Here is a 230,686-nt window from a genome sequence, read left to right on the forward strand (position 1 = left end):
ACCTTAGTGCAAAGGTTTAGGTATCAGGGGTTTGCGACCCTGAGCAATAGCACAAACCGAATGGGGGGCTAGGGGGCGAGTGTTCTAATCACTCCGTCCCGACCATATAACTCAAGGGGATGCGAAGTTTTATCGCGCGCCCCCTTTTTAATTGACCGGTACTTCATTGTTGCCGAATCAGGCCTCGAACGTGCGATAGAACTTCGAGATCGCCTTGGTGCTGACTTTCCAGTCTTCTGGGTCATTGGCCGCGTGGGCGTGGGGGGATGCCGCACCATCAATTGCGGGTTTGGCGTTCGGGTTGTTGTCTAGGGCGGCCTGGGATTTGGTCTTCAGGTCGAGGACCTCTTCGTCGTCCTTCATTGGCGGCGTGACAACGACGTTGCAGCCGTTGGCCACGGAAAAGTTGTGCGAGTCCGGGTCGCGAGCGATGAACCGCATCGGCGGATTAGGCTTCTGGATCGGCTTCGGCACACCGGTGGAGGTGGGGAGTTTCCAGATATCGCCATCGTGAACGTAGTCGTCTTGCCATAGGGCACGCACCACCGACACCATCTCGCGCAGCGCATGACTGCCAGGGGGAGGCGGGCATGCCGTAAGTCATGCGGTCGAACTCCATCTGATAGGTGCATGGGCCAGACCGACTTCCATGCGGCCGTTACTGATAACGTCCAGCAATTCGCATTGGTCCGCGACCCACAACGGATGCCAGAACGGTGCAATGATGGTGCCTGCGCCGAGGTGAATGATGGTGGTCTTGGCAGCCAGGTAGGCCAGGAGCGACATCGCGCTCGGGAAGATGTCGGGTTCCACGGCCTCGTGTGCGCCGATCCAGACGGTACTGAAACCGTCGGCTTCGACCATCAGGTCAGTTCGATCAAGTCTTCGGACAGCCGACGGTGGCTGACACTTTCATCCCCGCGTTCCATGTGCGCGAACAATGAGAGTTTCATGACGCTTACCTCGTATCTTCTGTTGTCAGCCTGTCAGCCGCGGCTACGGTCAGTCCTGGGGGCTGTTGGTGGAAAAATCTTGTTCTAGCAGCTCAACTGACAACAGTCGGGATAGGCTGTATCGAATGAAGGTGGTGCGATGACGCTTGCAGTGTTTCGGCCGCAGTCAGTGACGGGCAAGCATGCTCCAGTTTTCTGATGTGTAAGCGTCCATCGTTGTTTGCAGTCGTCGCCTGGCCTCATCGCCAAATCGGCACACTTTGCGGGTATCGAGATTCACATTCACCGCCGTCTGCTGCATGGTCGCGCTGAGATAGTTTTGTTCGTCATGGTAGAGCTCGACCTGAGTGACCAGGCGTTTTTCGTCGAAGCTAACAGGCGTGAGCTCAACGCGCAGTGGATCGCCTGCGCAGACCTCCCTGAGGTATTTCAGATTTGCCTCAACGGTGAAGAGGCCGCAGTTAAACTCAAGTGTGTAGCCCTTACCCATCCCAAACTGGTCCAGAATGCGATGGCCGAGATCATCGAGAAGCATGACGTAATACGCCATGTTCATATGGCCATAGAGGTCGATCCATTCATCTTTGACCGACCCTTTCTCGTAAGGTCTGCCGCTCGGTGAGGGGACGTTCATCGCCTAGCTCCTTGTTCTATGAAAGTGCTGTTATGGTGCAGAAACGGGGGACGGTACCCGGACTGGTGCATTAATGTCGCCTTTTTCCAACTCGCCGGGGAACACGGAATGCAGCCACCGACGCAGCCGGACGATGGCTTTATCGTTCCATTTTCGAGTCGGTGCGATGAAGTAATACCCGCCTAGACGAATCGTCATCGGCAATACATCGATCAGCTCGCCAGCGGCAATTTTTTCGTCGGCCAGCAGCTCGCTGACCAGGGCCACACCCTGGCCCATACAAGCTGCTTCGAGCGTAAGGTGACCGTGCCACAGCCGAGGTCCGCGTAATCTGGGAATATCTGTAACACCGGCGATGCTAAACCATTGCGACCAGCGCTGGGTATTGCGCTCATGGATCAACGGCAAACCCAGTAAGTCTTCGGCGCAGGTCACTTCGGCGAAGCGGTTGCAAAATGCGGGGCTGGCCACTGCCCGGATCAAGGGCCGGGCGAACAGCTCAGCGCACAATTCCTCGCCGAGATTGAGCTCCTCAAGGTAGACAATCTCGGCATCCGCTTCATTGCGACTGAAGTCGGGACGCGTGCTGGTCGGTTCGAGTGTCAGCTCACGGCCGTTGAGTGCTTCTTCCAGCTCACCCAGTCTCCCCAGCAACCGCCTGGAAGCCAGGCCCGCCATGCAGCAGACGTGCAGCGCATCTTCGCCTTGACGCAGGTCACTGCTGGCATCGGCGATGATTTCCAGCGCTCGTCGCAGCTGCGCCGCGTAGCGTTGGCCTTCACGCGTCATCTCAAGTCCACGACCTGATTTCTTGACCAGCTTTGTGCCCACCGCGGCTTCCAGATTCTGGATATGCCGGGAGATCACGGTATGTGAAACTGCTAGTTCTTCGGCGCACTGGCGCACGCTTCCACAACGACTGAACCCTTCGAAGGCGCGTACAGCGAGAAGTGGCGGAAGGCGTCGATTCATAAATACTCCAGACGTCGATAGTTAACGATAAACGCAAGCCTTATGCCAACGCACACGTGCATCGAATGCACCAGTTGTGCGTGTTCTAACTGCTTGTTCGCACGGCGCTCGATGGCGGAATTTGTGGGGCATGGCTTTCGATCTTTTCAGGAGTGTGCCTTGAACGTTTCCGAACGCGCCGTCATTGTCGGCGCCTATGAGTCGCCCAGGAGGGATGCGCCCAATGTGCATCCTTTCGCGATCCAGGTGGAATGCATTCGGGCAGCGCTGGCCCAAGCCGGGTTGACACTCGGGGACGTAGACGGCTTGTGTGTGGCCTCCGGCGACTGGGCTGAGGGGGGCGGTGTCAACAGCGTCACAGAAATGGCCGAGTACCTGGGCATTGAGCCGCGCTGGTTCGACAGCACCGACGTCGGGGGTTGTTCCTATCTGGTGCATGCCGCACACGCGGCGGTGGCGATTGCTGCCGGGCTGGCGGATGTCGTGGTGATCAGTTACGCCGCTTCACCGCGCTGGTGGCCATTGAAGACTCCGTCGTTCGACCCGTTCGTTCTGCCGGCAGGGCCGGGTCAATTCGAATTGCCCTTCGCACCGACGCTCATTTCTACGTATGCCATGTACGCCCAGCGTCATATGCACCTCTATGGCACCACAGCAGAGCAGCTAGCTCAGGTAGCGGTGACATTCCGGCAGCACGCAGCTGAAAATCCACATGCTTTTCTGGGCGGTAAATCAATTACGGTCGACGACGTGCTCAATTCTTCGATGATAGCGTCACCTTTGCACCGGCTCGATTGCTGCGTCGTCACGGACGGCGGCGGTGCTATCGTGATGACCAGTCGAGAACGAGCCTTTGATTGCCGGACCCGGCCGGTCTTCGTCAGCGGTTTTGGCATGGCCACACAACGCACGCAAATCAGCCAGATTTCCCGCGAACTCATCACGCCTGCCGCTCGCACCGGTCCCCGCGCTTTTGAAATGGCCGGGTTGTCGCCCTGCGATGTCGACGTGGCGCAGCTTTACGATGCCTTCACCATCACGCCGATGCTGGCGCTCGAGGACCTCGGATTCTGCCCTCGCGGCGAAAGCGGCCGGTTCGTCGCGGACGGCCATTTGAGCATTGGTGGCTCTGTGCCGTGCAACACCGATGGTGGCGGACTGGCGTCCAACCATCCGGGCAAGCGCGGCCTGCTGGCGTTGATTGAAGGCGTCCGGCAGTTACGCGGTGAAGGGCCTGGGGTGCAGGTGGAAGACGCGGAAGTCGCGTTGATTCATGGGTTGGGCGGAACGTTCTGTGCCGCTGCCACTGTCATTCTGACCGTCTGAGGGGCCGCTATATGACCACTTCCAGTCTAGTTGTCACTGACGCCATGTCGGCTCCCTGGTGGGCCGCTCTTGGGGAAGGGCGTTTGCTCGTTCAACGTAACCCTGCGTCGGGCACATGGCAGTGGTACCCAAGGGACCACTGCCTGGACGACCTGTCGATAGAACCTGAATGGGTGCAAGTCAGCGGGCACGGCACGCTGTTTACCTACTCGGTTATCCATCGAGGGCATTCACGCCTGGCGGCGCCTTACATATGCGCCCTCGTCGAGCTTGCAGAAGGCCCGCTGATGTTGTCGCAACTTCACGGCATAGCGTTCGACGAGATCACCATCGGCATGGACGTGTCGGTTGCGTTCATTGAAGTGGATTCATCCACCTTGTTGCCGGTTTTTCGCCCAAGGAGCCACCCATGAGTACCACCCTCTACTTCGACGACCTGATAGCCACGCAGTCGTTGGTGTCGTCGCGGATCACGCTGACAGAAACCCATATCGTTCTGTTCGCGGGATTGACCGGGGATTTTAACCCGCTTCATATGGACGAGGAATCTGCGCGGCAAGGCACCTTTGGGCGGCGAATTGCCCATGGCATGTTGGCTCACTCCATCAGCACCGGCCTGCGTTCGAGTATTGATGACTGGGCAATCATCGCTTTCCTTGAGACCCATCGCCGATTCGTCGCACCGGTTTTCGCGGGTGACACGCTGCATTACGTGGCTGAAATCGAAGAGTTGCGCAAAAGCCAATCAAACCCCGCGCGCGGCATCGCCAGAGTCAAGCTGCGCCTGCTCAACCAGGGCGCTGAAGTGGTGCAGGACGGTGAAGACGTATTCGCAGTCGCCTGCCGCCCAGGGGGCGAGTCATGAGCCCACGTCTGCAAGGTCATGTTGCGTTGATCACCGGTGGCGCCGGCGGCATTGGCTCGGCCATTTGTCAGCGCCTGGCTCAAGAGGGTGCCGCGGTCATTATTGCCGACCTCGGTCCCGGAGTCGCCGAGCTGGCTCACTCCCTGACCACTCGGGGATATCAGGCGATAGCGGTCAATCTCGACGTTTCCAGCCGTGACAGTTGGACCGCGGTCATGGCTGACCTGCCGCCGGCCTTCAAAGCCGTCGACATTCTGGTAAACGTGGCAGGCATCGTGCGTGATAGAACGTTGATAAAGATGACCGATGAAGAATGGGATGCGGTGATCGATGTCAACCTGCGTGGCTCGTGGATGGGGTGCCAATTTGGGTTGGCGGCGATGGTCGGGCACGGTTGGGGCAGGATCATCAATATCGCTTCCACAGCGATCCTCGGCACTTACGGTCAGGCGAATTATTCATCGGCCAAGGCCGGCGTGGTGGGGTTGACTCACACCGTCGCTCTGGAGGCCGCGCGCCATGGTGTATTGGTCAACGCTGTAGCGCCTGGGATCGTCGAGACATCTATTCTGGCGAGTGTGCCAGAGGAGGTCAGGGCCCGCTGGATCGCAAAAATGCCATTGGGCCGGCCTGCACAACCTGCAGAAATCGCCTCCGTGGTTGCGTTTCTTGCCTCCGACGACGCCAGTTACATGAGCGGGCAGGTACTCATTGTCGATGGCGGCGCAACGACGGGCGATTACTGAACCACCGAAACACGGCTATCCACTCACAACAATTAAGCAGCAACAGCGAAGGGGCATTGATATGGTCGAATTTACACGGCGCAGATTTTTGCAAGCGAGCGGTATCGCGGGGGCAGGTTTAGCCGCAGGATTGATACGCCCTTCGTTCGCGGCCGACGAATCGCTGTACGCGGCTGCGCAGAAAGAGGGCGCACTCAATCTTTACTGGGGCTCCTACGAACAACAGACCATTGAAGCCATCCGCGACGCATTTACCCGGCGCTACACAGGGATCAAGGTCAACCTGCTGCGTCAGGCATCGCAAACCATCTACACCCGCTTGCGTCTTGAGCTGCAGAATAATGCGCCCAACTGCGACTCGCTGGGCAGTACCAACATCCTTCACTACTTGGAATTGAAAAAGATCGGCGCGTTAATGCCTTACAAACCGGCAGGTACCGAGTTTCTGCCGCAGGAATTCCAGGGGCTGGACAAGGACGAAACCTATCAGGTCGGTGCGATCAGCCTGACCAGCCTGAATTTCCAGTCGGATAAAGTCACATCAGCACCCACCTCATGGGAGGCTGCTCTGGATGCTCAATGGGCCAACAAGCTGACGGTCGGCAGCCCGTCCTTCTCCGGGGATGTCGCTTCCTGGGTGGTAGCGATCCGTAAAAAGTACGGCGACCATTACCTCAAGGAACTGGCGAAGTTGAAGCCCAAGGTCGGCCAGTCGAACGTGGATACTGTCACCGACATTCTGTCAGGCGAGCGCCTTGTGGGTCTGGGTGCGCCATTCAGTTATTCGCTCGCACAGAAGGCGGCTGGCAACCCGATAAACGTAGTTACCCCGACTGACGGCACCATCCTCAACCTGGGCTTGAGTGCCATTCCGCTGAAAGCCCCGCACCCGAATGCGGCGAAGCTGTTCTCCGGTTTTTTGTATGACCCTGAAGTCTCGCAGATCCTGGCGGCAAACTTTTGGCCGACATTGCGCACTGACGTTCCATGGGCCGAGGGTCGCAGCCTGTCCCAGTTAATCTGGTACCGCAATCCACCTGAAGACCTGGCGGCCGAAGTCGCTGAAGGTATCGCCAAATGGAAAGAAATCATCGGTTGAACCAGCACCCGCCAGGCTGAACGGTCTGGCGACGGTAGATTCAGGAGTGACCCCTTTATGGGCGTTTTTGCGATAGGCACTTCCTCGGCGAGCGTTGGCGCTGAGCTTCGACGACACCGACCCTGGGTGCGCTGGACCGTGGTGGCCGTGGTTCTGGCGGCGCTGTTCTTATTGGTTGCGCAACCGGTCGGCTGGATTCTGTTCAATAGCGTGCACGATGACGCTACGCAACAATGGACGCTGAACAATTACGTGCGCCTGGTGACTGCCAAAGGCATGCTCCAGCCAATAACCAATTCGATTATTTTGGCGTTTTCGACCGCAGCGATCTCAACGCTGTTGGGTGTTCCACTGGCCTGGCTGGTGGCGCGTACCAATATGCCCGGCCGGGGGCTCATCAGGATGCTCACGCTGGGGGCATTCGTGACCCCCTCGTTCATCGGTGCACTGGGGTGGATTTTGCTCGCGGCACCTAACGCCGGTTGGCTGAATACGCTCTATCGACAAATCTCGGGCGGCGATTTGCCCCTGTTCAACATCTACTCCATGAGCGGCGCAATCTTCGTCTGCGCCATCTATACCGTTCCGTATACCTTCACCATCGTCGCAAGTGCACTTGATGAAATGGCGGTCGAACTGGAAGACGCGGCGACGACCCTCGGCGCCAGCGTTTTACGCACAATGTTCAGCGTGACCATCCCGATGGTGATGCCTTCGGTTATCGTCGGTTTCATTCTGTCCTTCATTCAGGGGATGACCCTGTTCGGTGTTCCAGCCTTTTTGCTCACACCTTCAGGGACATCGGTCGTCACCACTAAACTGGCCGAGTTCTATCAGTTGTTCCCGCCTGAGCTATACATGGCGGCGGCGTATTGCATGCCGCTTCTGTTGCTCACTGGTGGGTTGTTCTGGGTACGCAAAAAAATGCTTGGCCGCAGACGCTTTGTGATGATCGGTGGCAAGAGCCGGGCGGGGCGCAGCATTGATCTGAAAGGCTGGCGCTGGGCCGGGTTGTTGTTCGCGCTGATTGTCCCGGTGACGGCGGTGATCCTGCCTTACTTCGCCTTGATCGTCGTTTCTCTCTCCAAAGCCTGGGGCCAGGGACCATCGTTGAGCAACCTGACGTTTCACTGGTATCGATGGGCGATTCTGGAGAACGCTGAAACTCAGGCGGCGATTATCAACTCATTGGCCTACGCCGCCATCGGCGCCAGTCTTTGCGTCCTGCTCGGAACCCTCATTGCTTACATCGTCGAACGCCGCCTGGTCGCGGGCACGACCATTATCGCAGCGTTGACCAATCTGCCGATCATCATCCCTGGGATTGTGTTGTCGGTGGGCTTCTTCGCCGCCTATACCCAGCCACCCTTGAGCCTATACGGGACCTCGGCGATCATCATTGCGGCGTTCGTCGCGACGTTCCTGCCGATCGCTTATTCGCATGGCGAGGCAATGCTCAAGGGCATCAGCCCGGACCTGGAGCGGGTTGCACGAATTCTGGGCGCCAGTGAGTCGAAGACATTCGCCAGCATCACGGCTCCGCTGATGAGGTCCGGGCTGATTTCAGGTTGGCTGTTGGTGTTTATCCCCGTGATGCGGGAGCTCTCAGTCGCGGTGTTCCTGATAACGCCCAGCACTAACGTCATGACCACTTTGATTTACAACTACAAGGATGGCGGCAATTACGAGGCGGTGGCTGCCGCCAGCGTATTGCTTCTGGTTGTCACCATGATGGTGGTGGCGATCGCTCAAATGCTCAGCGTGAAGCTGGCGAAACATAAGCGTGCCAGTGTTGAACCCGGAGTCGCCCAATGAGCCAGATCCAGATCCGTGATTTGCAAAAAAGCTTCGGCCCGTTCCAGGCGCTGAAAGGTATCGACCTGACCGTGGAGGATGGAACGCTGCTGGCGTTGCTTGGCCCATCCGGCTGCGGAAAATCGACCACACTGCAGTTGCTGGCCGGTTTCGAAACCCCCTCTGCAGGCGAAATCTGCGTTAATGACCGGGTTATTTCCAGTTCGCAAGGCGTGGTCCCTCCAGAGCGCCGGGATATTTCGCTGGTCTTTCAAAACTACGCAGTGTGGCCGCACAAAACCGTTGCCGAGAACGTGGCGTTTGGCTTGCAGGTACGCAAGGTGCCGCGCGCAGCCCTGCAAGAAAAGCTCACCAAAACCCTGAAGACCGTACACCTCGACCATCTGGCTGACCGCTACCCCTCCGAGTTGTCGGGTGGGCAACAGCAACGTGTGGCGCTGGCGCGGGCGCTTATTGTCGAGCCAAGCATTCTATTGCTCGACGAACCGCTGTCGAACCTTGATGCGCACCTTCGAGAAGAAATGCGCTTCGAAATTCGTCGAGTACATGACTTGCTTGGACTGACGACAGTCTACGTCACCCACGATCAGGGTGAGGCCTTGGTGACGGCCAACCAAGTGGCGGTCATGAATGGAGGCAGCGTGCAACAGCTGGGTTCGCCGAGGGAAATTTTCGAGCTGCCGGCCAACGCGTTTGTCGCGGCGTTCATCGGCAGCAACAACGTGATCAAAGGCGTGTTGACGGGGCCCGGCACATTGCGCTTCGGCGAACAGTCATTGATGGGGGTTGACCGCAGTGGGGCCGGTCCTGGTGCAGGGATCACCCTGTGCATCCGTCCCTCCAAAGTTCGCATCGTCGGACCCAATCAAGGTGTGACCAATGTGCTGCCCGGCACGGTGCTGCGCACGGCCTACCTCGGCGAGTATTGCGACGTGTTGGTGGACATTGGTGCTGGCCTTTCGGTGCGCGCCTTTACCCCTCCAACTAAGGACTATCGGGTGGGGCAGGTGTTGATGCTGCATTTACCGGAACAGGATTGTCATCTGCTGCAATCCGGAGAACGAGTTAACAGTTAAACCAGCAGAGCGGCAGCGACCTCCCTGCTGTAGCACTCAATAAATGGCCTGACAGGATTCAACTATGAAAATCGAAGAGAGCGGCGAAATTGTTCGGTTACGACGTGGGAGCGTTGAATGGATCATTTTCAATCGACCTCACGCTTTGAACGCGATGTCGCCAGCCATGGAAGAAACGTTGACGCACATCTTCCAAGAGCTTGCACACGATGCCTCGGTCAAGGCACTGGTGCTGACCGGCTCAACCGGAAAAAGGCCCTCGTTCATGGCAGGGGCAGATTTCGGCACACTGGAGGATGCGAAGACGACAGCCGAGTTTCTTGAACTCGAAGCTCACAGTGAAACGCTCATCCGGTCGCTCGAAGCGCTGACGTTCCCCACCATTGCCGCTATTGCGGGGCCGTGCGTGGGCGGGGGCGCGCTGATTGCCGCGGCGTGTGATGTGCGCCTCATCAGCCGGTCGGCGAGGTATGGATTCCCCATTGCCCGGACCGTTGGCAATTGCCTCAGTGCCCTGAACTATCAGCGTCTTGTCGATCTGTTCGGCACGGCGGTGACCAAAGAAATGGTGTTCAGCGCTCGCTTGCTGGATGCCCCGGCTTTGATGGCAAGCGGCGCGTTCCGGGAGCTGGTCGACGAAGACGCGTTGGAAGCTGCCGCCGAACGGGTCGCAGAACATCTGGTGCAGCTTGCGCCACTGACGTTATGGGCGACCAAAACCATCTTGCGCCGACTTCGCGACGTAAAACTGGCAAGCGTCGACGACGAGGATGTGTTGTTGCATTGCTATCACTCAGCTGATTTTCGTGAAGGCGTCGCAGCGTTTCAGCAAAAACGTTCCCCTCTATGGAAAGGGCTTTAGAACGACCTTGCGGTGTCTTGAAGCACCGGTATTATCGCGTTACCTAGAGTAGAAAGTGCTGACGTCTGGATGAGCAGCGGCTTTCTCTAATTTAACTCCTCATTATTCGCTGGCAACTTTAATTGCCGGGCAGGGTGAAGTCATGTCGATTGAATCTGAAATACCCAATAAAGGGCCTCTTAGCGGCATCCGTGTCATCGATGCCACACATATGTTGGCAGGGCCTTATTCAACTTGGCTGCTCGCGATGCTCGGGGCTGACGTCATCAAGATTGAACGGCCGCAAGGCGGGGATTACACCCGCAGCGTTGCGCCGTTCAAAGGCAAGAAAAGTATCTACTTCAATAGCGTCAACCGAAACAAACGCAGCGTCGCGCTGAACCTGAAAGAGGAAGAGGGCAAAGCTGTTCTTCGCCAGTTGCTGACAACTGCCGACGTGTTCATTGAAAACAACCGGGCGGGGGTGATGGAACGATTGGGGTTTGGTTATGAAGCCGTGAGTGAGCTGAACCCGAAACTGATTTACGCGGCCATTTCAGGTTTTGGGCAGGATGGCCCTTATAAACATTTGCCATCTTTTGACGTGGTCGCACAGGCGATGTCCGGCATGATGAGCATTACCGGCGAAGAGTTCGGACCACCTGCACGTGTGGGCATTTCGCTGGGCGATATCGGATCTGGCTTATTCACCACCGTCGGGGTGCTGGCAGCGCTGGTGGGCAGGGGGCAGGAGGGCGGAAAGGGGGCGTTTATCGATATTTCGATGCTTGATTGCCAACTGGCAATGATGGAGAACGCTGTTGCGCGTTTCCTGCAGGTGGGTGATCTACCGCGCCGCCTGGGCAGTCGTCACGCACTGATCGCGCCTTTCCAGGCCTTCGCCACCGCCGACGAGCAGATCGCCATCTGTGTTGATACCGAAGAGCAGTGGCAACGGATGTGCATCGCTATGCAGCGACCTGAGTGGATCGATGATCCGCTGCTGCGTGATGGTCCGCTACGCGCGCAGAACCACGCTCATCTGGAGCCCTTGATGATTGCCAGATTGCAAGAGAACGGCCGTGAGTTCTGGATGGCGACACTTCAGGCGGCCGATGTGCCCTGCAGTCCGATCAACTCGGTGGCCGAGGCAATCGCCGACCCGCAAGTGCAACATCGCGGCATGATTGTCGAGGTGCCGGCCCAATCGGGAAATTGCTACGTGAAGCAGCCAGTCCATATGCCTTATACCGAAATGGTTGAAGAGAAGCCGTCACCAAGTTTGGGCGAGCACAGTGTCAGCGTTTTACGGGAGCTGGGATATTCAGATGAACAGATATTCGTATTCAAAGCACGAGGAGTGATTTGATCTTTAATGGTAGCCGCACAACGCCGAGGTCCGAAGTGCTGTGAAATTGCACGGGTTGGTTGATCCTTTGAAGGTGGCGACGTCTGCGTCGCCAGGTAGCTTGGAAAAAGGCGTCATCAATCCGATTGGTAGATGGCTAAATACTTAAAGAGCGCACAGCAGCAATTCATCCCTTATAGAACCGTAGGGGCGTAATGGCCAAGTTATCGCTACAGGGGTATTGGTTAGCCGCAGTCGATGACCATTGTCGGGCAGAATTAGCGATGACCTTGGCCAGTTGCGCGATGATCCGTTGGTGAGCCTCGACTACATCCGCGACATCGTCCCCTGCGGTTTGCTGTATGTGCGTTGTGCAGGTGAGTAATCGATGTGGCGGGCTTCCGTCACGCTGGCTCAGGTTCCAGATCACATCAACGCGCGCCTGGTTACCTGGAATCGAGTCAAGACGTTTGACGTCTACCTGAATCGAAATCAGCTTAAGGTTTGGATCTTTGGGCATATTGGCCAGATCTGGCCTGCCCAATTGCTTTTCAAGCTGAGTGCTCAAGGCGTCTTGAAATTCGTCTGCCAGAGGCGCGCTCCAGCGTTCGCTGTCGAGTATCACCAACTGCCCCGTCGTTTGGCGTATCACGAGCCCTGGTTGATCCACCTGCACCGGAATTTGAACTGATATCAACTGAAACTGAAACGGCGCGGGAGCCGCCTGAGAAGCGTGTGGTTCAGGGCTTGGCATCAGCGTGTAATATCGAGTCGGCACTGAGCTGCAGGCGGCGATCAACAGAGGAACCGCTAACGCAAAGAATCGGAATTTCATGGCAGGGTCTCTTGCGTGTTCACTTGAGGGGAGCGGAGGGGTATATGAAAGGAGTCCGGTTGGCCTTCAGCCGTTCGGCCACGGATCAAGGCTTCTGGGTGACGCCCGAGGTAATCAGTCAGTACTCTTACCGACCGTGCGGCCCGGTGAACCTCACCGAATGCGTTGTTCAATTGCTGGCGTTGCGGGGAATCTTCGGCCAGTGTGTCGTTGGTCATAGCGATGGTCTGCTGCACTTGCGCCAGGGTCTGGTGCATCTGGGGCAGCAGCTCATTGTTGAACAACTTTAGGGTGGTCTGCAGCTGTGACAGGCTTCCATTCAAATTGCCGGCAATCTGGTCAACGGGGACTTTGCTGAGCTTGTCTACAAAATCCTGGAACTGCTCTTGGAGCTTATCGAGGCTGCCCGGCACCGTTGGAATATTGATTGGTTGCGCATTGGCGTCAAATGCCACCGGGGGCGCATCTTTGATAAACCCTAGCGAGATATATAGCTGGCCTGTCAGCAGGTTCGAGCTCTTGGCCTGTGCGCGTAGGCCATTCTTAACGAACCCGCTAAGTATTCTTGCGATGGCGATATCATTTGGTCCTCCCGCCAGTTCCATTAATTTTTCGTTGGCTCGCCCCATGCGGGCTGGGTAGATGACCGCACCTACGCGGGTCGGGAAGCTTTGTCGTTTGGCATCAAAATCCAAATTGATCGAGGTGACGCGGCCGATGTTGACGCCAAGCAGTTCGACAGGTGCGCCCACCTCCAGCCCTCTGAGGCTTTGATCAAAATCCAGGGTGATGTTGCGTGCCAGACCGTCGGCTGGTGCAAGAGCGGACTCGACGTCCTGAAACAGGGTGTAATGAGCGTTGTCTTTTGCTGGTTCTGTACGGTCACTACCTGGTAGCTCAATAAACGCGATACCACCGGCTATGATTGAAGACAATGATTGGGTATTGACTTTCAGACCATTGGCGCTGAGCGAAACATCGACCCCGCTGGCGTTCCAAAAGCGCGTATCGGCAGTGACGAACTTGTCGTTGGGTGCATTAATGAATACCTCGACTTCTAGGCCTTTGCCATCTTCGGCCATTCGGTAGGCAATAACTTGGCCCACTTGAAGACGACGATAGTAAACCGGTGAGCCAATCTCTAACGAGCCCAAGGTTTCCGTATGCAAGGTATAACGTTTACCTTGCTCCCCATAGCTTACCGGCGGTGGATTCTCCATGCCCTCAAAGCGCTCGCGAAGGGTCTGTGAATGACCGGCGTCGGCTCCAATGAAGGCTCCAGATAATACGGTTTCGATGCCCGATACGCCGCTTGCGCCAATGCGAGGCCGCACCACCCAAAACCGCGAATCTTCAGCGGTAAATGGCGCGGCAGATTCTTCGAGCTCAATCGTCGCGTCAACGTGGCTGCGATCCTGGCTCAGGGCAATGGTAGTGACATGGCCGATGACCACGTTTTTATATTTAACTACTGTCTTGTTCGCTTCCAGGCCTTCAGCCGTCGTGAAACTGACCACGATCTGCGGGCCCTTGGACAGCGTACTATGGATCACCATGGACAAGCCGATCAGGGCCGCCACGATGGGAACCAGCCAAATTAACGACACATTCCAGCGTCGGGTGTGCACCCCAGGATTGCTCGGCGGAGTAATAGTTTTAAACGGTTCAGACATCTTCAACCTCTGCGTCCCAGATCATCCGGGCATCGAAACTCATCGCCGCCAACATCGTCAGCACGACTACTAATCCAAAGAACAAAATGCCCAGGCGCGGGGTGATCGTGCTCAAGGAGTGGAACTGCACCAGCGCTGCCACCACGGCCACCACAATCACGTCCAGCATCGACCAATAGCCAATTGCTTCAATCAATCGGTAGAGCTTGCTACGTTCGTGCATGGCCCATGTGCTGCGTCGCTGACAAGACACCAGCAAAATGCCGAGCACCAGAAACTTAATGCAGGGAACGACCACACTGGCGATGAATATCAAAAGCGCGATGTCCCAGGAGCCGGCCTGCCAGAACTCAATTACGCCACTCATGATGGTGTTTTCGCTGCCATTGCCAAGCATCTCGGTGTACATGACCGGGAGCAGGTTGGCTGGGACGTAGCAGATCAAACTGGCGATCAGTAACGCCCAGGTGCGGGCTAAACTGTCGGGCTTGCGCGCATGTAGGGATGACAGGCAACGCGGGCAATGTGGGTGACCGCTCTTGCAGGCAAGCCCACAAGTGTGGCACAGCACTAGGCTCAGCTGGCGGGCGGTTGGGCCGCTAATCATTCCATTTTCCCTCAAGGTCGACCCACAGTCGGCGAATACCCTTTCCAGAAATGAGGATCAGCAAGACCATCAGCATGGCCAAGGACCACAACCCTAAATCGGGGTGTACATCCAGTAGCCCCGCCAGTTTGATGACGGCAACCAGCACACCCAATAGGCAAACCTCCAGCATGCTCCAGGGACGCAGGTATTCAAGCATGCGCATGCATACGCGAAAAACAGGTGCTGCGCGATCTGCACAAGCGAAGGACAGCAGCCAGGAGAGGAGGGCGATTTGCAGCATTGGCGCGAGGATAATAGTCAGTCCGGCCACGGCCGCAATCGCGCTGATCTCGCCCTGTGCTAAAGCTCTTACTGAGTCATAAAGGGTGGCCTGATTGCTCAGTCCCTGCAGGCCAATACTCATAACGGGAAAGATATTGGCAGCCACGAATAACAGCGCGGCGGTAACTGTGAGCGCTAGCAATTGCTGTATAGAAAATGCACTGCTGCGGAACAGCACGGCATCGCATCTCAAGCATTTGGCGGTCTGGCTTTTGCTCAGGTGTGGCTTCAGGTAAACCGTGTCGCAGTGCTCACAAATAATGAGATTTGAGAAATGAGGCATACGGATCGACAACGTTAGGTGTGGATGCTGCACTATAATATAACCATACCGTACAGTATAGGCTTCAGGCGCCCATGTTGAGAGGCGACGTAGGCCTTGATGCCTCTTGGTTTACGGGCGAGCCGCTGTGATGGCGTACGCAGCCAGAAAGGTATCCAGCGCGCGTTCGGTGGCCTGTTTGAGTTGTGCCTTGGATATTTTTTCCACGGTTCTCAACATGAGCGGAGCGACGGTTTCGCACTCCAGTAAGGCGCTGAGCTGGACCGCCGCTAGCAGAGGATCGGATTTCCTTAGGTTGCCCTGCGACATCTGCCTATTGAGGAAGTCAGCAATTCTTTGCATTCCGATTTGAGGGCCCAGCTCGTGAAAGCGTTTACCGATTTCGGTGCGTCCAGATTCGGCGATGACTGCTCGTCGCGTCTGAATCGTTGCGGCTGAGCATAAGAATTGCAGAACGTGCTCACCAAAGGCTTGCAGCGTCTCTTGAAGATTGTCATCTTTTTTGTCGAGCGCTACAAAGACCGGTTCGAATTCTTTGTGGGCTACTTCATGCATAGCTGCGACAAACAACTCTTCTTTCGAGCTGAAATAGCTATACAACGTCGCCTTTGAGCCGCCGACCTTTGTTGCAATTTCTCCCATCGATGCGCCTTCAAAGCCTGCATCTCGAAATACCTGAGATGCAGCAGCGAGGATGGCATCCCGTTTTGCTTGTGTTTTTACGCGCATAGCAAATCTCCTTTTCTGTACTGGTATGTTCAGTATTGTTTGTCATCAATTCAAGGTCAAAAAATACAGCCCATCTAAAGTAGTTTTGTGCTTGGTCCTGCGTCGGCGCCTTGCCATGCGTAGCACTGCTCTTCGGTGTCCGACAGCGACTGCTATTATCTGATCCCTTGATCCCTGGCTGTTCTGCGTCTGTGGCTGACCCCGACAAGTTCGCCGCCAGCAACAGGTCCGCCTTCACGGCTGGCCACTTCTACTCGGTGCCCTACGAACTGGTGAAGCGCCAACTCGAAATGCGGTTCACAACGCAAACCGTCGTGTGCTTCCACGCCAGCCAGCACGTGCAGCCATCTGCGCTCGCCGCACAAAGGCCGCCACGCCAGACCGAGCACATGCCCAAGAGCCACCGCGAACACGCCGAGTGGTCGCCGCAACGGTTGATCCACTGGGCAGAACAGACGGGGCCGAATACGGCCGGCATTATTGCCTACATCCTTGAACGCCGAATCCATCCGCAGCACGGCTTCCGCGTCTACCTGGGCATCCTGCGCCTGAGCAAACAGAACGGCGAAAAGCGGCTGGAAACCGCTTGCCAGCGTGCGCTGACGCTGGGCGCATGAGTTACAAAAGCCTCGAATCGATCCCGCGAAAGACTGGAACGGCTACCTCTTGCCCAGCAAAACCTGCCGTCACTGCCCGAAGAACATATCAATCTGCGCGGCCCTGGCTACTACCACTGACTACAAAAGGAGCACCAACAGCAACCTAACCCGCCCCTCGACAAAACAAACCCTGCGCCCGCACGGCATGACCAAGGCGCTGGGTGAGCAACATGCAACACCCGACATCAACGATCTCATGTTCGACGAACGCCTCGGCCTGATGGTCGACCGCGAGCTGACCGAGCTCGAAGATGCACGCTTGACCACGTGCCTCAAAGCCGCACGACTGCGCCACACACCTGCCTGGAAGACATCCGTTACGCAGCCCCTCAGGCCTGGACAAGGCGCTGATCCTGCAACTGGGCAGCGGCCAGTGGCTGCGCGACGGCCTGAACCTGATCATCGGCGGCCCGACTGGCGCGGGCAAAACCTGGCTCGCCTGCGCGCGGGCCCACGGCGATGAGCGCTTCGCGAAACTGAGACGGATTATGTTAAGACCGACTTGCTGATCCTGAACAACTGGGGGCTGACACCGTTTACCGTTGCACAACGGCGCGACATGCTTGAACTGTTGGACGACCGCTACGGCAACCGCTCGACGCTGGTGACCAGCCAAATACCCGGTGGATAAATGGCATGCGCTGATCGGCGATCCGACCTTGGGTGATGCGATCCTCGACTTCCTGTCCGAATGGGCGTGGAATGAGTGTCAGGATGTCGGTGGGCTGAGTGTCCGGATGGCGTGGAATACGCAGGGATGAGCCGAGCCTTAGACCTCTTCTTTTATACTGTCCGAGACTAGGTACTACCATCACTTGAACGTCCGTTACGCAGCGCTTTTCTATCCATGCGGTGGTCCGTTGGCTAAATACCGGGAATCGTACCTTCTGCACCTGTGAGAAAAAAGCTTCCCCTTCCTGTCTTTATGAAAGTCAACTTAGTTTACAAAAATAGATTGACTGCGTCGCCATTCGTAGACAGTATGAAATGGCAGAGGTGCTCGGGGACGCACGAGGGATAACCTGAAGCTAACGTTGCTGTCCTCGGAAAGGGACGTGACCATTATGGAATCTCTCTCTTTGACCCGCTTGCCGTTGGCGGCGCTAGTTTAAGCGGCTTCTCGCGATGTCTGATTTTCCTTGTAGGTGAATGGTATAAATCTTTGCGATTTTATGAGTTTGCTTACAGCGAAATTGAGATGCATCGGATGCCAGTATTCTTTCTGCGGGGGCGCAGTTCGATATCATCTGAACATATCCGCTTGAAGGCCCGTTGCACCTCTTCTTAAATAATAGATGAAGGACAGACTATGACGCTTGCCGGCAAAACCTTATTTATTACGGGCGCCAGTCGTGGGATTGGACGAGAGATCGCGTTACGTGCTGCTCGGGACGGAGCTAACATCGTAATTGCTGCCAAGAGTTCTGAGCCGCACCCAAAGCTATCAGGTACTATCCATAGCGTGGCCAAAGAGGTCGAAGCGACGGGTGGGCGGGCATTAGCCCTTAAAGTTGACGTACGGGATGAAGCCAGCGTCACAGAGGCATTACGAACATCGGCTGAGCACTTCGGCGGGATAGATGCATTGATAAACAATGCTGGAGCCATTCGTCTAACGGGTGTAGAGGGTATTGAAGTTAGCCGCTTTGATTTGATTCATGCTGTTAACACACGGGCTGTTTTGATTTGTAGCAAGGCAGCATTACCGTACCTGAAGAAAAGCTCTGAGGGGCATATCCTCAATCTATCACCGCCGCTCAACTTGGCTCTAAAATGGTTTGCTCCTCATGCACCTTACACCCTTACTAAATACGGTATGAGCATGCTCACGCTGGGTATGAGTGAAGAATTCAAAAAATATGGGGTGTGCGTCAATTCACTATGGCCGACGACGCTCATTGCCACAGCCGCGGTCGAGTTCGAAGTTGGTGATGGGGAAGAAAGCCTTAAAGCCGCTCGTACACCAGCGATTATGGCTGAAGCAGCACACGCGATTCTTTCTGGCCGGCGAACTGGAATGTTGTTCACCGACGAACAGGTTCTTCGTGACCAGGGGGTGGCGTCATTCGATCAATATCAGGTTGGCCCCTCCGGTACGCTACTTCTAAAAGATTTATTCATCGATTAGTTAACTTTAGGCGTAGCGTGGTGTTCAATATTTCAAGCGTGAGCGAGACTATCCCACAAGCGACTAAAATTTCGGGTTGATGTAGCACAACTAATCGCCACTCATTCGGTGCGTCTGGGCTTCGCCAATGAATCTCGCGATGTCCACCATTAGAGAAATACCCATGGTCAGTCGGTTGCTTAACGAGCGTGAACTATGGTTTCACTTGTATGAAGTGCTGAACGCCGATGCGATATTTGATCGCCCTCGTTATGCTGATCATGACCGAAATGTCCCAGTTTTTGACATGCGGGACGCTTGGTTTGAGACGAGCTGCATTTTGTGGTTGCTGGTAATATTTGTCTATCGCTAAAGAGGGGGGCAAAGCGTTCAATCGTGGTTAGAAAAAGAGGCAGCCGATTGTACGCTCAATTAGATACGGGTCATTGGGATTACCAAGATGTAGATGTAGGCTTTATACGGTGTGTGTATTTATACATTTGATACGTGTTGTTAGTTTATTTGGCAGGACGCATTTTTGCCATTGGCGTGTGTTGTAATCACATGTAGATAATGTATAAGTATCGTAGTAATGGGTCGTTGCGTTTGAATAAACTTCTTTGGAGTGTCGCTATCAAATAAAGTTAAAGTTAAAGTTAAGGAGTGTAGTTGGCGGATTTTCTTATTGCGAATATAAGGTGCTTAAGGGTGAGCGTCTGCAGAAGTCACCTTACGTGACTCACGCCGGCAAACTCAGCATTTCACGGACATCGATTGCTCGGGAAATGCAACTCAACAATCCCTGACCCTTCTGCCTGCCGTTTGGGTGTAGCTCTCAACGTAACGTAAACCGGCGACCTCGTTGGCGGGCTGATCTCCTCGGTAAAGCGGTAGCCATTTGCGGACCACGTTGGCGTTGATGCCGTGGCTGCTGACCACGCTGGATAGGGTTCGCCCGGTTGCAGGCATTCCTGAACACTCTAGGCCTTGAAAGGTCTGGGATAAGAGCTTCGTTGGCGCATGGAAATCCTGACGTTCCTGACGCTAAGGGTGATCGCCTCCGCCTACGCGGATACCATCGCCCTTAGTAGTGATGTCTAACTGCGTCTCAGCTGTACAGGGTATTGTAAATCGGTATGCACATTTGTCACTTTCTAAAAAATTATACTTCCATTGCTCGTGCGGTGTGAATGAATTTCCTCCCTTCCCGAATTGTAGTGGTCAACTAATCCCGGACACGACGTTAAGTTTTTCTTCGGCCCGAGATGGCGCCAGCCCACCGTTGAATTGATGGGGGCGAACCCAGTTGTACCGATGCATCAAGAAGTGACTGATTTCGCGCTGGGCTTCTTGAGCCGTTCTGAAGCCCGTGGCCGGTATCCATTCCGTTTTCAAGCTGCGGAACACGTGCTCCATTGGCGTGTTGTCCCAGCAATTTCCTCGGCGACTCATGCTCTGGCGCATGCGATAACGCCACAATCGCTGACGAAATAGCCGGCTTGCGACCCCTGATCCGACTGAAGCACAGACCCGAGGGCCTGCCACGCTGCTCGTAGGCCATATCCAGGCCTTGATCACCAGTTCAGCGTCCGGCTTTTCCGACAACGCCCAGCCCACCACCCGGCGCGTGCAAAGATCCAGCACGACCGCCAAGTAACGCCATTTCCCCTGGGCCCAAATGTAGGTGATGTCGCCGCACCAGACTTGATTCAGGACTGGCACATCAAACTCACGGTTCAAGGTATTCGGAATATCGAGTCTTTCTACTGTCGCTCGTTTGTAGGCATGTGAGCCGGGTTGTTTACTGACTAAATCAAGCTCGCGCATCAAGCTACGTACTTTGAATCGACCGAGATGCTCACCGTCTTCACGCATCAGCGACAGGATGCTGCGGCTGCCCGCAGCACTGCGACTTTGCGTGAACAACTCGCTCACCCGGTTGCGCAACCGAAGCCGTTCAACATCGGGCGTGCGGCGCCTAAGGCGCTGGGCGTAATAGCACGAACGAGTCACTTCAAACACCTTGCACAGCCAATCAACTGGCTCATGGACGCTCAGCTGATTGATCAGCACGTACGCTCGTGATCTTCCGACATCAGAGTGCGGTAGCCTTTTTTAAAATCGATTTTTCCCATTCAAGGCGGGCAATCCGGGCTTCCAGCTCCTGGATTTTCTGTTGTTCCGGGGTTAATGCTTTGCTCTGCGGCATAACACCTTGGCGCTCCTGCTGATCATGATCAACCCAGCGGCGCAGGGCCGACTCGCCGACGCCGAGTGAACGGCTGGCTTCGATGTAGCTGTGGTTTTGCTTGAGCACGAGGTCGGCAGCCTCGCGTTTGAATTCAGCAGAAAAGGAACGGCGTTGTTTGGTCATCTGATCGATCTTGCGAGCATTCTCGCCTAAACGGGTGTCCGGTTTCATTAGACCACTACAAATCAGCATTGCTCGTCAAGAGCGATGCTGATTCGGCAGCTTAGATTTCTCTGCTGGCAACGCATGCTAGACGCCTTACTTTTTCTGAGAGGCTAAATAATAATATTTTTTATTCTAAAAAAGAATATAAAAACCATAATTTATATCAAAGTAGAATTAAAAACGATACAAAAGCATTGACCTCTGGATGAATCGTCAACTAAATTGACAAAAAGCGAATGCCATTGGGTGGTATGTCTTTTCCACAAAAACAAAAATATTGGATGGGTTTGTCATGGAAAATCTTTTCAACGTTGGGGGAGTTGAGCTCCCTCAACCATTTAAAGCACGTCGATTGGGGCATGTGGGTTTTTATTATGACGACCTTGCCGCAGCAGAGCGGTTTTATACAGATATCCTTGGTCTACGTGTATCTGATTATTTGAAGTTTGACCCAGAGCAGCCTCCGGCAGCTATTTTTATCAGTCATTGCACTGACCATCACTCAATGGCCTGTATCAGCTCCGGCCTTGCAGATAAATGTGATGTTGATTATCTCCGTGGCGTGACCCTTAACCAAATTTCATTTCAGGTAGGCACGCTTGAAGAAGTAGTAAACGGCTATCGTTTTATTAAAGAGCGCAAGATTCCTATTTGGCGCGTCGGACGTGATTTTCCTGGTAGCAACTGGGCGTTCTACTGTCGTGATCCTGATGGTTATCACGTCGAGCTTTTCTACGGTATGGAGCAGATCGGTTGGAATCGCATTAGCAAGCCAGTAGCTATGCGTGAGGTCGAAGGTGAGGAGCCATCGCTGCCGCAGCGTTCAGAACAGCAAGAGATTCATGACGCTCTTAATGATGACGTAGAGTTATATGAGGGGCATAAGTCAGAAGATTTAACAAGCTCCGATTATGTTGTTGGGGGAGTGACGTTACCAAGGCCATTTAAGGTCAACAAAGTAGGCCCGGTTCATCTTTTCGTTCGGGATGTCGAAGTGTCCGAGGCGTTTTATCATGATCTATTTGGCTTGGTGGTAACAGAGGAGGTCGTCTGGCGAGGCCATCGCGCGGTGTTCATGCGTTTGGGGGCCGACCACCATGTTCTTGGACTCTATCCTCTTGCGATGCGTCAGGAGCTTGGCTTCAGTGAACTTACCACGGTAATGGGGACAGGGATAGAAGTGTGCAGCTATTTGCAACTGCGAGATGCGGTTGAATACTTAGACGGGCTAGGCCTCAAACGTGGTCCTAAGGTTCCCTCCGAATTGTTGCCTGGTATTGATCATGCAATCTCGTACATCGATCCGGCAGGTCATTGTGTGTTGTTGTATTTTTCTATGGAGCAGATTGGGTGGGACGGAAAGCCGCGTCCGGCGCAACAAAGACGTAAAATTGAGGCGCCTTGGCCAGAAAGTATTGCGGCACTCAGTGATACTTATGCTGATCAAACATTGTTAGGGCCAATCGGCTGACATTAGAGTAGTCTCATTTAAATAACATTTACTATTTGGAGGCATAATTATGTCATTCTGGACGGATTTACTCGGCCTGGAGTTTGAAGTCAAGTATGTTGATGTCAAAGGAATAAAAACTCGGGCTATGAAAGCAGGTTGCGGCGAGCCGGTTATTTTTTTGCATGGGATTAGCGGTCATCTGGAAGCTTTTATTTCAAGTGTTCCGGGGCATAGTGGCGATTTTGAGTGTCATCTTATTGATATGCTGGGGTGCGGGTACACCGACAAGCCTCAAGGTAAATACACAGTTGAGCGTCTAGCACGTCATGTGCTTGATTATATGGATGTGATGGGCCTCGAAAAGGCTAATTTATGTGGTATCTCTTTGGGGGGGTGGGTAGTAGGCTGGATTGCTGCGAAATATCCCGAGCGAGTCAAGCGGGTGACCATGGTGCTCGCCGCCGGGACGCCAGCAATGGCAACTTCAGAAATTGCGGAAATGATCCGGCAATCGACCACTGCTGCGGTTACAAACCTGGATATAGAAGACACTCGTAAGCGTCTGCTGAAGGTAATTTATGACCCCAAACAGGTGACCCAAGAGTTGGTAGAAGTGCGCTATACCATCTACCATCACCCTGAGTTTCAGGCGGCTTTAGACAATATTTTAGCGCCGACTGAGCCAGAGCTATATCGGCAGGCCATGCTCAGTGAGAAGCTACTCGCTGATGTGCAGGCAGAAGTACTTTTAGTGTGGTCGGATAAGGATGCTTATACCGACCTCACCGGAGCGCAGCATTTCGTTAACAATATACCAAAGCATAAGCTCGTGACGTTTGAGAATACCGGTCACTGGCCACCTTACGAGCGTTCCGCCGATTTCGCCTGTTTAAACGTTGGTTTTCTTAAAGGTGGGTTAACCACTGTGCGTGCCGGTAATTACGACGCTAACCCGGAAGGGCGCAAATGAAACTTTATACACGTTCCGCTTCTCCTTACAGCGTTCGCGTTCTCGCCAGCTTGGCGCTCAAAGGTATTAGTGTTGAACTGGTTGGTGAACCAAAGGAAGGGACTAGGAGTGCCGAATTTCTGGCGATTAATCCGCTGGGTAAAATGCCAGTGCTAGTTCTTGAAAATGACGGGGCTATAGCCGAGTCATTAGTAATTTTAGAGTTTCTTGAGGACCGTTTTCCGGAGCGATCGTTGCGACCTAGGGAGGCGTTTCGTTTGGCGCAAATGCGTCTAGCGGGCAGGGTAATCGAGCAGCAAGTCGATGGCGCCTTGCTCGCTGTGGTGATGCTTGTCGTTAGTAAATCAACAGACAAAAATGCAATTCGCGATGCAGATGCCGTGCTGAACGAAGCTCTTACTATATTTACTCAGTTTTGGCAGCCCGGCCCTTATGCATTTGGTAGTGAGCCTACGATCCTCGACTGTCTTATGCTGCCGGTGCTGACCATCCTGCAAATTTGTTCCGATGCTCGAGGCCACGATTTTATCGAGAAGTTTCCTGAAATTGTTGCCTATCAGAAAGTATTGGCCCACCACCCACAACTTTCTGTTCTTGCTGTTGAACTGGCTCAGGCAATGGCTGCAGAAATGCACAAGCATTAGTTTTCATACGTAGATAATTTACCAGGCACTCTTATGACAAAAACAACAGAAGTAGTGGTGGTCGGGGCCGGTGTAACGGGCATGGTACTCAGCTTGCTTCTGGCGCGCCAGGGGCATCAGGTGACGCTGCTCGAACGTTGGCACAAACCTTACCCGCTGCCGCGCGCCATCGGTTTGAGCCATGAATCGTTGCGTATTCTTTACCTAGCAGGGCTGATTGACGAACTCCAGAATGCACTCGAGTGGAGTGAGGAATACAGCAAGGCGGTTTTTCTCGGGGCAGGACGGGAAGTGCTATTGAGTATGTCGTTTCGGGCGCGTGCTGAGTCCGGTTGGCCAGAAATGCAAAGTTTCAATCAGCCTGATGCGGAGGCGCTAATTGAAAAAGTGATCCTCGCTAACCAAAACGTGCAACTGCTGCGGGGCCGAGTAGTTACATCAGTGACACAGGATACCGACACGGCCACCGTAAGTTTCACGCGGTCTGCAATTGATGGGACCGCGAGTGTGGGAGCGCCGATTGAGCAAATCGCAGCCCAAATTGTCGTGGGCTGCGACGGTGCCAATAGCGTCGTTGCAAGCCAATGCGGCATTGAATATACCGACCTTGGTTTTGAATACGACTGGCTTGTAGTGGATGTAAAGCCCACTGTCGAACGCACCTGGGATCCATTTCTCGCACAGACGATGTACGACCGTCCGACAACTATGGCTCCATCTGGTCCAGGTCGCCGTCGTTTTGAGTTCATGCTATTACCGGGCGAGTCGAAAGCAGACATGAACTGTGCAGAGACTGCTTGGAGTCTCTTAAAGGAATGGAACGTTTCACCCGAGAATGTGGAGTTAGTCCGTCACGCGGTATATACCTTTCGTGCGCGCTGGGCAAAAGAATGGAGTAAAGGACGCGTATTTTTAGCGGGGGACGCAGCGCACCTGATGCCACCGTTCCTCGGCCAAGGCATGAATTCAGGGTTGCGTGATACCGCGAATTTGGCTTGGCGTCTGGATCTGTTTCTTAACCATCGGGTTCCTTTGGACGCGGTCAAACCCTATACCGAAGAACGTAGCCAGAATGTCCAAGGACTCACCGAGTATGCAGTGATGCTTGGTGAATTGATCTGCGAGATCGATCCGGTAGCTATAGCTCAGCGGGACCTAGGTCTTCGTCAAGCACGCGATTCTGGGGGCAGCCAACCACCACTGGTTAGTTTCTTGGAAAAAGGCACGCTAGCCGAAAATGCGCCGCTTGCTGGCACATTTTGTCAACAGGGCCGAGTGCGTCTTGGTGAATGTATGGCCAATTTTGACGAGTTGTGTGGGGCTGGCCGCTTCATGTTGTTAGGGCTAAACCAAGATCCCCATGAGCATATGTCACCGTCTATCCAGGCATTGTGGAAAAAAATAGGCGGTAAAACAGTGCACGTTGATGCTGAGTTGGACTTCGAGGGCACTTATAGCGAATGGTTCAAGGAGGAGGGCGTCGAGACAATATTAGTGCGACCCGATTTTTACATTTTTGGTGCAGTAACGAATGCCACTCAGGTAGATGCGCTGGTATTAGACCTTTCACAGCAACTAAGTCTGCGTTAAACACACAAAAGAGGAGCTAACATGAGTACATTGCATGGTCGTTGGAACTGTATCACCAAAACCCCTATGGGGGATAAGGACTCGATCATAACCTTCATCGTAGATGGCAACGATTTCACAGGTCATGACGATGGCGAGGCTGGTCGGTTGGATATCATCGACGGCAAGATAAATGGTGAACTGATCACATGGAGCCTGAAGGCTGTGAAGCCTTTCCCGCTTACAATGAAATTCAAGGTGTCAATTGAAGGTGACCAATTAGCCGGTAAAGTTCAAGCCGGTATGCTCGGCTCCGCAAAGATTTCAGGCACCCGGATCCCCGAATAATATCAAGTCATTTCCCGTGCAGGTGATATATGAAGTTTTTGAGGTATGGTCCGCTATTAGATGAAAAAATCGGATTATTGGATTTGCAAGGAAATATTCGAGCCTTGCCCCCAGAGTTCGCTCACCTGACTGAATTGCCACTTGAGCGTGTAGACGTTGAACGTATTCGTAATTTAGAGATCAATAAGTTAGTGCTTGTTGCTGGTAATCCCCGTCTTGGTGCAATAGTAAATCGGGTGCCGAATGTATACGGTATCGGTTTGAATTATGCGCCTCATGCTGAAGAGGCTCAGATGGAACTGCCTAGCGAGCCGTTGGTCTTCAACAAAGCGACTTCGTGCCTATCAGGTCCTAACGACAATATTGTCATGTGGCCAGGTAGCAAGGCCCTAGATTGGGAAGTCGAACTCGGTGTGGTAATTGGCACACCAGCTTTTCAGATTGACGAAAAGCATGCCCTTGATCATGTCGCAGGCTACTGCATCGTGCACGACGTCTCGGAGCGAAACTGGCAGGTGAATCGAGGCGGTCAATGGGGCAAAGGTAAAAGTGCTCCGGGTTATGGACCCATTGGTCCATGGCTGGTCACACCCGATGAAATCGCCGATCCCCAGGATCTTGAAATCGAGCTGCGGGTGAATGGTGTAATCATGCAGAGCGCCTCCACATCAGAAATGATTTTTGGCGTCGCAACGCTGATTTCCCATTTGTCGCAGTTTATGCGCCTCGAACGAGGTGATGTAATTAGCACCGGTACACCGTCAGGTATCGGTGCAGCACGGAATCCGCCGACTTATTTGAAAGTGGGTGATGTAGTGGATCTATCAATTACTGGACTTGGTAAGCAGCGGCAACGTGTCGTTTTGCCCTGTTAAATGCCACTGCGTGCATTGCTGTCCGCAATACTCTGACTCAGTAATGACAAAAAAACAACAATAAATGGATCGGTCGTTATGAAAAGGTTTATTTCGTTAATCGTAGTTCTGTTCTTATTTGTGGCTCGAATTACCGTTTCTCAAGCTTCTGAAGGGGTAGCTTATGGTGGACCACTGGGTGGGACGGATATGGGGTCGGCATACCTGCCGCCCCAACCGGGCTTCTATGGGGGTGTAATTTACGCAAGGCTTAGTGGATCTAAGCTAAACGATAATAGTGGGAAAGAAATACGGGGCTCTAACGTCAAATATAGCGGTGATCTTGCCGGCGTGGGGCTACTGTATGTTTATCCATTCCAATTGGGAGGAGGCGCAATTGCTTCAGGTTTGATTCAACCCCTTACCCTTTCCGGAAATCTTAAGGTCTTCGGGCAGGAACAAAGTTATAGTGGCATGGGGGATCTGTATGCTGATCTATTTTCATGGAGTAAGCATATTGGAGGAGCAGGTATTGGGCCTGCGGGCGCGCCTTTGCCTTATGGGCTAACAGTCAAAGCATCCGCGTCGATAATATTTCCGACCGGTGAATATAATGAACACAATGCGATCAGTCCAGGCGCTAATAAGTACTTCTTTCTTCCCAATGTGGCGTTTACTTATCTGACGAGCCCGAACATGTTAGGCGAAGGGTTTGAGATGTCGACTACCCTCTGGTACCAATCGGCATTGCGAAATCGAGCAACTGATATACAGTCGGGTGACGTCGTTAACGTGGATTTTTCCCTTACGCAACGGTCGGGGTTATGGCAGTATGGCTTAGCGGGCCAATATGCTAAGCAAATTGAAGATGACACCTTTCACGGTGAATCGCTGGAGCCTGATGGTAACCGTATGCAACTTGCCTCAGTTGGCCCAATCGTCAGTCGAATGTTTCCAGAAGTTGGGCTTATGGTTAAAGCTAAAGGGTCTGTTAATGTTAAAGCAGTGAACGGAATGTCTATCAACTCGCTCACGCTTTCGCTTGTTAAAAAGTTTTGAATGTAGGCGCGTTGGTGTTCATGCTTGGTGCGCGTCCCGCTCGTTTCGGAGCAAAATTATAATGGGTAAAGCTGCAGCTATAACCCGTTACTGCTGATTGTTTGTACTTTGATTCATATGAGATAGGTACGACCTGACTTCAGGTTTGACATGGTTAAAAACAAAATTTTTTTCTATGGCTTGCGGTTGTCGGGTCTATTTCTATTGTGCGCAATCGCCCTATCCATCATTCTTTGGAGGTGATGATCTAAATGAAGTTATCATTGCAGCAATTTGCTAAAAACCTATCTGATATATCTCTCGAAGGCTATCGTGGTGCGCTGAGTGACGGGGTTAATCCCATTGGGGTTGCACATCCTTGTAATGCCGATGATATTATTGCGTTGATCAAATGGGCACGAAAAACGAAGACCCAGCTCTCTATATTCTCCTCTGGTCCCGGTAATAGAAGCCATGGTTCGATGGCAAACGTTCCAACGGTGTTTATAGACCTCAGCAAAATGAACCGTATTGCAGCGGTGAGTGAACGTGACCGTGTGGCCGTGATTGAAGCGGGTGTTACGTTCGAGGCGCTCGATGAAGCGTTGTTGCCCTACGGGTTGCGTAGCTATAAACCGCTGCAGCCTCGTGCAAATAAATCAGTTCTGGCTAGCTATCTTGATCGAGAGCCGTTTTTGCAGTCTCGTGATCAATGGGACGTGCTTGATCCTATTGGAGCTGGGGAAATCGTATTTGGGACAGGGGATGCATTTCGAACGGGGAGCGCCTCACACAAAAAGTCGGCCGATGACTTATGGAAAGCCGGCACGCGTTTTCTTACAGCTATAGGTCCTGCAGCGGTTGACTTTATGCGTATCGTCCAAGGGGCACAGGGTTGGCTCGGGATTGTCCCTTGGGCAGCAGTGTTGTGTGAACCTATTCCAAAACTAAGCGCATCCTTTTTCGTTCCTGCTGAAAGTCCTGGAGCGCTAGCGGAATTGTCAGCTAGTTTGCATAGACGTCGACTAGGTAATGCAACCTTTCTGGCCAATAGATTGCAATTAGCTACGTTACTTGAATCTAACTCATTAGATGCTTATGCATTGGCCGCAACCCTTCCGCCCTGGATACTATATGTCGAAATTAATGCAGGCGCAGAACTACCGGAGCATCAAATTGTTTGTGATATTCAAGATCTACATGAAATAGTTTCAGGCTTTGAGCTTCGTGCAGAAGTATCTCTTTGTGGAAGGAGCGCTAGTGCTATTGCTTCATCCCAGCATCCCGATAATAAAACACGATACAAGGACGTGTTAGCAGGGGCGCACGAGGAAATTTTCTTCCTTACCACTTTTAACAAGATCGCAGATTTTATCTCAATTATTGAAAGATTTCGCGCAAAAAAAGGATGGGGTGTCGAGGACGTCGCCGTATATGTCCAGCCGCGACTACAGGGGCGCAACTGTCATATGGAGCTTATCCTGCCCGCGGATCTAAAAAGACCAGAGGCACACGCTAAGCTCAAACAGCACATGAAAGAATTGGCCGAAGAGCTTGCTTCTGCTGGTGGCTTTTTTAGTCGACCTTACGGTGATTGGAACAGGCTTGCACAAAAGGAAAATCCCACCATCATGAAATATTTGCAGCAAGCCAAGAATCTCTTCGACCCGGACGGCATCTTAAGCCCAGGTCGCTTCGGTATCGTTGAAGATACTAAGTGCGAACAACAGGTACACATACAATGACTACTGCAAAAGAAAAGTATGCGGCTTGCATACGCTGCAATAACTGTCGATGGCTTCCCGTTCCCAAAAGCGCAGATCAGGCATTTATTTGTCCCAGCATTCAATATGGAAAAAATTTTGCTTACTCTGGAGGAGGCAAAATGATCACAGGTTACGCGTTGCTCGATGGAAAGGCGGATTATACTCCCGAAGTACTAGATAGTATTTATGCATGCAGCGTGTGTGGTGGCTGTGACGTTGGTTGCAAAACCAATAATGCAGAGATAGTCGAGCCACTAAATTCTATTTATGAGCTTCGCCGCCAATGTGTCGAAAATGGCCACGTTCCTGTGGCGCTAGAACGATTACTCGCCAATTTGCGTCAGTACGGTAACCCTCAAGGACGTCCTTCTAACGAACGCGCCAATTGGTGTAAATCGTTGAATCTACCCCATACGTCTAAATTAGGCGAAGAAACACTGCTGCATGTCGGTGAAGCTGCATTCCACAGTGCTCAATGGCCCGGGCTGCATTTCGTTGTTCAGCGTCTGCAGGATGAAGGAGTGAAATTTGCCGTCGGCGGGGCGGAGGAGCCAGACAGTGGTGCTCTGGCATTCGACATCGGCGATCAAAAGCTGGCAAGAAACTTGGCAGAAAAAACAGTCGCCTGGGTTAAGAAAAGTGGTGCTCTTCGCCTCATTACTTGCAGCGATACTGCATTTATGGCATTTCGCTCAGTCTACCCACGTCTGGGTATTCGGCTCGATGATGTTGAGGTCCTCCATATTTCTCAGTGGCTAGCGCAATCTGCTGTATACGTCCGACAGCCAGACGGATTGCACTTCAATGTTGTGACCTATCATGATGGATGTCGGCTTGGCCGACTCAGCGAGCCTTACATACCTTGGAATGGCGAGTGGAAAAAAATGTTCAATTCGCTTCCTGTACGCGAGCCCGATACACCCATTCGGTTCGGTACAGAGGGGATTTACGAGGACCCTCGCGCTCTGCTCGCCTCGGTAGGTACGCATGTTGTAGAAATGGAGCGTACTCGGGAGTTTAGTTATTGCTGTGGTGCCGGTGGAGGAGGGGCGGAAGCAAACGCTGACTTTGCAAAACAAGCCGGTTTGGTACGTCTGCAGGAAGCTCTTAGCGTAGGTGTTTCCACAATGGTTACTAGTTGTGGTACCTGCGCAAATCACATGAATCAATTGGCTGTCGATGCGGGTCTGCCAATTAAAGTTCAGACTCTTCTCGACCATCTGTGTCAACGAGGAGCTAATGGCGCGGTGGCGGTTAGTAACGGGGACAAGCCATGAAAACTGTACCCCAAAGTGTCAATACGAGTCTTCTAGATAGCCTGACATCAATCGTAGGGAGCAAGTACGCCACGGTTGATGAAGGCGCAATGGCATCGTATGCATGGAATAGTGGTGTTGGTTCTATGCCGGGGCCCAAGTTCGTGTCGACTTGGCCTGTTGCGGTCGTCTGGCCGCGCACCACCGAAGAGGTAGCTAGCATCGTTAAGTTTTGCGCGGTGAGCAATCTAAAGTTTGCAGCGCACAGCACAGGTACAGGGGCTGTTTATTTAAGTCGTGATGCCAAGACTGTAGTATTGGATTTGAGCCGCATGGACGATCTACAAATTGATCCAATGTCTCAAACTGCGATCATTCAGCCTGGCATTACTGCAGGGCGGCTGCAGGCAGAAGCGATGAAACATGGGTTAACTTGTCATGTGGTCGGAGCGGGTCCGTCTCATTCCCCTCTTGCTTCGGCAACATCTTTTCATGGTATTGGCATTACTGGGGCCAGCACCGGTAATAATAGTCGGAATATGCTGGGTATCGAGTGGGTTTCTCCTGAGGGAGATATCGTTCGGATTGGAACCACTGGTGAGCATTGGTTTAGTGAAGAAGGACCAGGGCCAGGTTATCGCGGAATGGTTCGCGGATTTCTGGGAGCCCTTAGTGGGCTGGGAGTCTTTACCCGGATAGGCTATAAGCTTTTCCCATGGGGTGGCCCCCAGCGAGTGGAGACCACTGGCAGACACCCTCAAATTGGCATGAAGCCTACATCTACCATGCGTTTTTTCTGCCCGGTATGGGACGATTATGAGGGCATGAGCGCAGGGCTCTATCGTTTTAACGCATTTGGTGCTGCGTTTGGCGTATTTCGTATGCCACCGAATCATGCGGGTTGGATGCTCAGCCGCAATTCTGCCGAATATGCGCGACAATCAGTGGCTGGTACGTTGCCAGACATCGCAAAGCTAGAAAATCGTTTTGGCTGGCAAGTGCTCACCATTGGACACTCGGATCGCCAAGCAGAATACCACGAAGAGGCCATCCGAAAGATTGTCAGAGAAACAGGTGGCCGTTTCCTGGACGTGTCAAAAAATGACGCCGAGATGCTGATTTATAATCTCGTCACATCAGTGTACATAGGCCGTGTTTTTCGCGGTATGGGCTCGGGCGGAACAAGCTTTGGCATTGCTGAATCAGCTGGTCTCCTTCCCGGCGTTTTCCGTGCTGGTGAAAAAATTGTAGAGACTGATCGACAGCCGGGTGGAGCAATTATTTCGGACGGCAAAGAAGGGTTTTGGACTTGGTCGACAGAAAGCCGAATACTTTGGGCTGAGAATATTCTTGCGTCCGAGGCAAACACATCGAGAGGAATTACTGCAATGTTGCGTGGGTTTCTCATGCACTTCTACATGGTTTCTCAGAACCCTTCTCTGGGAATGATGGGTTTTCTCGCGGGGCCGTTGACAAATTTATTTGGTCGTCATTATTCGAATGTTGATGATTGGATGCGTAAAATTAAACGCACAGTTGATCCGCGTAATACTGCTGTTGAAAGTAATTATGTCTCTCCAAATAAGCCAGTATTCTCTACCGTTTGGCGGTACTCCGAAAAGATATTATTTTCGCCAGTAGGGCGCCCCCTCTTTAATGCCGTGACTAAATTTTTAGGCAAGAAAGGGGTTCAAAAACACGACTGACTGAAGCTTTTTCGTAAAAATTTCAAGCGAAATGTGCTTGTTGATAGGAGGTTTTTCATGTCTAGAACAAAGATAATACCTGCAGCGCAGGGAGCTCATGATTATCCGCTATTGATTAAAAGTTTATTGTTGTCGGGGGTTCGATATCAGCCCGATCAAGAAATCGTTTACTCCGACAAGTTTCGATATAATTACAGGGATTTGCTAGAGCGCGTCAATCGGTTGGCCAATATGCTCTCCGCTGCAGGTGTAAAGGCAGGTGACATAGTCGCAATCCTGGATTGGGATACCCCCCGCTACTTAGAGTGTTTTTTTGCAGTGCCTATGCTGGGTGCAGTGCTTCATACGGTGAACGTGCGACTCTCCCCAGAACAGATTGCGTACACGATGAATCATGCCGAGGATAGTGTGGTTCTAGTAAACGACGATTTTGTTCCACTACTGTCGGATATTGGCTATAAATTAAAGACTGTCAGTTGTTATATTCAGCTTTCTGATGGCGAGTCCGTCCAATCTGAGTTGCCTACGTTGGGCGAGTATGAACAATTGCTAGCGCAAGCAAGTAATCATTACGTTTTTCCCGATTTTGACGAGCGTTCGGTCGCGACGTTGTTTTATACCACAGGGACAACAGGGCTACCGAAAGGTGTTTACTTTAGTCATCGGCAGTTGGTGCTTCATACCCTCAATACACTTGGCGCTTTTGGCGCTTATCAGGGGTTGCCTCTTTTACGTTCCGATGATGTCTACATGCCGATCACACCGATGTTCCATGTCCATGGGTGGGGAATACCTTATGTCGCCACGATGCTGGGAATCAAGCAGGTATATCCTGGGCGATACGAGCCCGATGACTTGGTGCGATTGCACCAGAAAGAACGGGTTACCTTCTCTCACTGTGTACCTACCGTCTTACAGATGATCATCAATTCTGATGCGAGTAAAAAGGCGGATTTTAGCGGGTGGAAGGTATTGCTTGGAGGTAGCGCGTTAACGCTTGGACTGGCTAGACAAGCTGCGGGCCGAGGAATTCAAGTGCATGTAGCGTTCGGTATGTCTGAGACATGTCCAGTCATATGTGCCATTCACCTGACCGCCGAAGAGCTTGCCTTGCCGATGGAAGCGCAACTACCACAGCGTATCAAAGCAGGTATCCCGGTCGCGATGGTTGATCTGAAGATTTTGGACGCAACCGGACAGTGGGCTCCGCATGATGGCAAGTCTATTGGGGAGGTAGTTGTACGGGCTCCGTGGCTGACTCAGGGCTATCTTCACGATCCTCAAAAGGGCTCCGAGCTTTGGGAAGGCGGCTGGCTCCACACGGGAGATATCGCTTCTATAGATCCCAACGGTGTCGTAGAGATCAAAGACCGAATTAAGGATGTGATCAAAACCGGCGGCGAGTGGATTTGCTCACTGTCGTTGGAAAGTCTTATCAGCGAGCACCCTGCTGTTGCCTCTGTCGCAGTAGTTGCCATCCCTGATCAGCAGTGGGGAGAGCGCCCCATGGCATTGATAGTGTGTAAGTCAGAACAGCGCCTGAGTCGAAAGCAATTGGTAGATTATCTGGAACAATACGTTCACCAGGGGATAATAACTAAATGGGCAGTCCCTCGGGAAATTTTTTTTGTTACAGAGATTCCCAAAACAAGTGTTGGGAAGATCAACAAAAAACAAATTCGGGCTGAAGCAGAGGCAATTCGTAAGCAACATGGCTAGTCGTTTTGCATGCTTTAGGGTTGATAATCGTCGATGCTTTGAATTAGAGTGAGCTATGGCCTACAGTACTGTGCGATATGTCATTGAAGAAAATATACTAACTTTGACACTTAATCGGCCTCAAAGAATGAATGCTTTCAATGACATCATGCGTGATGAATTAATTGCCGCATTCGATGCAGCGGACGCTGATGATTCCGTTCGAGTCATCATTGTTACCGGGGAAGGAGGTGCGTTTTGTGCAGGTGCAGATCTCGATGAAGGTGGAGATACGTTCAATCTGTGCAACCAGCGGGGAGGAGAGGGTGCTGCTCTTCGGGATAGCGGGGGGGCATTGTCATTGCGAATATTTGAGTCAACGAAGCCTGTGATTGGTGCGTTGAACGGTGCTGCTGTAGGTATAGGAATAACAATGACACTGCCAATGGATATACGACTGGCTTCATCAAACGCCCGATTTGGATTCGTTTTCGCACGCCGGGGCATTACAATGGAGGCTGCATCCAGTTGGTTCCTACCGCGTCTAGTCGGGCCAATGTTGGCGCTTGAATGGGCATTTACTGGCAGGATCTTCCATGCCGAAGAAGCGTTGCGCGGTGGTTTGATTCGTAGTATTCATGAGCCGGATGAGTTATTGCCTGCCGCACGTAACTTAGCTCGCGAGATAGCCGACAACACCTCCGCCATGTCTAATTTGCTGAATAGGCAACTAATATGGCGCATGCTTGGTGCTGATCATCCTATTGAAGCGCACATTATAGACTCACGAACAATGGCGTTCATGGGCGCATCAATAGATGCCAGGGAAGGTGTAGAGTCGTTTCTTGCAAAGCGGCCAGCGAAATTTGAATTGAGCCCTAGCAAGGATCGTCCGGCATTCTATCCCTGGTGGCACGAGCGAAAATTTCGTTGAGCAGAGGTTACTCAGTTGTTTCGGTTTTCCCAGCAGCAGGGGACCGTTTTTAGGATTCGATGGCTTCTAGCAAAGGTGCTGGGCCCCAATCTTCAGCGAGTACATCACGTACAATATTCAATTTTTCCTTGCCAAACTTGATTTCGAGCTCTTCCTCGAGTTGGAATAAAATAGACTTGGTTGCCATTTGAATAGGCTCGTGGCGAGCTGTGAAAACTACTAGCTGAGCGCGCGCATCATTTGGATCCGGAGTGGTTTCTAACACACCCTGGTCAACTAAGTCATTTAGCATTTTGCTGATTGCTTGGCGACTGATACCCAGCAGCCGTGCCAAACGTGTTGCTCGGTGTTCACCATTGACGATGTTGGCGAGTAGAAATGCCTGGCTACGAGTTACGGTAGGAATACCGTGGGCCTCCTGGTTTTTCCTCAAGGCGTCTTCGAACCAATAGCAAGCTTTCAATGCGTTAGCCACCATCAGCATACGCGGCGATGATTTTGTCATCTTCAAATGTGTCCCCATGGTTTCGTGAGCCGCATTTTATTGGTAAAGGAGAAATTGTCTACTGAATTGACAATTATTTAAGGTGAATCCCATATCGGGTGAGCCGGGTCCGGCCCCGCCGAATGCTAGATAACCTGATCCCAGTCGCTTGCTCAAGGAGTCTGCATGAGCCGTAGCGGGGATTATTCTCTCGATTGGCAGGCTGCTGACCACAAGATTAGCCAAGCACTCGCTTACAGGGTTTGGAACCGGATGTCATCGGGCTCCTATTTTCCTCCAGCGGTACGGCAGGTGGAAATTGCGAATCAATCAGGAGGCAAACGCAAGCTGGGTATCCCGACAGTCGCTGACAGGGTGGCTCAGACAATCGTCAAGCTTCTTGTTGAACCTGGTCTGGACAGGCTGTTTGTATATCGCCTGGAAAGTCAGCCAAACAAGCGGTGGAGATCTCTCGCAGGTGCTGCTGGAATGCGAATTGGGTGGTGGAGTTTGATATCAACGGAGCTTTTGATCCCATCGATCATGAACTGCTGCTCAAGGCGGCTAGGCATCATGTGAAGGACGACTGGATTGTGCTGTATATCGAGCGGTGGCTTAAAGCACCGTTTGAAACGGTTGATAGCATTGAGGTGCCGCGTGACAGCGGTACACCCCAAGGTGGGATGATCAGTCCTTTGTTGATGAATCTGTTCATGCGCTGCCTGGATACAACGGTCGTTTTTGAAAAGCGTTACATAATGAGCTTGCAAGGTGTCCAGAAAATCCGGGGCGATTCACACACTAAAATTCAGCGGCAACTGCTGGTGCGCTCAGCTCAAAGCGGGTGATATTCGCTTGGGCAGTTTGACGGCCAATGGCGGCTCGATGACGTTGCGCAAATCAAGCCAAAAGCCCATCCTTTGGTACGGGGCTAAACATACCGCTGGGGCACGATAGATTGCCAATCCCCCTAAGCGCGAGGACGGTTTAATAACAACATCCTAAATGCTTTTTAAAACGAGTCGGTTAGAGTCATGATTCCACGTCTGCCACTACGCGATATTGCCGAAGTCAAACAGTCTTTTTTAGAGGGTGATCGAGGCCCTTGCGCCGAGATTCCTCGATCGATACTTCGCTCATGGGAGCGCACGGTCGCCGCTGGGGTCCACCCGGCAGATCGCATGTTTTTCAGCCACTCGATAAGCATCGGAGAAGCTCGCAGAGTTAGCGAAGAGCACCAAATGGTGATCGATATCGCCTCGCCTGACATTGCGAACCTCTGGAACTCAATGCGATCTCCGAATTGGGTTGTACTGCTCGCGAGCGCAGATGGGACCATTCTGCACACGGCAGGGAATCATAATGACGCTCCGAAAGAGCTTCGCTTGCCGCTGCAATGTGGTCGGCGCCTGGCTGAAACTGAAATCGGCACGAATGCTCCAGCGGTCGCCTTGAGTGAGCTGGAAGTATCGGTCATTCAAGGAGCGGAACACTTCCTTGAAGAGCTCAGCCATTTCAGCTGCGCCGCCGCGCCTGTATTCGGCCTGGATGGGTCCCTTACTGGCGTACTGGACGTCACTGGGTTTAATTCGAACCTGGACCCGCGCGCGCTTCAACGTGTCAGCATGGCGGCACGCTCCATCGAAAACAGACTATTCGAGGTCAGTACGATCGGGGTTTTGTTCGGGATGCATGAAGACCCGAGACTCATCGGCACGCCTTTCCAAGGCTTGCTCTTGGTACGCGATGACGGCCGGATGGTGGCCGCCAATCGAGTCGCGAAGCAGATGTTTAATCTTGATCAAAACATTATACGGGATGGACAGACTGTTCATTTCGATCAGCTCTTTGAGCAGGATCTTTTCGCGACGGCCTTGGATGCCGGTCGTGGAGTTCCCTTCGCGGTACGCACCGGTTTTGGGACGCGTCTCTATATTGTCAGTTTGCGCCACTCTCCCGGTCCTGCAGGCAGCAAGCTGCCTGTTGTTAAGCCCGGCAACCATTCAACTCGTAACGACGCGCCGATTGATGCCCTTCTTGAGCAGGCTGAATTAGTGTTGAGACGCGGTATTCCGGTTTTGCTTCGAGGTGAAACCGGGACCGGAAAAGAGTGGGTTGCCCGTCGTCTTCACGAGCGCATTCGCCCGGGTAAACCCTTCATCGCAATCAACTGTTCTGCAATCGCTGAGAGCCTAGCGGAAGCGGAGTTGTTCGGTTACGAAGAGGGAGCCTATACAGGGAGCCGGAAAGGGGGGGCAGCGGGCAAAATCGAAAAGGCGCAAGGAGGTACGCTGTTTCTCGATGAGATAGGCGATATGCCCCTTGCTTTGCAATCCCGACTGCTTCGAACACTTCAGGAGCGCACCAATACCCGAATAGGAGGCCATCATGAGCTTAAACTTGACCTCATCGTGCTGTCTGCAACTCACCGCGACCTAAAGCGAATGGCACAGGATGGCGCTTTTCGTGAAGACCTTTATTTTCGACTCAATGGGTTCAGCGTTCCACTGCCGGCGTTGCGTAATCGTAACGATATCGCGGAGCTCATCGACCGGCTTCTTGCCGAATTTTCGGCGGATGGGCCGATTCAGTTGCCCGATCACATCAGGTCGCTCATGCAGGTTTACGATTGGCCGGGCAACATTCGAGAGCTACGCCACGTGCTTGAGGTGGCATGTGCCCTTGCTGGTCCTGGCCGCGTCATCCAGCTGGATTCTTTGCCAGAGGAGTTAGTAGAAAACAACAAAATGGACGTTATCATGCTGGAGAAAACCACATTGATGTCTGCCGCCGAATCGCTAGAAGGCCTTAAAGAGAGTTGGGTTAGCAGAGCTTTATACGCGCACAACGGAAATATAAGCGCCGCGGCCAAATCCCTTGGGGTATCTCGCACGACTTTATATAAATACCTCAGACGCTAAAAGGCCGTCTAATTTCTGAACAGCAAGCCTGCTTTTTGTTCAGGAATTGAACAGTTCGCTGTCTTCCCTTGAGCGCTTTTCCACGTTTCACATGCCGGAGCTCAGTAAATCCGGCACCTCAAGCTATTTGGCTTGGTCTTTGCCTAAGACAAGTTTCCAAATAACAAGAATGTGCCGGAAGGCCAAAGGAGACTTGATGAAATCCCTCAAATTTGCCCTGAGTATCAACGGTCGAATGGTTAGCGCCATGGAGACCGCTACGGCAATCAACCCCGCTACAGAGGAACCCATCTGCCAATTCCCTCTTGCTTCGCGTGAGCAGCTTGAAGAAGCGGTGCAGGCCGCGAGCGATGCATTTTCTGCTTGGAGCTCCACACCGATTACCGAGCGCCAACGTCTCGTAGGTGCGTTGGGCAACCTAATTGAAGAAAACCAGGAAGCATTTATCGAGCTGCTCATTACCGAGCAAGGGAAAGGACGGGCTGGCGCTGAATGGGAGATTGGAGGGTCCATACATTGGTGTCGCGAAATCGCCAAGCAATCGCTCAAAGACGAGGTAGTTCTGCGAGATGGGGACGAAGCGATTGTTACGCGCTATACTCCTATTGGAGTCATCGGTGCCATTACGCCATGGAATTTTCCGCTACTGCTCGCGATTTGGAAAATTGCTCCTGCCCTGTTGGCGGGAAATACGATGGTGCTGAAGCCTTCTCCCTTCACACCGCTGTGCACCCTCTGGTTCGGGGAGTTGGCTAACAGGGTACTACCAGCAGGCGTGCTGAACGTCCTCTCTGGCGGTAATGAACTTGGCCAGTGGATGACCGAACATCCCGGCATCGGGAAAATTTCCTTCACGGGCTCTACCGCGACGGGCAAGCGTGTAATGCAGAGCGCATCCGTCAATCTCAAACGTTTGACATTGGAACTTGGCGGCAACGATCCTGCGATCGTGCTGCCAGACGTCGATGCAAAAGCGATCGCGAAAGACCTGTTCTGGGCGTGTTTTTCCAACAGCGCACAATTCTGCGTCGCAGGCAAGCGCCTTTATATCCACGAAGAGGTCTATGACGATGTCGCTCGTGAGCTCGTGGCCTACGCGCGTACCGTAAAAATGGGCAATGGCATGGAACCCGGAGTTGAACTCGGCCCGCTGCAAAACAAAATGCAGTTCGAAAAAGTGAAAGAGCTTCTGCAAGACTGCAAAGACAATCAACAGCGATTTCTGTTGGGCGGCGAACTAACAAAAGAGAAGGGTTACTTTATTCCGGTAACCATTGTTGATAACCCACCTGAGGATGCACGGTGCGTCGTTGAAGAAGCGTTCGGGCCAGTATTACCGCTACTCAAATACAGCAGCATCGATGAAGTCATTGGTCGAGCCAACCAGACCGAATATGGGCTCGCCGCGTCGGTTTGGTCGAACAATCTAGAAGCAGCTCAGCTTGTTGCCCGCAAGATCGAAGCTGGTACGGTATGGATCAACCATGCGCACCAGTTCTCACCACGCATCGCCTTCGGTGGCCACAAGAACTCCGGTATGGGCATAGAGAATTCGCTGCATGGCCTCGCCGAATACACCAACATGCAGACTGTACTTCAGAAAGCACCAGTGACCGGTAGAGGTTGAATCATGCAGACGTCGATAGGTGCTCTGGTTACACAGGCTGCAAAACAGTTCGGGAACAAAACAGCAGTCATCTTCGAAGGCCGACTTTTATCGTTTGCCGACATTGATCTGATGTCCACAAAGGTAGCAACACACTTGGAGTCCTTGGGCGTTCAGCGCGACCAGGTCGTTGCGCTCTATTCACAAAACTGTCCCGAGTGGATCATTGCCTACTACGCGATATTGAAGATCGGCGCGGTTGTTAGCCCGTTGAATCTCATGCTGACCGGATCGGAAGCGGCGTTCGCTCTGGCGGATTGCAAAGCTGTTGCGGTTTTCGCCACGGCTGACAAGTTGTCTTCCCTTCAGGAGCATGTCTCGTCCACGCAGTTGACCCACCTAATTTCCATTGGAGAGTCGTCTACTCAAGGGGCGCTCAGCTTTTCAACCTTGATCGGGGACACGGCTACCCTGAACGATTATCCGGTGGCGGGATTGAGTCCGGAAAGCATTTCAACGATCGGGTATACATCCGGGACCACCGGGCATCCAAAAGGAGCCGTGCTTACGCATGCGAACATCCTCATGAACGTCGCAATGACCGCCACGATGCATGTCCGCACCGAATCAGATACAACAGTCAGCGCGCTGCCCTTGTCTCACGTCTACGGAAACGTGGTTATGAACGCGGCCATCGCATACGGCACGACCTTGGTACTCCATAAATCATTCGACGCAGAAGCCGTCCTCACAAGCATTCAGGAGCATCGCGCTACAATTCTTGAAGGGGTGCCCACCATGTATATGTACATATTGGATCATCCAAGACTCAGCGAGTTTGATTTGTCATCACTACGTCGGTGCACAGTGGGTGGCCAGACGATGCCCGAAGCAAAGATGCAGGAGGTTGAGCGTCTTTTTGGCTGCAGATTGCTGGAATTATGGGGCATGACCGAGCTGGGTGGACTCGGTGCAACCCATTCCTTCTATGGACCCCGGCGGCTTGGTTCCATTGGGGTGCCGCTGCCTCAAGTCGAAGCCAGGGTCATCGATCCTGAGCATGAGGGGGAAGAGGTACCAGCGGGAGAAATTGGCGAACTGCAAATCCGTGGCCCTATAACCATGAAGGAATATCTTGGACGGCCAGACGCAACATTGGAAACGAAATATCTCGATGGATGGCTTCGCACCGGGGATCTGGCACGGATTGACTCGGAAGGTTTCATATACGTTGTCGACCGTTTGAAGGACATGATCATCACAGCGGGCTTCAACATTTATCCCGCCGAACTGGAACGAGCTATTTGCGAGCATCCTGCCGTCGCCATGGTGGCCGTGGGAAGCGTTCCAGACAGTAATAAGGGAGAACTAGCAAAAGCCTATATCGTTAAGAAGAAGGGAATCGACCTTGACTTGGACGATTTAGAAAAGCATTGCCGCGCTCGGCTAGCAGCTTACAAAGTACCTCGACTGTATCAGCTCGTAGAAGAGCTCCCCAAAACAAGCAGCGGCAAAATCATGCGCCGAATGCTCCGGAATCATTTTGAGAGCTGACAAAGTGGCGGGCCAAAGATGACATGCTCTTCTGCTTAACCTAGTTCGAAAGAGATTCACTCTTTCCGAGAGTTAAACCACCCACACGCCTGATGCATCGCACCGGGCGTGTGGTTTCACGCTCAGCGCAGTCGCTCGCATGTTCATCTTCAGAAATTCGGCCTTGAGCTCTTTTTCAGGCTGCGGTCAACGTGACCGCCCAGAACCTGAACACCTGCCTCGCGAAATCCACGTGCATCAGCCCGAGTCGCAATCTAACCGTCCGGGCAACACACCTTCCTGACACCGTCGCTTGAGGCGATGGTGTCCACCTAAATTTAAGTGGACACCATTTTTAGCCTTTTTAAGCGGACGCCTATGCCACAAGAACGCCGTTCCTATTCAAAGTCCTTCAAGGCCCAGGTCATCGCCGAATGCGCGCAGCCTGACACCTCGATCGCTAATGTCGCGTTGACCCACAACCTCAACGCCAACCTCGTCCATAAATGGATACGCGTGCATGCGCAGAAAAACCTGACACTTCAAACCGCCTTCATCCCGGTCAAGACATCGCCGCCGGTGCCGATGCATCAGGCCCTTCCTGCCACGATCCGAATCGAAGTGCCGCATCCAAAAGGCGTAGTCGTGGTGAGTTGGCCGGCAGAAAATGCAGCGGCGTGTTCTGCTTTCCTGCGAGACCTGCTGCGATGATCCGCATCGACTCCATCTGGCTCGCCACCGAGCCCATGGACATGCGCGCCGGCACTGAAACTGCGCTGGCGCGGGTCGTGGCGGTGTTCGGTGCGGCGAAGCCGCACTGTGCTTATCTGTTTGCCAACCGTCGTGCCAATCGCATGAAAGTGCTGGTGCATGATGGCTTGGGGATTTGGCTTGCTGCCCGGCGCTTAAATCAAGGACGTTTCTTTTGGCCTGGCGTGCGGCACGGCTCTGAAGTCGAGCTGGATGCAGAGCAACTTCAAGCCTTGGTGCTCGGCTTACCTTGGCAACGCGTCGGTTCCGGAGGAGCCATCACGGTGCTCTAACTCGCCTGCCATGGCCTGCTTGCCAGCGCAATTGGCGCATCAGTCTATCGCCGCCCATAGCCCTCTCTGGCAAAATCGGCGGCATGACTTCGCATCCGAATCTCGATCAATTAAACCCTGAAGAACTGCGTGCTTTGGCGGCGCAGTTGATCCAGCGCGTCGAGACGATGGACAAGCAGATCAATCATCAAAAGTCGGTCAACGAGAAGCTGGCCCACGAGATCACGCTGCTCAAGCGCTTCAAGTTTGCCAAACGCAGCGAGCAACTAAGTCCAGATCAGGCCAGCTTGCTCGACGACTTGATCGATACTGATATTGCCGCTATCGAAGCCGAGCTTGAGGCGCTGCAACCGACACCCGTCGAAGCCAAAGTGCGCCAGCAACCTAAGCGCGCAGCGCTGCCGCCGCAATTTCCTCGCACGCTGATCCATCACGAACCGGACAACAGCCATTGCCAGTGCGGCTGTGCTCTCAAGCGCATCGGCGAAGAGGCCAGTGAAAAACTCGACTACACGCCCGGCGTGTTCACCGTCGAGCGTCACATCCGTGGGAAATGGGCCTGCGAGCAGTGCGAAACGCTAATCCAGGCGCCGGTACCGGCGCACGTCATCGACAAAGGCATACCGACCGCAGGCCTGCTGGCCCATGTCATGGTGGCCAAGTTCGCTGATCATTTGCCGCTGTATCGTCAGGAAAAAATCTTCGGTCGCGCCGGGCTGCCCATCGCCCGTTCGACCTTGGCGCAGTGGGTGGGCAACTGCGGCGTGCAACTCCAACCACTAGTCGATGCGCTGCGCGAAGCCGTGCTGACGCACGGCATCGTTCCGACGAGACGCCGGTACAAATGCTGACGCCTGGCGCTAAAAAAACTCATCGCGCTTATGTCTGGGCCTATGCCACCAGTCAGTTCTCCGATCTGGCGGCGGTCGTTTACGACTTCAGCCCAAGCCGCGCTGGCGAACATGCCCGAGCCTTCCTGGGCAGTTGGAACGGCAAGCTGGTCTGCGATGACTTTGCCGGCTACAAGGCAGGCTTTGAACTGGGCGTCACGGAGATCGGCTGCATGGCCCATGCCCGCCGAAAGTTCTTCGACTTGCATGCGACCAACAAGAGCCAGATCGCCGAAAAAGCGCTGCACTACATCGCGGCCTTGTACGAAGTTGAACGAGAAGTCCGCGAGCTGGAACTGGGTGATCGACAGCGAATACGGCAGGAAAAAGCAGCGCCAATCGCCGACGCACTTCATACCTGGATGACCGCCCAAAGACAGCTTGTGCCTGAGGGTTCGGCCATCGCCAAGGCCCTGGATTACAGCCTCAAACGCTGGATAGCGCTGACGCGCTATCTCGATGACGGTGCTGTGCCCATCGATAATAACTGGTGCGAGAATCAAATCCGCCCGTGGGCTCTTGGGCGCTCGAACTGGCTGTTCGCGGGCTCGTTACGCAGCGGTAAACGTGCGGCGGCGATCATGAGTTTGATCCAGTCGGCGCGGCTCAACGGACATGATCCGTATGCTTACTTGAAGGATGTTCTTACACGCCTGCCGACGCAGCGTGCGAGTGAGATAACCGAGCTGTTGCCGCACAGGTGGGCGCCCGTTTAATCACACAAGGTGTGTTGGGCGGACGCTTACGTCGCAATGCGCAGGCTACGGTGGGAAGCTTCGCCATTTGGGTGAGGATGTGTCCGAAGTGCTGGCGTATGTTCCGGCACGTTTCAAAGTCATTCGCCATGTCCGTCCAAAGTGGGTTTGTCGGTGCTGCGAGCACATCGCCCAAGTGCCGGCGCCGAGTCGTTCGATAGCCCGAGGACTCGCAAGCTCAGCGCTGCTGGCCCATGTACGGGTCTCCAAATTTGTCGATCACCTTCCGTTGTATAGGCAGTCCGAGATCTACGCCCGTGAGGGCGTGGATCTGGAGCGTCCAACCCTGGCCGACTGGGTCGGCCAGAGCAGTCAGTTGCTGCGACCACTGATTACCGCCCTTGAGCGCGACGTCATGAGCGGTCATAAAATTCACGCCGATGACACGCCGATTGGTGTACTCGCGCCGGGAAACGGCAAGACCAAAACGGCTCGCCTGTGGACATACGTTCGGGACGACCGAGCTGCGGGTGACGCGACACCGGCGGCGGTTTGGTTTGCCTGTTCGCCGGATCGTAAGGGGCAACATCCTCGCGCTCATCTCAAGCGCTTCAGCGGGATCTTGCAGGCTGACGGCTATGCCGGTTTCGCTCAGCTATATGCCACGGGCACCATGGAGGAGGCCGCATGCTGGGCCCACGCCCGCCGCAAGCTTTACGATGTCTACAAAGACCAAGCTTCGCCACTGGCCGCTTTAGCATTGCAACAGCTTGCAGTGCTCTATGTCATTGAAGGCGTGATCCGAGGGCAACCGCCCAATCAGCGAAAAGCCGTTCGACAAAGCCGAGCGCGCCCGCTGCTGGAACAACTCCACGCCTGGCTTAACCAAACACTGACTCAACTGTCGAAAAAATCGGCATTGGGTGGTGCGATTTTCTATGCCTTCAACGGCAGGCGTTGACGCGCTACTGCAATGATGGTGGGGAAATCGACAACAACGCTGCCCAACGAGCGTTGCGCCCTGTCGCGTTAGGCAGAAAAAATTATCTGTTCGTCGCCGATGCCGATGGAGAGCGAGCTGCTGCGATCTATAGCCTGCTGGGTTTGGCCAAACTCAACGACCTGAACCCGCAGACCTATTTGACCTACGTACTGCAACGCATCGCCGAGCCCCCGATCAATCGGGTCGACGAACTGCTGCCCTGGAAGGTATCTCTCACACTCGCGAAACACTGCGAGGCTGCCTGATCCATGGTTGAAACTGTTCGCTTGCCAAAGCCCGAGCCTGATTTGTTGCTACTGCACATCGAGCTGAAGTGGATTACTCCAACGATTTGGCGTCGGTTCGCAGTGCCTGAAAACATTACCTTGGGCAAGTTGCATCACGTGATCCAGATCGTGATGGGTTGGAGCGATAGCCATCTGCATGAGTTTGAAATTGCCGGTGGGAATTACGGCATGCCCGATCCGGATGGCTGGGGGCAGACGGTGAATCCGGAAGCTCGTAAAACACTGATCAAGGCACTGAGCGGAAAGCGGACATTCATTATCTCTATGACTTCGGTGACAGCTGGCATCACCGTATCAAGGTCGAAAAAACATTACCCGCTATTGCCTGTCCGCAGGTGCCGTACTGCATTGAGGGCGCCAATGCCTGCCCACCGGAGGACGTGGGTGGAGGGCCGGGTTATGAAGATTTTTTAGAGGCGATGGCCAACCCCGATCATCCAGAACATGTAGTGGTCTAATGAAACCGGACACCCATTTAGGCGAGAATGCTCGCCAGATCGAGGTGTCAGATGACCAAACAACGCCGTTCCTTTTCTGCTGAATTCAAACGCGAGGCTGCCGACCTCGTGCTCAAGCAAAACTACAGCTACATCGAAGCCAGCCGTTCACTCGGCGTCGGCGAGTCGGCCCTGCGCCGCTGGGTTGATCAGGTTCAGCAGGAGCGCCAAGGCGTCACTCCGCAGAGCAAAGCGCTGACCCCGGAACAGCAGAAAATCCAGGAACTGGAAGCTCGTATCGCTCGGCTTGAGCGAGAGAAATCCATCCTAAAAAAGGCTACCGCGCTCTTGATGTCGGAAGACCACGAGCGTTCGCGCTGATTGACCAACTGAGTGTCCACGAGCTGGTTGATTGGCTGTGCAAGGTGTTTGAAGTCATTCGCTCGTGTTATTACGCCCAGCGTCTCAGGCGCCGGACTCCCGACGTTGATCGGCTTCGGCTGCGCAGTCGGGTCAATGAACTGTTCACGCAAAGTCGCAGTGCTGCGGGCAGTCGCAGCATCTTGTCGATGCTGCGTGAAGACGGTGAGCAACTCGGTCGATTCAAAGTCCGTAGCTTGATGCGCGAGCTTGAGTTAGTCAGCAAACAACCCGGCTCCCATGCCTACAAACGAGCCACAGTAGAAAGACTGGATATCCCGAACACATTGAACCGCGAGTTCGACGTGCCAGCGCCCAATCAATGCGGATTCCACGCGCATTTGGACACCCATTCCACGAACACTTGGACAGCGATTCCACGCTGACTTGGACACTCATTCCACGAGCACTTGGACAGTGATTTCTCACTGATCCGATCCACGCTCAGGCAGGCGGCAACGCAGGACTATTCACTACCATCGGCCTCTTTTATCGAAGCGAAGAGGTCGTCGTGGAGCGTATATCCATGCGTAAAATCCGAGAGGTACTACGCCTAAAGTTCGACGCCGGCCTGTCCGTGCGCAAGATCACCGCCAGTCTGCGCATCAGCAGCGGCAGTGCCGGCAATTACCTGCACCGTTTCAACGCTTGCGGGCTGACTTGGCCGACATCATTGTCGGACGCCGAGCTGGAGCGATGCCTGTTTCCGCCAGCACCAACAGTTCCCAGCGATCAAAGGCCGATGCCTGATTGGGCTTGGGCGCATGCCGAGCTGCGCCGCCCCGGCGTGACTCTGGCCCTGCTTTGGCAAGAGTGTCCCGTCCTGAATAAGGTTTACACCTTCTTATCTGTTTTTTTGGAGGGCGTAATAGAATCAGCAAAGGTGGAGTCAGCGAGACTACACGCTGCCCTTTAAATTGTCGGTCGTCGACCAGGTCGAAAAAGTCGAACTGAGTTATAAAGAGGCTCAGGAGCGTTACGGGATTCAAGGCAAAACGACCGTTCTGACGTGGTTACGCGGCACGGTCGGCAGGATTGGAGCCTCGGCACATACATTGGCTCGTCGAGGATGGGGTCTATGCCGACAAAAACTGACCATTAACGCCAGAGCAACGCATCAAAGATGCTTGAAGAGCATCTGGCGATGTCCAATCAGAAAGCGCAGTTTTTGAGGCGGTCGTGGACGTCCTGAAAAATGACTACGGTCTCTCTGTCGCAAAAAAACGTCCTGGCAAGTCCTCGCGCAAAAACGAATCCAAAACCTGAGCATCAGCAGGGCTTGCCATTTCATGGGGATAAGTATACGGGCTTACTACAAATGCAATCGCGCCGATGCTGCTCGTCTGATTTTAGATGAGAAGATTGCCGATTTCGTTCAGCAAAAGCGCCTGCGGCAGCCGCGGCTGGGTACCCCGAAAGCTGTATTACTTGCTGCAGTGCCGGCCGCAGCAGGAGCTGCTAGTGGGTCGAGATCATCTGTTTGCGATTCTGCGTGAACGGCGTTTATTGGTAGCTCGCAAGCGGGCGTATCACAAGACAACCGACAGTCATCATCACTTTCCTCGCCATCCGAACCTGCTCCGACCGGGGCCTGATCAGGTTATTCCCTGCGGCCCGGAACAGGTCTGGGAGGCTGACATCACCTACGTGCCCACTCAGGAAGGGGTGGCCTATTTGAACTTTGTGACGGATGCTTTTTCGCGAAAGATTGTGGCTATTGCACACCGAATCGGTCACGCAGGCGCTGCGCCGGGCGGTGAGCCAGCCCGGCGTCAAACCGTGCAGCCATTAGCTCATCACTCGGACAGAGGCAGCCCAGTACTGCTCGGAAATATACCAGGAACTGCACGCGAAACACGGCAGCAGGTGTTCGATGGCGGACGGCTACGACTGTTTTCAAACGCCCTAGCAGAGCGGGTCAATGGGACATAAAAGGTGGAGCTTTTGTTCCAGCGACCACAGGATTTAATGCAGGCGAAGAAGATGGTGAGCGAGTCGGTATCGATCTACAACAGCGAACGTCTGCATCTGTCTTTGAAATACAAAAACGCCCGATGCGATGCATCAGGCGCTGGGATGAAATAGGTCTAAACTTATTGAGCGCTAGATATGCTACTCAAGCTGAAGCCGAGCTACAGCACGCCGGAAGAAGCTGTTGCCGCCCCCTACTAACTGAGTCCCCCACCGAGCGGAGCGATTGGCAGTCAGATACGCCTACCTACCACCGCTATTCCTCTATGTTCTTCTGATAGGCGGTGTGCCCTGAAACCATCTGAGCAACGCGGGCTCTACGCGTGGCAACATATTCCTTCGTGCAAGCAGCAGCGAGTTCCGGATTGCTACGTTGAAACCGCCAAGCCTGCGCAGTAGATGCGGCGAAAAGCGGAAGAAACCCTACAGCTGGTGAGTGTGGAATCTGTAGCGCATCTGTGAGGCGGTCTCCGAAGCTAAAACGAGCTAGACCGTTCAGAAAATCCTTAACACTTTCACGGTCCATCATCGAAAGAGGGCCTGCAACGGCTTTATCCGTCAAGACTTCAAGGATTGCATGGGTAAGGGCGCGGCAGTTGTCGTCCGGTTCGTCGATAGTGGAGTCTAGCAAGTCCAGCAATTCTTCGGCATCGCTGTCACTTCGAAGATCGACGTAGAAGCGTTTATCGAGGCCAAGTACGTGTCCCAGATACGACCAATAGCGATATCGATCACGCTGCTCCTCTTCCGTCAGCGTTATACCCAGTTTCCGCAGACTTAAATGGGGGACGATCGTAAAATCAAGCCAGGTTCGAGCTATATCGGTTTGGTTGATCGGAACACCAAATGCACCTGACTCCCAACCTTGACGAATCGCGTTATGGCGAATTCGCGCATGCAGCAGCCGCACCTGCGTGGTAGCGAGATAGCCCGGAGCGCCCCGTATTAGTCCGCCGGGCAGTACAGCTTGCTCGTGCCAGAGCGATGTCTCCGTCGCCCTTCGTGCTGTCATCTTCGTCAGTTGCCCTGTTTGGGCAAGCAACCTGCAAATGCTCGGAGAAGCATAGACATGGACCAGCTCGATCCCCTGCTCTGACAAAAAAAGCAGCAACGGAGGAATGGAAAGACCCACTGCGTCACCGGCTTCGAGCAGGTGTTTGTCAGCGTATGCAGGAATTGTCTCTACCTCCCTCAAGAACGCAGCGACTGCCGGAGGGGGATCGATGACGGCATCGAGACCATGCAGTAACCCTTCGTTAAGCTTGCTCTTTGCTTCGCTTCCTATGCAGTTGATCTCGGAAATCACAGCGTCCGCGAGCGGATCACCCACGCCGAGCATCTCCACCATGAGATCGGCTTGAGCACCGTGTCTAGCACGGGCCTGCTTAAGGTTCACAAGGCGGGCAAGGTCCCCTGAGCCGGATGAATGCGATGACTTGTTTTGATATTGGATACTAGAATTCATTATTTTTTCCTGATGTTTCGGGGTCTTCTGGTAAGGCGACATTGGAACTAATAAGTAAGGCCGTTTGTGCGGACCGGACAGGAAGTCCCGAAGGCAGTCATCCGCCGTTCGTTTAGTGCCTTGATCGGGTGTCAGATAGAGGAATTGGACTACTACAGGTCACTTGCAGCCATCACCCAAGCGGGGGATAGCAAGCTTGACCTCTTGCGCGTAGAGCCCCGCCTGTTGCGATCAGTCTCGGCACGGTCGGTATCCATACCTATTTGAAGTATCCGTCGACCTCCTCAACCTCTGATCCAAGAGATGTGTACACTTGGTTAGCCAGCCAAGAGAATCGCTGAGCCTAGCAGTTGCACCGTCATACCAGAGGGAAGCCTTCGAGCAAGCTCTTGCTGCATATCTGCAATCCTGTATGCTAGAAAATAAGAATTGAATATGCGTTTCTGTTTTAATTGCTAACCTTTTCAAGGGAGTATTACGGACTCAAGGACACTAAGCAAGGCGCAGGATTAGAGGCCGTAAGAGATGCATTTAAGGGCAGTAGTTAGTTGAAATGCAAAGTTCGGCTCATGCTGTCTGCCGAAAAAGTGGGGCTGTGATATGAGTAACTCTCCGTTTGTTCCATTGGCTATAACGACATATTGCCCACCGGTTGTACGGTCCCGCATTCAACGGCCAAGGCTGATCTCCGCGCTAAACAGCAGTAATGCTCGCTTGGTGGTGATTAAGGCGCCTACCGGTTGTGGAAAAACGACTCTGGCCGTTGACTGGAGCATTGAGTTGGTTAGCCGTGGCCAGAATGTCGCTTGGATTCGTGCCAAATATGACCATAATAATGATCCCAGAGCTTTTTTGTATTATCTAGTGCGTGCTGTCGAGGCATCATGTCCGGAAGCTGCCGAGGTCGCTCAGGAGATGCTCCAACAGCGAGGACCTGCATCTGCTTATGCGGTGGTATCAGCTCTAGCAAACGGAATCACGGAAAGTGGAGACGATCTTTATTTATTTATTGATGACTATCACTGGTTCGAACTGCGCGAAGTTCATGAAACGCTTTTATTCTTGTATCATCATACGCCTAACCATTTTCGCTTAGTTTTAATTAGCCGTGAGGAGCCCGATCTTCCGATGGCATTTCTGCGGGCTTCGGCTGAGCTTTTCATGCTCGGCGCGTATCAGTTGCGCTTCTCGCTTAGCGAGGCTGAGGCTTTCTTTGCACTTGAGTCGGCTAACGATTTGCCTATGGGTTTCATTAATTCGTTTCATCACGAAAGTCGCGGCTGGGCAGCTGCTTTGCGGATTGCCAGCGTATCCCTACGCTCCGGAATATCGGCTGAAAATATCTTGCGAGCGTTGCGAAGCGGTACTCGCGACATAGATGCTTTCCTTGAACACGCTTTTGATCGTTTGCCACATGCTCTACTCGATTTCTTGGAGAAAAGCTCCATTTTGAGAATGCTATCGCCCGAGATATGTAACAATGTTGCCTCCGTCGATAATGCTGATGAAATTCTCGAAACGCTTTACTCTAAATATCAACTAATTCAGTCCGAAAGACACCCTAAAACTCTGTATAGCTTTCATCCCTTAATCGGCAAGTATCTTGAACAGCGCCTACAAAAACGGTCAACTATTCAGTACATTCAGACGTTGCACCGGCGCGCAGCGATCTGGTTGGATGCGCATGGAGAGCATGTAGCAGCAGTCAAGCATGCCATCAACGCGGATGAGCATGCACTAGCAGCACAATGGGTTGAGAGATTTGCGATGCGGATGATCCGCAATGGTGATATTCGTGAATTGCTCGGTTGTATCCGGTGGTTGCCAAAGGCCCTGACGCATCGTCACTTCCCTTTACGTCTGGCTATCGGTTGGTCGCTCGCGTTGGCTCCACTACGTAGTCAGGTGTTTGATTGGATCGATGAAATCGAAGCGGATACCGTAGGCCAACCTCATGAGCTCTACACATTGGAGGAGTGTCGGGCGATTCGTACTGTAGCGCTGGGTTTGTCTGATGAGCCGGAGAAGGCATTTCAATCTGGCCTTGCCCACATGGAAAGCCCGAATCTCAATTCCTGGGTTAAAAGCGCAGTGCGTAATGCGCTGGGATATTGCTATCTCATTGCAGGCCGTCACGCTCTGATCGACAAAACTCCAAGCGAGTCCACTGGCGTTGATGGTGAGCTGAGCTTTCCGCCCTCCGAAATCTACAAGCTTTCTATAACAGGGCTTTCTATGATACAGCGTCTAGACTTTAACGAGGCGCGAGCATGCTTTTCTCAGGCAAGTGCCATCGCTAAAAAAAACTTGCGGCCTACATCAAGCCTTGCAGTGACACCAACAGTCTTCATGGCGCTCCTGGCATATGAAGGGAACCACATTGCTGTGGCTGAGCGACTCATTGGCGATCGACTTCACCTGACCAATGCGGCCGGTTTTTTGGAGGTTCCCCTCACCGCGTATCAAACAATGATACGCGTGGCGATGCTGAAAAAAGACTATGCCCGAGCGGAGGAGTTGCTGGATCAAGGTGAAGCTATTGCGTTAGAGGAACGTTGGCCGCGAATGCATGCGGCACTTTTGGTCGAGCGCATCAAGCTGGGTATCAAAAAAGACGATTCGTGGGCTTTATCTAACGCCCTGGCAACGCTTGATTGGGTGTCGCGCAAAACGCCTGCGCAGGAACAGGCGATTCAGGATAATTTGCGCGCTTCTCTGGCGATCGGCATTGCCTACGTAAGGATGTACGAATATGATTTCGCCGCGGCAGCAGAGGCTTTGGAGCCAGTCTGGCGAACAGCGGATATGAGCAGCAATCGCTATTTTGCATGTACCGTAGGCACGCTTTTTTCAGCGGCCGATTTCCAGTGTGGTCAGCGCTCTCGGGCGTCTCAAAGATTCTTGCGAGTGCTTGGATACGCGAGCAAGGGACAGCTTTTGCGCACAATCGTAGATTGCGGTAAAGCCGTGGTGCCCCTACTTGCCAGTGCGCGCGAGCGGCTGCAGGCCAACGCTGGCAATGATCGTCAAACCGCCTATCTAGCTCAAATCTTCGCATTGATGGACGGAACTTATGAGTTGGGTCAACCGCCGTCAGCATTGATGCATAATCCCTTGTCTCGGCGCGAGACTGAAGTGTTACAGATTATAGCAACAGGCGCCTCGAACAAGCGCATAGCTGCAACGCTCGGTGTCAGCCCGGAAACAGTAAAATCTTTCATCAAGAGCATTTTTATAAAGCTAAAGGTAGACAATCGCGTTCGCGCTGTAACTGAGGCGCGTAGACAAAAAATCTTGAATGATGGTAAGCGCTCCACGGACGCCACCCCCAGGGCAGTGTGAAGTAAACCTGCAGGCCACACTGCTTGTTTGTGACGATCTTGAACGACAAGCCACACGACTCAAGCAGTTGGTGGATGGCTTTTGAACTTAGGCCATCCCCACAAGGGCTGGCATTGAATCAGGTGCGGGAGAACAGCAGCTTAATACCTGCGGCGCCAAAGACCAACGCAAGAGTGCCTTCAATCCATCGGCGCGCCCTGCGATAACCCCGAATCATCGGTGCCGTGGAGAAAACGATCGCATAGCCGCAGAAAATAGTAATGCTCAACACGGCACAGCCGGCCAGGATGATCACAACCGTTTCAGGCGTCGCTTGTGGCCCCAGACCCAGTGTCATCGTTGCGATCCAACCCAGCAGAGCCTTTGGGTTTGTCAGGTGCATAAGCAAACCGCGACGATAGAGGCTAAAGCCCGAGACGGTTGATGCTACCGCCAGCGCTTTCTCAATTCGCTCATCAGAGGTCAGAGCAGAACGCCCAGCTTTTAGGGCAAGGAACAGCAGGTACGCTCCGCCGACTATCTTGAGTACGAAGAGTGCCTGTGCGAATTGGAGCAGAATGGCCGAGACGCCTGTGGCGGCCATAGATCCCCAAAAAAAAGAACCACTTATGACTCCGGCAGCCAGCATCAGCGAAGGTGTTCTGCCTTGATGCATCGCGACTCCCATGATCCGCATATTGCTGGGGCCAGGGCTTGCCGCTCCAACAATGTAGGCGGTGAAGACGAGTAGAAGGTGGTGGAAATCGAATGACATTAGTCGTCCTTTGAGCAGCAGGTAGCAGGTAGCAGGTAGCAGCCAGCAGCTTAAGTGATCACAGGCTATTCGTCATGGCGTTCTTTACTCGCATTTTCTGGCTGATTTGGTTCTCATATCATGGGACTGGATCACGCTGATTGTGGTGTTTTTCATCGCCCACTTCACGGATCGTGATACATCTGAGAAAACTGCAAAGAGGTCAGCATGGACCGAGCAAAGGGAACCGCCGTTCTCGACAAAACCTTCGGCATTCTTGAAGCTATCGGACTCTCCACTGACGGCCTGGATAATCAGCAACTCGCCGCACAGTTGAACCTCCCTCGGGCCACGCTTTATCGCCTACTAATGCTACCGCTTGGGCTTTCGCTATCTGGAGTTGGTGCGAGGTGCTTGGATGGAACCGGACCTGATCGCCGCTGCCAGTTTTGAACGTAAGCGGACAGTGAACCCATCTTGCGTTTTATCTAGTGGTTTTCAGCTCCAGAGTTAGCCGAAGCCGCATCTTCATCAGTCGCGACAAAATAGCTTAAGATCAGGCGAAAGATGGAATGGAATATCTCGACTAAAGGACACGACATTCATGGAAATCCCCTGTTCTCAAATCAACGAGCGTTTGAACAATCGCCGATTCACGGTAGCGGGCAACACCCACGGGCTATCCGGCGCAGGTACCGTATTTCATTACCATGTCGAGGATGATGCCATTTGGGGTACTTACCAAGGCGGCCGCATCCGCATGGGTAATCAAGTCGGACGTGTGACAGGCGCCGATACCATTGAGCTTCTTTATCATTGCTTAACTACGGACGGTGAGATTCTTACCGGCTGGTCTCGTGGCACGGTAGGTGTTGACCACGCAGGACGTACTACTTTGAGCTTCGTATGGGGTTGGTTGTCGGGCGCAACTGGAGGTGGGGAGTCGAGCTATGTCGAGCTTGCCGCGTAGCGAGTTGGATTGATTGATTACCCTCGCGCCCATCTATGCGGTAGCAACTCTGAAATCTCAGTCGCCCGCTGCGTCGGCAGGCGCGTGAGAACATCCTTCAGATAAACATAAGGATCATGCCCATTCAGCCGCGCAGACTGGATCAAACTCATGATCGCCGCCGCCCGTTTTCCACTGCGTAGCGACCCTGCAAAGAGCCAGTTCTTGCGTCCAAGAGCCCACGGGCGGATCTGGTTGTCGGGTAGTCAGACGCGGTTGCCCGCGTCCACCCCCCCTAAGAACCGTGCATGCGAGTTTCCCAGCACACGGCTCAAGCCTCTGCTAAGGTGCCGTTGGGCACCCGGTTATACATCGTCGACGTTGGCAAATTGCACATCCCTTGGGCACCGCAGGTGATAGATCTCAAGATTAGACGCTGCATCCGTCCCGCCGTGACCTGGTTTCACAATATGGCGGCTGTGCCACACGGCGTGTCTTTGGTCACTGGCTTGAAGCAGGCGCAGCACCTGCCGCCCTGTTGTACCCATATCCGATACAACTTTGCTCGACCTTTTACGGACGTGAGCATCCTCTTGCCCCAGCGAGACTCGAAGTACTCATCCCATTCAGGGTCGTGAGGGTTGGCAGCAGCCTTGATCTTGATATGTCGCACAATTGGCGTGTCCGAGGCGTCCAATAACGTGTACTGACGCTTCCGACCATCGGCGGATTTTCCAGCACATGAGAATACCCATCGACGCGCCCCTTGTACTTTGAAATACCGATCCTTCACCCATCGGCGTGTCTTGCGAGGGTGGCGACGTACCGCCCATCGCCAGAGCATTTCCCACACTGCGCTGTCCACCTGATTGAAGACCTTCTTGGCGACGATATGGCTGTGATAGTTCGCCCAGCCCCGTAGAACCGGGTTGAGCAAACCTATCAAGTTAGCCTGCCGTATCGTTTTGTTGGTCTTGATCAACTCTCGCAGCTTGGCAAGTAAAGCCCCGATGTTCGCCTTGGACGGCTTGATCAGGAGCTTGCCGTTGTACTTGCGCAGGTTCCAACCGAGGAGGTCGAACCCGTCCCCTATGTGCGTTATTTTGGTTTTTTCCGGAGAGAGGACAAGTCCACGCTCTGCCAGAAATTCAACCACGGCGGGCCTGACTTCATTTTTCAGCCACTCTTTCGAACAGCCAGTGATGATGAAGTCGTCTGCATGACGCACCATCTGCATTTTTCGGGCTGTCCACTTTGCGTTGGGAAACCTCTTTGCCAGCATCGCTTTCAACCCATCCAGCGTCATGTTCGCCAACACTGGGGATCTCTCGCCGTTGCTGTCGTACATCCTGCTCAACGAACTCGACCGCGAATTGGAACGGCGGGGCCATCGCTTCGTGCGCTATGCCGATGATGCGAACATTTACGTGCGTATGCAAGCCGACTCTTTCGCCAGCGTTTGTGGCGATACCGCATGCGCCAGAGCATGAGTTGACGAGGAAACTGCTGGGATAACGCACCGATGGAGCGCGTATTCCGCAGCTTGAAGACAGAATGGATACCGACCTTGGGCTATCGAACTGCGCAGGAAGCACAGCGTGAGATCAGCCATTTTTTGATGCATCGCTACAATTGGATTCGGCCTCACCAATTCAACGGTGGGCTGGCGCCGGCTCGGGCCAAGGAAAAACTTAACGTCGTGTCCGGGATTAGTTGACCACTACACTTTTGTCGACGCACAGGTGAGGCTGACGTCCAAGGGGAACACGCAAATGTTCATCGGAGTGTATGCATCGAGCGGGATGGCTTTGCATGAAGAAGCAGTTGATTCCAGGCCGGGTGAGTTAATGACTCGTGCTTTGGCATGGGGCGTAGGGTGTGCAAGGCGAATCGCGGTCGGTCTCGCTGGGGGCAGCGCCGGCAGCCTCGGAGTCAACAAGATATCGTATCTAGAGAAGAAGTGACGCATGCTACGGGTGACTAAGTTTCTTAGATGCATGGCCTCAAGCATATCAATAGCCGTAAGTTGACTCCCCACCTGGGGCAGCTAAAGAGTGGCAGACTCTAGGGTGCTGGCATCGATGGGGCCGCCGGTTCCCACAGCGATCGCGTTGATCCAGGCAGCGGTGTTCGCCGACCAAAATCGGGCATTCTTCTCAACGAAACTTTCCCAGCTTAGACCGATATCCAAGCTGACCTCCTCAACGCTGTGGCCCATGCTTTGGAGCTGAGCAGCGACATCACGAGTAGCTTTCGCGACCGGCTCGACGGAGCGGGTCGCATTGAGTGGATGTACGAGAAGGCCAATGATTAGTGATCCTGGCTCGCGAGTAAACGACTTTTATGAAACTGTCAGAGGCTTCGTTCAAGTTGAGGGATGGCTTCAAATAAATCTGCCACGAGCCCATAGTCGGCCACATGGAAGATCGGCGCTTCTTCGTCCTTGTTGATCGCAACGATCACTTTGGAGTCTTTCATGCCGGCCAGGTGCTGGATCGCGCCAGAGATACCGACCGCGATGTACAGCTGTGGCGCAACGATTTTGCCGGTCTGACCGACCTGCATGTCGTTGGGGACGAAACCGGAGTCAACTGCGGCGCGGGAAGCACCAACAGCAGCGCCCAGCTTATCGGCCAGGGCGTACAGAGGCTTGAAGTTGTCACCGTTCTGCATGCCGCGACCGCCGGAAACGACGATTTTGGCAGCGGTCAATTCCGGACGATCGGACTTGGCCAGTTCTTCGCCGATGAAGCTGGAAGTGCCAGCGTCGTGAGCAGCGGCAACCGCTTCAACCGCTGCCGAACCACCTTCTGCGGCAACCGGGTCGAAACCGGTGGCACGCACGGTAATCACTTTGATCGCCGCGTTCGACTGCACGGTGGCGATGGCGTTACCGGCATAGATCGGACGCTTGAAGGTGTCGGCGCTTTCGACCGAGATGATTTCGGAGATCTGATCAACGTCCAGCGCGGCAGCAACGCGCGGCAGGATGTTTTTGCCGTTAGAGGTCGCGGCGGCGAGGATGTGGCTGTAGCCCTTACCGAGCTCGGCCACCAGCGGCGCGATGTTTTCCGGCAACTGATGCGCGTAAGCGGCGTTGTCCGCGTTCAGCACTTTGCTCACGCCAGCGATTTTCCCGGCGGCTTCAGCGACCACACCGGCGCCCTGGCCTGCGACCAGCACGTGGATGTCGCCACCGATTTTCACGGCGGCAGCCACGGTGTTCAGCGTGGCCGGGGCCAGCACGTTGTTGTCGTGTTCGGCGATTACGAGAATAGTCATATCAGATCACCTTCGCTTCGTTTTTCAGTTTCTCGACCAGTTCAGCCACCGACTTGACCTTGATGCCCGCGCTGCGTGCCGTCGGCGCTTCGACTTTCAGGGTCTTGTTGGTGGAGGCGGTGGAAACGCCCAAAGCGTCCGGAGTCAGCACTTCGAGAGGCTTCTTCTTGGCTTTCATGATGTTTGGCAGGGACGCGTAGCGCGGCTCGTTCAAACGCAGGTCGGTGGTGACGATGGCCGGCAGTTTCAGCGAAACCGTCTGCGCGCCGCCGTCGATTTCACGGGTTACCGCAACGCTGTCGCCGGACACTTCGACTTTCGAGGCGAAGGTGCCCTGACCGTAGCCGCTCAGTGCCGCGAGCATCTGGCCGGTCTGGTTGTTGTCGCTGTCGATCGCCTGTTTGCCAAGGATCACCAGTTGCGGCTGCTCCTTGTCGACCACGGCCTTGAGCAGCTTGGCCACGGCGAGGGAAGTGAGGTCTTCGGCGGATTCGACGAGGATGGCGCGATCGGTGCCCAGTGCCAGCGCGGTGCGCAGTTGCTCCTGAGCGGTGGTCGGGCCGATGGAGACGACGACGATTTCAGTGGCCACGCCTTTCTCTTTCAGCCGTACAGCTTCCTCAACGGCTATCTCGCAAAACGGGTTAAGTGCCATTTTCGTGTTCGATAGGTTGATGCCTGAATTATCAGATATAATTGATGCCTTAACATTTGAATCCAAAACTCTTTTTACAGCCACGACGATTCGCATCTTTCGCTCCTAAGGCATCTCACTCAATGGTGTCCATGCTCACCAACACGTCATCTACGGCCCCCTCTACCGCCTGAGTGATGAGATCGATGTCTTCATTATTCATCGGCGTGGACAGTGCAATGAGGCCGTTGTTGGCGACTAGCACTCCACGGTTAATCAGCCCATGAACAAATACGGATAACCTTCGAGCTGTTTCAGTGTCTTGAAAGGCCGATCGATAATCTGTTACATCGCTGGAAGTAAGGTGTACTTTAATCAGCGAGCCCATTCCAACGGCCTTACCGGCAAGCTTTCGTGCAGTTAAGATTTTATTGATCGCTGCTCTAAGCTTGGATCCCATCTCATCCAAATGATCGAATGATTTTTGATCCAATAACTGCATGGCTGCCAATCCGGCGGTCATAGAGATGGGATTGGCCGAGAAGGTGCCTCCATGGGGTAGCGCGGGTTTGCCGTTTGTAGGATCAAAGACCGCCATGACGTCTTCACGCCCACCTACAGCACCGATGGGAAATCCACCACCTATGATTTTACCAAAGGCGGTCAAATCGGGTTTGACGTCCCAGATCGATTGGGCTCCCCGGTAGCACAATCGAAAACTGATGACTTCGTCAAAGATCAACAAGGCGCCGATTTCTTTCACTGTATCTACGAGCGAATTAATAAATTGCTGCGAAGCTGGGATTAATCCTGCGCGGTTTGGAATTGGGTCGATCAGCACAGCTGCCAGCTCACCAGCATGCAATCTTAGTAGTCTGACGGCGCTCTCGGGATCGTTAAAGGGAATTGTAATTACGTCTGTGAGGACGGAGCCAGGTGTTCCTTTTGCATATGGCACGGAGGAAGGAGTGTCGTCTTCGCCCCATTCTTTCGGCCTGGGATCAAGACTTACTTCTGCATAATCGTAGGAGCCGTGGTAAGCCCCTTCGACTTTGGCGATTTTAGCCCGGCCGGTAAAGGCTCTAGCGGCTTTAATTGCCATCATCACCGCCTCTGTACCAGAGTTGGTGAACCGTACCCGATCGATTGATTCAACTCGACTACACAACAACTCTGCTAGATCGATTTCCGAAGCCGTGGGCAAGCCGAATGCCGTTCCATTCTCTAGCTGTTTTTTAACTACGGCATTGATAATAGGGTTCGCATAACCGTGAATGTGAGATGTGAAATTGTTGATACAGTCGATTCTGACATCACCATCTGCATCCCATACGCGACATCCTGCGCCTTTGACGGCGTAGATGGGATAGGGCTTCATGTACACGGTTGTACGCGTATTGCCTCCTGGAAGGTATTTCAATGCACGCTCATGAAGCTTCGCCGAAGCAGAGTCGAAACTAGGATAATACATGGTTAGTCCTCGACCAGAGTGTCGCTGATAAATTCCAATTGGGTCAGATCCATCAAATCAGCAATGGTCAGACCCTCGATCAGATTTCGGGCGATAACTCCATTTGGGGTGATGTCAAACGTTGCCATATCCGTGTATACGCGGGACACGCAGTTGAGGGCAGTGAATGGGTAGCTGCATTTTTTCACGAGCTTGCTCTCCCCAGATTTGGTGAAGAGCTCCATCATCACATATACATTTTTCGCTCCAAGTGCTAAGTCCATGGCACCGCCGACTGCCGGGATAGCATCTGCATCACCCGTATGCCAATTCGCTAAATCACCATCTACGGATACTTGAAATGCCCCAAGAACGCATATGTCCAAATGTCCACCCCGCATCATCGCGAACGAGTCTGCATGATGGAAATAGCTTCCGCCGGGAAGCAGGGTGACCGGCTGTTTACCGGCGTTTACCAGATCACCATCGATTTCAGCTTCGGGTGGGGCTTTGCCCATTCCAAGAATCCCGTTTTCGCTGTGCAGAATTACTTCTCGATCATTAGGTAGATGGTTGGCCACTAGTGTAGGAAGACCGATACCCAAATTAACGTAAGCACCTTCTGTGATATCTGCAGCAACCCGGGCTGCTATCTCGTCACGAGTCAATTTTTGCATGATCATCTACCCCCCACGCAATACACCCGCTGGATATGAATTCCTGGTGTGATGACTGACTCGGGATCCAGCTCTCCTAGATCGACGATTTCCCTAACCTGCACGATTGTGGTGGCTGCAGCAGTTGCCATGATCGGATTAAAATTTCGGGCAGCTTTGCGATAGGTAAGATTCCCCCAGCGATCAGCACGATCAGCTCGAATCAGTGCAAAATCAGCTTTGATTGGGTACTGGAGGAGATAGTTTTTACCGTCGATGTTTCGCGCTTCGACACCCTCCGCGAGCGGTGAGCCATACCCAGTTGGTGAATAGAAAGCACCTATCCCTGCGCCAGCTGCACGGATCCGTTCAGCAAGATTGCCCTGTGGAACAAGCTCAAGCTTGACGTCACCTCTTCTGTACATTTCATCGAATACATAGGAATCCGCCTGGCGGGGGAAGGAACAAATGATTTTCCTTACTCGCTTCATTTTCAGAAGGGCAGCCAGTCCGACTTCGCCATTGCCCGCGTTGTTACTGACAACAGTGAGATCTCTAGACCCTTGGGCAATTAAAGCATCAACTAGCGTAGTCGGCTGACCAGAAGGGCCAAATCCGCCGATCATTATCACGGCTCCATCTGAGATACCGCTCAAGGCGTCCTCCAGGCTTGGCGAGATTTTGTTGATCACGAGTTTTCACCCCTCACATTCTCGATCACGATTGCAATACCCTGACCCACTCCGACACACATGGCGCAGAGAGCGAGTCGACCTTCGGTACGTTTGAGGCTGTGCGCAGCTGTTCCAACCAAGCGTGCTCCACTCATGCCCAGGGGGTGCCCGAGAGCAATGGCTCCACCATGCGGATTTACACGTGGGTCATCATCATCAAGATTCAGACCTCGTGTTACCGCGAGAGCTTGAGCGGCGAATGCTTCGTTTATCTCTATGAGATCAAAATCATCCATTGTCAGGCCCAAGCGCTTTAACAGCTTCTCTGTTGCTGGTACTGGGCCGATGCCCATCATTGATGGTTCAACACCGATGGTACTCATTCCGAGAATTCGTGCGATAGGCCGCAAATTGTTGGCGTTGATCCCAGCTTGGGATGCAATGAGCAGCGCTGCGGCGCCGTCATTAATCCCCGAGGAGTTACCAGCTGTGACGCTGCCATTGGAGGTGACTATTGCTGGCAGCGCGCTTAACTTGTCTACGGAAATCATTCGAGGATGCTCATCACGGGAAACTGCTATCGGGATGTCATTTCTCTTCTGCTGCACTAGCACTGGAATAATTTCGCTGTCGAAGACGCCGGCGGCTTGTGCTTTGAGTGCTTTAGATTGGCTTCGAGCCGCGAACAAATCTTGATCTTCTCGGGAAACCTCGTAGCGGTTAGCAACGTTTTCCGCCGTCTCAGGCATCGAGTCGACGCCATATAGACGCCGTATCTCATTGTTTATAAAACGCCAACCGATTGTGGTGTCGTAAAGGTCGGTACCTCTTGCGTAAGCACGGTCTGCTTTGGGCATAACGAAGGGGGCACGACTCATGCTCTCAACACCACCAGCAATGACTATTTCGGCTTCTGCGCAATGCAGCATACGAGCGGCATACCCAATCGCGTCCATTCCAGAGCCACATAGCCGATTCAAGGTTACAGCGGCCACATCGACCGGTAATCCCGAAATCAATGCCGCCATTCGCGCCACGTTACGATTGTCTTCTCCGGCTTGGTTGGCGCAGCCAAGAATGACCTCTTCGACCGCATCCATACACAGCGTTGGGCTGCGCTTCATCAAGCCTTGAATGGCTACGGCAGCCAAGTCATCAGGTCTAATCGATGACAGAGCGCCGCCATACCTCCCAATCGGTGTTCTCACAGCGTCGCAAATGAATGCATCCACGGAACCGCCCTCTCTTGGTATTCATCACCGTTGAATGTTCAATATATGAACATCATGTTCGTCTATTAAACTATTCCCGACGGCAGATAAACGTCAAGAAAAAAATACTCGGCCCAAAATTTAGCGCGATGGTGGGAATTTTAGCGAAATCTTCTACAGGCCTTACGGCGTGCGATGACGCTATCTGACACGAAATCGCACTATTGCTCGATAAATTGGGCGTGGGATGGGCACCTGATAACAAAACGTTATAACCAGGAATTTTATGATGCGTTTTTGACTTTGGCGTGGCTAGAGATTGTGTTGACAGCTTCGAGCGAAAGCAGTCAATGTATTTAAACGGTCACTTATACCGATAACCGGAACAGGATGAATTTGATGAGTACCACCAATTGGCGGGAATTGGCTGCATCGTTAAAGATCAGGTCGAAGTTGTTCATCAATGGTCAGTTGGTTGATGCACAGTCAGGAAAAACGTTTGCTGCAATTAATCCGGCTACGGGTAAACCGATTGCCAACGTAGCAGCAGGAGACGTAGCGGACGTCGATGCGGCGGTAGCCTCTGCTCGCAAAGCTTTCAACTCTGGAAGTTGGTCTCGCAGAGCACCGAGTGATCGTAAGAAAGTACTTCTACGCTTTTCAGAGCTAATGCTTGCTCATGGCGACGAAATTGCATTGCTCGACACTTTGAGTATGGGGAAGACCATCGGTGACAGCCGTAACATCGAAGTCCCAGTTTCAGCGAACTGCATAGCTTGGTACGGGGAAGCGATCGACAAAATCTACGATGAGGTTGCTCCCACCGGCAGTGATGCGTTGGCGCTCATCACGCGAGAGCCCATCGGCGTTGTAGGTGCTGTAGTCCCATGGAATTTCCCGACGCTGATGACTTGCTGGAAACTTGGCCCTGCACTGGCTGCTGGCAACTCAGTTGTGCTAAAGCCTGCCGAACAGTCCCCCTTGTCCGCCCTGCTACTGGCTGAACTCGCGCTTGAGGCGGGCATTCCGGAAGGTGTTTTCAACGTAGTGACTGGATTCGGTGAAATCGCTGGGCGTGCCCTTGGCTTGCACCGAGATGTCGACGCGGTAACGTTCACAGGATCAACCGAAGTGGGCAAGCTGTTCCTAGGCTATGCCGCCAAATCCAACATGAAGCGTGTCTCTTTAGAGTGCGGCGGCAAAAGTCCGCACATTGTTATGGCCGATTGCCCAAATCTAGATGAGGCAGCAATCGCTGCGGCCTATGGGGTGTTCTTTAACCAAGGCGAAGTGTGCAATGCAGGTTCTCGCCTCATTATTGACGAGGCGATCAAGGACGAATTCCTCGCCAAAGTCATTGAGATCAGCAAAACCCTGAAACCAGGCGACCCGCTCGATCCTGAAAGCAAACTCGGGGCGATTGTTAGCGAGTCACAAATGAATCGTGTCCTCGAATACATCGATATTGGCCGTAAAGAGGGCGCGCAAGTCGTGTTGGGTGGTGAGCGTGTACGGACGGAGTCCGGTGGTTACTTCGTAGAGCCGACAATCTTTGACGGAGTAAAAAATTCGATGCGCATTGCGCAGGAAGAAATTTTCGGGCCGGCGCTGGCAACGATCACGTTCAAAGGTGCTGATGAAGCGTTACAGATTGCTAATGACACGATTTATGGTCTTGGTGCAGCTGTGTGGACAAGCAATATCGATACTGCGATGTCAATGTCTCGTGGATTAAAGGCTGGTGTGGTCTGGGTTAACTGCTTCGACGAAGGCAATATCACCGTTCCGTTCGGCGGCGTTAAACAGTCAGGATTCGGCCGCGACAAATCGCTACACGCAATCGAGAAATACACTGATCTAAAAACCACCTGGATCAAATTGCGTAAGTGAAGACTGGGACGCCGCCCGGTCGGGCGGCGTCTTTGAGACGAAAATAAGATGACGACATCACTGAGATACTGTAATGGATAGTTCTCCTTTTGCTTCGCTTTTTGAACCGTTACAGATTGGCCCAGTCACGACAAGAAATCGGTTCTATCAAACTCCCCACTGCAATGGTATGGGAAACCTTCGTCCGGATGCTCATGCTCGAATGCGAGGCATAAAAGCAGAAGGTGGGTGGGGAATCGTGAATACTGAGAACTGCTCGGTGCATCCAAGCAGCGATTTGATGCCTGAGGTGCTTCAGACACTCTGGGACGATGGCGACATTCCTGTGCTGGCACGAATGGTTGAAGCTGTCCACGAACACAACTCTCTTGCTGGTGTACAGTTGGCGTATTCGACGTATTACAACGGTAATAGACTGACGCGTGAGATCCCCTTAGGGCCTATGTCTCGCCCAGTCAGCGGTTATCATCCTGTCCAGGTTCGGGCGATGGATAAGCAAGACATTCGAAATCTACATGACTGGTGGGCTGCTGCTTCCAGGCGCGCACTACAAGCTGGTTTTGACATCATCAATGTCGATTCAAACTTTTCAACGATTGCGTTTCAATTTCTCTCCCCTAGAAACCAGCGTAGCGATGAATACGGTGGCTCGCTCGTCAACCGTACACGTTTGCTCAAAGAGTTAATCGAAGTAAGCCGTGATGCGACCCAAGGCAAATGTGCAATTAGTGTACGTTTGATCATCGATGAGCTTTGCGGCCCAATGGGTTTGCAGGCAAAGGATGAGGGCATTGAAGCTATAGGACTTCTGGCTGAACTTCCTGACCTATGGGATCTGGTAGTCGGTACTTGGGCGGACGATTCACCGAGCTCGAGGTTCGCGTCAGAAAACGATCATGAACGTTTCATGTTGGGCATCAAGTCGGTGACTACCAAACCCGTCGTCGGTGTTGGGCGTTTTACATCGCCTGATACCATGGCCAGCATGCTTCGACGCGGGGTGCTGGATTTGATCGGTGCGGCACGTCCATCCATTGCTGATCCTTTTCTTCCCAACAAAATCAAAGAAGGGCGATACGAGGACATCCGTGAATGCATCGGTTGCAACATATGTGTCTCCAGTCATTTTGCTATGACCAATTTGAGATGCACTCAAAATCCTACGATGGGTGAAGAGTGGCGCAGAGGATGGCATCCGGAATATATCGCGCCCAAACAGTCCGAGAGCGAGATACTAGTGGTTGGCGCTGGGCCCGCGGGTTTGGAGTGTGCGCGAGCTCTAGGCCAACGGGGGTACCAGGTCACGCTCGCTGAACGCACCACGCAACTGGGTGGTCGGGTTACGCGTGAAGGGGAGCAATTGCCAGGGTTGCGGGAATGGTTGCGTGTTAGAGATTGGCGTATTACCCAACTCAACAAGCTACCCAACGTTGAAATATACATGGACAGTGATCTCTCGATTCCAGACATTGTTGAGTTCGGCGCTGCACACATAGTCATGGCAACGGGCTCCAAATGGCGTGCGGATGGTGTAGGGCGTGCAAATGACCGTCCCATCCCAGTAGATTCTTCGGTGCAAGTGCTTTCGCCGGACGACATCATGGATGGTGTACCGGTAAAAAAAGGGCCGGTTCTGGTATATGACGACGACCACTATTATATGGGAAGCGTCATCGCGGAGAAGCTGGCACGTCAGGGTTTTGAAGTCGTCATCGCAACACCTGCGGCAGAGATATCGGCATTTACAGCCAATACGTTGGAGCTCGCAAGGGTCGTCAAACACCTGGACGAGTGTGGCGTGGCATTGAGAACTCACAGTATTTTGGCGAGGATCGAGGGAGGTGAAGCACAATTACTCCATACGTACACGGGCCGCGCGCAACAGCTGACTATCGCAAGCGTAGTCATGGTCACGTCAAGGATAGCGAATGACTCCCTATTCTATGGCCTCCAGAATTTCATGGAGCAAGATGCGGGCAGTAAAATTTTAACAGTTGGAAGGGTAGGAGATTGTCTTGCCCCAGCAGCGATCTTCCAAGCAGTGTACACAGGCCACAAATACGCCCGAGATTTTGAAGCAGCTCCTGAAACTACCGTTGCTAAACGCGAGCGCGTTGGTCTTGAAAACGTGCGCCTTGTATAGAAAAGCTTGTAAAGAAACAATGCTCTTGAAGAAAAAAATAAATACAAAACCAGCATGATTTTGGGTCGAGTAAGTCCACCGCTGGCACAGGTTGTAGAAATTTCTCTGCCCTAGAGATGCATGGTTAACTTCGGAGGATTTGAAATGATTGCAGAAGGATCATCACCCTCAGTCAACCACCAGATTTTTGGTGCGGAAGTGACTGTCAGGGATACTTATGTGGACGGCGAGCGTCTGCAGGTATGCTTCAAAAATGTATGCAAAAGCTACGATGGTGCGAGTTGGGTCGTAAAAGATCTGAACCTGGACATCCAGAAAGGAGAATTCGTGTCTTTCCTAGGCCCTTCAGGTTCAGGTAAGACAACGACGTTAATGATGCTTGCGGGCTTCGAGCACCCCTCGGAAGGACATATCATTGTTGATGGTCTTCCTATTCAGGATTTGCCTCCTGAAAAAAGGGATATGGGGGTTGTTTTCCAAAATTACGCACTTTTTCCCCATTTAACGGTGGAAGAGAATATCGGTTATCCACTCAAGATGAGAAAAATCGTAAAGCCAGAAATTGAGCGGCGGGTCGAGGAAGTCATGAAGCTCGTTCAGCTCGATAAGATGAGCAAGCGCAAACCCTCAGAGCTGTCGGGCGGTCAGCAGCAGCGTGTTGCTCTTGCGCGTGCACTGGTTTTTGAACCGAAGCTTGTTCTTATGGACGAGCCGCTTGGGGCTTTAGATAAGCGTCTTCGTGAAGATCTCCAGCTTGAAATTAAACACATTTGTAATCGATTGAAGTTGACCGTCGTTTACGTCACCCATGATCAGGGCGAAGCACTGACGATGTCTGATCGTGTAGCGGTATTTAACAATGGTGTTATTCAGCAGTTAGCAACACCTCAAGATATTTATCAGCATCCCGTGAATACCTTCGTCGCTACTTTTGTTGGTGAAAATAATAAAATTCATGGTGTGGTCGAAAGTATTGTCGATGGGAAGGCCCGTGTGAAGCTGAAGTCTTCTCAGATAATCAGCGCTAGAGCATCAAATCATACGTGTGTTGGCGAGCAGTGCACCATAGTTGTTCGGCCGGAGAAAGTTAGGTTGACCCCAGTTGGAGGTGACTGTGCGATTTCCGGCGTTGTATTGGAGTCCGTCTTCTATGGCGATGAATTCCGCGTTCATGTAGACGTCGGCGGTGGGCAGGAAGTAGTTGCGCGGATGTCGGGAGAAGCAAGAAGCAGCGCGTACAAAGCGGGAAATAAAGTTATCGTGGAGTGGAATGCAGAAGACTCTGAAGCTTTGGACTATCTGCCATAAAAACACTGAAGTTGACGAACTAGGAGATACAAAATGAATAACGCCGCCAAATATGTATATATCGCATTCGCAGCTGGCTTTTGTTCGACATCGTACGCCGCCGAGTCGCTTACAGTGACATCTTGGGGAGGTGCGCTCCAAAAACACCAAAGCAGTGCATTCATGGAACCTTTTGCGAAAGCTTCCGGCATCAAAGTGAGCCAGGACGAGTGGAGCGGCGAGCTGGCTAAGTTACGGGCAATGACAGAAAGCGGCTCTGTCGTTTGGGATGTGATCGATGTTGATCCACAAAGCGCCGAGCAAGCTTGTGGCCAAGGTCTGCTAGAAAAATTGGACTACTCCAAGATCGTAAAGCCTAGCTCGCTGGTTCAGGGCGCCGTGCTAGAGTGTGCCGTTGGCGTCAGTTCGTACGCGACGATCCTTGCTTACAACCCTGCAAAACTGAAAAACGTTCCGAACACTATCACCGATATTTTTGACACAGAGAAATTCCCAGGTAAGCGTACTTTCCACAAAAGTCCGGTAGATACCTTGGAAGTCGCTTTGATGGCCGATGGCGTCCCACCTGAAAAAGTGTATGAGGTGCTTGAAACGCCGGAAGGTGTAGACCGGGCGTTCAAAAAATTGGACACCATCAAAAAAGACATTGTTTGGTGGGAAGCTGGGGCTCAACCGCCTCAACTGTTGAAAAGTGGCGAGGCCGTAATTGGTTTGGCCTGGAACGGTCGAGTTGGCGACGCTAATAAGAACGAAAAGGCAGGCTTGGGCATCGTGTGGAACGGGCAAATTCAAGGATTCGATATGTGGTCGATTCCCAAAGGTTCAAAAAACCAAGATGCGGCCTATAAGTTTATTCAGTACACGCTTAACACGTCTAACAATGCCGAGCTATCGAAATATGTTGACTACGGCCCAACAGTGACGGACGCGTTGAAAAATGTCAGCCCTGAAAAGCTTAAAGATCTCCCGACTGCTCCTGAAAACATGAAGAGCTTCCTTGTCCAGAACGCTGAGTTTTGGGGGCTGAATGGGCCTGAATTAAGCGCTCGCTTCTCTACCTGGGTATCGAAGTAAGTAAAAGGGTACACGGCGTGCCGAAAGTACACGCCGTGTACCGCGAGGGGAATCGTGATGAATTCATTTGAAACGTCCATAGTTTTACCTACTAAAGACTCGATAAAAGTTCGAGGTGTGCGTAGACGATTATTGGCGATCGCACCAGCACTACCACTGATTATATTTTTGGCTGCATTTTTTTTGCTGCCGATTTCTGCGATTTTTTTCTATTCGATTCAGGATGATGCGATAAGCAATTCATTACCTCGTACGACCGCGATTATCAAAGGCTGGAGCAAGGGTTCACCTCTCCCGACCGATGCATACGAGGCTGTCGTACGAGATCTTGTCGAGCTGAATTCATCTGGAAACATAGGTGCCCTTTCTCAACGAGTAGGTAATGAACTTGTAGGAGGGCGAGCAGTTATCATCGGAACGATGAAAAAGTTATCGGCTCCAGCGTCTGGCGAGCAAGCCGACTGGCGGCTAAGGCTTGAATCAGCACATCCAGCATGGAAGCAAAAAGCGGTATGGAGCGTTATAGGAAATGCAAGTAATACCAAAAGCTTTTTCTATCTTAAATGGGCTACTGATCAGTTAGAGAAGTTAGACGCATCAGGTAAAATTTCAAGTGATCAAGGCTATGCTTTCCTTGAAATGTTCAAACGAACTGCGCTAATCAGCCTCGGGGTTACTCTACTGACAGTGCTGTTGGGTTATCCGCTTGCTTATGTGATGGTTGAAGCAAAGGGTAAGTGGGCCGCCATATTGCTGTTAATGGTGCTTGTTCCATTTTGGACATCGCTGCTGGTGAGGAGTATGTCTTGGGTGGTTTTGCTTCAGTCTAATGGTGTAGTAAATATGCTATTGCAGTACATTGGATTTAGTGATTCGTCGATTCAACTACTTTACACCCGTTTCGCAACTGTCGCTGCCATGACACAGATCCAACTTCCATTCACGGTGTTACCGATGTACAGCGTAATGAAAACAATCCCCAGGACACATGTGCGAGCAGCACGTTCTCTGGGGGCTGGGCCGCTAACAGCCCACATTACCGTATTCCTGCCGCAGGCACTCCCTGGCATTGCCGCCGGGGCGTTGCTTACTTTTATTCTCTGCCTGGGGTATTACATCACGCCCGCACTGGTTGGTGGTGCTGCTGACCAGATGGCGAGTTATTACATCGCCCGATTCGTCAACGAAGAACTTAACTGGGGACTTGCTTCTGCTCTAAGTCTCTTGCTAACTATTGCTGCTGTTTTGATAGCTATCCCGCTGTGTCGTCAAATCATGCGTCGTAATGGAGGGCGAATCTAATGCGTGAATACAACGATCTTCCGCTAATTGTCAGGGTGGTTATGTATACGCTTGTGGGCGTGATATTGGTTTATCTATCGGCACCGCTGCTTCTGGTTCTCCCTATGTCGGTGAGTAGCGACCCTTGGTTTACATATCCCTTGCCAGGAGTGTCGTGGCGATGGTTTGAGGCTTTTTTCAACAATCCTTTATGGATCAGTTCAATAAAAAATAGCCTGATTATCGGAGTATGTACGACGTTGTTGGCTACCACGCTGGGAACTAGCGCTGCTATTGGTTTGATTAACCCAAAGTTTCCGTTCAGAAACGCTGTCTTCGTTCTGATATTGACTCCTTTGATTGTCCCGGTAGTAGTCTCTGGGCTTGGCTTCTATCTGTTCTTCTCGAAGATTGGGCTGCTTCATAGTTTTCCTGGAATAATTCTCGCTCATACTGTTCTTGCTACGCCTTTCGTGGTTGTTACAGTAACGGCCACCCTGAGCCGATTTGACTTTAATCTTATGCGTGCGGCAACCAGTTTAGGGGCAAGTAGGCTAACAGCTTTTCGTACCGTAATGCTTCCACTGATCGCTCCAGGAGTGGTCGCAGGCGGAGTTTTTGCTTTCATTACTTCGTTTGATGAAGTAGTCGCAGTTCTGTTTATAGCTGGCCCAGAACAAAGAACTTTGCCTAGGCAGCTGTTCAGCGGGATGAGGGAACAGTTGGAGCCGACGATTATTTCGGCTTCCGTAATAGTGATTATATTAACTGTGGTTCTCATGCTGTTGGCAGGCCGCCTCCAGCGTCAAAAGGTCTGAAGGGTTGGTGGTGCTGATATGATCGATAAAAAGTTTTTGACTGCTGATTTTAGAGAACTACCATACTGGTGGGATAAAGCCCCCCTGACGCCTGAGTCCGTTAATGAGTTGCCTGCCAGTGCAGATGTCGCTGTAGTGGGTAGTGGCTTTTCCGGGCTTATGGCCGCGTTGACACTGGCCCGCGCCGGCAAATCAGTTGTGGTGATTGACTCAGAAAACTGTGGATATGGGGCTTCACGTCGAAACGCTGGGTTTTTGGGGCGAACTCTAAAGCGCAGCCATGAATGGCTATGCAAAGAGAAAGGGGAAAGTTACGGCGATGCTGTCTACGCTGAACTGAATAGCGCTCTGCACTTAGTAGAAGATATCGTAGACTCTGAAGGGATTACGTGTTATCGCAATACATGCGGACGCTTCATAGGCGCTAACTCAATTGCTCACTATCGTCTACTTGAGAAGGAATTGGCTCGAAATCGGGCGGTTCTTGGGTCTGATTTCGAGATGATCCCCCGCAGTGAGCAGCACCGCGAAATACAAACAGATGTTTATTTTGGTGGCGCTGTCATCCCAGATCTGGGAAGCATTCATCCTGGCTTATATCATGACGGTCTCGTCAAACGCGCCCGCGAAGCAGGTGTTGTGTTCATATCGCAAACGAAGGTCAAGTCCATTGGCAAAAGTGGAGAGTTTCGCCAACTCGAGACCACACGTGGTTCGATAAAAGCACGGGACGTCGTGGTAGGCACCAATGGCTATAGTGCTGAATTGATGCCTTGGCTTCAGCGACGGGTAATTCCTTTCACGGGCTATATGATTGCCACTGAAGAGCTGCCAGCAGGCAAGGTGGAAGAGCTGCTTCCTAACCGGCGAACATATCTAGAGACTGTGATGAATATCAATTTCATCAGGCCCGCTCCAGATGCCAACAGAATCCTGTTCGGGGGCATGACAGGCCGAAATGTCCCAGGGCCAATGGATCTGGCAGGAGATTTGCGGAAGCTGTTGCTGACCATTCTCCCTGGCCTCGGTGACGACCTTGCACTGAGCCACGCATGGTCGGGTAAATGCGGGGGGACGTTCGATTTTATGCCTCATATAGGCGTTCAAGACGGGATCCACTATGCGGTAGGGTACAATTTTGCTGGTGTTCCTATGGGAACATACTTCGGAGTCAAAATGGCCCAAAAAATCTTAGGCATGAAAGAAGGGTATTCTGTGTTCGAGACCCAAGCCTTCCCAACCATGCCGTTGTATCGCGGGAATCCTTGGTTTGTACCGCTTACGATGAAAATGTTCGACGTAAAAGACCGTTGGATTTCGTTCGCCGGATAATTATTTTATAAGTTTTAGGGTGAATATTATGGATAAGCCATTAGAAAGATATATTCGTACACTTGAGGTTCTTTCAGGTTTCCCTAATGGCCTTTCGCTTGCCCCTATTGCAGAGATTCTTGATTTGCCGAGAACTACAGTCCACAGGTTGCTGAAAGGACTTACTGAGACTGGGATGGTTGAAATCATTGATCGTGGCGCGATTTGTTATCAGATAGGCCCTCGGTGCATAAATCTTCTTTACATGGGAGCGACAGAAGAATGGGTGAGGAGTGTATGTCAGCCCATTCTTGAAGACTTGGCGATGCAGACGGGTCAGTCATGCTTCGTTGCAAAGCTGTCTGGAAATTTTGTGCGAAGCATTGCAATTATGGGGCCCGACACGCGGGTACGAGGGTATGTTTTGCCGGGAAGTGAAGTAGTTCTTCACGCTGCATCGTCAGCAAAAGCAATTCTTGCTTTTCACTCATTGGAGCGTGTATCACAGATTTTGCCTAATCCACTGCCAAAGCTAACGCCTAATACGAAAGTTGACATGGCCGAAATTATAAAGGAATACGAAGTTATAAGAAAATCTCGAATGGCCTATTGCATAGGTGAGGATGTTGAGGGGTATGCCGGTATTGCATCGCCGATTGTTATTCCTGGTCAATCCGTTATCTATGCCATTGCGTTAACGGGAAGCATCGATTCTCTTATAAATCGTGGCCGTGACCTAAATGAGCGTCGTATAAAAATTTCTGCCGAGCGATTGGCTCAGGCACTTTCGTCCAAATTATCTGGGTTGTCTGACTCAATTCCCGGCGAGTCGGTTAATGCTACAACCGCCTACGATGGCGCACTGAAAAAATAAGATTGTTCGCGAGGTATTAATGAGCAAAATTCTCCATCGCACGTTGAATAGCACACTTTCTGTCTTATCTTCTGGTCGAGGGGTGTGGGTAACTGATAACAAAGGTAACTCCTATCTTGATGCCTCCGCAGGTGGGGTTGCTGTCACATGCTTGGGCCATGGCAATGACCGCGTCATTGCTGCCATTGCCCGGCAGCTGAATGAAGTTAGCTATTTTCACACCTCGTTCTTTACCTCCGACGTTGCCGAAGAGCTGGCCGCGTCGCTTGTCGCTGAAGCTCCTGGTGATCTCTCCCAGGTGGTCTTTTCGTGTGGCGGATCTGAAGCCGTCGAGGCCGCGCTGAAGTTGGCTAGACAGTATTGGGTGGAGAAAGGCGAACTAGGGAGAACTGAGGTTATTTCTCGCCACCAAAGCTATCACGGCGGCACACTGGGTACTCTCGCTGTGGGTGGAAATATACCGCGTCGAGAAACCTATTCACCTCTACTATTCAGTGCGCACTTTATCACTCCATGTTATCAGTACCGGCTGGCGGAAGACGGTGAAACTGAGGAGGAATATGGAATTAGGGCTGCTGCTGAGTTGGAAGGGAAAATCCTCGAACTCGGCCCGGAACGAGTTGCTATGTTCATTTGTGAACCCGTCGTTGGAGCAACGCTTGGTTGTGTGCCGGCAGCGAAAGGTTATCTCAAAGAAGTTCGCCGAATATGTGATGCATATGGGGTTGTTTTGATATTTGATGAGGTGATGTGCGGCGCGGGTCGTACAGGTACCTACTTCTCTTGTGAATATGACGGCGTATTCCCTGACATCATGGCGATTGCCAAAGGCCTGGGAGGTGGGTTTCAAGCAATTGGCGCCACACTTGTCTCGGAAAAAATCGCTGATGCCATCCAAAGTGGCACTGGATTACTTAAGCATGGATTCACGTACATGGGGCACAACGCTTCCTGTGCCGCCGCATTGGAAGTTTTCAGAATAATTCATCAAGACGATTTACTTTCTAATGTGAGGGCGCGTGGGCATCAACTTAAAAGCGAGCTGGAACGAAATTTCGCTGATCATCCACATGTTGGAGACATTCGCGGAAGGGGGCTTTTCGTAGGGCTTGAATTGGTCGCCGATAGGAAAACCAAGAAATGTTTTTCTCCCACCTTAAAAGTTAATGGCAGTCTAAAGAAGCGGGCATTTGCAAACGGATTGTTGATTTATCCAAACGGCGGTACTGTCGACGGATCTCAAGGCGATCATGTTGTTTTTTCTCCCGCTTATACTGTATCAGAAGAAGAAATATCTCAGATTGTGAAGCGATTCAGTCGCAGTCTTGATCAGGTTTTTCATTATATTTAATATCTCTAAAGGTGAGTAGCATGTCGGAAGTTGTCCACATCAAAAAAAATAGTATGGATTTTTCACCTTTCGGTGGCGCCGAGAATGAAGGTAAGGCTTGGCTGGCTAGGGCAGTGAATGGCGGTTTGAGCAAGACTATGGGGGCTGGCATCCTCCACCTCAATGGTTGCGATATTTCGTGGACTCTACGCTACGACGAAGTTTGTGTGGTCTTGTGCGGGAATTTCTTGCTACACGTGGGCATTGATTTGCTCTCAGCAGGCCCCGGTGACATCATTTGGATTCCCAAAAACACCACGGTCTCTTATAGTGGCGAAGGTGCAGAGGTCTTTTACGCTCTTTATCCAGTCGATTGGAGTACTCGCCCTACAGATGCCTAGGCATTGGTAGATTGCCAACTTCAATCAAAATATTTATTGTATTTGGCGCAATATGCAAAATAACAATCAGATTTCTCCGGCTCCAAGCGACTCTTACGCTCAATCATTCGCGCGCGGGCTTTCCGTGATCTTGGCGTTTGGGCCTTCGACACCATTAATGACGTTGACCGAAGTCGCAGGTGTAACGGGTTTGACCCGCGCAGGAGCACGGAGGATTTTGCTCACACTGGAGTATTTGGGTTACGTAAGTCAGGAAAATAGAAAGTTCTCACTTACTCCAAAAATTCTGGATCTCGGATATTCTTACCTTTCGGCGAACCCGCTATGGGAGTTGGCCACCCCTTACATGGAGGAAGTTGTTCAGCAAACAGGGGAGACTTGTACCATATCCGTTTTAGAGGGCAACGATATTGTTTATATTATGCGGGTTGCCACTCATCGTATAATGTCGGTTAATTTGTCCATTGGTTCAAGATTGCCGGCTTGGGCTACATCTATGGGGCGAATTTTGTTGGGGGGAGTTACGGAGAAGCAGCTGGATAGTATTCTTTCAACGAGTAATATCATAGGTTTCACACCTAGAACTGTCACGGATATTGAGTCCCTTAAAAATATTATTGCGCTTTCTAGACAGCGTGGTTTTTGCTTCGTCAACGAAGAGTTAGAGGAGGGACTGCAATCAATCGCAGTGCCAATCTTCGGTCGAGATGGTCGAATTATCGCGGCCATGAACGTGGGTGGTCATGCAAACCGAGTTAACAGGGCAGGGTTGCTCGAAATTGTTCTTCCTCATTTGCAGAATGCTGCTTTCAAAATCAGTCAGTTATTGAAGGTCTAACGGGCGTTACCGATATCGCCTTTTCTGCGTCTTTCTGTGACACCAAGCCGCAAAGGTGAGTGAGCCGCTCCATTGAATGATCCTAGCGTGCACAGTTGCGGTACGGTCAGACCCCATGGCGCGGTAGAAGTGGCCCATCCTGAGGAAGGTTTGTAAGCTGCCGTCCAATGCCGCTACCTAGATTTATGCTCACGGTGTAGGCGCCGACGCCGAATCGACCCACGTGCGATGCAAGAATGACCTACCTCAAAATCGGCATTAATCTGGAGCGGACAATAGTTTGCGAGGAATCAGACGGGTAGTGATCTCTGCAAAATCACCCGTCCCCACCACCACCACAACTCACGAACATGCGGGGGCGCAATAACGAGAGACCGCGCTATCGTTTTCGTCGGTTCAACTCCTGAAAACCGTGACGTTTCTAGCCATCGATAAACTACTTCGCTGTAATCACCGAAAGCTTGGTAATCCCCGCTCGCTCGATGGACGCCATGGTCCGGGCCACTTCGCCATAGTTCACTCCGTTGTCGGCCTGAAGTTGCACGCGAACTTCGGCGTCTTTGGTCTTGGCCGCCTTCAGGGTGTGGTAGTCATGCTCATGGCGAGGGCCCCACGGGCGGCGTGTCGAGGCGGTAGTCGCCGACCAGTTCCGCGGGGTCGCGTGGTTGGGCGCGGGAGGGGGACAGGTAGCCCTGTAGCCCTTGGCGGATGCGCTGGAAATCCTGAGCCAGGCGGGGGTAGTCGAAGCGATAGCGCGCGTCGGGTTCAGCCGTGCTGGCGGTCTCGGCACGGGTGGCAAGCCGTTCGATTGTGTCGAGCTGCCGCAGGACTAGCTTCGTCGAACGGGTAACGAAAGATGATGATCGCTTGGCTCAGGCTGTGTGAAAATACATACACCGTTTTGTAGTCTGAGTTGCTACGTAAAATCTACCAGCGTCTGATTAATCCTCAGACCTAAAACTTTCATGGGCCCGCGACTTTCGTTCCAGTCCTGACTGTCAAACCTGCCCTAAAATGTTTTCACACTACCTCGATCGTTTTCCGCCGGTCGCGACAGCCAGAAACCGGCCGATTGTGTTGAAAAGTCGACCTGGCTTGGCTAGCCATACATTGAGTGGTGAAAACGCCGCTTTTGCACGCTGCTACGTCAAATCTGAGCCCTGAACTTTCTGCGCAACACATGGATTTCAATCTCGGACGCGTATTTTTTCTACCGTGGAAATCGAAGCTGACTGTTTTCAACTGAATCGACCCAAGCGGCCTGTGCGAAGCCAGCCAAAGGCCATAGCTAATTGGCGGAAATGGCAGGTAGCAGATCCGCCTTTTCGGCTGTGAAGTGCGCTTCGATACACAAGGTTGGCGCCAGGCCATGGGTTACAGCAATATGGACATCCAATGCATGGACAAACGTCGGTCCGATATTCAACTACGTTCAGCGTGGCATTCAAACGGGACATATCACTCTCCGCGAATGTACTTTTGAAGGTGTTCAATAAGATCTCGTTGTTCAGTAATAATTTCTTTGACCAAGTCTCCTATGGAGACAATACCAATGACCTTGTCGTCTTCTACAACGGGAAGATGACGTATATGACCTTGTGTCATCAGTTGCATGCAGCGTTGCGTGGATTCCTTTGGCGTGACCGTAATGACCGGAGTGCTCATGATGGCGCTCACCGGCGTCGCCACTGATGCGCGACCGAGCAGGACCAATTTTCGAGCATAGTCGCGCTCACTGACGATACCGACGAGATGGTCGAGCTCCTGGACGATGAGTGCCCCCACATTCTTTTCAGCCATACGACTTATGGCTTCGAACACTGTGGCGTCAGGAGAGATTGAATGAGTTTTTTCTTGTGCCTTGGCGGCGAGAGCTTGTGCAACGATTCTCATGTTAGTTTCCTAGTCTATGCACATCGACTGTCCTTCCAAACAATAGGTCTGGCGGCCTCTTCGGTGCTTGCGCAGAGAGCCTCGGAGCGAGGCAGAATCAGCCCCGATCCATGGCGTTTATCAATTGAGTCGGCGGTTCGTGAAATCCTGCACCGAAATGTCAACCACCGACTTGACTCGTGGTTATTCAGCACGCGTCGATAGTTCAGAATGCTGACTCCGTCAGGCGGATGATTCAGATGTCACAGCCGATATCAGCGTGCTTCGGCATAACGCTGATGGCTTCTTGGGGTTGGTTGGCGTGGGCCATGATGGTTTCTCCTGTTACATGGGAAAACGGCGACACACACTCCCTGGACGGGGAAGTGAGCCCCCGTCAGGGTGGGTAACGTAAAAGTCAGCAACGAACGACCCGTCAGCGGCAAGCCGATGACGAGCAGGATGCTGCACCTGGGGAATAGCGGTACGGTCGAAGAGCGTCCGCGGGAAAAGTCCGAGGACCTGGGGGAGTGGGCATTCATCACCGCTGAAACGGTAACCGTGCGCGCCTCCGAACGCTGATCGCACTTGGGTCAACCACCACGAACGTGGCGTAGCCTTAAAGGTTCTGGCTACCTGGGCTGGGCCGTCAACGACAGCGAACCACCCCCTTTCTATAAACCTGGCAACGTCGCGCGTCAAGGCGCTGCAAGCCGATTGTTGACACCTGGAATACAGCGGCAATTAGAGGACTGAATAAAGTGAAGAGGGGCCCGGCGGGGGCCAGGCGAGGAAGAGAAAAACCACCTTTGACGGTCTTGCGCAGTCGAACGGCTCCTCGCAAAGCTTGATTCACTGCGTCATGATTCGCCAACCGACCCTTGTCGTGGCCTGGGTCGGAACCTACTGGCACGCATCCGCGCACAAAGGGCGCCCAGTATTTACCCGATGGGCGCCGGGGCTGAATATGAGCGTCGAAGCGGATGACCGCTATTGCCTGGCAGAGGCAACAGGGTGCATCCGCCACCACGATCAGGTCGAGCATGTAGTGGGGAAATTGTTCCACTGAGAAGAAGGCCCCGAACTCTGAGAGTCCGACCGAGCTACCCGGCGCTTATCGGTCTTGGGTCGCCATTGGCGATGCACCGAAACTACTACAGCAGAGACGGCGCGCCAACGTCAAGTCTGAGCTCAACGCCTAGGTACTGCCGAGCAGGGCACTTTGCGCAAGAGAAATCCTGATGTCTAGGCGGCCATCACTGTCGATGCGTCTCTTTTTTGAGGGGCAAAGTCCCCTTGCATGCCGGGTACCGGGAGCACGACCAGAACAGGCCCGACTTCCCTGTACGCTGAAGCATCGTGTTGTTGTAAACCGGACACCTCTGACCGGCTACGACAGGCGCCGCCAAGCTGAGCGTGCCACAGTGTTCGATCAATTGCGCAATCCAGCTTGCCTGCTTGGCGACGAACGCCTCGAGGGTCAGACGTCCTGCTTCGATTTCGTCCAGAGCCTGTTCCCAGATCGCGGTCATTCCCGGATCGGCGACTGCGGCCGGTACCGACTCGATCAGAGTATGGGCCGCTGCCGAAGCCTTTAGGGCGCGTTTGTTCTTCAGTAAATAACCACGGTCGATCAAAGCCTTGATGATGCTGGCGCGGGTGGCTTCGGTGCCGATGCCGGTGGTATCCCGCAGTTTCTGTTTCAGGCGGGGATCGCTGACAAGTTTGGCCACGTTTTTCATGGTCTTAATCAGCTCGCCTTCGGTGAGTGGTTTGGGGGCGGTGGTGCGCCGGTCCTTGAGTTCGACATCGCTCACGGTGCATTGCGTACCTTGTTGTACGGCGGGGAGTACCTGGGACTGTTGGCTCGGCTCATCGTCTTTGGTTCCGTCGTCGTCGAGCAAACCTTTCCAACCGTGGACCAGAATCTGTTTGCCCACCGCGGTTAGCCGTTGGCCGCCACACTCCAATTCGACCTGGGTCCGATCAAACTCATGATGCGGCAGAAATTGCGCCAGGTAATGGCTTCGGATCAGTTCGTAGACTTGGCGCTCGGGTTCGGACATCCGTGCCAGGTTCGCTGGCTCAGTGGTGGGGATAATGCCATGGTGCGCGGTAACTTTGGCATCGTTCCAGGCCCGTGAGCGCAACGAGCGATCAAGTCTGCCGAACGCGCTTTGCAAGGCTGGATCGGTGGTGAGCAGGGCCTTGAGCACTGCAGGTACCTCGTCGAACATATTCTCGGGCAAAAAGCGGCAATCGCTGCGCGGGTAGGTGGTGGCTTTGTGGGTTTCATACAGGGCCTGGGCGATATTCAGGACTTCCTGAACACCGAACCCCAGTTTGCGCGAGCAGACTTCCTGCAGCGTGCTCAGGTCGAAGGGCAGAGGCGGTGCTTCGCGGCAATGCTCAGTCTGCAACGAGAGCACTGTGGCGATCTTGCCGCCAGTGATCGCTTGGAGTGCCTGACGGGCAAGTGTCTGCTGCAGGCAACGACCTGCCTCATCCCGTCCTGAGCTGGGCGGTAACCACGACGCGATGAAACGCTGACCCATCGAGGACAGGTTCACCTCCACGTCCCAATAAGGCACCGGGACAAAACTGGCAATCGCACGATCCCGATCGACCACCAAGCGCAGGGTCGGGGTCTGCACCCGTCCCACCGACAGCACCCCGTCGTAACCCGCACGCCGACCGAGAGGGGTAAACAGCCGACTCAGGTTCATGCCAATCAGCCAGTCGGCGCGGTTGCGGGCGAGGGCTGCATGGTAGAGCGGAAAGGTCTCCTCGCCGGACTTCAGTACGGCCAGGGCTTTGCGAATCGATGCCTCGTTGAGCGCGGACAACCAGAGGCGCTGAAGGGGCCCTCGATAGTGGCAGAGCTCCAATAATTCACGGGCAATCATCTCACCTTCGCGGTCGGTGGCGATCACGACGCTGGAGGCTTCGCTGAGCAGGCGCTTGATGACCTTGAACTGTGCGTTGGTCTTGGGTTTGATCTCGACTTTCCATTGTTTGGGAATGATGGGTAGCTGATCCAGCGACCAGTTCTTGTACTGCTCGCCATAGGCTTCGGGAGGGGCGGCCTCGAGCAGGTTGCCGATGCACCAGGTGACTGTTGCATCACTGCCAATTAGGCAACCCTCACCGCGCCGGGTGGCGCCCAGTACTTTGGCGATGTCTCGACCTTGTGGGGGTTTTTCGCAGAGGGATAGACGCATAACACTGCTCCAGATGGGGTCCAGAGCAGTGTCGAGGGAAACAGCAGAGGCGGGCAATGAGAAACCTGAATACCAGGCTCACCACATTTTTCATGCCGGGAAGTCCGGAACCGTAGGGTGGCCTTCAGGCTCACCCGAGGCGCACCTTGCAGGCAGTCGCCCTTCGCTTTTGGGTTGATTACGCCTTGCGCTTCCTGGATTTTGCGGCTGCTGAAGAACCCTGGCTATTCGCCCGGGCTGTACTGTGTTCGCCGCGTTTCTCAGGCGCCGCCTGTTCACTGGATGTGTTCGCTACGCTCGCTAAGCGGCCTCTGCTCCAGAGCTACTGCTTTTCGTTCAGACATTTGGCGTTGCAACTTAGTGCATTCTTGCAAGAGGGCATCACGCTCGGTCTGGAGGGAAAGGTAAGCTGCCGGCTTGATGTTTGCGTGGGTGTCGTCGTCTGAATCGAAGAGAAATTCAGGTCGTTGATCTGGGGAGTGACGTTGCATCCAGAGGCGTAAGTCAGCATGGCGTACTGTTAACGAAACAGACTCCAATGGAGTTCCCATCGGCACTGAAACACCGAAGTGGCCATAGGGCAACTCCCCGTTACGCATCGCATCATAAAGTCTTTCAAGATTGGCCTGAAGGCAGGGCCATTGGGGGAATAAGCTCCCGAGCCTCTTCGGGCAGTACCAGTCGGCTTTTACTATTTCGGCCTCGTATTGCACGAGCTCGCACCATCGCAAGGCGGCATCGATTGGTCGATAGAAGATTTTAGCTAGCGGATTGAAATTGTCGGCGTGCATGTACGGAAGGACCTCCATTTCTATGGATGGGCCTCCCATGGAACATCCTGCATCACTCACCGCGAGGAACTGCTGGCAGTGGTTGCTTAATCGGTTTTTAAATTCGGTGAGGCCATTCCATTTATCTACGACCCTACGTGGTTGGCTTTAACCTTAATCCTACCTATTTCCTTGGTTCTCACAGCAGGTCTCTGCGTGCCCGATCGGGTCCGGAAAGGCAGATATTTTACCTGTCGATGCCATGGCATCCTCTGTGACGATAGCCGGTTTCAGGCTGAGTTCAACCCGGTAGCCGAGAATTGAGATTCCGGCGCATCGCGGTTGCCGACAATGACGTTCTGCTCGGTGACTGAGCGCAGTAACCCAGGCTGAATTATTGAACCGTCTGATAGGGTCTGTTCCTCCTCCGAGGATTCGCTAAAGAGCCGCGAGCGCAGGCTGCACACCAGCGCTGGTGTGAACATGTTGTTCCAGGCACCTAGACAGGAAGCGCCGGTGAGCTGCATGCAGCGGATACAAGTCTGCACCCCACGGATAGTCCGTCTCATTGCCCCGTCCTAGCATGCCCCCTGCCTGAATAATAACAACGGAGGCGGCGGCCATGGCCCTACGATCCGAATATCGTCACTCCCTGCTTGAAGGCGACCCTGCCCAAGGCCTTTATCGCTGCAAGCGCGAGATGTTCACCGACCCGCGCCTGTTCGATCTGGAGATGCAACACATCTTTGAAGGCAACTGGCTGTACTTGGCCCACGAAAGCCAGATCCCCAATATCAATGACTTCTACACCACCATGGGGCGCCAGTCGATCTTCATCGCGCGCAACAAGGACGGTGTGCTCTCCAGCCATTGCGGGCTGTTTTCCTGTATCAGGCGCGGGAGGCGCAGTTGCAGTTTCAGGTTCACCTTGAAGATATTGAGGGGAATGGTTTCATTGCTCCTGATCAGACTTCTTGCTGGGTTGGAATGCCCAATCGGGTGGTAAAACGATCAGGCCATCCGGCTGATGGTTTTTCGAAAGCGTGCCAACGAGAACGCGAACAGCACCAGGCCGATCACGGTCAGCGCCAGAAACTGCGGCCAGACCACGTCGATGCCGGCGCCCCGAAACAAGATGGCACCACCGAGCTTCACGAAGTGTGTTGTCGGTGCGGCCTGCATGACCGTCTGCACCGCCACGGGCATGCTCTCGAACGGCGTGCTGCCACCCGAGAGCATTTGCAGCGGCATCAGCGTCAACACCGTGAGCATGCCGAACTGCGGCATGTTGCGCGCGATGGTGGCCATGAAGATGCCCAGCGAGGTAGTGGCGAACAGCACGAGCGCCGCGCCTGCGAAGAACAGCCCTAGCGAGCCTGCCACCGGCACACCGAGCGCACCGCGTACGACAATATTCAGCGATAGTGCGGCGGCGACAAGCACAACCAGCCCCATCGACCAGACCTTGGCCAGCATGATCTCCGCCGGTGTTACCGGCATAACCAGCAGGTGTTCGATGGTGCCGTGTTCTCGCTCGCGGATCAGTGCGGCACCGGACAGGATGATGGAGAGCATGGCGATCTGGTTGATGATCTGAGTCAATCCACCGAACCAGCTTTTATCCAGCGACGGGTTGAAGCGCGCGCGCAAGGCCAGCTCAACCGCCGGCGCGTTGCTGCCGCGATAGCGCTGGACGAACTCGTTGATCTCGCCCATCACGATCTGCTGCACGTAGCCGCTGCCGGTGAAGGCCTGCGTCATGCGGGTGGCGTCGGTGTTCAGCTGGATTTCGGCCCGCCGGCCCGCCAACACGTTGCGCTGGAAGTTGGGCGGGATGATCAGCGCGAAAGTGTAGTCGCCCGCGTCCATGCCCGCATCGACCTGCGACTGGTCGATCATGATCGGAGGCGTGAACTCGGGCGGGTAGAAGGCAGAGACGATGCGTTGCGACAGTTGCGACTGATCCTCGTCGACGATGGCAATCGGTGCATTGTTCAGCGTTTCGGGCGCGGAACTGGCCGAGGAATACACCGCGAATGTGAACACGAACAGGATCAGCACCAGCATCACCGGGTCACGCCAAAGACTCCACAGTTCCTTGACGCCGAGTCGGTAGATGTTCTCGATCTTTCTGCGCAGCATCTTCAACTCTCCTGTTTCTTGAGCAGCAGAATGGCCAGACCCAAAATGACGGGCACCGCCAGCAGCAGGGGCCAGAACGAGGCCGACAGGTCGCTGAACCCGAGCGCCTTGTTGAACACCCCGCGACTGATGGCGAAGATGTGGCTGGCCGGGTAGATCTCGCCGATGATGCGTCCGCTTCCCTTCAGAGACGACACCGGATCGATCATGCCGCCGTACTGCATGGCCGGGATCAACGTGCCGATCATGGCGAAGAACATCGCCGCGATCTGACTCTTGGTCACCGCCGAAGCGAGGAGGCCCATGCCCGTGGAGATGAAGCAAAAGAGCAACGAAGCAGTGGCCAGGGTGAGGAAGCTGCCGGTGATCGGAACGTCGAACACGGTCACCGCCAGCAGCGTCATCAGCAGGAAGTTGAGCATCGCCAGACCCACGTAGGGCAGTTGCTTGCCGAGCAGGAACTCAGTGCGCGTGACCGGGGTGACGTAGAGGTTGATGATGGAGCCCATTTCCTTCTCTCGTACCACGGCCAGCGCGGTGAGCATGGCCGGCAGCATCAACAGCAGGATGGGGATGACGGCCGGCACCATCGCTGGCAGGCTCTTGACGTCGGGGTTATAGCGAAAGCGGTTTTCCACAGAGATGTTGCCGAGTGCCGCCTCGCCGTACTGCCGACGCGCCTGTTCGGACAGCCAGTGCTGGTGCATGCCCTGCAGGTAGCCCTGCACGGTCTCGGCGCGCTGGGGCATCGCACCGTCGAACCAGGCGCCGATGGCCACCGGCCTGCCGCGCGCCACGTCCCGGGCGAAGCCGGGCGGGATCTCCAGTGCCATGGCCAACTCACCGTTTTTCATGCGCCGGTCCAGGTCTTCGTAGCTGGTGAGCGGTGGTTGTTCGAGAAAATAAGTGGAGCCGGCGATGTCGAGTTGGTAGTTGTGGGACAGCGTGGTCTGGTCGAGGTCGAGCACTGCGTAGCGCAGATCGTTGACGTCGGTGCCGATGCCAAATCCCATCACCACCATCAGGATCAGCGAACCGCCCAGTGCCAGCGTGGCGCGCACCGGGTCGCGCTGCAGTTCTAGCGCCTCTCTCCAGGCGTAGCTGAGCAGGCGCTGCAGACTGAAACGTTGACGCACATGTGCCGGGGGCTCGCTGGGAGTGTCGGCGCTGGCAGTCGCTTCCTTCTTGTCTGCCGGCGGCGTGCCGCCTCCCGCATCGAGCAGATAGCCGATGAAGGCTTCTTCCAGGTTCTTTGCGCCGCGCTTTTCCACCAACTTCGCAGGCACGTCGCTGTCGAGAACCTTGCCCGCATGCATCATGGACATGCGGTCGCAGCGCTCGGCCTCGTTCATGAAGTGGGTGGATATGAAAATGGTCACCTTGTCGCGTCGCGACAGTTGCACCAGCAATCGCCAAAAGGCATCGCGGGCAACCGGGTCCACGCCCGAGGTCGGCTCGTCCAGGATCAGCAGCTCCGGCTTGTGCACCATGGCTACCGCCAAGGACAAGCGCTGACGAATGCCCAGCGGCAGCGACTCGGGCAACTCGTGCAGTACCTTTTCCAGACCGAAGCGCTCGACCATTTCCTGCACGCGCGCAGGAATGTCCGCCGCGGGCACATGGAACAGACGCGCGTGCAGGTCCAGGTTCTGGCGCACGCTCAGTTCGCTGTACAGCGAGAAGGCCTGCGACATGTAGCCCACGCGTCGGCGCGTGTCGAGGTCATGCGGATCGATCTCGTGGCCGAACAGCCAGGCCTGACCTTCGCTGGCCGGCAGCAGGCCAGTTAGCATCTTCATGGTGGTGGACTTGCCACAGCCGTTGGAGCCCAGAAAACCAAAGATCTCGCCCCGGCGGATACGGAAGCTCACGCTGTCGACGGCGACGAAATCGCCGAACCGCATCGTGAGGTCCTTCGCTTCGATGGCGATATCGTCTTCGTCGGCCTCCAACGGTGGAATCACCACCGGTGCATGGCCACGCTTCTTTTCCTCGGGCAGCAGCGCGACGAATGCACTTTCCAGCGAATCACTTCCGGTTCGCTCCAGCAGCTCGGCCGGGGTGCCTGTAGCCAGAATCTGGCCGTCATCCATCGCCACCAGCCAGTCGAAGTCCTGTGCCTCGTCCATGTAGGCGGTAGCCACGATGACGCTCATGCCGGGGCGATCGACGCGAATGCTACCGATCAGCTCCCAGAACTGCGCGCGTGCAAGCGGATCGACGCCGGTGGTGGGTTCATCAAGAATCAGCAAATCCGGGTCGTGGATCAGCGCGCAGCACAGGCCGAGCTTTTGTTTCATGCCGCCAGAGAGTTTTCCCGCCGGGCGAGTCAAGAACGTCTGCAATCCAGTCGCCTGAGTCAGTTCATCGATGCGCCGGCGCCGCTCGGCCTCGCCGTGTCCGAACAGGCGGGCGAAGAACTGCAGGTTCTCCTCGACCGAGAGCGTGGGATAAAGGTTTTTGCCCAGGCCCTGCGGCATATAGGCGATACGCGAGCAGATCTCCTTGCGGTGATGGCTACTGGCCATGTCGCCGCCCAGCACCTCGACGCAGCCGTCCTGCACCGCCCGCGCACCCGACACCAGCGACAGCAAGCTAGACTTGCCCACGCCATCGGGCCCGATCAGGCCCACCATCCGGCCTACTGGGATGTCCAGATCGATTCCGGCCAGGGCTTCGACCTTGCCGTAGTGCAACCGCACGCCCTGCAGGCGCACGGACGGTGACGAGTCGTTGCGCATGCCTTACCTTCCGACGTTCAAGGTCAGCGAGGCGGGCCACTGCGCCTCGGGGTCGAGCTTGATCCATGCCTCGCCGGGCACGCCGGTCTTGACCTGTTCCAGGTGCTCGCGCAGCAACTCGGGTGCAATCTTGGCGCGAACGCGGAACATCAGTTTCTGGCGCTCGCTGGCGGTTTCCACCGTCTTGGGCGTGAACTGGGCCTGGCTCGCAACAAAAGACACGGAGGCGGGGATCACCACACCAGGCGCGGCATCGAGCACCATGCGCACCTCGCTGCCCAGCGCCACGCGCCCCGCGACGGTCTCGGGCACAAAGAAAGTCATGTAGACATCAGAAACGTCCAGCAAATTGAGCACGCGGCCGCCGGCAGCGAGCACTTCGCCGGGTTGTGCGACGAGGAACTGCACGCGTCCATCGCGCGGCGACTTCAGTTCGCTGTCGCGGATGTCCGCTTCGATCCGATCGATCGTGGCCTCTGCAGCCTGGACTGAGGCGCGGGCCCCCACCACCTGCGCCTTGGCTGCGGACACTGCCGCCTGCGCGGCGGTCACTTGAGCACGGGTCGCTGCCAAAGCCGCTTCGGCACCGCGCGTACGGGCCTGATCGTCATCGAGTTCCTGGATGGAGGCCGCGCCCTCGATGGACAGAGTCTTGGAGCGTGCCAGACGCCGCTTGGCGGCGTCCAGCTCTGCCTCTCGTTGGGCGACCAGCGCCTGGGCCGCCGCGACATCGCTTTCTCGCAGCACCACCTGAGCCTCGTCGGCGGTGGCGGAGTGCAGGGCCTGATCGCGACCGGCCTGCGCTTCGGCGCGCTGTGCCTCCAGCGACTCCAACTGCATGCGGGCCACGGGCTGCCCTGCTTTCACGAACTCGCCCTCGCGCACCAGTACGTCGACGACACGCCCCGGCAGTCGTGCAGCGACGTCCACTTCGGTGGCTTCGAGTCGGCCATTGCCACTGACGAAGCCTGCGCTAAGATCCTCTTGGGTGTAGTACGACCAGGCCCACCAACCGGCGACAGCCGCGATGGCAATGACGGCGACAGGCAGGAGTTTCTTCTTCAGGGCGGGAGAGATAGTCATAGTGCAAGCCTTAACGGGGAGATGCGGAAGTCGGCGCGGCGGTGTCTTGCGCGGTGGATTGTGTTCCCCCACCGAGAGCCGCATATAGCGCGACTTGGTTCGACAACAAGGCGCTGCGGGCTTGTACCAGTTGCTGCTCGGTCGAGAGCAACTCGCGCTGGGCGTCGAGTACTTCCAGGAAGGGGGCCGAGCCGCTGTCGTAGCGTAGTTGCGAGAGGCGGGCACGCTCCTGCGCAATAGTTAGAGCCGTGCGCTGCAAGTCGCGTTGCTCGGTCAGCCAACGGCGTGCGGACAAGGCATCGGAGACCTCGCGGAAAGCGGTCTGGATGCTTTTCTCGTATTCCGCCACGGCGATGTGGCGACGTACTTCAGACAACTCCAGATTGGCCTGCCTCAGCCCACCGTCGAAAATGGGCAGCGAGACGACCGGCACAAAGGACCAAGCCCTGCTGCCGGAAGAGAACAGGCCATCGAGTTCGGCGCTGACCGTACCCACGTTGCCGGTGAGTGCGATACGGGGAAAGAAGGCGGCACGCGCGGCACCAATGTTGGCGTGTGCTGCGATCAGGCGGTGCTCTGCGGCCTGGATGTCCGGGCGAGCTGCCAACAGTTCTGAGGGCAACCCCGGCGCCAGATCGGCCAGCACCAAGGTTTCGTCAAAGGGTGCCGCCTCGGGCAAGGGGCCGGGATGGGCACCAATCAGCAGGCCTAGGGCATGGATCTGCGCCGCGTAGGCCTGTTCCAGTTGCGCCAGCAGCGTCTGGGCTTGGTTCAACAACACCTGGACCTGGGTCAGCTCCAGCTTGGACGCCGATCCCACCTCGAAGCGTCTGCTAAAGATGCGGAAGGATTCCTGGCGGCTCTCGACGGTGTGCTGAGTAAGTGCTACCCGCTCGCTCAAGTCCCGAACGCCCAAGTAGGCGTCGGCGACCTGGGCCACCAGGGCCGTATGCGCCGCCTGGCTGCCGGCCTCGGTGGCCAGCCACTGCTGCAACGCCGAGTCATTCAGGTTGCGCACCCGGCCCCAAAGATCGAGCTCCCAACTGCTCACACCGATCTCGGCACGGTACTCCCCGCTGGTCACCGGGTTGCCGCTCATGTTCAAGTCGCCCGGAACGCGAGCCCGGGCTCCCTGCGCGCCCGCGTTGACCTGCGGAAACAGGTCGGCACGCTGGATTTGGTGCGCGGCACGCGCTTCCTCTACACGCAGCAAGGCCACGCGCAGGTCCCGGTTGTTGTCCAGCGCGGTCTGAATCAGCTGTTGCAGCAGAGGATCGGTGAAATAGTCGTTCCACGCGAGGGAAGGTGCGGGACGCCCCTGTAAATCTTGAGCAGTGTCTAACCAGGCGGCCGGCACGGGGGAAGGAGGCGCTTCATACTGCGGGGCCAGCGAAGTACATCCCGAGCAAAGAGCAACCACGACCACAGCGACGATCGCATGTCGCCAGCCAGCATCGATACTCTGGACGCCGGGTGCGGAATCGGCCTCTTCTAAAGGGCCGCCCCCCGCCCCCCCCGAGGACGCAGCACTTCCAAGGTATCCAGTAGGACAACTGACAGGCAAAAAACTCATGAAGGCGAAGTCCCTTTGAAATTGGCAAATCGAATACATCGCATCGGCGCGAGCGTAAGTGGCATGAGATCTGCCTAACGTCCCGCAAGTCTTAGGCATTGCGATACACTATCGACCCGGCGGTCGATAACCGCATCATGGCATATTATCGACCCGCGGGTCGATAATGTTGAGAGAATTACTATCCTTTTGAACCGTTTTCCGAGTTAGGCAGCCATCTATGACTAGTCCCCCTCGCTCTGCCAGTAGCCGTTCGCGCACCCGCTTGACACCAGAGGTGCGCTCGGAAAAGATCCTCGAATCGGCGCTCGCCGAGTTCTCCAGACAGGGATTCATCGCCACAAGGATTGAGGACATTGCGCGAGGCGCCGGCTTAGCCAAGAGTGGCTTCTACGGACACTTTCGCAGCAAGGAAGAGGTCTTCGAGACGTTGCTTACGCGCTTGATGGTCTCGGGAGAGGTGATCGCCTTCGCGGAAACCGACACCGTGGTCGATTTCGTTGATCGTTTCATCGACTTTTGCTACACGCATCTGCTCGATACTCGTCGACAAGCCGTCCTTCGGTTGCTGCTTGTCGAGATGCACCGAATTCCGGCGCTGATCCAGCAATGGCGCCGCGAGGTTGCCGATCCGCTGCTCAATGCCCAAGTAGAGGTTTTGCACGCGGCGGTTGCTCGCGGCCAGTTGGCTGACGGACCCATACTGAAGAATTTTCGACTGGCCTATGCGCCCGTGCTCTATTGGGTGCTGGCAAACCGGCCGCAGGCGCAGGACGATGCACCTACGCTTGGAGATCTGGACACCCACCGTCAGATTCACCGGCAAATGATGCTGGGCCTGTTATGTGAGCCCGCAGCAACGAAAGGTACTACATGCTCAAGATCTGGTTCCTCATCATGATGATGGGATGGCTGTCGGCCTGCACCCCGCTACCATCATTGGAGGGGCGAAATGTGTCCGAGGCCTTGCTCTCCCAGGACGGAGCAGACACCCAACTGGGACGCGGACTAGCGCCGCAGGTGGAACGGCATCCGGGGCTGTCCGGCGTGGCGTCGTTGTCGGACCCGCTAGGCGCATTCGCCGCACGCATGGTGCTGATCACGGCCGCGCAACGTACCATCGATGTCCAGTACTACATCTGGCGCGATGACACCACTGGCAATCTGATGTTGCACGCTCTGCATGAGGCGGCCAAGCGGAAGGTCCGCGTCAGAATGTTGATTGACGACAACGGAACATCCGGACTCGATGAAAAGCTTGCTCTGCTCAACGCGCAGGAGAACGTCGAGGTTCGGTTGTTCAATCCATTCCCCCAACGTCGTTTCAAGTCAATGGGATTCCTGACGGACTTCGGGCGCCTGAACCGCCGCATGCACAACAAGTCACTCACCGTTGATGGACAAGTCACGGTGGTCGGCGGGCGCAACATCGGCGATGAGTACTTCGGTGCGACCCAGGGCATCGCTTTCGCAGACCTGGATGTGTTAGTCGCCGGGACGGTTGTCGATGACGTCTCCAAGGATTTCGACCGCTACTGGAACAGCCCGTCGGCTTATCCCGTGGAAACGCTCGTGGCCTTGCCGGATGGACAGCGCTCAGAACAGTTGCACGAGGAGGAATCAGCCAGTGCCATCGGTTCGCGGGCAAAAGCCTATGTCGATGTCATCACGCAGTCCCAATTCGTAGAAGATCTCACCAGGGGACAGATGGCCCTCCAATGGGTACCGGTGCGCATGGTGAGCGACGATCCCGGCAAGGTGTTGGATGAGGCACCGCCACAGACCCTGCTGCTGTCGCGCCTGACCGAACTGCTTGGCAGGCCAGCAGAGTCGATAGATTTGATCTCCCCATACTTCGTTCCCACGAAACACGGCGTGGAGGCGTTCGGCGCGCTCGCCGATGAGGGGGTGAGGTTGCGCATATTGACCAACGCCATGGAGTCGACGGACGTCTTGGCGGTGCATGCAGGCTATGCAAAATCTCGTGCCCCACTACTCAAGAAAAGCATCGAGCTCTTCGAGATGCGGCATCAGAGCGCCCCAGACGCACCCAAAGAAAAGGCCGGACCCTTCGGCAGTTCGGGGGCCAGCCTGCACGCGAAGACCTTTGCGGTAGACGGCAAGCGGGTGTTCGTGGGGTCGTTCAACTTCGATCCCCGCTCGGCCAGGTTGAACACCGAGCTGGGTTTCGTGATCGACAGCGAGCCGATGGCGCGAGCAATTGCCAAGGCGTTTGATGACGCTATATTCGATCACGCCTATCAGCTCGAACTGGACGAGGACGACAAGATCGTCTGGCTGGAGAGGAGTCCGCAAGGGGTGAAGCGGCTGAGTGAGGAGCCATCAACGTCCTTGTGGCGGCGCTTATATCTGAGGCTGTTGTGGTGGCTTCCCCTTGAACCACTACTCTAGGTAAAAATCAGGGACGCATCACGATTGAACCGGCTGTCGATCTTGCTTCCGCCATGCGGTGGACCGCGCTCACTTCGTCAAGGGAAAGTCGTGCCGCAACAGACGCGCGTACGAACCCGCGGTCCATCGCCGCAAACACCTCGGCTGCATTGGCCCTCATGACACTCGCATCGGCATTGTGTGGGAACACCGAGGGTCGCGTGAGAAAGAGGCAGCCCTTCTTGTTCAGCAACTCCGGCTGAATCTCAGGCGCGGGGCCTGACGCGGCGCCGAACAGCACTACAAGTCCAAACGGCGCCGCGCAGTCAAGCGAGCCCATGAAGGTGTGCTTAGCCACCGAGTCATATACAACTCGGGCTTTTCGGCCACCGATCGATGCAATCACCTGGTCCACCCAGTCAGGTTGCGAGTAGTCAATCGCCGCTTCGCATCCTGCAGAGCGTGCAATCTCGCACTTCTCAGAGGACCCTGCCGTGCCAATTACCGTTGCTCCGAGTCCCCGCGCCCATCGGCAAAGGATTTGTCCCACACCGCCAGCCGCGGCATGCACAAGCACGATGTCACCGGCCTCCACGCGGTATGTCCGGCGCAACAAATACTGCGCTGTCATAGCCTTGAAAAACACTGCTGCGGCATCTTCGTCGGAGACCGATGAGGGAAGCTTGACAAGTTTCGTGGCATCGACGTTCCGATGGCTCGCATACGCGCCCACACCCGCATTCATGTAAACCACGCGATCACCGATGACAAGGTCTTGCGGCCCATCGCCGAGCTTTTCGACAACGCCGACAGCTTCATGTCCGAGACCCGTGGGAAGAGGCAAAGGGTACTTTCCAGACCGCTGGTAGACGTCGATATAATTGAACCCGATCACCGTTTGGCGTAGCTGAGCTTCACCCGCAGCAGGAGGCGGCAGTTGGACCTCCTGCAGTTCCATTACCTCCGGCCCACCGAATGTGGTCAGGCGGACGACGCGGGCGTCGGTAAAGTTCTTCATGGTTTGATTCTCGGGAAAGAACGGAACAGAGGTATTTTATCAGGCCGCTGGGTCTGGATCCAGCAATGAGGATTCTTCAGTGTTCGCCGAACTCAAAAGGTCCTCAGCGGCCGGAGCGGCAACCAAGCTGCGCAACGTCTCCAGGAATGCACGGGCGTTGGATGCCAACGAGTGGCCACGACGAGCTATCACGCAGATGTCACGCTGCACCACGGGCTCCTCCAGCGTACGTGCCACTAGGCCTATGCCGGCCAGATCACCCGACATGATGGAATGCAGAATGGCGGCGCCGATTCCACTTGCCGCCATCCAGAGAGCCGGTGGCAGGTAGGCTACTTCGCCGGCCACAAGAAGTTCGACGTTCGCACGAGCTGCGGCGGCATCGATCAGGCGTCTCGCCCAACTGCCAAGCCTGACGATGACGATGACGACCGGACGGCCAGCGAGTTCACGCAACCGAACGACCTCGCCCAAAGCAAGAGGATAATCATGCAGGCGCTTATCGTCGGCGCGCTGGTCATGTTAGAAGAGGATCTTCTGTCATGTAGCTCGACCCGGTTTCTGGGCGCTTCCGCACTACCTGTGGCACGTTTGCGCGACTTCCCGCTGTCCATCAATGGATGGTCCACATGGAGACGCTGATGCAGGCGAAGCAGGACTTCGTGTTGGCGTATGAGCACCTACCAGCCTCAGGTGAATAGGGCGATCCTGATGGGTTGTGGCTGAAAACTCACCGCAGAGTCTTCGAGACGCATTACCTAGGCTTGGTATTGATGTGCGAATACGCCAATGCCTTATCGGCGTTGCAGGGCATACTGGACCAACTAGAAAGGTCTATCGTGTGCCGGCTTGTGTGGCCTGTTCGGCCGACGAGACCCAAGCCCATGGGCGGATTCAACCGGTCGTCGCAACACTGGATTGTTGTACAGACTTTAGATACTCATTCAGTGCTTCGGCAGGTGTTTTCCAGCCGAGTACTTTTCGAGGTCTAGTATTAAGTACGTGAGCTACCGCCTGTATTTCTTGGGCACTCCAACGAGAGAGGTCAGTGCCTTTCGGGAAGTATTCCCGTAGAAGGCCGTTCGTATTTTCGTTTGTGCCGCGCTGCCATGGACTATGTGGATCAGCAAAGAAAACCTTTACTCCGGACTCGATGGTAAATCGAGCGTGATCCGACAGCTCCTTTCCACGATCCCAGGTCAAAGATCGCCACAGCTCGATGGGAAGATCAGCCACCGTTTTTTTCAATGCATTGGCCATACTAACAGCCCCATAGCCAGCCAGCGCCGGACCGTTCTTCGTGCGGGGAATTAGCCCATAACCTTTCTCGCGAGGCAGATGGACGAGCATGGTAAATCGAGTTGAGCGCTCGACCAGAGTTCCAATCGCAGAACGGTTCAGACCGATGATCAGGTCGCCCTCCCAATGCCCGGGTACAGCCCGATCTTCTACCTCAGCAGGGCGACTGGAGATCATGACGTCCTCGCTGACATGTGCCCACACTTTGGCCTGCGCTCTGGCTCTCGGCACGCGCAATGCTCGTCCTGAGCGCAGGCAGCTCACCAGTTCACGCTTGAGAGCTCCTCGACCCTGAATGTAGAGCGCCTGATATATGGCTTCATGAGAGATGCGCATGGATTCATCATCCGGAAAATCGATCTGGAGCCGGTTGGCAATCTGTTCAGGCGACCAGCCATTGACCCATTTACGGTCACTGCGATGCGGTTTATTTCGGCCTTTGAAGGGCGCTTGCCGAGGCCCAGAAATCTCACGACCATCGGCGTCTTGAACCTTGCCCTCAAGGCGGTCGCGTACGTACTGGTGCAGTCGCGGGTTAGTGACCAGTTTCGCTGATTTCGGCCTATTGGCCACCAGTTCTGCCTTCCATTGCGCTACTGACGCTCGATATTCAAGCAGACCGCAACGGGTAGCAGCATTTCGTGTCAGCTCCCGTGAAATTGTCGATGGGCTTCGTCCAAGGCGACGGGCGATCTCACGAACGCCAACACTTTGCGCTCGAAGCAGCCCAATCTTACGAAGTGAGGGTGCACCTGGAGAACGCATCGCTCCCCGGCCCGTCAATTTTTGCATCCATCCTGCGGGTCGTCCCATAAACACCTCGATCAAGGTGTTGCGACGACCGGTTGAATCCGCCCAGTATGCGAGTCGTTTATTTCGCCAGCGGCTCTGGCGTTATCGCATGCGCCAAAGCATGAGTCACCGTGGGAATTGCTGGGACAATGCGCCAATGGAGCGCGTGTTCCGCAGCTTGAAAACCCGACCACGGGTTACCGAACGGCTCAAGAAGCCCAGCGCGATATCAGCCATTTCTTGATGCATCGGTACAACTGGGTTCGACCCCATCAGTTCAATGGTGGGCTGGCGCCAGCTCGGGCCGAAGAAAAACTTAACATCGTGTCCGGGATTAGTTGACCACTACAAAAGTGGTGCTAGAGCTCAAGGGTTTATACTGGGAATAAAATGCTGTGACGGTCTTTCCACAGAGCGCTGCGAACTGTTGTCGGAACATTTTGACAGTGCAGTGGAGCAGAGATTGAAGTCGCTGACATTGGGGCTGTAACGTCAACTGGATAGTAGGAACTGAAAAGGGGAAATGAATGAAGTACGTTACTTCTCTTTTAGCACTTACTCTAATGGCGAGCTGCAAATCGATACCCGCTCCGGAAGAGACTACCACTGTCCCCGAAACGAGGCTTTGGGGCTCTACGAAATAATCTGATGCCCATCTCGTCGTCGTGAGCGAGGCCTCATTAAGAGGTGAATGCACGATCCGTATTTCAGTAGACGGAAAACCGACCGCTGACTTTATTAGTGCAGAAGTAGCCCTCTTCGGGCTCACGTTCGGGTCACATACCCTTTCGGCGCGCACTTTGGAGGGGGGGGCTAGCCGATGGATACAAGAGATCAGAGTTAGCGTCAAAACTGGCGATGCCTTGTATCCGTCCGGCCAAGTCATCTACTCAGTCCCGTATAACCATGGTAGCGCCCCGCCCAATACAACCAATTGGGCGACCAACACATTTGGGTTGTATGCCCGTGGTTGGCTTAAGACGCCGTTAGCTTATCTCGCCCTATCTCGTGGGATGTGAAGAGCATTCGGATGGCCAGCATTGCGCCTGTTAACACTGCCGTAATACCTAGGGCTTCATACAGCGTTGGTAAACGTTGTTCAAAAAGCAATCCGAATAGGGTCGCGAAAAGGGATTCGAGAGCAATTAGTTGCCCCGAAAGCACCATGGGTAAATACCGAGACGCTTTGTTCCACGCCCACGCTCCCAATACGGACGACAAAATTGCAATTAGAAATGCCCACACATAAAGGTCTCCAGCGTTGGCAAAGCTGGCGCCTTGAGAGGGCATTTCAAAAAGATTAAATGCATACCCCAAGGGCATCACCAGAAGCATACCCAGCGCGCTCCCGACCATCATGAGTCCTGTCCACGCGCTTGTTGAATGTGCTGGGATTTTGCTCAGACCTTTTTGGTTCAGCACACTGAACGCTAACCAAAACGCCACGGCACAAACAGAAAAAAACACCCCGAACACGGCGGCGCCTTGCGAGGCGAGTGGGGTATCGTTAGCCATAATATTGATGAGCAGCAGGCCGAACACCAGCATGGATAAAGGCAATGCCAGTTTTCGCCAGGCCAATACCTTGTTTTGCGCATTTCCAAGCAGAGCCAGCAGCACAGGCACCACCGCGATGAATGCTGGCGTCAGCACGGGGCCGCTGATCTTAACACCGCATGCAATGCAGACGCTGTACCCTAGATAACCTATGGCTCCCAGCGTCAGCGCCACCGTCCGCATAGAAAGTGTCAACTCTCGAACATTGGTGCGGTCGACGATCATCCAAACGACACCGATTACTCCAACGATCATGAATTTAACTGCTAGAAAGTCAAATATGCTGTAGTTCCCAGTGACGTAAGGAACTATAAAATTCGAACCCCAGCATAATGTTGCAAATACCGCAAAAAATACGCCGAGGGCAAAAGGATGAGCTGATGTGTTCATAGGCGACTCCAAGGCTGGTAATCGCAAGTTTGAACGCTTCCGGATGTATGCTACAAATGAGTTCTCAGCCCTCAATGCATAATCCATGGTTATGAATTTACTCGGCAAGTCACTTCCTCCACTCGCTAGCTTGTTGTCTTTTGAAGCGGCCGCCCGCCTGGAAAGCTTTTCACGAGCTGCTGACGAACTCCATATCACTCAAGCAGCAGTAAGCCGACAGATTCGTGGGCTGGAGGAGGATCTTGGTGTAGCACTCTTCGACAGGCGCAATCGTGCGGTCTTTTTAACGCCAGAAGGACGGCAGCTTGGGCTTGTCGTGAATGCTGCGTTAAACCAAATAAGCTCAGTCGCTGAGAGCTTGCGAGGCAGTGCCCGCAGGCATCAGGTTGTATTGCTCTCACAGCTTTGTGAAGCGTTCTACTGGCTGATGCCGCGCCTTTCTCGCTTCCATCAACGCCATCCGGATATCGAGATTCAAGTCGTTACCACTACCCGACCGTTGACGGAGTTCGGTGGTCATTTCGACGTTGCTCTCCAGAGCACGGGTCGAGCAAGCGGATTAAATCACCTGTTATTCACGGCCTCTGACAAAGTGTTCCCCGTGTGCAGTCCCGATTATCTCAATAAACAAGAGGGAGCGTTGAAAGTCACAGATCTGGTACATCACACGCTCTTGCACCACCGGGCTACGCCTCCTCATTTGATGGAGTGGGACAGTTGGCTAGCCGAGTTCGGCATCGCTCTGGATGGCCGCACCAAAAATCGTTATTTCGACAGTTACCCGATGATGCTTCAAGCCGCAGTGGAAGGACATGGTATTGCCGTCGGCTGGGCTCGAACTGCCGGGAGACTGGTTGAAAGCGGAGACTTGAGAAAGCCTTGCGCTGAAAGCGTGTTTTTACCGCAAGCGATATCTGTTTTTAAACGCCCTGTTATTACCGAACGAAGAGAAACTAACTCCCTGATAGAGTGGCTCAGGATTGAACTGTTAGAAGCGATAGATTAGGCGCACGAGTTCCCTGATCGAAACGCGACCTATTCGACTACCGGTTGCCACCTATGCGGTAGCAACTCGGAAATTTCACTCGTCCGTTGCGTCGGCAGGCGCGTGAGGACGTCCTTCAAATAAGCATACGGCTCATGCCCGTTGAGTCGCGCCGACTGGATCAAACTCATGATCGCCGCTGCCCGTTTTCCGCTGCGCAGTGATCCTGCAAAGAGCCAGTTCTTGCGTCCAAGAGCCCATGGTCGGATCTGGTTCTCTGCCCAGTTTTTGTCTATGGGTACGGCCCCGTCATCGAGGTAACGCGACAGCGCTGCCCAACGTTTCAGGCTGTAATTGAGTGCTTTGCTGATGGCTGAGCCGTCGGGCACGAGGTTACGCTGGACGCTTATCCAGGCATGTAGCATGTCCATCACCGGGACGGCTTTTTCTTGCCGTATTCGGCGCCGTAAATCCGGCTCCAAGTCGCGGACTTCGCTTTCGATTTCGTACAACAACTGGATATAGCGCAGGGCTTGCTCAGCAAGCGTGCTTTTATTCGTAGCGTGCAGTTCAAAGAACTTACGCCGTGCATGGGCCATGCAGCCGATTTCGGTCACGCCAAGTTCGAAGCTGGCCTTGTAGCCACCAAAATCATCGCAGACCAACTTGCCTTTCCAGCCTTGCAGGAAGTTGCGAGCATGCTCTCCAGCACGGCTGGAGCTGAAGTCATAAACCACCGCTGTCACGTCCGAGAACTGGCTGGTGACGTAGGCCCAAACATAGGAACGGTGAGTTTTCTTTGTTCCGGGCATGAGCATTTGCACGGGTGTTTCATCGGCATGAATAACCTGCTGCCCGAGCACCATGTTGCGCAGCGCATCGACCAGCGGCTGCAACTGAACCCCAGTCACGCCAGCCCATTGAGCCAAGGTTGAGCGTGGAATCGCCAGGCCCGCTCGACCGAAGATCGACTCTTGACGGTAAAGCGGCAGGTGGTCGGCAAACTTGGCGATCATCACGTGGGCCAGCAGCCCGGCGGTTGGGGTGCCCTTATCGATGACCTGCGCCGGAACGGGTGCCTGGATCAGCGTTTCGCAGTCATTGCAGACCCATTTGCCACGCACATGGCGTTCGACGGTAAACACGCCGGGCGTGTAGTCCAGTTTCTCGCTGACATCCTCGCCGATGCGCTTGAGGGCGCAGCCGCATGGGCAGTGAGTATTATCCGGTTCGTGATGGATCAACGTGCGAGGAAACTCAGCCGGCAATGCAGTGCGCTTGGGCTTCTGCTTTTTCTCGGTCGCCGCTGGCGCGGTTTGCAAGGCTTGAAGCTCTGCTTCAATCGCTGCGATATCAGTATCTATCAGGTCATCGAGCAAACTGGCCTGCTCAGAATTCATCTACTCGCTGCGCTTGGCAAACTTCAAACGTTTGAGCTGCGCGATCTCGAAGGTTAGCTTCTCAATCACCGTCTGATCGGCGGTTGATCTTCTTGCCCATTGTTTCGACTTGTGAGAGCAACTGCGCAGCTAAGGCACGCAGTTGGTCGAGAGTCATTTGGTCGAGATTGGGCGAAGAGGTCATGCACCGGATTTTGCCAGAGCAGGCTCTTCGCGGCGATAGACCTATAGGCTAGTGGAAGCCGTTAAAGCAGTATGATTGATCCGCCGGAGCCTGCGCGTTGCCATGGCAGACCCAGCACCAATGCCTGAAGTTGCTCGGTATCCAGTTCCACTTCAGAGCCATGGCGAATGCCAGGCCAGTGAAACTTGCCTTGGTTCAAGCGGCGCGCCGCCAGCCATATTCCGAAGCCGTCATGCACCAGAACTTTCATGCGATTGGTGCGGCGATTGGCGAACAGATAAGCACAGTGCGGCTGCGCCGCACCGAATACCGCAATCACCTTGGCTAACGCCGTATCGGTGCCTGCGCGCATGTCCATAGGCTCGGTGGCGAGCCAGATGGAGTCGATGCGAATCATCGCAAAGGTCTCGAAGAAAGGTCGCGCAGGCAGTAGCACTTTCAGTGGGCCAGTTCACTGTGAGGGTTCCGCGCGAGTGCTGTATTTCAATGCAGATATTCGATGATGATGCGTTGGACTTTGCCCCGGCCAGCGGCAGGGGCAACGGAATAAATGCAGGTTGCAGCGCTGTGCTTTTCTGCGCTTGCAGGCGAATCCATTTGTGGACGAGGTTTGCATTGAGGTTATGGCTGAGCGCGACGCTGGCAATCGAAGCGCCGGGCTGGGCACATTCTTGTATGACTTGGGCTTTGAAGGACTTGGAATAGGAACGGCGTGTTGGCTGCATGAAGTACCCGCTTAAAAGTAAGCGGGTGGCGAATACATCTTTTCGACTTTCAGACAAAGATGTTTGTGTGTAACCGTATGACAAAGTCACCTGCCCGATCCCAGCAGTATCTGCCAGAGCTATGCAAGGTGACTCAGGCAGACGCTTACTCATGAGCGGTCAGGTTCGCATATCGGTAGATAGGCTGTGTAACATCGCAAGGTCGACAGAGCAGGGGGGGACATGGGAAATCCAGACAAACGAATCGTTATTGTCGGTGCAGGAATCGTGGGCGCGTCTCTGGTTTTGGCGCTTGTCGTCGACTGCCTGGTTGGCCAACGCCAGCGGAAAGGATTTCAACTTGTTTTTTGCGGCAATCAGCGGGTTCATCTCTGCCAGCTTGAACCCGGCAGTTTGCGCTTTGCGGATCAGGTGGACGATTTCCAAGTGATGAGCATTGTAGAGGCGATACCGCCCCTCACGCTCCGGCTCGCTGATCAGGCCCATTTGCTCGTACAGTCGAATGGCTTTTGGGGTGCAGCCGGTCAGTTCGGCGAGTCGTCCAATGAACATCTGTCAATTCCTTGTGTGAGACAGCAAAGTACAAGTGTTTCTTTGATCGTAAGAGCTGCAAAAGCCGTCACATGAAAATCAGAAAAATGGCTGTGCTTCACTGTTCAATGGCGTGCTCAGGCGCCTGATTAATTGAAGGTCATTATCATTTAATATACTCTCGCCGTTCTTCCTCGCTTGAGTCGCTTGCGTGTCCTGGCCACCCGATCCTCATTCCGCCGACGGCCAGTTCGAGAGTCATTCGAACGAACTGCTGCGCTTCCTCACACGGCAGGTGAAGTGCGCAGAACTGGCGGCCGACCTGCGTCAGGAGACTTGGTTGCGCTTTCGCCGGCGCGAGTCCGGGACGGAGATCGGCAATCTTCGCGCTTTCCTCTATCGCATCGCGCGCAACCTGATCATTGACTACCGCCGTCAGCAAAAATCGCGCCCTGTCGAGGAGGAGATATCCATCGAATTGGTCAGTGCCCAGCCTGGTCCGGAGCGAGCGGCAAGCGACGCCCAGCGCCTGGAGCTACTGCAGCGCGTAGTCCAGGGTTTGCCACCGCATCTGCGTCAGGCGTTGTTGTGGAGTCGCCTGGACGGGCTGACCCAGCGTGAGATCGGCGAGCGTCTGGGTGTCTCGGAAAGCATGGCCGGACGCTATATTTTGAAGGCCCTCGAACACTGCCAGCAGCAGATGGACCCGCAGCCGTGACTCATCCGTCGATTCTCGATCAGGCCCGGCAATGGCACGTGCTGCTGCATTCTGGTCGCGCCACCGCTGCCGATCGCGATGCCGCGCAGGCCTGGCGCCAGGCGGCGCCGGAGCACGAGCAGGCGTTGCGTGAGGTGGAAGGGCTGTGGTCGTTGCTCGGCCAGATAGAACGTCCGGCCGAGCAGCCCCAGGTGCGCGTGATGCGTCGCCATCGACGCTGGGCGACTCCGCTGGCCTGCGCCGCGGTGCTGTTGCTCGCCCTGTGGCTACCGCGCGGTACCTGGATTGGCCTGTATGCCGATATCAGCACCCAGCCGGGCGAGGTGCGCGAGTTGCGTCTGGCAGATGGTTCGCTGTTGACCCTCAACGGCGATTCGGCGCTGGACTGGCAGTTTGTCGACGGTCGCCGCGAGGTCAAGCTGTACCGCGGCGAGGCGGATTTCCAGGTAGCCCATGACCCGACTCGGCCGTTCACTGTCAGTGCCGGCGAGGCGCGCATACGCGTCACCGGCACGCGCTTTGATGTGCGTCTGGAGGAGGGCGGTGTCGACCTCGCGGTAAGTGAGGGCCGAGTGTTGGCCTCCAGCGAGGGGCGCGAGCCGCTGCCGGTGGTCGGCGGGCAGCAGGTGCAGTGGCGCGGCGGGGAGCTGCAGGCGCCGCAGGCATTGGATGCGCGCCAGCGCTTGGGCTGGCAGCGCGGCAAGCTGATATTCCGCGACCGGCCACTGGAGCAAGTGTTCGCCGAGCTTGAGCGCAGCCAGTCTGCGCGAGTGCTGTTTGTCGACGAAGCCGCTCGCAGGGTGCAGGTGACCGGCGTGTTCGCCCTTGACGATCCACAGGCGGTATTAAGGGCAGTCGAAACCACCTTGCCTGTGCGTCTGGTGCGCCTGCCGGGGTTGATTCTGGTCGCGTCACGTCGCTGAGACCCGCGCCGCGCCTGGGCTTTCAAGAAAACAGAAAATATTTAGGCGGAGATGGTTCAGAAATCATCGGCGCCTTCGTCTTCTGTTCCTGCAAATGCGACTTCTTCGCATTGGAAGCCAAGGACATCAGCATGCGGTCGACCCCCTTCCTCGCGGCGCTAGCCGTTCTCCCCCTGGCCATGGCTGCCGCACAGGCGCAAGCCGTCGAGCTCGACGTGCCTGCCCAGCGGCTCGACGCGGCGCTCATCGATTTCGCCGAGCAGGCCGATGTGCGTCTGCTCTACGACGCCGGCCTGACCCGTGGCAGCGGCGTGGCGCAGGCGCTCAAGGGCGACTATTCGGTGGTCGACGGCCTGCAGCGGTTGTTGAAGGGCAGCGGTCTGACCTTTCAGGCCGGCGACGACGGCACCATCACTCTGGTGCCGCTGCCCGAGCAAGGTGTGTTGGAGCTGGGCTCGACCACCATCAGCGGGCTCGCCAACGGCCGTGTCGACCTACCGGCCGAGTACGCCGGTGGGCAGACGGCGCGGGGTGCCCGCATCGGCGTGCTGGGCAACCAGGACATGCAAGATGTGCCCTTCGCCTTCTCCAGCTACACCTCCGAGCTGATTAAGACGCGTCAGGCGCAGACCCTGGCCGAGGTGCTGGCCAGCGATCCGGGCGTGCGTCAGTCGTTCGGCTTCGGCAACTTCTCCCAGGTGTTCGTCGTGCGCGGGTTCCAGCTGTTCAGCGACGATATTGCCTTCAACGGGCTGTACGGCGTTCTGCCGCGACAGATCATCTCCACCGAGTCGGTCGAGCGGGTCGAGGTGTTCAAGGGGGCCAACGCCTTTGTTAATGGCGTGTCGCCGTCGGGCAGCGGTGTCGGCGGGGCGATCAACGTGGTTTCCAAGCGTGCCGAGGACACCCCCACGCGCAGCGCCACCCTGAACTATGCCAGCGACAGTCGAGTGGGCGGGCACCTCGACCTGGGACAGCGCTTCGGCGAGGAAAACCAATTTGGCGTGCGGGTGAACCTGGCCCAGCGCGAGGGCGAGACAGCGCTGGACGATGAGCACTCGCGCTTCAGTCTGGCCACCCTCGGCCTGGACTACCGCGGCGACCGTCTGCGACTGTCTGCGGATCTCGGTTACCAGAAGCAACGGGTCAATGAGGGGCGCTCGGTGGTTTATCTGACCACGACAGGGCCTACCAGCACACTCAACGGCAAGACGCCGTCGGCACCAGACTCCGACCACAACTACGCGCAACCCTGGAGCTGGTCGCAGCTCGAAGACACCTATGGCATGTTCAGCGCCGAGTACGACCTGTCGCCCACTTGGACCGCATACCTGAGCGCAGGCGGCAAATACACGCGGGAGAATGGTATCTACGCCTCCAACTACGTCTACGGCGCGAACGGCGACGCACGTATTGGTCGCCTCTATTCGCCGCTGGACCAGCAGACCCTGAGCGCCGTCACGGGGCTGCGCGGTGAACTCACGACCGGGCCGGTCAGCCACCGCATCAACCTGGCCGCCAACGGCATCTGGCAGGAGAAGCGCAACGCGTTCGAGTCCACTGCGGCGGGCAGTCGCGGCTTCGGCAATCTGTATGAGGGCCAGCCCATCGCCGAGCCACCGGCCACCAGCATCTCCGGCGATATCCACGACCCGGACACCACCGCCAAGGTGCAGAACCGCAGCCTGGCGGTGTCCGACACCCTGGGCTTGCTCGACGACCGCGTACTGCTGACCCTGGGCGTGCGTCGCCAGTCCATCAGCTCCGATGCCTGGAGCGCGGCCAGCGGTGCCCGCACCTCCAACTATCAGGAAAGCATCACCACGCCGGCTTATGGGCTTGTGATCAAGCCCACCGAGTTCCTGTCGCTCTATGCCAACCGCGTCGAGTCCCTGCAGCAGGGGCCGACCGCGCCGGCCGCCGCGCTCAACAACGGCGAGATGTTCGCGCCCTATCGCTCCAAACAGACCGAGATGGGCGCCAAGCTCGACTGGGGCACCTTTGGCGGCAGCCTCAGCCTGTTCCGCATCGAGCAGCCGCAGGGCGTGCTCGGCGGCGACGGCTACTACCGGGTGGATGCCGAGCAGCGCAATCGCGGCGTGGAGCTGAGCCTGTTCGGCGAGCCGCTGGACGGCCTGCGCCTGCTGAGCGGCGCCACCTGGACCAAAGCCGAGCTGCGCGGCACCGCCGGCGGCCGCGACGATGGCAACCAGGCGGTGGGTGTGCCGCAATTCCAGTTCAATCTGGGCGCCGACTGGGATGTGCCCGGTTTGCCCGGGCTGAGTCTGAACGGCCTGCTGTTGCGCACCGGCGGCCAGTTCGTCGACAGCGCCAACGAATACAGCATCCCCGCCTGGACCCGTGTCGACCTTGGCGCGCGCTATCGGACGCAACTGGAGGGCCGCGCGCTGACCTTCAACGCGATGCTGGAGAACGTCGCCGACGAGAACTACTGGGCCTCGGCCAACGGTGGCTATCTGACCCAAGGTGCGCCGCGCACGCTAAAAGTGTCGGCCACTGTTGATTTCTGAAGTTGCCACGATAAAAAAGGCGCCGTCGCAAGCTGTGTGAAAACGCGTAAAAGGCGATTTCCCCAAACGCTCCGAGAGGCTGCATTCGGCTAGAGGCAGCCACTCGGTCTGGCCGACGAAACCGATGGCAACTGGAGCGTCAAAATTATTCTCATCTATTGCATTGATATATCGCTAAATCTCGATATTCTAGGCGCATGGAACTGATCGAAATATTCAAAGCCCTCTCAAACCCTACGCGCCTTCAAATCCTGAAAGGTTTGAAGGACCCCGTAAAGAACTTCCCTCCGCAGGATGAAGGGGACGTTCTCACGGTCGGCGTCTGCGTCAGCAGTATTCAAGAGGGTATCGGACTGTCGCAGTCAACGGTGTCCGGTTATCTTGCCACGTTGCAGCGAGTGGGCCTGGTCGAAGTCAGGCGCATCGGTCAGTGGACCTACTACAAGCGCAATGAAGCAGCCATCAACGCGCTTGCCGAGATCATAGGGAAAGATCTGTAATTTTTTTACCGTAACATATCTAGATATCTCGATATTCCATTTTATAGATGCGAGGATTTACCATGAAAGCGATGATACTGAAGTCATTTGGCGGCCCTGAATCGTTCGAACTGCGCGACGTGCCCAAGCCCGTACCAGGTACGGGACAGGTCCTGGTCCGGGTACACGCAACCTCTATCAACCCGTTGGATTATCAGGTTCGACGTGGCGATTACGTCGAATACGTGCCACTGCCGGCCATTACCGGGCACGACGTATCGGGCGTTGTCGAAGAAGTCGGGCCGGGTGTGACGAGCTTCGTTCCAGGAGATGAAGTCTGGTACACCCCGCAAATATTTGACGGCCCAGGCAGTTATGCCGAGTACCACGTTGCGGCCGAAGGCATCATCGGGCATAAGCCGCAATCACTGAGCCACCTTGAGGCAGCCAGTTTGACCCTGGTGGGCGGGACGGTGTGGGAAGCACTGACCGTGCGAGCGGCGCTCAGAGTGGGGGAAAGCATTCTGATACACGGCGGCGCGGGAGGCGTAGGGCATGTCGCGATCCAGGTGGCAAAAGCCATTGGAGCGCGGGTGTTCACGACCGTGCGCGAAGCAAACTTTGAGTTCGCACGCAGCATGGGTGCCGATGTGCTCATCGACTACGAAAAGGAGGATTACGTCGACGCCATCCTTCGGGAAACCGGTGGTCACGGCGTGGATGTGGTGTTCGACACCATCGGCGGCAACACACTGACGCGTAGCCCCGACGTGCTCGCTCAACTCGGCCGCCTAGTCTCGATTGTGGACATTGCCCAGCCGCAAAACCTGGTTCAGGCCTGGGGCAAGAACGCCAGTTATCACTTCGTTTTTACCCGACAAAACCGCGGCAAACTGGATGAGCTGAGCGCATTGGTAGAACGCGGCCAACTGCGGCCACACGTGGGTGCCGTTTATTCGCTGGCCGACCTTGCGCTCGCCCATGCCCGGTTGGAGAGCCCCAACAACGGCCTTCAAGGGAAAATTGCGATTGCAGTCGAGCCATCGCTCCTCTCGTAACAGTACTTAACCGTTTAAGTCATTTTTGGAGGACGCCATGATCTATGAAATCGCTCTGCTCCCCGTTCACAAAGAACGCATTGAAAGTTTCAAACGTGCATTTGCCGACGTCGAACCGTTGCTCAAACGCGCAACGGGTTACGGCGGCCACATGCTCGCGCAAGGCATCGAAACGCCTCAGGTACTCAACCTCATCGTGCGCTGGCGCTCGCTCGAGGACCACACGGGCTTCGAAGCGAGTGAAGACCATCAGGTGTTCATGGCAGGTTTAGAGGAATATTTTTCGGAAGAACCAAAGGTCTACCATATTGAGGGGGCAGCTTTCAGGACTGACGAGCATGATGATTCCAACAATACCGTCGGCATGGGTGCTGCCGGCGCCTTGGGAGGCTTGTGGCCTTAAAGCAAATAGTTGTTGTCGGAAACAGACGTTTGTGACCGGGAACTTTCGACCCTAAGCTGCCCTTCGCGAAGGGCAGCAGTCGGCCAAAAGTGGACGATTAATTTCGTTATTTCGCGTAATTAGAAAACACAAGGAAACCCCTATGAGCAGCAAAGCAATCTTCGTCCAACCCGGTGGCGGCTATGAAAAGGTTGTCGTTGGCAGCAGCGAAGTCCGAGCCGCAGCGCGTGGCGAAATCACCGTACGCCTTCATGCCAACTCGCTCAACTACCACGACTTCGCGGTGGTCAGCGGTATGTGGGGCCCTAGCGAAAAACGTATCCCCATGGCCGATGGTGCAGGTGAAGTCATTGCTGTCGGCCCAGATGTCACTGAATTCAAGGTGGGTGACTCGGTCGTCAGCACCTTCTTCCCGGAGTGGATCAGCGGTGCACCACTGGTTGAAGGCTTCGTCAGCGTGCCAGGTGATGGCATTGACGGCTACGCTCGTGAGCAAGTGACGGCCAAAGCGACATCGTTCACCCTCGCGCCGACTGGATACAGCCACGCTGAAGCTTCGACGCTTACCACAGCTGGCCTTACTGCATGGCGCGCCCTGATGGCCGATGACTCACTCAAGCCGGGCGACACCGTGCTTGTTCAAGGCACTGGTGGCGTCTCAATTTTTGCCCTGCAGTTTGCTAAAATGGCCGGCGCTACCGTCATCGCTACCTCTTCAAACGACGAAAAACTTGAACGTCTGAAAGCGCTAGGCGCTGATCATGTGATCAATTACCGCAAAGACCTTAACTGGGGCGAAACTGCACGCGCTCTAACGGGTGGCCGTGGTGTTGACCACATCATCGAGGTCGGCGGCCCTGCGACACTTGAGCAATCGATGATTGCAATTCGGGTTGCTGGTCACATCTCCGTCATCGGAATATTGAGTGGCGTAAGCGGCGCAATGAATTTTGTACCGGCACTGATCAAGCAAGTGCGTCTGCAGGGTGTGTTGGTGGGTAGCCGCAGCCAGCAGCAAGACATGATTCGAGCCATCAATGCTAATGGCATGCGCCCGATTATTGATCGTCATTTCCCTTTGAGCGAGATTGTCGAAGCGTTCAAGTATCAGGAAACCAACCAGCATTTCGGCAAAATTTGCCTGGATATCTAAGCACGCATGAATGGGCATGATCCGTATGCCTATCTCAAAGATGTGCCGACACTGCTGCCGACGCAGCGGGCGAGTTGGATTGGGCCATTGCTGTCTGTCGCAACCGGCAGCAATTGGCCCGATTGCTGCCTGTCACGAAGGTCTGTGATCGACCCAAAGCTGGCGGTTGGACTGACTCAGATTTAGCTTGAGCAAGCCGGTCGCTCGCCCAGCCGTTCTACCAACCTTACAAGGTAACCATCGTCATCCTGGACGATGAACTCGCGCTGGCCAATTTCTAAGTCTTCAGCCCGATACCAGGTGTCTTTGCATTCTCGATAGAGGGGAAATCCAGCCTGCTCAAGTTTTTGGATGATGGGTGCGACAACCTCAACATCAATCTGTAGGTTGATGCCCCTTCCAAACGGCCTAGTCAACGGCGCAGTCAGCCATTGACCCGCGTCTGAATCAACCTGCTCAAGCATTATTTGAGCACCATTTAAATCAAGGTATGCAAACCCATCTTCCGGGCGTTGATAAGCTACTTTGAACCCTAGGCAAGAAACCCAAAAAGCTAAGCTGCTATCCAGGTTGGTTACCATTAATTCCGGAACCAGTTTGTTACGTTCGAACATGAGATGACTTCCATTTCACGAGGCTCATTTTTGCCGGCGGCAGGTTCTACACTTATGACTTCGATGCCACGATAGGATCGTGGCGAGCATGATTGATGCACGGTCAGGAGGGAATTATCGAGTCGCGTTGAGTGGCTGCTTCTGGCCCGATTGCTGCCCGTCGCGAAGGACCGATAGCGCCCCCTTAGCCAGTCATCCATATCAACTGAACCCATGGTGTCTTTCTTTGCTCAAGCTTGAGACGAAAGCCACCCTGGGTTTCAGCAGTGTTCAGACGGTCTTCGGCTCGTGCTGTTACATCACGATGGGCATCGGTCAGATCGCTTGAGCAACGCACTGAGGACGCGCTGTCCATATAAACCGACACCAAGACCCGACACGATGAGCACGACTGCAACGATTTTGTTAAGTGACAGGGTCTCATTGAAAATCATGACTGAACCGAGCAGGCCGAATACCGGCACCAACAACGACAATGGCGCGACGGTAGACACTGGATATCGTTTCAGAAGTGAGTTCCACACCCAGTAGCCGAACAGTGTATTGGGGTATACCTGGAACAGGATCGACAGGACGGCGTGGTAGTCGAGTTGATTCAGCAATGTGCTGTACCCCGTCGCGCCGTTAACAACGTAATCAAGCGCGAAAAGAGGAATGGGCGAAAACGCGCTCGACCACACCAGGAAAGCGAAGACCTGCGTGGTCTTGGCTTTTTTGTTGATCACGTTGGCCGCACTCCAGGCGACCGCTCCCAGCAGCACCAGAATCAGCCCGGCCGTTGTTACTGTCCCATCAACGATGGAGACGATGCTCAACAAACCACACAGAGCGAGACCCATGCCTGCGTACTGAAAGCGGGAAATGGTTTCCTTGAATATCCATGAACCCAGCAGGATGGTGAAAAACGCGCTGAACTGAAGCACCAGCGAAGCGATGCCTGCTGAAAGACCAGACTTGATGCCAAGGTTAACGACGCCCCAAAGTCCGATACCGAAGACCAGGCCGTAACCGATGATGTAGCGCCACTGCACATCAGGTTTCGGAATGAAAAAGATCGCTGGGAGCGCGCATAGCGTGAAGCGAATGCCGGCAAGAATGAATGGGTCAACGGTGGTGAGTCCCAGTTTGATAACCGAGAAATTCGCGCCCCATATGGCAGTAATCGAGATTGCGAGTAGTAGGTGCCTGGGTTTCATGCTGATCTTCCTTGATTGGTCGTTGGAAAATGAAACGTGAGAAACCATAGAACCAAGGCAGTAGCGCTGATCAAGGCACCCAGTAGGCTTACCGCCATCCAGCCCCATAGCGCATAAACCTGGGTTGCGGCTGCGGCTCCCAGCGCGCTACCGACCGAGTAGAAGCACATGTATGCGCCGACCATGCGACTTTGGGCGTCGGGTCGTGCAGCAAAAATGAGGCTCTGGTTGGTGACGTGTACCGCTTGCACCGCGAAGTCGAGCAGGACTACGCCGCAGACCAGCGCGATCAGGGACGTCTCGGCAAACGTGATGGGCAACCAGGACAGCGTCAGGAGCCCCAGCGAAATGCCGGTCACACGTTGCCCCAGGCCTTGATCGGCCCAGCGACCGGCTCTACTGGCAGCAAGGGCACCGGCGATGCCAGCCAATCCAAACATGCCGATGGCGGTGTGTGAAAGCGACAGCGGCGGGGCGCTCAACGGCAGCACCATGGATGTCCACAGCACGGAAAAAGCGGCAAAGATCAGTAAGGCCAGAAGGCCCCTGATGCGTAAAGTGCGTTCGGTGATGAACAGTTTGAAGAGTGAGCTTATAAGCGCCAGGTAGGAGTCTTGGTGCCTTGGCGTCGCCGTGACAGGAACCACTTTCCACAGCACCGCCGCGATGGTCAGCATCAATCCTGAGGACACGAAGTAAACGGCGCGCCAGCCTGCGATGTCCGCAATCAGGCCAGAGGTAAACCGCGCCAGAAGAATGCCCAGGACAATTCCACTTGTTACCGTCCCCACTGCATGCCCGCGTTGTGATGGCGTTGCCAACACGGCGGTATATGCCACGAGTACTTGAACAACCACTGCCAGTAAGCCCATCACGATCATGGCGCCCAACAGGGCCAGCCATTGCTGTGCTGCGCCGACCGCCGTGAGTGCGATCGCAGACAGCAGTACCTGAGTCAGAATCAGCCGCTTACGGTTTACCAAATCGCCCAGTGGGACGATGAACAGCAACCCCAGCGCGTAACCAACCTGAGTAGCAGTCACGACAACTCCGATCATTGATGAGGCCACACCCAGGCTCTGAGCCATTGAATCGAGTAACGGTTGTGCGAAATAAACGTTGGCTACTGCCAGCGCGCAGGTGACGGAAAACAATAACGTGAGCGACGGGGAAAGCCCTGGAATCCGGTCAGTCCTGCTGTTTTCTCCGGTATCCGAATGCAGCAATCCCGAAGGCTGTCCGGAGAACCGTTTGGCGGCTGAGTCGGCATCTGCTGTCATGTACGCCTCCATGGCGTTAAGCTGGTTTCAATTAAGCACTAGATTCAATTGTTGCTGTAACAGGTTTTAAATTGCAACTACATTGTGCCGGGCTGGTGGACAGTCTCGGCAACTCCACATTCAGCAAGGTCAAAAAGATGGTCGAAGACGCCTCACCACACAGCAGCGAATGTCCGGTAGCAAGAACACTGGAGGCGATTGGGGATCGTTGGTCGCTCATGATCATTCGCGACGCTTTTGACGACATTCGCCGATTCAGCGAATTTCAAAAGAGCTTGGGCGTGGCCAAAAACATTCTGGCATCGCGACTGAAGACCTTGGTTGAGGTCGGGGTTTTCGACGTTCGACCGGCGTCAGATGGCAGCGCCTACAAGGAGTACGTCCTTACGGAAAAAGGACGGGAGATCTTTCCGGTTGTGGTCAGTATGCGGCAGTGGGGCGAACGTTTCCTGTTCAAGCCGCAGGAGACGCGTTCTGTGCTGATGGACAACGAGTCCGGCCAGCCTCTGATGCTGATTGATGTTCGCTCATCAAGCGGTCAAAAACTTGGACCGTCTGACTGCCACAGAGTGAGACTTGTTGACGGCGAGTCGTGAATCGACAGCAGCCTGCCAACATCGATTATGTACAGCAGCGTTACGAGGAAACTCGCTTCGAAAAGTCGGGGATGCCGTTGCCGGCACAAACCATCAGCTTTAAAACGGACATCGATGGCTGTGAAATGCAGGCTCACAAGCGCTTTGAAGAAGCGCTGGCAAGGGCAGGTGACGTTACCCGTTTACATCCGGTGATGTTCCAGCAAGAAGTCCACGAACAACCGCACCCGCGCCGGCATTGCCGAGCCACCTACGAACACCGCATGAATCGGTTCCTGGTCGCCGGGGTTCCAGGCTTCCAGCAGCGGTACCAGATCGCCGCGCCGCAGGTCCTCGGCTACGGTGAATTCGCCGATACGTGCAATGCCGGCACCTACTCGCGCGAGTTGTGCCAGCGCTTCGCCACTGCTGCATTCGATGTTGCCGCTGACCTTCAGGGAAAACTCCCTTCCGTCGCGGATGAACGGCCAGTTGGGTTCGGCACGTCGGAAGTTGAAGCGCAGGCAGTTGTGCCGTAGCAGGTCTTCCGGTTCCTGGGGGACGCCGTGGCGCTGCAGATACTCGGGCGATGCCACCACGACCTGGCCGGTGTCACCGATCCTGCGTGCGGTCAGCGGGCTGTCGGGCAGATGGCCAAAGCGTATCGCCACGTCGGCCTGGCCGCCGAGAATGTCGACCACTTCGTCGCCGAGGGTGAGGTCGACGACGATGTTCGGGTAGCGGGCGCTGAATGCTGCCACCAAGGGAACGATGGTCTGCCGCCCATGGCCGAGGGCGGCACTGACCCGCAAACGACCCTTGGGCACACCTTGGTCGGCGATGGCTTCTTCGACCTCGGCCATGTCGGCCAGGATACGCCGGGCGCCGCGCAGGTAAGCCTCGCCCTCGGCGGTGAAGGTGATCGCTCGGGTGGTGCACAACAGCAGGCGGGTGCCAAGACGTTGTTCGGTACGCGCGATGATCCGACTGACCGCCGAGGGTGTCAGCCCCAAGGCACGCGCGGCGGCTGACAGGCTGCCTTCCTGCGCCACGGTGGCGAACACGCTCATTTCACCTGACCTGCCGTTGAAGTCCATTTGTGCTCCCTACGCAAAGGTGATTGCCAGAAATGCTATCTACCGCCTGAAAAAGTTGGATCGTAGCATTGGCGGCATAGATAAGGAGCCTTCCATGCGTATCAATCCACCGCTTGTCGCACTCGCCATTGGTGCTTTTGGCATCGGCGTTACCGAGTTCGCCCCCATGGGCATGTTGCCGGGCATCGCTGCGGATCTCGGCGTTTCCATTCCCGCCGCAGGTTTGTTGGTCAGTGCTTACGCCCTGGGCGTACTGCTCGGCGCGCCGCTGATGACCCTGACCACCGGCAGGATTCCCCGGCGCTATTTGCTGATCGGACTCATGGCGATTTTTACCCTGGGTAATCTGATGTCAGCCCTGGCGACCGATTACTACAGCCTCATGGTCGCCAGGGTGGTGACCTCACTGAACCATGGCGCGTTCTTTGGCGTTGGCTCCATTGTCGCCGCTAGCGTAGTCGCCCCGGAGAAACGCGCCGGGGCGGTTGCGGCCATGTTCATGGGCCTGACCCTGGCCACCATCGGCGGCGTGCCGCTGGCCGCCTGGTTTGGCGAACTGTTCGGCTGGCGCACCGCATTCTGGGGTATTACCGGCCTCGGCGTGGTGGCCATGACCGCATTGTGGTTCGCGCTACCGAACCTGCAGGCGCCACCAAGCGTCGGTGTACTGGCCGAAATTCGGGCACTGGGCCGTGGACGGGTGCTGGGGGCATTGGCTCTGACCGTCGTCGGCTCGGGTGCAATGTTTACCGTCTTCACCTACATTGCGCCGATCCTCAGCAGCGAGACCCATGCATCCACTGCCTACATCACCGCCATGCTGGTGCTGTTCGGTGTGGGATTGACGCTGGGCAACATGTGGGGCGGCAAGGCCGCCGACCGCTCGATAGATCGCACCCTGATCGTTTCGCTGAGCGTGCTGATTCTCGTCTTGTTGGCATTCACCGTGCTGATGCGTTGGCCGCTGCCGGCCGCCGTTGCCATTCTGATATGGGGTATCGCCAGCTTCGCCCTGGTGCCGCCGTTACAGATGCGCGTCATGGAAGCTGCCAAGGACGCACCCAACCTGGCCTCGGCGGTGAACATCGGAGCCTTCAACTTAGGCAACGCGATTGGTGCGGCGCTGGGCGGAGCGGTGATCAATGCCGGGCTGGGTTATCCGGCGATTTCCCTGGCTGGAGCGGCAATGGCGGGTCTGGGGCTGCTGATGGTGTTGGCTTTTGCCTGGCGTTCCAGAACGGTCGCAACTGCGATGGTGTGACGATGATGTGAGGGGGCTGTGACTGACCGATAAGTGACGGTTGGTGCCCCATCGCAGCCATTCGCGAATGCTCAGCATGCATGCGCTTGACTTAGAGCGCGCTCTAACCAATAGCCTCCTTGTTGCACCGCCAAAACGGCCAGGTCCGTTGCGCGGCTTAAACAAGGAGATAGGTCATGACATTAAAAAAACTGAGCGTTGCAACCGGGCTCGTGCTTTCAGCATTCGCAATTCCGGTGTCGGCAACTGAAGCCGATAGTCGACGAGTGAAAGGGGTCCAGACCCTGGAAAGAATCACCGGGACCGCCGGCAACAACGTGGTCAAATCGCTTAGCGATATCTCTCCCGAACTGGGTGAATGGATAGTCGATTTCGCCTATGGTGATGTGTTTTCCAGGCCAGGTGTCGCTCTGTGCACACGCGAGCTGGCAACCATCGCGGCCCTCACCGCATTGGGAAACGCGCAACCTCAACTCAAAGTGCATATAGAGGGCGCGCTGAATGTCGGTTGCAAACCTGAGGAAATCGTTGAAATCATCATCCAGATGGCGGTGTATGCTGGTTTTCCAAGCGCGTTGAATGGCATCAGCGCAGCGCGGGAAGTGTTTGCCAAACGAGGCATTAAAGTTGTTGCTGCACCTCCCGAGTGAACGGGATTAGTGCATGACCGAACACCGATGGCCAAGGATTGTGCTTATGAACGCCTACCAGACGATTGACCAGGTCGCCAAGCGCACTGGCCTTACGGCCTATACCCTGCGCTACTACGAACGCATCGGCCTGTTGGCTCCGGTCGCCCGTGCGGCCGGCGGGCAACGGCTTTATGCGCCGACTGATATGGCGTGGCTGGAATTTCTGCTGCGTTTACGCACCACTCACATGACCATCGGCAAAATGCAAACATTCGCCAAGCTGCGCAGCGCCGGGGATTCAACGATTGCCGAGCGCCGCCAGATGCTGGAGAGCCATTTACAGGATGTAGAGGCCGAAGTTGCTGCCATGCAAAAGGCCGTTGCTGCACTGCAAGTCAAGATTGACCACTACCGTATGCTTGAGGCTAAGGAGGATGTTTAGCATCTGCTCTGTTGGTCGACTCCCGCCCATCGCGACAAGCAGGGTCCTGCTGAAATCCTTCATGGCCGCGAGCGAAGCGGGCACCTTGAGACTATGCTCATTGCCACTGCAGGCAATGTATTGATTTCAATTGTCAGCCGCCAAGGAAAGGAGTCTGTATGTCTCTGGTTCGTCATGCCCGGTTCTATGTTTGGAATGACCGAATGAGCAATCTGGTAACCGGGGTCCATGGGCGCAGCTTGATCAATGGGCAACACCTCGTCAGTTCGTGAGCATTTGCGCGAGAGTCTCGGTCTGGTCGCTACAGGCTGCCTGACTGCGAGCTCAAGCTGGCGGGAGTGGTGACGGCAGCGCAACAGGGTATTGCCAATAACTCGGGCAACTGCCCAAGCATTCTCAGGATCGACGATCTCCAATCTGAAGGCCGACTTCTCCAGCCAGGTCGAGCAGTCGATCCAGGCTGTCGGCAAGTGCAGGTGGATTACTTTTGGTAAATCCCAAGGAAGTGGAGAACAGTATGAACGCTAAACCGATCCACAAAATCCTATGGCGCCTCGCCGGCTGCGTGACCGGGCTGGCGATGGTTGCCGCCAATCCAGCCCAAGCTGCCGACGGCGGCATCGCCAGCGGCCCTGCCTCAAGCTATAGCATTGCCTTCAGCAACTCCTACGCGGGCAGCGATTTTCGCAAAGTGATGGTGCGCAACTGGCAGGAGGTTGCGGCCCAAGCGCAAAAGGATGGCTTGATCCGCGAGGCTCCGGTGGTCAGCGCCAATAACTCGGTGGCGGAACAAGCGGCCCATATCCAGGACATGATCGTCAAGGGCGTGAACGCCATCGTCATTCTTGCCGCGTCCGACACGGCCCTCAACGGCGTGATCCGCGATGCTTGCAACGCCGGCATCGTGGTGGTCGTCATGGCCAGCCTGGTCACCGAACGCTGCGTCTATACCGTGGACTACGACTGGTCCGCCATGGGCCGCGTGGAAATGGATTATATCGCCGAGCGCCTCAAGGGGAACGGAACGCTGCTGGAGATCCGCGGCATTGCCGGCGATGCCACCGATAAAAACATCAGCGACGGCATTCGCAAGGCCGCCAGCGACTATCCGGGCCTGAGGTTCGCCAAGACCGTGTACGGGAACTGGACAGCGTCCGTCGCACGCAAGGAGGTGGCGCTGGCGCTGCCGTCGCTGCCCAGCATTGATGCCGTCGCGACTCAGGGAGGCGACGGCTACGGCGCGGCCATGGCGTTCAAGGCGGCGGGGCGCCCGTTGCCGATCATCGTGATGGGGAACCGTCAGGACGAACTTGCCCTGTGGAAACAGGAGCGCGATGCCAATGGCTACGAGACCGTCTCGGTCTCGGCCTCCCCAAGCGTCTCACAGGTGGGGTTCTGGGTGGCCCAGCAGATTCTGGCGGGCAAGCAGGTGCCGAAGTTTGTCGAGGTGCCGCTGGTACGCATCGATGCGAAAGACCTGGACGCCTGGCTCGCCACGATGCCGGTGGGCGGCGCCGCCAATCCTTTCTACACCCAGGCTTCCGTTGCGGCGATGATCGACGCGGCCATCAACCATACGGCGCCTCCGGCGCCTTTGCCGGAGGTGACGAAGCAGTAGTGGCGGGCGGGGAGCGAGGAGGCGCGGCGCCGTGTTGACATTCAGACCCACCACGGACAGGCCCATTGCCGTCAGGATTGGGCTGGCGGTCGCCGCACTGGTGTTCTTGATGCTGGCGGTATCGCTAGTGAACCTCTACGGCCTGCGAGGCATGGTTCGTGCGGTGGATTCCGCCAGCCATTCCGCGGAAATTCTGGCCTCGGTTAACGGGGCCTCCGAGCGGGTGGAAAACTTCATCGCCACCCGCGACCAGGAAAAGCCTGTCCCAAGCCGAAGACATGGTGGCGACGGCTATCGCCGGCCTCAGCGCCATTGCGGTGGCAGAGGCACAATCGCTCAAGGGCGGTCTGGACAGGCTCGCCGCGGCGATCGTTGCCTTGCGAGCGGCGACCCTGACCATGGATGGCGAAACGGAGAACATGACAGCCCACTACGGCCGGATGCGAGAAGCGACGATCCTCGTCGAACAGGGCATCGCCGATGGGCTGAAGGGGCTTGACTCCCGCACCGCTGAGCACGAGGCGCGGGTAAGCAATATTGAAAGCGCCCATCGCATCCTGGATATCCTGCGCAACGGCGAACGGATCATCACCGCCCATGTGGCCAAGATACTGGTGAGCGGTGATAGGGCGGCCGCCACCGCGGCGCGCAACGCCTGTGCGGCACTCCCGCCCGTGGTCGAGCAATTGCGCGAGGTGATGGGGGCGCCGCAGGAGAGAGAGAGCCTGGACCAGTTGGCGACGGCGGTCGTTGCTACCTGCGTGACGGTAGAGCACCTTGGCGAGGCGCCCAGGTTGCGGGGAGGCGAGGCTTTACGGCAGCTCGCCGTCGTCGAGGAAGTGGTCGAGCGCCTCGAGGCAATATTGAGTGAGGTGGATGGGCACGTTGCTCATGACGCAAGCGACATTCAGGCAGCCACCGGTTTGCTGCACAATGCAGCCGCGTTGTCCAAGCGTTTCGCCGAGCGTGTCGCCACCCTGGAGGCACAGACGTTGTCGTTTCGCCTGTCTCCGTCGGCCGAGGTCGCCAGCTCTGTTGGCTACATCCTGGACGAGCTCTCCCGTCTCTCTCGCGTTCTCCCTTCGTCCGTGGGGCTGCAGACCAAGGCTACGCCCCTGACTGTCAGCGATCAGATTGCCGGCTACCGGGCGGCATTCGCCAGGTTTCATCAGGCGAGTAACGCGTTGAGCGACGCACGCGACCAGGTTCGCGACGAGGCACGCAGCGCTGGCCTGTTGGTTGCGCGCTTCGCTGGAGAGGCGCGCTCCGACGCCTTGGTCCACAATGATCGCGGCATGCTTGCGACGATAGTTGCGGGTACCGTCGCCATCCTGCTAGCCGGCGCCATCGCCTGGAGCACGTCGCGATTTATCGCCCAGCCCATCGTGGCCCTGGCCTCGGTCATGCGCCGGCTTGCGGCTGGCGACCTGAATGCCGAGATCGCCAGCGCCGAACGCGGCGACGAGATTGGAATCATGACCCGCGCCGTACGGGTGTTCCAAGAGAATGCCCTGCGCATCCGGGTGCTGGAAGCTGAGGCCGAAGCCGAACGACAGCAAGTCCAGGCCTCTTTGGAGAGAATGGTCGCCGAACGGACCGACACGCTGCACCAACAGACCGAGGTGCTGGAGGCGCAGGCCATCGAACTCATTCAGGCGCGCAACCAGGCCGAGACGGCCAACCAGGCAAAAAGCGATTTTGTTGCCACAGTCAGCCACGAACTGCGTACCCCCCTGACCCTCATTCTCGCCCCCTTGGAGCAGCTCTCGGCGGCGACCACTGCGCCGGCGGACTGGCGTGTGCAAGTCGACCGCGCCCAACGCAACGCGCTGCGCTTGATGAACCGGGTGAATGACATTCTCGATTTCTCCAAGGCCGAAGCGGGCAAGTTTGAGCTGTGTCCGGCGCCAATTGACTTGAACAAGATGGTGGGTGTGCTGGCCGAGGATGCCGCCATGGTGGCCGAGGGCAAAGGCTGCACCTTAACCAGCAGCATCGATCCTGCGCTCGGTACGGTGTTCCTGGACCCCCAGCACTTCGAGAAGATTCTTCTCAACCTGGTGAGCAATGCCATCAAGTTCACGCCTGCTGGTGGCACCGTGCACCTGGCAGTGACGCCCATTGATGGCGAGCGATTTGAACTCGCGGTGCAAGACTCGGGGATCGGCATTGCGCCTGACAAACTGCCGTTGCTGTTCCAGCGTTTTTCCCAGATCGACAACTCCGCCACGCGCCACTACAGCGGTACAGGCATCGGTCTGGCCCTGGTCAAGGATCTGGCCGAACTGATGGGGGGCGAAGTCGGCGTCAACAGCGAGCCCGGAAAGGGTTCGTGCTTTTTTGTTCGACTTCCGCTGGGGACTGAGCCAAACAGCGTGCCGACCGAAGCCAGCACCATGTACGAGCGATCGTCACCCAGCGCAACAAGCACTATTGAGCAGCGCCACCTGCGTTTCGATGACGGCCGCCAAGGCAGTCGCAACGACCACGCTTCGACGCAAGGCGCAGACGACGAGCTGCACCCGGAACACGCCTTGCGATCCAGAGTGCTAGTGGTCGACGACAGCCCGGAAATGCTCAGCTACCTCAGCGAACTTTTGCAAAACGATTACATCGTCGCCACCGCCGTTGATGGCGAGCAGGCTTGGGCACTCCTGCAGCGTCGACCCATCGACGTTGTCGTTTCGGATGTAATGATGCCGAAGCTCGATGGCTTTGGCCTGACAGCCAGAATCAAAGCCAGCGCCGGTTTTGCCCATTTACCCGTGATTCTGGTGACCGCGCGCGGCGGTAGCGAAGCCTGCGTCTCCGGGCTGGAGAGCGGCGCCGATGACTATATCGCCAAACCCTTCTCGCCGCTGGAGCTCAAGGCTCGCGTACGCGCGGCGCTGCGTATGAGCCAAGTGCAAACCGAACTGCATGCAAAGTCCCGTCAGGCGGGCATGGCCGAAATCGCCACTACTGTGCTGCACAACGTCGGCAACGTCCTCAACAGCGTGAATGTATCGGCAGAACTGGTCACCAGCCAGATGCGCACCTCCAAAGCCCAGGGGCTGGGCAAGGTGGCTCAACTGATGAACGAGCACGTGCATGACCTGAGCGATTTTCTCACCAGAGACCATAAAGGAAAAATGCTGCCCGACTACCTGCTCAAGTTGGCGAAAGTGGTGACCGCAGAGCAACAGAGCATCATCGAAGAACTCGGGCAACTCACCAAGGGCATTGACCACATCAAAACCATTGTTGCCGCCCAGCAGTCCTATGCCGTTGCCGTCAGTATCATCGAGACAGTGCCGGTCCCTGAGTTAATCGATGATGCCTTGCGCATGAGTGCCGGATCACTGGCGCGCCAGGAGGTGATGGTGGTCAAGGAAATCGCCGACTTGCCCCTGCTGTCGCTGGATCGGCACCGGGTACTGCTGATTCTGGTGAACCTGATCAGCAATGCCAGGCAGGCGTTGGACGGCGTGATTGATCGCAGCCCATGCATCACGTTCGGCGCCTCTCTCGCGCAAGGGCCCGTATTGCGTATCACGGTGGCCGACAACGGCAATGGGATTGCACCAGAGCACCTGGCGCGGCTCTTTTCCCATGGCTTCACTACGCGCAAAGACGGCCACGGTTTCGGCCTGCACAGTTGCGCGCTGGCCGCGCAGGAAATGGGTGGCAGCTTGACCGTGCACAGCGATGGGGCCGGACAGGGCGCGACCTTCACCCTCGATATTCCCCTCGATGTTCCGCAGATTAAGTGATGAACACCGAACCGGCTCTCATCAGGGGTCGAGCGGCTGAGGTTGGTCAGCGGCTGCGTAAGACCTGGGTGGCTGATGACTTGAAGTCGCATGGTGTTCCAAGCCGTTAATATGAATGTCATGGCATTAAGCAACTATTGAATACCTGAATCACTGCCAAGGAGCCTTTCCATGACTACCGTCACGCCTTCAAGCGGCGCAACGCCTTCATCGCAGAACAATTCCGCCTCTGCATTCGATGCTAAATTGGACATCGCCAAATCCAGTCGGATTCTGGCCGATTACATGAAAGAAAAAGGCAAGGGCGCGATCAGCGGTAATGAACTCTCGTCGCTGGCCAACGCTTCGTCCAAAGAGGTACCTGCCGAAGTGTCGGCAGCCGCAGAGTACATGACGCGCCATTCAGACGTCTTCACCGCCATCGAAACTCACGATGTGGCCGGTGCCGACAACTACAGCGGCGCGTGGAACTTCGAATGGGCAGCAGACGGCGGCCTCAAGGGCACTGCCACCGAAGCGCTCGCCAATATGAGCGATGTGTTCGACTCCGCCATTGCCAAGTCAGCTCAAATTACTGAGTTGACCACCGTTGCCAAAACCGAGCTGGATTCTTCCAAACAGCGCCCTCAGAACTGATTCCTTCTATCCGTCAGCCTGGCTCCTGCCAGGCTGGGCCCTTCCGTACATCCGCCTGACCTTTCGAATGCCCATCCGGCCCTGATTGACGGGCATTGCGGTGACTGGCGCCTACGTTTTGTTGTAACACTCCGCGGCGATACTCACCTTTCATGATGTTGGCGCATGCAGATTCCATCATCCAGTCAATACCCTGCTAATGGCACATTTATGCGTATTCACGCTGGCTGATCTGTCGCGAGTGTTGCGTCCCGTACGGGCTCGCACCGCCGCTGCACTCATTCATGCCCTAAGAAAAGGAGTCATCAATGTCCGTTCAAGATGTCAGTTTTGTAGGCATAACATCCAAGCCGCAAGACCCCAGGCTTGCCGAGGCCTGGGATCAGGCGATCAAGCAGGCCAAGGAGGCGGGCATTGAATGGGAGCGGCCAAAAGGCGACAACCGCTCGGCTCAAGACATCATTGACGACACGCCGGTGCTCAAGAACCTGGGCAACCAGAGCGATGTGAAGGAAAACCTCAAGGACCGTGTCGGCGATTTCGAGACTGACCCGGATGCGGCTTATCGCGCCAAGCAGGTGCTTGAGCACGTCGAAAAATATAATGAAGGCGGCGAACGGATCGCCAGCAAGGACATCGACAACGGTCGGGTCGACGGCTTCACGAGGGGCGGTGATGCCAGGCACGGAACCGAGGCGGGGCGCCTGCAAGACTTCGGCCGACAAGGTTTCTCGCACCTTAAGGGCGAGCTCAAGGATCTGTCCAAGCCCGGCGATGATCCCCAGGCTCGTGAACAAGCCGAAGCCCTGGGTATCAAGTGGGAGCGCCCTGACGGGGATGATCGTTCCGCGCAGGACATCATCAATGACAATGCCTTGCTCAAAAACCTGGGCAACCAGAGCAGCGTCAAGGACATGCTCAAGGAGCAGGTCGGCGATTTCGAAAATGACCCGGACGCCGCCTATCGCGCGACCCAGGTGCTGGAACACATCGAGACCCTCAATAGCGAGGGTGGCAAGATTGCCGGCAAAGACGTCGACAACGACCGCGTCGATGGTTTCACCAAAAGCGGTGAAGCGAAGAATGGCACTGAAGCCGGTCGCCTGCAGGACTTCGGCAAGAAGGGTTTCTCCGCCCTCAAGGGTGAGCTCAAGGATTCGTCGGCGGCTGGCGACAACAAGGAAGCCCGCGAGCTGGCCGAAAAGGTCGGCATCGTGTGGGTGCGCCCGGAAGAGGATAAACGTTCGGCGCAAGACATCATCGAAGACAATCCGCTGCTCAAGAACCTGGGCAACCAGAGTGGCGTCAAGGACATGCTCAAGGACCAGGTCGGCGATTACGAGAGCGATGCCGATGCCGCCTACCGGGCTGCGCAGGTCATGGACCGCATCACCATGTTCGATGACAAGGGCAATGCCCAGTCCGGTGGTGATGTGTTCAATAGCAGCGTGGACGGTTTCACCAAGAGCGGCGAAGCCAGGCACGGCACCGAGGCCGGCCGCCTGCAGGACTTCGGCAAGGAAGGTTTTTCAACCCTGCCAGAACTCAAGAAAACCGAGGACATCGCCAGCTACAAGGATTACCTCAAGACCAACAAGGATGCCGATCCGGCGTCGCAGCAGGTCGCCAAGTACGCAGCGATCCTTGATGAGAACTTCGAGGCAATCAAGGGCAAGACCGGTGCGGGCAAGTACCTGACTGCCGACGACATCAAGGAGTACACCAACCAGAACTCACAACTGAGCGAGGAAACCCGTCAGGCACTGGATTTCTGGTCTCAGCCAGGTGCTTTCAAGGTCATCGACAATGCCAAGAACCCATTGGACAAGAATCCTGATGGCGAACTGAGCAGGGGCGATATTCAGGGCTGGCTCAAAAGTGCCAACGTACCCAAGGATGCAACGTCCGTTATCACATTGCTCTCGGGGATTGCCGGCAACAATGCCTTGGCCAGGGTTGATACCGCAGGTTTGAACAAGGACGTGTTCGATAACCCGGACAAATATTCGGCAGAGGAAAAAGCTGCGGTTCTACAGGATCTCAAGGCCGCCCAGCAACTGATTATCCAGGGCAGCGCCGCCGGGATGTGGAGGGATGACAAGTCGCAGGTCACGATCGCCAACAAGGTGCGCAGTCATCCCGATGCCCAGAAGCTGCTTGATGATGTCAACAAACACATTGGGATCTTGCAAAGTGACCCTGCGGTCAGTCAATACATGAGCGAGCATGGCTCCAATGAATTGACCAAGCTGGTGGAAGATAACAAGGGGCTCAAGGAGTCCCTGCAAAAAACCTACGACGACGAAGTCAAGTCCGGCAAGTCACTCGACACGCAGTGGGAGGCCAAGTCCAAGGATGGCAAGTTCACTCACACGGAAATTCTTGCCGAGTTCTTTGGTACGGCGCAGACCCTTCAGGGCGCGCTGGGTATCAATAATGCCGGTGAGATCCAGGCCGCCGTCAAAGGCTCCAAGGCCAATGCCGAGCTGGAAAGCTATTACGAGAAGTCACTGGCTTCAGGCGATCGCCTGAATGAACTGCTCAAGGAGCATACCCCTGACGAAGCCATGAGTGCTTTCAGCCTTGAAGTCGCGCTGTACAACTCGGCGCTGGACCCCGAGTTCACCGGCAAGCTGGACACACAGCTCAACGATAACTTCACCAGGATCGCCAAGGACAATGCCTTCAAGGATGCGTCCTTCGACGATATAAAGGCGGCCTTCGGCGTCAATGGCGGTAGTGAGCTGGATGAGGAGAAGGTCAAGAAAATCATCGAGCAGATCAGCGAGGAAAACCCGCAGATGCTCGTCAATGCCGACGGCACCGTCGCCACGCCAGACCAGATCCTGGCTAACTTCCGGGGGGACTGGGACCTGCTTCGCCAGGGCACCAAGACCCTGGATTCGCTAGGTGTATTCAGCAAGGACTCGTCGCTCAAGGACGCTCAGAGCAAAGGCGTCATGCATGGTGTGAGCGGGCTGTTCATGGCCGGCGTTACCATCGCCAAAGGCGCCAACAACGCCGGCAAGCTGACCGAGCGGCAGATTGTCGATATCGCCACCGGTTCGGTGCAGGCCGCCACGCTCCTGGCTGAAGGGGGTCTGAAAAACTATCAGGATTATCTCAAGGATGTGAAAGGCAAGCTGACAGGTGATCGGCTCGGCGACCTGGGCAAAAAGTTGGACGATCCGCTCAAAAGCGTGACCGCCAACCTCAAGGGCATGGAAAACGCGGCCAAGGGGGTCGGTGGCATTGCGGCTATCACTGCCGGCGCCTATGGCATTTTCGATGGCGTCAAGGCGCTCAGGAAAGGCGATACGGTAGCCGGTGGCATGAATATCACGGCCGGTTCGCTGGGTATCATGGCGGGCCTGGCTTCGGTGGCTGAAGTGGGCGCCAGCGCGCTGAGCGTTTCGGCGATTGCCGCCTCGCGGATCGCGATGGTGGCGGGTGGCCTAGGCTTCGCGGCGGCGGGTGTGGCTGCGCTGGCATTGCTGGTTCCGGGCCTGATCGAGGAAGTCAAGCAAGAGAAACGGGTGGGTAAATTCGCGGATGCCCTGAGCGATTACCTGACTCAGTATGAAATCGACGGTGTGCCGCAAGGCGATATCTGGGATATCCCTGACGAGGAGTGGCCGGGGGAAGAGAGCACCGTTGGTTCATGAGTCTGAGTGTGTCGATCGCTGAGGCGGGTTGACGCGCGCAGATGGCCCCGTTAATTGAGTGTAACTCCTCAGTTGCGCTCTTTTTTCGGTGGCATCGGACGTCAAATAACTTACGTAGAGTTGATCGCAACTGGCCATCAATCATTAGTTGGTGGTGAGGGGACTTTTATTCGGAGAAAGTTCCACGGATATTTATGTTTATTTGATCATTCCGTTGGGCTTTTGCTTGGGGCGGGCAAGTCTGTCCGGCACTTTGGTTTGAGCTGCAAGAGCATCCGGTTCAATCGGAATAATGTTCGGCTTTTGGATTAAAACAGTTGTTGGGCGTTGAACTGTAATGTTCAGCCCTTAGTCTTTGTTGGCAACATTAGTTTGCCACTTGACGGCACACCTACTTCTCACCGATCAGGAGAACCAACATGAGCGAGACTACCCCAGTAAGTTCCGGCAACGCTGACGCGGCTATCGCAAAAATGGAAGCCACCTTCAACATGGCGATCGAAAAGTCGGCCAAGATCACCGAGCTGTCCACCGCCAAGAAAGCTGAGCTCGACGCTACCAAACAACGGCCTCAGAACTGATGCCGTCATGCAGGCAGCCCTCGGCTGCCTGCATACCTGTTCGTCAGGCCTCATAGGTATCTGTCCGCACGCCTCACTCCGGTAATACAGCCATGACAGCCTTGACTTTCTTCGCGGCTCCAGCCGCAGCTGCCACGGGCAAGGCTCTGCCAGTGCTTGGTATCACCCACGGTCTGCACCAGGGGGTATGCCTGCCCTTGGACCAGCCCGTCTACATTCTGGGCAGTGCCGCAAATGCTGATCTGTTACTCAGCGATGCCGGTATTGTCGAGCGTCACATGGCGCTGCGTTTCACCGATGGCCAGGTGGCCATTGAAGCGATCGGCGGCGATGTGTTCGTGTGCGCCAGCCATGCCCGGGAGATCCTCATTCCCGCGGGCAAAGGGCATCGTGCGCACTTGCCCGTGGATATCCGCCTCGGCGAAGCCCGCCTGACCCTCAGTCGTGGCGCCGTATGCCTGGAGCCGATAGCGGCTGTGGCGATAACACCCTCCTGGCAGCGCAAGTCGCGCTGGATCATCGCCTTATTGCTGATGTTCCTGTGCGTGGGCGCCTTTGCCTTTCGGGGCGAGCCGGTTTCGCCGCTGGCGTTGAGCACCGTCGACAAGGCCGCCGCGCTGGCTGCGCACGATGCACCGAAAAACACCGTCGTGCAGGCCAGGGTCTGGCTCGAACAGCAGCTTGCCACGTTAGGTCTGCACCAAATCAAAGTCAGCGAAGTCGACGGTCAGCTCAGCGCCCATGGGTCCTATGGCCCGACCCAGAAGGGCCAGTGGCTTGGCGTGCAGCAAGCCTTCGATGGCCGGTTTGGCCAACAGGTGATGTTGCTTTCCGGTGTGGTGGCACGCAACGAAATCGCCAAGCCCCGCGTGCGCTTTCAGGCTGTGTGGTTCGGTGATAACCCATACGTGATCAACGACAACGGCGAGCGCCTGTTTCCGGGGGCTGTGCTGAACGATAACTGGCTGCTCGAACGCATTGAGAACGATGAAGTGATTCTCGCCCGAGGTGAAGAGCGGTTCACGCTCACCTTATGAGAATCGATCCGGGGGCTCCCTTACCAACAACCGCCGAGAGAACCCCGGCGGTAGAAAGCATCCAGCCGGCCAAGGCGCGCCAGGGTGGACGCTTCGAAGCGGTGTTGGGTAAGCGTGCGGTGTCGGCACGTCGTTCGCTGCGTGCCGACATCGAACAATCGGGCATCGTCGAAGGCATGACAGCTGAGTTGTTCGGCAGTCGCCGTTCGATGGAAATTCTTGAGTACGTCTTGGACAACGTGATTCCCACCCTGGATGCCGAGCCCGAAATCAAGGCGTTGGCCCATGAGCTGATCAGCGAAGAAATCGCCTTGCGGTGTTTGCTCGAAGAACAACGTGCCCAGGTGGTCGAGTCATGAATCGCCAGGAACAGGACTGCGTCGATCTGCTCAAGGGCATGGGCGAGCTGTATCGCCGTAGTGGTCAGTCGCAGCGCGCCTTGGTGCTGCTATTGATCGCCGTCCAGATGGCACCCGGTGACGCTACGCTGCTGCGCAATCTGGTCATGGCTTTTACCGACAGCGGCCAGGCCGAGCGAGCCCTGTCGGCGCTGGACCGTCTGGTCGAGCTGGAGGGCGAGTCCTCTGGCCTGTGGCTGTTGCGCAGTCGCGCGCTATGGAGTGGCGGGCGCAAGGACGAGGCGCGTCAGTGCTTCAAACGTTATCTGACTGCCCGCAGAGCCGCGCAATAATGTTTCTCGACCGCCTCAACGCATTGGCTCGCATGGCCGCCCAGCGTAGCGACGTGATCGTCGTTATCTTCATGCTGATGGCCATCGTGATGATGATTATCCCGCTACCCACCTGGCTGGTGGATACGCTTATTGGCCTGAACATCTCGCTGAGCATCCTGATCCTCATCGTCGCTTTCTACATCAAGCACTCGGTGGAGTTCTCGGCGCTGCCGCCCCTGATCCTGCTAAGTACTCTGTTTCGTTTGTCCCTGTCGATCACCACCACACGCCTGATTCTGCTCGATGGCAACGCCGGGCACATCGTCAAGGCGTTCGGTGATTTTGTCATCGCCGGCCAGGTCGTGGTCGGTCTGGTGGTGTTCCTGATCATCACCGTGGCCCAGTTCGTGGTGATCACCAAAGGTGCCGAGCGGGTGGCCGAGGTCGCGGCGCGCTTCACCCTGGATGCCATGCCGGGCAAGCAGATGAGTATCGACAACGACTTGCGCAACGGCGATATCGATCAACATGAAGCTCGCCGTCGCCGCTCGCGTCTGGAGCGTGAAAGCCAGATGTTCGGCGCGATGGATGGTGCCATGAAGTTCGTCAAGGGCGATGCCATTGCCAGCCTGGTGATTCTGGCGGTCAACCTGCTGGGCGGCATGATGATTGGTATGGTCGAGCGGAATATGTCGTTTGCCGATGCGGCGCACACCTATTCGCTGCTGACCGTCGGCGACGGCCTGATCGCCCAGATCCCGGCCCTGCTGATCTCGGTCGCGGCCGGTATGGTGGTGACTCGGGTCAACAGTGGTACTACCGAAGGCAACCTGGGCAGCGAGATCCTTCATCAACTGGGTTATAGCGCCCAGGCCCTGGGCTTGACTGCTTTGATCCTGCTGGGCGTGGCGCTGTTGCCGGGCTTCCCGGCCATTGTATTTATCGGGCTGTCGGCGTTGCTGGGCGTTGCCGCGTTCATGATCTATCGCCGCGACAAAGCCCCCGAGACCGAGGTGGTCGAAGGCGTCAGCGAGGTCGCGGTGCCCGAAGACCAACCGTTCGAGCCGGGCGAAACCCTGGCTAAGCCACTGGACAGCCGCGTGCTGCTGAGCATCGGCCTGGAACTGGCCCAGGCGGCGCCTGAACTGCCGTTGCGCCAGCGCATCGAGGCTTTGTGCCATGAACTTCGCGGTGACTTGGGGATTGAGGTGCCGGTGCCGGACATCTACATCGACCACAGCCTTCCCGCCAACGGCTACACGGTCGAACTCGAGGGCGTGCCGATCAGCGAGGGCGAGATACCGCTCGGTTGCCTGATGCTCAAGGACGATCTGGTGCACGTCCAGTTGCTGGAGATCCATGCGCTGGAGGCGCCGTCGCCGCTGCACAGTCGCCCGGCGCAATGGATCGAGCGCACCCACCAGGCGCTGCTGGAGGAGGCCGGTATCGGTTTTCTCAGTGCTGCCGAAGTCCTGCGAGCCATCCTCGAGCGCAGCCTGCGCCGCAATGCCGCGACCTTTCTGGGCATTCAGGAAACCCGCAGGATTCTGGAGCGCATGGAAGCCAGCTATGACGAGTTGGTCAAGGAAGTGATGCGCAGCGTGCCCTTGCAGCGCCTGGCCGAAACCTTGCGTCTGTTGATCGCCGAGGGCGTGTCGATCCGCAACCAGCGTGCCTTGCTCGAAGCCATGGTCGAGTGGGGCGCCCGCGAGCAGGATGCCGCGCGTCTGGCCGATCACTTGCGCGCCAGTCTGGCTCGGCAGATCAGCCACCAGTACGCCGACCGTAACCGTGTGATCACCGCTTTCGTGCTGACCCCCGCGGTGGAAGAACAGCTGCGTGCGTATCTACGCCGTGCCGACAATCCGCGCGAGTTGCTCAACGAGCATGCCAGCCGTTCATTGCTGACTCAGTTGCGTGCCGTTTGCGGGCACCTGGCCGAGGACGATCGCACCGTTCTGCTGGTACATCCCGAGTTGCGTCGCAGCTTGCGTCGGCTGGTGGTGCGTGGCGAGCTGGAGTTGGCGGTGCTGTCGTTCCGCGAACTGGCCGGTGAGTACAACCTGCAGGCCATCGGCTCCATCAGTCTGACCGAAATTACCGACCGCCGGGCAACCGGCGATGCTTCCCTTACTTCAATGGCGACTGCGTGATGATGTGTTTTGCGCTGTTGCGCGTGCTTGTGTATTTCGGTTTCTGGATCGCTGCCGTGTCAGCCTTGCTGCTGCCGCAACTGGTCAGTGCGCAGACCATTGCTTCGGGCAGCAGGGCGACCCTGGACCTGGCCCAAGGCGAAGGTCGCATCCTGCACTTCCAGGACCCGGTCGAGTCGGTACTGGTCGCAGAGCCTGGCATTGCGGACCTTCAGGTGGTTTCGCCGGGTGTGATCTACGTGTTTGGCAAGAGGCCCGGACAAACCAGCCTGATTGCCCTCAGCGCTGAGGGGGAGGAACTGGCCAGCCTGAACCTGGCGGTCAATAGCGGCGCCCAGGCAGTGACCCGCCCGTTTAAAGAGCTGCACCCCGCAAGCCATGTCCAGGTGACCGGTGCTGGTAATCGCATGGTGGCCAGGGGCGTGGTCAACAGCGTTGGCGAAGCAACCGACCTCAACAGCCTGCTCAATACCGAAGGCCAGGGTTTCGGCTCGGCCCTCAACACCGCCTCCTACTCGGGTTCGGCCCAGGTCAACCTGCGGGTGCGCTTCGCTGAAGTCTCGCGCTCGGAGTTGCTGCGCTACGGTGTGAACTGGAATGCCCTGTTCAATAACGGCACCTTTTCCTTTGGCCTGTTGACGGGCGGTGCCCTGGCATCCGACGCGGCTTCCGGCGCCTCCAACGTGATCAGCGCCGGACTGGCCTCGGGCAACGTCAACATCGATGCGATGCTCGAAGCGTTGCAGAGCAACGGCATCCTGGAAATCCTCGCCGAACCCAACATCACCGCCATGACCGGTCAGACCGCCAGCTTCCTGGCCGGAGGTGAGGTCGCAGTGCCGGTGCCGGTCAACCGCGACACCGTCGGGATCGAATACAAACCTTACGGTGTGTCGCTGCTGTTCAACCCGACCCTGCTGCCCAACGGCCGCATCGCTCTGCAAGTGCGCCCTGAAGTCAGCAGCCTGATGGGCTCCAGTACCGTGGCGGTCGGCGGCTACCAGGTGCCGTCGTTCCGGGTGCGGCGCGCCGATACCCGTGTCGAGGTCGGCAGTGGCCAGACCTTCGCCATTGCCGGGTTGTTCCAGCGCGAGAGCACCCAGGACATCGAGAAGGTGCCGATGCTGGGCGAGATGCCGATCCTGGGCAATCTGTTCCGCTCCAAGCGCTTCCAGCGCAACGAAACCGAACTGGTGATCCTGATCACTCCGTACCTGGTGGAACCGGTCCGCACGCGCACCCTGGCCACGCCGCTCGATGCCCGGCCCATGGGTGCGAGCAACGCGCCCGGCGGACCGCGCAGCAGCGACATGTTCGGCTTCTACCTCAATTGAACCAGGAGCGAGCATGAACCCACAATCGTCCCATCTGTCCCTGGCCATCCTGCTGTTCGGCGCGCCCTGGCTGCTGAGCGCTTGCAACACCCAGCTTGAGCCGGTGAGTTATTCGCCGGATTACCAGGCGTTCACCCATGCCGATGGTCGCGTTGAGTGGACGCCAGTGGCTTGCCTGGAGCCATCGGCCGAAGACAACTTCCATACCGATGAACAGACGTACGTGCGCCTGCTGCCACCGGGTTGTGCGAATAACCTGACACTGCAGCAGATGGTTGAGAAGCGTTCGGATCTGATCGAGGGCCGGACGAGCGGCCCAACCATGGCCGCGCCGGTTGGCCGGGCGGCCCAGGTTTACATCGAAGGTTATGATCGTGAAGAGCTGCATCGCCGCCTGGCCGAACAGCAGGCCAAGGCCGACAAGCAGGAGGGCCAATGAAGCCTTCTGACTCAGCGGCTGTCGACCAGCCCCAGCTCCCTGGCCTGCGTCGCGGGGTCTTGGATAGCCTTGATGCGTCGGGCCTCGGTCAGCAACCGGGCGTATTGCCTGGGCGTGACATCCTCCAGGCTCTGGGTCTTGAGGTCTTCCTCGCGGCCGGTCAATACCATGACGAGCAGGGCGTTGCGCTGGTGACTGGCCTGGACGCGAGGCGACTCGCTCACCGTCTTGATGGTTTGCAACGCCCGTTGCGATTGGCCACCCAAGGCGTAAGCCAGTGCCAGGTTGCATTGGGTATCCAGGTTGGTGGGGGCCAGGACCAGACTTTGGGTGAAGGCCACCTGGGCCGCCGCTGGCTGGCCTCGCAGCATCTGCGCCACACCCTGGCGGTTGAACGCTTCGGGGTGGTCGTTGCCCGCACTGGCCAGGGTCAGAGAGGTGATAGCCCGATCCAGTTTGCCCTGACGCAGTTGGGCAGTGCCCACGCCGAGCAACGCCGCGGTATTGTCCGGCATGCGTTCCAGCGCTTGCAGGTAGGCGCGCTCGGCGGCCCGTGCATCGCCGCTGGCCAGGCGCGCCTGGCCCAGCTTCAACCAGGCCTCGATCCGGGCGTCCGGTTCCTGGGTGGCTTTTTCGTACAGCGCGGCGGCAGATCCCGTATCACCACCTTTTTGCAGGTCGCCGGCCAGTTGCATATAGCGCTGGTAGCTGCCATCGGAAACCGGTTGGTTGGAGCAGGAGGCGAGGGTGATGGTGGCGAGCAACAACGGTGTGCAGGCAAAACGACTTGTCATGAACAGAACTCTTTCGATGAATTTTGCAGTGGGCAAAACCAAGGAGTGTTGACCACTCAGACCCGACAGGTTGACCGACGTTTAAGTCATCTTCTTGACATGATCCGTAAAAATGAGCGTTTTTTGGCTGGAGTTGCGTCATCCGTCCGGCCACGGGGAGCCCTTGCATGCGCAGCGTGACACTGAGCGCTATCGGTCTGGCGCTGGTGATGACCGCTCTTGACCTGGCCGCCGCCAATCAAACGGAAGCGGACCCGGCTAGCCGGCAGCCGGACTGGTTCGATCGGCCCTATGCCTATGTGCTGGTGGAGCAGGATGTACGCGACGCGCTGGAAGAGTTCGGCCACAACCTGGGCCTGACCGTGGTCATGTCGGACAAGGTGCGCGGCCAGTCGCGCAGCCGGGTACGCGCCGAATCCGCTGGGGATTTCCTGGAGGCGCTGTGCGACTTCAACGGCCTGACCTGGTACTTCGACGGCAATGTGCTTTACCTCACCGCCGCCTCTGAAACCGATACGCGACTGTTCAAGGTCCGGGGTCGGCAGTTGGAGCAGTTACAGGATTACATCGTCAGCCGGGAGGTCTATGGCAAGCATATTTCAGTGCGTGCCGGGCCCGATGGCAATGAGTTGTTCGTCTCCGGACCGCCGGCCTGGCTGGCCATGATTGAGCAGCATCTCGACCAGCAGCCTGCGTCAACACCGACCGCGGCGACCCGCGAGCGCGGCGTGCGTGTGTTCAGAGGCGCAGCAGTGACACAAGAGTGAAAGCACTCGCCTGTAGGCTCGATTATCCGTTCGATCGTTCATCAACCCAGTAAAGGAGAACCACCATGTCAGTTACCCCCATCGGCGAAAATACGCCTGTTACTGCCACCTCCGAAGCGCAGTTCAATGCAGCGGTGGACAACGCCAAGAGTGAGCTGAGCGATGACGAACTCACCGATGCCCTGATCACCCAGGCCGTCACTATCGGTGGTCAGTTCATCATCATGCCTCGTGCCCAGGAAATCCTGAACGAAGCCCAGTCGGACGACGACGAATAGGCCCACGCCATGACTGTAAGTCTCGCAGCAACAGCCACGGCGGCGCTGCCGCCGTCAGGGGGGCAGGTCGATTTGCAGGCCTCCCAGAACCTGTTCGAACACATGACTGACAGCGCCAAGGGCATGCCTGCCGGCGTCAGCCCGCATCAGATCGGCGAAGGCTTGATGGAGCGCCTGAACGGCTTCATCGACCGTTCGCAAAGCTTCGCCAAGCGTGCCGATGCGCTGACCAATGGCCCTCTGGCGGGCAACGCCGTGGCCCCTGGCGGCGCGCAACAACTCGCTTCGCTACCCAAGGGGGCGGCGGCGGGCGAGCCGGTAAAAAAGGTCGGCGATCAACAGGTCGATCAGATCGTCCAATCGTTGGGCCGCATGTTCGATTACTCCATTGAAACTCAGATGGTCGTTCGTGGCGCGACGCAGATATCCGGCGCAGCCAACACGCTCTTGAAAGGTCAATAAAGCCATGTTCCGCCGTTGCCACGCCGTGCGTCTGATGCTTGTCCTCGCCTTTGCCAGCTTGCTGCAGGGCTGCGATATCGACCTGTACACCAACCTCAGCGAACGCGAGGCCAATGCCATGGTCGCAGTGCTGTTGCGCGAGGGCGTGCCGGCCTCTCGCAAGGTCCAGGAAAACGGCCAGCTCACCGTGGTGGTGGACGAAAAGCGCTTTGCCGAGGCTATGAGCCTGCTCGACGAGGCCGGCTTGCCGGGCCAGACTTTCTCCAACATGGGGGCGGTGTTCAAGAATAATGGCCTGGTGTCTTCCCCCGTGCAGGAGCGGGCGCAGATGGTCTATGCGCTCAGCGAGGAACTCTCCCACAGCGTTTCGCTGATCGACGGCGTGGTCTCGGCCCGGGTGCATGTGGTGCTGCCCGACAATGACCTGCTCAAACGGGTGATTTCCCCGTCGTCGGCTTCAGTGCTGGTGCGCTACGACCCCAATACGGATATCAATCCGTTGATCCCGCAGATTAAAACCCTGGTGGCCAACGGCATCTCCGGCTTGAGCTACGAAGGCGTCTCTATCACTGTGATCAAGGCCGCCACCGGCAGCCGCCGCGTCGATGCACCGCCGCGTCTGGCGAGCTTCCTGGGCATATGGATGCTCGAAGACTACCTGCCCCGTGCCCGGATGCTGTTCGGCGTTCTGCTGCTGGCCACGCTGTCGATGGTCGGTGTGTTGGGCTGGCAGTACTGGCAACGACGCTCCTCCAGCGCCTTGTATGAACTGGAGGACGTGAAATGAGTTGCGCCGCATTGCAACAGTGGCAAAGCCTGATCGAGCAGCCGCTGGATTTCGTCGGCAGGCAACCTCTTGCGGCATGCTTCCCGGATAACCCCGGCAGCGCGCAACTCGACGCATTGCGCAAACAGTCGAGGTTCCAGGCGCGGTTGATGCGTTTGCTGCTCAGCCGTCACGATCTGCAAGCTCCGGGTAGCTTGCCTCTGCCCGATGCCGTCGATCTGCCGGTTCTGCTGCTGCCGCCCAAGACCTTCAAGCGCCTGCCGCGCCTATGTGGTGCGATTTTGCATAGCAGCACCCTGAGCCGCGAGATCCGTGGCGATGTGGTCAATCAGTTGCGTGATTTGCTCGGCAGCGATGTATTTGCCCTGGCGTTGGCACACCGTGCCCTGGGCAGCAGTGCCGACTTGCTGCGTCAGCCAACCGAACTGCTGGAAGCCATCGACCTTGATGGTGCCCGCTGCATCGCCGCCTGGCTGCACGCCCAGCCAGCACCTTTGCGGCCCTGGCTACGACTGCGCTTTGCCGAGCTCCAGACTGAGGGCGAGCCCGTGACACCCTCATCGGCGGTTAATGCCGTGGCCATCGTGCGCAGCGCCGCCTCAAACCTCCAAGAGTTTGACGAGCAGGGTGCCCGATGAGCGAACTCCCGACCCGTCCTGCCGCCCGTATCCTGCGCGCCGATCAGGCTGACCTGTGGATTGACGGCTACGCCTTTCTGCAGGCCGCCCGAGATCAGGCCGAGGCCATCAGGCAAGACAGTGAGCAGTGGTTGCAGCAAGCCCATGCCGAAGGGTTTGAAAGCGGCCGCCGGGAGGGTGCCGAACAGGTCAGCGCACTGCTGGGCGAAACCTCGCTGAAGATCGATGCCTGGCTGGCCGGGCTGGAAACGTCCCTGGCCGACCTGGCGCTGGGTATTGTGCGCGAGATACTCGATGAGATGGACGATGCCGAGCGCGTAGTGCGTTGCGCCCACAAGGCGTTGGGGGCGTTCCGCCAGGACCAGGCCCTGACGCTGTTCGTCTCGCGCCAGGACGCCGAAGCCGTGCGCCAGCAGCTCAAGCTGCAAGGGACTGGCCTGCCGGCGATTGCGGTGGAGCCGGACGATCGCTTGCAAGCGGGTCAGGCACGGTTGAGTAGCCCGGTAGGTTCGGTGGAACTGGGGCTCGAAGCCCAGTTGCTCAACCTGCGCCGCAATCTGCTGCCGTTCGCCGATGAGGCCCAGTCGTGACCACAATCCCCCACGACTTGCTGCCGCGCCTGGCCGAACGTCTGGCTAATGCCCGACCGCGTCCCATGAAGGGCACCATCCGCAGCATCCGCGGAGTGCTGCTGCGCGCCAGTGTCGCCGGTGTGCACATTGGGGAACTCTGCCAACTGCGTGAACCCGGCAGCGGCCGCAGCCTGGCTGCCGAAGTCATCGGCTTCGAAGATGACGAGGCGATCCTTTCGCCCATCGGTTCGATGGACGGTCTGTCGACCCGCACCGAAATCATCGCCACCGGCGAAACCCTGGGAGTGAGCGTCGGCGATGCGCAACTGGGCCGGGTTATCAGCCCCATGGGCGAATTTCTCGATGGCAGCCCGCCGCTCGGCGTGCTGCAGCGTTACCCCTTGCATGCCGAACCTCCTGCGCCATTCAGCCGCCAGTTGATCGCCCACCCGATGTCCTTGGGAGTGCGCAGCATCGACGCCATGCTGACTCTGGCCCAGGGACAGCGCATGGGCATCTTCGGTGAGCCGGGGGTAGGCAAGTCGTCATTGCTGGCCAGCATCGTGCGCAATACCAATGCCGATGTGATCGTGATCGCCCTGATCGGGGAGCGAGGCCGTGAAGTGCGTGAGCTGCTTGATGTGCAGATGGGCGCCGAGGCCCGGCGGCGCACCGTTGCCGTGGTCGCCACCTCCGACCGCCCGGCCGCCGAGCGGGTGCGTGCCGCCTTCGTTGCCACGGCACTTGCCGAATACCATCGCGACCAGGGCCGTAACGTGCTGCTGCTGATGGACAGCCTGACCCGTTTTGCCCGAGCCCAGCGCGAAATCGGCCTGGCGGTGGGTGAGCCGCCGACCCGTCGCGGCTATCCACCGTCCTTCTTCTCGGCCTTGCCGCGCTTGCTTGAGCGCGCCGGTCCCGGCGAAACCGGCAGCATCACCGGGTTGTATACCGTGCTCACTGAAGGCGATGCCTCGATGGATCCGGTGGCCGAAGAAACCCGCTCAATCCTCGATGGGCACATCGTGCTCAGCGCCGAACTGGCGCAACGCAACTTCTTCCCGGCGGTGGATGTGCTGCAAAGCCGTAGCCGACTGATGGACCAGGTGTGTGGCGACGAGCAACGCCAACTGGCCATGCGTATGCGCGAGCTGATGGCGCGACGCAACGAGATCGAAATGCTGATCCGGGTCGGCGAATACGCCGCCGGGAGCGACCCGCTGGCCGACGAGGCGATTGAGCGGCATGACGCCATCGAAGCGTTCTTGCGCCAAGGTGCTCACGAGCCAAGCAGCCCTGACGAAACCCTGCAACAGATGCGCAGGGTACTGGCATGACAACCCTGGAGGTCCTATGAAAACCAATGACATGCGCAACCTTCAAGCGTTGCGCCAATTGCGTGAACAACGTGCGTCCAGTCAACTGGTTGCTCAGCAGCAACGCTGCCGGGAAACCCACGTGGCCCTGGACGACGCCAGGGAAAGGCTGCGCTTGCACCGTGAGGCCCTGGCCTGCGAGGCCGAGCGCATTTACGGGTTGATCAGTGGTGGCGTGTCGATCAGTGACTGGCAGGCGGCCCAGCAGCATTTGGAGGTGTTGTACGAGGATGACCAGCGACAGTTGGAAGTCAGCGTCAGCGAAGTGGCCCGCACCCTGGAAGACCATGAGCGCACGCGGGAAGTGTTCCGGGTTGCCTATGTGGCCCGACAACGCCAGGCGCAAGCCTGCGACACCTTGCTTGATGGCCGCGAGCGCTTAGAGCGCCGTGTCGATGAACACCGGTTGGAGGCTGACGAAATTCCTCGCCCTGCCACCGGAGACCGTGCGTGAACTGTCGCCTGGACCCCACCTGGTCCCCCTTTGCCGAGCAACTGAGCTCTTTCGACCCCCGATGGTTGTACCTGCACAATCGCCTGCATCGCATCCGCAAAGCCTGGCATGGCGAATGTGCAGGCCAGGCCATCGGCGTGCGCTGGGGCTCCGTTGCCGAGCCTGACGCGACGACGATTGAGCTGTTGCTTGGGCTGGGCGAGGAGGGCGATGCGGCGGCCATCAGGCTGCACCTGCCAGAGCAGGCGCTGCACGCCTTGGGCATGTCGGTTGCTCTGGACTTTCAAACCTTGCCTGGCGCAATGCTGCTGGAACTGGCCCTGCTGAGCCTGATAGAGCCCTTGGAACGCCTGAGCGGGCAACCGGTCCGTTTCATTGACCGCGCCGACCCTGCCCATGCCGGCCTGGCCGCGCAACCCTGCCCGTTGCACCTTATAACCCAGGTTCAGTTTGACGGCTCGTCCATGTCCGTGGTGCTGCATCTGAGTGCCAAGGCCGGCGAACAGGTTGTGCAGTGGTTCGACCAGCACATAGCGCCGGCCCCCCACGTGCTGCCAGACCTGCGCCTGTGGCTGGCGGTCGAGGCCGGCGAAGCCGACCTGAGCGTTGGCGAGCTGCGCAGCCTCAACCCAGGTGATGTGGTGATGCTCGATCCCTGGCCCACGGCCCAAGTACGACTGGTGCTGAACCGTCGTTTGTCCGCCCGGGCTGGCCAGGACGGCACCACGCTCAAACTGCTTGAAACACTTATGAGCGTCAATTTTTCCGAGGAATTCTCCGTGAGTGAAGCACCCTCTATGAGTGAAACATCTGACGGGCAGAGCCTGGATTCTCGCCTGGACGATTTGCCGTTGAAAATGATTTGCCAGGCCGGCAGCGTCGAGTTGACCCTGGCGCAGTTGCGCGAACTGGGGGAGGGCAGCCTGCTGTCGTTCACCGAACAACGCCAGGACAGCGTGGATCTGATGGTCAACGGGCGTCGCGTCGGGCTGGGGCAACTGGTCAGGATCGGTCCCGGCCTGGGCGTGCGCGTGTTGAGTATCGCCACATCATGAATGGCTACCAGCCCAACCTGATTGAAATCATCGTTGTCGTCGCCACCATCGGCCTGATCCCGCTGGCGGTAGTGACCCTGACCGGTTTCATGAAAATTTCCGTGGTGCTGTTCCTGATTCGCAACGCCCTGGGCGTGCAACAGACACCCCCCAACATGGTGTTGTACGGCATTGCCCTGATCCTGTCGGTTTACGTCACCACGCCGTTGATAGGCGAGATGTATCAGCAGGTGCAGGGCCGCGATCTCAACATCGAGAGTGTCGAGCAGCTCACTGCCTTCGGAGATGCCCTGAGACCGCCGTTACAGACGCATCTTTCGCGCTTCGCCAACGAAAACGAACGCGGCTTTTTCATCCAGGCCACAGAGACCATCTGGTCCCCCGAAGCCCGGGCCGACCTGCGCGACGATGATCTGGTCGTGCTGGTGCCGGCGTTCGTCAGTTCCGAGCTGACCCGCGCGTTCGAAATCGGTTTTCTGCTGTACGTTCCGTTTCTGGTGGTGGATTTGCTGGTGGCCAACGTGTTGATGGCCATGGGCATGTCCATGGTCTCACCGACGCTGATTTCCATACCTCTGAAGCTCTTTCTTTTCGTCGCCTTGAGCGGCTGGTCGCGTTTGATGCATGGCCTGATTCTGAGCTACGGGGTGACGTAATGGGCCAGGACGTATTTCTTTCGTTGATGAACCAGGCGCTGATGACGGTGCTGCTGTTGTCCGCCCCGGCACTGGCTGTCGCGATCATCGTTGGCCTGGGGGTGGGGTTGCTGCAGGCCCTGACCCAGATCCAGGACCAGACCCTGCCGCAGGCGGTCAAGCTGGTGGCGGTGCTGCTGACGATCGTGTTCGTGGGACCGCTACTGGCCAGCCAGGTGCTTGAACTGGGTAACCAGGTGCTGGATAACTTTCCGTTGTGGACGCGCTGAATGGCATGAATATAGAGCTTGCCAACCAGTTCATCGAAGTCGCCTACCCGGTGATCAGCTCGGCGGCGCTTTCCGCAAGCCGAGCCATGGGCGTGGTGGTGATCACCCCGGCCTTCAACCGCCTGGGCCTGACTGGCTTGATTCGCAGCTGCGTGGCGGTGTCCATTGCCATCCCCATGTTCGTTCCGGTGTACGGCGCTTTCACGGCATTGCCCGAACATGGCGGGTTTTTCCTCGCCGGCCTGTTGATCAAGGAGTTTTTGATCGGCATCCTCATCGGCCTGCTGTTCGGCATCCCGTTCTGGGCCGCGGAAGTGGCCGGCGAGTTGGTCGATCTGCAGCGCGGCTCGACCATGGCCCAGTTGGTGGACCCCTTGTCATCGGGCGAGTCCAGTGTCATGGCCACCTTGCTGACGGTGATGCTGATTGCCCTGTTCTTCATGTCCAGCGGTTTCATAATGTTGGTCGACGGCTACTACCACAGCTACCTGTTGTGGCCGGCTACGGCGTTCAGCCCTTTGTTCGCCAGCTCGGCGCTGCTCGCGGTCCTGCAGATCCTCGACCAGGTGACCCGCATCGGCGTGATCATGGTCGGGCCGCTGATCATCTGCATGCTGGTCACTGACCTGATGCTCGCCTACCTGTCGCGCATGGCCCCCAACCTGCACATCTTCGACCTGTCGCTGCCAGTGAAAAATCTGTTTTTCACTATCTTGATGGTGGTCTACATCGGCTTCCTGGTCCCGGTGATGATCGAGCAACTCGGCGAATTCCGCGGCATCGTGGAGTTACTCAAGACCCTGGCAGACTCGGCATGAGCTCCCTTTACCATGGGAAGCACCGATGAGCGATAGCAGCGAAGAAAAATCACAACCGGCCACGGACAAGAAACTTCGCGAAGCGCGCAAGAAAGGCCAGGTGTCCAAGAGCCAGGACCTGGTCTCGGGTATGGTCATCCTGTTCTGCACGCTGTGCATATCGATCATGGTGCCCCGGGCCCAGGCACAGATCACCGCGTTGCTGGACCTAATCGCACTGATCTACATCGAACCCTTCCACAGCGTCTGGCCACGGGTGCTGGACACCGCCGAACAATTGCTGATCAACCTCACCTTGCCCGTGGTAGCGGTGACCGTGGGGACGGTGGTCCTGACCAACATCATCACCATGCGCGGCGTGGTGTTCTCGGTCGAACCTATCAAGCCGGACATTAAACGCATCAACCCGATCGAAGGCTTTAAACGCATATTTTCGATGCGCAGCTTCGTCGAGTTTCTCAAGGGCGTGGTCAAGGTCGTACTGCTGGGAGTGGCGTTTTACGTAGTCGGGCGCGGAGCGTTGCAGGCGCTGATGGAATCATCGCGTTGCGGCGCCGGCTGCATCGAGTCGACCTTCTATCTGGTGCTTAAGCCTCTGGTATTCACGGTACTGGCTGCCTTCTTGCTGGTCGGCGCGGCAGACGTATTGATGCAACGCTGGTTATTCGGCCGCGATATGAAAATGACCCGCAGCGAACAGAAGCGCGAACGCAAGGACAGCGACGGCGACCCAATGATCAAGCAGGAACGCCAGCGCCAGCGCCGCGAAATGCAAGCCCTGGCTACCAAACTGGGCGTGAGCCGTGCATCGCTGATGGTCGGGTCCGCCAGCGGTTGGGTGGTGGGCATACGCTACGTGCGCGGTGAAACCCCGGTGCCAGTGGTGGTGTGCAAGGCCGAGCTCGACGAGGCGGCGCAGATGCTCGCGCAGGCCACGGGCCTCGGGATCGCCCATAGCCTTGACACTGCCCTGGCCAGGGAAATCGCCCGACGGGCAGTGCCGGGGGACCCGGTGCCGGACAATACCTTCCAGGCCGTGGCGGATATCCTGGTGGCAGCGCGGTTGATTTGAGGGTGGCTGCAGGGGGCGGTACAAACGTGGCTCCAGGCGTACACCTGCTCGTCGTATCCGCCCGGCCAAGTCATCCCCCTGTAATGTTCAACGGTAACAGTTGAACCCCCTAGCGCTATCGGCGTCATGATCAGGAGGATGTCCCCTTGCGAATCGACAGCAATGCCCGCCCCGCAGATAACCAATTCCCTGATTCTGAAGCCGGTCAGCGCTTTGAGAAAATGCTTGGCGCGGCCCGCAAGCACGTCAGCGATAAAAAGTCTGACCTGCACGGTGCGGTAGAGAAGGCGGTGCGAGAAGCGGCTGGCACCTTGGCCGAAGCGCTGAAGCAGCAACATGGACGCACGCTGCGCAACGACGAAACCGTACCGCTCGAGGATCTCGAGAACCTCACGGCATGGCTGGTAAATGACGAGGTGGTGGCCTACACAGCCCGGGACAAAGAGGGCAATGAAATCACTATCAGCAAGGAAGCGACGCCTGATTACTTCGACAAGGTTGATGCGTTGCAAAAGGGCAACGACGAAGGCTTTGCATTGCGCGGCGATGGCGCACTTCTATCAGCAGAAGAACTGGCGGGCGCAGACATCTTGCCCCCGGATGAACACACTGGCTTTATCCGCCTGACCATCAATGGCGAAAAGATCAATGTCTCGAAGGATGTGACGCCCGAGCTCTACAACCAGCTAGTCTGGAAACAGGAAGGCTACCAGAGCAAGTTTTACGAGCAGAACAGCGAGATCATCGAAACGGTCCGTGATCGATGGGACGACTGGAATGGCTCCGACAGTATTGTCAGTGATAAGGATTTGAGGAAGTACGCTGTCGATGAAAATCGAAGCGCGCAAGAGCGCGAGGCGGCGCAGTTCCTGCTCGATAACAAAGGGTTTTTTGACCTGCTGGATACCAAGGCACACAACAACAAGGCCGACGGCAAAATCAGCAGCAACGATCTGAATGCGTGGCTACGCCCTGTTGCTGTCAAAGCCGACGACATCGGCGCCTATCACGACTTTCTGAAAGCTTCCCCGAATGCTGACGCAACCTCCCTGGAGCTTGCGAAGCATTCTGCGCTGCTGCTGGAGAACTTTGACGAGATCAGCGATCGGACCGATAGCGGTAAACACCTGTCGCGCGAGGCCTTGCAGAAATACCTGGATGAAAACCCGAACATCAGCGATGACTTGAAGCAAGCCCTGACTTTTTGGTCGCAGACGGGGGCGTTCGAAATGCTCGAAACCGCTGGCAAACCATTGGAGAGCAGACCTGATGGAAAGCTCGGCAAGAACGATATCCAAAACTGGCTGAAGAACACCAGCCCCAAGACCTCTGGGGACGCTTTGCTATTCCTTAACCAGGTAGCGAATGCCAACTCGGTCTCCGGCATCGATACCAGTGACCTGGGCAAGGACGTCTTCGAAAATCCAGGAAACTATTCCGTCGAGCAGCGGGCTGCGGTGTTACAGGATCTGCTCAAGGCGCAACAGTTGATCATCGACGGTGCGGCTGCAGGTATGTGGAGTGATGACTACGGCAAGGTGTCCATCGCCAACGCTGTTCGCAGCCATCCAGATCCCAACAGGCTGCTTGCCGATGTCAACAGCCACATTGAGCAGCTACAAAGTGATCCCGAGGTGGTCAAGTTTCTTAACGAAACCACCTCGACGCAGATGGCCAATCTATTTGAGGCAGTTCCTGGCCTAAAGGATTCGGTGCAAAAAAACTACGAAGACATCAAGTCCGGTGCAGCTCTTGATGCGCTATGGGACAAGCATACAAAAGACGGCAGCACCGACCAACAGGCGGTGCTGGCCGAATACTTCTCGACGGCAACGCTTTATCAGGAAGCGCTCGGCATCAATGATCGGGCAGAAATTCAGAAGGGGCTCGCTGCCTCTCAGCATGCCCAGGCGTTCCAGGATTATTACGAGCAGTCGCTTGTTTCCGGGACGCGACTGGAAGAACTGATGAAAACGGGCACCTTCGAAGAAGCGGTCGGCACCTTCTCCGCGGAGGTCGCGCTCTACAACGCGGCGCTGGATCCCAGCGTCACCGCAGGTTTAGACCCGCAGTTGAACGACAATTTCAGCCGGATCGGGCGCGACAACGCCATGAAAGACGGCACCTTCGAGGATGTCAAGCAAGCCCTGGGTATCAATGGCGGTGACGAGCTTGACGAGGCAAAAGTCAGGACGATGGCCGAGACGCTTATCCAGTCCAATCCAGAACTCGTGACCAATCCGGATGGCACCGTCGCAACGGCCGATCAGATCGTCGCGGGTATCCGTTCGAATTGGGACATCCTGCGCCAAGGCACCAAGTCGCTTTCGGAATTGAAGTCGTCCTGGCTCAACCCCGACCTCAAGAACTTGTCTGACAAAGGGGTACTGCATGGCGTGAGCGGCATCTTCATGGCTGGCGTGACGATCGCCAAAGGCGCTCAGAATGGCGCAAACCTGACCGAACGAAACATCATAGACATCACCACCGGATCGGTCATGACGACGACCCTGCTCACCGAGGGTGGTGCCAAGAACCTGAAAAGCTACCTGAAAAACAAAGGAAACATTGATCTTGACCCGAAAATCAGAGCCTTTTTCGACGACCCCATAAAATCTCTCACTGGCACTGCCGACAAGTTTGAAAGCGGTGCCAAGGGTATCGGCGGTTTGGCCGGCATAGTTGCGGGTGCGTACGGAATCTTTGATGGGGTTCAGTCGATTCGCAAGGGCGACCTCGTCAGTGGTGGTATCAGCATCACTTCAGGTGCACTGGCGACATTGTCGGGCCTGGCATCGGCGATAGAGGGCGGCGCAGGCCTTTTTGGCAATCTGGCAGTCAGGGCGGCGATGGCCCCGCTGGCTGGAGTCCTCGGCACCGTGGCTGCGGGCGTCGGCGCGGTTGCGCTCTTGCTTCCGGGCCTTATTGCGGAGGGCAAGCGACAGACTCAGCAAGACCACTTCGGCGACCTGCTCGGCGGCTATCTGACACAGTACGAAATCGATGGCGTGGAGGGCGGTGATATCTACGACGTTCCCGACGAGGATTGGCCGCAAACCGACTGAGGCCTGTCCCAAGCTTGCCAGGTGCGCTCTGCCCTCCACCGGAATCCCGTACCGGATAGGGGAGGTCAATCAATCCCTGCTCGGTCAGCTTGCAGCCCCTGCCGTCGATGGGCGCGAACTCTACCGAATATCAGTGTTCAGGTGCGGTGTCGATGGTTTCATAATCGTCAGGTGGTGACTTAATTACGATTAAGTCACAAGTTGTCAACCGCCTTTGAGGTGAGTAAGCTGATTGCATGAACCAGCCAATATCCCCCAGCGTCCGTGGCCCAGTCGACCATGACATCCGAGACCAAATCGTCGCGGCGGCCAATGAACATTTCAGTCAATACGGTTACGGCAAGACCACGGTGTCCGACCTGGCTAAGGCCATCGGGTTTTCCAAGGCTTACATCTACAAGTTCTTTGATTCCAAGCAGGCAATCGGCGAAGCCATTTGCAAAAATTGTCTGGCGCAAATCGTTGCCGCCGTGGAGCAGGCCATCAAGGTGGAAGGCCTCTCAGCCACGGAACGCTTTAGACGCATGGTCAAAACACTGATGGTCACGGGCGCGGACCTGTTCTTCAACGACCGCAAGCTTTACGACATCGCCGCGTTCTCGGCCTCGGAACGTTGGCCAAGCTCGCAGGTTTATAATGCCCAGATCAAAAACTTTGTTTTGCAGATCGTACGAGAGGGGCGGGAACTCGGTGAGTTCGAGCGCAGGACGCCACTGGACGAGACGGTAGACGCGATACATCTGGCGCTCCAGCCTTTCGTCAATCCTTTGCTGTTGCAGTACAACCTCGATCGCATCGAGGATGCCCCCACGCTCACCTCCAATCTCATCCTGCGTAGCCTCATGCCCTGAGTTTGGGCTGAGGACTGCATGCCGTTGCAACCTATCGCCGCGTCGTCCCTTTGATTTCACCCTCTGACTGAAGGTATTCATTTGCCTGAATTGTGACTATTGACTTAAATGGTCACTTGAATAAGTATGACGCATCTGTCCTCGAGCGATCGCCATGCTTCAGCGCCGCCGCAGACCTGCGCTTTTCTTCAGGTCAGGTTTTCTGACTTTGGGAGCGACGCCTGCGTGCTGCTTCGTGGGGATCACTATCAGTCAGTTCAGGGGAGCGTTGATATGACCAGCTTTGCCCAGATGCTGCAGCAATTTGATCCGGACTCACCTTTTGTTGCACCCCCCAACTGGCTACAGGGGCGCACGGTCTTTGGCGGCCTGTCTGCGGCGCTGTCGCTGCAAGCGGTTTTGCGTGAGTGCCCGACAGATTTTCCTCCGTTCAAGTCCGCCCAGGTGTCGTTCATTGGTCCTGTCACACAGGCCCAGACATTCGAAGCCAGCGTGTTGCGCCAAGGGCGATCAGTCACCTCGGTAGCGGTCGACTGTATGTCGGGCGATGACCTCGCGCTGCGTACGACGCTGTTATTCGCTCAGCCGCGTGCGAGCAAAATCACCCACAACTCATGGGGAAGACCGCTTGTAGAGGGGCCATCCAGATACCCCGCGCTGGTTCTGGATCGCAACGTCGCACCGGCTTGCGCCCATAACTTCGAGATGCGCGCGGCGGGCGGTTCACTGCCAGTATCGGGCGCAGAAAATCCCGAACTCTTGATGTGGGTGCGCCACCTGGATGCGCAGGGCGTGGACCCGGCCGTCGCCTTGGTTGCGCTTGCTGACAGTTTGCCGCCGGCCGCCATGACCTGCTTCACCGAGCCCGCCGCCATCAGCTCTGCGTCCTGGATGATTGATCTACCGCAGCCGGCCGTTGTGGGGGAGTGGTTCCTGATCAGTTCTTTCAGCCAGCAGGCTCTGGAGGGTTACTCATTACAAGATATGGAAATCTGGGACGAAAGCGGTCGACGAGTGCTTTGGGCGCGCCAGACCGTGGCAATTTTCACATAACAAAACCACCCGCTCCATTCACCTCAGCTGCTGCTGTAAGAGTTCTAATAATGAAAAAAATATGGCTCAAGACCCCGCTAGGTCTCGCTGTTGCGCTCGCAACTTCTCATGTGCTTGCGAGCGGTTTCGCGCTTAATGAGCAAAGCATCAGTGGGATGGGATCCGGATTTGCCGGTCGCTCGTCTTCTGCTGAAGATGCGAGCACCGTTTTTGGTAATCCGGCGGGCATGTCTCGCTTGAAGAGGGAGCAGGTCAGTCTGGGGGCGGCGACGCTTTTCGCCAAATCCGACATCAGCCAGACTCGCAGCACCTTCGGTGGCCAGGAGGACGGCGATATGGTGCCAACGACCACGGTGCCGATGGGTTACTACGTCAAACCCATTGATGAGCACTGGGCGTTCGGTGTTGGTTTTTATGTTCCTTTCGGGCTGATTACCGACTATGGCAGCGGTTTTGCCGGGCGTTATTACGCCAACAAAAGCGAGGTCACGACCCTTACGTTCCAGCCCACTATCAGCTATGCCTTTAACGACAAAGTGTCGATCGGATTCGGTCCTACCATCAACCGTATCAGCGGTGAGTTGTCCGGGATGGTGCCCAATCCACTCAGCCCTGGGCGCAATGATGGAAAACTCAAAAGCACCGGCGACGACACGGCCCTGGGTTTCAACGCGGGGATCCTGGTGCAGGCTACAGACCGAACCCGCTTCGGTCTGACGTACCATTCCAAAGTCAGTTACCACTTGGACGCCAAGACCAAGGTTACTGGCGGAGTCTTTAGCTTGCTGGGAGTCAGCGGCCAGAGCTATGACGCTTCGCTGGATGTGGATACACCGGAGTCGGTGGACTTCTCGGCGACTCATCAGCTCAACGATGACTGGACGCTTTATGCGGGGAGCACCTGGACACGCTGGAGTCGCTTCAAGGAGCTGGTCATCCAGAACTCGGGTTTGCCTCCGTTGCTCAGTGGTTCGCTGGGCACCGTTACCGAAGAGCAGAACTGGCATGATACGTGGGCTCACGCCATCGGTACGGCGTACCGGTTGAACAACCAGTGGGTGCTTCGCGCAGGCTTGTCGGTCGACCAGTCGCCCGCCAACAACACCGACCGCGGGCCACGTATTCCCACGGGCGACCGGACGGTGATCAGCTTCGGTGCAGGCTGGACGCCGGTGGACGATGTCACGATCGACGTTGCTTATTCTTATCTGTGGGAAGAGAGCGTGCAGGTCAATCACACCTCAGCGACCCGGGGCGCCTACAGCTCCACGTATAAGAACAGTGCCAGCGGCCTCGGTGCTTCTGTCAGCTATCGCTTCTGAGTAATCGCCGCTCTACGATAACGAAAAGGCCGGAAGCACCTGTTGCCTCCGGCCTTTTAGTACGCATTCCTTTCCATTCGGGAAGGCCTCTACGTCGTTGACTCAGACGCCCATCACGTGCGCCATGATGCCTTGGTGAAACCGGCGAGGCGTGGCCCAGGTCAAGACCGTAATCGCTTTGTTGCCAAAGCCTGGTACGACACTCATGCGTCCGGCCTGCAGCGCACGGATTCCCGCAGCGACAACAGGCTGGGGCTGCATCATCACCATTTTCAGGGCCGGTGTGAGCTTTTGCCTGGCGCTTTGTGCAAATCCGGTGTCCGACATCCCTGGGCAAAGTGCGGTCACGACGACGCCGTCGCTTTTGAGTTCACGATGAAGCGCGTCAGAGAAGCGCAGCACATAGGCCTTCGCGGCAGAGTAAACGGCGAAACTCTTCACACCCTGGAAGGCCAGCAGGCTTGCAACCATCAGGATATGTCCGCGTTTCCGGGCTCGCATGTCGGTCGCGAAGAGGCGCGTCAGGGCTGTCAGGCTGGAGATGTCCAAATCGATCATGCCCAGGGATTGTTCTACGGGTTGATCCAGGAAGGGCCCCTGCAAGCCGTGACCGGCATTGTTGATGAGCACATCGATCACGACACCACGCTCGCTCAGTCGCTGATGCAGTTCGATGATCGCCGGAATCGAGGACAGGTCGACTTGCTCGACGAGCACCTCAACACCGAAGCGTTCGCGTAACTGCGCCGACAACACTTGGAGTTTATCCAGTCTGCGCGCTACCAGGACCAGCGATTTTCCTTGTGCGGCGTACTGCCGGGCAAACTCCTCGCCAAATCCGCTCGACGCGCCCGTGATGAGCACCCAAGAATTATCGTTCGTTTTCATATCGCTGTTCTCTGCTGGTTGTAGCTTAAGGAGGAGGGCGCGCAGGCAGTGCCACGTCACCTGGTTACGTCATCGACTTGCCACAGGCTCGGCATGAGAAGGCTGCCAGCCACCGCCCAGTGCCCTGAACGTTGCGATCGCCGCCCGTGCCGATTCGGTTCGCGCTTGCGCTCGAGCATCAGAAGCCTGCAGCAGTGTTTCGTCGGCTTGCAGGACGTCGATGAGGCTAGCGCTGCCTTTCTCATAGGCAATGAATGAGGATTGACGAGCCTGAGCCAGCGCCGTCTCTGCTGCGGTGAGGGTGGTTGCCTGGGCTTCGCGATTGACCAGCGCGGAGAACGCGTTCTCGACATCCTCGCTGGCACGCAGTGCGGACTGGCGATAAGCGGCCAGGGCCTCAGCTTCCTGTCCCTTGGCTTGATCGATCTGTGCGTTGATACGGCCAAAGTCGAAGAGCCTCCAGCGCAGTCCCAATACCCCCGCCGACTGGCTGGCGCCGCCGGTGAAAAGGTTGCCGGCGGATACGGCGGTGGCGCTACCGAGCAGGGCGCTGAGGGAGAATTTTGGATAGTACTCGGCAACGGCCTCTGCGACGCGTGCATTGGCGGCCGCTAGACGGCGCTCGGCCACGATGAGATCGGGGCCGGCGCCGCAGCAGATCGGCGGGCGTTCCCATGGCGGTTATCTGGGGTGCCAGAGGAATGCTTCGCGCATTGGCCAGTTGTGTGCGATGCGTGCCGGGCGGCGTGCCGAGCATGATGTCCAGGGCGTTCATCGCAGCATCCAGGCCGATTTGTAGGACCGGCACTGTTGCTTGGACCTGTGCCAAGGCGCCTTCGGTCTGACGAACCTGATAGCTGGCGGCAAGGCCCTTGCTGTAGAGCAGTTGTACCTTCTCCAGCAGTTGCTGCTGAGTTTTGACCTGTTGCTTCGCAATGCCCAGGCGGGCCTGCAATCCGCGGACAGTGATGTAGATGTCGGCGGTCTGCGCAGCGACGGCAGGCGGGTGGCCGCGACGCCCGCTTCGGATGCCTGGTACTCGGCCAGGGCGGCCTCGCGTGACCGGCGCAGGCTGCCAAACAAATCGATCTCCCAGCTGGCCCCGAGGTTGAGTTCGTAAGCGCTTCCATACCGATCATAGCCAGGCGTTGCATTCAGCACCTGGCCGAGTGGAGTTTCGACTGACTGATAGGCGCGCGCGGCCTGGCCGTTGATATAGCCCGAGGGCAGCAAAGCGGCATTGGCCGCACCCAGGCCGGCCCGCGCCTGCGCGACTCGCGCCGAGGCCTGCGCCAAGTCCAGGTTCTGCTCAAACGCCTTGGTGACGAATTCGATCAGCGTTGGGTCATCAAAGCCTTCCCACCAAGCGACGAGACTGGCTGGCATCGCCGCGGATCGCTGTTCGACAGAGGACTGACCGAGGAAACGGTCCGAAAGCGCAGTGTCCGGACGGTGATAGTCCGGACCAACCGCGCAGCCTGCCATCATGCTGGCACTCAGTATCAGAGCAGCGGGGTGGAGTGGCGACATGGAGATTCCTGAAGTGGAGATTGGTGTGTGACCATATTATATATTGGTCACTTTCTGTCAATCGACTCCTCATGGCTGGTGCCATTGGTGGGGGTTAAGGTCGTAATAGGTACTGGGAGAATTGCAATGTAGTTAATGGTTACAATGGTTGTGACCATTGACAGTATTGGTCACGCGCCAGAGAATGTGACACCTGTTTCTATTCTTCAAGTAGGGAATCTATGCGCCGGCTTCGCCCTGTCACCCTTGCCGCTTGCTTGTTGCCTCTCGTCCTGACGGCGTGTGGCGAGTCTTCCTCCGCCAAAGATCCGCGCACGCTCGCCCCTTTGGTGAGGGTCTCTGAAGTTCAGGATTCGTCCGGCCTCTCGCGTTCATTCACCGGTGTTGTGGCGGTTCGGGTCCAGAGTGACCTGGGTTTCCGAGTGTCAGGCAAGGTGCTTGAGCGTCTGGTCGATGCCGGTCAGACCGTTAAGCGGGGTCAGCCGCTCATGCGTCTGGACCCCATCGACTTGGGGTTGCAAGCACGAGCGCAGCAAGAGGCTGTCGCTGCCGCCAAAGCCCGGGCCAAGCAGACCGCAGATGACGAGGCTCGTTATCGTGATCTGGTGGCCGCAGGCGCCATTTCCGCATCGGGCTACGATCAGATCAAAGCCGCAGCCGATACCGCGAAGGCGCAACTGAGCGCCGCGCAAGCTCAGGCTGACGTGGCCCGCAATGCGTCGGGCTATGCCGTACTGCTGGCGGACGCCGATGGCGTTGTCATGGAGACGCTCGCCGAACCCGGGCAGGTGGTCAGCCCTGGGCAGCCGGTGGTTCGACTGGCACGGGCCGGTCAGCGCGAAGCCGTCGTGCAATTGCCAGAAACCTTGCGTCCGGCCTCAGGGTCCACCGCGCAGGCGACGCTTTATGGCAACACCTCGGCTGCTGTCACGGCGAAGCTGAGGCTGCTCTCGGATTCGGCTGACCGCGTGACGCGCACCTTTGAGGCGCGCTATGTGCTTGAGGGTGCGCTGGCCAATGCGCCGCTGGGTTCGACCGTCACCCTTCGGATCGCCGAAGACGCCGCGCAAGGGCCGGTCCTGCAAGTTCCGATCGCTGCCCTCTATGACCCGGGCAAGGGAACCGGTGTGTGGGTCATTGCCGGCGAACCGGCGAAAGTCAGCTGGCGACCTGTTCAGGTCCTGGGCTTGAGCGACGACGCTGCCCGAGTTGCAGGGGAGCTCAAGGTTGGCGAGCGCATTGTCGCGCTGGGCGCGCATCTACTGCGCGATGGTGAGGAAGTGCGGCTGAGCCCACAGGGTGACGTGAAGGTTGCCGGGAGCCGTCAATGATCCTCAATTTATCGGCGCTCGCAGTTCGCGAGCGCTCCATTACGGTGTTCCTGATCTTCCTGATTGCCGTCGCCGGTACCTTGGCGTTCTTCCAGTTGGGGCGTGCCGAGGACCCGCCGTTTACGGTCAAGCAGTTGACCGTCATCACTGCTTGGCCGGGCGCGACCGCCCAGCAGATGCAGGACCAAGTCGCCGAGCCGCTTGAAAAACGCCTGCAAGAACTGAAATGGTACGACCGCTCGGAAACCTACACCCGTCCAGGTCTGGCTTTCACCATGGTGTCACTGGTCGACCGCACGCCGCCCTCGCAAGTGCAGGAGGAGTTCTATCAGGCGCGCAAAAAACTCGACGATGAGGCCACCCGGCTGCCGGCGGGCGTCATCGGGCCGATGGTCAACGACGAGTTTGCCGATGTGACATTCGCGCTGTTCGCCCTCAAGGCCAAAGGCGAGCCGCAGCGATTGCTGGTGCGTGATGCTGAGTCGTTGCGCCAACGCCTGTTGCACGTTGCGGGCGTGAAGAAGGTCAACATCATCGGTGAGCAGGCCGAGCGAATCTATGTGTCGTTCTCCCATGATCGCTTGGCCACCCTGGGCGTCTCGCCCCAGGAGATCTTCGCCGCGCTAAACGGCCAGAATCTGCTCACGCCTGCTGGCTCGATCGAAACCAGTGGGCCGCAAGTCGTCCTGCGGGTGGATGGCGCCTTCGATAAGTTGGCGAAAATCCGCGATACACCGCTTGCGATCCAGGGGCGCACGCTGAAGCTCTCTGACGTCGCGACGGTCGAGCGCGGCTATGAAGATCCGGCTACTTTCCTGGTGCGCAATAACGGCGAAGAGGCCCTGCTGCTGGGGGTCATAATGCGCGAGGGCTGGAACGGCCTGGACCTGGGCAAGGCACTGGACGCGGAGACGACCAGGATCAATGAAGGCATGCCACTGGGCATGACGCTGACCAAGGTCACTGATCAAGCCGTGAACATTGACTCGGCCGTTGGTGAGTTCATGGTCAAGTTTTTTGTCGCGCTGCTGGTTGTCATGCTCGTTTGCTTTCTCAGCATGGGCTGGCGTGTAGGCGTTGTGGTCGCTGCCGCCGTACCGTTGACACTGGCGATAGTGTTTGTGGTGATGGCGGCCACCGGCAAGAACTTCGACCGGATCACCCTGGGTTCGCTGATCCTGGCGCTCGGGTTGTTGGTGGACGACGCGATCATCGCGATCGAGATGATGGTGGTGAAAATGGAGGAGGGCTACGACCGGATCAAAGCCTCCGCCTATGCCTGGAGCCACACTGCCGCGCCGATGCTGTCCGGTACGCTGGTGACGGCGATTGGCTTCATGCCCAACGGCTTTGCGCAATCGACCGCCGGCGAATACACCAGCAACATGTTCTGGATCGTCGGCATCGCCCTGATCGCCTCCTGGGTGGTCGCGGTGGCTTTTACCCCTTATCTTGGGGTGAAGCTATTGCCGGACATCAAGCCGGTCGAGGGCGGTCACGCGGCCATCTACAACACGCGTCATTACAATCGCTTTCGCCGGATTCTGACCCGTGTCATCGCGCGCAAATGGTGGGTGGCTGGCACCGTGGTCGCGACATTTGTCGTGGCGATTCTCGGCATGGGCCTGGTCAAGAAGCAATTCTTTCCGACCTCAGACCGACCCGAGGTGATGGTCGAGGTGCAGATGCCCTATGGAACCTCCATCGAGCAGACCAGCGCCGCCACTGCCAAGGTCGAGGCCTGGTTGCAAATGCAGGATGAGGCGAAAATTGTCACCGCCTATATCGGTCAAGGTGCGCCTCGCTTCTACCTGGCGATGGCGCCAGAGCTCCCTGACCCGTCCTTCGCCAAGATTGTGGTACTGACCGACAGCCAGGAAGCCCGTGAAACCCTCAAGTTCCGTCTTCGCGAAGCAGTCGCCGAAGGGCTCGCCCCGCAGGCGCGGGTACGTGTGACTCAACTGGTGTTTGGTCCGTATTCGCCATTCCCCGTGGCCTACCGGGTCATGGGCCCCGACCCGTCAACGTTGCGCGAGATCGCCGGCCGGGTACAAGACGTCATGCAAGCGAGCCCGATGATGCGGACCGTCAATACCGACTGGGGGCCACTGACGCCGACGCTGCATTTCAGTCTGGATCAAGATCGTTTGCAGGCGGTGGGACTGACCTCTAATTCCGTCGCCCAGCAGTTGCAGTTCCTGCTCACGGGGGTGCCGATTACGGCGGTTCGCGAGGACATCCGTTCGGTGCAGGTGGTCGGCCGCGCTGCGGGCGATATTCGACTCGATCCCGCCAAGATAGAGGGCTTTACCCTGGTGGGCACGGCGGGGCAGCGTATTCCGCTGTCCCAGGTCGGCGAGGTGGATGTGCGCATGGAGGACCCGATCCTGCGGCGGCGTGATCGCACGCCGACCATGACCGTGCGCGGCGACATTGCCGAAGACTTGCAGCCGCCAGACGTATCGAGCGCGATCATCAAGCAATTGCAGCCGATCATCGACAGCCTTCCTGACGGGTACCGGATCGAGCAGGCCGGGGCCATCGAGGAGTCGGGCAAGGCCGGTCAGGCGATCGTGCCGCTGCTGCCGATCATGGTTGCCCTGACGCTGCTGATTATCATCCTCCAGGTACGCTCGGTCTCGGCGATGGTCATGGTGTTCTTCACCGCGCCGCTGGGATTGATTGGTGTGGTGCCGACCTTGCTGATCTTCCAGCAGCCGTTTGGTATCAACGCCCTGGTCGGCCTGATCGCGCTCTCGGGCATTTTGATGCGCAATACGCTGATTTTGATTGGGCAAATCCACCACAACGCGCAAGAAGGGCTGGATCCGTTTCACGCGGTGATCGAGGCCACCGTGCAACGGGCCCGACCGGTGCTGCTGACGGCGCTGGCGGCCATCCTGGCATTCATCCCCCTGACACATTCCGTCTTCTGGGGGACGCTGGCCTACACACTGATCGGAGGGACCTTCGTCGGCACCATCATGACGCTGGTGTTTCTGCCGGCGATGTATTCCATCTGGTTCAAGATCCATCCTGACAAACAGGTCCAAACTGAAACAGCGGGGCTGGCGTAAGTCAGCAAGTGCATGCTGCTGTCAGTGGATGTCGACTGAGAAATGAAGAGGTTTTTATGATGACTGCCGAAGGTCAAAAGCGAATCGTCGTCACAGGCATGGGCATTGTCAGCCCCCTGGGCTGCGCAGTGGAAGAAGTCTGGCAGAGGTTGCTGGCAGGACGTTCCGGTATCCGTAACCTGTCTGGCGATATCACCGAAGGTACCGGCGTTGCGGTGGGCGGCCAGGTGCCGTCTCTGCAAGAGGATGCCGTTGCGGGGTATGACCCCGAGCGCTTCATCTCGGCCAAGGATCGCAAGAAGATGGATCGCTTCATCGAATTCGCCCTGGTCGCTGCCGATGAAGCCCTGGCCCAGGCCAACTGGCATCCGACTGAAGCGGCCGACCAGGAGCGGACCGCCACGATCATCTCGTCGGGCGTCGGTGGCTTTGGCGCAATTGCCGACGCTGTACGCACCACCGATGCGCGTGGGCCGCGCCGCTTGTCGCCCTTCACCGCGCCGGCCTTTCTCGCCAACATGGCGGCCGGACACGTTTCCATCCGGCATGCTCTCAAGGGGCCTCTGGGCGCGCCTGTAACGGCTTGTGCCGCCGGGGTGCAAGCCATTGGCGATGCGGCCAGGCTCATCAGAAGCGGTGAGGCGGATATCGCTATATGTGGCGGTACCGAAGCGGCGATAGACCGTGTGACCCTGGGCTGTTTTGCCGCAGCCCGCGCGCTGTCCACGGGCTTTGCCGAGCACCCGCAGGAGGCCTCGCGTCCCTTTGATCGCGATCGTGACGGCTTCGTCATGGCCGAAGGTGCCGGGCTGCTGGTGATCGAGTCGCTGGAGCATGCCCTGGCCCGTGGTGCCAAGCCCCTGGCGGAGCTGGTCGGTTATGGCACCAGCGCCGATGCCTATCACCTGACCGCAGGCCCGGAAGACGGCAGCGGCGCACGGCGCGCTATGGAGCAGGCTCTGCGCCAGGCGGGGGTTAGCCCTGCCGACGTGCAGCATATCAATGCCCACGCGACCTCCACACAGGTTGGCGACAACGGCGAGTTGGCAGCGATTCGCTCGGTATTCGGGGCTGACTCCGGCGTGGCTATCACCTCGACCAAGTCCGCCACCGGGCACCTGCTGGGGGCGGCGGGGGGCATTGAAGCGATCTTCACCGTGCTGGCGCTGCGTGATCAGGTCGTACCGCCCACGCTGAACCTGCTTCATCCCGACGAGGCCGCAAAGGGGCTCGATCTGGTCGCCCTGAATGCCCGGAAGATGCCGATCACCCATGCGCTCTCAAATGGATTCGGGTTCGGCGGCGTTAACGCCAGCGTTCTGTTTCGCTGCTGGGATGCTAAATAGAGATGGCGAACTCACACCGGCTGCTTCACCTTCCGATGCACCCACCGTGCTTCGCTTTGCAGCTCCAGGACTTGCCAATGGAAGCGCTCGAGCGACGCATTGTGTCCGACGCTGATCAGGATCGTTTCTGGTAGCGTGTCTTTGAGCAGTTGATAGCAGCGCGCTTCGTTGGTTGAATCCAGTGCCGAACTGCTCTCGTCGAGGAACAGCACCGTGGGGCGGGCCAGCAGGGCCCTGACGAACGCACAGCGTTGCTGTTCGCCGACGCTGAGGGTCTGCGCCCAGTCTCGCTCCTGCTCCAACAGATCGCTCAGGTGTTGCAGGCCGACTTGTTCCATGGCCTGGCGCAGCGCGGCATCTTCGTCGCGACGGGGTGGGTTGGGGTACCACAGCGCCTCACGCAGACTGCCCAGCGGCAGATAGGGTTTCTGCGCAAGCGTCAGGGCACGCTCACGGTCATAACAGCTTGAGCCGCGAGCGTGATGCCAAAGCCCGGTAATCGTGCGGATCAGCGTTGATTTGCCGTAGCCGGACGGCGCGCGGATCATCAGGCTGTCACCGGGCTTGAGCGACAGGTTGAAACCTGTGAACAACGGTCGGCCGTTCGGCAGCCAGATGTCCAGGTCCTTGATGTCGAGACCGTCGGTCTGTTGTTCGAGCCTGACCTGGGACTTGACCTCAACGTTATCCAGGCGCTCCTGGAAGCCGATCAAGCGGTCGATCACCGACTTCCATTCCGACAGCTCCGGGAACACGCTCACCAGGTAGGCGATGGCGGCGTGCACTTCGCCGAAGGCGGCGCTTATCTGTGTCAGGCGGCCGAGGGGAAAGGCGCCGGCAAAGAACTGTGGCGCCATGATGAACATCGGGATGACCGTCGCGCTGCGCAGGTAGAAGGTCGAGTAGCCCATGATCAGCTTCTGTTTTTTCACCAGCGCCCAGAAGTTCTCCAGCGCCGCCTCCAGGCGGTGGTTGAAGCGTTCGTTCTCTACGGCTTCGCCGCGATATTGCGCTACCGAGTCAGCGTTCTCCCGCAGGCGGATGAGCGAGAAACGAAAATCCGCTTCACGTCGCTGCTGCATGAAATTGAGGCTGGGCAGCGCGCGCCCCAGCCAGAAGGCCAGGCCGGTGCCCAAAAGCGCATACACCAGAGCGACCCATACCAGCAGTCCCGGAATGATGATGGACTGGTCGTTGAACGGCACGCTGACCAGGCTTGAGGCTTGCCAGAGGATATGCAGGAAGGAAAACAGCGACACCACCGACGTCAGCAGGCCCAGGCTCAACTTGAGCGACTTGACGATGAACAGGTCGATGTCTTCGGCGATCCGCTGATCGGGGTTGTCGACCTCGGTCTCGGTCAGCTTCAGCTTCTGGTAGCGCTGGCTGCCCAGCCATTGATCAAGCATGTTGCGGGTCGCCCAGCGCCGCCAGCGGATGGTCAGCTTCTGCTGGAAGTGGAACGCGCCCACGGTGAAGGCGGCGGTGCCGATCTGCAGCAGGATGAACTGCAGGCTGCCCACCAGGAAGCCGTGGTAATCCAACGCCTGCAAGGCATTGTAGAAATGCAGGTTCCAGAAGTTGGTGAGGATGTTGACACCGACCAGGCACAGGGTCATCAGCACAGTGGCCAACAGCAGCAACAGGGCCGGGTACTTTTCCTCGGATGCCCAGAAAGGCCGCGCGAGACGCCAGAAATTGCGGAGTGTGTGCATGTGGTCTTGGTGAGCCTGGTCGCTAACGACGTTGAGTTTGCAGGGGAGGGAGGATAGGATCAGCCAATGCTAATCGTTTGCATTAATTAGGGAAAGCCACGGGAGCCCCGTTATCGAATTTCCAGAATGGCTTAACCAGGCCTGGCCGCCGATACAGCGGGTCATTCGGCAGGAACCTGGTGATCAGCCTGCCATCGCGTTGAGCCAGCTTGCCGACCCTGTTGTACTGCAACCCTTGCTGACCCGGTTTGCCTTGCGTTACCCGGGGGTGAACCGCGCCGCCGTGGTTTCGCAGTGGTCGATGAACTACATGAGTATCGTCCTGCCGGCCACCCTGGCCTGTGTGCTGACGCGTCGCTGCGCGATCGAGTTCTGGGGCGAGGACGCATTGCTGTTGCACGACGACGGCCAACCGGCGGCGCTGGACCTGGCCACCGGACTGTCAGCCTTGGACACGGATGGCCGGGCGGTGTATTGGTCGCGGTTGATCCACGAGCACCTGGCGCCGCTGTTCAGCACATTGGCCGCTGCCGGTGGCCTGGCCCCGAAAATATTGTGGGGCAACTTCGTCGCCATCTGGGACGGGGCGTTCGCCAGGCTGGACCCCGACCTGTCCAGAGACGGCTTCGCCGAGGCGCACCAGTGGCTGGAACAGGTCACGGTGAACAACGGACGCTTGAAGTTGCGTGGCCTGCAACGCATGGTCGAATCACCGGCGCCGCAGATTTGCCCGTGCTTGCCATTGCGCCGGCACTGCTGCCTGCATTACCAACTGCACGAGCCGGTCGAAGGCCAACCGCCAGTGCTCTGCGAATCCTGCCCCAAGCTGCACCGCCTGCCGCTGGCGGAGCAGGTGAGCTATCTGCATTACATCTATGAGTAGGGGGGAGCGCGTCGTTTTCTTTTGGGTTGGACTGGACTGGACTGGATTGGATGCATATCCGTTGCTGCGGTAACGGCGGCTCAGGGTTCCGCCCTGACGGCGGGTCACTTTCGAAAATCCGGAAGCCGGCCCAGGCGAAAGTAACCAAAGCGCTTTTGCCCCACCACTTGGCACCTCGCTTAGGCTTGGGGCGCCCGAGATCAAGGTCCACCACGAGGCGGCCTGAGAGCCGACCTGGTTCTCCCGGTCATACACCCATCAGAACTGTGGGAGCAAAGCTTGCTCGCGATGGCGGTGGCTCAGTCACATGGATGTTGGGTTTGCTGGCCTCATCGCGAGCAAGCTTTGCTCCCACAGATGATCTTGGGTGTGCATGAGTTCTGTGTTCACTGCGGCCCATTGTGTGTGGGCTAGGTGCATATGGAATAAGTGTCTACTGAAGATCCAAATGTGGGAGAGCTCGCTCGCGATAGCGGTGGCGCAGCCACATAGATGCTGACATGCCCCGCTTTTGCTTTGCTTTGCTTTGCTTTAGATCTTGATCTTGATCTGGACGCCCCGTTAAACCACGCTGGCCGAACGCAGGCATTGCGCAGTGGGCATCCCGGCATGGATGCCGGGATAGCCGCGCTGGGCCATGGATGGCCCTTCGCGGCGGGCCCACGGAGCAATGCCGGAGTGAGGGCACACCGAGCCTAGGCGAGGTGCCAAGTGGTGGGGCAAAAGCGTTTTGCTTACTTTTGCCTGGGCCGGCTTCCGGATTTTCAAAAGTGAGCCGCCGTCAGGGCGGAACCCTAAGCAGCCGCTACCGCAGCAACGGATATGCACACTACCCGTCTGGAAAAAGGCGAGTAGATTTTTCAAAAAAAACAAAAAACAAAAAAACGGCGCTTTTCATTTCTGAAACAATCGCCGTTTTTCCTAAGTGAACAGCATTACCCACAATGTTCAGGGTTTCCTCAAGACAGCATTTGCGCCACGGACGGCGCGTCGGCCTCGACGGTGACTTCACTGAGCTTGCCATGTTCGATGCGGATCAGCCGGTCGGCCAGGCCGAAGTAGGCGTCGTCGTGGGAGATGACGATCAGTAGTTTGCCGCGTTCGCGCAGGTCCGGCAGGATCCGGGTGTAGAAGAAGTGCTTGAACACCGGGTCCTGGTCGGCCGCCCATTCGTCGAACAAATAGCAGGGACGATCATCCAGATAGGCACTGAGCAGCGCCAGGCGCTTGCGTTGCCCGGTGGACAGCGCCAGCGTCGTCAGTTTGCCGTCCTCGATTTGCACCTTGTGGTCCAGTTGCAGGTGCACCAGGTAGTCCTGTGCCTGTTTCACCAGGTGTGGATCGTCGCCATCGAACAGGTTTTCGAACAGGCAGAAGTCGATGAAGATCGCTGAGAAGTGCTGCCGGTAATGGTGATTGTCATTGCTCGAGGACACTTGCTCGTCGAGCATGATCTCGCCGCTTTCCGGCCGGTACAGCCCGGTCAGCAACAAGGCCAGGGTGGTCTTGCCGCTGCCGTTGCCGCCGGTGATGAACACCACTTCGCCGGCATTGAGGGTGAGGTCGATGGGACCCAGGGTGAAATGCCCGTCCTCGCGCTCGCGGTAGTAGGTGTGGGTGACCTGGCGGCATACCAGGCTGCGAACCTGGGTCGGCGAGATCGTGTCGACGGTCTCGTCGGCGGTTTGCATCTGGCCTTCCAGGGCGCGGATCTTGTTCAGGGCCACACTGGCCCGGCCGAGGGTCGGCAGGGCGTGCATCAGCTCCGACAACGGCGTGATCATGTAGAGGATCGCCAGAATATAGCCGGTAACCAGGCTCGCGCTCAGGTCGATGAAATGCGGCGCGGCGAACAGCACCACGCCGATGAGCATGTAGAACACCGCATTGCCCCAGTTCAGGACCAGGGCGTAGATGCTCATGCCCCGTACAAAATCGCGACGATATTGCTGACTCACCGGTATCAGCAGGCGGGTGAAGAAGTGCTGCCGGCGCGGATGGTTGAGTTGCAGTTCCTTGCTGCCATCGGTGAGCAGGCGGTACTGATTGAACAACTGGTCCTTGAGCTCGCGAGCACGGGAAATCGAAGTCAGTGCCCGCCGTTGTGGCCAGTGAAAGCTCAGGCTGCCCAGGACGATCAGCAGCAGCGTCAGACCGAGCAATGGCATGCTGAGCCAACCCAGGTAGCCGAGGCACGCGGCGATGATCCCGACGTTGACCAGCAGGATCGGCACCAACTCCACGGCCTGGCTGATGGTCTGCGTATCGTCGGTGAGCATCGCCAGCAGGCGATGCTTGCCCAGGCGCTGCAATTGCGCGTAGGGCGTGTCGATCAGCTTGGCGCTCAGGTGCAGGCGCATGTCGTTGACCGCAGCCTGGCCCAGGCGCAACAGGCTGATGTCGGAGATGATCCGCGACACCGCGACCAACACCACCAGGCCGGCGAAGAGCAGGCCATCCACCGGGCGCAGCTTATCGAACACCTCCAGGCTGTGGTTGATGTTGGCGATCAGACCGGCTGCCGCGAGGCCGCAGATCAACCCCGTCAGGGTCGCCACCAGCAGTGCGCGCCAGGAGCGTTTAGCCATGAGTAACAACAGATCCATTTCAAACCGCTCCGTGTGTAGCAATGGCCGTGAGACGCGCCGCCAATTGTTCGTGCAAGGCGCGTTGCTCAAGGATGGTCAGGTGTTGCGCTGTGATGACCTCGCGGGTCAACGGCCCACTGCTCAGGTCTTCCCACTGCGGGTCGGCGAAGTCAGCCTGGGCCAGGGTGTCGCTGGCCCACCAGACATGCACCGGGCAGTTCAACCGCACGGGCTTGAACGTGGCCAGCAGATGCTGCGTATGCTGCTGGTAGCGCAGCCGCGTTTGCAAATGCTCCCAACTGTCGCCATCGAGTTGCAAACCTTGCTGGCGTGCCCACTGCACCAGCTCCGGCAGGCGTGCCGCTGGGGGCAGGGCGTCCAGTTGCTCCAGCAAGGCGGTCATGATCGGCGGCGGCAACTGGCGCAACACGGTCTGGCTGTCCGGTGTCAGCGCTTGGGAGGCTGACTCCAGCAGCGCCTCGACACTGTCTTCTGGCGCCTGGTGCTGGTACTGCGAGTCGATGATACCGAGAAACGCCACTGCTTGGCCCTGGCTTTCCAGGCGAGCGGCCGCGGCAATCGCCAGCAGACCTCCGAGGGAGAAGCCCAGCAGGTGATATGGGCCCTGTGGTTGCTGCTGGCGCAGGTGTTCGACATAGAGTGCGGCGAGGCTCTCGATATCGCCCCCCAACGTTGTGCTGTCATCGCTCAGGTACGCCGCCTGCAAGCCCCACACATGCCAGGCCGACAGCGGCGCGAGCAGCGTGCGGTAATCCTGCACGTGGCCGGTGGAAGGGTGGAAACAGAACAGATTGGCGGTTTGTCCTGCATCGACGGTTGGTGCCGACAACCGCACCAGCGGCGAGAGTTTGAGTTCGGCCTGCACCAATGCTGCAAACGCCGAGACGCTTGGAGCGTTGAACACCGCATTGACCGTCACCGGTGCCGACAGCGCGGTCTGCAAGCGACTGGCAAGTGTCACCGCCGCCAGGGAGTGGCCGCCCAGCTCAAAAAAATCATCGTCGATGCCCACTCGCTCCAGGCCCAGCACCTGTGCCCAGACCTCGGCGAGCAGGGCTTCCAGCGGCGTGCGCGGCAAGGCACTGCCGACCGTGTCGAGGACTTTGTCAGCCCATTGCTGCAAGGTCTTGCGGTCGAGCTTGCCGTTGCCCATCAGTGGCAAGGCTTCGACGATCCGCAGGGTCGGCAGCATGTAGTCCGGCAAGCAATCCTGGGCCTGGCCATGCAGCCGGGCGACCGTGGTCGAATGCCCGGGCGCCAGGGTCATGAAGGCGAACAGTTGCTGGCCGAGCTCGCCTCTGGGGATGCATTCCACCGCGGCCTGGGCCACACCGGGAAGGCTGGTCAGTTGCGCCTGGATCTCGTCGAGCTCCACGCGGAAACCACGGATTTTCACCTGACGGTCGGCACGCCCGGTGATTTCCAGGCTGCCGTCATGGCGATAGCGGGCCATGTCGCCGCTGCGATAGAGACGTTCGCCCGGCAAATGTGCCAGCTCGATAAAACGCCCGACGCTTTGTTGCGTGTCCAGGTAACCGCGGGCCAGTTGCGGGCCGGCGATATACAGCTCGGCGCTTTGCCCGGGGGCGGCCAACGCTTGCTGCTCGTCGAACAGGTACAGGCGCATGCCGTTGAGACGGTCGCTGAGGGGCAGGCGGCGATAATCCATGGCCGGTTCGGTTTTGTGCATCACCACCCCAACGGTGGTCTCGGTCGGGCCGTAATGGTTGAAGACCGTTAGCGCCGGTGCAAGGCTGCGAATGCTTTGCAGCAGGCGCCGCGAGCAGCTTTCGCCACCGAGGATCAATTGCTTGCGCGGCAACACGGCAGCGCTTTGGGCGTGAATCAACCAGGCGTCGAGCAACGACGGCACGATCTTCAGGTGATCGATCGGGTGCTGCGCTTGCCAGGCGGCCCAGGCTTGGGCGTCCATGGCCGTTTCCTTGTCCAGCAAGTGCAATTCGCCGCCGCTGAGCAGGGCCGGGAACAGCAACGTGTAGCCCAGGTCGGCCGCCAGTGAGGTGACCACTGCGCTGCGTTCGCCTGCGGCCAGTTGCAAGCGCCGGGATACGCTGGCGACATAACTGGCGAGCTGCCGATGCTCGACGATGACGCCTTTAGGCGTGCCTGTGCTGCCGGAAGTGAACAGCACGTAGGCCGCGTCCTGTGCCTGGATCTCGACGCTCATGGCAGTCGTTGGCGCTTGTTGCCAGGTGGCTTCATCGCGTAGGTCGAGGCTGCCGATGCCCGGCAACGCGGGGGCGCTGCCGGTCGAGCCGCTGAGTATGAAAGTCGGCTGGGCTTGTTGCAGGATCGCCAGTGAGCGTTGTGCCGGCTGGTGGACATCCAGGGGAACGAACGCCGCGCCGCTCTTGAGCACGGCGAGCATGGCCAGGACCATCTGCGCTGAGCGATCCAGATACAACGCCACGCGATCTTCGCGACCCACGCCCTGGGCGCGCAGGTAATGCGCCAGTTGGTTGCTGCGCGCCTGCAGTTGGGCGTAGCTCAGTTGCCCGTTATGGTCGCGCAGGGCCAAGTGCTCGGGGAACTGCGCGGCACACGCATCGAAGCTCGCCGGCACACTGGTAAACGGCAGCGTTGCGACGTCGACTGGCGCCTGCAGGGCGGCCAGCGTTGCGGTGAAACTTGGCGCCTGCAATGACAGTTCGGCCAGCGGCTTGCCCGGGTTGGCGAGGGCATCGAGCAGCAGCGATTGGAATTGCTCCAGCAGCACCAGGGCGGCCTGTTCGCTGTAGCGGCCCGGCAGGTGGCAGAGGTTCAGGCGATAGCCGCCAGCGGTCGTTTCGGCCACCAGCAGCAGCTCCATGCCGGCGGGAATGGCCTGTGCGTCCAGCACCGTGAGCGTCGACGCCATGCTGCCCAAGGTGTCGAGTCGCTCGGGTAACTGCCCACCCCACTGGAAGCCGTACTGCAAAGCCTCGGCCGGCAATGCAGCGCTGACGCCGCAGTATTCCTGCCATTCCGTGGCTTGCTCGCAGAGCACCTGCAGGTTCGCCAGCGCCTGGGCAAACTGGCTGTCCGCCGCCGGTTGCCAGCGCAGGGGCAGGGGCTTGGCGAACAATCCCCAGCAATCGGCGAGTTCTTCATAGTCGTCGCGGCAATCGTGGACCCAGTTCAAGGTCAGTGCCGGGCTGTCGCTGCTACTCAGGCGCTGCAACAGCACGCCCCACGCCGTCATCAGGACTTGCTCGGGCGATGCGTCGTAACGTTGGCAGAAGCTGTCGAGGGCCATGCTCAACTGTGGGTTGGCGTTCAGGCGAGTGGTCATCGGGGCTTCGGAGCGGTCGCTGCGGACCTGACGGTAGAGCAACTCGCTGGCGGCTGCTTCGTCCAGGGCCTGGCTGGCCCAGAAACGCCGCCCAGGCTCGGCGTCTTCATCGGCCTGCAATTCGTAGAGCCAGGCGCTGTACTGGGTATAGGTCATCGCCTCGTCATCCACCGATGGCGCCTCTATCGAGCCCAATGCCTGGGCCAGGCGCAGCAAGGTCCCGCGATCGGCGCTCAGCGCCGGCAATTGCAGCGTCACCCGCTGCCGATCGCCGTCGAGCGCGTGCACCTCGACGCTGATGGCCTGCGCGGCCATGACGGTGGATTCAACCACTTGCAAGGGCATCAGCAAGCCCGGCTCAGGCCGTACTCGCAGGCGCAGGGCCTCGTGACACGCGCTCAGGGCGGCGAGTCGCTGGTGCAGGCTTTCCAGGGCCAACGGGCCTTTTATTTCCAGTTCCAGCCGCGCCGCTGGCAACCCCGCCAACCATTGGCTGCGTTGTTGGGGCGAGAGGGCGAAAGCTTCTTCACGGGTTTCAAAGGCGCTCATGCCTGCACTTCCGAAGCCGGCGCCGGTTGTGCTTCGGGCAGGCAACCGGTCAATTGTTCGCGACGCATCATCTGGCCCATGGCGACACAGATCTTGCGCTCGCCCTCGAAGGGGTCCCGAGCGTGGGCCACCAACATATTGTCCAGCATCACCATGTCACCCTTTTGCCAACTGAAACGTACCGCGCAGTCTTCATAAGCCTCGCCGATCACTTGCATCACCGCGTCTTCGATCACGCTGCCGTCGCCGTAGTACACGTTGCGTGGCAAATGTCCGGGGCCGAACAGGCTGATCAGATTGTTGCGCACTTCTGGCTCCAGGCAGGCGGTGTGGTGCAGTTGCACCTGGTTGAAGAACGACAGTTCCAAGGTTTCGGGATGCTCGACGATGGCCGGGCAGTGCTGGGCGATCCGCAGGTTGTCGGTCCCCAGCCATTCCCAGCGCATGCCCGACGCCAGGCATTGGCGCTCGACTTCCTCGCGCTGTTCGGTCTTGAAGAAGTCCTGCCAGCGCACATCCAGCTTGTCGGTGAAGTGCCGCACGTACAGCAGCCCCAGGGCCTTGAAGCGAGCGACGATGTCCTCGGGCAAGCGCGCCAACACCTGCCGGCAATCGACGATGGGCGTGCAACCGCCACGCGGCGCCGGTGTTTCGCAATAGAACCACTGCTTGCGTGGCCACTGCGGCAGATGGGAACTCTCGTTGTGGAAGAGAATCATGTGCTGTTCCGGGTACGGCGTGGAGTGGTAGATGTTCTTGCCGGACTTGTTTTTCGGCAGGTCGCCGTAGGTCCCGTAGAGGTCGGGTTCGATGGCCTGGGCGAACTGTTCGAAAGCACCAGCATCCGGCAGGTTGAAACCCCGGAACAGCAGGCCGCCGTGGGTCAGCAGCTGTGCATTGATCCAACCCCGGGCTTGCAGCGCCCAGTGCACCGGGTCCAGGTCGCCGAACAACGGTTCGATCACCAAGGGCAAGGCTTGCCCGGCGTTGAGGGTGCGGGTACGGACCTGCTCATGGGCCACCTGGCTCACAGCGGTTGCACGGGTCTGTTTGAGCTTGCTCAATTTGGACTGCTTACGCGCGCTGCGGGCTGTGGCCTCGTCGAGCGACGAATCCGGCTGGGACGCTACGCTGGCGTTGCCGCCCTCAAGGCGCCACGACCAATGGTCCAGCGCTTGCCCCGGGGCCGAAACGATCTGCTCCAACAGGCTCTCGAAGCCTTGTTCGAGGCGCTGGATGGTCGGTTCCTGCAACACACTGGTGCGATACACCCAGCGTACGTTCAGGCCTTGATCTTCGTCCTCTTCGACAAATACGGCGAGGTCGAACTTGCTGCTTTCCTGGCGTGATACCAGATGCTCCACCTCAAGGTCCGGCAGGCTGGCATTGCCGCTGGGCGTGTTCTGCATGACGAACAGCACCTGGACCAGGGGATTGACCCCAGGTGTACGCGGCGGTTGCAGCTCCTCGACCAGTTTGTCGAACGGCACCTGCTGGTGCTGGAACGCCGACAGGCAATCCTCGCGCAAGCGTTGCAGACGGGCGTCGAAGGTTTCGCCCTCGCTCAGGCGGGCACGGATCGGCAGCACGTTGACGAAAAAGCCGATGAGATGTTCCAGGGCCGGATGTTCGCGATTGGCCAGGTCGGTGCCGACAATAAAGTCGTTGGTCCCGGTGGCCCGTTGCAACAGGCTGTTGAAGGCATTGAGCAGGACCATGAACAGCGTCGCCCGCTGCTGTTGAGCATAGGCCTTGAGCACCTGTGCCTGGGCCGGTGTGAAGCGTTGCTCCAGGGCCGCCCCCTGATAGTCGGGACGCGCCGGGCGTGGTTGGTCAAGCGGCAGCGGGATCAAGGTTGGCGCGCCGTCGAGCTGGCGGCGCCAGTAATCGATGGCCCGTGCCAGCAGGCGCTGTTGGGCTTCGCTGCGTTGCCAGAAGGCATAGTCGGCGAACTGGATCGGCAACACCGGCAGCACCGGTGTCGAGCCGCTGCTGCGGGCCTGGTACCCGACGATCAGCTCCTGCATGAGGATGCCCATGGACCAGGCATCGGTGGCGATGTGATGCAACACCAGTTGCAGCACATGATCGTCGGTGCCCAGGCGCAGCAGGCTGGCGCGCAACATCGGCGCCTGTTGCAGATCGAACGGGCGTGCAGCCTGTTCATCGATCAAGCGTTGCAGGGTTTGCGCCTGTTGTTCGCTGTCGAGGTGACTCAACTCGGTCGGCGTCAGGTCAACCCGCGGTGCCGGGCTGATGACCTGGCAAGGCTGGTCGCCATGGAGGTGGAATGCCGTGCGCAAGGACTCATGGCGTTCGAACACGGCCTGCAACGCCGCTTGCAGCGCTGCGATGTCCAACGTCCCACGCAGCCTGACGGTGGTGGTCATGTTGTAGGCGGCACTGGGGCCTTCGAAGCGATCCAGGAACCACAACCGTTGCTGGCTGTAGGACAGCGGCAACGGCTGGTTGCGCGGCGCCAGGGCGATCTCGCTGTCGCCGTCGGCTTCGGTCTGGGCGTCGCGCTGCTGATCGACCGCTTCGGCCAATTGTTCCAGGGTGCCACGCTCGAACAGCGTGCGCAGCGGCAGGTTCACGTTCAAGCGACGACGAATCCGCGACAACACTTGGGTGGCCAGCAACGAGTGACCGCCGATGGCGAAGAAGTCGTCGTGTACACCGACGCCGTCCAGGCCGAGAATTTCCTGCCACAGCTCGGCCAGGACCTGTTCGGTCGGCGTGCGCGGTGCCAAGCATTGCGCCTGCGCTGCTTCGTCCTGGGGCACACCCAAGGCGGCGAGGGCGCGCCGGTCGACTTTGCCATTGGCGTTCAGCGGCAATTGCGCAAGGGCCAGCCAACGGGCCGGAACCATGTAGCTTGCCAGTTGCTGACCCAGGTAAGCGCTCAAGGCTTGTTGCGCTGACTCGCCGCCGAGGTTGGCCGTGTCGTCGAGCACATACCAGGCCACCAGTTGCAATGCCCCGCGGGCGTCGGGCAGTGCCAGCACCGCCGCGCTGTCCACCGCCGGGTGTTGCATCAGGCGGTTTTCGATCTCGCCCAGCTCAATGCGGTGGCCACGAATCTTCACTTGCTGGTCGCGACGGCCGAGGTATTCGATCACGCCATCGGCGTGCATCCGGCCGATGTCACCGCTGCGATACAGCCGCGCATCGGCCTGGAACGGGTGCGGAACAAAGGCTTCGCGGGTGCGTTGCGGGTCGCGCAGGTAGCCGCGACCGACGCCGACACCACCGATGCACAATTCGCCGGGCACACCGACAGGGACCAGGCGCAGCGCCGAGTCGAGCACGAACACCTGGTTATTGGCGGTCGGCTTGCCGATGGGCATGTGCAGGCAATCGTCGGCGGGCGCTTCGGTGATGGGGTAGAAGGCAACGTCGTCCGAGCATTCGGCGGGACCGTAGGCGTTCATCAACGGGATCGCCGGGAAGCGGGCGAACCAGTCCCGCGCCAGGGCCGGCGGCAATGCCTCACCGGTGGGCAGGAGCCAGCGCAGGCTCGCCAGGCTGTGGTGCGCCTGGCTTTCCTGGAGCATGCCGCGAATCAGCGCCGGCACGGTTTCCAGCAGGGTCAATTGCTGATCTTGAACCGCATCGAGCAGGGCCACCGGGTCGTGGGCCTGGGCATCGGGAAGAATGTGCACAGTGGCACCGAACAGCGGCGCGGCGAGGAACTGCCACACGCTGATATCGAACGCCGCCGAAGCCGTCTGGGCAATCCGGTCGTGCTCACCCAGGCCCAGGCTCGGGACTTTGCCGAACATGTTGTTGAGCATCCCGCGTTGTTCGACCATCACACCTTTGGGCGTGCCGGTGGAGCCCGAGGTGAAGATCACGTAGGCCAGTTGATCGGGGTTGTGCGCATAGCTGACCGGCGGCTGTTCACGGCCTTGCCAGAGCGCCTGGGCGATCAGGCAGGTGGGTTGCTGGCGCATCTGCGGCAGGACGTTGTCCAGCGTCGAGCTTGCGTGCTCGCAGACCAGCAACAGCGGCGCTTCGCCCAGGTCCAGCAACTCCGCCAGGCGTGCGTGAGGCTGTTGGATATCCAAGGCCTGGAACGCGGCACCGGCCTTGAGCGTGGCGATCATCATCGTCAGCAAGGTCAGGCCACGCTCAGCGAACAGCGCCACCAGGGTTTCCGGGCCGGCACCGGCGGCTTGCAGCGCATGGGCGATGCTGTTGGCGCGGCGGTCCAGTTCGGCGTAGGTCAGCGATTGTCCCTGGCATACGGCAGCGAGGTGTTGCGAGCGACTGCGCACTTGTTCGGCGAACAGCGCCGCATAGCCGCGTTCCAGCGGGAAGGCGACGTCGCTGCGATTGCAGTCGATCTGCAACTGCCGGCGTTCCGCCTCGGGCAGCATGTGCAGGCTGCCCAGTGGCGCCTGCGGCGTCTCCAGCATGCCCGAAAGCAGCTGCACCAAATGGCCGAGCATGCGCTGCACGGTGTCAGTGCTGAAACGCATGCTGTCGTAGGACAGGCGAATGCCCAGGCGGTCGCCGGGGTACAGCACAACCGTCATCGGGAAGTTGGTGTGCACGCGGTCTTCATAGATGTCGATGCTGAAGGCATCCAGTTGCACGCTGCTGATGTCCAGCGGCGCGTTCTCGAACACCACCAGGCTGTCGAACAACTGCTGCCCGCGCGGCACCTGGCTGCAACGCTGGATGTCCACCAGTGACGCGCTTTCGTGTTCGCGCAATTGCGCGTTGTGGGACAGCAGCGCCTGCAACCAGTCGGCCACTGGCACCTCTGGGTCGACATCGATGCGCAGTGGCAAGCTGTTGATGAACAACCCGACCATTTCTTCTACACCGGCAAGGTCCGTCGGGCGGCCGGCGACGGTTACGCCGAACAGCACATCGCGGTTGCCGCTGTAGCGCGACAGCAACAGCGCCCAGGCGCCCTGGATCCAGGTGTTGGGTGTCAGTTGGTATTGCTGGCACAGCTGCTGCAGACGCTGGGTCTGGGCGATGCTCAGGGTCTGGTCGAAGTCGCCAACCTGTTCCGGTGCCTGCTCCGGGCGCGCTACGGGGCTGTCCACATGAAGTGGCGTCGGTTCGCTGAAGCCGGCCATTTCGGCCTGCCAGAACGCGTGGGCGGCGGCCATGTCATGGCGCTCCAGCCAACTCATGTAGCCGCGGAACGAGCGCAGGCGCGCACGGGCCACCGGCTCCTGGCGCACGATGGCCTGGTAGATCGCCAGCAGGTCTTCCATCAGCAGGCCGAAGCACCAGGCGTCGGTCAGGATGTGGTGGAAGCTGCGCACCACGGCGAAGCGTCGCTCATCGAGTTGGAACACCCGCAGGTGGGTCAGTGGCGCACACGCCATGTCGAAACCTTGCAGGCGCTGTGCTTCGAGGGCCTGGTCCATCGCCAGGCGCTGCTGGTCTTCGTCGAGATGGCGCAGGTCCTGCCAGTCGAACGCCCGATGGGTTTGGCGGTACACGCATTGCAGCGGCTCATGGTCGTCTTGCCACCAGAAGGCGGTGCGCATCATCGGATGGCGCTCGAGGAACAGTTGCCAAGCCGCTTCCATCGCCGGGCGTTGCAATACCCCATCCCAGCTGTAGCGTTGTTGCATCAGGTAGATGCCGCTGTGGGGTTGCAACAGGGTGTGCAACAGCATGCCCTGTTGCATCGACGAGAGCGGGTAGACGTCTTCGATGTTCGACCAGTCCAGCGGTTCGGATGCCAGGGTTTCCGCTTGCTTGTGGCACAGCGCAAATGCCTGGCTGGCAGGACGCAGGTCGGCTGCGCTGGCCAATCCGGCGAGTTCGCTCAAGCGTTGTGCAAGGCGCGGTGCCCAGTCGGCGGCGAGGGTGCCCTGGCTGCGCAGGTGCAGGCAGCCATCCTGCCACCAGGCGTCCAGGGTCAGCGGGCAAGTCGAAGCTGTCGCGGGGCTTGCGGCTTCGACCTGGGCCAGGATGCCACGCGCTTCGCGATGGCTGTCGAGGTTGCCAAGCCAGCGAATGGCCACTGATGCCGCCGGCAGCTCACGCAACGGTTCTTGCAGGTAGGTGTTGTCCGACAGGTAGCGCAAGGCACCATAGTCGACGCCATGTTGCGGGTAGGCGCGCATCTGCGCGGTCAGGGCCTGCAAGCGTTGCAGCAGGCTGTCGCCTTCGGGCTGGAGGAAATACGGCACCGCCAGGGCCAATGGCCCCATGATGCGTGCCGGGTCGAGGTCGGCCACGGCAATCGGCGCATCCACCGGCAGACGCTCGGCGTTCGGCCGGGCAGCGTGCATGCTCAGCGCAACCAGGCCATTGCCGCACAGTTCACGGCACTGTTCGACCACGGCAGCGGCCAACAGGCTGTTCCAGTCCAGTTGCAGCACTTCGCCCAGGCGCTTGAGTTCACCTGAGGTGGTGGCCGCCAGGGTCTGCTCGACCATGCTGGCGGGCTGCTGGCTGTCAGGCAGTTGCAGCGTTTCCACGCCGGCGTATTGCAGCCAGTGTTCCCAGGCGTCGTCCAGGGCATCGCCCTGTGCATAGGCCTGCTGGTGCCGCGTCCACTGGGTGAAATCGCCACCGGTGTAGGACAGGCGCACCGGCCGCTGATAGCGCAGTTGCGCCAAGGCCAGGTTGAGGTCCGTCAGCAGCAGCGACCAGGATGCTTCGTCCAGGCACAACGGATGAGCGGCCAGCAGTAGGGCGTGCTTGCCGTCCACCTGCAGCAGGCGGGCATGCAGGGTTTGGCCGGCGTCCAGTTCCAGCGCGTCGACACCAGCCTGGGCCAGGGCTTGCAGTTGCATCGGGGCGCAGGCCTCTAGTTTTTCGGTGGCGATGACCCGGGGCCTTGGCCGCGACCAGCACCCGTTGCTGCCACTGGCCCTCCGGCAGGGCCTTGAGCGCCAGGCGCAGGGCTTGGTGGTGTTGCTGCAAGGCGGCGATGGCCTGGCTCAGCAGCTCGCTGTCGATGGCCTGGGTCAGCGCCACGCAACGCCAGGTGGCGTGCAACGGCCCTTGTTGCAGGCGCGCCAGTTGCCCGGCAGCCAGCGGCAGTTCATAGCCATCGGTAATGGCTTGCGCCACGCCATGGCTGGCATCGGCGCCCAGCACCCGGGCGATATCGGCGATGGTACGGTTTTCGAAGAGCTGGCGGGGCGTGAGTTTCAGCCCTTGCTGGTTGGCCCGGGCAATGATCTGCAAGTTGATGATCGAGTCGCCGCCCAGGGCGAAGAAGTTGTCATGCACGCCGACACGTTCCAGCTTCAGTACGTCCTGCCAGATGGCGGCCAGTTGCGCTTCGACTTCATTGCGCGGGGCGACATGGGTGGCGCTGTCGTCCGTGGGTTTTTGCGGAAGCGGCAAGCGCTGGACATCGACCTTGCCGTTACGGGTCAGGGGCAGTTCGTCGAGGGTGATGAAGTGTGCCGGCACCATGTAGTCCGGCACCCGCGCGCCCAGGTCATTGCGCAGCTTGGTGGCGGACAGCGACTGGCTGGCGACCAGGTAGGCCACCAGGCGCAGGCTGCCGTCCAGGTCCACGGCGCGGACCAGCGCCTGTTCGATCAGCGGTGACAAGCGCTTGAGCTGCGCTTCGACTTCGCCCAGCTCCAGGCGATTGCCACGGATCTTGATCTGGCTGTCGACCCGGCCGAGGAACGCCAGTTGGCCGTCCACTTGCCAGCGCACGCGGTCGCCAGTGCGATACCAGCGTTGCTGATCCGCGTCGAGATGGAAGCGTTCGGCGGTCAGGTCCGGGCGGTGCAGGTAACCCCGGGCCAGGGCGCCGTTGATCAGCAGCTCACCGGATACCCCAGTGGGCACCAGGCGACCGTTGGCATCGACCACTTGCAGTTGACGGTTCGGCAGCGGCCGGCCAAGGGCAATGCTGCGCAGGCCCACCGGCAACTCGCTGGCAATCGCCCCGACCGTCGCTTCGCTCGGCCCATAGTGGTTGAACACCCTGAGCCCTGGCGCCAGCCGGTTGACCTGTTCCAGCAGCGCCGGGCTGAGGGCGTCGCCACCGAAGATCAGCAGGGCGCGGGGCAACAGGCGGGCGTCGGGCAACGCCTGCAACAGGCCGGCCAGATGGCTGGGGGTGATCTTCAGCACATCCACCGGCTGTTGCTCGAAGAGTTCGGTCAGTGCCAGGGGGCTGAAACCGCTTTCTTCATCCACCAGCAACAGGCTGGCGCCGCTGCACAGGGCGCCGAACAGTTGGGTGTGGCCGAGGTCGGCGGCAATGCTGGACAGCAAACCGTAGCGAGCCGCCGACGGCGGGTTGAGCACTGCGTGTACGGCCGTCAGGTAGTCGACGATGGACCGGTGCTCGACCACCACACCCTTGGGGGTACCGGTGGAGCCCGAGGTGTAGATCACGTAGGCGGCATCGGTCGGGCTGTGGGTCACGGCCGGTGGCGTGTCTGGCTGGGAGGCGATGGTCTCGGCCTGTTCCGCCAGCCACAGTGTCGGCGTGTGCTCGGCCAGGCCTTTGAGCAGGGGCGAGGCGCTGGCACCGATCAGCAGCGCGGCGCGGCTGTCCACCAGCACGTCGGCCAGGCGCCCGGCAGGCTGCTTGAGGTCCAGCGGCAGATAGGCGGCGCCGGCCTTGAGGGTGGCCAGCAGGGCAATCACGAACTCGGCGCTGCGTTCCAGGGCCAGTGCCACCACGCTGTCGTGGCCGATGCCCTGGGCACGCAAGTACTGGCTGAGGCGGTTGGCTTGCTGGTCCAGTTCACGGTAGGTCAGGGCGACCTGAGGGTCGCGGACCGCCAACTGGTCCGGGTGGGCGGCCACTTGTTGTTCGAAGCGCTGGTGCAGGCACGCAGGGGGCACCGGCAGTTGCACACCGCGCCCCTGCACGAGCAGTTGCTGGCGTTCTTCGGGGCTCAGCCACGTAAGCTCGCTGACCCGGCACTGCGCGTGGGCCGTCATCGCCAACAGGATCGCGCGCAGTTGTGCCGACAACACGGCGACCTCGGCATCGCTGAAGCGACTGCGGTCGTAGCTGATCAGGTAGTGCAGTTGTTTGTCCGGCACCACGATCAGCGACAACGGGAAGTGGTTGCGGCCTTGGGTGAGGGTAATGCCGTCGACTTGCTGGTCGCTGCTCGGGGCACTGAAACTCAAGCCGCCGGTGTCCTGGTTGAGCGCGTCGGTGACGGGGAAGTTTTCGAACACCAGGATCGAGTCGAACAGCGCCTGTTCCGCGGCGATGCGCGTCATCGACTTGAGCTTGCCCAGCGGCAAATAGGCGTGGTGGCGCAGATCGCTGTTGGTTTGCTGCAAGTGCTGCAGCCAGTCCACCAGGGTTGGCTCATCGGCCCATTGCACGCGCAGCGGCAACGTATTAATGAACAGCCCGACGGTGCTGTCCACCGCCGCCATGTTCTCCGGACGCCCGGCAACGGTGACGCCATAGACCACGTCGTCACGCCCGGCGTGTTGGCCCAGCAGCAGTGCCCAGGCGCCCTGGATCAGCGTGTTGATGGTCAGGTCATGCTGGCGGGCGAAGTTTGCCAACTGCTCGGTTTCGCTGGCCGTCAGCAGACTTTCCCGCTCGGCGAACGGCGCCCCTGCCGGTGCCGACTGGCGTACGGAGAAGCTGGGCAGCGGGGTCGGCTCGCTGACGTCCTGCAACTGTTCGCGCCAGAAGCCTTCGGTGGCGGCCATGTCCTGTTCCGCCAGCCAGGCAATGTAATCGCGATAAGGGCGGGTCGGCGCCAGGTCGGCGGAGCGGCCATGGGCTTGTTCGTAGTACAGCGCCAGCCACTCCTGGACGGCGATGCCGACGCTCCAGCCGTCCATGAGAATATGATGGAAGGTCCAGATCAGGTGCCAGCGCTCAGGTGCCAGGCGCACCAGACATACGCGCATCAGCGGCGAGTCATTCAGCTCCAGGGGCTGCGCCCGCTGCTCCAGTGTCAACTGTTCCAGCGCGGCCTGCGGTTCGGTGCGGTCTTGCCAGTCCAGTTCGGTCAGGGGCAATGGCACGTCCTGTTGCACTACCTGATAGGCATCGTCCAGTTCTTCCCAGAGAAACGCACTGCGCAGCACGGCGTGGCGCTGCATCAGCGCCTGCCAGGCACCGCGAAACGCGCTCAGTTGCAGCGGGCCGTTCATGTCCAGGCTCAACTGCTGGTAATACACCCGCGAATCCGGTTCATAGACGCTGTGGAACAACAGACCGTGCTGGGTCGGCGAAAGGGAGTAGATGTCTTCGATGTTGTTCATGCTTGCTTGGTCCATTTCAAAGTCTTGAAACTCAAGTGAGTCGATCAATGCGCCGCGCAGGTCTCAGACCTGCGCAGGCGGCGTCGCTCGCTAGCTTTGGGAATTGGGTTTGGTCTTGAGCTTGCCCAGCAGCTTGTCCAGGGACTTCTGGTTCAGCGCCTTGGCCAGCGGGAAATCGGCTGGCATCAACGAACCGGCCTGCGGGTCAAGGCAGTGTTCGACCAGCGCCTGCAAACGCTCCAGCAGGCGAGCGGGCAAACGGCTGTCGGCGTTCGGCGTGACGCTGTGCCATTCGACACGCAACACGCCGTCCTCCAGCCAGGCCACCACTTCACGGGCATGGGTCACTCGGTTGACCGGGGCCACGTTCGGCGGCGGGGTCAGGCTGCTGGCGCGCAACCAGCCCTCTGGCGTTTGCTCATGCCCCAGGTAGTTGAACAGCACATCGCCGCTGCTGGCCGGCAACTCGCCGCGCTGGCGCAGCAAGCCGTAGCCAAGGCCCTGGCCGGGTACGTCACGCAAGGCTTGTTTGGCGTTGCGCACCTGATCGCCCGCGGCGCCGCTGGCGTTCACCCGCAGCGGGTACAGCGTGGTGAACCAGCCGACGGTGCGGCCGACGTCCAGCCCGGCAAACGGTGCGTCACGTCCGTGGCGCTCCAGGTCCACCACAATGTCAGTGCGCTGTTCGACCTCGGCCAAGGTCGCGGCGAGGGCGGCGATCAGCAGTTCCTCCGGTTGCGTGCGGTAGGCCGCGTGGGACTCGGTCAGCCATTGCTGCGTGCGGCTGGCATTCCAGCGGGCCGCCAGTGTCTGGCGCTCGGCGACCGTGGCCATGGGCGGCTGGTTCGTGCCGATCTGGGCACTCCAGTAGCGATGCTCGGCAGCGACCTTGGCGGCATGGGCTTGGAGGTGCTCGGCCCATTGACGATAGGCGGTGGTTTTCGTCGGTAACGTCGGGCTCTCGCCACGCTCCAGGGCGGTGTAGAGCTGTTGGAAGTCTTCCAGCAGCGGCGTCCAGGACACCGCATCGACCACCAGGTGATGGGCTACCAGGTACAGGCGCTGCGGCGTGCCCTCCAACAGGGCCGCGGCAAACAGCGGGCCGTGTTGCAGGTCCAGGCTTTGCGCAACGTGCAGCAGTTGTTCCGGGTGCTCGCAGCGGGTCAGTTGTGCCGAGGCCACTGGCGCGATGTACGCCTGCCACTGCCCCTCGGCGTTGGTGAAACGCAAGCGCAGGGCGTCGTGGTGGGCCACCAACCGATCCAGCGTGGCTTGGACGATGGCCGGTTCCAGGCGACGGTCGCTGTCGGCCAGCACCGATTGGTTCCAGTGTGCGACCTGGACCTGCTGCTGTTCGAAGAACCACTGGTGCAACGGCATCAGCGACATTGGCCCGGTCACGTCGCCTTGCTCGGCCTGGGTCAACAGTGTCGTGGTCACATGGGCCAGCGCCGCCGGGGTCGGCGAACGGAACAGGTCCCGTGGCGTGAGCGAATAGCCCTGTTCACGCAAGCGCGAGATCAGTTTCAGGCCGAGAATCGAGTCACCGCCCAGGGCGAAGAAACTGTCCGAGGTGCCGACTTCGCGGCCGCCGGTCAAGGTGTCGCCGAGCAGTTCGCCGAACAACTGGCAAAGCAGGCGCTCCAGCTCGTTGCGCGGTGCCGCGTAGTCTTTCTGGGTGTTTGGCAAGGGCAGGGCGGCCAGGGCCTTGCGGTCGATCTTGCCGTTGGTGCTCAGGGGCAGGGCCGGAATTTGCACCCACACCGCCGGCACCATGTACGCCGGCAGTTCGGCCGCGAGCTGGGTGTCGAGGTCCGATTGCGCGGTGCTACTGCTGTAGAACGCCACCAGGCGGTTGTCGATGACCAGGGTGCAGGCGCCGGTGATGGCCGGCAGGTTAAGCAGCGCTGAGTCGATTTCCCCCAGCTCGATGCGCTGGCCGCGCAATTTCACCTGATGGTCGAGACGGCCCAGGTATTCGATGTTGCCATCGGCCAGGAACCGGCAACGGTCGCCGGTGCGATACAGTCGGTCACCTTCGATGAATGGGCTGGCGAGGAAGCGCTCCTCGGTCAGGTCCGGGCGTTTCAGATAACCCCGGGCGACGCCGACGCCACCGATGTACAGTTCGCCGATGCTGCCAATCGGCAACGGCTGCATGGCCTCGTCGAGGATGTACAAGCGCAGGTTGGCGATGGGCTTGCCGATCGGCACGATCACATCGTCCGCCGAGCAGCGCCAGACCGAGACGTCGATGGCCGCTTCGGTCGGGCCGTACAGGTTGATCAGGGCCGCCGGGTGCTGGCCCATGAAGCGCCGCACCAGATCCACCGGCAAGGCTTCACCACTGGCGAAGACCTGGCGCAGGCTCTGGCAATTGACCAGGCTCGGTTCCTCGACAAACGCCCGGAGCATCGACGGTACGAAGTGCAAGGTCGTGACCCGTTCCTGCTGGATCAACTGGCTGAGGTAAGCCGGATCGCGATGCCCGTCGGGACGGGCAACCACCAGGGTCGCGCCGGTGATCAGCGGCCAGAAGAACTCCCACACCGACACGTCGAAGCTGTACGGGGTTTTCTGCAAGACGCGGTCGTTCGGGCCAATTGGGAAGGCGTCCTGCATCCAGTGCAGACGGTTCATCAAGGCGCCGTGTTCGTTCATCACGCCCTTGGGTTGGCCGGTCGAACCGGAGGTGTAGAGCACGTAGGCGAGGTCGTGGGCTTCGACATTGATCGGTTCGAAGGCGGGTGCCTGGGGCAGGGCGTCGAGGGTCCAGGCCTGATGCCCGGCGGGCAGGCGCGACAGCCACTGCGCTTGGGTCAAGGTGACCCGGGCGTTGGCGTCTTCGATCAGGAACGCCAGGCGCGCGGCCGGCAGTTCCGGATCCAGCGGCAGCCACGCGGCGCCGGCATGGACGATGCCGAGCAAGGCCACGACCATCTCCACCGAACGCTCCATACACAGCGGCACGATGCTGTCGCTGCCTACGCCGGCTGCGCGCAAGGCACGGGCAACGGTTTGCGCCCGTTGATCCAGCTCGGCATAGCTCAGGCGCTGGCCGTCGAATACCAGTGCCGGGGCGTTGGGGCTCAGGGCTGCCTGTTGGCTGAGCGCGGTGTGCAGGTTGGTCGGGCCGCTGTACTCACGTTCAGTGGCATTCCAACGGTCCAGTTGCTGCTGATCCTGCTGTTGCGGGAACAGTTCGACCAGAGTGCGCCCAGGGGTTGCCACCAGGGCGTCGAGCAGCGCGCACCACTGCGCGCTCCAGCGTTGCATCGTCGTTTCGTCAAACAAGGCCGATTGGTATTCCAGCGCCAGCGTCATGTCGCTGCCATCGTCTTGGACTTCCCAGCTTTGTTCGAATTTGGCGTCGATCACCGGCAGCAGCTGTTCTTCGACGTTCAGCCCCGGCCATTGGCTGCTGTCGACGTGGCCGTAGTTGAGGGAGAACAGCACCTGGAACAGCGGCGTACGGTTCAGGTCGCGGTTTTGCGCGATGGCGCCGACCAGGGTGGCGAAGGGCAGGTCGGCGTGGGCCTGGGCCGCGCGCAGATCGGCCTCGAGGCTGGCGAGCAATTGCTCGGCCGGGGCCCGTTGGTCGACGTCGCTGCGGATCACCAGGGTGTTGACCAGGCAGGCCAGCAGCGTCTGGGCTTGCGGTTGATCACGCTGGTCCGCCGGGGTGCCTAGGCGAATCTCCCGTTGACCGCTGTAACGCGCCATCAACGCGCTCAAGGCCGTGGCGAGCACCACATAGGTGGTGGTGCCGCGCTGACGGGCGAACTGGCGGATGGCTTCGGCGCGCTGGGTGCCGAGGCGGACGGTCAGTTGCCGGGCGCGACGATCTGCTTCGGCGCCACGCGGATGGTCGATGGGCAGGTCGAGTTGGTAGTCGTCCTGGCCGAGGTGGTTTTTCCAGTAGTCCAGGCTGTCACTGCGCCGGGCCTGGGTGTCCGGGTGCTGTTGCCAGAGGGCGAAATCGACGTAGTCGATCTCCAGCGGGGTCCAGGCCGGCGACTGCCCGTTCAGGCCGGCGGCGTAGGCCTGGGTCAGTTCGTCAATGAGCAACTGCATGGCCCAACCGTCGGTGGCACTGTGGTGCAGGCACACCAGCAACAGGTTTTCGTCGCTGCCCTGGCGTTGCAGCAGATGCGCACGCCAAGGCGCGGCCGCGGCCAGGTCGAACGGTGTCATCAGTTTGTTCTGGGCGTTGGCGCAGGCCGCGGTCCAGTCCTGGGCCGCGACGCCAGTGACGGCGAGCGCCGGGCCTTGGTCGTCGATTAGCAATTGCGGCTCGCCGTCGACTTCGACAATTCGGCTGCGCAGCACCAGATGGCGCTGGCTGAGTTGCTCAAAGGCCTCGCGCAAGACCTGAACCTGCAGCTCGCCGCGCAAGGTCAGGGCAAACGGCATGTGGTACTCGCGGGATTCCGGCACTAGGCGGCTGAGCATCCAGAACCGGCGCTGAGCCAGGCCCAGCGGTAATTGCGCCGGGCGCGGTTGTGCGCTGATCGAATCGCCGGGTGTGGCCGCGCGCAGATGCTCGGCCAGGGCCGCGACCGTCGGTTGGGCGAACACCAGCGGCAAGGACAGGGAAACCCCAAGGCGCTCACGAACCCGGCTGACCAGGCGGGTAGCCAGCAGGGAGTGACCGCCGAGTTGGAAAAAGTTGTCCTCGATGCCGACTTCCGAACCACCCAGTACCTCGCTGAACAGTTCACAGAGCACGCTTTCAGTGGCATTGCGCGGCGCAGTGCGCGGCAGGTTGCTTTGGCTCTGTGGCAGCGGCGTGGCGGCCAATACCTTGCGGTCGAGCTTGCCGTTGCTGTTGAGCGGCAGGTGATCGAGCTGCACGAACAGGCTTGGCTGCATGTGCGCGGGCAGGTTGTTGTTCAAGTCGGCACGCAAGGTCGCCTCATCGGCGTCACCGCACCAGAAACTCACCAGGCGCTGGTCGAGCAACAAAGTGGCGGCGTCGCGAACACCGGCCTGCGCCAACAGCGCAGCGTCGATTTCCCCCAGTTCGATACGCTGGCCGCGCAACTTCACCTGATGGTCGAGACGGCCCAGGTATTCGATGTTGCCATCGGTCAGGAACCGGCAGCGGTCGCCGGTGCGGTACAGGCGGTCACCTTCGATGAATGGGCTGGCGAGGAAACGTTCTTCGGTCAGGTCCGGGCATTTCAGATAACCCCGAGCCACACCGACACCGCCGATGTACAGCTCGCCGATGCTGCCAATCGGCAACGGTTGCATAGCCTCGTCGAGGATGTACAAACGCAAGTTGGCGATGGGCTTGCCGATCGGCACGATCACATCGTCTGCCGAGCAACGCCAGACCGAGACGTCGATGGCCGCTTCGGTCGGGCCGTACAGGTTGACCAGTGCTGCCGGGTGTTGACCCATGAAACGCCGCACCAGATCCACCGGCAGGGCTTCGCCACTGGCGAAGACCTGGCGCAGACTTTGGCAATTGACCAGGCTCGGTTCTTCGACAAAGGCCCGCAGCATCGACGGGACGAAGTGCAAGGTCGTGACCCGTTCCTGTTGGATTAACTGGCTGAGGTAAGCCGGGTCGCGATGACCGTCGGGACGGGCAACCACCAGGGTCGCGCCGGTGATCAGCGGCCAGAAGAACTCCCACACCGACACGTCGAAGCTATACGGGGTCTTTTGCAGCACACGGTCGTTCGGGCCAATCGGGAAGGCCTCCTGCATCCAGTGCAGGCGGTTCATCAAGGCGCCGTGTTCGTTCATCACGCCCTTGGGTTGGCCGGTGGAACCGGAGGTGTAGAGCACGTAGGCGAGGTCGTTGGCGTCGACGCTAATTGGCTCTCCAACTTCAGCATTTGGCAACGCATCCAGCGTCCAGGCGTCATGCCCGGCGGGCAGGCGCGACAGCCATTGCGCTTGGGTCAAGGTGACCCGGGCGTCGGCGTCTTCGATCAGGAACGCCAGGCGCGCGGCCGGCAGTTCCGGATCCAGCGGCAGCCACGCGGCGCCGGCATGGACGATGCCGAGCAAGGCCACGACCATCTCCACCGAACGCTCCATGCACAGCGGCACGATGCTGTCGCTGCCCACGCCGGCGGCGCGCAGGGCCTGGGCGACGGTTTGCGCCCGCTGATCCAACTCGGCATAGCTCAGGCGTTGGCCTTCGAACACCAATGCCGGGGCGTTGGGGCTCAGGGTGGCTTGTTGGCTGAGCGCGGTGTGCAGGTTGTTTGGGCCGCCGTAGTGACGTTCAGTGGCGTTCCACTCGATCAACTGGCGATGACGCTCTGCCGCCGGCAACGGTGTCCAGTCCCCGAGGCGGGTCCGTGGCGCTTCGAGCATCGCTTCCAGCAGTTGTTGCCATTGTTCCAGCCAACGCCGGGCCGTGGTTTCGCTGAACAGCGCGGCGCGGTACTCCAGCAACACCGAAAGCACCTCGCCGTCGTGCACTTCCCAGTTCAGGTCGTACTTGGTGGCCAGGGCGGTCACCGCCCGTTCGCGCACCTGCAACTGCGGCCAGGGAGCTGAGGACGAGTCAGCGTTCTGCATGGCGAACAGCACTTGGAACAACGGCGTCTGGCCGAGGCTGCGCGACGGCTTCAAGTGCTCCACGACCTGGTCGAACGGCACGTCCTGATGCTGTTGGGCATCCAGCACACGGTTGCGCACCTGGCTGAGCAACCCTTCGAAATCCAGCGCTGGATCCAGATCGGCACGCATGACCACGGTGTTGACGAAGCAGCCGATCAGCGGTTGCAGCTCGGCGAATGGACGCTGGGCCACCGGGCTACCGACCCGTACGTCGCGCTGATTGGCGTAGCGCCCCAAGAGCAACTGCGCCGCACCGAGCATGAGCATGTACAGGGTGGCGCCGCGTTGCTGGGCGAACTGCCGCAGGCGCTCCACCAGGGCGGGCGGCAATTGCAGTTGCACTGCGCCGGCCGCCGGGGCGAGCTGGTTTGGTCGGCCCTGTTCGGTCGGCAGGTCCAGCAGGTAGTCGCCGTCCTCCAGTTGGTTGCGCCAGTACTGCAGGTGGCTGCTGAACGCGGTCTGTTGACCGGGCTCGCGCTGCCAAAGGGCGTAATCGGGGTATTGCAAGGCCAGCGCCGGCAGTGCCGTCGGGGTGCGCTGGCACTGGGCGGTGTAGAACTGCCGCAGTTCATCCAGCAGGTTCTGGCTGGAGGCGTCATCGGTGGCGCAGTGGTGCACGCTGAGCAACAGCAGCGACTGGGCGCTGCCGCTGCGTTGCAGCAGTGTGGCACGCACCGGCACTTCGGCGGCGAGGTCGAAACGGCGGCCGGTTTGCGCGTGGATCGCCGCGTCGGTCAGTTGTTGCCACTGCTCGTCGCTGGCGGCCTGCAGTGCCGTGACGTGCAAGGCAATATCGACTTGCGGTTCGACGATCAGCGCCAACTCGCCGTCGGTATCGCGCACGATGCGGCTGCGCAGGATCTCGTGGCGCTGGACCACACTGTTCAGGGCCGTTTGCAGGGCCTGGAGGTTGAGTTCGCCGTCCAGTTGCACGGCGCTGACCACGTTGTACTCGCCACCGCCGGCGCTCAATTGTTCAAGGAACCACAAGCGTTGCTGTTCGAACGACAGCGGCAGGCGCGCCGGACGTGCCGGTGCAGCGAAGGTCGCCGCCGGGGCTTGCAGGGGATCGCCCAGCAGCGCGGCCAAGGCTTCAAGGGTTGGGTGTTCAAACACCGCCCGCAACGGTGGCACGCTGGCGAACTGTTGACGCAGGCGGGCAAACAGCGCCGCCGCCAGCAACGAGTGGCCGCCGAGGTAGAAGAAGTGGCTGTCACGGCCGATCTGCGCCGACGGCAAGTTCAGCAATTCGGCCCACAGGGCGGCCAGTTGCTGTTCGGCGGCGCTACGCGGTGGCTCCAAAGCGTCTGGTGCGGCTTGGATGTCCGGGGCCGGCAAGGCCTTACGGTTGAGTTTGCCGTTATCGGTCAGCGGCAACTCATCGAGCAGCACGAATGCCGAGGGCACCATGTAGTCGGGCAGGGCGGCGCCAATGGCGTTGCGCCAGGCGTGGATGTCGGCCTGCTCGTCGCAGGTCACGTAGGCCACCAGGCGCTTGTCACCGGGCACGTCTTCACGGGCCAACACCACGGCCTGGCGCACGCCCGGTTGGGCGCCGATCAGGGTTTCTATTTCCCCCAGTTCGATGCGGAAACCACGGATCTTCACTTGGTGATCCATGCGTCCCAGGTATTCGAGCTGCCCGTCACGCAGCCAGCGCACCAGATCGCCGGACTTGTACATCCGCGCGCCGGGCTGCGACGAGAACGGGTCTTCGATGAACACCTTCGCCGTCTGCTCGGCACGGTTGAGATAGCCCAGGGTCACGCCTGCGCCGCCGATGTGCAGTTCCCCCGGGACGCCCACCGGCATCGGGTTGAGGAAAGCATCGAGTACGTAGGTGCGCACGTTGGCGATCGGCCGGCCAATGATCGGCCGCAGCGGGAAGTCATCCACCGCGCAACCGGTTGCATCGACCGTGCATTCGGTCGGGCCGTAGGTGTTGAAGAAGCGGCTGCCGGCAATCGATGGCAGCCGTTGCCATAGTTGCGCGTCCACCGCATCGCCACCGAACAGCACGAAGCGCGGCAGGTACACCTCTCCACGGCGAACGCCGTCACTTTCGAGCAGGGCCTTAAGCTGGGCCGGGGTGCATTCGAAGGCATCCAGGCGCGTGTCGCGGAAGAAGCCGGCCAGGGCATCGGGGTCGTAGCGCACGTCTTCCGGGGTCAGGTACAGGCTGTGGCCGTCGAGCAGCAGGATCAGCTCGGCCACCGAGCTGTCGAAGGCGAACGAGTAGTTGAAACTGCTGCGCATCGGCTGGTCGGTGTAGCGGCGATACAAGCCATGGATACGCGCCCAGGCCAGGTTGACCACCGAACCATTGGTCACCAGGGTGCCCTTGGGCTTACCGGTCGAGCCGGAGGTGTACATGATGTAGGCCAGGTCTTGCGGGCCGGCGAGCGGAGCAGGGTTGCTGTCTGGCTGGTTGGCGAACAGCGCCGCGTCGCTGTCCAGGCGCAAACGTGGCAGTTCGGCGCCCAGCTGTTCCAGCAGGCCCTGCTGGCCGAGGAACAGTGCCGGTTGCGCATCTTCGAGCATGTACGCCAGGCGATCCACCGGGTAGGTCGGGTCCAGCGGTACATAAGCGCCGCCGGACTTGAGAATGCCCAGCAGGCCGACCAGCAGTTCCAGCGACCTCTCGACACACAGCGCCACCGGGCGGTTAGCACCGACGCCCTGGCTGCGCAGGTAATGCGCCACCTGGTTGGCGCGCCGGTTCAGTTCGCCGTAGCTCAGGCTGCGGCCTTCGAAACACAGGGCGTCGCGTTCCGGGGTGCGCTCGGCCTGTTGTTCAAACAGTTGGGCAAAGGTCAGGTGCGTCGGCACCTGCATCTCGGTGCGGTTCCACTCGACCACGGTGCGTTGCCACTCCGCGTCCGTCAGCAGCGGCAACGCGGCGACCGGGCGCTGTGGCTCGGCGAGCATGTGTTCGAGCAGATGCTCCAGGCGCTCGAGGGTCTGGCGGGCGCTGTCGGCGACGAACAGGTCGAGGGCGAACATCAGCTCCAGCTGGATCGGCGCATTGGCCGGGCACAGCACGTGCAGGTCCAGGTCGCATTCGGAGTGCCGCAGCGGCGTGTCCAGGGCTTCGAATTCCAGCCCGGGGAAGCGCAACCGCGATTCCATGGCCAGTTGCTGGGCGACCATCACCTGGTACAGCGGCGCATGGCTGAGGCTGCGCGGCAGTTGCAGGCTGTCCACCAGTTGCTCGAACGGCAGGTCCTGATGCAACAGGCCACTGCGCAGGCGCTCGGCCACTTGTTTGACCAGGGCGCTGAAGCCGGCTTGTGGCTCGAAGTCCGCGCGGATCGCCAGGTTGTTCAACAGAATGCCCAGCAGGCCTTCGGTGCCCGGTTGTTCACGGTGGGTGACCGGGGTGCCGACCAGCACCGTGGCGTCGCCGCTCAAGCGGTGCATCAGCACGGCGAAGCCGGCGAACAGGACGGTGAACGGCGTGGTGCCGAGGCGACTGGCAAAGGCCTGTACCCGGCCACTGAGGTCGGCGCTGAGTTCACGCTGCACGATCCCGGCGCGGTAGCTTTGCACCGAGGGCCGGGGATGGTCGGTGGGCAAGGCCAGCAGCGGGCTGGCGTCGCTGTCGCGCCGGTCCAGGGTGGTGGTCCAGTAATCGAGCTGGCGCTTGAGTTCGGCGCCTTGCAAGTGTTCGCGCTGCCAGAGGGCGAAGTCGGCGTATTGCAATGGCAGGGCCGGCAGGTTGGCGGCGGCGCCGTTGCAACGGGCTTCATAACCCAGCGCCAGTTCGCGCAGGGCGATGGTGGCCGACCAGGCGTCCGAGACCAGGTGATGCAGGGCGATGCCGAGTACGTGCTCTTCCGGCGCCAGGCGCAGCAAACGTGCGCGCAGCAGCGGTGGGCAGGTCAGGTCGAACGGCTGCTCGAAGGTGTCTCGCAAGGCATTGAACTGCGCGCCGGCGCGCGCGGTGGCGGTCAGACCCGACAAGTCTTCGAAGGGCAGCGCGATGTCCAGCGCTGGGCTGATGCGCTGGCACGGCGCGCCGTTGGTGCTGTGGATGCCGGTGCGCAGGATTTCGTGGCGCACCAGCAGATCGTTCAGGCTGGCGTGCAGCGCCGGGACGTTGAGCTCACCCTTGAGGTGCAGGGCGAACGGGATGTTGAACAGGGTGGTGCCCGGCGTCAGTTGCTCGATGAACCACAGGCGCTGTTGCGAGAACGACAGCGGCAGCAATGGCGGGCGTGGTTGGGGCTTGGGCACGCTGAGCGCGTTGGCGTGTGGTGCGGCGGCCTCGGCCTGGCGGGCGCCGATGGCTTCGGCGAGCAAGGCCACGGTCGGCTGTTCGAACAATACCCGCAATGGTAGGTCCAGTTTGAATTGGGTGCGCAGGCGGGCAACGATCTGGGTCGCCAACAGCGAATGCCCGCCGAGGGTGAAGAAGTTGTCTTCCACGCCCACCGTGTCGCGCCCCAAGACCTCGGCCCAGATAGACGCTACGGTGATTTCCAGCGCGTTGCGTGGGGCGATGCTGTGCTGGGTGTCGGCCTGCCAGTCCAGCTCGCGGGCGGCCAGGACTTTGCGATCGACCTTGCCGTTGTTGTTCAGGGGCAGTTTGTCCAGGCAGACGAAGGCCGCCGGCACCATGTACGGTGGCAGTTGCGCGCGCAGGTGGTCGCTCAGGCCGTCGCTACCCAGCGACTCGTCATGGGCCGCCCAGTACGCCACCAGCCAGGCTTCACCGACGGTATTTTCCCGCAGCAAGACGGCTGCTTCGCGTACGTTCGGGTGCTGGGCGAGGCGGTGTTCGATTTCCGTCAGTTCGATCCGGTGCCCGCGCAGTTTCACCTGCTGGTCGCGGCGGCCGAGGTATTCGATCACCCCGTCTGCACGCCAGCGTCCCAGGTCACCGGTGCGGTACAGGCGACCTTCGAGTTGAGGGTGGTCGATAAAGGCCTCGGCGGTGCGTTGCGGGTCGTGCAGGTAGCCGCGGCCGACGCCAACACCACCGACACAGATTTCCCCGGCCACGCCAACCGGCACCGGGCGCAGGGCTTCGTCCAGCACGTACAGGCGGTTGTTGGCGGTCGGCTGGCCGATGGGCATGTGGCTGACTTCGGCCCCCGGTGCTTCGAAGATCGGCTGGAAGGCCACATCGTCGGCGCATTCGGCCGGTCCGTAGGCGTTCATCAGGGCGATGTCGGGGAAGCGCGCGAACCAGTCGCGGGCCACGGTCGGCGGCAGGGCTTCACCGGTCGGCAATACCCAGCGCAGGTCCGGCAGTTGCAGGTCGCACGGGCACAAGGCGAGCAAGGTGCGCATCAGGCTCGGGACGATTTCCAGCACGTTCAGGCGCTCGCTGGCGAGCACTTGCAGCAGGCGTTGCGGGTCGTGGACGACTTCATCCGGAAGAATGTGCACGGTGGCACCGAGCACCGGCGCGGCGAGGAACTGCCACACCGAAATGTCGAACGCCACCGAAGCGGTCTGGGGAATCCGGTCGGCGGCGCTGAGGCCCAGGGCCGGCACTTTGCCGAAGATGTTGTTGAGCATGCCGCGCTGTTCGATCATCACGCCCTTCGGCGTGCCGGTCGAACCGGAGGTGAACAGCACGTAGGCCAGGCTGTCCGGACCGGCAAGCACCGGCAGAGGCGCGTCGTTGCCAGACCTCCAGCAGGTCTCGGCGAACAGCGCCTCGGGCGCCCGGTCGAGGCCGCTGAGCAGTTGATCGAGCAGGCCGCTGCAGGCTTCGCTCGCCACCAGCATGGGCGCGCGGGACAGCCCGAGGATTTCCCGCAGGCGCTCAGGCGGGTGATTGACCTCAAGGGGCAGCATCGCTGCGCCCGCCTTGAACACGGCCAGCATCATGGTCAACAGCACCAGGCCACGCGGGGCCACCAGCGCGACCAGTTGATCTGCACCGGCGCCGGCCTCGCGCAGGGCGTGGGCCAGGCGCGTGGAACGCAGGTCCAGCTCGGCGTAGGTCAGCGACTCACCGGCGCAGATCGCGGCGACCTGATCACCGCGCTGGGCGACCTGGGCGGCAAACAGCTCGGCGTAGCTTTGATCCAGCGGGAAATCGTGGGGATTGAGCGCCCATTCACCCAGCAACTGTTGGCGCTCCTCGGCGGCCAGCAGTTCGAAGCTGGCCAATGGAGCGTCGGGGGCGGCGAGCATGCTGCGCACCAGGCTGGCGATGTGGCCCAGCAGGCGCTGTACGGTGGCGGCCTCGAAACGTTCGCGGTCATAGGACACGCGGATGCCCAGCTGTTCGCCCGGCAGGATCACCACGGTCAAGCCGTAGTGGGTGTGCACGCTGTGGTCCATGCCTTCGAGGCTGAACTGGAAACCGCCTTCGAGGATCTGTTCGTCGATGGGGGCGTTTTCGAACACCAGGATGCTGTCAAACAGGGTCTCGCCCCGGGGGAAATCGCTCCAGCCCTGGATGTCGGTCAATGGCGTGTGCTCGAAGTCGCGCATGTCGACGTTGAGCTTTTGCAGATCACCCAGCCAACTGCCGAGCGTGGCATTCGGGGCCACCGAAACCCGCAGTGGCAAGGTGTTGATGAACAGGCCAATCATTTCTGCGACGCCGGTCAGGTCGGCCGGACGCCCGGCCACGGTGACGCCGAAGACCACGTCCTGTTGCCCGCTGTAGCGCGACAGCAGCAACGACCAGACGCCTTGGAAAAACGTGTTCGGGGTGATCCGGCGATTGCGGCAGAACGCCGCCAGTGCCTGGGTTTCCTGCTCGTTCAGGTGAATCAGTTGGTCGTCCACCAGCACCGCATCGGTGTAGCGGTCGCGGGTCACGCCGTTGTCCACGGTCAGTGGCGTGGGCGCGTTGAGGCCGTGTAGCTGGCCGCGCCAGAATTGCTCGGCCTTGCCGGCATCCTGACGTTGCAGCCACTGGATGTAATCGCGAAACGGCCGAGGGCTTTTCAGCTCCGGCGTACGGTCGTTGCACAGCGCTTCGTAGACTTTGAGGAAGTCCACGGTCACCAGGGAAATGCACCAGGCGTCCATCAGAATGTGGTGGAAGCTGCGAATGAACTCGTAGGACTCCTCAGCCAGGCGTACCAGCCGGAAGCGAATCAGCGGTGGTTTGGACAGGTTGAAGCCGACTTTCTGCTCGTCTTCCAGCAGGCTGCGGATCCGCGCCTCCTGCTCATGGGGGGCGAGCCCGCGCAGGTCGAGGGTGTCCAGCGGTACCTTGACCTGGCGATGGATCACCTGCACCGGTTGCTTCTGGCTTTTCCACTGGAAACTGGCGCGCAGGGAAGGGTGCAGCGCCACCACCTGGCGCCACGATTCGAGGAACGCCCCTTCATCGATGGCCCCGCCGATGCGGTAGCGATCCTGCATCAGGTAGACACCGGAGTCTTCGTGCAGCAGGGAGTGGAACAGCATCCCTTGCTGCAGCGGTGACAGCGGGTAAATGTCTTCGATCGGGTTAGCGGTGGTTTTTTCGCTGGTCATTGCAAGGGTCCTGCGTAAATAGGGGCGACGGTGATGGCGTGGTGACGAGAGGCGCCGCTCACAGGTCGGCCTCGTCCAGTTCGGCCATCAGCGCTTGCATTTCGTCATCGGACAGGCCCGAGGCGCTGAATTCGGTGCTGTCGGCTTGCGGCTCGGCGGCGCTCGGATCCAGCGGTTGCGCGACCTCGGCCATGGCCGCGATGGTCTGGCGCTCGAAGACTTGTTTGGCCGAGAGCGCGATGCCTTGCTCGTGGGCCTGGGCCACCACTTGCAGGCTCAGGATCGAGTCGCCGCCGATGGCGAAAAAGTTGTCGGTGACGCTCACCGTCGAGAGCTTCAAGACCTTGGCGACGATCGCTTGCAGGGTGGTCTCCATGGCGTTGCGCGGCGCCACGTGGGCGCTTTCATCGAACGAGTCGGGGTCGGGCAACTGCCGCGTGTCGAGCTTGCCGTTGGGCGTGCGCGGAAAGCTCGCCAGGGTCAGCACCAGGGCCGGCACCATGTACGACGGCAGGCGTTCGCCGAGGAAACGCTTGATCGCCTCCGAGTCCGGTGCGTAGCCGTGGGCGGCGAGGATGTAGGCGAGCAGGCGCTTGCCGGCGGCATGTTCCTGAACGATCACCGCGGCTTCGCGCACGTCGCTGTGGCTGCACAACTGCCGTTCGATTTCGCCCAGCTCGATGCGGTAGCCGCGCACCTTGACCTGATGGTCCTTACGGCCAAGGAACGCCAGGCGCCCGTCGGCCAGCCAGCACGCCAGATCGCCGGTGCGGTAGGCGCGGGTGCCGTCGACCAGGCTGACGAAAGCCTTGGCGGTTTCTTCGGGTTTGTGGCGATAGCCGCGGGCCAGGGTCGGGCCGGCGAGGACGATTTCCCCTGGCTCGCCGATGCCGCAGGCGATGTCGAATTCGTTCAGCAGGCGCAGGTCCATGCCGGCGATCGGACGGCCGATGCTGACGTTCCGGCTGGGGTCCAACACTTCATAAGTGGCCCAGACGGTGGCCTCAGTGGGACCGTATTCGTTCACCAGATGTGCGTGGGGCAGGGTCTTGCTGTGTTGTGCGATCAGCGACGGCGGGCAAGCTTCACCAGCGACGATCCAGCAAGCGAGGCTGTCGGTTCCCCCGCTGCGCTGCAGTTGATCGAGCAGGGCCTGGTACAGCGACGGCAGCGACAGGCCGTGGCTGACCTGGTGCTGGGCAATCAGTTGCGCCAGGCGGGACATTTCCAGTTCTTCGCCTGGGGCGGGTAATACCAGGCGTCCGCCTTGGGCCAGGGTCCAGAAAATCCCGGCGACCGAGCTGTCGAAGGCAAACGACGACAACAACAGGTAGGCGCGCACCGGCGTCTCATAGGTCGCCATGCGCACTTGGGTCGAGAAACTCAGGGCTCCGTGGCTGATTTCCACGGCTTTCGGCGCACCGGTAGAGCCGGAGGTGTAGATCAAGTAGGCGAGGTCGTTGGCGTCCGGCAACGGCAGTGCCGGCCAATCGCTGAGGTCCTGCGTTGTCAGGTCATCGAGCACGAAGCGTTGCAGGTTGGCCGGCACACTGTCGGCCAGTTCGGCGCTGACCACGATGTGGGCGATGGCGCTGTCGGCGAGCATGTAGGCGCGGCGGTCGGCCGGGTAGGTTGGGTCGACGGGCACGTAGGCGCCACCGGCTTTCAAGACGGCGAGCATGGCGACAATGGCCGCGTTGCTGCGGGCGAACAGGATGCCGACCGGCACCCCTGGACCAATGCCGGCGGCGACCAGTCGATGGGCCAGTTGCGTGGCGCAGGCGTCGAGGCGGCTGTAGCTCAGGTCGCCGTCCTGGTCGCTGAGGGCGATGGCGTTCGGTTGTTGGCGAACCTGACGGGCAAACAATTCCACCAGCGTCACTGGTTCGATGGACGGCACGTTCGCGCTGGTGCCGATCAACTGCGATTGCAGCATTCCGCCCAGGGGCAGTTGGGCCCAGGCCCGTTGCGGTTCAGCCAGGGCGCCTTGCAGCAGTTGCAGCCATTGCTCGGCGAGGCAACCCGCGGCTTCGGCGCTGAGCGCCTGGCGGTCGTAAACCAACTGCGCGTGCAGGCTGTCGGGCAACTGGCGGACGTTCAGGCACGCTTTCAGCGGGTTCATGAGCGCACTGGCATGGCGCTCCCGGGTATCGCCCGAGCGCCAGGCAAAGGCGTATCCGGCTTGGTGGTTGCCGGTGTAATAGTCTTGCCAGCCAATCAGCCGTTCCAGGACGGCGGCCACTTGCGTGCTTTGCTCCAGTAGGGTCGCCTGGGCATCCAGTTCGATGCTCACGGGCAGGCACTGCTCGAACAGGCCCAGGGTGCTTTCCAGTTCCGCGCCGCGACTTTCATGGATCAGGGTGAGCGGCACCTGTTGCTGGCCGGCCAGTCGTCCCAGGACCGCTGCCCATGCCGCCAGCAGCAGCTCCGGGGGCAGGGCCGGGTGACGGGCGAGGTCGGCCGGCAGCGTCAGGTCCAGTCGGGTCGGCGCAAATCCGCCAGCCAGGGTCGATTCCAGCGGCAGTTGCAAGGTGGCCTGCTCGGTGTCGCCCGCAGGTTTCCAGAAGCTCACGCCCGGATGATCCGGTGCGTCTTCCACCAGGCTCCAGCGCCATTCGGCGTAATCGGCGTACTGCAGGGCTTCGGAGAGGTCCGTGGCAGTGTCCTGCAGCAATGCACCGGCCAGCCATTTCAGGCTGGCGAGGTCGAAGTGGCTGCTGGCCGCCGCGAGGTCCAGCACGTCTTGCTCATCGGACAGGTGCACCAGGGTCACCCACAACGGCGTTGTCCAGTCACGGGGCTGGGTGGTGAGCTGAGCGAGCGCGGCGTCCTGGTCGGCCTGGCTGTGCAGGCGTAGGTCCTGGAGGTTCACCGCCAGTGAGCCGGCTTCGTCAATCACCTGCACCGGGTGGCGCAGACCGGGCACGGGCATCAGGCGTGTGCGCAGGATTTCACTGCCGGCCACCAGTGCTTGCAGGCGGTCTTTCAGTGCATCGACGTCCAGCGGTTGCGACAGTGACCATTGCAAATGACAGCTGAACGGGTGCTGCGCTGCGCCGTGGGTGTGGGGGTAAAGCGATGCCTGTTGCGGCGAAATACGAAAACCTTGAAGTCCGCTCATGTTCATCTCGACTGGAAAAGGGCTTGAGCCTGGATCACCGCACAGACGCCGGGGCTTGCTGGACTCGTGTCAGGCAAGCCGCCGGCGAACGGCGGGTGGACCCGTTGAATGTCAGACAGCACCGTCGCTCGACAGCAGGGCTTCAGCCATGCCGGTCATGATGGCGCGCTTGCCGGTAAAGGGTTCGCGGCCGTGCACGGCGAGCATGTTGTCGATGAACAACACGTCCCCCTGTTGCCAACTGAAGCGCACCAGCGAGTCGAGGTAGGCCGCGCGTAGCGACTCCAGAACCTGCGGCTCGATCGGTTCGCCATCGCCGTAAAAGGTGTTGGTGGGCAGGTCGAGGTCGTTGAAGTTGCTTAGCAGCGAATCGCGGATTCGCTCGGGCAGGGTGCTGATGTGGAAGAACGTGGCATGGTTGAACCAGACCTCTTCGCCGGTGCGCGGGTGGCGCACCACGGCCGGCCCGCGTTGGCGGGTGCGCAGGCGATTGTTGTCTTTCCATTCCACGTCGATGCCGACGCTGGCGCAGTAGGCCTCTACTTCGCGGCGGTCTTCGGACTGGAAAACGCTCTGCCACGGCAGGCCGAAACCATCGCCGTAGTTGCGCACGTACAGCACGCCTTTCTCCCGGAACCGCGCTTGGATCTGCGGGCTGATCTTGGCCTTTACGGCGCGGGTCGAGCCGATCGGGGTTTCACCGCCGGTCTCGGACGGCAGTTGGCAGTAGAAGAACAGCCGCAGCGGGAAGCGCGGCGAGTAGGAGTGCTCGTTGTGGGGGAAAATCATCTGGTCGGCCGGGTAGTCGGTCGAGGTGTAGATGTTGCCGCCGACCCGTGTCCGGGGCGAGGCGCGGAACATGTATTCCAGCGCTCCGGGGGAGAGGGCGGCGATCACCTGGTCGAACTGCTCGACGGACGCGACGTTGAAGCCGCGAAACAGCAGGGCGCCGTATTCCAGCAGTTTTTTTTCCAGCGACTCGCGTTCACGGGCGGCCCAGGCGATCAGGTCAACGCCGCTGACCGCCGGCTCGATCACCAGAGGCAGGGCGTGGTCCGGGCTGAGCAGGCGCTCGGTGACCAACTGTTGTTCCGAGACGTTCATGGCTTTGCGACGCACGGCGCCAAGGGCGCGTGGCGATGGGGGCACGATAGACATAACGGCATCCGACTCGGTTAAAGGGACAAGGAGCGACGTTTGGCTTGCATCATCTGGCTGCGACCGGCCTGCGCCTGGGATTGTTGTCGCTCCCGGGCAAAGGCCTGATCCCAGCTGTCGATGCGTTCGGCCAGTGCCGGCAACGGCTCGTCCAGCAGGCTGTGCATCTGCTCCAGCAGGCGCGTCCACAGGTGTTGCAGGCGCGCGGCACGGTCGCGGTCGAAGTATTCGCCGCGATACTTGAGGGTCGCGGCGAGGCCTTCGCCGCCATGCACGAGGTCGAGCACCAAGTGGAAATCCCCCGGTGCCTGGGCCACGTCCAGCGCGGACAACTGCGCACCAGCGATGGCGGTCGGGGTCACCCGTGACGGTTGATAGTTGAGCTTGACCTGGAACAGTGGCGAGTGACCGGTGCGGCGCTGCGGCGCGAGGGCCGAGACCACCAGATCGAAAGGCAGGCCTTGATGGGCATAGGCCAGGCGCGACTCATCGCGAACCTGCTCAAGGAAACTGGTCAGGGTCGCTTCGCCGCGCACGTCACAGCGCAGGGTTAACTGGTTGACGAAGAAACCGATGACGTCGTTGTGTTCTGCCAGCGGCCGGCCGCTGACGTCGGTGCCCAGCAGGAATTGCTGCTGGCCGCCCAGTTGCTTGAGCACCAGTTGGTAGCTGGCCAGCAACAGCATGAACAACGTCATGCCTTGCTCGCGGGCCAGCGCTGCCAATCGCTCGCAGTTGGCCTGGGGCACGTTGAAGTCCAGGCTGTGTTCGCCCGGGGCCTGGCCGCTGCCACCCAGTTCCAACGTTTGCGGCATGCCGGCCAGGTGTTCGCGCCAGAAGTCCTGCTCGATGGCGATCCGCTGTTCGCTCCAGTGCCGGGCTTCCCATTGGGCGAAATCGAGGTATTGCCCCGGGAGCGGGGCGTCCGCCGCCCCCGCCAGTTCCGCCAACAATATTTGCGCCGAGCGTCCGTCGAAGGCGATGTGGTGCAGGGTCAGCAGCAGGTCGTGCTGCTGGTCATGTTGGCTGAGTAACTGCGCTTGCAGCAGCGGGCCTGCTTGCAGATCGACAGGGGTAGCGTGTTCTTGGGCCAGGCATTCGTTCAGCGTGTGCTGTTGCTGCGCTTGGTTCTGCTCACGCACATCATGATGGACCAGCGCTACCGCCGTAGGCGGCAACACCTGTTGTTGTGGGCCATCGACACCGTCGTGATACACCGTGCGCAACACGCCGTGACGCTCGACCAGCGTGTTCAGGCGCAGGGCCAGCGTCTCGATGTCCAGCGGACCTTGCAGGCGCAGGTGCAACACCAGGTTGTGCCGGGTGTCGTCCGGGTTCAGTTGGCGCAGGAACCACAGGCGACGCTGGGCGAACGATTGATGCCCCTGACTGGGGTTGGCCTGCTCGGTTGGAGCTTCGGCCGTTGGCGTTGGCTCATTGAGGAAAGCGTGCAGGGCCAGCGCCCATTGCCCCAGTGTGGTTTCCCCGAACAGGTCCTGAATATCGAGGTTCCAGCCCAGGTCCCGGTGCAGGCGGGCGGCAAAGTCGGCCACGCCGATGGAGTCCAGACCCTGGCCAATCAGGCTGAGTTCGACGTGGGCGGAAAAATACGGATTGACCGCGTGCAGGGTCTGTTCCAGCCATTGCCGGCAAGCGGCTTGGGCCTGTTGCGGTGTTTCGGTCGCCAGGCGCTTGAGTCGGGCAAGGTCAAGGGGTTCGTCGTTCGAGGCCGGCGTTCCACCGCTCTGGGCGATGATGCTCAACGTGCCGGCGGCCAGTTGCTTGCGCGCACCTTGACGGGCGATCTTGCCGCTGGTGGTCATCGGGATGGTGCCGGCTTGCACCAGTACAATCTGGTCGATGCCACAGTCGGCGGCTTCGCGCACGGCGTTTTGCATCGACGCGAACAGCGCCGGGTGATGCGCCGGGTCGACGAACTTACGCTGCGGCTCGGCGACGATCACCAGTTTCTCGCGGCCCAGTGCCGGGTCGATTTCCGAAAAGGCGGCGATGCGTCCGGTACGGATGCCCGGCTCGGCGTCGGTAATGGCGAATTCGATGTCGTGGGGGTAGAGGTTGCGCCCCGTTGAGAATCAGCAGGTCCTTGAGCCGCCCGCAGATCACCACTTGGCCTTGGTGCATGAAACCCAGGTCGCCGGAGCGCAGGTACTGCTCCGATGAGCCGACAATCGACAATCCGTGCCTCAAAGGCCTCACGAGTGGCCTCGGGATTCTTCCAGTAGGATTCGGCGTTGCTCGGGCCCTTGAGCCAGACTTCGCCGATGTGATCGGCGGCGCAGCGTTCGAAGGTGTGCGGGTCGACGATGGCGATGCTGTGCAAGGCTTGCGGATAACCGCAGGCGACGAACTCCACCGCGGCGGCATCGGCAGCCGCCAGGGTCACGCGCCCGGTCTCCAGCACGGCTTTGTCCAGGCGCAGCACCACTGGCAGCGCATCGGCCGGCGTAGCGCTGACGCACAGCGTTGCTTCGGCCTGACCATAACCGGGGCTGATGGCCAATGGGTTCAGGCCGCAGGCAGCAAAACGCTGGGCGAAGGCTTCCAGGGTGCCGGGGTGGATCGGCTCTGCACCGTTGATCGCATGTTTCCAGGCGCTCAGGTCGAGCTGTGCGATCAGGTTGTCGCTGACCACACGGTTGCACAAGGCATAGGCGAAGTTGGGGGCGAAGCTGGCGGTGGCCCGGTAGCGACTCAGTGCCTGCAGCCAGGTCGATGGCGCATTGACGAAGGTCTGGGACGCCATCAGGTAGCACGGCATGCCGCTGTAGAGTGGGGCCAGCATGCCGCCGATCAGGCCCATGTCGTGGTACAGCGGCAGCCAGTTGACCATGGCGCCGTGCTCGTCGAAATCGTACGCCTGACGCATCAGTTCGACGTTGGCGATCAGGTTGCGCTGACGCACCTCGACGCCTTTTGGCGAGCCGGTAGAGCCTGAGGTGTATTGCAGGAAGGCCACGGTCGAACCGTCGATAGCCGGGCGTTGCCACTGGCTGGCCGATGCTGTGCCCAGGTGCTGGACGGTCAGCACATCGACGCGGCCCTCCACCAGATCCAGCAAACCTTCGCAATAATCCGCCGGTGCGAGAATCAACGCCGGCTCGGCATCCACCACCACGTTGCGGACGCGGTCGAGGTGGCGCGGTTTACGCGACGGCGGTGGAAACAACGGTACGGCAATCAGCCCAGCATAGAGGCAGGCACAGAAAGCGCGGGCGTAGTCGAGGCTGCTGGGTAGCATCAACAGCACACGATCGCCCGGTGCATAACGCGCTTGCAGCGCGGCCGCCAGGGACTGGGAGTGCTCGTGCAGTTGGGCAAAGGTCAGGGTTTCGCCGATGTTGACACCGTCCGGCAAGAAATGCAGGGCAGCACGCTGAGGGAAGTGCCGGGCGTTGGCTTCCAGCACCTCGATCCAATGTTTGAATGAAAACATGTGCAATTCACGCCATGGCCACGATGACTTTGCGGTCACCGGTGAAAGGATTGCGACCGTGTGCCACCAGTCGGTTGTCGAGCATCAGGATATCGCCCGGCTGCCAGGGGAAACTGATGGCGGTCTCGCGGTAGACCTCGCGCACGGTATCGAGCATGTCGTCGGCAATGGCCGAGCCGTCGCCGAAATAGACATGGCGCGGCAGGTTTTCTTCACCCACGGCTGCGAGCAGACTGGCGCGTACGTTCGGTTCGATGGCCGAGACATGGAACAGGTGCGCCTGGTTGAACCAGACCCATTCACCGGTATCGGGATGCTGCTGCACGGCGGCGCAACGCTGGCGGGTGCGCAGGTCGCCATCGGCTTTCCATTCCCACTCGATGTCGTTGTCCTGGCAGTAGCGTTCGACCTGGGCACGGTCCTGGGTGTTGAAGACTTTTTCCCAAGGCAGGTCCAGGGCGCCGCTGTAGTTGCGCACGTAGAGCAGTTCGCGGCTGGCGAACAGCTCGCGGATCTCGGCGGGCATGCGCTGGTAGATCAGGCGGCTGTCGGCAATCGGGGTCTCGCCGCCGGTTTCACTGGCCTTGATGCAGTGAAACCAGATGCGTGAAGGCCAGGGACGGGTGTAGGCCTGCTCGTTGTGCAAAGGGATGAACTGATGGGCCGGGTATTCCGTGGAGCTATAGACCCCGGCGAAGACTTTGCTGCGTGGCGTGGAGCCGAATTCGTAACTGGCCAGCGGCGCGCCGAAGCTGGCAGCGAAGCGCTTGAAATCGATGGGGGTGGCGACGGTGAAACCGCGAAACAACACGCCGCCAACCGTGGTCAGGGCATGGGCCAGGCTGTCGCGAATCGAGGCGTCCAGATCGTGGATCGACTGTCCCGATGTCCCTTGCACCAGCAGGGGTAGCGACTGGGCGCTTGCATCCGTGGGCGCCATGGAAAAAAGCTCGGAACGCCCGTTCAGGTGTTCGATTGAGGTCATCCTTGTGCATCCTCTTATATCTTCTTCGACCAGTCACAGGACCTTGAAAGCAGGGCAGCGGTCGGTTGTGTAGGACTCGTCTGTAATGTATTCAGATCAATACAAGACGTCATACTAGGTACAAATGAGATAGATTATCAATACTATTTATTTAATTTTTTTTTTGGATTAGACTCCGCTCCGCTGGCGCCACACAGCCTTCGGCCAGCTCAAAAAACCTAAAAATATCTGTCGCAGGGGAGCGGGGCGTGAATTTCAAAAAGAACACAATTGCGTTGGCTGTAGGGTCGGCCATAGGCCTGAGCAACGCTGCATGGGCGGCCGAAGAAGCCGGCACGATGGAGATTGCTCCGATCACCGTGACAGGTGAAAAAATCGACCGCACGCTTGAGCAGACCCAGTCCAGCGTCGTGGTCCTCACCGACAAGAATCTGCGTGAGCACGGCGACAAGGATCTGGTGGATGTGTTTGCCCGCACGCCCGGCGTCTATAGCCAGGCCGGCAATGAAAACTGGGGTATCCGTGGTGTGCCGGTGTCCGGTTTTGACGACCAGGGTCCAGCGGCCCTCAATGGTGCGGTATCGGTGTATGTCGACGGTGCAGTGCAGCCGAACCGCGCGCTGACCCTCAGTCCGGTCCCGCTCTGGGATGCCGAGCAGGTCGAAGTATTCCTTGGCCCGCAATCCACCACCCAGGGCCGTAATTCCCTGGCCGGTGCGGTGGTTATCCGGACCAAGAACCCCACCTTCGAACCGAGCTTTTCGGCGCAAACCAATGTGGGCAATTACGGTGAGCGCGGGGCGGCGGTGGCCGGTGGTGGCTCCATCGTCGACGACAAGATTGCCGGGCGTATCGCCGTGGATTATGGCGAAGGTGATGGCTACATTCGTAACACTACGCACAATGACGATGCCAACCCGCGTCGCACCAGCAACACCCGCGGCAAATTGCTGATCCTGCCCAATGACGACACCGATGTTCTGCTGACCTACGCTCACAGCGAGCACCGCCAGGGCGACCGCTCGACCATGCGTGTCAACGGCAAGCCGAGCTATTACGACATCGCGTCCAACACCAAGGCCTTCGACAACCTCAAGCAGGACACCCTCAGCGCCAAGGTGGATTATCGTCTGAACGATGACTGGTCGCTGACGAGCATGACCGCCAATACCAGTACGGACTACAGCAACCGTCTGGATTTCGACCAGAATGCGTTGGACAACGAGGTCGTTCTGCGTAAGCAAGACGGTAACCTGTTCAGTCAGGAGCTGCGTCTGAATTACACCTCGGACACGGTGAAGAGTTTCGTCGGTGCCTACTATGGCCATAACACCAACGCTTTCCACGACCGGTTGCTTTTCGATGACGTGCTGGTTCGTACGGTCAAAGGTGATACCAAGATTGAGAACAAGGCGGTGTTCGGTGAAGTCAACTGGACGTTCGCGCCGCGTTGGACGTTGATCACCGGTCTGCGTTACGACCATGAGACGAACGATACCGATATTGAAGAGGACGGCAGCTTCGTTCCCGAGAAAATCAAGAAGTCGTTTGATGCCGTGCTGCCGAAACTCGGCATCGACTACGAGCTGGCCGCGAATCAATACCTCGGTTTCATGGTGCAAAAAGGCTACCGCGGCGGTGGCGTCAATTTGCGTTCCGGCAGTGGTCACCAAGCCTACGATCCGGAATACACCACTAACTATGAGCTGTCCTACCGCGGTTCGTTCTTCGATCAGACCCTGCGTACCCGCGCCAACCTGTACTACACCGACTGGAAAGATCAGCAGGTCAGCGTGCGGCAGACCGGTGGCTCCGTCATTGATATCTACAACGCCGGTCGCAGTGACATCAAGGGCCTGGAAGTCTTCGTCGAAAAAGACATCACCGAGCAACTGACCCTGAACGTCGGCGCGGCCGTGACCGATAGCAAATACAAAGACTTCGTCTCTGACAGCGGTCAGGACCGGAGCGGTGAGTCGTTCCTCTTCTCGCCTAAATACAAGGCCTCGGTGGGGGGTGTCTATCGCTTCGACGACCGCCTGATATTCGGCACGGACATTGTCTATCAGGGTACCGCGCCTTCGGAGTATGAGTTCGATTCAAACGGCAAAGTCACTGGTGAGCGTAAGAGCGACGCCTATGTGCTGGTGAACTTCAACACCGAGTACAAAGTCACCAAGAACGTCGCGGTGTCTGCTTACGTGAAGAACGCGTTCGACAAGGAATACGTCACCAACAACCGCAACGACGACATCATCGACGTCGGCGCACCGCGCACGGTGGGGATGAGCCTTCGTTACGACATGTAAGCGACGACATGTAAACCCAAAGGCGCGGGGAGGCAATCTCCCCGCGCCTGGCTTGCAACGTTACGGATGTTTGTTTCCAGGCTGTTCGTTCTCTTCCAAACCCAGCCTCCATGGAGGAAATCATGAGTGCTTTTTCGAATGTCACAGCGGGTGGCGCGCAACAGTTGCGCCTGTTGCACACCGGTCTGTCGAGTCCTTACTGCCTCGATTCGACACCCCTGCTGGAACGTCAGCAACAGCAGGAATCCAACGCCCGCAGTTACCCGCGACGCATTCCTCTGGTGCTTGAAAGGGCTCATGGCATTTATGTGCAGGACAGCCGGGGGCAAGTGTTTGTCGATTGCCTGGCCGGTGCCGGAACCCTGGCGCTGGGCCACAACCACCCGGTGATCATCGAAGCCATCACCCGAGTCATGGCGGCCGGTGTGCCGATGCACACCCTGGACCTCATGACGCCTGTAAAGGACGCATTCGTCCAGGAAATTTTCGCTTGCCTGCCCAGCGGGTTCGCTCGCCATGCACGCATCCAGTTCTGCGGCCCGAGTGGCGCCGATGCGGTTGAGGCCGCGCTCAAGCTGACCCGCACCGCCACGGGGCGGCATTCGGTCCTGGCGTTTGACGGGGCCTATCACGGGATGACCCTGGGGACGCTGGCCATCAGCGGCAACCTGTCGCCGAAAAATGCCCTTGGCGCATTGATGCCAGGGGTGCAGCGCCTGCCGTTCCCACACGACTATCGTTGCCCGTTCGGGGTGGCCGGCGATCAGGCGGTCACGTTGAACGTGCGTTACCTCGAGCACTTGCTCAGCGACCCGGAAAGCGGGGTGACCGCCCCGGCGGCGCTGATCCTTGAACCGATACAGGGAGAGGGCGGGGTCATTGCCGCGCCGAACCGCTGGCTGCAGGAACTGCGCCGATTGACCCAGGCCCACGGCATCCCGCTGATCGTCGACGAGATCCAGTGCGGCATTGCCCGCAGTGGCCGGATGTTCGGCTTCGAGCAATCGGGCATCACGCCGGATGTCATCACCCTGTCCAAAGCCATCGGCGGCGGGTTGCCGCTGTCGGTCATGGTCTACCACGAGTCGCTGGACGTCTGGCAGCCGGGTGCCCACGCCGGCACGTTCCGCGGCAATCAGTTGGCGATGGCGGCCGGCACTGCGACCTTGCGGTTTATCCGCGATGAAGGCCTGGTCCAGCACGCTGAAAAGGTCGGCGCTTACCTGCAAAAACAACTGCAGGCACTGCAAAACGAGTTTGCCTGGATCGGCGATGTGCGTGGTCGCGGGCTGATGCTCGGGATGGAAATCGTCGACCCGCAGGGCACCCTCGATGTCCAAGGCCATCCGCCGGTGGATACGGCCCGGGCCAAGGCGTTCCAGCAGGCTTGCCTGAAGCACGGCTTGATCGTTGAACTGGGTGGACGCCACGGCGCGACCGTACGCTTCTTGCCGCCATTGATCATCACTGAGCAGGAGATCGATTTCGTGGGACAGATCCTGTTTCAGGCCGCGAGCACCCTCAGTGAACGTTCCGCGCAATGATTATTTGAACCGCCGATGTGCACCCGACGTAGTAACGGATTGTGCTTTGCCAGCGTTGAGTTGAGCGACTGCTAACACGTAATCTGGCCGTGGCCGCGCGATTTAGCAGTTCGATAGTCAGGCTGTCATTGCACGATTCGTGGCAACAATTTGCTCATGTGTAAACTGACCACCGGGAGCCATGAACCTGGCCAACAGTGCATCCCGGTTTTGAGGCGCCCTGATTTTATCAGCCGCACACAAGGCCAGTTTTAGCTCAGGCAGTGTTAGTTCGGTGCAGTATGCAGGCGTGCCTGGTTGCTGATGCCATGAGCCCTCAAGGCTGCCAGCGGCAAGCGCGGTGAAGCCGGTATCCTCGACAAGATCCTGCGCGATTGCCTCAGCATGGGGGTCATCCCCAGCTACTGGTAAGGCTATGCGTGTTGAAGACCCGGCTGGTTGGCCTTTCTCGGCAAGAGTCGCTGCGAGGGCGGCGTTCCATGCCTTGACGACCGGGCGGCCAATCTGCTCGCTTACCCAGATGCTCTCGGGCTTGCCGTCGTCTACCTCTTCGATCGCCCCGTCTCGTCCCGGATAGTAATTGGATGTGTCAATGACGACGACCTTCTCGGGAATATTACTTAAAGTTTGGCGCAGATCGGGGTACTTCGCGAAGGGGATCGAGAGGATAACTGCATCCACATCGGACGCAGCGTCTTCCTTGGTCACCGCCTGTACACCGATTTCGTTGGCGAGGTTCTGAATACTCTGGGGGCTCTTGGAGTTGGCCAGTTTCACTTCATGGCCGCACGCAGCGAGCTTACGGGCAAGCGTAGCCCCAACGTTGCCCGCGCCGATAATTCCGATTCTCATGTCAATAACCTCCTCGCATATAAACCCTATTCGATTACCGTTTGGCTGGGTGTGAGAATGAATTAAGCGTGTCGCGACGTATCAGACGCTACCCACACGGTTAACATCATTCTGCCGGTGGTTGGTATCCCGCAAGCATCTTCAAGACCTCACTGTGTGAGCCGCTCGCTTCAGCAAACCGTAATGGCTTGGCGCGCTCGACGACAAGTTCTTGTGGGGTCGGAGAGATCTTGAGCAGTTCGAAGATTTCATTCAGAAACTCCTCCAGGGGCATGGCGTGTTCGTCATTTTCCTGTCCAAGCAAAGTGGTACGCACACCCGGCGGCGCAAGTTCGATAACCTCGATTGATGAGGCCTCTAGCTGCACTCGAAGACTTTGAGTGAAGGAATGAACTGCCGCTTTGGTTGCGCTGTAGGTCGGTGTTGCAGGCAGCGGGACGAATGCCAAAGCCGAACTGACATTGATGATCGTTGCTCTTGGCTGCTTGATCAGTTGGGGAGTGAAGGCATACGTCATGCGAATCGTGCCAAGCAAGTTCGTTGTCACGATGTCTTCGGCTGTACTCAGGTTTTGCGGATCAGTCAGGTCCTCCCAGTGCATGACGCCAGCGTTGTTTATGAGAACGTTCAGATTCGGGTGACTGATCGCAAGCGCTTCGCTGGTGCGCTGGATGGATGTTGGATCGCAGATGTCCAGCAATACTGATTCAATACCCGGGTGTTCCGATTCGATTTTGTCGAGCAGATCCTTACGACGTCCCGCGATGATTACTTTGTTACCCGCCTTGTGAAGCCTTAGCGCCAGGCCAAGGCCTATGCCTGAGGTGCTGCCGGTAACCAGAATCGTGTTGCCCGTGCTGTTCATAGTAAACTCCAGTAAGAAGATGTAAGCGGACAGGTGTCCACTTAAATAAAAATTACCGGACAACTGTCCGCTTTGCAATGCAGCGAAGGAAATAACTTTGCCTAGGAATGACGAATTGGCGATGCGTTCTGACGCCAAGAAAAATCGAGAACGAATACTGAAGGTCGCTGTGGCAGAGCTGACACTCGATCCTGCGGTCCCGCTGAGTGCGATTGCGAAGAAAGCCGGAGTGGGACAGGGCACGTTCTATCGCCATTTCGCCAACAGAGAAGAGCTGGTATTTGAGCTCTATCAATTTGAAATGCAGCAGGTAGCCTTGTTGGCAGAACAACTGCTCGCTACAAAACCACCTAAGGAGGCCCTTCGAGAATGGATGGACTGCCTCGCTGAATATGCAATGACAAAGGTGGGACTTGCGACCGCGATACGACAAGCAGCTTCTATTTACGAGTTCCCAGGGAAGTCGGGGTACGCGCCAGTCCAGGCAGCAGCCGAGTTGCTTTTGAGGGCAAATGAAAAGGCCGGAACGATTCGTAGCGGCGTCACTAACGACGATTTTTTCCTAGCTATCGCCGGAATATGGCAAATAGATTCCCAGAGTGAATGGCGCTCACGTCTCGCCAGATTGATGAACCTGGTCATGGATGGCTTATGCGCTGGCAGCCCTGAAAGCTTGAAGAAGAGCGTGTAGAAAACCAGGTGCCGCGTCGAGGTGCTGGAGTAGGAGCCTCCACCGACAAACCGCGCGCTCTCCAGCACGGTGGCCATACTCCGACCCCCTGTGTTGTATGTGCGAGTCGCCGCTGATCCCTGGCCGGAATCGCGGCGAATTGTTGAGCCTGTCCGCTACTTGTAATGTTGTTCAAACACCGCCAGTTGCTCAGGTCTGATCAACTGGAAGGGCACCCAGACGTCTTGTTCTACCGCTTCTCCCTTGATCATTTTGAGCGCTGCTTGTACCGCGCTGGTCGCCTGGGCCTTGGGGTCCTGGAATACCGAGGCGACCAGCATCCCGCGCTTGATGGCCGCCAGGCCGTCAGGCAAGCCGTCGATGCCGACAATCGCGACCTCGCCCTTGGCTTTGCCGGCCTGCTGCAACGCCATGGCCGCACCGATGGCCATTTCGTCGTTGTTGGCGACGATGGCATCAAAACTCGTGCCGGCCAGCAGCCAGTTGCTGGTCAGATCCATCCCTTTGCTGCGCTGCCACTCGGCACTTTGCTGCTCGACAATCTTGATCCCGGGATAATCCTTGAGCACCTGTTTGACGCCTTCGGTGCGGTCGCGGGTAGCGTTTTGCGCCAGGTCCCCCATGATGATCGCGAGGTTGCCCTTGCCGCCGAGCTTTTCGGCCAGATAGCGCATCTGTAGTTGTCCGGCCTCGATGTCATTGGACGCCACGGTGACGACGCCTTTGGGCAGGGTACGTTCGTCCGGGTGACGGTTGACGTAGACCAGCGGTATCTTCGCTTCGACCGCCGCGCGCGTGATGTTGGCGGTGGCGGAGGTGTCCACCGGCAGGACAATGACCGCGTCCACTTTCTGGTTGATAAAACCCTGGACCTGGTTGAGTTGGCGCACCACATCGCCTTGAGCATCCTCGAATTGAATCTGCACGTTTTCCTTTTCCGCGGCCTCATTCAGGCCGTTACGCACGTAGGTCATGAAGTTGTCGTCGACCCTGGCGATGCTGACACCGATGCGATAGTCGGCGACGGCCCATTGGCTCAAGAGCAATAGCAGGGTGGCGAAAAGCAGTGTGCAACGACGCATGATGGTTTTCCTTTTGTTGTTATGAGTTGAACGTCATCAAGAAATGAAAATTTGCCGCCGGTTCTAATGAATCCAATGCCGGCCTCATCCATCAAGCGTGAAGGCCTGCCTGAAACGCTCAAGCGCGACTTCGCTGTCACCGCTGGCCCAGCCTTCGAGGCCGACGACACCGCTGTATCCCATGCCGAACAAGGCCCTGGCAATGGCAGGATAATGGATTTCACCGGTGCCGGGCTCCATGCGGCCCGGAACGTCGGCGACCTGGATTTCGCCGATGGCGCTGCCCGCGCGCTGGATCAGTTCGATCAGGTTTCCTTCGCCGATCTGGGCGTGATAGAGGTCCAGGTTCATCTTCAGATGCGGGCTGCCCACGGCCTCGATCAGCGCCAGGGTGTCGTCAGCGCGGGCGAAAGGCGTGCCCGGGTGGTCGACTTCAGTGTTGAGGTTTTCCAGCAGGAATACCCGGCCCGCGTCCTCGCCCAGGTGGGCTATTTTTTCCAGCGTCTTGCAGGCGTTCAACCACATGCGGCCGGTGGTCTGGGCCACGGGTTTGACCGGTAATCCCTGATCACCCAGGCCGGTGCCATGCAGGTTCAGGCTCGGGCAACCCAGCTGGGCTGCGACGGTTAAAGACTCCTGGGCGCTGTCGAGCAGTTGCCGGATATCCTCGGGGTCGGTCAGATTGCCCGAGATATAGCCGGTCATGGAGGTGAAATCCGCGCCGGTCGCGGCAAGGGCCTGGATGTCTTTGGTGGTCCAGTTCCATATCTCGACGCTGAAACCCAGCGCATGGATGCGTTTGACTCGCTCGGTAAAGGGCAGGTCGAGAAAGACCATCTCGGCGCTGATCGCCAGTTTGAACGGTGTGAAACTCATGAATGAGCTCCTTGTACGCGCACCGGTTTGCCCTGCTGGAAGGACTCGATACAAGCGCGAGCAATGGCCAGTGCCGCCCGGGCGTCTTCACCGCTGGCCAGAGGTTTTTCGCCACTGCGCACGCAACTGACAAAGTGGTTGAGCTCAGCCACATAGGCATCACGCAGCAAGTCGGTGTCCATGCGCTGGGTGTCGGCCTGGACCCCATTGGCCAGGTATCGCAGCAGGTCGGAGTCGTTGACGTTGCCCATGGTCAGCATGCCAGCGCTGCCGAACACTTCGCCGCGGACATCGTAGCCATAGACCGCCTGGAAATTCGCCTCGGCTGTGGCGATGGCGCCGTTGTCGAAACGGATTGTGACCACCGCCGTGTCGAGAAATCCTTTGTCCTTGTAGGCCGGTGCGATCAGAGCATCGGCCATCACAAAAACTTCAACCGCCTCGGCGCCCGGATTCAGGTAGCGCAGGGTGTCGAAGTCATGAATCAGGGTTTCGAGGAAGATTACCCATTGTGGCGATGCGGCCGGGTTGTTCAGCGCCGGGTCGCGGGTCAGCGAGCGCAGCAGTTGTGGCGTACCGATCCGACCGGCAACCACGTCCAGATGAGCGGTGCGGAAACTTCTGGCAAAGCGGCGATTGAAGCCCACTTGCAGCGTCACCCGTGCATCGGCAGCGGCAGCGATGGCGCGGTCTGCTTCGTCCAGGGTGATAGCCATCGGTTTTTCACAGAACACACCTTTGCCAGCCCGGGCCGCATTGATCACCAGTTCGGTGTGGCTGCGTGCCGGAGCGGCAATCAGCACGGCGTCGATGTCCGGGTCATCCAGCAATTGCTGGGGGTCGGTGTAGACCTTCTGCACGTCCAGTTCTGCCGCCAGGCGCGCGGCCTGGCCGGGGGTAGGGTCGGCGATGGCGGCGAGGCAGGCGCCGGGGATGTGCCGGGCGGCGCTCAGGCCGTGAAAACTGCCCATGCGGCCGGCGCCGATGAGGCCAAGGCGGATGATCCTGGATGTGCTCATGAACATGACTCCCTTTATTGTTTTTACGACTTGGCGCTAAGAATGTCCTCGTCTGTTCAGGCAGGAGCAAGTGCTGTGCCAATAATTAACTAATTGATATTTAAGGGATTTTATTCGTACTCATTTGAAGTGATGTTCATTTGAATGACATGTCTATACTGACATGTCGAAAATATGAACATGTGGCCGAAGAATGAACCAGCAACCTGCAGCATTGAGCGCCGAAGACCGCGACTACCTCACCGCGCTTGGCCCCGCGTCGTTGAACGAAGGGCCAGGCACTGCGCTGGATGAGGGCTGGCGAGCGTGCTTGCAGGGAGCTATCGAACGGCCTGCCGGGATCCGGCGGGTGATTTGGGCGTCCTGGTTGCGTAGCGTCAATGCCGGCCTTGATCCGCAAGACGGTGAGTACCGTTTTGTCGCGCCTGCCGACTTGACCGCGACACTGGCAGCCAACCGGGTGCTGATCGCCGCTGCGGCGCAAGTCATGCGCGGTTTGCTCGCCTATAACCCCAGGGGCCATATCAACCTGACCGATGCCCAAGGCACGACCTTGTATTTCTGTGGCCTGGACCTCACCCCCATCGGCAGTCGATTGCTGGAATCGGTACAGGGCACCAATTGCACCGGGCTGGCGATCACCGAAGACCGTTTGGTGTATGTGCTGGCCGAGGAGAACTTCGGGCTTGGCCTGCGCCAGCGCCGCATGCATTGCGCTGCTGCGCCAATCAGGGATACCCAGGGGCGGACGCTGGGCATGTTGACCTTGACGGCAGAACCGGGCTGGTTTCATTTCCATACGTTGGGCACCGTCCAGGCCGCGGCCGAGGCGGTCTCGAGGCAGATGGCGCTGCAAGCCTTGCTGGAAGAACAACAAACAGTTCTCGAGGTGCTCAACGAAGGCTTGGTGGTCTTGGATGAGCAGGGCTGCATCAAGGCGCTCAACCATTACGCCCGGCAGTTGTTCCGCGTGGGCCGTGACCTGCTCGGCAGTCCGTTCAAGAGCCTGGGGCAGAGCGAATTGAGCGATGCAGTTTTGTTTGGGGGCGGGGAAGGGGTGCGGGATCTGGATTGCACCTTTGAACTGCACGACCGCAGCCATCTGGCATGCCTGGTGTCGGTCTGCCCGCTGGAGCAAGGCGGGCGGATCGTTTCGTTGCGCGAAAACCGCCGCATCCGGGAAATCACCCGGCGGATCATTGGCACCCAGGCCAGCTACACTTTCGAAACCATCCTGGGCCGTTCACAGGCGATTCAGGATGCACTGCACCTGGCCCGGATTGCCAGCCGTAGTGACTCGACCACGCTGATCCTCGGTGAGAGCGGCACTGGCAAGGAACTGTTCGCTCAGGCCATCCATAATGCCAGCGACCGTTGTGGCGGTCCTTTCGTGGCGGTCAATTGTGGGGCGATTCCCCGTGACCTGGTGCAGAGCGAACTGTTCGGTCATGTCGAAGGCGCTTTCACCGGATCGGCTCGCGGTGGCTCGGCAGGCAAGTTCGAATTGGCCGATGGCGGGACGATCTTCCTCGACGAAATCGGTGACATGTCCTTTGATGCACAGGTCAGCTTGCTGCGCGTCCTGCAGGAAGGCGAGGTTACACGAGTGGGGGCGAAAAAATCGCTGCGGGTCAACGTTCGTATCATCGCCGCCACTCACCGCAACCTGAGCCAGGCGGTGGCCGAGGGCGCCTTTCGTGAGGACCTTTATTACCGGCTCAACGTACTGAACCTGACCGTGCCGCCGCTGCGGATGCGCCGCGACGATGTGCCGTTGCTGGCGCGGCATTTTCTCGCGCGCTGTGCCCGGTCGCTCCGCAAGACGATGCAGGACCTTTCGCCAGGAGCGCTGGATATGCTTGGCGCCTATCACTGGCCAGGCAATGTCCGCGAGCTGGAAAATGTCATTGAGCGGGCGACCAACCTGGCGATGAGCGAACTGATCGAGCCGAGCGATCTTGCGCTGGAAATCAGGCAGCGAGGGCGACCATCGACGTGGGGAAGCGCCCCTGAGCCTCGGACGGCTCCGGACCTTGGCACCCATGAAATGAATGCAATCATTGCCGCGCTCACAGACACGCGCGGAAACATCCGCCTGGCTGCTCAACGGCTGAATGTGTCGCGTGGTGGGTTGTACAACAAGATGAGTCGGTATGGACTCAAGGTTGATGCGTTCCGTGCTTAGCGGGTGGCGCAACGCTGACGGTGAAACGGACGACCAGACGCCGCCCGATACCGGTTTTATGCATTCTTAAGCTGGCGAGACGAGAAACACCCGGCCAAAACGAGCCGCGTTTCTCTGTCACTTGCGATAGAGCACCATCCCGCCGTGGTAGAGGACGCCGTCCCGAAACATCGCAGGAGGCTATCGACCGCGCGACACTGTTCCAACGGGTCAGTGAATGCTCGAGGCCAGCTCGAAAATCGGGATGTACATCAGGATCACGATCACCCCGATCAACAGCCCGATAAAGGTCATCAACAGCGGTTCGAACAAACGCACGAACCATTCGATCCAGCGGCTGATCTCCTCGTCGTAGAAGTCGGCGCTGCGTTCCATCATTTGTCCGAGGTTGCCTGACTGTTCGCCGGCGCGTAGCAAACGCAGGGACACCGGGGTCACCAAGTGATTGAGTTCCAGCGCGGCCGACAGCGATTGCCCCTCGCGCACCCGTTCGCAGGCCTGGTCCAGGCGCATGCGGGAGGCGGGGGTGAGCAAGTTGCGGACCATACCCATGGCGGTTACGAGGGGGATACCGCCTTGCAGCAGAATCCCCAGTGAACGATAGAAACGGGCCAGTTCGTACATGAAGATGCGTTGATGAACCGCCGGGAGTTTTTCGATCACACGGTCAACGCCCCGACGAAAGGCCGGTTGTCGCTGAAGTAAGACGAGGGCGACGATGATTGCCGCCAATGCGCCGAAGAATTCACCCTGGTGGGCGTGCAGGAACATCCCACAGCTCATTAGCACTCGCGACAACCACGGCAGATTCGACCCCAGCCCTTCGAACACCAGGCTGAAGCGCGGCACCACGTAACCCATCAAGAACAGCACCACGCCACCGCCCACCACCAGCAATAGCAGGGGGTAGATCGAAGCGCTGACGATCTTTTGCCGGACCTCGTCCATGCGCTGTCGATAGCTGACATAGCGGCCCAGGGCATCGCCCACGGCGCCAGTCTTCTCACTGGACTGCACCAACGCCACGTAGAGTGGGGGAAACACCGCTGACAACTGGGCCAATGCCTGGGAGAACGATTTGCCTTCGTAGAGCAGGCGCACCAGTTCACTCAGGGTTTTACGTGCCTGCGGCGCGTTCTCTTTTTCTGCCAGGCTTTCCAGCGCATCGATCAACGGCAAGCCGGCATTGAGCAAGGTGGTCAATTCCTGGCTGAACAACACCAGGTTGAATGTCTCGCGTTGTCGAAGGCGCAACGCGCGCCAGTGTCGCTCAACGTGCAGGCTGACCACTCGCAAACCCTGGTCTTCGACGATATGCCGGGCTTCACTGTGGCCCGGCGCTTCGACGGTCATCGAGACCACGCCGGCCTTGCCCACTGCCTTGAGATGAAAGCGCATGGTCGCCACCCTCGTCATTGCCAACTGGTGACTTCGGCGTTTTCGCCTTCGCCGCCGGGTTGACCGTCTTTGCCCATGGACAGCAGATCGTATTCGCCGTTTTCGCCGGGGTAGCGGTAGTTGTAGTTACGGCCCCACGGGTCCTGCGGCAGCTTTTTCTGCAAGTAAGGCCCGGTCCATTTGGTTTCATCGCTTGGCGCAGTGACCAGCGCCTGCAAACCCTGTTCGGTCGACGGGTAATGACCGACCTCCAGACGGTACAGGTCGAGCGCCTTGCCCAAACCTTCGATTTGCGCCTTGGCCACCTTCACTTCGGAGCGGCCCAGTTGGGCGAAATACTTCGGAGCGACGATGCCGGCCAACAGCCCCAGCACCACCAGCACCACCAATAGTTCGAGCAGGGTGAACCCGCTTTGAGTGCACGGGGCGGAACGCAAACGCTGATTCATGATGACCTCACATGGTCGCAAGAAGGGTCGCCATGACGGCGTATGCAATTGCCATGCTCACCCCTGGAAATCCCTGTTAACCCCCTGTATTACGGGCCTTTGCGCTTTCGGCACAGTGCTTGCCTATGACTTGTTTACTACCGGCCATTGGGGCATTACCCCCACTTTTCGGGCCCGGGCAGGGGAGCAAAAAAAATGAAAACACTCACCACAGGAATGCTCGGTTGCGTGCTGCTGACGAGCGTCGCACAGGCCGATGTCTTCGTTTCCGTGGACGCCAAGGGCAGCTATGTACTGTCCAATGTTCACCGTCCCGGCCGCACCTATGAACGGATCATTCATGAACCCCAATCCTCGCTGGTCGACCTTGATCAGCAACCCCAGATGATCGCCAGACAACCTTATGCAGAGCTGGTGTCAGCGGCCGCCACCGCCCATGAATTGCCGGCGGCGTTGCTGCACGCCGTCATCCGCGAAGAGTCCAGCTACAACTCGGATGCGACGTCCCCCAAAGGCGCCGGTGGGCTGATGCAACTGATGCCCGATACGGCGCGGGAGATGGGGGTGAAAAATGTCTATGACCCGAAAGCCAACATCCAGGGCGGCGCCAAATACCTCAAGCGCCTGCTGACCCTGTTTGATAACGACATCACCCTCGCCGTGGCGGCCTACAACGCCGGGCCACAAGCGGTGCTGAGCCGCGGCGGGGTGATCCCGCCATTTGCTGAAACCCAGCGTTATGTGCCCAGCGTCTTGCGCCAATACCGCCGCTTGCAAGGCATTGCCGTGGATGCACCGCTGTGATTGGCGAGTGTGGGTCATGTCCCCCCAATAGTGGGGCAGCGAGGACTGGACCGAAAAGTGGGGAATAAGTGGGGGATATCCCCCCGCGGTATTAATTCTCTGCTTCAAGTGGCTGAAAATTAAGTAAATTTTTTATGGCATGCGGATTGCTCCAAGGGATTTATCGAGAACTATTCCCTTGTGACTACCCACAGCGAGGCCCGTGATCATGACCGGCATACCCTACGCTTCGTCCTTGTTTAAATTTGCGCTTCTGGTGGTCTCGATGTCCGGCATCGGGTTGGCCGAGGCGGCACTGCGTTGCGAGCGCAACCTGGTGGCGAACGTCGTGGCGCTGGATCAGCCGCTGATGTTCAACCGCCTCGGCGCGCAAAACGTCAATGGCATGATGTTCGCCCTGCGCCGCGATGTGGTCGACGACCACAATGTATCCCTGGCCCATGGCGGCGCTGCAGTGCCAGGCAAAGTCTCGCTGCGGCCCGACAAGCGTCCGCGGCCCTTGGTGTTGCGCGTGGCGGCCGGTGACTGCCTGACCATCAACCTGCAGAATCTGCTGGCGTACCAGGCCAACCCCGGAAGCCACGAAAACGGGGAGGAGGGTGAGATTGAGGGTGAGGTCGAAATCGGTAACGTCGATCAGTTCAAGGTCGATGAGCAGGTCGCCGATCGCCATGTCGGTTTCCAGGTCAACGGCCTGCAAGCGGTCGACAGCATCGACGATATCGCCTCGTACACCGGGCGCAACGGCAATTCGTTGGTTGCCCCTGGCGCAACCCGTTCCTACACTTTATTCGCCGAGCGCGAAGGGGCGTTCGCCGCCAGCAGCCGCGGCGCGACCTTCGGCGGCGAAGGCGATGCCGGCAACGTTGCCAATGGCCTGTTCGGCCAGGTCGTCGTGGTGCCCAAGGGCGGGCGCAGCTACCGCAACACCGTGACCGAAGAAGAGATGCGCCTGGCCAGCACCGGCCGCACGCCGGCCGGTCAACCGATCGTCGATTACCAGGCGCGCTACCCACAACGTGAGCCCTGGATCCGTGAAGGAAAGGCCGGTTCACCGATCATCAGCATGGTCGACGGCAATGAAATCATTTCCAGCGAAAGCGACGCGATTGTGATGGGCAGCAACGCCGACGGCAGCTTCCCGCCGTCGACCTATCCGCTGGAAGCCGTCGGCAAACGCAATCCGGCTATTCCGAATCGGCTGGAACCGTTCCGCGATTTCGCCTCGCAGTTCCAGGATGAAACCGCCGCGACCCAGGCATTCCCCGCTTATTGGTCTGACCCGGTGATGGCCCACGTGCTGGAACCGACCCGTGACTCGTTCATGATCAACTATGGCTCCGGCGGCATGGGCGCCGAGGTAGTGGCCAACCGTTTAGGTGTTGGGCCGATGCACGATTGCCTGTCCTGCGCCTATGAAGAATTTTTCCTCAGTTCGCACACCGTCGGCGACGTGGCGATGCTGGTGGACGTACCGGCCAACGCCGGTCTGGAAGGGATTCTTCCAGGACAGGTGCCACGTGCCGATCAGATTGGCGTCAAGGCGACCATGGCGCTGTATCCCTCCGAGCCGGCCAACGTCAACCACAGCTACATCGGCGACTTCGTCAAATTCCGCAACACCCACAACGGTCACGAACAGCATATCTTCCACCTGCACGGCCATCAGTGGTTGTTCAACCCCAACGACGACAACTCTGACTATGTGGATGCCCAAGGCATCGGCCCGGGCGCCGGCTACACCTATGAAATCGCTAACGGTGGGTCGGGCAACCGTAACCGCGTAGCGGGTGATGCGATCTACCATTGCCACTTCTACCCGCACTTTGCCCAAGGCATGTGGAGCATGTGGCGGGTTCACGATGTGTTTGAAGAAGGCACCAGACTCGAAGTCTCCCAACAAGGCCCTGACGGATTCCACAGCGAACCCTATGCGTTGCGCAGCGGCAAACCCGCAGCGGGTGCCCGAGCCTTGCCTGATGGCGAAATCATCGCCGGCACACCGATTCCTGCGGTGGTGCCGCTGCCGGGCAAAGCCATGGCGCCCATGCCAGGCAAGGTCGTGGTGGTGCCGAAAATTGGCCAGACCCTGGTCGCCGGTAATGACGACGATGATGAGGAAGATGACGATGACGATGGCGAACACCACGGGGGCGGCGGCGGCGCCCAAGCGATCGGTTCCCTGGCCCTGGTGGATCGCAGCGAAGCCAACCGCAATGCTGACGGCAGTCTGAAAAACCCTGGCTATCCGTTCTGGATCGGTGGCATGGAAACCTCGGTCGGCCAACGTCCACCGACTCCACCACTGGACATGCTAGACGCGGCCAAGGCTCAGTCCTTGAAGTCCAGCGGCAACGCTTTGTGGGCCAACCTCGACCCGGCGCAGTCCGGTGGTTGGGACGGTGGTCTGGGGCGTCATTCCCTGGACGGTTTCTCCGCCGGAGGGGTGGCGCATACCGTGACCACGTCGCTGGATTTCTCCAAGGAAGTGACCCGCGCCAAACCGATCTACCTGCCGGAAGAGGGCACCGAAGTCGAACAAGCGGCCATGGCCTTCCACGCGAAAAAGGACTACCCCAGCTTTGCTGTATTGCCCGGGAATCAAATCGTGGCGAGCAATTTTCGCACCAACGGCGCCTTGCCGATTGCCGGCGCACCGTACTACGAACCGTGTATGGATGATCGGCAAAAACGCCTGACCAGCAGTGCTGGTACCGGCGAGTTTGCCAGTGGCGAACGGATCGACGGCATGTCCTTCACCGGTTCATCGACCTTCACCGCCGACCGTCCACGGGTCTACAAAGCGGCGAATATCCAGTTCGACGCGGTGTACAACAAGGTCGGCTACCACTTCCCGCAAGCGCGCATTCTGGCGCTGTGGGAAGACGCCTGGCCGGTGATCACCAAGCAGCGCCCACCAGAGCCTTTGGTGATGCGTATGAACACCTTCGATTGCGTGCAGTACCAGCAAACCAACCTGGTACCGGCCACCTATGAGATGGACGACTATCAGGTGCGCACGCCAACCGATGTGATCGGCCAGCACATTCACCTGCCCAAATGGGACCTGACGGCGGCCGACGGTTCGGCCAACGGCTGGAACTACGAAGACGGCGTGCTTTCCCCTGGGGCGGTGCAAGAACGCATCCATGCCATTCGCGAATTCAACCAGTGTGAAAGCTCCGACCCACGCGACGGCACGCCGGACTGCCCGAAAGCCAAGAGTCACCCGTACTTCGGTCAATTTGGCCGGGCGGACTGGGTCGGCGCGCGCACGGCGATGCAGCGCTGGTTTGCCGATCCGGTGGTCAATGCCAAAGGTGTCGACCGTGGCCTGGGGACCATCTTCACCCACGACCATCTCGGCCCATCGACTCACCAACAGATTGGCCTGTACGCCACCGTGCTGGCTGAACCGGCCGGCTCCACCTGGTTTCACGCTGAAACCGGCGAGCCGTTGTACAGCGGCGCGCGGCAGGACGGCGGGCCGACTTCGTGGCAAGCGGTGGTGTCTAGCGGTGACCTGGACGGCGACGGCAAGAACGACAGCTTCCGTGAGTTCTTCCTCGAGTACAGCGACTTCCAGCATGCCTATGAAGCCGGTGTGTATGTGGGCGCTGGCCCGAACGGCGTACCTGATCCGCAAGCCTTCCCGGCCACGGCGGACAGCTTCCGCTATGCAATCAACCCTCCGGTGCGCAATAACGCCAGCAACTTGCTGGACGGCATCGTCGAAGTGCAGGGCGGACTGGTTTCGGGCTGCCCAAGCCGGCCGTGCCCGCAAGCTATTTCGGTCGATGACCCCGGCATGTTCGTGGTCAATTACCGCAACGAACCGCTGGCCCTGCGGGTGTACGACCCGAACAAGGTCGGCCCGGACGGCAAGCGCGGCATGCAGGCCGACGGCCTCGGCGGCGACCTGGCGTATGCCATGCAAAGCCGTACCGACCGTGCTATCCCGGCGATGAACCTGGCACCTAACCTGGTCACCGCGGCCACTGGCCCAACTGGCGGCACCACGCTGTTCCCACCGCATATCAACCGTGGTGGCGCAGAACCGGGTGACCCGTTCACCCCGATGTTGCGCACCTACACCGGTGACAACGTGCGGCTACGGGTGCATGCCGGTGGTCACGAAGAAGAGCACAACGTAACTCTGCACGGCGTGAAATGGCTGCAAAGCGGTTCCGGCTTCGGCAACAGCTCCAACTCCGGCTGGCGCTCGTCGCAGATGGTCGGTATCTCCGAACAGATGGGCTTCAATGCGCCTGTCTCGATGCTCTCCAGTTCGGCGGCGACCACGGGGGATTACCTGTACTCGATGGACGCTTCGATTGAAGGTTACTGGAACGGTATCTGGGGCGTGATGCGCAACTACACGACCCAGCGCAGCGATCTGTTCGCATTGCCAAACAACCCGAAACCGACCGGTATGCGCAACACGGTGGCGTTCGATGGCATCTGCCCACGGTACGGCGCCAACCCGAACGGCATCGGCACCCGGCCGACCGTGCAACGCAACTATGAAGTGGTTGCGGCGCTGGCCAACGACATCCTTGGCAATCCGTTGAATCTGTCCATGGCTGATCCGGCCGGGCTTGGGCAACACGTCGGCGGGCCGTTGAAACCGGCGGGCGGCACCCTGGTGTACAACTCGCGGGCGGTGAGCATTGCGCAGGTCTCCGTGACTGATCCTGAAGATGGCGAGACCTTCACCATCGGCGGGCAGAGCGGACCGTTGCATGACCCGACGGCGATCCTGTACGTGCGTAAATCCGACCTTGATGCGGTCACCGGCAAGCTCAAACCCGGTGTGCCTGTCGAACCGTTGGTGCTGCGCGCAGCGGCCGGTGATTGCATCAAAATCACCCTGGAAAACCGTCTGCCGGTCGTCATGCCGGACCTGACCCAGACCGCGGTGATGCAAGGCATCGTCAAGCGTGATCGTAACGATGGCATGGGCTCGACCATCTTCACCAACAACCTGCTGCGCCCGTCCAGCCACGTTGGCCTGCATGCACAACTGCTGGCGTATGACATCACCAAATCCGATGGCACCAATGTCGGCGCCAACCCGATCCAGACCGTGCCACCGCGCATCGGCAACAGCGGCGCGTACCCGACCCGTACTTATCAGTACTACGCCGGGCACCTGGAGCGTGAAGGCAAGCCGATCTCGCAACTGGGCCGCAGAGTCGACAACATCAACGCTACGGCGGTGGAGTTCGGCGGGTTGAATTTCACTCCGGCGGACGTCATCAAACAGCCGCAAAAAGGCCTGGGGGGTGCAATGAGCATCCTGCCGATCGGCGCCACCTGGGTCGACGACGTTCGCAAAGTGACGGCGACCGTCACGGCGCCGGGGCAAACCACCTACCGCGACTTTGCGATGGTCTGGCAGAAAGCCTTGAACATCCGCTGGGCCAACGGCAGGCCGGTGGAAGGCATTGCGGCGGAAGGTCTTGGGGTGCCGACGGATCCACAGGACAACTCGAGCATGGCCATCAACTACAAGACCGAGCCACTGTGGTACCGCTTCGGCCTGGCGCCGGATGCGCCGTTCGGGCACGCCGATGGCGCCGGTTACGGTGACGTGCCTAACGCGCATATGGCGTACAGCAATGCGCTGATCGGGGGCGATCCTCAGACACCGGTGCTGTATGTGAAACCGGGGCAACCGTTCCGCACCCACATCCTGATGCCGACCGGTGGCAGTCGCGGCACGACCTTCCAACTGGACGGTCACGTCTGGTCGGTCAACCCGTTCCAGTCAGAGAAGAGCGACTCCGGTGGCTATCCGATGATGACACCTGGGGTGGGGGCGGTGCGGTTCGGCTACAACCCGATGTCGATGTACATCGGCGCTCGTGAAAGCATCCTGCCGGCGGCGCACTTCAGCTTCATGCATCCGAGCGCCGGGGGCAGCAATGCGATACCGGGGGACTACCTGTTCCGCGACTACGGCGCCTACGGCAATACCGCCGGACTTTGGGGATTGCTGCGGGTGACCAACGAACCTGAACCTGAACCGGCACCGTAAAGCCAGGGATGGGGCGGTGGCTGACACCACCCCATCCCTATGGGACCGATACCGGCTCCATCAGGGCCAGAAGTAGGCAGGCAAAGATCTGTAAGGGGAGAGGTTCATGAACAGGACTACAAAAATCGCCGTTTGTGTGCTGGCTGTCGGGGCGGCGCTGATCAGCTTCGGCGTTTGGCGCACCGCGCCGCCCAACCTGCTGAGCCAGGCCGCACTGCCGGACACCTGGAGCAGTCAGAACCTCTCCCGCGACGGGATTTCGGTGGCGCTTGAGGTCAAGTCATTGGCTGAGGACGGCGTGTTGCGTGAAGGCGAGTTTGCCGACGTGCAGTTCCGCGTCAGCGACAGCGCCTCGGGCCAGCCGTTGTCGGGCGTCAATCCCGGCGCCTGGCTGGACCCGGAAACCGTTGCCGCCGACAAAGCCCAGGGCCGTGAGCAAAGCTGCAAATCCCGGGTCGGGGTCTTCCTGAAATCGAGCATCGGCGCACGCCCAATGCTCGATCTGAACAGCTACTTCCTGCTGGTGATGAACCGCGACGCCAGTGTCTCGGTGGTCGACCCGTCGGTATCGGTGGGCGGCATCACCAGCACCATGGCGCGGATCGACATTAAGCAACCCCCCATGGACTGGGTCACGCCCAAGGACAACAAACGGGTGTTCGTCTCCATGCCGACCGCCGGTGAAGTCGCGGTGATCGACAGCGAGCAATTCAAACTGGTTGAGTCGGTCGCCGCGGGCAGCAACCCGGTCCGCGTAGCCCTGCAACCGGACGAGCGCCTGCTTTGGGTCGGTAACAATGCGAAAACGGCCGGGCAGTCCGGGGTCACGGTGATCGACGCCCTTAGCCTCAAGCCACTCAAATATTTGGCCACCGGCGCCGGGCACCATGAAATCGCCTTCAGCAAAGACGGCCGTTTTGCCTTCGTCAGCAACCGTGACGACGGTACCTTGAGCATCATCGATATCGCCAGCCTGACGATAAGCAAGCAACTCAAGACCGGTTCGCACCCGCTGTCGGTGGCGTACTCGCCGCTGTCCCAGGCGGTGTATGTCGCCGACGGCAAGGACGGTACCGTGACCGTGGTCGATACCGCCAGCCTCGCGATTCGGCGGGTGATCAAGATGAAACAGGGCCTGGGCCCGATGGGGTTCAGCGCGGACGGGCGTTTCGGCATCGTGCTCAACACCCTGGAAAACCAGATCGCGGTGATCGACGCGGCCACCGATTCGATGATCCACGAACTGGACGTGTCCGCCGAACCCTACCAAGTGGTGTTCACCAAGGCCTACGCCTACATCCGTGGACTGGCCTCGGCCAAGGTCACCATGATCAACCTCTCGTCATTGGGGGCCGGGCGCACACCGATCAGCCAGGGCTTCGAAGCCGGGCCTCAGGCGCCACGGCTGGCCGGTGATTTGCCGCTGGCCTCAAGCCTGACGGTGTCGCGGGACGACAACGCGGTGTTCGTGGTCAACCCGGTGGACAACACCACCTACTTCTACGCCGAAGGCATGAACGCACCGATGTCCGGCTACCCCAATCGCGGGCAGGTGGCGCGGGCCGCCATGGTCATCGACCGCAGCCTGCGCGAGGTCGAGCCCGGGCTCTACAGTTCGCGGATCAAGCTGCCAGCGGCCGGGCGTTTCGACGTGGCTTTTTTGCTCAACCAACCGAACATCATCCATTGCTTCACGGCGCTGGTTGAACCGGACAAGAACCGCGCAAAACTTCCTGGCGTGCCAAAAGTCGAGTTCATGCTCGACAAGTCCACCGCGGCCCTCGGCAGCCCTTACACCGTGCGGTTTCGCATCGTCCAGGGCCAGCAGAAGGCACAGCGCAGCGGGGTCAAGGACGTTCAGGTGCGCTACTTCCGCGCCCCGACTTCCCAGGCCCGGCAAGTGGCCGCCCTTGACGTGGGCAACGGCATCTACGAAGCCCCGGTGACCCTCGACCAGAATGGCGCCTGGTATCTGCATGTTCGCGCGGCGTCCCTTGGCACCCGTTTCGATGACAAAACCTTTGCCAGCGTTCGGGTGTTGCCCGGCGATGCCCACTGAAGAGGAAACCGACATGAACCGATTCGCACACCGTGGACTGCTGATGTTCTGTCTATTGGCCGCCGGCATCGGCCAGGCCCTGGCGCACTCGGCGGATGAACACGCCGGGCACGACATGCCGGCCAGAAGCGCCAGTTCGCAGAGCGCCCAGGTCAAATTCGCCGACGTCGCGCTGGTGGACCAGAACGGCAAACCGGTGCGGCTGGAGAAGGATCTGGTCACCGACAAGATCGTGGTCATGAGTTTTATCTACACCAGTTGCACCACGGTGTGCCCGGTGGTGTCCTCGATCATGGGCAAGGTGCAGAAACAGCTCGGCGCTCGGGTCGGCGACGAAGTGCAACTGGTGTCCATCAGCATCGACCCGCAGCGCGATGACGCCAAGCGTCTCAACGACTATGCCCGCAGCTTCCAGAAGGGGCTGGGCTGGAGCTGGCTGACTGGCAGCTCGCAGTCGATCAACGAAACCCTCAAGGGCCTCGGCTCTTTCAGCGGTGACTTCAAAAGCCATCAGCCGCTGATTCTGGTGGGAGACGGCAACAGCCGTCACTGGACGCGCTATTACGGTTTCACCGACCCGGCCGTGCTGATTCGCCAGGTCGAGAAACTTCACAGCCAGCGCAACGTTCACGCCAAACACACCGCCATTGCCATGGAACCCCAGCCATGAAAGCCCTCGTACTGATCTTCCTGACGATGTCTTTTTGCGTGATCAGCCTTATCGCGTTTTCCCACGAGGAACATCAGGAGCCGTTACCGACGGTGGCCGGCGCGCAACCAGCCAGTGGCACGCGGGATGCGAAAACCTGGTTCACCGACACACCGTTGCAGGACCAGAACGGTAACACGCTGCGTTTCTACAGTGACGCGCTGCAAAACCGCGTGGTGCTGCTGAACGTGATTTTCACCAGTTGCAACGATGCCTGCCCGCTGATCACCCGCAAACTCAAGGAAGTCCGTGAGGTGCTGGGCGACAAGGCTGATGGCATCACCTTTATCTCCCTTACCAGTGATCCGCTGCGCGATACTCCGGCGGTACTCAAGGCGTACACCTTGAAGCATGGCGTCGATGGCCCCCACTGGCTTTTTCTCACCGGCGACAAGGCGCAAATGGATCTTGTACTGGGGCGCATCGGCCAGATTGTGCCGACCCCCGAGCAGCATTCGACGCAGCTGATTGTCGGTGATGTGGCCAACAAGCGCTGGAGCAAGATCCGTCCCGACGCACCGGCGGCCGCCATTGCCCAGCGCTTGCAATTGCTGACAATACCCGTGGCCGGTCGTTGAGCACGCGTCATGAAAGCTGCCCTCGTCCTCGGCCTGCTACTGATCGGTGGCATCAGCTTCTGCGCCCATGCGTTGGCGCTGAGCCCCAGCGAAAGCGCTGGTAAACGGTTGTATCGCGAGGGCGTGTCTGGAAACGGTGAGCCGATCATGGCTCGGGTGGGCGCGGCGGACATGCTGCTGCCCGCCACCAGCCTGCCATGCGCCAATTGCCATGGCGCCGATGCCCAAGGACGGCCCGAAGGTGGGGTACGGCCGCCGGACATCAGTTGGTCGCGGCTCTCCAGCAGTTACGGTCAACGGCAGATCAACGGTCGCAATTACCCGGCCTACACTGAGGGCACTCTGGCCCGGGCGATCCAGGGAGGGCGCGATTCGGCGAACAATCGGCTCGATCCGGCGATGCCTCGATTCGTGCTGTCGATGAATGATCAGCGCAACCTCACGGCTTACCTCAAGCGCGTGACCGATGATCGCGATCCAGGGTTGACCGCCGACAACCTGCACTTGGGCAGTTTGTTGCCGAGGCAAGGGCCGCTTAGCGTGGAGGGCGCCACGGTGGCAGCGGTGCTCAGGGGCAGCGTGGCGCGGATTAACGAGGCGGGCGGGATCCATGGCCGGCAATTGCGCCTGACCATTCTCGATCCAGGCCCGGACCGCGTCAGTGCCGAACAGGCGCTGGACCGCTTGATTGAGCAGGAACAGGTATTCGCCCTGATCGCGCCACTGGCACCTGCGCTCGACACAGCGCTGGTCACGCGGCTGGAACGCGCCGGCATTCCGCTGATCGGGCCCCTCTCGCTGCAGGGCATGGCCCCGGTCAGTCGGCAGATTTTCGAGCCGCTGTCAGGGCTGCGCGAGCAACTGATCGCCTTGGCCGACTATGGTTCCACCAATTTGCGCTTACTCCAGGGACCGACGTTGATCGTCTACCCGGACGAGCCGGGCCAACGGCTCGCGGCGCAGAACCTCGGCCAGTACCTGCAAGGTCGCGCCTGGCAGCACGTGCGGCTGCGGGACTACAACTCGGCGCAGGAGGAGCTGCCGCTGGGCTCTCGATCGATATTTTACCTGGGCAGCGGCGTCGGTTTCAGTCGCCTCGCCGAGCGCCTGCAAACGGCGGGGCAGGTGCCTTACCTGTTCGCCGCGTCGAATCAGGTGGCAGGCGATCTGTTTCAATTGCCCAGCGGTTTTTCCCGGCGGGTGTTTCTGGCCTATCCGTTTGTACCCAGTGACTGGACGCTGGCCGGGCGCCTGGCCTTGACGCAACTGCGCGAACACCAGGGGCTTGGCGAGGAGCACGCGGTGCTGCAAGTCGCAGCCTACAGTTCGATGCTGCTGCTTAGCGAAGGCATGAAGCAGGCCGGGCACGACGCCAGCCGCGAAAAACTCATCAGTGTCCTGGAAGGTTTGCACGATTTCGACACCGGGCTGACCCCGCTAATCAGCTTCGGTCCGGGCCGCCGCCTGGGCTTGAGCGGTGCTCATATCGTCACCGTAGATTTACCCGGCCAGCGCTTCTTTCTGGTCGCACCGTACAAACCCATTGCCGCGACACCCTGACGGGAGGCCTGACGATGAAACTCAAGACGTTGCTGATTCTGCTGACGATATGGACTCCCATGGCGTTGTGCAGCAACGGCCCGGCTGCCGCGCGGGTCAATGGTGAGGAAATTTCCGAGTTCCGCCTTGAGCGCTATTTCGCCGAATACCTGGAGGACCAGGGTCGTGCAGTGGGTAGCATTCGCAACCCCAGGGCGTACAGGCAATTGCGGCACAAAGCGCTGGATGCCCTTATCGACAAGGAATTGCTGTGGCAGGAAGCAGTCAAGCGCGGGGTAGTGATCGACGATGAAGTGGTAAAAAGCCAGGTTGAGCAAACCCGGCAAGCGATTGGCGGTGCCGAAATGTTCGCCCGCCGGCTTGAAGACGCCGGTTTTGATGAAGCCAGTTTTACCGAGTACACACGCCGCGAACTCGCAGCTCAGCAAGTCTTTGCCGACCTCATCAAGGTTGCTGAACCGGATGAAAAACAGGTTCGCGCCTTCTTCGAAGAACACCGTGCCGAGATGAGCCGGCCTGAGCAGATCCAGGCGCGGCACATCCTGGTCAAAGTACCTCATGGAGCCGATGCCGCCGCAGTTGAAGCAGCCCGGCTACGCTTAGATGAGATGCGGGTGAAAATCAGCCAGGGCGAGGACTTTGCCAGCGTTGCCCGGGCCGGCTCCGAAGATGCTTCTGCCAGCGAAGGCGGGGATCTGGGCTATTTTCCTCGTGGGCGCATGATGCCGGAGTTCGAAGCTGCGGCGTTTGCCCTGGCGCCGGGGGCCGTCAGTGCGCCGGTACGCACGCCGTTAGGCTGGCATTTGATTTATCTGCAGAACCACGAGGATGCAGCCGATGTCTCAGAATCTCAGGGGCTTGAAATGGTTCGGGCTTACCTTGCCCGACAGCAAAAATCCCAGGCTCGTTCACAGATTCTGGGGCAGTTGCGATCAAGCAATCGAATCGAGCGCAATGACGACGATTGAAGGTTCCCCCCCCAAATGTGGGGAATGCTTCAGGGCAAATCCGAGCGCTTCCCCGCCTTTGGGGGACGGCGCTCCTGAACGAAAAGATTTTTTCATGAAAATCATAGAGATGAAGCGGTCGAAAACCGGCGCTCAGTCTGGCATGAAGTGTGCGTTAGCCTAATTAAGGCGCGTACTCCCAGGCACGAATATCGGACCTGCGGTTTCAAGGAGTCCACCTTGTTGAACAAAGTATTGGTTGTTGAAGACGAACAGCTTCTTGCGGAAAACCTCCAGGGTTACCTGCAGGCGCAAGCGCTGGAAGTTCGGATCGCTCACAACGGTGAAGCCGCGATTGGCGAAGCCAAGAGTTTTTCACCCGATGTGATGGTGTTCGATTACCGCTTGCCCGATATGGAAGGCTTTGAGGTGCTCAATGCCGTCCGCCAGAACAGGGAGTGCCATTTTGTGCTGATTACCGGGCACCCAACCGCTGAAGTCTGTGAGCGGGCCCGGCAACTGGGAGTCAGCCATATCCTGTTCAAACCGTTTCCGTTGGCGGAACTGGCCCGTGCAGTCGTTGACCTTCTGGGGATGGAGCGCGAACACCGGGCCGGCGCGAGCCCATCCGAAGGATTCGTCGAACGACGCCAGAGCAAGACCGAAAGTTTCCCGCTGCAGTTGTACGATGGCAGTTGGGTGCTGGCGGATCGTCGACGAAGTTCATCGACCTCCAAGGCATCAGACGACCAACAATTGCTCACCGGGGAGTAGTGGCGCGACAAGACGTTCCGGCATACGCCGCAATGGCCTGCCGCGTCGACAGGGCTCAAAGCCCCCGGCGTTGGAGAGCATGCCATGGACCGTCTATCCCTTGCCGTAGAACCGGCGCTGTTGGAATGTGTACCGTCTCGCTTTTGCAGTGAACAACTGGCCCAGGCCCGGGTCCGGGCAACCCATTCCGGCGAGCGGGTCCTGGAGGCCCTCGGGGTGTTGTGCGAGCTGGCCCCCATGCCCTTCATCCAGTGCCTGGGCGCTACCCTGCATTATCCGGTGCTCGACACCGATACCCTGTTTCAAGCCACCCCGGTGTTCGACCGGGTCACCCTGGCTCAATGCCTCAAGCGCGAATTCATCCTGCTGCGCCACAACGATGCGGTCATCGGTGTGTTTGCCGACCCGTTCGACTCGGCTCGTCTGGCCTGGATCGACGACTGCCTGCACGGCGCGCCGCTATACCTGGTGCATGCCGACGACCTGAAAGCTTATCTGGCACGTCACGAAGAGAGCTTCCACGCCGTGGAATCGCTCAACGCCCAGGCCGACGCCAATGTCGAAACCGATACCCTGCAAAGCCTGTCCCTGACCAGCATCAGCGAAGACGCCAGCGTGGTGGTCAAGCTGGTCAACTCGACCCTCTACGACGCGCTGAAAATACACGCCAGCGACATCCACCTGGGCACCACCGGCAGCGGCCTGGTGATCAAGTACCGGATCGACGGCGTGCTGAACAGCATCAGCAAAATCCAGGGCAGCGAGTTCGCCGAGCAGGTGATCTCCCGGGTCAAAGTCATGGCTGAACTGGACATCGGCGAAAAACGCGTGCCTCAGGATGGTCGCTTCAAGATCGGTATCAGCGGCCGGCAGATCGACTTCCGGGTATCGATCATGCCGAGCATTTTTGGCGAAGACGCGGTGCTGCGGGTGCTCGACAAACAGGACCTGGCGGACAAAGTCAGCGGCGTGCAATTGCAGGCCCTGGGCTTTGAAGATGATACCCTGCGCCAGTTGCGCCGGTTGGCCGCCGAACCCTACGGCATGGTGCTGGTGACCGGCCCGACCGGCAGCGGCAAGACCACCACGCTCTACGCCATGATCACCGAGATCAACCACGGTGTGGACAAGATCATCACCATTGAAGACCCGGTGGAATACCAACTGCCGGGCGTGCTGCAAATCCCGGTTAATGAAAAGAAAGGCCTGACCTTTGCCCGTGGCCTGCGCTCGATCCTGCGCCATGACCCGGACAAGATCATGGTCGGTGAAATCCGCGACCCCGATACGGCGCAGATCGCCGTGCAATCGGCGCTGACCGGACACCTGGTATTCACCACCATTCACGCCAACAACGTGTTCGATGTGATCGGCCGATTTACTCAGATGGAAATCGATCCCTACAGCCTCGTCTCGGCCCTTAACGCCGTGTTGGCCCAGCGGCTGATCCGCCTGGTATGTACCAGTTGCAGCGCCCCGATCACCCCGACCGACGAAGAATTGCGCCTCTGCGGGCTCGATCCACAGAAGGTCGATCATTACCACTTCGTCCACGGCAAAGGCTGCGGCCATTGCCGGGGTACCGGTTATCGCGGGCGCACCGCGATTGCCGAGCTGCTGCACCTGGACGACGAACTGCGGCAAATGATCGTCGAGCGCCAACCCGTTTCGAAAATCAAGGCACACGCTTGCAAACGTGGTTTGCGCTTGTTGCGCGAGTCGGCGCTGGAACTGGTTGCTGATGGGCGGACCACGCTCGAGGAGATCAATCGTGTCACTTTTGTCTCGTGATCGTTATGTCGCCGTGCTCGGCGCCAGTGGTGTCGGCCTGGGCCAGCGCAAAGGTGATGACACCCTGTGGCTGGGCAGCGTCGGCTGTATCGACGAAGGTTTCCACGCCTGGACCGTCGCCCTGGAAACCCTCGACCGTTTGCTCGGCGAACACGCGTCGGTCGGTGCGCAACTGAGCGTTGTGGTCTCCGGTCACTTCAGCCGCTTCTGCCTGGTGCCCTGGAGCGAACAAATCACTAGCCCCGACGAGCAGCTCGGGTTTGCCCAACTGTGTTTCGAAGACCTCTACGGCGTACCGGCCCAGCCCTGGGACATGGTGCTGTCGGCCGAACCTGCGGGTTACGACCGGATCGCCACGGCGCTGCCGCAAGATTTGCTGGTGCGTCTGCGCCGCCTGGTCAGCGATCGTGGCCTGCGCCTGCGTTCGGTGCAGCCGTATCTGATGGCGGCGTTCAATCACTTCGATAAAAGCCTCGACGCCGGCGACTTCCTGTTTGTGGTCGCCGAGCCGGTGCGCAGCGTCCTGCTGCTGGCCAGGGAAGGGCGCTGGACCTCGGTGCGTTCGGCGGGCAGCAGCGACAGCGACGCCGCGTTGAACGCGCTGATCGGCCGTGAACGCCAGTTGCAGGCCTCCACCAGCGAGCGCCCGCTGAACGTTTACCTGCACGCGCCCGCCCGCATCGAGGTGCAGCCCGACGTACCCGGTGTGCACCTGCGCACTCTCGAAGAAGACCGGACCGCCGTACACGATTACTTGTACTTGATGTCCCGGGCGGTTGCCTGACATGCGCGCCCTGATGCTCGACTTTCAGCCGCACCGTCGCTCGGGCCGATTGGGTTGGAGCCTGCTGGCGGGCGGCGTGGTGCTGCTGGTGGGGTGTTTCGTCGCCCAGCAGAACGTCGCCGAACAGGCCTGGCAACAGCAAGGCCATCTGCAAAACGCCCAACGCGAACTCACCGGCGACACCGGCAGTAAAGTCACCCTGAGCCCGGCCGAAACCCGCGAACAAGCCCAGAACCTGGCGGAAATGCGCAAGGTCTCTCAGCAGTTGCGTCGGCCCTGGGAACGCCTGTTCGCCATGCTTGAAGCCATGCCCCGTGACAACATTGCCTTGCTGACTCTAACCCCGGATGCCCGCAAGGGCCAGGTGCGCATCAGCGCCGAAGCACGGGATCTGGAAGCGATGCTCGACTTCCACCAGCGCCTCGAAGCCAGCGATGAACTCTCTGATGTGTCGCTGCTCAGCCACGAAATCGTCGTGAAATCGCCGGAGCAACCGGTGCAATTCAACCTGTCGGCTAGCTGGGAGATCGGCGATGCGAATCCCTAGATTGATCGTCCACGAATACCTCCAAGGCCTGGGCGTGCCAGGTCTGGCAGGCTTGGCGATATTGCCGCTGGCGCTGGTCTGGGCCCTGGGTGGCGTAATGCCGGACTGGAGGTCGTTGCAAACCCTCAGCCAGCAGACCCGTGAAGCCGGCGAGTACCTGGCCAAGGTTGAAGACGGCAGTGTCGCCGCCCCGGTGGTGCCGCAGCGTCAGCTCGATGACTTCCGCAGCAAGTTGCCGTCGCAGCCCCAAGCCACCGTGGCCATCGAGAAGATCTACGCGCTGGCAGCCCAGGAGCACATCACCCTGGCCCGCGGTGAATATTCACTGGGTATCGACCCCAAGACTCATCTGGCGCGTTATCAGATTCTGCTGCCGGTACGCGGCAGCTACCCGCAGTTGCGGCGTTTCCTGCACGCGTTGCTCGGCCAGTTGCCAGCCGTGGTGGTGGAGGACGTGGAGTTTCAGCGTAAAAAAATCGCCGATACCAACCTGACCGGGCGAATTCGCATGACCCTATACCTGTCGAGGTCATGATGATTACCAAACGCGCAGTGGGTTGGGTGGCGTTCTTCGGTGTGGCCGCGGCGCTGACCTGGGGGCCTGAGTACTTCATGCCGGCGGACGAAACCGATGCGACGGTTGCGATCGCTGCTACGCCCGCCAAAAGCACAACCCGCGGCACGCTACCGGCCGCTTCAGCCAGTGGCAAACCTGCAGTGATCAAGGACCTGAGCCCGTCTGGCGACCTGTTCGCCGCCCGTAGCTGGAAGGCTACACCGACACTGGCCACCGTTACCGAACAGCCCGTCAACCAAACCCCGGTGGTGCAAGTCCCCAGCGCACCGCCGATGCCTTTCCAGTTCGTCGGCAAGCTCCATGACCGTTCCGACCTGCAAGTGTTCTTGCAGAGCGGCGAAAAAATATACGTCGTGCGCAAAGGGGATGTGATCGACGACACCTGGCGGATCGAGGGGATTTCCGATGTGGAACTCAGCTTTGTCTACCTGCCTTTGCATTTGTCCCAGACCTTGTCTGTGGGGAGCACGCAATGATCAGATCATGCCGTAATACGATAGGAGCGCTGATGAGCCTTTGCCTGTGTGCAGGGCTGGCTGCATGCAGCTCGGCGCAGGTTGCCAAAGAGGAGGGGAGCGACCTGATGGAGTCGGGGCAGTACGAAGCCGGCCTGGCACGTATTGAGCAAGGGCTGAGGGAAAATCCTCGCGACACCGAGCTGCACCTGGCCCTGACCAGCGGCCGTGCCCGTGCAGTGACGGCGCTGTTGACCCAGGGCGACATGGATCGCGCCCAGCGTGATTTCGCTTCGGCACGCATCGCGTATAGCCGGGTGTTGACCCTCGAACCCAACAACCGCCGGGCCCAGGATTCCCTGCGCCAACTCGAACACATGCGCAGTCTCGATGACAAACTCGAACTGGCCCGGGGCGACCTGCGTCGCGGCGACATCTACGGCGCCGATCGCCAGGTCAAACAGATCCTCGAACTTGACCCCAAGAGTGAAGGCGCCTTGGAGTTGCAAAGCAATATCCGTCTGGTGCAAAGCCGCAACGTGATCGCTTACCCGCAACTGCGCACCCGTCTCGACCGGCCGGTGACCCTGGAGTTTCGCGACGCCAATCTGAAAACAATTTTCGAAGTGCTGTCCCAGGTCGCCGGTTTGAACTTCATCTTCGACAAGGACCTGCGCCCCGACATGAAAGCGACCATCTTCGTGCGAGACGTGCGCATCGAAGACGCCGTGGAACTGCTGCTGCAACAGAACCAGCTACATCAGAAAGTGGTGAACGAAAACACCTTGCTGATCTACCCGGACTCGCCGCAGAAGCTCAAGGATTATCAGGAGCTGGTGATGCGCACGTTCTACCTGACCAGCATCGATGCCAACACCGCGCTCAACATGATCAAGACCATGCTCAAGACCCGTGACGTGTTCGTCGATGAGCGCCTCAACACCCTGACCATGCGCGATACCGAAGACGCCGTGCGCATGGCCGAGAAACTGTTGCAATCGCAAGACCAGTCCAACCCGGAAGTGGTGCTGGAAGTGGAGGTGATGGAAGTCGCCACCCAACGCATCCTCGACCTTGGTTTGCAATGGCCGAATACCTTCGGCGTGGTCAACAGCGACGGCTCGGCTGTGACCTTGCTCGATCAACTCAAAGGCATCAACTCCGGCCGGATCAGCATTTCGCCATCGCCGCAGGCCAAGATCAACGCCCAGGACAACGACATCAACACCCTGGCCAGCCCGGTGATCCGGGTCAGCAACCGTGAACAGGCGCGCATCCACATCGGTCAGCGTGTGCCGATCATTAGCGCCACCTCGGTACCCTCGACCCAGGGGCCGGTTATCACCGAGAGCGTCACCTACTTGGACGTTGGTCTGAAGCTTGAAGTGCAACCTACCGTGCATTTGAACAACGAAGTGGCGATCAAGATCGCCCTGGAAGTCAGTAATGCGACGCCGCTGGAACCGACCCGTCAAGGTACGATTCCGGTTCAGGTCGACACCCGTAACGCCCAGACCACCCTGCGTCTGCATGACGGCGAAACCCAGATCCTTGCCGGCCTGATGCGCAATGACCATGGCGCCACGGGCAACAAGATCCCGGGCCTTGGCGACATTCCCGGCTTTGGTCGGTTGTTCGGCAGCAACAAGGACACTGTCGGCAAGTCGGAACTGGTGCTCTCCATTACCCCACGGATCGTGCGCAACCTGCCGTATCAGAGCCCTTCGGACATGGAGTTCCCGACCGGCACCGAAACGAGCATGCACATCCAGGCGCCTGATCGCCGGATGCAAGCGCCGACTCAGAATGAACACCTCGAGCGGCCGGTTGCTGTCAACTCCACCGCTGTTGTCGTCGAGAAGCCTTGATCATGAACGCCTTGCAGCGTGGCTTTACCTTGAT

The 230,686-nt window shown here is 58.3% G+C and carries 161 protein-coding genes and 25 pseudogenes (2 of these 186 cut by a window edge); 125 read left to right on the forward strand and 61 right to left on the reverse strand.

What is annotated here, in order from left to right:
• Window positions 1-7 carry the end of a c-type cytochrome gene (locus PSH57_RS10985; protein WP_305389476.1) on the forward strand. It extends 323 nt beyond the left edge of the window, so the window shows 7 of its 330 coding nt (coding positions 324-330); its start codon lies off the left edge, out of view; it ends in the stop codon at window positions 5-7.
• 173 nt (window positions 8-180) lie between these two features.
• Here the strand turns inward: PSH57_RS10985 and PSH57_RS10990 are convergent.
• The 3 genes and pseudogenes from PSH57_RS10990 to PSH57_RS11000 form a co-directional block, all read right to left on the reverse strand.
• Window positions 181-953: pseudogene (locus tag PSH57_RS10990) on the reverse strand (LLM class flavin-dependent oxidoreductase); the annotation flags it as partial.
• 166 nt (window positions 954-1,119) lie between these two features.
• Entirely contained in the window at window positions 1,120-1,587 is a 468-nt protein-coding gene (locus PSH57_RS10995; RefSeq protein ID WP_305389478.1) for an acyl-CoA thioesterase, read from the reverse strand.
• A gap of 30 nt (window positions 1,588-1,617) precedes the next feature.
• Window positions 1,618-2,559, reverse strand: a complete 942-nt coding sequence (locus PSH57_RS11000) for a LysR family transcriptional regulator (RefSeq protein ID WP_305389479.1) — start codon at window positions 2,557-2,559, stop codon at window positions 1,618-1,620.
• A 159-nt stretch (window positions 2,560-2,718) separates the two neighbouring features.
• Between PSH57_RS11000 and PSH57_RS11005 the strand changes: the two genes are divergently transcribed.
• The 9 genes from PSH57_RS11005 (at window position 2,719) to PSH57_RS11045 (ending at window position 11,696) form a co-directional block, all read left to right on the forward strand.
• Window positions 2,719-3,885 (forward strand): thiolase C-terminal domain-containing protein, encoded by a 1,167-nt coding sequence (locus PSH57_RS11005; RefSeq protein WP_305389480.1) that lies wholly within the window; start codon window positions 2,719-2,721, stop codon window positions 3,883-3,885.
• A gap of 11 nt (window positions 3,886-3,896) precedes the next feature.
• Complete coding sequence (locus tag PSH57_RS11010; protein WP_305444883.1) at window positions 3,897-4,298, forward strand: Zn-ribbon domain-containing OB-fold protein; 402 nt, start codon at window positions 3,897-3,899, stop codon at window positions 4,296-4,298.
• A complete protein-coding gene (locus tag PSH57_RS11015) occupies window positions 4,295-4,750 on the forward strand; it encodes a MaoC family dehydratase (RefSeq protein WP_305389482.1) in 456 nt (151 codons plus the stop codon). Before PSH57_RS11010 ends, PSH57_RS11015 begins: the two co-directional genes overlap by 4 nt.
• Window positions 4,747-5,496 (forward strand): SDR family oxidoreductase, encoded by a 750-nt coding sequence (locus PSH57_RS11020; RefSeq protein WP_305389483.1) that lies wholly within the window; start codon window positions 4,747-4,749, stop codon window positions 5,494-5,496. The genes PSH57_RS11015 and PSH57_RS11020 overlap by 4 nt, the downstream gene beginning before the upstream one ends.
• Entirely contained in the window at window positions 5,468-6,595 is a 1,128-nt protein-coding gene (locus PSH57_RS11025; RefSeq protein WP_305389484.1) for an extracellular solute-binding protein, read from the forward strand. Before PSH57_RS11020 ends, PSH57_RS11025 begins: the two co-directional genes overlap by 29 nt.
• Window positions 6,596-6,652: 57 nt before the next feature.
• Window positions 6,653-8,410 carry an ABC transporter permease gene (locus PSH57_RS11030; protein WP_305389485.1) on the forward strand — a complete coding sequence of 586 codons (1,758 nt, stop codon included), beginning with the start codon at window positions 6,653-6,655 and terminating at the stop codon, window positions 8,408-8,410.
• The gene (locus tag PSH57_RS11035) at window positions 8,407-9,486 is read left to right on the forward strand and encodes an ABC transporter ATP-binding protein (protein WP_305389486.1); all 1,080 of its coding nucleotides are present in this window, start codon (window positions 8,407-8,409) and stop codon (window positions 9,484-9,486) included. Before PSH57_RS11030 ends, PSH57_RS11035 begins: the two co-directional genes overlap by 4 nt.
• A gap of 64 nt (window positions 9,487-9,550) precedes the next feature.
• A complete protein-coding gene (locus PSH57_RS11040; RefSeq protein ID WP_305389488.1) occupies window positions 9,551-10,348 on the forward strand; it encodes an enoyl-CoA hydratase in 798 nt (265 codons plus the stop codon).
• Between the two features lie 142 nt (window positions 10,349-10,490).
• A complete protein-coding gene (locus PSH57_RS11045; protein ID WP_305389491.1) occupies window positions 10,491-11,696 on the forward strand; it encodes a CaiB/BaiF CoA transferase family protein in 1,206 nt (401 codons plus the stop codon).
• A 166-nt stretch (window positions 11,697-11,862) separates the two neighbouring features.
• On the opposite strand, the gene PSH57_RS11050 is transcribed toward PSH57_RS11045, so the two are convergent.
• The 5 genes from PSH57_RS11050 to PSH57_RS11070 form a co-directional block, all read right to left on the reverse strand.
• Window positions 11,863-12,510, reverse strand: a complete 648-nt coding sequence (locus PSH57_RS11050; protein ID WP_305389493.1) for a PqiC family protein — start codon at window positions 12,508-12,510, stop codon at window positions 11,863-11,865.
• Complete coding sequence (locus tag PSH57_RS11055) at window positions 12,507-14,183, reverse strand: PqiB family protein (protein WP_305389494.1); 1,677 nt, start codon at window positions 14,181-14,183, stop codon at window positions 12,507-12,509. The genes PSH57_RS11050 and PSH57_RS11055 overlap by 4 nt, the downstream gene beginning before the upstream one ends.
• On the reverse strand, window positions 14,176-14,790 hold the full coding sequence (locus tag PSH57_RS11060) for a paraquat-inducible protein A (protein ID WP_305389495.1): 615 nt from the start codon (window positions 14,788-14,790) through the stop codon (window positions 14,176-14,178). Before PSH57_RS11060 ends, PSH57_RS11055 begins: the two co-directional genes overlap by 8 nt.
• On the reverse strand, window positions 14,783-15,397 hold the full coding sequence (locus PSH57_RS11065) for a paraquat-inducible protein A (RefSeq protein WP_305444919.1): 615 nt from the start codon (window positions 15,395-15,397) through the stop codon (window positions 14,783-14,785). The genes PSH57_RS11060 and PSH57_RS11065 overlap by 8 nt, the downstream gene beginning before the upstream one ends.
• 111 nt (window positions 15,398-15,508) lie before the next feature.
• Window positions 15,509-16,126 (reverse strand): TetR/AcrR family transcriptional regulator, encoded by a 618-nt coding sequence (locus tag PSH57_RS11070; protein WP_305389497.1) that lies wholly within the window; start codon window positions 16,124-16,126, stop codon window positions 15,509-15,511.
• A 242-nt stretch (window positions 16,127-16,368) separates the two neighbouring features.
• On the opposite strand from PSH57_RS11070, the pseudogene PSH57_RS11075 reads away from it, so the two are divergent.
• The 3 genes and pseudogenes from PSH57_RS11075 to PSH57_RS11085 form a co-directional block, all read left to right on the forward strand.
• Window positions 16,369-16,863: pseudogene (locus tag PSH57_RS11075) on the forward strand (Mu transposase domain-containing protein); the annotation flags it as partial.
• A 24-nt stretch (window positions 16,864-16,887) separates the two neighbouring features.
• Window positions 16,888-17,471: pseudogene (locus PSH57_RS11080) on the forward strand (ATP-binding protein); the annotation flags it as partial.
• 623 nt (window positions 17,472-18,094) lie between these two features.
• A complete protein-coding gene (locus PSH57_RS11085; protein ID WP_305389498.1) occupies window positions 18,095-18,913 on the forward strand; it encodes an SDR family oxidoreductase in 819 nt (272 codons plus the stop codon).
• Window positions 18,914-20,113: 1,200 nt separating this feature from the next.
• Here PSH57_RS11085 and PSH57_RS11095 read toward each other — a convergent pair.
• Window positions 20,114-21,266, reverse strand: a protein-coding gene (locus tag PSH57_RS11095; protein ID WP_305390352.1) for an IS3 family transposase whose coding sequence is annotated in 2 segments (ribosomal slippage) — window positions 20,114-20,999 and window positions 20,998-21,266 — 1,155 coding nt in all. Because the reading frame shifts where the segments join, the coding sequence is not laid out codon by codon here.
• Between the two features lie 334 nt (window positions 21,267-21,600).
• Here PSH57_RS11095 and PSH57_RS11100 point away from each other — a divergent pair.
• The 12 genes from PSH57_RS11100 to PSH57_RS11155 all read left to right on the forward strand — a co-directional run bounded on the left by PSH57_RS11100 (window position 21,601) and on the right by PSH57_RS11155 (window position 35,544).
• On the forward strand, window positions 21,601-22,779 hold the full coding sequence (locus PSH57_RS11100; protein ID WP_305389499.1) for a VOC family protein: 1,179 nt from the start codon (window positions 21,601-21,603) through the stop codon (window positions 22,777-22,779).
• A gap of 49 nt (window positions 22,780-22,828) precedes the next feature.
• On the forward strand, window positions 22,829-23,731 hold the full coding sequence (locus PSH57_RS11105; protein ID WP_305389500.1) for an alpha/beta fold hydrolase: 903 nt from the start codon (window positions 22,829-22,831) through the stop codon (window positions 23,729-23,731).
• Window positions 23,728-24,375: a glutathione S-transferase family protein gene (locus PSH57_RS11110; RefSeq protein ID WP_305389502.1), complete on the forward strand. Its 648-nt coding sequence runs from the start codon at window positions 23,728-23,730 to the stop codon at window positions 24,373-24,375. Before PSH57_RS11105 ends, PSH57_RS11110 begins: the two co-directional genes overlap by 4 nt.
• 81 nt (window positions 24,376-24,456) lie before the next feature.
• Window positions 24,457-25,965, forward strand: a complete 1,509-nt coding sequence (locus tag PSH57_RS11115) for a bifunctional 3-(3-hydroxy-phenyl)propionate/3-hydroxycinnamic acid hydroxylase (RefSeq protein ID WP_305444884.1) — start codon at window positions 24,457-24,459, stop codon at window positions 25,963-25,965.
• Between the two features lie 21 nt (window positions 25,966-25,986).
• Window positions 25,987-26,292 (forward strand): hypothetical protein, encoded by a 306-nt coding sequence (locus PSH57_RS11120; protein WP_305389505.1) that lies wholly within the window; start codon window positions 25,987-25,989, stop codon window positions 26,290-26,292.
• 29 nt (window positions 26,293-26,321) lie between these two features.
• Complete coding sequence (locus tag PSH57_RS11125; protein ID WP_305416564.1) at window positions 26,322-27,167, forward strand: fumarylacetoacetate hydrolase family protein; 846 nt, start codon at window positions 26,322-26,324, stop codon at window positions 27,165-27,167.
• Between the two features lie 78 nt (window positions 27,168-27,245).
• Entirely contained in the window at window positions 27,246-28,205 is a 960-nt protein-coding gene (locus tag PSH57_RS11130; RefSeq protein WP_305416566.1) for a SphA family protein, read from the forward strand.
• Window positions 28,206-28,456: 251 nt separating this feature from the next.
• Window positions 28,457-29,929 carry an FAD-binding oxidoreductase gene (locus PSH57_RS11135; RefSeq protein WP_305416568.1) on the forward strand — a complete coding sequence of 491 codons (1,473 nt, stop codon included), beginning with the start codon at window positions 28,457-28,459 and terminating at the stop codon, window positions 29,927-29,929.
• Window positions 29,926-31,227, forward strand: a complete 1,302-nt coding sequence (locus PSH57_RS11140; protein ID WP_305416570.1) for a (Fe-S)-binding protein — start codon at window positions 29,926-29,928, stop codon at window positions 31,225-31,227. The genes PSH57_RS11135 and PSH57_RS11140 overlap by 4 nt, the downstream gene beginning before the upstream one ends.
• Window positions 31,224-32,912, forward strand: coding sequence for an FAD-binding oxidoreductase (locus PSH57_RS11145; RefSeq protein WP_305416572.1), 1,689 nt, complete (start codon window positions 31,224-31,226; stop codon window positions 32,910-32,912). The genes PSH57_RS11140 and PSH57_RS11145 overlap by 4 nt, the downstream gene beginning before the upstream one ends.
• Before the next feature lie 57 nt (window positions 32,913-32,969).
• The gene (locus PSH57_RS11150; RefSeq protein ID WP_305389518.1) at window positions 32,970-34,631 is read left to right on the forward strand and encodes a fatty acid--CoA ligase; all 1,662 of its coding nucleotides are present in this window, start codon (window positions 32,970-32,972) and stop codon (window positions 34,629-34,631) included.
• A gap of 55 nt (window positions 34,632-34,686) precedes the next feature.
• Entirely contained in the window at window positions 34,687-35,544 is an 858-nt protein-coding gene (locus PSH57_RS11155) for a crotonase/enoyl-CoA hydratase family protein (protein ID WP_305389520.1), read from the forward strand.
• A gap of 49 nt (window positions 35,545-35,593) precedes the next feature.
• On the opposite strand, the gene PSH57_RS11160 is transcribed toward PSH57_RS11155, so the two are convergent.
• Window positions 35,594-36,049: a MarR family winged helix-turn-helix transcriptional regulator gene (locus PSH57_RS11160; RefSeq protein ID WP_305390354.1), complete on the reverse strand. Its 456-nt coding sequence runs from the start codon at window positions 36,047-36,049 to the stop codon at window positions 35,594-35,596.
• Window positions 36,050-36,283: 234 nt separating this feature from the next.
• Between PSH57_RS11160 and PSH57_RS11165 the strand changes: the two are divergent.
• The 12 genes and pseudogenes from PSH57_RS11165 to PSH57_RS11225 all read left to right on the forward strand — a co-directional run.
• Window positions 36,284-36,744 (forward strand): annotated as a pseudogene (locus tag PSH57_RS11165) (reverse transcriptase domain-containing protein); the annotation flags it as partial.
• A 525-nt stretch (window positions 36,745-37,269) separates the two neighbouring features.
• Window positions 37,270-38,949, forward strand: a complete 1,680-nt coding sequence (locus tag PSH57_RS11170; RefSeq protein ID WP_305416574.1) for a sigma-54-dependent Fis family transcriptional regulator — start codon at window positions 37,270-37,272, stop codon at window positions 38,947-38,949.
• 196 nt (window positions 38,950-39,145) lie between these two features.
• A complete protein-coding gene (locus tag PSH57_RS11175) occupies window positions 39,146-40,576 on the forward strand; it encodes an aldehyde dehydrogenase family protein (protein WP_305389524.1) in 1,431 nt (476 codons plus the stop codon).
• A gap of 3 nt (window positions 40,577-40,579) precedes the next feature.
• Window positions 40,580-42,109, forward strand: coding sequence for a class I adenylate-forming enzyme family protein (locus PSH57_RS11180; protein WP_305389525.1), 1,530 nt, complete (start codon window positions 40,580-40,582; stop codon window positions 42,107-42,109).
• A 357-nt stretch (window positions 42,110-42,466) separates the two neighbouring features.
• On the forward strand, window positions 42,467-42,799 hold the full coding sequence (gene tnpA, locus PSH57_RS11185) for an IS66-like element accessory protein TnpA (protein WP_130208237.1): 333 nt from the start codon (window positions 42,467-42,469) through the stop codon (window positions 42,797-42,799).
• On the forward strand, window positions 42,796-43,131 hold the full coding sequence (tnpB, locus tag PSH57_RS11190) for an IS66 family insertion sequence element accessory protein TnpB (RefSeq protein ID WP_017279403.1): 336 nt from the start codon (window positions 42,796-42,798) through the stop codon (window positions 43,129-43,131). The genes tnpA (PSH57_RS11185) and tnpB (PSH57_RS11190) overlap by 4 nt, the downstream gene beginning before the upstream one ends.
• A 167-nt stretch (window positions 43,132-43,298) precedes the next feature.
• A pseudogene (tnpC, locus tag PSH57_RS11195) lies at window positions 43,299-44,737 on the forward strand (IS66 family transposase).
• A 31-nt stretch (window positions 44,738-44,768) separates the two neighbouring features.
• Window positions 44,769-45,964: pseudogene (gene tnpC, locus PSH57_RS11205) on the forward strand (IS66 family transposase); the annotation flags it as partial.
• A 3-nt stretch (window positions 45,965-45,967) separates the two neighbouring features.
• Window positions 45,968-46,464 (forward strand): annotated as a pseudogene (locus PSH57_RS11210) (plasmid pRiA4b ORF-3 family protein).
• A gap of 51 nt (window positions 46,465-46,515) precedes the next feature.
• Window positions 46,516-47,192, forward strand: a pseudogene (locus tag PSH57_RS11215) (transposase); the annotation flags it as partial.
• 197 nt (window positions 47,193-47,389) lie between these two features.
• Window positions 47,390-47,677 (forward strand): annotated as a pseudogene (locus tag PSH57_RS11220) (IS21 family transposase); the annotation flags it as partial.
• A gap of 91 nt (window positions 47,678-47,768) precedes the next feature.
• Window positions 47,769-48,943, forward strand: a pseudogene (locus PSH57_RS11225) (IS3 family transposase).
• A gap of 147 nt (window positions 48,944-49,090) precedes the next feature.
• Here the strand turns inward: PSH57_RS11225 and PSH57_RS11230 are convergent.
• Entirely contained in the window at window positions 49,091-50,299 is a 1,209-nt protein-coding gene (locus tag PSH57_RS11230; protein ID WP_305389530.1) for an oxygenase MpaB family protein, read from the reverse strand.
• Window positions 50,300-50,899: 600 nt separating this feature from the next.
• On the opposite strand from PSH57_RS11230, the gene PSH57_RS11235 reads away from it, so the two are divergent.
• Window positions 50,900-53,641, forward strand: coding sequence for a LuxR C-terminal-related transcriptional regulator (locus PSH57_RS11235; RefSeq protein ID WP_305389532.1), 2,742 nt, complete (start codon window positions 50,900-50,902; stop codon window positions 53,639-53,641).
• Window positions 53,642-53,759: 118 nt separating this feature from the next.
• On the opposite strand, the gene PSH57_RS11240 is transcribed toward PSH57_RS11235, so the two are convergent.
• Window positions 53,760-54,395: a LysE family translocator gene (locus PSH57_RS11240; protein ID WP_305389534.1), complete on the reverse strand. Its 636-nt coding sequence runs from the start codon at window positions 54,393-54,395 to the stop codon at window positions 53,760-53,762.
• A 207-nt stretch (window positions 54,396-54,602) separates the two neighbouring features.
• On the opposite strand from PSH57_RS11240, the gene PSH57_RS11245 reads away from it, so the two are divergent.
• Together PSH57_RS11245 and PSH57_RS11250 are read left to right on the forward strand one after the other, a co-directional pair.
• The gene (locus PSH57_RS11245; RefSeq protein ID WP_305389536.1) at window positions 54,603-54,827 is read left to right on the forward strand and encodes a helix-turn-helix domain-containing protein; all 225 of its coding nucleotides are present in this window, start codon (window positions 54,603-54,605) and stop codon (window positions 54,825-54,827) included.
• A gap of 151 nt (window positions 54,828-54,978) precedes the next feature.
• Window positions 54,979-55,344, forward strand: coding sequence for an avidin-fold protein (locus PSH57_RS11250; protein ID WP_305389537.1), 366 nt, complete (start codon window positions 54,979-54,981; stop codon window positions 55,342-55,344).
• A 17-nt stretch (window positions 55,345-55,361) separates the two neighbouring features.
• Here PSH57_RS11250 and PSH57_RS11255 read toward each other — a convergent pair.
• Both PSH57_RS11255 and PSH57_RS11260 read right to left on the reverse strand, forming a co-directional pair.
• Window positions 55,362-55,583 (reverse strand): annotated as a pseudogene (locus tag PSH57_RS11255) (transposase domain-containing protein); the annotation flags it as partial.
• 203 nt (window positions 55,584-55,786) lie between these two features.
• The gene (locus PSH57_RS11260; RefSeq protein WP_340368596.1) at window positions 55,787-56,671 is read right to left on the reverse strand and encodes a group II intron maturase-specific domain-containing protein; all 885 of its coding nucleotides are present in this window, start codon (window positions 56,669-56,671) and stop codon (window positions 55,787-55,789) included.
• A gap of 84 nt (window positions 56,672-56,755) precedes the next feature.
• Between PSH57_RS11260 and PSH57_RS11265 the strand changes: the two are divergent.
• A pseudogene (locus tag PSH57_RS11265) lies at window positions 56,756-57,040 on the forward strand (integrase core domain-containing protein); the annotation flags it as partial.
• Window positions 56,982-57,287 (forward strand): hypothetical protein, encoded by a 306-nt coding sequence (locus tag PSH57_RS11270; protein ID WP_422766079.1) that lies wholly within the window; start codon window positions 56,982-56,984, stop codon window positions 57,285-57,287. The pseudogene PSH57_RS11265 and the gene PSH57_RS11270, both read left to right, overlap by 59 nt.
• A gap of 388 nt (window positions 57,288-57,675) precedes the next feature.
• Here the strand turns inward: PSH57_RS11270 and PSH57_RS11275 are convergent, their stop codons facing one another.
• Genes PSH57_RS11275 through pcaF form a run of 6 tightly spaced genes read right to left on the reverse strand, consistent with a single transcriptional unit; the run spans window position 57,676 to window position 63,251 of the window.
• Window positions 57,676-58,605 carry an electron transfer flavoprotein subunit alpha/FixB family protein gene (locus tag PSH57_RS11275; protein ID WP_305389538.1) on the reverse strand — a complete coding sequence of 310 codons (930 nt, stop codon included), beginning with the start codon at window positions 58,603-58,605 and terminating at the stop codon, window positions 57,676-57,678.
• Window position 58,606: 1 nt separating this feature from the next.
• On the reverse strand, window positions 58,607-59,356 hold the full coding sequence (locus PSH57_RS11280; protein ID WP_305389539.1) for an electron transfer flavoprotein subunit beta/FixA family protein: 750 nt from the start codon (window positions 59,354-59,356) through the stop codon (window positions 58,607-58,609).
• Window positions 59,357-59,375: 19 nt separating this feature from the next.
• Entirely contained in the window at window positions 59,376-60,710 is a 1,335-nt protein-coding gene (locus PSH57_RS11285) for an aspartate aminotransferase family protein (protein ID WP_305389541.1), read from the reverse strand.
• 2 nt (window positions 60,711-60,712) lie between these two features.
• A complete protein-coding gene (locus tag PSH57_RS11290; protein ID WP_305389543.1) occupies window positions 60,713-61,366 on the reverse strand; it encodes a 3-oxoacid CoA-transferase subunit B in 654 nt (217 codons plus the stop codon).
• 2 nt (window positions 61,367-61,368) lie between these two features.
• Window positions 61,369-62,037 carry a 3-oxoacid CoA-transferase subunit A gene (locus PSH57_RS11295; protein WP_305389544.1) on the reverse strand — a complete coding sequence of 223 codons (669 nt, stop codon included), beginning with the start codon at window positions 62,035-62,037 and terminating at the stop codon, window positions 61,369-61,371.
• Window positions 62,034-63,251 carry a 3-oxoadipyl-CoA thiolase gene (gene pcaF / locus PSH57_RS11300; RefSeq protein ID WP_305389545.1) on the reverse strand — a complete coding sequence of 406 codons (1,218 nt, stop codon included), beginning with the start codon at window positions 63,249-63,251 and terminating at the stop codon, window positions 62,034-62,036. The genes PSH57_RS11295 and pcaF overlap by 4 nt, the downstream gene beginning before the upstream one ends.
• Before the next feature lie 369 nt (window positions 63,252-63,620).
• Here pcaF and PSH57_RS11305 point away from each other — a divergent pair, with 369 nt between their 5' ends.
• The 11 genes from PSH57_RS11305 to PSH57_RS11355 all read left to right on the forward strand — a co-directional run bounded on the left by PSH57_RS11305 (window position 63,621) and on the right by PSH57_RS11355 (window position 76,498).
• On the forward strand, window positions 63,621-65,120 hold the full coding sequence (locus tag PSH57_RS11305; RefSeq protein ID WP_305389546.1) for an aldehyde dehydrogenase: 1,500 nt from the start codon (window positions 63,621-63,623) through the stop codon (window positions 65,118-65,120).
• A gap of 73 nt (window positions 65,121-65,193) precedes the next feature.
• Window positions 65,194-67,263: an oxidoreductase gene (locus PSH57_RS11310; protein ID WP_305389547.1), complete on the forward strand. Its 2,070-nt coding sequence runs from the start codon at window positions 65,194-65,196 to the stop codon at window positions 67,261-67,263.
• Between the two features lie 120 nt (window positions 67,264-67,383).
• Window positions 67,384-68,571: an ABC transporter ATP-binding protein gene (locus tag PSH57_RS11315; RefSeq protein WP_305389548.1), complete on the forward strand. Its 1,188-nt coding sequence runs from the start codon at window positions 67,384-67,386 to the stop codon at window positions 68,569-68,571.
• Between the two features lie 33 nt (window positions 68,572-68,604).
• Window positions 68,605-69,645 carry an ABC transporter substrate-binding protein gene (locus PSH57_RS11320; RefSeq protein ID WP_305389549.1) on the forward strand — a complete coding sequence of 347 codons (1,041 nt, stop codon included), beginning with the start codon at window positions 68,605-68,607 and terminating at the stop codon, window positions 69,643-69,645.
• Between the two features lie 57 nt (window positions 69,646-69,702).
• Window positions 69,703-70,947 carry an ABC transporter permease gene (locus PSH57_RS11325; protein ID WP_305389551.1) on the forward strand — a complete coding sequence of 415 codons (1,245 nt, stop codon included), beginning with the start codon at window positions 69,703-69,705 and terminating at the stop codon, window positions 70,945-70,947.
• A complete protein-coding gene (locus PSH57_RS11330) occupies window positions 70,947-71,744 on the forward strand; it encodes an ABC transporter permease (RefSeq protein WP_305389552.1) in 798 nt (265 codons plus the stop codon). The genes PSH57_RS11325 and PSH57_RS11330 overlap by 1 nt, the downstream gene beginning before the upstream one ends.
• 18 nt (window positions 71,745-71,762) lie before the next feature.
• Complete coding sequence (locus PSH57_RS11335) at window positions 71,763-73,076, forward strand: NAD(P)/FAD-dependent oxidoreductase (RefSeq protein ID WP_305389553.1); 1,314 nt, start codon at window positions 71,763-71,765, stop codon at window positions 73,074-73,076.
• A 28-nt stretch (window positions 73,077-73,104) separates the two neighbouring features.
• On the forward strand, window positions 73,105-73,929 hold the full coding sequence (locus PSH57_RS11340) for an IclR family transcriptional regulator (protein ID WP_305389554.1): 825 nt from the start codon (window positions 73,105-73,107) through the stop codon (window positions 73,927-73,929).
• A 19-nt stretch (window positions 73,930-73,948) separates the two neighbouring features.
• The gene (locus PSH57_RS11345) at window positions 73,949-75,280 is read left to right on the forward strand and encodes an aspartate aminotransferase family protein (protein WP_305389555.1); all 1,332 of its coding nucleotides are present in this window, start codon (window positions 73,949-73,951) and stop codon (window positions 75,278-75,280) included.
• Window positions 75,281-75,300: 20 nt separating this feature from the next.
• On the forward strand, window positions 75,301-75,660 hold the full coding sequence (locus PSH57_RS11350; RefSeq protein ID WP_305389557.1) for an ethanolamine utilization protein EutQ: 360 nt from the start codon (window positions 75,301-75,303) through the stop codon (window positions 75,658-75,660).
• A 52-nt stretch (window positions 75,661-75,712) separates the two neighbouring features.
• Window positions 75,713-76,498 carry an IclR family transcriptional regulator domain-containing protein gene (locus tag PSH57_RS11355; RefSeq protein WP_305389558.1) on the forward strand — a complete coding sequence of 262 codons (786 nt, stop codon included), beginning with the start codon at window positions 75,713-75,715 and terminating at the stop codon, window positions 76,496-76,498.
• A gap of 436 nt (window positions 76,499-76,934) precedes the next feature.
• Here the strand turns inward: PSH57_RS11355 and PSH57_RS11360 are convergent.
• The 3 genes and pseudogenes from PSH57_RS11360 to PSH57_RS11370 all read right to left on the reverse strand — a co-directional run.
• A pseudogene (locus PSH57_RS11360) lies at window positions 76,935-77,078 on the reverse strand (ExbD/TolR family protein); the annotation flags it as partial.
• Window positions 77,079-77,094: 16 nt separating this feature from the next.
• A pseudogene (locus tag PSH57_RS11365) lies at window positions 77,095-77,331 on the reverse strand (integrative conjugative element protein, RAQPRD family); the annotation flags it as partial.
• Between the two features lie 625 nt (window positions 77,332-77,956).
• Window positions 77,957-78,391, reverse strand: a complete 435-nt coding sequence (locus tag PSH57_RS11370) for a CBS domain-containing protein (RefSeq protein ID WP_305389559.1) — start codon at window positions 78,389-78,391, stop codon at window positions 77,957-77,959.
• A gap of 381 nt (window positions 78,392-78,772) precedes the next feature.
• Here PSH57_RS11370 and PSH57_RS11375 point away from each other — a divergent pair, with 381 nt between their 5' ends.
• Entirely contained in the window at window positions 78,773-78,952 is a 180-nt protein-coding gene (locus tag PSH57_RS11375; protein WP_305389561.1) for a hypothetical protein, read from the forward strand.
• A 674-nt stretch (window positions 78,953-79,626) separates the two neighbouring features.
• On the opposite strand, the gene PSH57_RS11380 is transcribed toward PSH57_RS11375, so the two are convergent.
• Together PSH57_RS11380 and PSH57_RS11385 are read right to left on the reverse strand one after the other, a co-directional pair.
• A complete protein-coding gene (locus PSH57_RS11380; protein ID WP_305389563.1) occupies window positions 79,627-81,591 on the reverse strand; it encodes a DNA topoisomerase III in 1,965 nt (654 codons plus the stop codon).
• Between the two features lie 275 nt (window positions 81,592-81,866).
• Window positions 81,867-82,382 carry a hypothetical protein gene (locus PSH57_RS11385; RefSeq protein WP_305416580.1) on the reverse strand — a complete coding sequence of 172 codons (516 nt, stop codon included), beginning with the start codon at window positions 82,380-82,382 and terminating at the stop codon, window positions 81,867-81,869.
• 601 nt (window positions 82,383-82,983) lie between these two features.
• Between PSH57_RS11385 and PSH57_RS11390 the strand changes: the two are divergent.
• Window positions 82,984-83,274 (forward strand): annotated as a pseudogene (locus tag PSH57_RS11390) (Rieske (2Fe-2S) protein); the annotation flags it as partial.
• A gap of 98 nt (window positions 83,275-83,372) precedes the next feature.
• Here the strand turns inward: PSH57_RS11390 and PSH57_RS11395 are convergent.
• From PSH57_RS11395 to PSH57_RS11410, 4 genes are read right to left on the reverse strand one after another with little or no spacing between them, the layout of a single operon-like run.
• Entirely contained in the window at window positions 83,373-84,503 is a 1,131-nt protein-coding gene (locus PSH57_RS11395; RefSeq protein ID WP_305416582.1) for an ABC transporter permease, read from the reverse strand.
• A gap of 2 nt (window positions 84,504-84,505) precedes the next feature.
• Window positions 84,506-87,244, reverse strand: a complete 2,739-nt coding sequence (gene rbbA / locus PSH57_RS11400; protein WP_305416584.1) for a ribosome-associated ATPase/putative transporter RbbA — start codon at window positions 87,242-87,244, stop codon at window positions 84,506-84,508.
• A gap of 3 nt (window positions 87,245-87,247) precedes the next feature.
• On the reverse strand, window positions 87,248-88,327 hold the full coding sequence (locus PSH57_RS11405; RefSeq protein WP_305389566.1) for an HlyD family secretion protein: 1,080 nt from the start codon (window positions 88,325-88,327) through the stop codon (window positions 87,248-87,250).
• A 10-nt stretch (window positions 88,328-88,337) separates the two neighbouring features.
• Window positions 88,338-89,999, reverse strand: a complete 1,662-nt coding sequence (locus PSH57_RS11410; protein WP_340368597.1) for an efflux transporter outer membrane subunit — start codon at window positions 89,997-89,999, stop codon at window positions 88,338-88,340.
• A gap of 121 nt (window positions 90,000-90,120) precedes the next feature.
• On the opposite strand from PSH57_RS11410, the gene PSH57_RS11415 reads away from it, so the two are divergent.
• Together PSH57_RS11415 and PSH57_RS11420 are read left to right on the forward strand one after the other, a co-directional pair.
• Window positions 90,121-90,801: a TetR/AcrR family transcriptional regulator gene (locus PSH57_RS11415; protein WP_305389569.1), complete on the forward strand. Its 681-nt coding sequence runs from the start codon at window positions 90,121-90,123 to the stop codon at window positions 90,799-90,801.
• Window positions 90,774-92,312, forward strand: a complete 1,539-nt coding sequence (locus PSH57_RS11420) for a phospholipase D family protein (protein ID WP_305389570.1) — start codon at window positions 90,774-90,776, stop codon at window positions 92,310-92,312. Before PSH57_RS11415 ends, PSH57_RS11420 begins: the two co-directional genes overlap by 28 nt.
• 7 nt (window positions 92,313-92,319) lie before the next feature.
• On the opposite strand, the gene PSH57_RS11425 is transcribed toward PSH57_RS11420, so the two are convergent.
• The 3 genes from PSH57_RS11425 to PSH57_RS11435 form a co-directional block, all read right to left on the reverse strand.
• The gene (locus tag PSH57_RS11425; protein WP_305389571.1) at window positions 92,320-93,309 is read right to left on the reverse strand and encodes a quinone oxidoreductase family protein; all 990 of its coding nucleotides are present in this window, start codon (window positions 93,307-93,309) and stop codon (window positions 92,320-92,322) included.
• A gap of 39 nt (window positions 93,310-93,348) precedes the next feature.
• Window positions 93,349-93,765 carry a LysR substrate-binding domain-containing protein gene (locus PSH57_RS11430; RefSeq protein WP_305389572.1) on the reverse strand — a complete coding sequence of 139 codons (417 nt, stop codon included), beginning with the start codon at window positions 93,763-93,765 and terminating at the stop codon, window positions 93,349-93,351.
• Between the two features lie 438 nt (window positions 93,766-94,203).
• Entirely contained in the window at window positions 94,204-95,400 is a 1,197-nt protein-coding gene (locus PSH57_RS11435; protein ID WP_305416588.1) for an IS30 family transposase, read from the reverse strand.
• Window positions 95,401-95,455: 55 nt separating this feature from the next.
• Between PSH57_RS11435 and PSH57_RS11440 the strand changes: the two are divergent.
• Window positions 95,456-95,742 (forward strand): annotated as a pseudogene (locus PSH57_RS11440) (integrase core domain-containing protein); the annotation flags it as partial.
• A gap of 633 nt (window positions 95,743-96,375) precedes the next feature.
• Here the strand turns inward: PSH57_RS11440 and PSH57_RS11445 are convergent.
• Entirely contained in the window at window positions 96,376-97,347 is a 972-nt protein-coding gene (locus PSH57_RS11445) for a DMT family transporter (RefSeq protein WP_305389573.1), read from the reverse strand.
• Window positions 97,348-97,438: 91 nt separating this feature from the next.
• Between PSH57_RS11445 and PSH57_RS11450 the strand changes: the two genes are divergently transcribed.
• Window positions 97,439-98,353, forward strand: a complete 915-nt coding sequence (locus PSH57_RS11450; protein WP_305389575.1) for a LysR substrate-binding domain-containing protein — start codon at window positions 97,439-97,441, stop codon at window positions 98,351-98,353.
• 29 nt (window positions 98,354-98,382) lie between these two features.
• On the opposite strand, the pseudogene tnpC (PSH57_RS11455) reads toward PSH57_RS11450, so the two are convergent.
• The 4 genes and pseudogenes from tnpC (PSH57_RS11455) to PSH57_RS11470 form a co-directional block, all read right to left on the reverse strand.
• Window positions 98,383-99,916, reverse strand: a pseudogene (tnpC, locus tag PSH57_RS11455) (IS66 family transposase).
• A 61-nt stretch (window positions 99,917-99,977) separates the two neighbouring features.
• Entirely contained in the window at window positions 99,978-100,313 is a 336-nt protein-coding gene (gene tnpB, locus PSH57_RS11460) for an IS66 family insertion sequence element accessory protein TnpB (RefSeq protein ID WP_305389576.1), read from the reverse strand.
• 64 nt (window positions 100,314-100,377) lie between these two features.
• Window positions 100,378-100,794 (reverse strand): annotated as a pseudogene (gene tnpA / locus PSH57_RS29270) (IS66-like element accessory protein TnpA); the annotation flags it as partial.
• Window positions 100,795-100,800: 6 nt separating this feature from the next.
• Window positions 100,801-101,193 (reverse strand): MerR family transcriptional regulator, encoded by a 393-nt coding sequence (locus PSH57_RS11470; protein WP_305389577.1) that lies wholly within the window; start codon window positions 101,191-101,193, stop codon window positions 100,801-100,803.
• 190 nt (window positions 101,194-101,383) lie between these two features.
• Between PSH57_RS11470 and PSH57_RS11475 the strand changes: the two genes are divergently transcribed.
• The 8 genes and pseudogenes from PSH57_RS11475 to PSH57_RS29275 form a co-directional block, all read left to right on the forward strand.
• Complete coding sequence (locus PSH57_RS11475) at window positions 101,384-101,890, forward strand: RNA polymerase sigma factor (protein WP_305389579.1); 507 nt, start codon at window positions 101,384-101,386, stop codon at window positions 101,888-101,890.
• Window positions 101,887-102,813 (forward strand): FecR family protein, encoded by a 927-nt coding sequence (locus PSH57_RS11480; RefSeq protein ID WP_305389582.1) that lies wholly within the window; start codon window positions 101,887-101,889, stop codon window positions 102,811-102,813. Before PSH57_RS11475 ends, PSH57_RS11480 begins: the two co-directional genes overlap by 4 nt.
• Before the next feature lie 131 nt (window positions 102,814-102,944).
• On the forward strand, window positions 102,945-105,344 hold the full coding sequence (locus tag PSH57_RS11485) for a TonB-dependent receptor (RefSeq protein ID WP_305389583.1): 2,400 nt from the start codon (window positions 102,945-102,947) through the stop codon (window positions 105,342-105,344).
• 197 nt (window positions 105,345-105,541) lie between these two features.
• A complete protein-coding gene (locus PSH57_RS11490; RefSeq protein ID WP_305416590.1) occupies window positions 105,542-105,844 on the forward strand; it encodes an ArsR/SmtB family transcription factor in 303 nt (100 codons plus the stop codon).
• 62 nt (window positions 105,845-105,906) lie between these two features.
• The gene (locus PSH57_RS11495) at window positions 105,907-106,881 is read left to right on the forward strand and encodes a zinc-dependent alcohol dehydrogenase family protein (RefSeq protein ID WP_305416592.1); all 975 of its coding nucleotides are present in this window, start codon (window positions 105,907-105,909) and stop codon (window positions 106,879-106,881) included.
• Window positions 106,882-106,918: 37 nt separating this feature from the next.
• The gene (locus tag PSH57_RS11500; protein ID WP_305389587.1) at window positions 106,919-107,284 is read left to right on the forward strand and encodes an antibiotic biosynthesis monooxygenase family protein; all 366 of its coding nucleotides are present in this window, start codon (window positions 106,919-106,921) and stop codon (window positions 107,282-107,284) included.
• A gap of 142 nt (window positions 107,285-107,426) precedes the next feature.
• A complete protein-coding gene (locus PSH57_RS11505; protein ID WP_305389588.1) occupies window positions 107,427-108,437 on the forward strand; it encodes a zinc-dependent alcohol dehydrogenase family protein in 1,011 nt (336 codons plus the stop codon).
• Window positions 108,438-108,623, forward strand: a pseudogene (locus PSH57_RS29275) (transposase domain-containing protein); the annotation flags it as partial. It abuts the gene before it with no gap.
• Here the strand turns inward: PSH57_RS29275 and PSH57_RS11510 are convergent.
• The 3 genes from PSH57_RS11510 to PSH57_RS11520 form a co-directional block, all read right to left on the reverse strand.
• Window positions 108,620-109,051 carry a bleomycin resistance protein gene (locus PSH57_RS11510; RefSeq protein WP_305389590.1) on the reverse strand — a complete coding sequence of 144 codons (432 nt, stop codon included), beginning with the start codon at window positions 109,049-109,051 and terminating at the stop codon, window positions 108,620-108,622. The pseudogene PSH57_RS29275 and the gene PSH57_RS11510 overlap by 4 nt on opposite strands.
• A gap of 299 nt (window positions 109,052-109,350) precedes the next feature.
• Window positions 109,351-110,247: an EamA family transporter gene (locus PSH57_RS11515; protein WP_305389591.1), complete on the reverse strand. Its 897-nt coding sequence runs from the start codon at window positions 110,245-110,247 to the stop codon at window positions 109,351-109,353.
• The gene (locus PSH57_RS11520; RefSeq protein WP_305389592.1) at window positions 110,244-111,527 is read right to left on the reverse strand and encodes an MFS transporter; all 1,284 of its coding nucleotides are present in this window, start codon (window positions 111,525-111,527) and stop codon (window positions 110,244-110,246) included. The genes PSH57_RS11515 and PSH57_RS11520 overlap by 4 nt, the downstream gene beginning before the upstream one ends.
• Window positions 111,528-111,664: 137 nt before the next feature.
• Between PSH57_RS11520 and PSH57_RS11525 the strand changes: the two genes are divergently transcribed.
• Complete coding sequence (locus PSH57_RS11525; RefSeq protein WP_305389593.1) at window positions 111,665-112,123, forward strand: winged helix-turn-helix transcriptional regulator; 459 nt, start codon at window positions 111,665-111,667, stop codon at window positions 112,121-112,123.
• A 182-nt stretch (window positions 112,124-112,305) separates the two neighbouring features.
• On the opposite strand, the gene PSH57_RS11530 is transcribed toward PSH57_RS11525, so the two are convergent.
• Window positions 112,306-113,199, reverse strand: coding sequence for a LysR family transcriptional regulator (locus PSH57_RS11530; protein ID WP_305389594.1), 894 nt, complete (start codon window positions 113,197-113,199; stop codon window positions 112,306-112,308).
• A 94-nt stretch (window positions 113,200-113,293) separates the two neighbouring features.
• On the opposite strand from PSH57_RS11530, the gene PSH57_RS11535 reads away from it, so the two are divergent.
• The 16 genes and pseudogenes from PSH57_RS11535 to PSH57_RS11600 all read left to right on the forward strand — a co-directional run bounded on the left by PSH57_RS11535 (window position 113,294) and on the right by PSH57_RS11600 (window position 131,422).
• Window positions 113,294-114,460 carry an MFS transporter gene (locus PSH57_RS11535; protein ID WP_305389595.1) on the forward strand — a complete coding sequence of 389 codons (1,167 nt, stop codon included), beginning with the start codon at window positions 113,294-113,296 and terminating at the stop codon, window positions 114,458-114,460.
• Between the two features lie 176 nt (window positions 114,461-114,636).
• A complete protein-coding gene (locus PSH57_RS11540) occupies window positions 114,637-115,110 on the forward strand; it encodes a carboxymuconolactone decarboxylase family protein (protein WP_305389596.1) in 474 nt (157 codons plus the stop codon).
• 46 nt (window positions 115,111-115,156) lie between these two features.
• Window positions 115,157-115,534, forward strand: coding sequence for a MerR family transcriptional regulator (locus PSH57_RS11545; protein WP_305389597.1), 378 nt, complete (start codon window positions 115,157-115,159; stop codon window positions 115,532-115,534).
• A 517-nt stretch (window positions 115,535-116,051) separates the two neighbouring features.
• Entirely contained in the window at window positions 116,052-117,152 is a 1,101-nt protein-coding gene (locus tag PSH57_RS11550) for an ABC transporter substrate-binding protein (protein WP_305389598.1), read from the forward strand.
• Window positions 117,153-118,555: 1,403 nt separating this feature from the next.
• Window positions 118,556-119,452 (forward strand): annotated as a pseudogene (locus PSH57_RS29280) (sensor histidine kinase); the annotation flags it as partial.
• Window positions 119,453-119,758: 306 nt separating this feature from the next.
• Window positions 119,759-120,046 (forward strand): annotated as a pseudogene (locus PSH57_RS29285) (response regulator transcription factor); the annotation flags it as partial.
• 567 nt (window positions 120,047-120,613) lie between these two features.
• Window positions 120,614-120,904 (forward strand): annotated as a pseudogene (locus tag PSH57_RS29290) (ATP-binding protein); the annotation flags it as partial.
• A gap of 171 nt (window positions 120,905-121,075) precedes the next feature.
• Window positions 121,076-121,540: a hypothetical protein gene (locus tag PSH57_RS11560; protein WP_305389600.1), complete on the forward strand. Its 465-nt coding sequence runs from the start codon at window positions 121,076-121,078 to the stop codon at window positions 121,538-121,540.
• A 308-nt stretch (window positions 121,541-121,848) separates the two neighbouring features.
• Window positions 121,849-125,205: a type III effector HrpK domain-containing protein gene (locus PSH57_RS11565; protein WP_305389601.1), complete on the forward strand. Its 3,357-nt coding sequence runs from the start codon at window positions 121,849-121,851 to the stop codon at window positions 125,203-125,205.
• A 419-nt stretch (window positions 125,206-125,624) separates the two neighbouring features.
• A complete protein-coding gene (locus PSH57_RS11570) occupies window positions 125,625-125,786 on the forward strand; it encodes a hypothetical protein (RefSeq protein ID WP_214912019.1) in 162 nt (53 codons plus the stop codon).
• 92 nt (window positions 125,787-125,878) lie between these two features.
• Entirely contained in the window at window positions 125,879-126,823 is a 945-nt protein-coding gene (locus PSH57_RS11575) for a SctD/MshK family protein (protein ID WP_305389602.1), read from the forward strand.
• A complete protein-coding gene (locus PSH57_RS11580; RefSeq protein WP_305389604.1) occupies window positions 126,820-127,182 on the forward strand; it encodes a hypothetical protein in 363 nt (120 codons plus the stop codon). Before PSH57_RS11575 ends, PSH57_RS11580 begins: the two co-directional genes overlap by 4 nt.
• Window positions 127,179-127,514 carry a type III secretion apparatus assembly chaperone SctY gene (gene sctY / locus PSH57_RS11585; protein WP_305389605.1) on the forward strand — a complete coding sequence of 112 codons (336 nt, stop codon included), beginning with the start codon at window positions 127,179-127,181 and terminating at the stop codon, window positions 127,512-127,514. Before PSH57_RS11580 ends, sctY begins: the two co-directional genes overlap by 4 nt.
• The gene (gene sctV, locus PSH57_RS11590) at window positions 127,511-129,649 is read left to right on the forward strand and encodes a type III secretion system export apparatus subunit SctV (protein WP_422766095.1); all 2,139 of its coding nucleotides are present in this window, start codon (window positions 127,511-127,513) and stop codon (window positions 129,647-129,649) included. The genes sctY and sctV overlap by 4 nt, the downstream gene beginning before the upstream one ends.
• Window positions 129,649-130,983, forward strand: coding sequence for a type II and III secretion system protein family protein (locus PSH57_RS11595; protein WP_305389607.1), 1,335 nt, complete (start codon window positions 129,649-129,651; stop codon window positions 130,981-130,983). The genes sctV and PSH57_RS11595 overlap by 1 nt, the downstream gene beginning before the upstream one ends.
• 13 nt (window positions 130,984-130,996) lie before the next feature.
• Complete coding sequence (locus tag PSH57_RS11600) at window positions 130,997-131,422, forward strand: hypothetical protein (protein WP_305389609.1); 426 nt, start codon at window positions 130,997-130,999, stop codon at window positions 131,420-131,422.
• 11 nt (window positions 131,423-131,433) lie between these two features.
• On the opposite strand, the gene PSH57_RS11605 is transcribed toward PSH57_RS11600, so the two are convergent.
• Window positions 131,434-132,216 carry a tetratricopeptide repeat protein gene (locus PSH57_RS11605; RefSeq protein ID WP_305389610.1) on the reverse strand — a complete coding sequence of 261 codons (783 nt, stop codon included), beginning with the start codon at window positions 132,214-132,216 and terminating at the stop codon, window positions 131,434-131,436.
• Window positions 132,217-132,425: 209 nt separating this feature from the next.
• Here PSH57_RS11605 and PSH57_RS11610 point away from each other — a divergent pair, with 209 nt between their 5' ends.
• The 17 genes from PSH57_RS11610 to PSH57_RS11690 all read left to right on the forward strand — a co-directional run bounded on the left by PSH57_RS11610 (window position 132,426) and on the right by PSH57_RS11690 (window position 147,711).
• Entirely contained in the window at window positions 132,426-132,983 is a 558-nt protein-coding gene (locus PSH57_RS11610; protein ID WP_305390358.1) for a type III secretion protein, read from the forward strand.
• Window positions 132,984-133,048: 65 nt separating this feature from the next.
• Entirely contained in the window at window positions 133,049-133,261 is a 213-nt protein-coding gene (locus PSH57_RS11615) for a hypothetical protein (protein WP_305389611.1), read from the forward strand.
• Between the two features lie 9 nt (window positions 133,262-133,270).
• On the forward strand, window positions 133,271-133,723 hold the full coding sequence (locus PSH57_RS11620) for a hypothetical protein (protein ID WP_305389612.1): 453 nt from the start codon (window positions 133,271-133,273) through the stop codon (window positions 133,721-133,723).
• Between the two features lie 4 nt (window positions 133,724-133,727).
• The gene (gene sctJ, locus PSH57_RS11625) at window positions 133,728-134,510 is read left to right on the forward strand and encodes a type III secretion system inner membrane ring lipoprotein SctJ (RefSeq protein WP_305389613.1); all 783 of its coding nucleotides are present in this window, start codon (window positions 133,728-133,730) and stop codon (window positions 134,508-134,510) included.
• Window positions 134,507-135,148: a type III secretion protein gene (locus tag PSH57_RS11630; protein ID WP_305389614.1), complete on the forward strand. Its 642-nt coding sequence runs from the start codon at window positions 134,507-134,509 to the stop codon at window positions 135,146-135,148. The genes sctJ and PSH57_RS11630 overlap by 4 nt, the downstream gene beginning before the upstream one ends.
• Window positions 135,145-135,738 carry a type III secretion system stator protein SctL gene (sctL, locus tag PSH57_RS11635; protein WP_305389616.1) on the forward strand — a complete coding sequence of 198 codons (594 nt, stop codon included), beginning with the start codon at window positions 135,145-135,147 and terminating at the stop codon, window positions 135,736-135,738. Before PSH57_RS11630 ends, sctL begins: the two co-directional genes overlap by 4 nt.
• A gap of 5 nt (window positions 135,739-135,743) precedes the next feature.
• Window positions 135,744-137,057, forward strand: a complete 1,314-nt coding sequence (locus PSH57_RS11640; protein WP_422766096.1) for a FliI/YscN family ATPase — start codon at window positions 135,744-135,746, stop codon at window positions 137,055-137,057.
• A 16-nt stretch (window positions 137,058-137,073) separates the two neighbouring features.
• Complete coding sequence (locus tag PSH57_RS11645; RefSeq protein ID WP_305389617.1) at window positions 137,074-137,550, forward strand: hypothetical protein; 477 nt, start codon at window positions 137,074-137,076, stop codon at window positions 137,548-137,550.
• On the forward strand, window positions 137,547-138,605 hold the full coding sequence (sctQ, locus tag PSH57_RS11650; RefSeq protein WP_305389618.1) for a type III secretion system cytoplasmic ring protein SctQ: 1,059 nt from the start codon (window positions 137,547-137,549) through the stop codon (window positions 138,603-138,605). Before PSH57_RS11645 ends, sctQ begins: the two co-directional genes overlap by 4 nt.
• Window positions 138,602-139,261, forward strand: coding sequence for a type III secretion system export apparatus subunit SctR (sctR, locus tag PSH57_RS11655; RefSeq protein ID WP_305389619.1), 660 nt, complete (start codon window positions 138,602-138,604; stop codon window positions 139,259-139,261). Before sctQ ends, sctR begins: the two co-directional genes overlap by 4 nt.
• Entirely contained in the window at window positions 139,261-139,530 is a 270-nt protein-coding gene (gene sctS / locus PSH57_RS11660; protein WP_122566013.1) for a type III secretion system export apparatus subunit SctS, read from the forward strand. The genes sctR and sctS overlap by 1 nt, the downstream gene beginning before the upstream one ends.
• Before the next feature lie 5 nt (window positions 139,531-139,535).
• On the forward strand, window positions 139,536-140,348 hold the full coding sequence (sctT, locus tag PSH57_RS11665) for a type III secretion system export apparatus subunit SctT (RefSeq protein ID WP_305389621.1): 813 nt from the start codon (window positions 139,536-139,538) through the stop codon (window positions 140,346-140,348).
• A gap of 25 nt (window positions 140,349-140,373) precedes the next feature.
• On the forward strand, window positions 140,374-141,420 hold the full coding sequence (locus tag PSH57_RS11670; RefSeq protein ID WP_305389622.1) for an EscU/YscU/HrcU family type III secretion system export apparatus switch protein: 1,047 nt from the start codon (window positions 140,374-140,376) through the stop codon (window positions 141,418-141,420).
• Between the two features lie 146 nt (window positions 141,421-141,566).
• Window positions 141,567-144,485 carry a type III effector HrpK domain-containing protein gene (locus tag PSH57_RS11675; protein WP_305389623.1) on the forward strand — a complete coding sequence of 973 codons (2,919 nt, stop codon included), beginning with the start codon at window positions 141,567-141,569 and terminating at the stop codon, window positions 144,483-144,485.
• A gap of 236 nt (window positions 144,486-144,721) precedes the next feature.
• A complete protein-coding gene (locus PSH57_RS11680) occupies window positions 144,722-145,336 on the forward strand; it encodes a TetR/AcrR family transcriptional regulator (protein ID WP_305389624.1) in 615 nt (204 codons plus the stop codon).
• A 273-nt stretch (window positions 145,337-145,609) separates the two neighbouring features.
• Complete coding sequence (locus PSH57_RS11685; protein ID WP_305389625.1) at window positions 145,610-146,389, forward strand: thioesterase family protein; 780 nt, start codon at window positions 145,610-145,612, stop codon at window positions 146,387-146,389.
• A gap of 50 nt (window positions 146,390-146,439) precedes the next feature.
• The gene (locus PSH57_RS11690; RefSeq protein ID WP_305389626.1) at window positions 146,440-147,711 is read left to right on the forward strand and encodes an OmpP1/FadL family transporter; all 1,272 of its coding nucleotides are present in this window, start codon (window positions 146,440-146,442) and stop codon (window positions 147,709-147,711) included.
• A gap of 102 nt (window positions 147,712-147,813) precedes the next feature.
• Here PSH57_RS11690 and PSH57_RS11695 read toward each other — a convergent pair whose 3' ends face one another.
• Together PSH57_RS11695 and PSH57_RS11700 are read right to left on the reverse strand one after the other, a co-directional pair.
• Complete coding sequence (locus tag PSH57_RS11695) at window positions 147,814-148,599, reverse strand: SDR family NAD(P)-dependent oxidoreductase (RefSeq protein WP_305389627.1); 786 nt, start codon at window positions 148,597-148,599, stop codon at window positions 147,814-147,816.
• Window positions 148,600-148,668: 69 nt separating this feature from the next.
• Window positions 148,669-150,129: pseudogene (locus tag PSH57_RS11700) on the reverse strand (efflux transporter outer membrane subunit).
• A 221-nt stretch (window positions 150,130-150,350) separates the two neighbouring features.
• Between PSH57_RS11700 and PSH57_RS11705 the strand changes: the two are divergent.
• The 3 genes from PSH57_RS11705 to fabF are packed head-to-tail and all read left to right on the forward strand — an operon-like array spanning window position 150,351 to window position 155,883.
• The gene (locus PSH57_RS11705) at window positions 150,351-151,460 is read left to right on the forward strand and encodes an efflux RND transporter periplasmic adaptor subunit (protein WP_305389631.1); all 1,110 of its coding nucleotides are present in this window, start codon (window positions 150,351-150,353) and stop codon (window positions 151,458-151,460) included.
• Window positions 151,457-154,537: an efflux RND transporter permease subunit gene (locus PSH57_RS11710; protein ID WP_305389632.1), complete on the forward strand. Its 3,081-nt coding sequence runs from the start codon at window positions 151,457-151,459 to the stop codon at window positions 154,535-154,537. Before PSH57_RS11705 ends, PSH57_RS11710 begins: the two co-directional genes overlap by 4 nt.
• Window positions 154,538-154,593: 56 nt before the next feature.
• Window positions 154,594-155,883, forward strand: a complete 1,290-nt coding sequence (gene fabF, locus PSH57_RS11715) for a beta-ketoacyl-ACP synthase II (RefSeq protein ID WP_305389633.1) — start codon at window positions 154,594-154,596, stop codon at window positions 155,881-155,883.
• A gap of 11 nt (window positions 155,884-155,894) precedes the next feature.
• Here the strand turns inward: fabF and PSH57_RS11720 are convergent, their stop codons facing one another.
• Window positions 155,895-157,598: an ABC transporter ATP-binding protein/permease gene (locus PSH57_RS11720; protein WP_305389634.1), complete on the reverse strand. Its 1,704-nt coding sequence runs from the start codon at window positions 157,596-157,598 to the stop codon at window positions 155,895-155,897.
• Between the two features lie 199 nt (window positions 157,599-157,797).
• Here PSH57_RS11720 and fhuF point away from each other — a divergent pair, with 199 nt between their 5' ends.
• The gene (fhuF, locus tag PSH57_RS11725) at window positions 157,798-158,481 is read left to right on the forward strand and encodes a siderophore-iron reductase FhuF (protein ID WP_305389636.1); all 684 of its coding nucleotides are present in this window, start codon (window positions 157,798-157,800) and stop codon (window positions 158,479-158,481) included.
• Between the two features lie 770 nt (window positions 158,482-159,251).
• Window positions 159,252-159,410, forward strand: a complete 159-nt coding sequence (locus PSH57_RS11730; protein ID WP_305389638.1) for a hypothetical protein — start codon at window positions 159,252-159,254, stop codon at window positions 159,408-159,410.
• A 30-nt stretch (window positions 159,411-159,440) separates the two neighbouring features.
• Here PSH57_RS11730 and PSH57_RS11735 read toward each other — a convergent pair whose 3' ends face one another.
• The 9 genes and pseudogenes from PSH57_RS11735 to PSH57_RS11780 form a co-directional block, all read right to left on the reverse strand.
• Window positions 159,441-161,087, reverse strand: coding sequence for a cyclic peptide export ABC transporter (locus tag PSH57_RS11735; protein WP_305389639.1), 1,647 nt, complete (start codon window positions 161,085-161,087; stop codon window positions 159,441-159,443).
• 1 nt (window position 161,088) lies between these two features.
• Window positions 161,089-164,931, reverse strand: a complete 3,843-nt coding sequence (locus PSH57_RS11740) for a non-ribosomal peptide synthetase (protein ID WP_305389640.1) — start codon at window positions 164,929-164,931, stop codon at window positions 161,089-161,091.
• Entirely contained in the window at window positions 164,928-171,707 is a 6,780-nt protein-coding gene (locus tag PSH57_RS11745) for a non-ribosomal peptide synthetase (protein ID WP_305444886.1), read from the reverse strand. The genes PSH57_RS11740 and PSH57_RS11745 overlap by 4 nt, the downstream gene beginning before the upstream one ends.
• Window positions 171,708-172,071: 364 nt before the next feature.
• Window positions 172,072-175,149, reverse strand: a pseudogene (locus PSH57_RS11750) (amino acid adenylation domain-containing protein); the annotation flags it as partial.
• Between the two features lie 75 nt (window positions 175,150-175,224).
• Window positions 175,225-189,171 (reverse strand): non-ribosomal peptide synthase/polyketide synthase, encoded by a 13,947-nt coding sequence (locus tag PSH57_RS11755; protein ID WP_305444888.1) that lies wholly within the window; start codon window positions 189,169-189,171, stop codon window positions 175,225-175,227.
• Window positions 189,172-189,229: 58 nt separating this feature from the next.
• The gene (locus PSH57_RS11760; RefSeq protein WP_305389645.1) at window positions 189,230-192,292 is read right to left on the reverse strand and encodes a non-ribosomal peptide synthetase; all 3,063 of its coding nucleotides are present in this window, start codon (window positions 192,290-192,292) and stop codon (window positions 189,230-189,232) included.
• A gap of 111 nt (window positions 192,293-192,403) precedes the next feature.
• Complete coding sequence (locus PSH57_RS11765) at window positions 192,404-193,450, reverse strand: TauD/TfdA family dioxygenase (RefSeq protein ID WP_305389646.1); 1,047 nt, start codon at window positions 193,448-193,450, stop codon at window positions 192,404-192,406.
• Window positions 193,451-193,467: 17 nt separating this feature from the next.
• A pseudogene (locus tag PSH57_RS29295) lies at window positions 193,468-196,904 on the reverse strand (condensation domain-containing protein).
• A gap of 7 nt (window positions 196,905-196,911) precedes the next feature.
• Window positions 196,912-197,889 carry a TauD/TfdA family dioxygenase gene (locus tag PSH57_RS11780; protein ID WP_305389648.1) on the reverse strand — a complete coding sequence of 326 codons (978 nt, stop codon included), beginning with the start codon at window positions 197,887-197,889 and terminating at the stop codon, window positions 196,912-196,914.
• A 248-nt stretch (window positions 197,890-198,137) separates the two neighbouring features.
• On the opposite strand from PSH57_RS11780, the gene PSH57_RS11785 reads away from it, so the two are divergent.
• Window positions 198,138-200,198, forward strand: a complete 2,061-nt coding sequence (locus PSH57_RS11785) for a TonB-dependent receptor (RefSeq protein WP_305389650.1) — start codon at window positions 198,138-198,140, stop codon at window positions 200,196-200,198.
• A gap of 122 nt (window positions 200,199-200,320) precedes the next feature.
• Window positions 200,321-201,742: a diaminobutyrate--2-oxoglutarate transaminase gene (locus PSH57_RS11790; protein ID WP_305389651.1), complete on the forward strand. Its 1,422-nt coding sequence runs from the start codon at window positions 200,321-200,323 to the stop codon at window positions 201,740-201,742.
• Window positions 201,743-201,859: 117 nt separating this feature from the next.
• On the opposite strand, the gene PSH57_RS11795 is transcribed toward PSH57_RS11790, so the two are convergent.
• Together PSH57_RS11795 and PSH57_RS11800 are read right to left on the reverse strand one after the other, a co-directional pair.
• Window positions 201,860-202,594, reverse strand: coding sequence for an NADPH-dependent F420 reductase (locus PSH57_RS11795; RefSeq protein WP_305389652.1), 735 nt, complete (start codon window positions 202,592-202,594; stop codon window positions 201,860-201,862).
• Between the two features lie 106 nt (window positions 202,595-202,700).
• The gene (locus tag PSH57_RS11800; RefSeq protein ID WP_305390361.1) at window positions 202,701-203,459 is read right to left on the reverse strand and encodes an SDR family oxidoreductase; all 759 of its coding nucleotides are present in this window, start codon (window positions 203,457-203,459) and stop codon (window positions 202,701-202,703) included.
• 121 nt (window positions 203,460-203,580) lie between these two features.
• On the opposite strand from PSH57_RS11800, the gene PSH57_RS11805 reads away from it, so the two are divergent.
• The gene (locus tag PSH57_RS11805) at window positions 203,581-204,150 is read left to right on the forward strand and encodes a TetR/AcrR family transcriptional regulator (protein ID WP_305416607.1); all 570 of its coding nucleotides are present in this window, start codon (window positions 203,581-203,583) and stop codon (window positions 204,148-204,150) included.
• A gap of 155 nt (window positions 204,151-204,305) precedes the next feature.
• On the opposite strand, the gene PSH57_RS11810 is transcribed toward PSH57_RS11805, so the two are convergent.
• The 3 genes from PSH57_RS11810 to PSH57_RS11820 all read right to left on the reverse strand — a co-directional run bounded on the left by PSH57_RS11810 (window position 204,306) and on the right by PSH57_RS11820 (window position 207,127).
• A complete protein-coding gene (locus PSH57_RS11810; RefSeq protein ID WP_305389653.1) occupies window positions 204,306-205,232 on the reverse strand; it encodes a sugar ABC transporter substrate-binding protein in 927 nt (308 codons plus the stop codon).
• Between the two features lie 84 nt (window positions 205,233-205,316).
• Window positions 205,317-206,108 (reverse strand): TIM barrel protein, encoded by a 792-nt coding sequence (locus tag PSH57_RS11815; RefSeq protein WP_305389654.1) that lies wholly within the window; start codon window positions 206,106-206,108, stop codon window positions 205,317-205,319.
• Window positions 206,105-207,127, reverse strand: coding sequence for a Gfo/Idh/MocA family oxidoreductase (locus PSH57_RS11820; protein WP_305389655.1), 1,023 nt, complete (start codon window positions 207,125-207,127; stop codon window positions 206,105-206,107). The genes PSH57_RS11815 and PSH57_RS11820 overlap by 4 nt, the downstream gene beginning before the upstream one ends.
• A gap of 193 nt (window positions 207,128-207,320) precedes the next feature.
• On the opposite strand from PSH57_RS11820, the gene PSH57_RS11825 reads away from it, so the two are divergent.
• Entirely contained in the window at window positions 207,321-209,312 is a 1,992-nt protein-coding gene (locus PSH57_RS11825) for a sigma-54 interaction domain-containing protein (RefSeq protein WP_305389656.1), read from the forward strand.
• Between the two features lie 210 nt (window positions 209,313-209,522).
• Here PSH57_RS11825 and PSH57_RS11830 read toward each other — a convergent pair whose 3' ends face one another.
• Both PSH57_RS11830 and gspG read right to left on the reverse strand, forming a co-directional pair.
• The gene (locus tag PSH57_RS11830; RefSeq protein WP_305389658.1) at window positions 209,523-210,710 is read right to left on the reverse strand and encodes a type II secretion system F family protein; all 1,188 of its coding nucleotides are present in this window, start codon (window positions 210,708-210,710) and stop codon (window positions 209,523-209,525) included.
• A 14-nt stretch (window positions 210,711-210,724) separates the two neighbouring features.
• A complete protein-coding gene (gene gspG / locus PSH57_RS11835) occupies window positions 210,725-211,159 on the reverse strand; it encodes a type II secretion system major pseudopilin GspG (RefSeq protein ID WP_305389659.1) in 435 nt (144 codons plus the stop codon).
• A 195-nt stretch (window positions 211,160-211,354) separates the two neighbouring features.
• Between gspG and PSH57_RS11840 the strand changes: the two genes are divergently transcribed.
• The 15 genes from PSH57_RS11840 to PSH57_RS11910 all read left to right on the forward strand — a co-directional run.
• Window positions 211,355-211,963 (forward strand): lytic transglycosylase domain-containing protein, encoded by a 609-nt coding sequence (locus PSH57_RS11840; RefSeq protein WP_305389660.1) that lies wholly within the window; start codon window positions 211,355-211,357, stop codon window positions 211,961-211,963.
• A 208-nt stretch (window positions 211,964-212,171) separates the two neighbouring features.
• A complete protein-coding gene (gene mnxG / locus PSH57_RS11845) occupies window positions 212,172-218,003 on the forward strand; it encodes a manganese-oxidizing multicopper oxidase MnxG (protein ID WP_305416609.1) in 5,832 nt (1,943 codons plus the stop codon).
• A gap of 106 nt (window positions 218,004-218,109) precedes the next feature.
• On the forward strand, window positions 218,110-220,062 hold the full coding sequence (locus PSH57_RS11850; protein ID WP_305389661.1) for a YncE family protein: 1,953 nt from the start codon (window positions 218,110-218,112) through the stop codon (window positions 220,060-220,062).
• 13 nt (window positions 220,063-220,075) lie between these two features.
• On the forward strand, window positions 220,076-220,732 hold the full coding sequence (locus PSH57_RS11855) for an SCO family protein (RefSeq protein ID WP_305389662.1): 657 nt from the start codon (window positions 220,076-220,078) through the stop codon (window positions 220,730-220,732).
• On the forward strand, window positions 220,729-221,349 hold the full coding sequence (locus PSH57_RS11860; RefSeq protein ID WP_305389663.1) for an SCO family protein: 621 nt from the start codon (window positions 220,729-220,731) through the stop codon (window positions 221,347-221,349). Before PSH57_RS11855 ends, PSH57_RS11860 begins: the two co-directional genes overlap by 4 nt.
• A 9-nt stretch (window positions 221,350-221,358) precedes the next feature.
• Window positions 221,359-222,909: a cytochrome c/ABC transporter substrate-binding protein gene (locus tag PSH57_RS11865; protein ID WP_305389664.1), complete on the forward strand. Its 1,551-nt coding sequence runs from the start codon at window positions 221,359-221,361 to the stop codon at window positions 222,907-222,909.
• 14 nt (window positions 222,910-222,923) lie between these two features.
• Window positions 222,924-223,877 (forward strand): peptidylprolyl isomerase, encoded by a 954-nt coding sequence (locus PSH57_RS11870; protein ID WP_305389666.1) that lies wholly within the window; start codon window positions 222,924-222,926, stop codon window positions 223,875-223,877.
• A gap of 219 nt (window positions 223,878-224,096) precedes the next feature.
• The gene (locus tag PSH57_RS11875) at window positions 224,097-224,630 is read left to right on the forward strand and encodes a response regulator (RefSeq protein WP_305389668.1); all 534 of its coding nucleotides are present in this window, start codon (window positions 224,097-224,099) and stop codon (window positions 224,628-224,630) included.
• 84 nt (window positions 224,631-224,714) lie between these two features.
• Window positions 224,715-226,421 carry a GspE/PulE family protein gene (locus PSH57_RS11880; protein ID WP_305389669.1) on the forward strand — a complete coding sequence of 569 codons (1,707 nt, stop codon included), beginning with the start codon at window positions 224,715-224,717 and terminating at the stop codon, window positions 226,419-226,421.
• Complete coding sequence (locus tag PSH57_RS11885; protein WP_305389670.1) at window positions 226,402-227,205, forward strand: hypothetical protein; 804 nt, start codon at window positions 226,402-226,404, stop codon at window positions 227,203-227,205. The genes PSH57_RS11880 and PSH57_RS11885 overlap by 20 nt, the downstream gene beginning before the upstream one ends.
• Window position 227,206: 1 nt before the next feature.
• Window positions 227,207-227,752 carry a PilN domain-containing protein gene (locus PSH57_RS11890; RefSeq protein ID WP_305389671.1) on the forward strand — a complete coding sequence of 182 codons (546 nt, stop codon included), beginning with the start codon at window positions 227,207-227,209 and terminating at the stop codon, window positions 227,750-227,752.
• Window positions 227,739-228,287: a GspMb/PilO family protein gene (locus PSH57_RS11895; RefSeq protein WP_305389673.1), complete on the forward strand. Its 549-nt coding sequence runs from the start codon at window positions 227,739-227,741 to the stop codon at window positions 228,285-228,287. The genes PSH57_RS11890 and PSH57_RS11895 overlap by 14 nt, the downstream gene beginning before the upstream one ends.
• Window positions 228,287-228,805 carry a hypothetical protein gene (locus PSH57_RS11900; protein ID WP_305389674.1) on the forward strand — a complete coding sequence of 173 codons (519 nt, stop codon included), beginning with the start codon at window positions 228,287-228,289 and terminating at the stop codon, window positions 228,803-228,805. Before PSH57_RS11895 ends, PSH57_RS11900 begins: the two co-directional genes overlap by 1 nt.
• The gene (locus PSH57_RS11905; protein ID WP_305389675.1) at window positions 228,802-230,652 is read left to right on the forward strand and encodes a secretin N-terminal domain-containing protein; all 1,851 of its coding nucleotides are present in this window, start codon (window positions 228,802-228,804) and stop codon (window positions 230,650-230,652) included. The genes PSH57_RS11900 and PSH57_RS11905 overlap by 4 nt, the downstream gene beginning before the upstream one ends.
• Window positions 230,653-230,654: 2 nt before the next feature.
• Window positions 230,655-230,686, forward strand: partial view of a type II secretion system protein gene (locus PSH57_RS11910; RefSeq protein ID WP_305389677.1) — the beginning only. 442 nt of this gene lie beyond the right edge of the window; 32 of the gene's 474 nt are visible here — the first part of the coding sequence; the start codon lies at window positions 230,655-230,657; its stop codon lies beyond the right edge, outside the window.

The organism is Pseudomonas hefeiensis, from assembly GCF_030687835.1.
Lineage (GTDB): Bacteria > Pseudomonadota > Gammaproteobacteria > Pseudomonadales > Pseudomonadaceae > Aquipseudomonas > Aquipseudomonas hefeiensis.

Excerpts from the sequence above, each read along its gene's own strand:
- PSH57_RS10995 (WP_305389478.1), bottom strand. The coding sequence starts at position 1,587 with ATGAACGTCCCCTCACCGAGCGGCAGACCTTACGAGAAAGGGTCGGTC.
- PSH57_RS11000 (WP_305389479.1), bottom strand. The coding sequence starts at position 2,559 with ATGAATCGACGCCTTCCGCCACTTCTCGCTGTACGCGCCTTCGAAGGG.
- PSH57_RS11010 (WP_305444883.1), top strand. The coding sequence starts at position 3,897 with ATGACCACTTCCAGTCTAGTTGTCACTGACGCCATGTCGGCTCCCTGG.
- PSH57_RS11015 (WP_305389482.1), top strand. The coding sequence starts at position 4,295 with ATGAGTACCACCCTCTACTTCGACGACCTGATAGCCACGCAGTCGTTG.
- PSH57_RS11020 (WP_305389483.1), top strand. The coding sequence starts at position 4,747 with ATGAGCCCACGTCTGCAAGGTCATGTTGCGTTGATCACCGGTGGCGCC.
- PSH57_RS11025 (WP_305389484.1), top strand. The coding sequence starts at position 5,468 with ATGGCGGCGCAACGACGGGCGATTACTGAACCACCGAAACACGGCTAT.
- PSH57_RS11030 (WP_305389485.1), top strand. The coding sequence starts at position 6,653 with ATGGGCGTTTTTGCGATAGGCACTTCCTCGGCGAGCGTTGGCGCTGAG.
- PSH57_RS11035 (WP_305389486.1), top strand. The coding sequence starts at position 8,407 with ATGAGCCAGATCCAGATCCGTGATTTGCAAAAAAGCTTCGGCCCGTTC.
- PSH57_RS11040 (WP_305389488.1), top strand. The coding sequence starts at position 9,551 with ATGAAAATCGAAGAGAGCGGCGAAATTGTTCGGTTACGACGTGGGAGC.
- PSH57_RS11045 (WP_305389491.1), top strand. The coding sequence starts at position 10,491 with ATGTCGATTGAATCTGAAATACCCAATAAAGGGCCTCTTAGCGGCATC.
- PSH57_RS11050 (WP_305389493.1), bottom strand. The coding sequence starts at position 12,510 with ATGAAATTCCGATTCTTTGCGTTAGCGGTTCCTCTGTTGATCGCCGCC.
- PSH57_RS11055 (WP_305389494.1), bottom strand. The coding sequence starts at position 14,183 with ATGTCTGAACCGTTTAAAACTATTACTCCGCCGAGCAATCCTGGGGTG.
- PSH57_RS11060 (WP_305389495.1), bottom strand. The coding sequence starts at position 14,790 with ATGATTAGCGGCCCAACCGCCCGCCAGCTGAGCCTAGTGCTGTGCCAC.
- PSH57_RS11065 (WP_305444919.1), bottom strand. The coding sequence starts at position 15,397 with ATGCCTCATTTCTCAAATCTCATTATTTGTGAGCACTGCGACACGGTT.
- PSH57_RS11070 (WP_305389497.1), bottom strand. The coding sequence starts at position 16,126 with ATGCGCGTAAAAACACAAGCAAAACGGGATGCCATCCTCGCTGCTGCA.
- PSH57_RS11085 (WP_305389498.1), top strand. The coding sequence starts at position 18,095 with ATGACGCTTGCCGGCAAAACCTTATTTATTACGGGCGCCAGTCGTGGG.
- PSH57_RS11100 (WP_305389499.1), top strand. The coding sequence starts at position 21,601 with ATGGAAAATCTTTTCAACGTTGGGGGAGTTGAGCTCCCTCAACCATTT.
- PSH57_RS11105 (WP_305389500.1), top strand. The coding sequence starts at position 22,829 with ATGTCATTCTGGACGGATTTACTCGGCCTGGAGTTTGAAGTCAAGTAT.
- PSH57_RS11110 (WP_305389502.1), top strand. The coding sequence starts at position 23,728 with ATGAAACTTTATACACGTTCCGCTTCTCCTTACAGCGTTCGCGTTCTC.
- PSH57_RS11115 (WP_305444884.1), top strand. The coding sequence starts at position 24,457 with ATGGTACTCAGCTTGCTTCTGGCGCGCCAGGGGCATCAGGTGACGCTG.
- PSH57_RS11120 (WP_305389505.1), top strand. The coding sequence starts at position 25,987 with ATGAGTACATTGCATGGTCGTTGGAACTGTATCACCAAAACCCCTATG.
- PSH57_RS11125 (WP_305416564.1), top strand. The coding sequence starts at position 26,322 with ATGAAGTTTTTGAGGTATGGTCCGCTATTAGATGAAAAAATCGGATTA.
- PSH57_RS11130 (WP_305416566.1), top strand. The coding sequence starts at position 27,246 with ATGAAAAGGTTTATTTCGTTAATCGTAGTTCTGTTCTTATTTGTGGCT.
- PSH57_RS11135 (WP_305416568.1), top strand. The coding sequence starts at position 28,457 with ATGAAGTTATCATTGCAGCAATTTGCTAAAAACCTATCTGATATATCT.
- PSH57_RS11140 (WP_305416570.1), top strand. The coding sequence starts at position 29,926 with ATGACTACTGCAAAAGAAAAGTATGCGGCTTGCATACGCTGCAATAAC.
- PSH57_RS11145 (WP_305416572.1), top strand. The coding sequence starts at position 31,224 with ATGAAAACTGTACCCCAAAGTGTCAATACGAGTCTTCTAGATAGCCTG.
- PSH57_RS11150 (WP_305389518.1), top strand. The coding sequence starts at position 32,970 with ATGTCTAGAACAAAGATAATACCTGCAGCGCAGGGAGCTCATGATTAT.
- PSH57_RS11155 (WP_305389520.1), top strand. The coding sequence starts at position 34,687 with ATGGCCTACAGTACTGTGCGATATGTCATTGAAGAAAATATACTAACT.
- PSH57_RS11160 (WP_305390354.1), bottom strand. The coding sequence starts at position 36,049 with ATGACAAAATCATCGCCGCGTATGCTGATGGTGGCTAACGCATTGAAA.
- PSH57_RS11170 (WP_305416574.1), top strand. The coding sequence starts at position 37,270 with ATGGTGATCGATATCGCCTCGCCTGACATTGCGAACCTCTGGAACTCA.
- PSH57_RS11175 (WP_305389524.1), top strand. The coding sequence starts at position 39,146 with ATGAAATCCCTCAAATTTGCCCTGAGTATCAACGGTCGAATGGTTAGC.
- PSH57_RS11180 (WP_305389525.1), top strand. The coding sequence starts at position 40,580 with ATGCAGACGTCGATAGGTGCTCTGGTTACACAGGCTGCAAAACAGTTC.
- tnpA (WP_130208237.1), top strand. The coding sequence starts at position 42,467 with ATGCCACAAGAACGCCGTTCCTATTCAAAGTCCTTCAAGGCCCAGGTC.
- tnpB (WP_017279403.1), top strand. The coding sequence starts at position 42,796 with ATGATCCGCATCGACTCCATCTGGCTCGCCACCGAGCCCATGGACATG.
- PSH57_RS11230 (WP_305389530.1), bottom strand. The coding sequence starts at position 50,299 with ATGAATTCTAGTATCCAATATCAAAACAAGTCATCGCATTCATCCGGC.
- PSH57_RS11235 (WP_305389532.1), top strand. The coding sequence starts at position 50,900 with ATGAGTAACTCTCCGTTTGTTCCATTGGCTATAACGACATATTGCCCA.
- PSH57_RS11240 (WP_305389534.1), bottom strand. The coding sequence starts at position 54,395 with ATGTCATTCGATTTCCACCACCTTCTACTCGTCTTCACCGCCTACATT.
- PSH57_RS11245 (WP_305389536.1), top strand. The coding sequence starts at position 54,603 with ATGGACCGAGCAAAGGGAACCGCCGTTCTCGACAAAACCTTCGGCATT.
- PSH57_RS11250 (WP_305389537.1), top strand. The coding sequence starts at position 54,979 with ATGGAAATCCCCTGTTCTCAAATCAACGAGCGTTTGAACAATCGCCGA.
- PSH57_RS11260 (WP_340368596.1), bottom strand. The coding sequence starts at position 56,671 with ATGTACGACAGCAACGGCGAGAGATCCCCAGTGTTGGCGAACATGACG.
- PSH57_RS11275 (WP_305389538.1), bottom strand. The coding sequence starts at position 58,605 with ATGACTATTCTCGTAATCGCCGAACACGACAACAACGTGCTGGCCCCG.
- PSH57_RS11280 (WP_305389539.1), bottom strand. The coding sequence starts at position 59,356 with ATGCGAATCGTCGTGGCTGTAAAAAGAGTTTTGGATTCAAATGTTAAG.
- PSH57_RS11285 (WP_305389541.1), bottom strand. The coding sequence starts at position 60,710 with ATGTATTATCCTAGTTTCGACTCTGCTTCGGCGAAGCTTCATGAGCGT.
- PSH57_RS11290 (WP_305389543.1), bottom strand. The coding sequence starts at position 61,366 with ATGCAAAAATTGACTCGTGACGAGATAGCAGCCCGGGTTGCTGCAGAT.
- PSH57_RS11305 (WP_305389546.1), top strand. The coding sequence starts at position 63,621 with ATGAATTTGATGAGTACCACCAATTGGCGGGAATTGGCTGCATCGTTA.
- PSH57_RS11310 (WP_305389547.1), top strand. The coding sequence starts at position 65,194 with ATGGATAGTTCTCCTTTTGCTTCGCTTTTTGAACCGTTACAGATTGGC.
- PSH57_RS11315 (WP_305389548.1), top strand. The coding sequence starts at position 67,384 with ATGGTTAACTTCGGAGGATTTGAAATGATTGCAGAAGGATCATCACCC.
- PSH57_RS11320 (WP_305389549.1), top strand. The coding sequence starts at position 68,605 with ATGAATAACGCCGCCAAATATGTATATATCGCATTCGCAGCTGGCTTT.
- PSH57_RS11325 (WP_305389551.1), top strand. The coding sequence starts at position 69,703 with ATGAATTCATTTGAAACGTCCATAGTTTTACCTACTAAAGACTCGATA.
- PSH57_RS11330 (WP_305389552.1), top strand. The coding sequence starts at position 70,947 with ATGCGTGAATACAACGATCTTCCGCTAATTGTCAGGGTGGTTATGTAT.
- PSH57_RS11335 (WP_305389553.1), top strand. The coding sequence starts at position 71,763 with ATGATCGATAAAAAGTTTTTGACTGCTGATTTTAGAGAACTACCATAC.
- PSH57_RS11340 (WP_305389554.1), top strand. The coding sequence starts at position 73,105 with ATGGATAAGCCATTAGAAAGATATATTCGTACACTTGAGGTTCTTTCA.
- PSH57_RS11345 (WP_305389555.1), top strand. The coding sequence starts at position 73,949 with ATGAGCAAAATTCTCCATCGCACGTTGAATAGCACACTTTCTGTCTTA.
- PSH57_RS11350 (WP_305389557.1), top strand. The coding sequence starts at position 75,301 with ATGTCGGAAGTTGTCCACATCAAAAAAAATAGTATGGATTTTTCACCT.
- PSH57_RS11355 (WP_305389558.1), top strand. The coding sequence starts at position 75,713 with ATGCAAAATAACAATCAGATTTCTCCGGCTCCAAGCGACTCTTACGCT.
- PSH57_RS11370 (WP_305389559.1), bottom strand. The coding sequence starts at position 78,391 with ATGAGAATCGTTGCACAAGCTCTCGCCGCCAAGGCACAAGAAAAAACT.
- PSH57_RS11380 (WP_305389563.1), bottom strand. The coding sequence starts at position 81,591 with ATGCGTCTATCCCTCTGCGAAAAACCCCCACAAGGTCGAGACATCGCC.
- PSH57_RS11385 (WP_305416580.1), bottom strand. The coding sequence starts at position 82,382 with ATGCACGCCGACAATTTCAATCCGCTAGCTAAAATCTTCTATCGACCA.
- PSH57_RS11395 (WP_305416582.1), bottom strand. The coding sequence starts at position 84,503 with ATGCTGCGCAGAAAGATCGAGAACATCTACCGACTCGGCGTCAAGGAA.
- rbbA (WP_305416584.1), bottom strand. The coding sequence starts at position 87,244 with ATGCGCAACGACTCGTCACCGTCCGTGCGCCTGCAGGGCGTGCGGTTG.
- PSH57_RS11405 (WP_305389566.1), bottom strand. The coding sequence starts at position 88,327 with ATGACTATCTCTCCCGCCCTGAAGAAGAAACTCCTGCCTGTCGCCGTC.
- PSH57_RS11410 (WP_340368597.1), bottom strand. The coding sequence starts at position 89,999 with ATGCCTAAGACTTGCGGGACGTTAGGCAGATCTCATGCCACTTACGCT.
- PSH57_RS11415 (WP_305389569.1), top strand. The coding sequence starts at position 90,121 with ATGACTAGTCCCCCTCGCTCTGCCAGTAGCCGTTCGCGCACCCGCTTG.
- PSH57_RS11420 (WP_305389570.1), top strand. The coding sequence starts at position 90,774 with ATGCTCAAGATCTGGTTCCTCATCATGATGATGGGATGGCTGTCGGCC.
- PSH57_RS11425 (WP_305389571.1), bottom strand. The coding sequence starts at position 93,309 with ATGAAGAACTTTACCGACGCCCGCGTCGTCCGCCTGACCACATTCGGT.
- PSH57_RS11435 (WP_305416588.1), bottom strand. The coding sequence starts at position 95,400 with ATGCAAAAATTGACGGGCCGGGGAGCGATGCGTTCTCCAGGTGCACCC.
- PSH57_RS11445 (WP_305389573.1), bottom strand. The coding sequence starts at position 97,347 with ATGAACACATCAGCTCATCCTTTTGCCCTCGGCGTATTTTTTGCGGTA.
- PSH57_RS11450 (WP_305389575.1), top strand. The coding sequence starts at position 97,439 with ATGAATTTACTCGGCAAGTCACTTCCTCCACTCGCTAGCTTGTTGTCT.
- tnpB (WP_305389576.1), bottom strand. The coding sequence starts at position 100,313 with ATGATTCGCATCGACTCCATCTGGCTCGCCACCGAGCCTATGGACATG.
- PSH57_RS11470 (WP_305389577.1), bottom strand. The coding sequence starts at position 101,193 with ATGTTCATTGGACGACTCGCCGAACTGACCGGCTGCACCCCAAAAGCC.
- PSH57_RS11485 (WP_305389583.1), top strand. The coding sequence starts at position 102,945 with ATGCGGTCGACCCCCTTCCTCGCGGCGCTAGCCGTTCTCCCCCTGGCC.
- PSH57_RS11490 (WP_305416590.1), top strand. The coding sequence starts at position 105,542 with ATGGAACTGATCGAAATATTCAAAGCCCTCTCAAACCCTACGCGCCTT.
- PSH57_RS11495 (WP_305416592.1), top strand. The coding sequence starts at position 105,907 with ATGAAAGCGATGATACTGAAGTCATTTGGCGGCCCTGAATCGTTCGAA.
- PSH57_RS11500 (WP_305389587.1), top strand. The coding sequence starts at position 106,919 with ATGATCTATGAAATCGCTCTGCTCCCCGTTCACAAAGAACGCATTGAA.
- PSH57_RS11505 (WP_305389588.1), top strand. The coding sequence starts at position 107,427 with ATGAGCAGCAAAGCAATCTTCGTCCAACCCGGTGGCGGCTATGAAAAG.
- PSH57_RS11510 (WP_305389590.1), bottom strand. The coding sequence starts at position 109,051 with ATGTTCGAACGTAACAAACTGGTTCCGGAATTAATGGTAACCAACCTG.
- PSH57_RS11515 (WP_305389591.1), bottom strand. The coding sequence starts at position 110,247 with ATGAAACCCAGGCACCTACTACTCGCAATCTCGATTACTGCCATATGG.
- PSH57_RS11520 (WP_305389592.1), bottom strand. The coding sequence starts at position 111,527 with ATGACAGCAGATGCCGACTCAGCCGCCAAACGGTTCTCCGGACAGCCT.
- PSH57_RS11525 (WP_305389593.1), top strand. The coding sequence starts at position 111,665 with ATGGTCGAAGACGCCTCACCACACAGCAGCGAATGTCCGGTAGCAAGA.
- PSH57_RS11530 (WP_305389594.1), bottom strand. The coding sequence starts at position 113,199 with ATGGACTTCAACGGCAGGTCAGGTGAAATGAGCGTGTTCGCCACCGTG.
- PSH57_RS11535 (WP_305389595.1), top strand. The coding sequence starts at position 113,294 with ATGCGTATCAATCCACCGCTTGTCGCACTCGCCATTGGTGCTTTTGGC.
- PSH57_RS11540 (WP_305389596.1), top strand. The coding sequence starts at position 114,637 with ATGACATTAAAAAAACTGAGCGTTGCAACCGGGCTCGTGCTTTCAGCA.
- PSH57_RS11545 (WP_305389597.1), top strand. The coding sequence starts at position 115,157 with ATGAACGCCTACCAGACGATTGACCAGGTCGCCAAGCGCACTGGCCTT.
- PSH57_RS11550 (WP_305389598.1), top strand. The coding sequence starts at position 116,052 with ATGAACGCTAAACCGATCCACAAAATCCTATGGCGCCTCGCCGGCTGC.
- PSH57_RS11560 (WP_305389600.1), top strand. The coding sequence starts at position 121,076 with ATGACTACCGTCACGCCTTCAAGCGGCGCAACGCCTTCATCGCAGAAC.
- PSH57_RS11565 (WP_305389601.1), top strand. The coding sequence starts at position 121,849 with ATGTCCGTTCAAGATGTCAGTTTTGTAGGCATAACATCCAAGCCGCAA.
- PSH57_RS11570 (WP_214912019.1), top strand. The coding sequence starts at position 125,625 with ATGAGCGAGACTACCCCAGTAAGTTCCGGCAACGCTGACGCGGCTATC.
- PSH57_RS11575 (WP_305389602.1), top strand. The coding sequence starts at position 125,879 with ATGACAGCCTTGACTTTCTTCGCGGCTCCAGCCGCAGCTGCCACGGGC.
- PSH57_RS11580 (WP_305389604.1), top strand. The coding sequence starts at position 126,820 with ATGAGAATCGATCCGGGGGCTCCCTTACCAACAACCGCCGAGAGAACC.
- sctY (WP_305389605.1), top strand. The coding sequence starts at position 127,179 with ATGAATCGCCAGGAACAGGACTGCGTCGATCTGCTCAAGGGCATGGGC.
- PSH57_RS11595 (WP_305389607.1), top strand. The coding sequence starts at position 129,649 with ATGATGTGTTTTGCGCTGTTGCGCGTGCTTGTGTATTTCGGTTTCTGG.
- PSH57_RS11600 (WP_305389609.1), top strand. The coding sequence starts at position 130,997 with ATGAACCCACAATCGTCCCATCTGTCCCTGGCCATCCTGCTGTTCGGC.
- PSH57_RS11605 (WP_305389610.1), bottom strand. The coding sequence starts at position 132,216 with ATGACAAGTCGTTTTGCCTGCACACCGTTGTTGCTCGCCACCATCACC.
- PSH57_RS11610 (WP_305390358.1), top strand. The coding sequence starts at position 132,426 with ATGACCGCTCTTGACCTGGCCGCCGCCAATCAAACGGAAGCGGACCCG.
- PSH57_RS11615 (WP_305389611.1), top strand. The coding sequence starts at position 133,049 with ATGTCAGTTACCCCCATCGGCGAAAATACGCCTGTTACTGCCACCTCC.
- PSH57_RS11620 (WP_305389612.1), top strand. The coding sequence starts at position 133,271 with ATGACTGTAAGTCTCGCAGCAACAGCCACGGCGGCGCTGCCGCCGTCA.
- sctJ (WP_305389613.1), top strand. The coding sequence starts at position 133,728 with ATGTTCCGCCGTTGCCACGCCGTGCGTCTGATGCTTGTCCTCGCCTTT.
- PSH57_RS11630 (WP_305389614.1), top strand. The coding sequence starts at position 134,507 with ATGAGTTGCGCCGCATTGCAACAGTGGCAAAGCCTGATCGAGCAGCCG.
- sctL (WP_305389616.1), top strand. The coding sequence starts at position 135,145 with ATGAGCGAACTCCCGACCCGTCCTGCCGCCCGTATCCTGCGCGCCGAT.
- PSH57_RS11645 (WP_305389617.1), top strand. The coding sequence starts at position 137,074 with ATGAAAACCAATGACATGCGCAACCTTCAAGCGTTGCGCCAATTGCGT.
- sctR (WP_305389619.1), top strand. The coding sequence starts at position 138,602 with ATGAATGGCTACCAGCCCAACCTGATTGAAATCATCGTTGTCGTCGCC.
- sctS (WP_122566013.1), top strand. The coding sequence starts at position 139,261 with ATGGGCCAGGACGTATTTCTTTCGTTGATGAACCAGGCGCTGATGACG.
- sctT (WP_305389621.1), top strand. The coding sequence starts at position 139,536 with ATGAATATAGAGCTTGCCAACCAGTTCATCGAAGTCGCCTACCCGGTG.
- PSH57_RS11670 (WP_305389622.1), top strand. The coding sequence starts at position 140,374 with ATGAGCGATAGCAGCGAAGAAAAATCACAACCGGCCACGGACAAGAAA.
- PSH57_RS11680 (WP_305389624.1), top strand. The coding sequence starts at position 144,722 with ATGAACCAGCCAATATCCCCCAGCGTCCGTGGCCCAGTCGACCATGAC.
- PSH57_RS11685 (WP_305389625.1), top strand. The coding sequence starts at position 145,610 with ATGACCAGCTTTGCCCAGATGCTGCAGCAATTTGATCCGGACTCACCT.
- PSH57_RS11690 (WP_305389626.1), top strand. The coding sequence starts at position 146,440 with ATGAAAAAAATATGGCTCAAGACCCCGCTAGGTCTCGCTGTTGCGCTC.
- PSH57_RS11695 (WP_305389627.1), bottom strand. The coding sequence starts at position 148,599 with ATGAAAACGAACGATAATTCTTGGGTGCTCATCACGGGCGCGTCGAGC.
- PSH57_RS11705 (WP_305389631.1), top strand. The coding sequence starts at position 150,351 with ATGCGCCGGCTTCGCCCTGTCACCCTTGCCGCTTGCTTGTTGCCTCTC.
- PSH57_RS11710 (WP_305389632.1), top strand. The coding sequence starts at position 151,457 with ATGATCCTCAATTTATCGGCGCTCGCAGTTCGCGAGCGCTCCATTACG.
- fabF (WP_305389633.1), top strand. The coding sequence starts at position 154,594 with ATGATGACTGCCGAAGGTCAAAAGCGAATCGTCGTCACAGGCATGGGC.
- PSH57_RS11720 (WP_305389634.1), bottom strand. The coding sequence starts at position 157,598 with ATGCACACACTCCGCAATTTCTGGCGTCTCGCGCGGCCTTTCTGGGCA.
- PSH57_RS11735 (WP_305389639.1), bottom strand. The coding sequence starts at position 161,087 with ATGGATCTGTTGTTACTCATGGCTAAACGCTCCTGGCGCGCACTGCTG.
- PSH57_RS11740 (WP_305389640.1), bottom strand. The coding sequence starts at position 164,931 with ATGAGCGCCTTTGAAACCCGTGAAGAAGCTTTCGCCCTCTCGCCCCAA.
- PSH57_RS11745 (WP_305444886.1), bottom strand. The coding sequence starts at position 171,707 with ATGCAACTGCAAGCCCTGGCCCAGGCTGGTGTCGACGCGCTGGAACTG.
- PSH57_RS11755 (WP_305444888.1), bottom strand. The coding sequence starts at position 189,171 with ATGACCAGCGAAAAAACCACCGCTAACCCGATCGAAGACATTTACCCG.
- PSH57_RS11760 (WP_305389645.1), bottom strand. The coding sequence starts at position 192,292 with ATGAGCGGACTTCAAGGTTTTCGTATTTCGCCGCAACAGGCATCGCTT.
- PSH57_RS11765 (WP_305389646.1), bottom strand. The coding sequence starts at position 193,450 with ATGTCTATCGTGCCCCCATCGCCACGCGCCCTTGGCGCCGTGCGTCGC.
- PSH57_RS11780 (WP_305389648.1), bottom strand. The coding sequence starts at position 197,889 with ATGACCTCAATCGAACACCTGAACGGGCGTTCCGAGCTTTTTTCCATG.
- PSH57_RS11790 (WP_305389651.1), top strand. The coding sequence starts at position 200,321 with ATGAGTGCTTTTTCGAATGTCACAGCGGGTGGCGCGCAACAGTTGCGC.
- PSH57_RS11795 (WP_305389652.1), bottom strand. The coding sequence starts at position 202,594 with ATGAGAATCGGAATTATCGGCGCGGGCAACGTTGGGGCTACGCTTGCC.
- PSH57_RS11800 (WP_305390361.1), bottom strand. The coding sequence starts at position 203,459 with ATGAACAGCACGGGCAACACGATTCTGGTTACCGGCAGCACCTCAGGC.
- PSH57_RS11805 (WP_305416607.1), top strand. The coding sequence starts at position 203,581 with ATGCGTTCTGACGCCAAGAAAAATCGAGAACGAATACTGAAGGTCGCT.
- PSH57_RS11810 (WP_305389653.1), bottom strand. The coding sequence starts at position 205,232 with ATGCGTCGTTGCACACTGCTTTTCGCCACCCTGCTATTGCTCTTGAGC.
- PSH57_RS11815 (WP_305389654.1), bottom strand. The coding sequence starts at position 206,108 with ATGAGTTTCACACCGTTCAAACTGGCGATCAGCGCCGAGATGGTCTTT.
- PSH57_RS11820 (WP_305389655.1), bottom strand. The coding sequence starts at position 207,127 with ATGAGCACATCCAGGATCATCCGCCTTGGCCTCATCGGCGCCGGCCGC.
- PSH57_RS11825 (WP_305389656.1), top strand. The coding sequence starts at position 207,321 with ATGAACCAGCAACCTGCAGCATTGAGCGCCGAAGACCGCGACTACCTC.
- PSH57_RS11830 (WP_305389658.1), bottom strand. The coding sequence starts at position 210,710 with ATGCGCTTTCATCTCAAGGCAGTGGGCAAGGCCGGCGTGGTCTCGATG.
- gspG (WP_305389659.1), bottom strand. The coding sequence starts at position 211,159 with ATGAATCAGCGTTTGCGTTCCGCCCCGTGCACTCAAAGCGGGTTCACC.
- PSH57_RS11840 (WP_305389660.1), top strand. The coding sequence starts at position 211,355 with ATGAAAACACTCACCACAGGAATGCTCGGTTGCGTGCTGCTGACGAGC.
- mnxG (WP_305416609.1), top strand. The coding sequence starts at position 212,172 with ATGACCGGCATACCCTACGCTTCGTCCTTGTTTAAATTTGCGCTTCTG.
- PSH57_RS11850 (WP_305389661.1), top strand. The coding sequence starts at position 218,110 with ATGAACAGGACTACAAAAATCGCCGTTTGTGTGCTGGCTGTCGGGGCG.
- PSH57_RS11855 (WP_305389662.1), top strand. The coding sequence starts at position 220,076 with ATGAACCGATTCGCACACCGTGGACTGCTGATGTTCTGTCTATTGGCC.
- PSH57_RS11860 (WP_305389663.1), top strand. The coding sequence starts at position 220,729 with ATGAAAGCCCTCGTACTGATCTTCCTGACGATGTCTTTTTGCGTGATC.
- PSH57_RS11865 (WP_305389664.1), top strand. The coding sequence starts at position 221,359 with ATGAAAGCTGCCCTCGTCCTCGGCCTGCTACTGATCGGTGGCATCAGC.
- PSH57_RS11870 (WP_305389666.1), top strand. The coding sequence starts at position 222,924 with ATGAAACTCAAGACGTTGCTGATTCTGCTGACGATATGGACTCCCATG.
- PSH57_RS11880 (WP_305389669.1), top strand. The coding sequence starts at position 224,715 with ATGGACCGTCTATCCCTTGCCGTAGAACCGGCGCTGTTGGAATGTGTA.
- PSH57_RS11890 (WP_305389671.1), top strand. The coding sequence starts at position 227,207 with ATGCGCGCCCTGATGCTCGACTTTCAGCCGCACCGTCGCTCGGGCCGA.
- PSH57_RS11895 (WP_305389673.1), top strand. The coding sequence starts at position 227,739 with ATGCGAATCCCTAGATTGATCGTCCACGAATACCTCCAAGGCCTGGGC.
- PSH57_RS11900 (WP_305389674.1), top strand. The coding sequence starts at position 228,287 with ATGATTACCAAACGCGCAGTGGGTTGGGTGGCGTTCTTCGGTGTGGCC.
- PSH57_RS11905 (WP_305389675.1), top strand. The coding sequence starts at position 228,802 with ATGATCAGATCATGCCGTAATACGATAGGAGCGCTGATGAGCCTTTGC.